The following is a 229709-nucleotide window of genomic DNA, read 5'->3' as shown; positions in this document are numbered from 1 at the left end:
TGCTGAGCGGCTGGACGGGGGCCAAGTAGGCGGCAGGCGGCGGCGGTGGCGCGTCCGCGGCCGAAGCCGGCATGATCGCCGCCCCGGTCAGGATGCCGAACAGACAGAGGCGGGAAGGGGCAGTCATGCGGGCTCGGCCGGTTAGGCGCAGCGATTTGCTTCTACCAAGCGTAGCAGAGGCCCGCGATATGCGGCGGCCAATTCATCCGTTACCGGGCGGAAAGGTGTTCGGTGCGGCGGCGCGGTCACACCCGTCCCGGCGTAATTCAGGCCGAGCGCCACCAGACGACGCCCATGATGATCACGATCGCGACGAATTGCAGGAGCACGCGCAGGCGCATCAGCCTCTGCGAGAGACTGGCGCTGCCGCCGCGCATCATGTTTGCCAAGCCCAGGAGCAGGACGGCGGCGACGGCAAGGCAGGCGATCAGGACGAGGGTATTCGACGACATGCGGGTGGGGATCCGGGTGGGGCCGGAGCCGTGATCCGGCTCGGCGCGTCGTGAGGGTGCGGACGCTCAGTTGCGGCGGAGCAGGCGCTCGAAATAATCGAGTTCCTCGCGGGGGCGGGTCGGGTCGCCGAGTTTGCGCCGAAGCTCTTCCATGATGCGCCGGGCGCGCTGGACCGCTGATTCATCGGCTGTCGGCACGCGGACACGTCCGTCGCTCATATCGCGGCCGCGCGTCGGACGTCCGAGGGGATCGTCGTCCCGTGCCCCGGCCTGGCCCTGCTGCCCCGGCTGCTGACCGCCGTCCTGCTGGCCTTCGCCCTGGCCCTCGGCCATGTCCTGCATCTGCTGCGCCATGCCGTCGGCGCCGCGCTTCAGGCCGTCGAGGGCGCGCCCCTGCGCGTCGACCGCCCCGCTCGAATCGCCGTCCTTCAGGGCGTTCTCGGCCTCGCGCATGGCTTCCTCGGCATCGGCGAGACCTTGCTCGCCACGCATGCCGTTCTCCTTCATGCGCTGCTGGAGATCCTCCAGCCGCTGCCGAAGCGCCTGCTGCCGCTCTCCGACATCGCCCTTCTGGCCCTGCTGCTGCCCCTGGCCCTGCTGCCCCTGGCCCTGCTGTCCTTGACCCTGCTGTCCCTGGCCCTGTTGTCCTTGGCCTTGCTGACCCGGCTGTCTCTGGCCCTGCTGTCCGCGCTGGCCTTGCTGCGGCTGACCGCGGTTCTGCTGGCGCTGGCCGCCGCGCGGCTCTTCGCCGTCCTTGAAGGTCTCGTCGCGCAGGCCCTGCTGCTCGCGGGACATGGCGTCGAGATCGCGCATCTGCTTCTGCATCTCGCGGGACGCCTGATCCGACCGGCTTCCGCGTTCGGCCGTCTGCAGGTTCTCCAGGATGTTGCGCAGCTGTTCCATCAGGCGCTGTGCCTCGGCGGTGTCGCCGCGCTTCATCGCCTCCGCCATGTCCTGGATCATCTTATCGAGATCCTCGGGCGTGACGGTCTTCGACTGAGCATTGTTCTGCCCGCGATCGCTCTGCTCGCGAGGCTCGCGGCCCTGCTTCTGCGCCATCTCCGACAGGAACTTGTCGAGCGCCTGCTTCAGATCCTGGGTCAGGCGCTTGATTTCGTCGTCGGGCGCGTTGCGCTCCATCGCCTCCTTCAAGCGATCCTGGGCTTGGCGGAGCTGCTTCTCGGCATCCGAAAGGTCACCGTCCTCGATCTTCAGGGCCATCTCCCACAGGAGATCGGCCACCGCGATGAGATCGGCGTCCGTCCGGGCGCGGCGCAGCCGCTCGGTGGCCGTCCGCAGGCCCAGGAAGATGGCAGGCTGCGGCGTGTACGTGTCGGGCGCGACCAGGAGGGCGTCCAGGGCCCCCTGAACCCACCGGCGGTCCGTATCGGGTGCCGTCACGAGGCGGCGTCGTTCCTCAGCGAGCGCCCGCGCCAGCGGCTCGCGGAACGGGCGCGCCGGCAGGACGATCTCGGCATCCGGCGTCCGGCCTTCCTGACCGGCCTCGTCCTTGACGACGATGCGATAGCGGACCCGCGCCCCGGACCATGGGCTGTCGGTGAGGTCGACCAGGGTCTTGGTGTCGGACTCGCCGTTGGCGTCCCCGGGCAATGCCAGATTGATGTGGGGAACCGGGACCAGAGCACGGGCCGATTTCAGCGGCTCGATCACGGCCTCCGCCGAACTGAGCCCGTAATCGTCCTTCGCGCGGTAGGTCAGGTTGAAGGTACCGCGGCCGTTCACTTCGGGACCGCCGACGGCCGTCACCTCCGGCGGCCGGTCGGGGATCGCGTCCACGGTGAGGCGTTGCCGGCCTGCGGGAGTCACGATCGTCAGTTCGGCGCCGCCAACGATGCGATAGCGCTCCTCGCGCAGGTCGGGGCGCGCCTCCTGGCCCGGGACGGGGACCAGGCCGGCATTGGGTGTCAGCGTCGTCTCGGACGCGGCCTTACCCTGACCGGCGATCCGCACGATCAGCTGCGCGTTGACGGGCGCGCGCAGGCGCTGATCGCTTCCGTCCATGGCGATCAGGAGGGGCGGAAGCCGCGTGTAGAGCGGCGGGTCGATCCAGCCGTCCACGCGGAAATTGGGGCTTTGCGCCGCAGGCTCCTGCCAGTCGAACGCCGCGCCAAGGCGCTGACGCCACTCGGGCCCGGCGACGAACAGGCTGGCGATGGCGGCGACCACGAGGCCGGCGCGAAGGGCGAACGGATCGTGCCGGACCATGCCGGGCCTCGGCAAACCGACCCGCAGGGCCGAGACCGCCTGCGCGGCCCGCCGTTGATGGAGCTCCCAGAGCGTCCGGCTTCCCGGATCGGCGGCACCCACGGCGAGGCTGTCCTGCGCTGCGGAGGCCGGTCCGTGACGCAGGGCCGGATCGCGGGCCGCCGCCTCGCGATCGAGCCGTGCCAGGGCGACGCGCCGATCGGGCCGGGCGATATGGATCAGCGGTACGAGCGCGACGACGAGGAGGAGTCCCAGGATGCCCAGACCGATCTGGCGCCAGATCGGCGTGAGATCGAGCCACAGCCCCGACCAGGACAGCATGAGGAAGATCAGTCCGACCCCGATCCCCCGCCAAAGGACAGGCCAGGCTTGCTCCCAGAGGGCTGCCGCCCGGGCGCGAGCCACCAGCCGGTCGAGCCGTGCGGAGACCGTTGTCGGGCCGTCCGCGCTGGTCTTGTTCTCGGTGCCGATCACGCCGACCGTTCCGCCTCACGCCGCAGGAGTGGCCCCAGGAACCACGCGAACCGGGCTCCCATCAGAAGACGGTAGCATGGTGGGCCGCGCGGGTCGGCGGGTCAAATCGGCGCGACGCTTCCCCGGTCTCGCGGTCAGTTGTGCGCCTGAATGAAGTTGCGCACCTGCGGGTAGATCTGCGACTCCCATCGCCGCCCGGCGAAGACCCCGTAATGGCCGACGCCCGCCTGGAGGTGATGGGTCCGCATGTAGGGGGCGAGGTCCGAGCAGAGATCATGGGCCGCCATGGTCTGGCCGACCGCGCAGATGTCGTCGCGCTCGCCCTCGACGGTCATCAGGGCGGTGCGGCGGATCGCCCGCAGGTCGATCGGCTCCCCCCGATAGCTCACCGCATTCCGAGCCAGGGCGTGATCCTGGAACACGGTCTTGACCGTTTCCAGGTAGAATTCGGCCGCGAGATCGAGCACGGCGAAATACTCGTCGTAGAAGGTCTCGATCGCCTCGGCTTTCTCGCGCTCGCCGTTGGCCATGTGCCAGAAGAGATCGGCGTGACCCTGGATATGGCGCTTGGCGTTCATCGCCATGAAGGCCGAGACCTGCATGAAGCCCGGATACACCTTGCGGCCGGCGCCCTTGTGGCGCGTTGGGACCGTCGCGATCAGGTTCTTCTCGAACCAGTCGATGGGCTTGGAGGTCGCGAGTGCGTTCACGCCCGTCGGGTTGATGCGGCAATCCACCGGGCCGGCCATCAGGGTCATGCTGCGCGGGGCGGCGGGATCCTTCGCCTGCGCCATCGCGGCTGCCGCCACGAGGGCCTGAACGGCGGGCTGGCAGACCGCCACCATGTGGGCGCCTTCACCCATCGTCTGCAGGAAGTGGATCAGGTGGCCCACGTAGTCGTCGAAACCGAACTGGCCTTCCGACAGCGGCACGTCGCGGGCATTGTGCCAGTCGGTGATGTAGACGTCGTGGTCGGGCAGCATGGTGCGCACGGTGGCGCGGAGCAGCGTGGCGAAATGGCCCGACATCGGCGCGACCATCAGCACCTTGGGCTGCTCGGTGTGGATGTCCTTCTTGAAGTGCAGCAGCGTCCCGAACGGCGTGACCTCGACCGGCTCCTCTGAGACCGGGACGCTCCGGTTCCCGACGTTGACCGTCTCGATGCCGTAGGGCGGCCGCGCGAAGGTCAGACCGGCGCGCATCATCATCCGGGCGCCGGCGGACATCCAGGTGACCGGCTCGCCCAACCCGATCCAGGGCGACCAGATGTCGTTCAGCAGCCGGCCCCATGCCCGGGTCTGGGCAGCGATGTCGGTCTGCAGGTCGAACGCGTCGTACAGCATCGGGCAGGCACTCGCTGGAGCCCTGCCCGGCACGCGGGCCATCGGGGCGGCAAAGGTGGCGGATGCCGGGGTTTGAATTGCATCAGCGTGGCCGTGCAGGATGGGTCCCGTTCCCGGAGGCGGCAACTGTCCGAGCGGCGGATGCGAACAAGAAAAATCGCGACGTGGCTTTGATGCACCAGACCAAATCGCGGCCGGGCGCGACGGCACGGACACCGCCGACGCGCCCGGCCGCGTCAGGACGCGCGCCGGACGACCGTGCGGGGTTCGCCTTCGGTCCGGCGATGCTCGCAGGCGATCTTGAGATACCGGTCGCTGCCCCCCGGCAACCCGGCCTGGGCTGCCATCGTCTGGGCGTGCATCAGGCACTCCATCGGCGTATGCGCCGGGGCGATGATGACGTCCAGGGCGGTGTCGCGGGAGCAATCCTGAGCCAGAAGCGTACCGGCACAGACCAAGGCAACAGAGAGCAGTTCCGACATGACGGACCTCAGCTTCGAGCGATCGAAAGGTCCGCGGGGTGCTCTGGCGTGCGAGCCGCCGCGTTGTCGTTGCCTGAGTGCTTCCTCCCGGTTGCCGGACGCTTCAAGCACGTCGTGTGCCAGTTGGGCGGACGGCCGAAGACTTGATCTGCGCGCCCTCAGTCGCGGGACGACAGCCAGTGCGTTTCCGGTTCGTCGGCGGGCAGGAGGGCCGCGACGGCGTCGAGATCGACGACGTACCGCTCGGTGAGACGCTGCCACATCTCGACCGGCGACGTGACCTGCGGCCGGAGCCCGTCGAGGGCACGGGCGAGCAGGGCCGTGGTCACCAGCGTCGGGCGCTGCAGGAGCGGATCAGCGTTCAGCATCGATGTCGATCCCCTTCGGAGGACAACACTCTCAGCCGCACGTAGTTAACGGTCGGTTACGATCGCGGACGACGTCTTGCTCTAAGCTTGCCAGATCGCCGGGCCGCACCTCTAGTCTGGCTTGCCGCGCCGCGATCACAGTGCCGGCCGCGGCGCCCGGTCGGCCAACTCTTGCCGGCGGGCGGGCAGGGGTATCCCGGATCATGACCCGGGTCGGCCAGGGTCTGGGAGATCTGCTGAAGCTCCTCCGAGTTCACAAGCCCGACCCCATCCCTTATCAGGCGGGTGGATCGAGCCTGTCCCGGCCGACGAAGGGCCGCCGCGCAGGGCGCGCACGGCTCCGGTCGATTGTGCGAACGGAACATCATGGACGCCAAACCTGAAGCGATCGGCGCGACGCAGGGGCCGACGGCGCGACTTGTGCTCGCCTCCGCTTCGCCGCGCCGCCTCGCGCTGCTGCAGCAGATCGGCATCGAACCGGCGGCTCTCCTGCCGGCCGAGATCGATGAGACGCCCCGCAAGGCCGAGCCGCCCCGCGAACTGGCACGCCGCCTCGCCCGGACGAAGCTCGCGACGGCCGAGGCGGCGCTGCACCTCCAGGACACCACGACGCCCACCTGGCTCCTGTCGGCCGATACGGTTGTGGCGGTCGGGCGTCGGGTCCTGCCGAAGGCCGAGATCCCCGACGAGGCCGCGGATTGCCTGCGCCTGCTCTCTGGACGTCAGCATCGCGTCTACACGGCGGTGTGCGTCCTCTCGCCCCGCGGGCGCAGGGAGCGGATCGTGGAGACCCGCGTCCGATTCAAGCGGCTCTCGGGCCGCGATATCCAGGGCTACGTGGCGTCGGGCGAATGGCGCGGGAAAGCCGGCGGCTACGCGATCCAGGGCCTGGCGGGGGCGTTCGTCGTCAAGCTGGTCGGCTCCTACAGCGCCGTGGTCGGGCTGCCCCTCTACGAGACCCTGAGCCTCCTCGACGGGGAGGGGTATCCCGTGCGGGCTGGCTGGGGCGCCCTGGCATGAGAAGCGAGCGCCGGCCGCCATGTCCGATCTGTCGGCAACCGTCCACACCGGAATTCCAGCCGTTCTGTTCTCAGCGGTGTGCCGACGTCGATCTCGGACGGTGGCTCAACGAGCGCTACGCGATCCCCGAGGACCTCGATTCCGACGAGGTTCCGCCCGAGCCCGATCCGGAGCGATGAATTTTTCCGGCATTTCCGTCGTGTCGACGTCACGGCAAGGCTGGACAGGCCGCGAAGCACTGACTATACCCCGCGGCGTCCGAGGCCGACACCGGCGCGGACGACGCCCAGGTAGCTCAGTTGGTAGAGCATGCGACTGAAAATCGCAGTGTCGGTGGTTCGATTCCGCCCCTGGGCACCATCTTCCCGTTGAGTGCCCGCTCCGGCAACGGTTAGCGAAAACGGCGCCGCGTTATCTTCATACCGATAGATCCAGACTGCGGCCCCGCGTCGGCTTGGCTTTGGCTTTCGACGGCCGGCGATACGTCGGGCAGGGCGACAGCGCGCCCTCGTCAGCTCGAAAGCCTGCGCTCTCCCGCCCGGTTCAGCGAGTCTCCGCATCCCGCAGATGCAGATAGGCCGGATCGAACCCGGCCGCGGCCTGCAGCCCCGGCCAGTCGTGGACGGTCAGGCGGCGGTCGCGCAGCGTGATCAGCCCGGCCGATTTGAGATCCCGGATCGTGCGATTGACGTGAACGGACGTTATGCCGAGGGCGTCTGCGAGTTCGGGCTGCGTCATGGGCAGCTCGCAGGTCCGATCCGGCGCAAGCCCGACCGCGCCGAGGCGGGTCACGAGTTCGCAGAACAGGTGGGCCATCCGCGCGTAGGCGTCGCGGCGACCGGTGTTGAGCATCCACTCGCGGACCAGAGCGGCATCGATGAGCGTGGCGCGCCAGAAGACCTCAGTGAGGCGCGGATGCGCACGCATCAGCCCACGGACCGCCTCATGCGAAACGAAGCCGAGCCTGCAGGCGCTGACCGTGGCGATGTTGATGTCGAGCACCTCCAGATACAGGCTCTGGAAATCGGGCACATCGCCCGGGACGTGGTAGGTCATCACCTGCCGCTTGCCGGCCAGCGTCGACTTGTAAGTGCAAGCGATCCCGCTGAGCAGCGTGAAGCTTCGGGTCGGGCGGTCGCCCTCCCGAACGATGTCCTGATTGGGCTCGAACTGCGCCACCTGCATCGGCAGCGCGACGAGGGCGGCCCGCTCCGCATCGCTGAGCGTGAACAGGGCGACGGTCTCGATGCGGCGCAGGAAAGGTTGTCGGCTTGCTTGGTGCGGTGTCTCGAACATTGCGCCTCGGCCGTCCGGCGGCACCGGCCGGCATTTCGCAGTCGGCAATTCACCGTCTGCCATCCACGGCAAGGATAGGGCCGACGGCCGGGCCCGGCCAGAGCGGCAGGGCCGCTCGCCCCCAGCCGCGAGGGTCGGGGTGGCGGCCGGGGCTGCGCGCCGGGCCTCAGTGAATCCCGGGACTGGAATTCTCCATCCCATCCGCGCACAGAGATCAGGCGGCGCGGTCGCCGCACAGCCTGACGGAAAGCCCGATGAAGACGGCAGATCTCGCCCCGCACGCGCACCAGGTCCTGCGCGACGCGACCCTGCCCGAACTGCCGAACCATTATCGCGGCAAGGTCCGGGACAATTACGACCTGCCCGACGGCCGGCGCATCCTCATCACCTCGGACCGGATCAGCGCCTTCGACCGGGCGCTCGCGGCGATCCCCTTCAAGGGCCAGGTCCTGACCCAGACCGCGCGCTACTGGTTCGAGCGGACCGCCGACATCTGCCCGAACCACGTCATCGCCTATCCCGACCCGAACGTGGTCGTGGGCCGGCGTCTGGAGATCCTGCCGGTGGAGGTGGTGGTTCGGGGCTACCTCGCCGGCACCACCTCCACGTCGGTCTTGACGCGCTACCGCGCCGGGGAGCGGGATATGTACGGTCACCGTTTCCCGGATGGCATGCGGCCGAACGAGCGTCTGCCGGAGGCGATCATCACGCCGACCACCAAGGCGTTCGACGGTGGCCACGACGAACCGCTGACCGAGACCGAGATTCTGGAACGCGGGCTGCTCACGTCCGAGCAGTGGCGCACCGTGTCCGACGCGGCGCTGGCGCTATTCGCCCGCGGCACGGCGCTGGCGGCCGAGCGCGGTCTCATCCTGGCCGACACGAAATACGAGTTCGGCACCGATCCCGAAGGCCGGATCGTCCTCGCCGACGAGATCCATACGCCCGACAGCAGCCGGTACTGGTTCGCGCAGAGCTATCCGGAGCGCTTCGCCGCGGGTTCCGCGCCGGAGAGCTTCGACAAGGATTTCGTGCGCAATTGGGTCGTCGCCCGCTGCGATCCGTACAAGGATCCGATTCCGGAGATTCCCGCGGAGGTCGTCCTGGAGACGGCCGCGGTCTACATCCGCGCCTACGAGACGATCACGGGGGCGCGCTTCATCCTGCCGGATCCGAGCGAGGAGCCCTTGGAGCGCATCCGGCGCAACATCGCCGCCTATCTCGCGGGCTCCCCGCAGTCCTGAGGGGAGGGCGGCGCGCGCGGCGCCGCACTCCGTCGAGAGGATCAGGCCGCGGCCGCGATCGGGGCCGGCGAGGGCGCATCCATGGCGCGCAGGTATACGTCGAGGAGCGTCTCCTGCTCGTCGCGCTCATCCTTGTCCTGCTTGCGGATCTTCAGGATCTCCTTGAGCACCTTGACGTCGAGACCCTCGCCCTTGGCCTCGGCGAAGACCTCCTTCTTGGCCTCCATCAGGTCCTTGATCTCCTCCTCCAGCCGTTCCACGCGCTCGATGATCGAGCGGATGCGGTCGCCCGCGACGCCCACGGTGTCGGTCATGTCGGTCATGCATTCCCTCGTCGGATGACGGCGGCACCCTCGCCGGGACAGGGTAAGCGACCGGTTAAGGACGGCCCGGCGCGTGGACCCGGTCCTCGATCCAGCCGACGATCGCATCCGCCACCGCATCGCTGTTCGATTCCAGCATCATCATGTGACCGTTGCCGTGGATGCCGTGCTCGGCGAGCGCCAGCCGGTCCGGTTTCGCGCCCGCCTGGGCCAGGAATGCAGCCGTGCAATCATCCATGGTGGCGCGGAACGAGGCTTCGGCGGTGACGAGCACGGCGGGCACGCGGGCGAGGTTCGGCAGCGTTCGAGCGGGCTCGGCCTGAAGCCAGCAACGGATCTTGTCGGGTGCGGCGGCGCGGTCGTCCTGAACGACCGTCAAATCGGCCGGGCTGCTCACGGGGGGCTCGAAATGCAGCGGCACCCGGGTGATGCCGTAGGGCCGGGCCCGCGCCTCCCCGACGCGCTCGTACCAATCGGCGCCGCCCTTGAAGCGGATGTCGAAGAAGGTCGGCCCGTTGGGCTCGACGGCGACATGCGCCTTCACGAGGTCGGGGCGCTGATCGGAAACCGCCCAGCCGAAGACGCCGGCCTGCGAATGCGTCAGCAGGATCGCGGGGCCGATCTTCTCCAGAAGGGCGATCAGGGCCGGATCGACCAGTTCCTCGCTCTTCAGCGCGCTGGCGATGTAGGGCACCTGGGACAGGTAGAACTGGTCGAAGGCGGCGTTGCCGCGCACCCCCGGGCCGCCCGGCCACTGGCTGTGCAGCTTCGCCTGCGGGTAGAGCGGGACGCGTTCCTGCCCGGTGAACACCGTCTCCAGATCCTCGACGGGCAGGCGGGCATAGGTCCCGTAGGTCTCCGGATCGCCGCCCGAGCGGCCACGCCCGACCTGATCCACGACGTAGACCGTGAAACCCTTGGCGGCGAAGCGGTCAGCCCAGCCAGGCCGTCCGTCCGGCGTGCCGAGGAAGTTGGTCCCGGTCTGGGCGGTGCCGTGCACCAGAACGATCGGATAGGGCTGCGTCACCCGCGCCGGTGCGCGATACTCCACGAACATCTGCCCGGAGGCCGTGGTCTTGCCTGCCGCCGTCGCGAAGCGGCCGCCGACGAAGAAATAGCCCGCGGGCTGTTTCGGCTTGAACGGCGTGTCGCCGGAGCCCCCCTCGGTGGCCTCGGATGCCGAAGCGGTTGCGAGGCAGAGCAGAGTCAGTGCCCCGGCGGCGGCCTTCCTGAGCATGGCGTCCTCCCGCGGACGTCTGGCGCGTCCGGCGGGAGGCATATCAGCGTGAAAGTCGGGCCCGGTCCAGCCGGACGGCCCACCGGTCAGGCGTGTGCGAGGCCGCGCTTCTTCCCCAGCGCCTCCTCGACGGTGCCGGCGCCGTCGAGATAGCCGTGGACCTTGGGGTTCGGCATGATCAGCGAGGCCACGAAGGCGATCGCCATCAGGACGGTGACGTACCAGAAGAACGTGCTCTCCATCCCGTTGTCCTTGAACCACAGGGCGACGAACTCGGCGGTGCCGCCGAAGGTGGCGTTGGCCACCGCGTAGGAGAGGCCGACCCCGAGGGCGCGGATGTTGGTCGGGAACAGCTCCGCTTTCACGATGCCGCTGATGCCCGTGTAGAACGAGACGACCGCGAGCCCGAGGGTGATCAGCGCGAAGGCCAGATAGGGATCCTTGTTGGTGCCGAGCGCCGTCATCAGCGGCACCACCATGAGTGTGCCGAGGCCGCTGTAGAGCAGCATGTTCGCCTTGCGGCCGATCTTGTCGGACAGCGCGCCGAAGATCGGCTGGATGATCATGTAGACGAACAGCACCACCGTCATCGTCTGCGACGCCGAGGTCTTCGGCATGCCGGCAGTGTTGACGAGATACTTCTGCATATACGTCGTGAAGGTATAGAAGCTCAGGGAGCCGCCCGCCGTGTAGGCCACGACGACCAGGAACGCCCGCCAGTGCTTCGACAGCTCGGCGAAGGTGCCGGCGGTCTCCTTGTCACTGCTGTCCTTCGTCTCGGCCAGGGAGCGTCGCAGATAGAGTGCGACGACCGCCAGCCCGGCGCCGATGAAGAACGGGATACGCCAGCCCCAGGCGGTCAGTTCCGGGCCGGTCATCACCGCCTGGAGCAGGACCAGGACCAGCGAGGCCAGGAGCTGGCCACCGATCAGCGTGACGTACTGGAAGGAGGCGAAGAAGCCGCGTCGGCCCTTGATCGCGACTTCGCTCATGTAGGTTGCAGAGGTGCCGTATTCGCCGCCGACGGACAGGCCTTGGAGCATGCGGGCGAGGAGCAGCAGCACCGGGGCCAGGGTACCGACATGCTCGTAGGTCGGCAGGATGCCGATCAGCAGCGAGCCGAAGCACATCAGCAGCACCGAGACGACCATCGAGGTCCGGCGTCCGACACGATCGGCGATGCGCCCGAACAGCCAGCCGCCGACCGGTCGCATGAAGAATCCGACCGCGAAGATGCCCGCGGTCTGGAGGAGCTGGCTGGTGGAATCGCCCTTCGGAAAGAAGGCCGGCGCGAAGTAGAGGGCGAAGAACGCGTAACAGTAGAAATCGTACCATTCGACGAGATTGCCCGAGGACGATCCGACGATGGCCCAGATGCGGCGCTTGCGGTCTGCGGCGTCATCGTGGGCGCTCGGTGCGATACCGATCGTATCGTCGCGCGAGGCGGACATGGCGTCTCCGTCGATCAATCTCGATGCCGGCCTGGGCCGGTCTCTACTTGGTGCGGCGCGACGTTACAGGTGACGGGCCTGATCGCAAGACCGTGAGCGGACTTAGCCGAGGACAGCCCGCGCGGGTGTCACCGGCCGCATGGCCACGACGCCGCGGGACGGAACGGTTCGGCCCGAGGCCCGTTGCGGGCCGGCATGGGCGTCGAGGATGGTCCGACGGCCGCAGGAGGAGAGGCCATGAAGCGCATTCTGAGAGACACGGTTGCGGCGGCCATCGTCGTGGCCGGAGCGGCAACGGCATTCGCGCAGGGCGGCCCAGGCGGCGGGGGCGGCCCCGGCGGCGGCGGACCCGGCGGCCCCGGTGGAGCTGCCGGCGCGGGCGCCGGTCCGGCCGGTGGCGGCGGCGCTGGCGGCGGCGCTGGCGGCGGGATGCGGGGCGGTGCCGGCGGCGCGGACGGCGGCGCGATGCGCGGGCCTGGCGGTGCCGAAGGCGGTCCGCGCGGCGCCGAGCCGGGTGGACCGGCGGGTCGCGGTGCCGAGGGACCGGGCCGCCCGGGTGGCGCCGCCGAGCGCGACGGATCGTCCGGTCGGGCCGGCCCGGCCGCGAAGCCCGATGCCGGTGACCGGGGCGAGCGCGGTGCCCGTGAACCCGGTGCCGGCGGCGAGCGCGGCAATCGCGACGCAGCCGGCTCCGATCGGGGCGGCCGCGGTCCGGCTGGCGAGCGGGGCGGACGTGCCGGCGCCCGCGAGGGCGGCGCCGTTCGCGGTGCGGTCGGCCGCCTCGATACCCGGCAGCGGACCGAGTTCCGCAGCTCGATCACCCGCCTGGGCGTGTCGCCGCTCCGGGACGTGGCCTTCGGTCTCGCGGTCGGCACCGCGATCCCGCGGTCGGTGACCCTGCACCGGCTGCCGCCGGCGATCATCTCGATCGTGCCGGAATACGAGGGCTACGAGTTCATCCTCGTGCGCGACGACATCGTGATCATCGACCCCGACACCTACGAGATCGTGGACGTGATCCCGGCGTAACGCCTGGCCGCGCGTCGGTCGAAACGGCTCTTCCGGCCGCCGACACACCGGCGCAAGCGAAGCACACGATCATCACCGTCGATCCGGTCCGCGCCCGACAAGGCGCGGACCGGCTTTGCGCGGGAAATGGTGTCGCGCCTGATCGACGTCCTGATCCATGCCATCCACGATCTGATAAAAAGAACACAGACGCCACAGGTCGCGGTTTAGGTTTGAATTAGGCCTCGTCAGGCGCGACTCCTGAAGATCGGGGTGTGCATGTCGATTGAAATCGGTGGCTTTTCTGGAGCGGCACGCCGTGGACGCGTCGGGATATCGGGTCGCGCGACACTCCTGATTCTCGCGATCGTATCGGCGGCCCTCGTCGCCTGTTCGTCCTATCTGTACCTGTCCCAGTCCAGCACCCTGCAGGGCGACGTCGACGCCAGCATGTCGAGCCTGAGCGGATCTGCCGCCCGTAGTGTCGGCAACTGGCTGCGCGGCAAGCTCGATCTGACGCAGATGATGGCTCAGCAGATCACCGCTGGCGGCCGTGAGTCGGACACGGATCGTGTGCTCGACGCGCCCATCATCCGCGACTCGTTTTACGTCAGCTTCTTCGGGCGTCCGGACGGGTTCTACACCAAGATGCCCAAGGCCGAGATTCCGCCGGGTTACGATCCGCGTCAGCGTCCGTGGTACAAGGAGGCCGCCGCGACGGACGGCCCGATCCTGACCGAGCCGTACATCTCCGCCAGTCGCGGCACCTTCATCATCACGGCGGCGGCGCCGGTGAAGGATGCGGCGCACGGTCTCGGCGGCGTGGTCGGAAGCGATTTCGACGTCTCGGCTCTTGCCCGGATGATTACCGAGGTCGCGCCGGGTGACGGCGGTTATGCCTATCTGGTGTCGGGCGCTGGCACGATCCTGATCCACCCGCGGGCCGCGTTCATCGGCAAGCCCCTGTCGGAGCTGATCGACGGTCCGGTTCCCGGCATCGCCGCCGGTCGGGCGGCGGACACGCGCGAGGCGGGACGGTCCGTCCGCACGGTCTTCGCACGCGTCCCAAACCTGCCGCCGGCGCTCGACTGGTACATCGCGCTTTCGGTCGACCACGCCACTGCGTTCGCACCCATCACGCACCTCGCGCAGAACTTGGCCATCGCAACCGCGATCACGCTGCTTCTGCTGGCCGTCACTGTCAGCCGGATGATGGCCGCGACTGTCGCACATCCCCTAGACCGACTTGTCGAAGTCCTACAGCGCATGAGCCTCGGCGACCTCGATACCGTGATCGCCGAGGCCAGGCGCCGGGACGAGATCGGGATGGTCGGGCGGGCGGTCGAGGGTATCAAGGCCGTTGTGGCGCAGAAGGCACGTGAGCAGGAAGAGGCTCGGCGCTCGGCCGAGGCGGCGGCGGCAGCGGAGCGCAAGCGGGCCATGACGGCGCTCGCCGATGGTTTCGAAGAGGCCGTGGGCACGATCGTCGGTTCGGTGTCGTCCGCGGCGTCCGAGCTTCACGCCACCGCCCAAGCCCTGACAAACACCGCCACGCAGGCCGCGGCACGATCCAGCAGCGTCGCTGCGGCCGCCGACCAAGCCTCGACCAGCGTCCGCACCGTCGCGGTTGCGGCCGAAGAACTCGGCGCGAGCGTGCGCGAGATCGCCGGGCAGGTCGCAGGCTCGTCACGCCTCGCCCGGACGGCCGTGGACGAGGCCGACGAGACGGGACACCGCGTGCAGGCGCTGTCGGAGGCGGTATCCCGGATCAGCGACGCCGCCGGGCTGATCGCCTCGATCGCCGCGCAGACCAACCTGCTGGCCCTCAACGCCACCATCGAGGCCGCGCGGGCCGGCGAGGCCGGGCTCGGCTTCGCCGTGGTGGCGGCCGAAGTGAAGGATCTGGCTGCGCAGACCGCCCGCGCCACCGAGGAGATCAACGATCATATCGCGCGCGTCCAGGGCTCCACCGGCGAAGCCACCCGGGCACTCGACGGTATCGTCACGCGGATCCGGGACATCAACGCGGTCGCCGCGGCCGTCGCCGCCTCGGTCGAGGAGCAGGGGGCGGCCACGCAGGAGATCGTCCGCAACGTGACCCAGGCGTCAGACGGGACCGCGGACGTGACCGTGAATATCGCCGGGGTGGCCGGAGCCGCCGCGCAAACGGGCGAGGCCGCGCGACAGGTCCTGGGCTCCGCATCGGATCTGTCGCAGCACTCCGCGCGCCTCGGTGTCGAGGTCGCACGATTCCTGGATTCGGTTCGGGCGGCCTGAGGGCCGACAGAACCTACCGGCCGCCGTCCAGAAGCTTCGACACCACCCGCGCCGTATAATCCACCATCGGCACGATGCGCGCGTAGTTGAGGCGGGTCGGACCGATGACCCCGACCACGCCGACGATCTTCTGCGATCCGTCGCGGAACGGCGCCGCGATCAGCGATGACCCCGAGAGGGAGAACAGCTTGTTCTCGGAGCCGATGAAGATACGCACGCCCTCGCCGCCCTCGGCACGGGCCAGCAGGTCGATGACGTCCTTCTGGGTCTCCAGGTCGTTGAACAGCAGGCGGATCCGCTCCAGATCCTCGACCGCGCGCAGGTCGTCGAGCAGGTTGGCCTGGCCGCGAACGATCAATTGGCGCGCTTCCGTCGGCCCCACCGGCGTTGCGAGCCCCGCATCGACGAGGCGTTCGGTGATCGCGTCGAGCTCGCGCTTCATGGCCTTGCGGCCGGCCTCGATCTCGGCGCGCAGCGACCCCAGGGTGCGGCCCTGCAGGCGCGCGTTGAGGAAGTTCGTGGCCTCCTGAAGCGCACCCGCCGGAAGTCCGGGCGGCAGATCGACGATGCGGTTCTCGACGGAGCCGTCATCCGAGACGAGGATGACGAGGGCGCGGGCCGGATCGAGCCGTACGAACTCGATGTGCTTCAGATTGACGTTGGCCTTCGTGGTCAGCACTACGCCGGCCCCCCGCGAGACGCCCGACAGCATGGTCGAGGCCTCGGCCAAGGCGGAATCGAACGTGTGGCCCGAGGCTGCGGCCCGCATCTGTGCCTCGATGCGCGCCTGCTCGTCCTGGCTGACGTCGCCGAGTTCCAGCATCGCGTCGACGAAGAACCGCAGCCCGAGTTCGGTCGGGAGGCGTCCGGCCGAGGTATGCGGCGCGAAGATCAGGCCGGAATGCTCCAGATCCGCCATCACGTTCCGGATCGAGGCCGGCGACAGCGCCATCGGGAGGATCCGAGCGAGATTCCGGGAGCCTACCGGCTCGCCGGTCGTGAGATAGCTCTCGACGATCTGCCGGAAGATCTCGCGGGCGCGCTCATTGAGGGCGGCGAGGGCCTGCATGGATTGGCCGTTGGCAAAGTTGGGACTGGGGTGTGTCACGCGGTCATCCTGTGGTCCGATCATGCGCAACCGACCCGCGCGGATCAATCCGTATGGCGATGCTTGCCCGTGATGTCGCGGCGGCCTAAGAGCCCGGCCCTCGACACTCTCGACAGAAGGGGCCCGCGATGCGGCCTTCCAAGCGTGCCGCCGACGAGTTGCGGCCCGTGAGCCTGGAGCGCGCGGTTTCGCGCTACGCAGAAGGCTCGTGCCTCGTCAGCTTCGGAAATACCCGGGTGCTCTGCACCGCGTCGCTCGAAGAGCGTTCGCCCCCGTGGCTGCGCGGATCGGGCAAGGGCTGGGTCACGGCGGAGTACGCCATGCTCCCGCGTGCGACGCACGAACGCACCCGCCGCGAGGTTGGTTCCGGGAAGCCGTCGGGTCGAACGCAGGAAATCCAGCGGCTGATCGGCCGGTCCCTCCGGGCCGTCACGAACCTGCCGGCCATGGGCGAGCGTCAGGTGACGATCGATTGCGACGTCATCCAGGCCGATGGCGGCACCCGGACGGCCGCCATCACCGGCGCCTGGGTGGCGCTGCACGATTGCTTCGCATGGATGCGGACGCGCTCGATCATCTCGGTCGATCCCCTGCGCGACCATGTCGCTGCCGTCTCGTGCGGCCTGTACAAGGGCATGCCGGTCCTCGATCTCGATTACGCCGAGGATTCCGCGGCCGAGACCGACGCCAATTTCGTGCTGACCGGGCGCGGCGGCATCGTGGAGGTGCAGGGCACCGCCGAGATGGAGCCGTTCACCCAGGAGCAGCTTCTCGAACTTCTCGGCCTCGCCCGCGCCGGCACCGAGCGGCTGGTCGCCCTGCAGAAGGAGGCCATCGCGTGAGCCGCCGCCTGACCGGGAAGGTGGTCATCGCCACGCACAATGCCGGCAAGCTCACCGAGATGCGCGAGCTGCTCGCGCCGTTCGGGGTCGAGGCGGTGTCGGCCGGCGAACTCGGGCTGCCCGAGCCCGAGGAAACCGGCACGATGTTCGCCGAGAATGCCGCCATCAAGGCGAAGGCGGCGGCCGACGCCACCGGACTGCCCGCCTTCGCGGACGATTCCGGCCTGTGCGTCGACGCCCTCGACGGAGCACCGGGCATCTTCTCGGCCCGCTGGGCCGGCCCGAACAAGGATTTCGCGGCCGCGATGGCGCGGATCTTCGCCGAGCTCGACGACCGTGGCGCGGCCGACCGCCGGGCCCATTTCGTTTCGGCCCTGGTCCTGGCTTGGCCGGACGGCCACACCGAGCTGTTCGAAGGGCGGGTGTTCGGCGACCTCGTGGCGGCGCGGGGGACCGCCGGCTTCGGTTACGACCCGATCTTCCGGCCGGACGGGCACGCGCGCACCTTCGGCGAGATGAGCGCCGAGGAGAAGCACGGCGTCGACTGGCAGAAGGCTCAGGGGCTCTCGCACCGGGCCCGGGCCTTCGTGGCGTTGAGCCGGGCCTGTCTGGCCTCCGGTTCCTGATTGCCAAACGGCGCGGCCGCGCTCACATCCCGGTCATCATGGTATCGACCGGCCCGGACCATCCGACCCGCGACGTGGGTTTCGGAATCTACCTGCACTGGCCCTTCTGCGCGGCGAAGTGCCCGTATTGCGACTTCAACAGCCACGTCCGCCACGCGGGCGTGGACGAGCCTCGCTTCCTCGCGGCATTCCGAGCCGAGATCGCCCACACGGCCGCCCGCACGCCGGGGCGGACCGTCACCAGCATCTTCCTCGGCGGCGGGACACCCTCGCTGATGCAGCCCGCGACCGTGGCGGGCCTGCTCGACGCCGTCGCGGAACACTGGCCGGTGGCTCAAGGCGCCGAGGTCACCCTCGAGGCCAATCCGTCGAGCGTCGAGGCCGGGCGCTTCCGGGGCTACCGCGCCGCCGGGGTCAACCGGGTTTCCCTCGGCATCCAGGCCCTCGACGACGCGTCGCTCCGGACCCTCGGGCGCCTCCACGACGCCGCACAGGCCGTGGAGGCGATCACGCTGGCGCAGTCGGCCTTCGAGCGGACCTCCTTCGACCTGATCTATGCCCGGCCCGGACAGACTCCGGCGCTGTGGCGGGCGGAGCTGAAAGCGGCGCTGGCGCGGGCCGCAGAGCACCTCTCGCTCTACCAGCTCACCATCGAGCCGGGGACGCCGTTCCACGGTCTCGCCGCCGCCGGCAAACTGGTGACGCCGGACGACGAGGTCGGACGCGCCCTCTACGACGTCACCCAGGAACTCTGCGCAGAGGCCGGCCTGCCGGCTTACGAAATCTCGAACCACGCCCGGCCCGGGGCGGAGTCGCGGCACAACCTGCTCTATTGGCGCTACGGCGAGTATGCCGGCATCGGTCCTGGCGCTCACGGGCGGCTCGTGACGGCGGGGGGACGGATCGGGACCGTCACCGAGCGGTCGCCGGAAGCCTGGCTGGCCCGGGTCGAGCGCGACGGACATGCCGTCGTCGAGACCGAAACGCTCACGGCCGCCGACCAGGCCGACGAGTTCCTGGTGATGGGGCTTCGCCTTCGCGAGGGCATCGATCCGGATCGCTACGCTGCCCTCAAGGGCCGGCCGCTGAACGGCAACCGCATCGGCATGCTGATCGGTGATGGCGTGCTGGAGCGGCTTCCCGGCGGCCGCATCGCCGCGACCGCGAAGGGAGCGCCGGTGCTCAATGCCCTGGTTGCCGAACTTGCGGCCTGATCAGATCCCGGGCTTTGCCAGCACCCGCGGCGCGGGGCTGACGGGTATCGCGGCATTGTTGCGGATCTCATAGACCGCCAGGGACCGCTCGCTCTGCCCGTCCGGCCGGAAGCGGAAGGTCCCGTCGATGCCGGCGAAGCCGGAGCCGTTCGTGAGGGTGGTCTCCGCGAAGCGCTGCGAGCCGTAGCGTCGGGACAGGGCGGCCGCGAGCATCACCGCATCATAGGCCAGGGATGCGACGCGCGGCGGAACGGCGCCGAACCGGGCTTGGTAGCGGCCGCTGAAATTCGAGAACCCGGTGCGGTCCGGCGAGGCGAAGCGGCCGCCCTGCAGGGCGGGAAGGGCGAAGAGCGACGGCTCGTTCCAGAGGGCGGTGCCGATGGGGCGTATCCGGGCGGGCGAGAACTCCGCCTTGGTCAGCGCCGCGGCCACGCCCGGCAGCGCATCGGCGGTTTCGGGGATGAACAGCGCGTCGGCGGTGGCGCCCGGCCCTGCGATGACCCGGGTCAGCCGTTCCACCGCCGGACCCGGCGCGCCGGCCGGGTAGCGTTCGACGGCGGCGACCCGCGCGCCCTTCCGGGCAACGGCCTCCCGGAACTCCGCCTCCACGGCATTGCCGTAGGCCGTCTCGGGGATCAGAGCCGCGAAGGAGCGTTTTCCGCCGGCGACGGAATCCTCGACCACGCGGTCCACCTCCGGTTGCGGCAGGAAGCTCAGGAGGTAGACGCCCCGGCTGGCCACGGTCACGTCGGTCGAGAAGCCGATCACCGGCTTGCCCGCCGCTCTGGCCGCGGCCGCCGCCGTCTGAACATTGCCGGCGAAGAGCGGACCGAGCACGATCTCGGCCCCCTGGCGCAACGCCTCCTGCGTCGCGTCCCGGGCGCCGTCCGGGCTGCCTCGGTCATCTTCCACCAGGAGCGTCAGGTCGGGTTGCTGTGCCTCGTCGTAGGCGAGTTGAGCCGCGTTGCGCATGGCGGCGCCCACCGTTGCCCCCTGGCCGGTCAGCGGCAGCACGAGGGCGACTTTGACGGCTCCGGAGCCGATGCGCCCGGTGCCACCCGCCGCCGGCATCGGCGGCGCTGCGGGTGCGGGTGGCGGTGCCCCGGGAACGGCCGCCGGCGGCGTCAGCTCGGCCTGTGGCGCCGTCGCGCGCCGAGCGATGTCGGTGCCGAGGCAGCCGCCCAGTGACAGCAGGACGGCGCACAGCGCAGCGGTCGGGGCGGTGACGCGCACGAGACGGTCCCGCATGCTCGTCGGGCGCGCCATCGCGCGGACTCCTCTCGGCAGGCACCGCAGCCTGACGATCGGAATCCGAATTGTAAACGCGGAGCGGCAGAGTTGCCCCCGGTCGGACGCCTTCACCGCGACGGGAGACGGCCGGTGTGGCAAGATCACCGATGATGACACGCCGATTCGATGCCCCGGGGCCCGCCGCCCCGACCCGAGCTCCGTCCCCGAAGCTCGCCCCCGATCGGCCGCGCAACACCACCTTCACGGCCTTCGGTCTGGCGAGCGAGACCGAGCCCCTGTCGCCGGGCCTGCACATTGTGGCGACTCCCATTGGGAACCTGCGCGACATCACCATCCGGGCCCTGTCCACCTTGGCGGCCGCGGATGCGGTCCTGGCCGAGGATACCCGCGTCACCCGGAACCTGCTGGCGCATTACGGGATCACGACACCGCTGCTCGCCTATCACGAGCATTCAAACGATGCCGTGCGGGAGCGGATGATCGCGCGGCTGCGCGCCGGCGAAGCCCTGGCTCTCGTCTCGGATGCCGGGACGCCGCTGGTCTCGGATCCCGGCTACAAGTTGGTCCAGGCCGCGATCGAGGCGGGGATCGCCATCACGCCGGTTCCGGGCCCGTCGGCGGTGATGACGGCCTTGGTCGCGGCAGGTCTGCCGACCGATCGTTTCTTCTTCGAGGGCTTCCTTCCGCAGAAGGCCGGCGCCCGGCGCAACCGCCTGGAGGCACTGGTTCAGGTTCCCGGCACGCTGGTCCTGTTCGAATCGCCGCATCGCCTGCCCGACATGCTGGCCGATGCCGCTGCGGTGCTCGGCCCGGAGCGCCCGGCCGCCGTGACCCGGGAATTGACCAAGCTCTACGAAACCATCCGGCGCGATACTTTGGGCAGCCTGAGCGAGCGCTTCGCCCAGGAAGGACCGCCCAAGGGTGAGATCGTGGTGATCATCGGTGCGGCGACGACGCCGGAGCGAACGATTGATGCGGATGCCGCCCTCGACGCGCTGATCCTGTCGGCGCTGGAGCGGCACTCGATCAAAGATGCCGCCAGCCTCGTCGCTGACGAGACCGGACAGCCGCGGCGTCAGGTCTATTCGCGGGCGCTGGCTTTGGCGCGGGGCCAGGGATGAACGGGGCTGTGCCGGACCGGACCGGCCGGCGCCGCGCCGCCTATCGGCGCGGCCACCACGCCGAATGGCTGGCGCTGGCCGCACTGATGCTCAAGGGCTACTGGCCGATCGGCCGGCGCGTGAGCATGGCCGGGGGCGAGATCGACCTCGTCGTCCAGCGCTGGAACACCATCGTGTTCGTGGAGGTGAAGGCGCGTGCCAAGCGTGACGACGCGCGGGAAGCGATCGATGCCGCCAAGCGGCGGCGCTTCTCCCGCGCGGTCAGGGCGTGGATCGGGCGCAACGCGTGGTGTGCTGGTGTGACGTTCCGTGCCGACGCCGTTTTCGTCGGGGCCCGCGGGCGGCCGGCCCATGTCGAGCAGGTCTTCACGATCGAAGGGCTCTGAAGCCGCGGTCAGGAACCGCGGCGTCTCGCCTCACCCGACAGCCGCCGTGCTGGGGACGCGCCGGTTACCCGGCGTGCGTCAGGCGCGGGCGGCCCGGATCGCGCCGATCAGCGTGCGCTTGAGATCGGCTTGGCTGAAGGGCTTCTGGACGACGGGCCGGTCGCGGAACGGCTCGCGAATGCCCGCGCCGCCGTACCCGGTGGAGAAGACCAGCGGCAGGTCGCGCTTGGCGATGGCCTCGGCCACGGGATAGATCGGCTCGCCCGCCACGTTCACGTCGAGGATGGCGACCTCGAACGATTCCTGCGACGCCATTTCCAGCGCGGAGGAGAGCCGTGCGGCCGGCCCGACTACGGCACAGCCGAAATCGAGGAGCATGTCCTCCAGAAGCATGGAGATCGCGGCCTCGTCCTCGACGACGAGAACGCGGACACCGTTGAGAACGTCGTCGTTGGAGTCAGCAATCACGCCGGGCCGTCTTCCCTTCGAACGCCCCGTTTCCGGGGATTATGCCGTGCGGTCGGTCGAGCCCCGCGCACCGCGACAGCAGCGCTCGTATGAACGAGCACGGCCCGAAGGATGGCCCGCGAGACAACCTGTGGCGTCGCCCGTATTCCGCAACGTGTCAAGCGTTCCCGGCCCGTTCCGATGGCGCGACCGCGCGCTATGTTAACGCCTGATACATTTTTGTCCGCCCGGCAGCCGGGCGGATCGACGCCGGGTGATCAGTCTTCCTTGAAGACGACCTCAGCACCGCGCGTAACATGCGCGGCAAGGTCGCGGGCATTCCAATTGGTCAGCCGGATGCACCCATGGGATTCGGTCTTGCCGACCTTCTCGGGCTCCGGCGTTCCGTGGATGCCGTAGCTCGGGATCGCCAGATCGATCCAGACCAGACCGACCGGGTTGTTGGGACCGGATTGGATGGTGAACTTGTGCTGCGCGTTCACGCCCTTGAATGCGTATTTCGGATTGTACGTGTAGTCGGGATCGAACGCGACGCCCTTCACCTTGGTGTCACCGCTCGGCGCTGGCTTTTCGGAGCTGCCGATCGAGGCGGGGTAGTAGGCCAGCAGCTTTCCGTCGGCGCCGAAGGCCCGGACGTCGCGGCTCGCCTTGCCGACCTCGATGCGCTCGACCTTCGGACTTTCGGGGAGGTCCTTGGCCTTCGGCTTGTCGGTCCCCATCGGCTCGACGGCCGCGACGGCGATGACCGTGCCGGCCGTGTCCAGGGACTTGCCGGGATTGAGCGCGCTGACGAGGTCACGGCCCATGTGGAAGCGCTCTGCGAGCATCTCCCGGGCATTGGTGTACCCCAACGTCTTGAGCTCGGCCTGCTGCTCCATCTTGGGCGGGATCCGCTCGACATAGGGCCCCGAGGCGTCGGATTCGGTGATCGTATAGTCCGTGATGACGGGCTTATCGCTCGTCGCCTGGAGCTTGTCCCAAACCTCAGGATTCAGGCTCTGCGTCGCCGGAAGCCCCTGCGCCACAGCGAAGGCGGAGAGCGCGCGTTTATAGTTTTCGCCGGTCCGGCCGTCGATCGCGCCGGGATAGAAATGCGCCCGGTCGAGCAGCACCTGCGCCTTGACGATCAGCGGTTCGGGCTTCTCCGCGGACGCAGCGGCGCGGCGCGCCTTCGTGTTCGGCTTGGCCTCCCGATCCTTGCCCGCTTCCGGGGGCGCCAGGGCGGCGGCGTTCACGGTGTCGGCGGTGAGCGCCGGCGGCTGCGCCGCTTCGGTCTTCCGGTCTTTCTCGGGCTTGGCCGCAGCGCCTTGCACGACGAGACAGCTCGCCACGAGAGCCGCGCCAACGGGCCGCCAGGATTTTGGGATCATCGACGTCGCAATTCCGGAGAGCGGAGGCGCTCCCGTGCCAAAAAGCGCCGAGCCGGCCGGAACGTTCCACGCGAGGCTACTCGCACAGCCGGTGGCCGGCATTGCGCTCCCGCTGGTCCACATGAAGATGGTTGGCGTGGGCGGCGTTCGAACCCGGCCCCAGGACCGTGCGGAAGAAGCCGCAGGCCTTCGTGCGCACCGCGCCCAGGAACTGCGCCTCCTCGGAGCCGTCCGGCATCGCCTTCACGGGGATGCTTGCGCGTCCGGCGAAGGCGAAGCCCATGATGTCGGCGGCATTGGCGAAGGCATGTTCGCTCAGCTTGGCATCGATGTCGTGATTCTGGCCTCGGCAGACATAGGAGCCGCCGAGTTCGAGGGCGGTCAGGGGATGCTTCAACGTCCGCTCGGCCTCGACCTGCACCTCGGTGACCCAGCGCGCCAGGGCTTCGGCGGCCCGGCAGGTCAAGGTCGCGCCCTGCGGCAGCGCCACGCCGTCGGCGAATTTCGTCACCTTAAGCGGCAGCGGAGCGGTGCATTGCCCTTCCGCGATGGGCGCCAGCGGCTCGAAATCGACGCCGAGTCGCTTCAGGCGCGTCCGGCAGGCCGTATCGTCCGGCGGCGAGACCTTAAGGGCCAGGGCCGCCCCGCCGGACAGTTCCGGCGGGCGCTCGGGCGGCGCGGGTGGCGGCGTCGGGATCTCGGGTTTGGACGCCTCCTTCGCGGATTCCTTCGAGCCTTCCTTCGGGCTTTCCTTCGCGGATTCGGAGGCCTTTTCCCGGCCGGGATCCTTGACCGGCTCCTTCGCCGGCTCCGCGACGGCAGGCTTCAGTTCCGGAGGCCGGGCCGGCGGGGTCGGGGGTGCCGGCTCCGCAACGGGTGGCTTCAGCGTCTCAGGGCGTTCGGGCGGCAGGGGCGGGGGCGTCGGCACCGAGGCGGCGGGCGTTTCGGCGGCCCCGACCGGATCGGCGGCGAGCAGGCCGAGCGCCAATGCAAGGGCCACCCCGGCGCGCAAGACGGACGGAGGGCGGATCGACAGAGTGCGTCCCGGCATGGGGCCTCGAAGCGTGGGCGTTGGCCTCTACAACGGACGAGACGCCATTCGGATCGCGCCCATGTGGTTGACGGACCCGTCGAACGGGCCACTGTCTTTCCGATCGCGCCGGCAGACCCCATGTCGGCGCACCGGCGGCGCGGACAGACGCGGCGTCGCGTGGACGTATCGTTGAGGACCGCATGTCGGACGCAGCTGATGCCGGGCTCCCGAGCCTGCCGCAGGACAATCCCTTCCGCGAGGCGCATTGGAGCACCCCGCACGGCCTTCCGCCGTTCGAGCGGATCCGACCGGAGCACTACGGGCCGGCCTTCGCAGCGGCGCTAGAGGCCCACGCTTCCGAGATCCGCGTGATCGCGAGCCAGGACGCTCCGGCCACCTTCGGCAACACCGTGGAGGCCATGGAGCGGGCCGGCCTCGCCCTCGAGCGCGTCGCCGGCGTCTTCTACAATCTGACCGGCAGCCATACGAACCCGGAGCTTCAGGCCATCGAGCGCGAGATCGGCCCCAAGCTCGCCCGGCATGGAAGCGCCATCTACCTGAATCCCGAGCTCTGGTCCCGGATCTCGGCGATCGCGCCCGAGGGCCTGGAGCCGGAGGAGCGCCGGGTCCTCGACCGATACCGGATCCGCTTCCGGCGGTCGGGGGCCGATCTCGCGCCCGAGGACAAGGCCCGCATGGCGGAGATCGCGGCACGCCTGTCGGAACTCGGCACGCGGTTCAGCCAGAATCTCCTGGCCGACGAGAGCAGCTTCATCCTGCCGCTTCGGGGCGAGAAGGATCTGGCCGGCCTGCCGCCGTTCCTGCGGGCCGCCGCCGAGAGCGCCGCCAAGGAGCGCGGCCTCGACGGGCACGTCATCACTCTGTCGCGCTCGCTGATCGAGCCCTTCCTGGTCTTCTCGACCCGGCGCGACCTGCGCGAGCGCGCCTATGCGGCCTGGACCCGGCGCGGCGAGAACGGCGGCGAGACCGACAACCGTGCGATCCTCGCCGAGATCATCCGGTTGCGCGCGGAGCGGGCGCGGCTTCTCGGGTTCGCGAGCTTCGCCCATTTCGCCCTGGACGACACGATGGCGGCGAGTCCCGAAGCGGCGACCGGGCTCTTGCGCGACGTCTGGACGCCCGCCCGGGCGCGGGCGGCCGAAGAGCGGGACCGCCTCCAGGCGACGATCCAGGCCGAAGGCCACAACTTCGCGCTCCAGGCGCACGATTGGCGGCACTACGCCGAGAAGGTGCGTCGCGCCGAGCACGACCTCGACGAGAGTGAGATCAAGGCCTACCTGCCGTTGGAGCGGATGATCGAGGCGGCGTTCGACACGGCCTCCCGGCTGTTCGGCCTGACCTTCACGGAACTCTCCGACGTCCCCCGGTATCATCCCGATGTCCGGGTCTGGCGGGTCGGCAATCCCGACGGGTCCGAGGTGGGCCTCTTCCTCGGCGATTATTTCGCCCGGGCCTCGAAGCGGTCCGGCGCCTGGATGAGCGCCTTCCGCTCGCAGGAGCGCCTGAACGGCCCGATCACGCCGATCATCGTCAACGTGATGAACTTCGCCAAGGCGCCGGACGGCGAGAGCACGCTGCTGTCCTTCGACGACGCACGCACCCTGTTCCACGAATTCGGCCACGCCCTGCACGGTCTGCTATCGGACGTGACCTACCCGCTCCTGTCCGGAACGGCCGTGTCGCGGGACTTCGTCGAACTGCCCTCGCAGCTCTACGAGCATTGGCTGGAGCAGCCGGAGGTCCTGCGCGCCCACGCGCGGCATCATCGGACCGGCGAGCCCATGCCCGACGCCCTGCTGCAGAAGCTGCTGGCGGCACGGACCTTCAACCAGGGTTTCGCCACGGTGGAGTACACCGCCTCGGCCATCGTCGACATGACGCTGCATCTCTCGGCGGAGGGCGAGGCCGGGCTCGACGTCCCCGTGTTCGAGTCCGAAGCGTTGCGGCGGATCAACATGCCCGCCGAGATCAGCATGCGGCACCGGACACCGCACTTCGCCCACATCTTCTCGGGGGACGGCTACGCGGCCGGGTACTACAGCTATCTCTGGTCGGAGGTGCTCGATGCGGACGCGTTCGACGCGTTCCGCGAAGCGGGCGACATCTTCGATCCGGAGACGGCCAAGCGGCTGCGGACCTTTGTGTACGGTGCCGGCAACCTGCGCGATCCGCGCGAGGCCTACACGGCCTTCCGCGGGCGGATGCCCAGCATCGAGCCGCTGTTGAAGAAGCGCGGGCTGGCGGCCTGAGCCGCGCGCCCGCGGTAAGGGTTTCGTAAACAAACGTCCTTAACGAACGCTTGCAGCGCGAGGCCGCGTGCGGAGTTCGGGGCGATGACGAAGATCCAAGCCAAGCAGGCCGTTTCCGAGGGCATCTCGCCGGCGGATCTGCTCAAAGCTGTGGTGACCGGAAAGGCGGAAGTTGCCCCGGCGGCGACCGCGTCCGTGGAGCCTCCCGCGGGCAAGGGCTTCGCTCGTCCGTTCCTGTCGCGCCTCGATCATAAGCGGCTCGCGCTCCCAGGCGCGGCTTTGGCCGTCGGCGCAATTCTGGGCGGGAGCGTGATGGTGCTCTCCCGCCCGGCAGCCGTGCGGCCCGATGCGATTGCGGCTCTCGAAACCACGCTCGATGCCGGCCGGACCGAAACCGTTCGGCTGGCCGGCGACATCGCGCAGCTCCACACCGTCCTCGCCGACCTTCGCGCCTCAACCGACGCCGCGCGGAAAGAGGCCGCGAACCGCAGCAGCGCCCTCGGCGAGCGTCTGGCGCAGGTGGACAAGACTCTCAATGCCAAGGTCGCGGCGCTCGGCGAGCGCCTTGAGCAGGTCGAGCGCGAGCACACCGCCCGGCTCACCGGCCTTGCCGCGCAGCTTGAGCGCCGGACAGCCGCGACACCGGTCGCCGCGAAGGCAGAGCCGACCCAGACGGGAAGCATCGGCGAGCCCGCCCGCGCCAGCGAGGGGAAGCCCGAGGTCAAGGTGGCGGACGCCAAGGCAGGCGAGGCCAAGGCAGGCGAGGCTAAGACTGGCGAGGCCAAGATTGGCGAGACCAAGCAGAAACCGGCGGCCTTCGACAGGCCGCCGGTGATCGAAGGCTGGGCTCTGCGGGACGTCTACGAGGGCACGGCGGTTTTGGAGAATCGGCGCCGCCGCCTGGTCGAGGTCTCGCCCGGCGACATCCTTCCGGGCGTCGGTCGCGTGGAAGGCGTCGAGCGACACGGACGGGAATGGGTGGTCGTGACGCGCCAGGGTCTCGTCACGTCGCAGCCCTGGTAGGCTGACCGAATCCGAACAGCCTCAGCGGCTGGGACAGCCGGTCGGGGCCAGTTCGCCGGGCGCAATCGGGAAACGCGGCTCGATCGTCATCGGATCGGCCAAGGCCGCCGCGCGCTCTGCCCGTTGGCGCCCGTGCCTCAGAGCGCGGGTCTGCGCCGCGCGGGTCGGATGCAGGATGGCAGCGAGCAGGGTCTGCCCTTCAAACTCGCTGTCCAGGTTTTTGGCTTCGAAGACGGGCATGGCCGGCCTGCTTGGGAGCGGAACTGGACACTGCCAAAGGCGTCGATCCAGCCCGCATCCCTAATAACGGGGATCGCGTGGACAGGTTCCGTCAAGCTTTCGCCTCGAAACCTCTTTTTTACCTTCGTCCAGGCGGCACCCGAATGCAGTGCGACCGCGCACATCGATGGGCGTCAGACGAATTGGTTCAAGCCGGGGATCGAGCCGATGATCGGGCCCATCGCGTCCTCGCCCACCTTCTCGCGACCGAAAGCGAACAGCTCCTGGCCGAGGGGCTGCATCTGACCCATCGGGACACCGGCGGCCATCAGCTTCTGACCCAAAGCCATGACGCCGCCGCCGCCCATCATGCCGCCGAGCATGCCCATCAGACCGCCGCCGCCGCTCTCGCCGGCATTCGACTCGGCGATCAGGGACTCTGAGCCCGGCAGGGCAGCTAGGAGTTGACCGACCTCGGTCGCCGGCCCTTCCTTCTGCAGGAAGGCCAGGATGTGCCCGATGGCGGTCTGAGCGGTCGCGGCGTCGAGCCCGGTGCGGGTGGTGACGCGGGCGAGCAGTTCTTCCATGGTGATGATCTCTTCGGAACGCTTCCAGACGTCATTCGACTCTGAGGCGTCGGAAATCAAGCGCGCGGCCCAGCATCCTCGGGAAACTCTCCGGCTGCGCACGGAGGAGCGTCACCCCTCGACCGGATCGAGGACGCCGACCGCCAAGCCCCGGGAACGACGTCCCCTGACCGCGGATCCACGGCCTGGAAGACGGAGGGGCGGCGGACCCCGCATCAACGGCGCGCTGCGTTACAGCGGGCCCGCTGACGCAGTGTCCGATCTCGCCAAGATCAGCGACATCCGGTAGACCCACCACCAATCTTGAACCGTTCCAGATCGCCGCGCGGCCGATCTTCAGGGAGTTGTCGCACCATGCGGGTCGGCCTGTTCGTGCCGTGCTACGTCGACGCCTTCGAGCCCGAGGTGGGGATCGCCACCCTCGAGCTGCTGGAGCGGCTCGGCTGCACGGTGGAATACCCTTACGATCAGACGTGCTGTGGTCAGCCGATGGCCAATACCGGTTGCCACGCCGAAGCCGCCGCCACCGAAGCGCTGTTCGTGAAGAACTTTTCCGGCTTCGACTATGTCGTCGCGCCGTCGGGATCCTGCGTCCACCAAGTCCGCGAGCATCTCACCGCGATCCCCCAGACCGACGCGGTGCGCCACGTCCGTGCCAGCACCTACGAGCTGGTGGAATTCCTGCACGACGTGCTGAAGGTCGAGGACCTGCCCTGGACGAACTTCCCTCATAAGGTCGCCTATCACACCAACTGCAACGCGTTGCGCGGCATCCATCACGCGCGGCCATCCGAGTTGGTAAAGCCCTACTATTCGAAGCCCCTCGACCTGCTGCGCCTTGTCAAGGGTGTCGAGCTCGTCGATCTCGCCCGGCCGGACGAGTGCTGCGGCTTCGGCGGGACCTTCTCGGTGTTCGAGCCCGCCGTCTCGGCCAAGATGGGCTACGACAAGGTGGCCGACCAGAATCGCGCCGGCGCCCAATATGTCGTCTCGGCGGATTCCTCCTGTCTCATGCACCAGAAGGGCTGCGCCGAGCGCCTGGGCCTGCCCCTCAAGTACATCCACATCGCCCAGGTGCTGAACGGAGCCACCGCATGAGCGCCGAGGATCTGAATCCCCGCGAGCGCGACGGCGTCATCCACCCGGAGGTGCGCGCCAGCCACGACGAGAGTGAACGCGCGCAGGACGGACGGCGCCTCCAGCACGCCGAGGCGGCCTCGAAGCCGATCCGCGCGCCCCAGGTCCGTGAGCCGCAGCCCCGCGGCGCGAAGATCCGGGGTGACCGTCCGATCAATCAGTCCGAGGCCGCCGAGCGCTTCCTCGCCGCGCCGCTGCACCAGGCTGCCCACGACGAGCGGCTGTGGGACCTGCGCAAGAAGCGCGACGTCTCGGCCCACGGCATTCCCGAATGGGAGGAGCTCCGCGAGCTCGCCTCGCAGATCAAGACGCACACGCTGAGCCATCTCGACCGCTATCTCGAGCAGTTCGAGGCAGCCGCGAAAGCCAACGGCGTCCATGTCCACTGGGCCAAGGACGGGGCCGACCACAACCGGATCGTCCTGGAGATCCTGCGGAGCCACGGCGCCAGGACGCTGGTGAAGTCGAAGTCGATGCTCACCGAGGAGTGCGGCTTCCGCCACCACATGGCGGCGAACGGGATCGAGGTGATCGAGACCGACCTCGGCGAGCGGATCCAGCAGCTCGACAACGAGGAGCCGAGCCACGTCGTCGCGCCGGCGGTCCACAAGACCCGGATGGACGTGGCCGAGGTCTTCGCCAAGACGCTCGGGACGGACCCGGACAACGACGACGCCCACTATCTCGCCGAGAGCCAGCGGGAGACGACCCGCCCCTACATCCTGAAGGCCGATGCCGGCATGACCGGCTGCAACTTCGCGATCGCGGAGACCGGATCGGTCGTCACCTGCACCAACGAGGGCAATGCCGATCTCTCCGGCAACGTGCCGCCGCTGCAGATCCACTCCATCGGCATCGAGAAGATCATCCCGAAGGTCGAGCATCTCGGCGTCTTCATCCGCCTGCTGTCGCGCTCGGCGCTCGGCTCGCCGATCACCCAGTACACCTCGCATTTCCGCGCGCCGCGGGCGGGCACCGAGATGCACATGGTGCTGGTCGACAACGGCCGCTCCGAGCGCCTCGGCATGGAGGAGTTCTGGACCTCCCTGAAATGCATCCGCTGCGGCGCCTGCATGAACACCTGCCCGGTCTACCGGCGCTCGGGCGGCCTCTCCTACGGGGCGACCTATTCGGGGCCGATCGGGCTGATCATCGATCCGACCTTCAACAAGCGCAAATACTCGACGCTGCCGTTCTCCTCGACGATGAACGGCTCGTGCACCAACGTCTGCCCGGTGAAGATCAACATCCACGAGCAGATTTTCGCGTGGCGCAAGGTGCTGGTCGAGGAGCACCAGATCCCGGCGCTCAAGCAGGGCATGATGAAGGCCGCCGGCGCGGTCCTGTCGCGCCCGGCCGCCTACCGGGCCGCGATCGGCGCGGCGGATTCCGCCCTGAAGGTCCTGCCGCGTTTCGCCGTCTACAATCCGCTCAACACCTGGGGGAAGAAGCGCGAGATGCCCGACGCCCCGCGCCAGACCTTCCACGCCTGGTACAAGCAGAACCGCATGAAGGACACGCGTCGATGAGCGCCCGCGACGCGATCCTGGACGGCATCCGCAGGAACCGGCCGGCCGGCGATTTCCCGCTGCCAGAGGTGCCGCAGTTTACGCCCCTCGTCGGCGACGACCATGTGGCCGAGTTCGGCGAGCGGCTGAAGCGGATGGGCGGCCGGGTGGCGGAACCCGGCGCCGGTGATGTCTTCGCGGGGGTCCGCGAGCGACTCGATGCGGCCCAGGTGATTGCCTCCGCGGTACCGGAACTGACCGGCAACCGGGACCTTCGGAGCGTCCGCGCCCCGCAGGAGGTCGAGGACGTGGACGTGGCGGTGGTGCGCGCCGTGTTCGGCATCGCCGAGACGGGATCGGTGCTGTTCACGGAGGATCAGCTGATCGTCAACGCGGTCGCCTATCTCGCGCAGCACCTCGTCGTTCTGCTCGATCCCGCCGATATCGTGCCCAACGTGCAGGCCGCCTATCGCCGGCCGGAATTCGGCCGCTCGGCCTACGCGGTTCTGCACACCGGACCGTCGGCGACCGCCGACATCGAGGGCGTGCTGATCCACGGCGCGCAGGGCGTGCGCTCGCTCACGGTGCTGATGCTGCCGCGGCGCGCCTGAACCGGAACCCACGATCGGGCGCGCCCCTTGCTTGGGCGGCGGATAGGCCGTCATCCGGCAAGGAGATCCGATGCGCTACATCCTCGGTTGCAGCCTGTCATACAATATTCTGTCGGACACCACCTTCATCTTCAATCTGGAGGTGGCAAAGCTGAAGAGCGTCGAGATCCTGACCGAGAGCTTGGTCCTGACGCCGAACCTCAAGCGCGACCTCTACACCACGCCCGACCACCAGAACCGCTATCTCGCGGTCAACGTGCCGACCGGCCAGTTCGCGCTGGAGTACAATGCCGAGGTCGATCTCACGGTGCATCGGGCCGATCCCGCGACGATCAACGAGACGCCGATCGGGCAATTGCCCCTCGACATCCTGCCCTTCCTGCTGCCGAGCCGGTTCGTGTCCTCGGACCGGCTGACGCCGTTCGCTCTGGCCGAGTTCGGCGCGCTGCCCAAGGGCTATGGCCGCGTGAACCAGATCTGCAACTGGATCCACGACCACATCGCCTATCAGCCGGGCTCCAGCGACGGCGAGACCACCGCGCATGAGTCGCTGCTCAAGCGCGCCGGCGTATGCCGCGATTTCGCGCATCTCGGCGCCGCCTTCTGCCGGGCTCTCGGCATCCCGGCCCGGTTCGTGAGCTGCTACGCCCACGGGCTCGTTCCGAGCGACTTCCACGCCGTGTTCGAAGCCTATCTCGACGGCCGCTGGTGGCTGTTCGACGCCACACGGCAAGCCGACCTCGACGGGCTGGTGCGGATCGGCGTCGGACGCGATGCCGCCGAGATCGCCTTCTCGACGCCCTTCGGCAACATGCAACCGGTCAACCAGCAGGTGCGGATTCAGCGCGCGGACGGGCAGGGCAGCCCGATGCCGCGCACGGTCGACGCCATCTCCACCGAGATCCCGGCGCCGCAGAGCGGGGCGGCCTGAGCCGCGACCCGCCTGGGATCAGGCCATCCCGTGATCCTGTGATCCCGTCCGGCCGGTCGCCGGCGGACGCCGTCACGGGATCGTCTTCCCGCATCGGAAAGCGTGCCCACCGGTGGGGTCGCCTGGACATACGCCCTGTCCCGGGCGGGCTATGGTGCGGTCCTGCAGGGCCCGCGTTCGAACGAACCGCGGATCCGGTCCCACGGGTTATTTCCCGATCCGCCCAGGTCTTTCTGGCGCAGACCGCGCACGGCGATAATGCTGCGCCGACGATCTCCGGCCGGTTTTGCCGCGGCGCGGCCGGATTCCTCTGCGAAGATCCGCGCTGATCCTGAAGACTAGACGGATCGAGGCGGATCACCGGGCGGTGCCGTCGCGATTGTCCTTCTTTTGGTCCTGGCGAGCGAAATGGCTCCAAGCGTGGCTGTGGCGGGGTCGCAACACCGTAAAACGATCCCGGCTCCGCCCCGAGACCTGCCTGTAAACGCCGCGATCCCGCCATAGTCCGGGCCCACCTCAAGATCCGCGGTAAACGGCAATCTCGACAACGATTTACCGATCGGAAACGAGGACTTCCCGAGCACGCGGATGAATATCCCGGCGCTTCGCGAACGGCGACGCGCCGCGGTTCAGCGCACCCTCGGGATCGGCTGTGCGAAGGCTTGGTCTGAAGTCATGGTGACGCGTTTGAACGACAAGTCGAAGCTGCCGAGCCGCCACGTCACTGAGGGGCCGGACCGCGCCCCGCACCGCTCCTATCTCTATGCCATGGGTCTGACGCGCGAGCAGATCCACCAGCCGCTGGTCGGCGTCGCCTCCTGCTGGAACGAGGCCGCGCCCTGCAACATCTCGCTGATGCGCCAAGCGCAGGCGGTGAAGAAGGGCGTCGCCGCCGCCAACGGCACGCCGCGCGAATTCTGCACCATCACGGTGACCGACGGGATCGCCATGGGCCATGGCGGCATGCGCGCGTCGCTGCCGTCCCGCGAGGTCATCGCCGATTCGGTCGAGCTGACCATGCGGGGCCATGCCTACGATGCCCTGGTGGGACTTGCCGGCTGCGACAAGTCCCTGCCGGGGATGATGATGGCCATGGTGCGCCTCAACGTCCCCTCGATCTTCATCTACGGGGGCTCGATCCTGCCGGGCTCGTTCCGCGGCAAGCCCGTGACCGTCCAGGATCTGTTCGAGGCTGTCGGCAAGGTCGCCGTCGGCGACATGAGCCTGGAGGATCTGGACGAGCTGGAGCAGGTCGCCTGTCCGTCGGCCGGCGCCTGCGGCGCGCAGTTCACCGCCAACACGATGGCAACCGTCTCCGAGGCGATCGGCCTCGCGCTGCCTTACTCGGCCGGCGCCCCGGCCCCGTACGAGATCCGCGACAAGTTCTGCGCCACCGCCGGCGAGAAGGTGATGGAGCTTCTCGCGAATCGGATCCGCCCGCGGGACATCGTCACCCGCAAGGCGCTGGAGAACGCCGCCACCGTGGTGGCCGCCTCCGGCGGCTCCACGAACGCCGCCCTGCACCTGCCGGCCATCGCGCATGAATGCGGCATCGAATTCACGCTGTTCGACGTGGCGGAGATCTTCCGCCGCACGCCCTACATCGCCGACTTGAAGCCCGGCGGGCGCTACGTCGCCAAGGACATGTTCGAGGTCGGCGGCATCCCGCTGCTGATGAAGACGCTCCTGGACCACGGCTTCATGCACGGCGACTGTCTGACGGTCACCGGCCGCACCATCGCCGAGAACATGGACCGGGTGACCTGGAACCCGGACCAGGACGTCGTCTACCCGGCCAACCGGCCGATCACCCCGACCGGGGGCGTCGTGGGCCTGAAGGGCAACCTCGCCCCCGAGGGCGCCATCGTGAAGGTCGCGGGCATCCCGGCCGAGAAGCAGGTCTTCACCGGCCCGGCCCGGGTGTTCGACGGCGAGGAGGCCTGCTTCGCGGCCGTGCAGTCGCGCGGCTACAAGGAAGGTGAGGTCCTCGTCATCCGCTACGAGGGGCCCCGGGGCGGTCCCGGCATGCGCGAGATGCTGTCGACCACCGCGGCGCTCTACGGGCAGGGCATGGGCGACAAGGTGGCGCTGATCACCGACGGGCGTTTCTCGGGCGCGACACGCGGCTTCTGCGTCGGCCATGTGGGACCCGAAGCCGCCGTGGGCGGTCCGATCGGCCTGATCCGCGACGGCGACGTCATCACCCTCGATGCCATCCAGGGCACGCTCAGCGTCGCTCTCTCGGACGAGGAACTCGCCGAGCGGCGGAAGGCCTGGACGCCGCGTCCGAACTCCGCGACCTCCGGCTACCTCTGGAAATACGCGCAAGGCGTCGGCCCGGCGCTTTACGGCGCCGTGACCCATCCGGGAGGTGCCAAGGAGACGCAGAGCTATGCGGACGTCTAGGACTGACCTCAGCCGGCGCAGGGCGCCGGTCGGGGCCGATCCCGGTCGGTTCCGGTTCGCCCGCGGCCTCGCCGTCGCGACCTGGGCGCTCGCTTTGCTTGCGCTCCCGGTCGAGACCTCGCGTGCGCTCGACGCCAATGTCCGCACGCCCGTTCAGGTGCCGGTCGCCGACAAGAGCTATCGCTCGGCCAAGGACGCGCTTCGGGCCGGCATGCGGGAGTACAATGCCGGCGACAAGCAGGGCGCGGCCCGCGCCCTCGAATACGCGGCCGGCCAGGGCCACGCCCTGGCTCTGTGGAAGCTCGGCCGGATGTATGCCGACGGCGACGGCGTGCCCCATGACGACTTGAAGGCGTTCGAGTTCTTCTCTCGGATCGCCGATGCCAGCACCGATGACGGCCCCGACCCGCAGAACTCGGCGGTTCTGGGCAGCGCCTTCACGGCTCTGGGCACCTATTTCCTGGAAGGGATCAAGGGCACCTACGTGCGCCCGAATCCCGAACGCGCTTACGACATGTTCAACTACGCCGCGTCGTACTACGGAGATCCCAACGCGCAGTACAATCTCGCTCGGCTCTACCTCGACGGGACGGGCGTCGAGGCCGATCCGAAGCAGGCGGCGCGCTGGTTCAACCTCGCGGCCGAGAAGGGCCACCATCCGGCGCAGGCACTGCTCGGGGACATGCTGGTCAACGGTCTCGGCGGGATCCCGATCCAGCGGGTGAGGGGCCTGATGTGGCTCTCCCTCGCGCGGGAAGGGGCAGAAGCGCGGAAGGACGACTGGATCGTCGCGCTCTACGACAAGAACTGGGCGGCCGCGAGCGAGGACGACCGCGCCGAGGCGCAAACGCAACTGCAAACCGTGGGCTCGATCCGGCGGCGGCGCTGAGCGCCGCCGCCGGATCGCCCGGCCGGTTCAGCCCTTCTTGGCCTCGAGTGCGGCCTTGAACGACGGCCGCGCCAGCGTGGCGTCGACATAGGCCGCAAGCTTGGGCCAGCGGTCGGCATCGACCTTCGCCTGCGCCAAGTGCAGATTGTAGAAGCTGGTCGCGATGGAGATGTCGGCGATGCTGAACGCGTCACCGACCAGATACGGGCCCGAGATCTCGCGCTCCAGATAGTCGAACAGCGGCGGCAGGTCCGTGTCGAGCGCCTGGGCGACCGCACCTTCGTCGGTCGGCTGCTTCATCATGTTGGGTTTCAGCACCCGCTGGACGAAAGGCACGATCAGCTTCGCGAACAGTTCGGTGTCGCCGAACTTGTCGAACCAGACGGCGCGGCCGAGCGCCTTCGGTTCGGTCGGAACGAGGGCCGGCGTCGGGTGCTTCCGCTCCAGATACCAGAGGATCGCCGAGGAATCGGCAAGGCGGAAACCGTCGTCCTCGATGGCTGGGATCTTCCCGAGCGGGCTCGCCGCCTGGAAGTCGGCATCCGGCGCGTGGAACATCACAGGCCTGTGCTCGTAGGCGATGCCCTTCTCGGCAAGCGAGACCAGGACCTTGCGGACGTAGGGCGAATAGCCGGTACCGTAGACGATCAAGCGTGGCTCCTGAGCTGAAAGACGGGCGGCGACCGGTCTGGTCGCTGCACCCGCCAACATGGGTTATCTTTTCAGCCGGCCGTCAGTTCCACCGTCACCGGCACATGATCGGACGGCTTGTCGAGCCCGCGCAGATGCTTTTGGACCGAGGCCGAGACCAGGCGGTCGCCGGCCTGGGGCGACAGCAGCACGTGATCGATGCGGATCCCGGCATTTCGCTGCCAGCAGCCGGCCTGGTAATCCCAGAAGGTGTAGAGCCCATCGCGCGGGTCGCAGGCGCGCAGCGCATCGGTATAGCCCTCGGCGAGAAGCGCCCGGAACGCCGCGCGGGTCGTCCCGAGAAAGAGCGCGTCGGAGCGCCAAGCCTCCGGATCGGCCGCATCGGCAGGTTCCGGGATGACGTTGTAGTCGCCCGCCAGCACCACCGCGATCTCGTCCTGCAGGAGTGCCCGGGCGTGGAGCCGCAGCCGCTCCATGAAGGCGAGCTTGTAGGCGTATTTCGGGCTGTCCACCGGATTGCCGTTCGGCAGATAGATCGACGCCACGCGGACCGGGCGCGTCTCCGCACCGGAGATGAGAGCCTCGATGTAGCGGGCCTGCTCGTCCGACGCATCGCCCGGAAGCCCGCGCCGGATCTCGGAGAGGGTGAGCGGTTCCCGGACGAGGAGCGCCACGCCGTTATAGGCCTTCTGGCCCAGCGTCTCGACCGTGTAGCCCGCCGCCTCGATGTCGGCCCGCGGGAAGGCCTCGTCCTGACACTTGAGTTCCTGCAGGCAGACCACGTCGGGCCGCGCTTCCTCGAGGAAGGCGAGAAGATGCGGGAGCCGCTGCTTGATCGAATTGACGTTCCAGGTGGTGATCCGCATCGCCTCGCTTCCGGTCGCCGCTGGGCCGTCATCCGCGCTTCGCGTCGCGCTGACAAGGCCATCCCGGCGCAAGGACGGGGATCTAGGGTCGGCGGATGGACTGGTTCGAGCCGGTGAGAGCCTATTGCGAGCGCGGCGGTCCGCAATTCTGGGCCGAGCCGGCCAACGCCCTGTCGAACGCGGCTTTCCTCGTGGCGGCTGCCGCTGCTGCACGACGCGCTTCCGCAGCCGAGCCGCCGGACCGAGCCGGCCTCGCCCTATCCGCCCTGGTCGGGGTGGTGGGCATCGGCTCGTTCCTGTTTCACACGCTGGCGGTCTACTGGTCGATGCTGGCCGACGTGATCCCGATCGCCCTGTTCATCTACGCGTATCTCGCGCTCGCCCTGCGGCGATTCCTGAGGCTGGCGCCGATCCGGGTCGCTGCGGCGACGGGGGGCTTCGCGCTCCTCGGCTTCGCCCTCACGCCCGTGCTCGACGGGCTTACCGGCCTCGACGTCGCGCGGCTCACCAACGGATCGGTCGACTACCTGCCCGCTCTGCTGGCGCTGTTCGGGATTGCGGGCGCGGTCACGCGTCGGCCGGAGGAGCGCTTTCTCGGGACCGGGCGGCGGCTCGCCGGGATCGGCCTCCTGTTCCTGATCTCGCTCGCCGCGCGGACCGCCGATCAGGCCGCCTGCACGCTTCTGCCGACCGGCACCCATCCGCTCTGGCACGTGCTGAACGCCGTCATCCTCTACGCCCTGGTGGCGACGGCGGTGCGGCACCGCGAGTCCGCCGGGTGAGCCGTCCGGCGATCCGGGGCCGTTTCCTTGCGGGCGGTGCGGAATTCTTGCAGAAGTGCGCCGCATCGGGCGCCCGGCCCATCACGGTCGCCCGGGTACGGAAGGGGTCATGACAGTGAGCTTTCGCCTCGGGATCGCCGGACTCGGGACCGTCGGTGCGTCCGTGGTCCGGATGGTCGAGCGCCGCCGCGCCGCCTTCAACGCCGCGGGCCTCGATCTCCGCGTCACGGCGGTGTCCTCGCGCGACCGCACCCGGGACCGCGGCCTCGACCTCGCCGGCATCGAATGGTTCGACGATCCGGTGGCGCTCGCCCGGTCCGGTTCCGTGGACTGCGTGGTCGAGCTGATCGGCGGCGCCGAAGGACCGGCCAAGGCGGTGGTGGAGGCGGCGCTGGATGCCGGCAAGCCGGTGGTGACCGCCAACAAGGCGCTGCTTGCCCGCCACGGTGCCGCCCTCGCCACGCGCGCCGAGGACAAGGGCGTAGCCCTCGCCTTCGAGGCGGCGGTGGCCGGCGGCATCCCGGTGATCAAGACCCTCCGCGAGGGCCTGCCGGGCAACACGATCTCCCGCGTCTACGGAATTCTCAACGGCACCTGCAACTACATCCTCAGCCGCATGGAGCGCGAGGGCCTGACCTTCGAGGCCTGCCTGAAGGATGCGCAGGCCCTGGGCTACGCCGAGGCCGATCCGACCTTCGACGTCGAAGGTTTCGACACGGCCCACAAGCTCGCGCTTCTGACGAGCCTGGCCTTCGGGACCGCAGTCGACTCCGAGGGCGTGTCGGTGGAGGGCATCTCCCGGGTGCAGCCTCTCGACCTGCGCATGGCGGACGAGCTCGGCTACCGGATCAAGCTCCTCGGCGTCGCGCAGGCGGCCGAGGCCGGCATCGAGCAGCGGGTCCACCCGACGATGGTGCCGAAATCCTCCGCCATCGCGCAGGTCATGGGCGTGACCAACGCCGTGACGATCGACGCGGATGCGGTGGGCGAGCTGACGCTGATCGGTCCCGGTGCCGGCGGCGAGGCGACGGCCTCCGCGGTCGTGGCCGACATCGCCGACGTGGCGCGCGGCGTGATCCGCCCGACCTTCGGCATTCCGGCCGCCGCGATGTGCCCCAGTGAGCGCGTGGAGATGCAGCGGCACGAGGGCGGCTACTACATCCGCCTCACCGTCCATGATCGCCCGGGCGTCGCGGCGGGTGTCGCTCAGCGGATGGCCGAGCGGGAGATATCCTTGGAGAGCATCCTGCAACGCCGCATCGAGGGCGCGGAGACGGATCCGCACGGCCGCTCCGGACGGCCCGTGCCGCTGGTGCTGATCACCTATGCGGCGACCGAGGGTAACATTCGGGACGCCCTCGACGCGATCGGCGCCGACGGCCTGCTGGCGGAGCCGCCGCAGGTGATCCGGATCGAGCGCGAATAACAGTGCATGCCGGACGGTGATCCGCGAGACCCTGATGCAGGATAGTGGGCGCCCGCGAACAGGGGTATAGGCTTGGCGGCCGTCATTCGACGGCGTCCACCCGGGATCCGACCTCAAGATCGGGCTCGGACAAAGGCAGGAAACCATGGCTGAGGCCCCCAAGTCGGCATCGCGCGGCGTCCCGCGCACGCTCGCCCTCGAACTCGCCCGGGTCACGGAGCGCGCCGCCATCGCCGCCGCGCGATTGCGCGGTCAGGGCGACGAGAAGGCGGCGGACCAGGCGGCGGTCGACGCGATGCGCGACGAGCTGAACAGCCTGCCCATCCGCGGAACCGTGGTGATCGGCGAGGGGGAGCGCGACCAAGCGCCGATGTTGTTCATCGGGGAGCAGCTCGGTCTCGGCGAGGGGCCGGAGGTCGACATCGCGGTGGATCCGCTGGAGGGAACGACCCTCTGCGCCAAGGACATGCCCGGGGCGATCGCGGTCATGGCGATGGCCGAGCGCGGCTCGCTCCTCGCGGCCCCCGACGTCTACATGCAGAAGATCGCCATCGGGCCGGGCTATCCGCCGGGTCTCGTCGATCTCGACGCCAGTCCCACCGACAACATCGCTGCCCTGGCCCGGGCCAAGGGGGTCGAGCCGAAGCAGATCACGGCCCTGATCCTCGACCGGCCCCGGCACGCCGCCCTCGTGGCCGAGGTGCGGGCGGCCGGCGCGGCGGTCCGCCTGATCTCGGACGGCGACATCGCGGGGATCATCTTCACCGCGAGCCCCGAGGAGACGGGCATCGACATCTATCTCGGAACCGGGGCGGCTCCCGAAGGCGTCCTGGCCGCCGCGGCGATGCGCTGCATCGGCGGCCAGATGCAGGGACGCCTGATCCTCGACACCCCCGACCGGCGGCGCCGGGCCGCCGAGATGGGCATCGAGGATCTCGACCGGAAATACGATCTGACCGACCTCGCGAGCGGCGACGTCATCGTGGCCGCCACGGGCATCACGGACGGGGCGCTTCTGCGGGGCGTCCGATTCCGACCGGACCGGATCCAGACCGAGACGCTGGTCTACCGTTCCGAGGCCGGCACGGTCCGGCGAATCCTCGGCGAGCACCGCCGCGGCCTGACCTGAAGCCGCAGGCCGCTGCCGCCGGTTCTACCGGCGGCGCGGCTGATCGCGGTTCAGCCGGGCATCAATTCAGCACGACCACCTTGGTGCCGACATTGACGCGGCTGAACAGGTCGATCGCGTCCTGGTTGATCATGCGGATGCAGCCCGACGACACGCTCTTGCCGATGGAGAAAGGCTCCAGAGTCCCGTGGATGCGGAACAGCGTGTCCTTGTTGCCCTGCCAGAGGTACATGGCCCGGGCGCCGAGGGGATTGCGCAGGCCGCCCGAGACGCCGAGGCCGCTCTGCAGCTTGTCGACCTCGCTCGCGAGCTTCGGGCTGCGGGCGATCATCTCCTTGGGCGGATACCAGTCAGGCCAGGCCTGCTTGGAATTGACCGTCGCGGTGCCCGACCACGAGAAGCCTTGCTTGCCGACACCGACGCCGTAGCGGCGGGCCCGGCCGTTGCCCTCCACCAGGGTCAGTTGGTGGGCCCGCGGGTCGACGATGATCGTCCCCGGCTCGTAGGGCCCGTGATAGGCGATCTCCTGGCGCAAGAAGGCCGGGTTCATTTTCTTGTAGTTGAACGCCTGCACCGGGAACACGTCGTCGGTGATCGGGCCATAGATCTTGGCGTAATCGATCGGCTCGTTGTCGGGCGCGCGCAGGATGGCCTTCGCCTTCGCGGCTTCCAGGGGCGAAAGACCTTCGGCGGGCGGTGCCCCGCCCGGACGGGCCGGGACGGTCGCGTCGGGGTCGAAGCTGGCGGCTGGAGGCGCGACGGGCGCCTGGACCGCCGGGGCGGGGCGCACGAAATCCGTGCGGCCCGTATAGGGCAGGTAGCGGCCGCCGCGACGCACATAGAGCGCACCGCTCTGATCCTGATAGAGCTGGCCGTCATCGCCGAACCCGTCGATGCCGGCATCGCCGACCGGGCCGCGGCCCTGGGCGTGAACGGTCGAGGCGAAGGCGAGGACTGTGAAGCCGGCCAGGAGAAGGCGACGGATCGAGGCGGACATGGATCGAAATTCCTCGGGAGGCGACACCGGGACTTGCCGCGGCGCGCAATCGAGCGGGCCTGCACGAAGTCGCGGCGGAGCTCGTCCCGGGGCTTAGCAAAACTCACGCTTTGCCGCCAAGTTGCCGACCGTGATCGAAGGCAATTTACTGGGTCTTCCGGACCGTTTCTCCGCCCCTGTGTTGCGCGCATGCAGCAACCATTACGAGCTGCGGCGCTCACCGATCCGTGATGGCGCCGTCCGGCCGCCCATTTACTCGGCAGGCCTGCCTCGATGAACGGCAGCGGTTGGATCGATTCCGAACCGATCCCGGGTCCGACCGTTTGGGGCGATCGGCGCGTCGCGCATCAAACCCGACGTGGCACGCATGCTGCATTGCCGGATCAGCCGCGCCTGCTGCGGCGGCGGAGCAACGGCGCTCCAAACAGCGGACGGTGTGAGTCCGGATCCCCGGCATGAGCGACCGCGCAGCGGTTCGCCTCCTTTCGACGAGCACCAGCTATGGCCAGCTTCAAAACGGTGATGAAGTCGGGTCACCCCCCGACGCTGTTCGCGGCATTCCTCTATTTCGATTTCTGCTTCGCCATCTGGGTCCTGAACGGCGCCATGGGCCCGTTCATCACCGAGACCTTCAAGCTCACGCCGGCCCAGACCGGCTTCATGATCTCCCTTCCGATCCTCGCCGGGGCGCTGATGCGCTTCCCGCTTGGAATTCTGGCCCAGTATATCGGCCGCAAGAATGCCGCGATCACCGAGATGAGCGTGATCATGCTGGCGATGGCCTACGGATATCTCTTCGTCTCGTCCTACAACGACGTGCTCGCCATGGGCGTCCTGCTGGGCATCGCCGGCGCGTCCTTCGGCGTTGCACTGTCCCTCGGATCGGGATGGTTCCCACCGGAGCACAAGGGCTTGGCGATGGGCATCGCGGGCGCCGGCAACTCCGGCACCGTGCTGGCCGTGCTGTTCGCCCCGCCGCTGGCGCAGGCCTATGGCTGGCAGACCACCTACGCCTTCGCCGGCATCGTCATGCTCCTGCCGCTGGCGATCATGATCGTGCTCGCCAAGGAGCCGCCGGATTGCGAGCACCAGTCGTTCAAGGAACACGTCTCCTGCCTCTTCACCAAGGACGGCTGGGCGTTCTCGCTGATCTACGTCATCACCTTCGGCGGCTTCATCGGCCTGTCGAACTTCCTGCCGACCTTCTTCTACGAGCAGTTCGCCGTGACGAAGGTCGAGGCCGGGCGCCTGACCATGCTGGCAGCCTTCATGGGCTCGGGGATTCGGATCGTCGGCGGCTACTTCGCCGATCGGATGGGCGGGATCGCCGTGCTGTCGGTGGTGCTGCTCGCGGCGATCGCCACGCTCCTGTCCCTGACGGCGACCCCGTCGCTGGCATTGACCACGATCCTGTTCATGCTGTGCTTCGCGGCGCTTGGGGCCGGCAACGGCGCCCTCTTCCAGCTCGTTCCCCTCCGGTGGCCCAACAACACCGCCGTCGCCGGCTCGATGATCGGCGAGATCGGGGCCCTCGGAGGCGCCATCCTTCCGAACGTCATGGGCCTGTCCAAGCAGTATACCGGGTCGTTCTCCATCGGCTTCATCGGCTACGCCGCCTTCACGGCGGTCGTGCTCGGCTGCCTCGCCCTCTGGCAGCGGAAGTGGGTCGGAAGCTGGGTCGGGCCTCGCGGCAAGGCCCTGGGCACAGCGACCGAAGCCGAACAGAACCAGCTGCAGCCCGTCACGGCCTGACAGCCCGCGTCGCGAACGCGATCACCCAGAACGGGGGCCCGGGCGGCCCCCGTTTTCCGTTGGGGCGACCGGATCGATCGCGCGCCGGATACAAGTCGGCGGTTGCGTTCTGCCGCGCGACGCGTTTGAATAATGCATTATGAAAGAGCGTCCGGTCCATCAGCCGAGGCGCCCGGCGACCGCCAGCGGCGGCGCCCCGATGGGAGGAACGGTCGATGTCGAAGCGCATCAGCGCCACGAACGGCGTGCTCGGCCTGCTCTGCGTGATGTATTTCATCACCTATCTGGACCGGGTGAACATCGCGACCGCCGGCGCAGAGATCATGCGCGATTTCGGGATGTCGAAGACCGATTTCGGTCTGATCCTGTCGGCCTTCGCGTATCCCTACGCGATCTTCCAAGTGATCGGCGGGTCGGTCGGCGACAAGTTCGGCGCCCGACGCACGCTGCTCGCCTGCGGCGTGATCTGGGCCGCCGCGACGATCCTGACCGGAATGGTCGGTGGCTTGGTGAGCCTGTTCCTGGCCCGGGTCCTGCTCGGCTTCGGCGAAGGCGCGACCTTCCCCACCGCCACCCGCGCGATGCAGAACTGGACCGCGCCCGGCCGCCGCGGCTTCGCCCAGGGCATCACCCACGCCTTCGCGCGCCTCGGCAACGCGGTGGCGCCGCCGATCGTCGCCTTCCTGATCTTCCATTTCGGGTGGCGGACCAGCTTCGTGATCCTCGGCGCCGTGAGCTTTATCTGGGTGGCGATCTGGTGGCTGTATTTCCGCGACGATCCCTCCGACCATCCGGCGATCACCCGGGCCGAACTCGACACGCTGCCGCCGCCCCGCAAGGTCGGCGCGAAGCAGAGCGTCCCGTGGGGCGCTCTGACCCGCCGCATGCTGCCGGTCACCATCACGTATTTCTGCTACGGCTGGACCCTGTGGCTGTTCCTCGGCTGGCTGCCGAGCTTTTTCAAGGAGAACTACAGCCTCGACCTGAAGAACTCGGCGCTGTTCGCTTCGGGCGTGTTCTTCGCCGGCGTGGTGGGCGACACGGTTGGCGGCATGATGAGCGACGCCATCCTGCACCGGACCGGCAAGGTGAAGCTCGCCCGCCTGTCGGTGATCGTCGTCGGGTTCCTCGGCGCCGCTGCGAGCCTCGCCGGCGTTTTCATGACGCGGGATCTGACCCTGGTGGCGCTGCTCCTGTCCTCGGGTTTCTTCTTCGCCGAGCTGGTCATCGGGCCGATCTGGTCCGTGCCGATGGATATCGCGCCGAAATATGCCGGCACCGCCAGCGGGTTGATGAATACCGGCTCGGCCGTAGCCGCGATCGTCTCGCCGATCGTCTTCGGCGTGATCGTCGACATGACGGGGAGCTGGACGCTGCCCTTCGTCGGTTCGATCGGCCTGTGCCTGCTCGGTGCGGCGCTGGCCTTCACGATGCACCCCGAGCGGGAATTCGTGGATCCCGCCCCGCCACTCGATGGTCGCGTGGGCTCCGTGGCGGCCGGGGAGTAGCGCGCGATGGCGGAAGCGATGAAACGGTCCGGTCCGCTCGCCGGAATGCGGGTGATCGAACTCGCCCACATCATGGCCGGTCCGGTCTGCGGGCTGATGCTCGCCGACATGGGCGCGGAGGTGATCAAGGTCGAGAAGATGGACGGCGACGACACGCGTCGCACCGTTCCGCCGGCCCTGGAAGGCGAGAGCGCCGCCTACATGATGATGAACCGCGGCAAGCGCGGCATCAGTCTCGACCTGAAGGACCCGGACGGTGTCGCGGTCCTGCGCCGCCTGCTCAAGGGGGCCGACGCGCTGATCGAGAACTACCGCGGCGGCACGATGGAGCGCCTCGGGATCGGCTACGACACGTTGCGGGAGGAGTTTCCCGAACTCGTCTACTGCTCCCTGTCCGGCTTCGGCCGCACCGGGCCCTATGCCGACCGGGCCGGATTCGACCTCGTGGCGCAGGGCATGAGCGGGCTCATGTCGGTCACCGGCGAAGGTCCGGGGCGGCCGCCGATGAAGTGCGGGCCTCCGGTCACCGACATCACCGCCGGCATCCTGGCCGCCATGGGCGTTCTGGCGGCCTATTCGAACCGGCTCCGGACGGGGCGGGGCCAGGCCGTCGACACGTCGCTGTTCGAGGCGGGCATTACCCACACCTACTGGCAATCGGCCATCGCCATGGCGACCGGGATCGCGCCGGGGCCGATGGGCTCGGCCCATCCGCTGAACGCACCCTACGAGGCGTTCGAGACCGCCGACGGCTGGATCACCATCGGCGCGGCCAACCAGACCAACTGGCTGCGCCTGCTGAAGGCGATCGGAGCCGACAGTCTCGCCGATGACCCGCGCTTCGCCATGAATCGCGACCGGATGGCCAACCGGCACGAACTCGCCGCGACCCTCGCACCGGTCTTCCGGGCCCACAGCTCGGCCGAATGGCTCGCCCGGCTCGAAGCCGGCGGCGTCCCGGCCGGGCCGGTGCTCGACGTCAACGCCATGCACCGGGATCCGCAGGCCCTCGCCCGCGAGATGGTGGTGGAGGTCGAACACCCGCGGGTCGGCCGCATGAAGACCCTCGGCCTGCCGGTGAAGTTCTCGGAGACCCCGGGGCGCGTGCATGGGCCGGCCCCGTTGCTTGGCGAGCATTCCCGGGCGATCCTGGCGGAGGCCGGATACGCCTCGGCCGAGATCGACGCGCTGATCGCGCGCGGCGTGGTCCGCGAGACCGCGGCCTGACCCCGCCACCCGGAGACCCCGCGCATGAGTGCCACGCCCGCCACCGACGAACTGCTGTTCACGACCGATGAGGCCGGCATCGCCCGCATCGTCCTGAATCGGCCGCAGGCCCGCAACGCGCTCACCTTCGCGATGTATCAGGGCCTGATCACCTGCTGCGAGGCGATCGCCGGCGATCCGGCCATCAAGGCGCTGATCATCACCGGTGCCGGCGAGAAGGCTTTTGCGGCCGGCACCGACATCGCCCAGTTCCGCAGCTTCAGCACGGCGGAGGATGCGCTGGGCTACGAGCGGTTCATGGACAAGGTGCTGGGCTCCCTGGAGCGGCTGCGGGTTCCGACCATCGCGGCCATCGCGGGTGCGTGCACGGGCGGCGGCGCGGCCATCGCGGCGGCCTGCGACCTCCGCATCGCCACCCGCGATGCCCGCTTCGGCTTCCCCATCGCCCGGACGCTGGGCAATTGCCTGAGCCAGGGCAATCTGAAGCGGCTTTCCGGTCTGATCGGGCCGGCGCGGGTGAAGGACATCATCTTCACCGCCCGCCTGGTCGGGGCCGAGGAGGCGCTGGCCATCGGCCTCGTCGGCGAAGTGGTCGCCGATTGCGCCGCGCTCACCGAGCGGGTTGATACCCTGGCGCAGGTCCTCGCCAACCACGCGCCGCTGACCATGCAGGCGACCAAGGAAGGGCTCCGGCGGCTGGCGGAGGAGGAGGCTGTCGCCGAGGGCGCGCCACATCCCGGCGATGACCTGATCCTCATGTGCTACATGAGCCAGGATTTCCGCGAAGGCATGGAGGCCTTCCTGGGCAAGCGCCCGCCCAACTGGACCGGGCGCTGAGGGCAGCCCTCAGGTCGGCAGCGCGCAGACATCGACCCACGCGGCATCCGTCAACGCGGCCATCCGCGTCGGCGCGATCCGCACGGAGCTGTGGGTGCCGCCGGCGGCCGGCACCACCTCGTCGAACGCTTGGAGCGAGACGTCGCAGTAGACGGGCAGGGGCGTGGCCAGGCCGAACGGGCAGACGCCGCCCACCGGGTGGCCGGTGACCGCTTCGACCTCGCCGAGATCGAGCATCCTCACCTTGCCGCCGAAGACGGCCTTGGCCTTCCTGTTGTCGAGACGCGCGTCGCCACGGGTGACGACGAGAGCGACATGATCGCCCACGCGGATCGACAGGGTTTTGGCGATCTGCGCCGGGACGACGCCATGGCCCTCGGCCGCCTCGGCGACGGTCGCGGTGCTGGCCTCGAGCTCGATGACCGCGATGTCGGGCGCCTTCTCGGCGAAGAAGGCGCGCACGGATGCGAGACTCATGATTCGTTCCGAAGCTTCGATCAGGGCAGTGCGGGAAGCCCGCTGCCATAGGCGCTCCGGCACGCTTCAGCCATCGCCTGGACGCGACCCGCCGGTGCGTGGGAGGCGGCGCTCGCGCGGCTGCACCCCGGCATGCGGCAGGCCCTTCCCCGGACGGAGAAGGGCCTGCCTGAGGAATCGATGCTTCGGTCCGCCTACCGTGTGGTCGCCAGCAGCAAGTCCGGGAGCCACAGGGCGATGCCCGGGACGAGGCACAGGATCAGGATCGCCACCGCCATCAGGATCACGAAGGGCAACGTCCCCCAGATGATGTCCGACAGCGGGATGTCGGGGGCGATGTTCTTGATGACGAAGATGTTCAGGCCCACCGGCGGGTGGATCAGGCCCATCTCCATGGTGATGGTCATCACCACGCCGAACCACACGAGGTCGAAGCCGGCGGCCTTGAGCGGCGGCAGGATGATCGGCGCCGTCATCAGGATGATCGAGACCGGCGGCAGGAAGAAGCCCAGCGCGATCACCAACGCCAGGATGGTCAGCAGCAGCAGCCAGGGCGAGAGCTGCATCGCGACGATCGCAGCGGCGGCCGATTGCGAGATGTGCAGGTAGCTCATCACGTAGGCGTAGAGCAGCGACATGCCGATGATCAGCATCAGCATGGTCGATTCCCGCAGGGTCGCGGTCAGGATCGGCGTGACGTCGCGGAACCGCCAGACGCCGTAGATCGCGGCGATGAGCGCCAGCGCCATCAGGCCGCCGAGACCCGCGGTTTCCGAGGGCGTGGCGTAGCCGCCGTAGAGCGCCACCATCACGCCGGTGAGCAGGACCACGAAGGGCAGGACCCGCGGCAGCGTCGAGAAGCGCTGCGCCATGCTGTACTGATCGTCGGCCAGGATCGGCGAGGCCGGTCCGCCACGCTCCATCACGGCCTTGGCCGCGGCGTATTCCGAGCGGAAGCGCACGATCGACCACGCCGCGAACAGGGCCACGAGCAGCAGCCCGGGTCCGATGCCGGCGAGGAACAGGCGTCCGAGCGACTGCTCGGCCGCCACCGCGTACAGGATCATGGTGATCGAGGGCGGCAGCAGGATTCCGAGCGTGCCGCCCGCCGCGATGATCCCGGCGGCGAAGCCCGGCGAGTAGCCGCGCTTGCGCATCTCCGGGATGCCGGCCGAGCCGATCGCCGAGCAGGTTGCCGGGCTCGAGCCCGCCATGGCGGCGAACAGCGCACAGGCGAACACGTTGGCGATGCCGAGACCGCCCGGGATGCGGTGCATCCAGGCGTGCATGGCCGAGTAGAGGTCCTGCCCGGCCTTGGACCGGCCGATGGCCGCACCCTTCAGGATGAAGAGCGGGATCGACAGCAGGGTGATGGAGGCCATCTCCTCGTAGACGTTCTGCGCCACCGTATCGAGGGAGGCGCCGGGCATGAACGCCACCATGAAGGCGAGCGCCACGAAGCCGAGGGCGAAGGCGATGGGGATGCCCGAGAGCATCGCACCCAGGGTCGCGCCCGCGTACAGGAAGCCGATCGCGGCCGTGCTCATCGTTCAACCTTCGCGGAAACGGTCTGACCCATCGGATCCGGTCCTCGAGGCGCAACCTCGGGCGCCCCGTGCATGTCGCGGTTGACGTCGGCCCCGAGCCCGATCTTGGGCTGTGCCCAGCCGGCGGCCCGCGGCCCGTAGGCCAGGCCCTCGGCGATCTGGAGGACGAACTGGATGCACAGCAGGCTCATCCCGACGGACATCAGCGTATAGGGGATCCAGAGGGGCGGCCCCCAGGTCGATTGCGAGACCTGCCCGTCGACCCAGGCCTCGTGATCCAGCGACCAGCTCTTCCAGGCGAAGAACAGGCAGAAGGCGAGGCTGACGATGTCGGCCAGCAGAAGGCGCACGCGGTTGGCGGCCGGCGGCAGGAGACCGGTCAGGGCCTCGATCGCGACGTGGCCGCGCTTGGCCTGGACGCCGGCGGCCGACAGGAAGGTGGCCCCGATGATCAGGAACACCGCCATCTCGTCCTGCCACTCCGTCGGTTCCTTCAGGAGATAGCGGACGACCACGCTGTGGGTCAGGACGAGGCAGGCCGCCACCAGGCAGAGGCCGCCGACCGCCAGGATCACTTGATTCAGCAGGCGCATCGTCCGGTCGAAGGCGCCGAGCAGGCCGGGCAAACGCGGCTCGGCCGCGCCCCGCGCCTCCGGAGCGGCCGTAGCCGCGTCGAAGCCGTGGCTCACGCGACCTGCTCCGCGAGCTTCAGCAGTTCCGCGCAGTTCGCGTTCTTGGCGGCGTAATCTTTCCAGGCCGTGTTGCGGGCGAGGTCCCGCCACTGACCCAGCGACTTCTCGTCAACCTGGACGACCTTGGCCCCGGCCTTGGAGAAAATCTCCTCGACCCGGGTGTCATCCTCTTTGGCGCCGGCTTGGCCGAAGGCCTCCAGCTCGGTGCCCACCGCCATGATCAGGTCCTGCTGCTCCTTCGGCAGGCCCGAGAACACGATCTTCGACATCATGATCGGCTCGAGCATGAACCAGTAGGAGCGCTCGCGGCCCGAGGTGAGGGCCTTGGACAGCTCTTCCAGGCGGAAGGAAATCAGGCTGGTGGACGATGTGATCACCGCATCGCAGGCGCCGGTCTGCATCGCCGCGTAGGATTCGTTCGACGGGATGGAGAGGGTGGCTGCGCCGGCCTCTTTCATCATCATGTCCATCTCGCGCGAACCGCCCCGGACCTTCATGCCCTTGGCGTCGGCCGGCGAAACGAGAGCGCGCTCGCGGCTCGCGACGCCGCCGGCCTGCCAGACCCACGAGACCAGGACGATCCCCTTGGCGTCGAGGATTTCCGAGAGCTTGCGCCCGACCGGCGCCGCCTTCCAGGCCACCGCCTGGGCATAGGACGTCACCAGCGCCGGCATCAGGCCGATATTCAGCTCCGGCACCTCGCCGCCGGCATAGGGGCTCGGATAGAGCGACATGTCGAGGGCGCCCTTGCGCATCGCGCCGAACTGGGCGTTCGTCTTCATCAGCGAGGAGCCGGGATAGACTTGGACGTCCAGGGCGCCCTTCGAGCGCTCGCCGACCATCTTGGCGAACTTCCGGCACATGCGGTCGCGGAAATCGCCCTCGTCGATGGTGCCGCCCGGGAACTGGTGGGACAGCTTCAGCGTGGTGGCGGCCTGGGCAGAGCCCAGCCCGAACCGCAGGACCGCCGGAGCCGCGAGCGTGGCCGCGATCAGCGAGCGACGAGTTGGCGTCATGGATTTCTCCCGCACCGCAAACAACGCGGCAAAGTTTTGTGCGCCGCAATAGTGGGGCGCTTCGTTGTATGCATGGAAAACCGCCTTGTATATTTTGTCAATGCTCCAGCATAATGTTCGCGTGCGTTGGACATCCGCCGGCCTCAACGGGCGGGACGACGCGCGGCCCGACGATCGGGGGAGGAACCAGGCGCATGAGCCACGCGCAACGGCTACGGCAGCGAATCGAGGACGAGATCGTGGCGGGCGAACTCGCGCTGGGATCGCGGCTCGATGAGAATCAGCTCGCGGCCCGTTTCGGGGTCTCGCGCACTCCGATCCGCGAGGCGCTGCTGCAGCTCGCCGTGACCGGACTCGTCCAGACGAAGCCCCGGCGCGGCGCCATCGTCAGTGCGCCCGAGCCACACCTGCTGCTGGCCATGTTCGAGACGATGGCGGAAATCGAGGCGGCGTGCGGTCGCCTCGCCGCACGCCGCCTCGTGGCCGAGGATGCCGCCGCGCTGCGCGCCGCCCTCGAAGGCTGCCGCGGGGCCCTGTCGACGGAGGATACCGAGGCCTATTACGCCGAGAATTACGTGTTCCATACGGTGGTGTATCGGGCCAGCCGCAACGCCTTCCTGGCGGAGCAGGCGCTGTCCCTGCACCGCCGTCTCGCGCCGTATCGGCGTCTGCAGCTGCGCGTGCGCCAGCGCCTGCCGCAATCGCTTGCCGAACACGAAGCGATCGTCGCTGCCATCATCGCCGGAGACGAAGTCGGGGCGGCCGAGGCGCTCCGGAGCCACGTCATCGTCCAGGGTGACCGGTTCACCGATCTGGTCGCGGGGTTGCGGTCGCAGAGCGCGGCCTGAAAGCTTCGACCTGTCCGGGTGCCTGACAATCATCCCGCGGCGCAGACCGTCCGCAGCGGGCCGCGAAGCCGGTGCGTCTTCATCGCCTCCTAACCGTGAAATCAGGTCGGACTGCGTAGGTGGTCCACCGGACTCGACCAGAAGTTGCAATCCCGGCATCCTTCACCCGGAACCCGGGAGGCACCATGCTGAAGGACGTTGTCAGGACTGCCGGCCGACGCGCGGGGGTGGATATCTTCCGGGCGAGCGGCGAAGCCTTCCGCTGGAGTCATACGGTCCACGATTACTATCCGGTCGTGCCGTCCGCGCGATGGAAGCCGGGCCAGGCGCCGCACGGCCGGCTCAAAGCCGTCCTCGGCCAGAACCATGCGGCCTACGAGGCATTCCTCACCGCCCTGGAAGCGCAGGCCGACCTGCTCCACAGCGTCCCGCACGACGCCCACGCTGCGGGTTCGGCTGCACCGCACTGGAACAACACGTGGTTCACCGCCCTCGACGGCGCCGCCCTGCTGACGATGCTGGCCTGGAAGCGCCCTGAACGATACTTCGAGATCGGCTCCGGGTGCTCGACCTGCTTCGCGCGCCACGCGATCGACACGCTGAAGCTGCCGACGCGGATCACCTCCATCGATCCGATGCCACGCCGCGAGATCGACGCCCTGTGCGACTGGACCGTCCGCAGCCCGCTGGAATCCTGCGACCTGAAGATCTTCGAGGAACTGAAGGCCGGCGACATCCTGTTCTTCGATGGATCGCATCGGTCCTTCGCGAATTCCGACGTCACGGTGTTCTTTTTCGAGGTGATGCCGCGCCTCGCGCCGGGCGTGATCGTACAGATCCACGACATCTTCATTCCGGACGATTATCCGTCAGCCTGGAATTGCCGCCTGTACAACGAGCAGTATCTTCTGGCCGCGATGCTGCTGTGCGGCGCTCCGCCGTTCCGCGTGACCGTGCCGGTGATGTATATCTGTCAGGACCCGGCGATGAGCGCCCGGGTGAAGACGGTCTTTGCCGCCCGCGCGACCGGACCGGACATTCCGTTCCTCTACGCGAACGATTCCCGCACCCCGGGCGCGTCGTTCTGGTTCGAGATGACGGGGATGCCGGGCTGAGCCTTCAGGCAACCTCCGCCGCGCCGTAATTGGCGGCGATGACGGACTTCTTCCCGCGGATATGCTCGCGCATCAGGACGGCCAGGGCAGCGCCGTCCCGAGCACGGAGGAGTTCGATCATCCGTTCGTGCTCGGAGACCGCGCGGGCCCACTGATCCGGGGTCTGGTGCGCGGAATACCGCGACCTTTGGATCCGGCCGGACAGGCTCTCGTAGATATTCGCCAGAATGACGTTGCGACTGGCCGCCATGATGCCTTCGTGGATCCGGCGATTGTGGCTGAAGTAGCCCGCCTCGTCGCCCGACTGCCAGGCCGCCACCATCGCGTCGTGGTCGACCGCGAGGGCGTCGATCTCGGCGTCGGTGATGGTGCGGCAGGCCAGGTCCCCGGCGGTCGCCTCGAGCCCGGCGATCACCTCCATCATTTCCTCGAGCTCGGTCTCCGAGATGCTGGCGACCCGCGCCCCGCGGTTCGGAAGCAGTTCGAGCAGCCCTTCCGTCGCCAGGATCTTGATCGCCTCGCGGAGCGGGGTCCGCGAGATCCCGAAGCGCTCCGTCAGCTCGCTCTCGTTGATCCGGGCCTTCGGCTCCATCTCCCCGGACCGGATCAGCTCCCGCATCCGGTCCGCGACCTCGTCGTGGAGGTAGCGGCGGCTGATGCCGATCCCGGGCTCGATCTTGTTCATGGTCCCCCGACACAAACCAGATCAGTGCGACCTGTTGTGTATGTGTAAGTCTCCGGCAATGGAGTGTCGAGGCACGAGGGCTCGATCGAGAACGCGAGCCACATGTTCCGCCTCGAGACCGAGGCCATCGTGAATCTGATGTCGGCAGCTCGTCCCGTCGGCGATCACGAGATCGTCCGGCCCGGCGGCGCGCAGGGTCGGGAACAGCGACAGCTCTGCCATGGCGAAGGATGTCTCGATGGATTCCGGCCGATAGCCGAAGGCGCCGGCCATGCCGCAGCAGCTCGATTCGACGACCCGTAGGTCGAGCCCCGGCACGGCCCGGAGCACCGTCTCCACCGAGCCCATCACGCCGAACGACTTCTGGTGGCAATGGCCGTGCAGGTGCGCGACGCGCCCGCCCTGGTCCGCGAACGGTAGCGCGATCCGGCCCGCCGTCAGGTCTGCGGCCAGCAGCTCCTCGAACAGGACGGACTGCCGCGCCAGAAGCGCCGAATCTGCACCGGGGAGGAGCGCTGTGAACTCGTCCCGGAACGTGAGCAGGCAGGATGGTTCCAGGCCGACGACCCGCGCGCCCGCGCGGACGAAGGGCAGAAGCGCGTCGAGGGTTCGGCGCGCCTCCAGCCGGGCCCGGTCCGTCTGGCCGGCGGAGAGCCACGTCCGGCCGCAGCAGAGCGGGCGCCGGCCGCGGGCCGGATAGACCCGATGCAGCCGATAGCCCGCGGCCAGCAGCACGCGCTCGGCCGCCTCGAGATTCTCCCGCTCGAAGGCGCGGTTGAAGGTGTCGCCGAAGAGGATCACGTCGCGGAAATCCCCCGCGACGTCGTGGGTATGCGCGGGTTCGCCCTGCTCGCTCCAGGGCCGACGCCAGCGCGGCAACGAGCGCCTGGCCGACAGGCCGGCGACGCGCTCCGACAGGGCCGCGAGGGCCGGGTACCGGTCGCGCAGGTTGAGGATCGGCGCGAGCTTCGCGGCCGCTCCGGCATAGAGCGGCATCATGGCGATGAGCCGCTCGCGGAGCGGCAGCCCGTGGCGGGCGTGGTAATGGTGCAGAAACTCGATCTTCATCTTGGCCATGTCCACGCCGGTCGGGCATTCCCGGCGGCAGGCCTTGCAGGAGACGCAGAGATCGAGAGTCCGCTTCATCTCCGGGCTGGTGAAGGCCTCCTTGCCGAGCTGGCCCGAGATGGCGAGCCGCAGGGAATTGGCGCGGCCGCGCGTGAGGTGCTGTTCCTCCCCCGTCACCCGGTAGGACGGGCACATGGCGCCGCCGGCGAGCTTCCGGCAGGTGCCGTTGTTGTTGCACATCTCGACGGCGGAGCCGAAGCCGCCCCAATCCGACCAGTCGAGCGCCGGCTTCATCGGCTCCGTCACCGTGTAGTCGGGCTTGAAGCGGAACAGAAACCGGTCATCCATCGCGAGCGGGCGCACGATCTTGCCGGGGTTCAGGCGGTTCTCGGGATCGAACGCGTCCTTCACGTCCTCGAAGGCGCGCGTCAGGACCGAGCCGAACAGCGGCTCGATGTATTCCGAGCGTGAGATGCCGTCGCCGTGCTCGCCGGAATACGACCCCTTGTAGCGGCGCACCAGCTCGGAGGTCTCTTCCGCGATCGCGCGCATCCGGCGGACGTCGCCAGCCTCCTTCATGTCGAGGATCGGGCGAACGTGCAGGCAGCCCACCGAGGCGTGGGCGTACCACGTGCCGCGGGTGCCGTGCTTGGCAAAGACCGCCGTGACCGCGTCTGTGTAATCGGCGAGGTGCTCCAGCGGGACGGCGCAATCCTCGATGAAGGAGACCGGCTTGGCGTCGCCCTTCATGGACATCATGATGTTGAGGCAGGCCTCGCGAACCTCCCACACCGATTTCTGGCGGGCGGGCTCGATCACCTCCACGACGGCGTCCGGGAAGCCGTGATCGGCCATGCAGGCGTCGAGGCGCTTCAGGTCGCGCGTCACGGCGGCGAGGTCGTCGCCGGCGAATTCGGTGAGCAGCAGGCAGTTCGGCTGTCCGCGGGTGATGTCGGCCAGCGTCGTGCGGAACAGCGGGATATCGGCGCCGAGCACGAGGACGTTGTTGTCGACGAGCTCGACCGCCACCGGGTCCAGGCCGACGATGTGCCGGGTCGTCTCCATGGCGGCCCGGAAGGATGGGAAGTGGCACACGCCCATCACCCGGTGCGTCGGCAGGCGCGAGAGCTTCAGCGTCACCGCCGTGGTCGCGGCCAGCGTGCCCTCGGATCCGACGAGCAGGTGCGCGAGGTTCGGCTGCGCTTCGATCAGCGCGTCGAGGTTGTAGCCGCCGACGCGGCGCTGGACCTTCGGGAAGCGCGCCTCGATCTCGGCGCGGTGATCCTCGGCGAGGCCGCGCATCCTCGCGGCCAGCGCCGCCGCCCGATCCGAGCCGTTCACGCCCGACCGGACGTCACCGGTCAGTCCGAAGCCGAAGGCCTCGCCGTCGTGGAACAGCGCCTCCATCGCCAGGACGTTGTCGCTCATCTTGCCGTAGCGCAGGGAGCGGGCGCCGCAGGAATTGTTGCCCGCCATGCCGCCGATGGTGCAGCGGGTCGCCGTCGAGGGCTCGACGGGGAAGAACCATCCGTCGGCCTTCACCCGGGCGTTCAGCCGCTCCAGCACCATGCCGGGCTCGACCGTGATCGTGCCCGCCTCCGGATCGTAGGCCCGGACGCCGTTGAAGTACCGCGAGCAGTCGACCACCAGGCCCGACCCGATCGGCTGGCCGTTCTGCGACGTGCCGCCGCCGCGCAGGATCACCGGCGCGCCGTGTTCGGCGGCGATGCGCAGGGTTGCGGCGATGTCGGCCGCGGAGCGCGGCAGCACCACGCCGGCCGGCATGATCTGGTAGATCGACGCGTCCGTGCTGTAGCGTCCGCGCGTGAACGCGTCGAACCGCGCCTCGCCCTGGAGCTGCTCCGCCAGCCTGCGCGGCAATCCGGCTTCCAGGCGCGCCGCGGCCCGCGGCGCCGGCGCATGCGCCCTCGCTTCCGTCACGATCGATCCCTCCCGTGATGGGACATGCCCACCTGACGGGAAATGTATTCAAAATTCAGTGCGGAGCAAATTGGCCGCGCTGTCGCGCTGGAGAGCGGGCTCGCGATGCCCTGTGCAGCCGTAGGCCCGAAGGGCCGTCGCAAGGGTTGCTCAGGACACCGCATGTTTCAACCCCGCGGCCGACCCGGGGAACAGGCCTCAGTGGTTGTCCCGCGGCACTCCGGAGACCTGCGCGACCTTCTGGAACTTCACCGCGCCCTTGAGCACCATGCCCTGATCGAGCTGATCGACCTGATCGCGATAGATCTCCTGCCACGGAGTCTGGGTCGCCGGGTAGGGATAGCCGCCGCGCGACTCCAGATCCGCGCGCCGGCGGGCGAGGTCCTCGGCCGGGAGCAGGATGTCGGCGCTCCGGCGATTGAGATCGATGCGGATACGGTCGCCGGTCTGCAACAGGGCCAACCCGCCCCCGGCGGCCGCCTCGGGCGAGGCGTTCAGGATGGCGGGCGTCCCGGAGGTGCCGGATTGCCGGCCGTCGCCGATGCAGGGCAGTGCGGTGACACCGCGCCGGATCAGCGATCCCGGCGGCTGCATGTTCACCACCTCGGCGGCGCCGGGATAGCCGATCGGTCCGGCTCCGCGCATGATCAGGATCGTGTTCTCGTCGATGTCGAGCGCCGGGTCGTCGATCCGTGTGTGGTAGTCCTCCGGTCCGTCGAACACGATGACGCGCCCCTCGAAGGCCATCGGGTCGTTCGGATTGCGCAGGTAGCGGGCCGCGAACTCCTCGGAGATCACGCAGGTCTTCATGATCGCCGAATCGAACAGGCTACCCTTGAGGTTCAGGAAGCCCGCGCGCTCCATCAGCGGCGCGCCATAGGCGCGGATCACGTCGCGGTTCCAGCTGTGCCGGCCGCGGTAGTTCTCGCCCACGGTTCGGCCGTTGCAGGTCAGGGCGCCCTCGTGGACCTTCCCGGCGTCGATCAGCTCCGCGAAGACCGCCGGAAGGCCGCCGGCGCGAAAGTACTCCTCGCCGAGCCAGCGTCCGGCGGGCTGCATGTCCACCAGGAGAGGGATCTCGAATCCGACCCGCTCCCAGTCGTCGCAGGTCAGCGGAACGCCGATATGCTTCGCGATGGCGTTGATGTGGATCGGCGCGTTGGTCGAGCCGCCGATCGCCGCGTTGGCCACGATGGCGTTCTCGAAGGCTTCGCGGGTGAGGATGTCGGAGGGCTTGAGGTCCTCCCAGACCATCTCGACGATGCGTTGGCCGGTGGCGTAGGCGGCTTGCCCGCGCTCGCGGTAGGGGGCCGGGATCGCCGCCGAGCCGGGCAGGGCGAGACCGAGCGCCTCGGCGAGCGCGTTCATCGTGGAGGCCGTGCCCATCGTGTTGCAGTGGCCCGTGGACGGCGCCGAGGATCCGACGATGTCCATGAACTGCTGGAAGTCGATGTCTCCCGCCGCGTGCCGCTCCCGGGCCTTCCAGACGATCGTGCCCGAGCCGGTCAGCTCCTTGTGGAAGTAGCCGTTGAGCATCGGCCCGACATTCAGCGAGATCGCCGGGATGTTGACCGTGGCCGCCGCCATCAGACAGGCCGGCATGGTCTTGTCGCAGCCGGTGAGCAGGACGACGCCGTCGAGGGGATAGCCGTACAGCACCTCCACCAGGGACAGGTAGGCGAGGTTTCGGTCGAGGGACGCGGTCGGACGCTTGCCGGTTTCCTGAATCGGATGGCAGGGGAATTCGAAGGCAACGCCGCCGGCCGCCGTGATGCCTTCCCGGACCCGCTTGGCGAGTTCGAGATGGTGGCGGTTGCAGGGAGACAGGTCGGACCCCGTCTGGGCGATGCCGATCAGAGGTTTGCCCGAACGCAACTCCTCCGGCGTCAGTCCATAGTTGAGGTATCGCTCCAGATAGAGCGCGGTCATGCCGGGATTGTGCGGGTTGTCGAACCACGCCTTGGAGCGCAGGTCAGATGGCGTGATCCGGCGTTTGTCGCTCATGGTCGCTTCCTCGCATCCTGTGGCCGGCGCGGACGGTCCGGCTCCTGTCTTCGGCAGCGGCCGCAGGACGCGCGACCGCGGTCGCGGCGCCCCGGACTCGGTCTTGGGATACTCCGGCGCATCAGGCAGGGCAGCCTCATCGGCGCTGGATTGATTTCAGGACAGCATCCGCGTGTCACCGTCGATGGAAATGGCCTGACCCGAGATGGTCCGGCCGCGGGGCGAGCAAAGCAGCAGGATCTGGTCGGCGAGCTGCCGGGCGGTGACGTAGTCCTTGACCGAAACGAACGAGAAGGCGCGGGCTTCCATCTCGGCGAAGCTCGTGCCCTGCTGCTGGGCCTTCGATTCGAGCACCCGGCGCTGCCGGTCGCCGGCCACCAAGCCCGGCAGGATCGCATTCACCCGGATGCCGGACCCGCCGAGTTCGATCGCCAAAGACTTGGTGAAGCCGATGACCCCCCATTTGGCCGCCGCGTAGGGGCTGCGCAGGGCGAAGCCGAACTTGCCGGCCGCCGAGGACAGATTGACGATCGAGGCATTCGGGCTTTGGCGCAGATGGGGCACCGCGAGGCGCGCGCAGTTGAACTGGCTGGTCAGGCACACGGTGAGACATCGGTCCCACTCTTCGGGGGCAATCTCCTCGACCCGGCCGGTCGGGCCGGCGATGCCGGCATTGTTGATCAGCACGTCGAGGCCACCGAGGAACTCGACCGCGCGGTCCATCATCGTGGCGACGCCATCGCGGTCGGCGACATCGGTCCGGATACGGCCGACCGCGTCCGGCAGACCGGCCAGGGCCTCGCTGTCTACGTCGCAGGCGAAGACACGCGCCCCTTCCTCCAGGAAGGCCTCGACGATCCCGCGGCCGATTCCGGCAGCACCCGCCGTCACCAGGACACGCAGGCCGGCAATCCCCAGATCCATAATCAGTCCTCTCCCTGAACGTCCCGCAATCCGCCGCGGGTCAAGATGAACTCCGCGGCTTCCCGGATGTCGGCCGCGATCGCGGCGGCGGCGGCCGCGCCGTCCCGGTTCTCGATCGCCACCACGGCCTCGGCGTGCCGCCGAAGCGCGAAACCCTGGCGCAGCCGCTCCGGATGGGCGCGCAGATCCAGATTGATCACCGGGCCCGCCTTCAGCCAGAGCCGGGCGATGATCTCCTGCAGGGGACCGAGTCCGCAGGCACCGTAGATCGCGAAATGCAGATCGCGGTTGAGTTGCACCGCGCGCGCCCTGTCGGGCTCTGCCGCCTCCGCTTCCGCCCGGAACGCGGCCTCGGTCCGCCGGATCGCTGCGAGTTCCGTGGCGGTCCTTAGCTCGGCCGCACGGGCCACGGCGATGCCCTCCACGGCGATGCGGGTCTCGACCAGGGCCCGGAAGGCGTCCGCGCTCATGACCGGCACCCGGATCACTCGGTTCGGAGCCACTTCCAGCACGCCGTCCGCCGCCAGACGGCTCACCGCCTCGCGGACCGGCATGACCGAGACGCCGAGCGCCGCCGCGCTCTGGCGCAGGGACAGCCGGTCGCCCGGCGCCAGCCGTCCCGAGGCCAGGAGGTCCGACAGCGCTTCGTAGACGGTGTCGGACAGGGTCCGCCGTTCGAGCAGAGGCAGTTCGGCAAGGACCGATGTGGAATTCATATGCCGACCCTAGACGGATCCGGCACTATCGCGCTAGTGATCTGTGATCACAGTTTGGGTGAGGGCCGCCAGAGCCCACAACAACAACCCGGCTGGAGGAAACGCACGGGAGCGGAACGATGACGGACCGGTTCGGGGATTCCCTTTCTCGCCGCAGCCTTCTGAAAGCCGGCGGCGCGGCGCTTCTCGCGCCGGCTCTTGCGAGCCCGGCCCTGTCGCAGGGTCAGTCGGACGTGATCCGGATCGGGCACCTGACGCCGCGGACCGGCTTCCTCGGACCGCTCGGCGAGTTCGCCGTGCAGGCGGCGCAGCTCGCGGTCGAGGAGATCAATGCCGCGGGTGGCATCGCGGGTCGGAAGGTCGAGCTTCTCTCCGAGGACAGCGTCAACCCGCAGACCGCCTCGGCCAAGGCCGAGCGCATGGTCCAGCGGGACCGCGTGGCGTGCCTCGTCGGCGAGATCAACTCGGCTTCGGCGCTGGCGATCAGCCAGGTGGCTCAGCGGGAGAAGATCCTGTTCATCAACACCGGCGCCAATTCGGACGCGCTGCGCGGCTCCGACTGCAAGCGCTTCATGTTCCACGTCGAATCGCAGAACACCATGATGGTGCGCGCCTGCGGGCGGGCGCTGCTCGACCGAGGCCTGATCAAGGGTCGCAAGGTCTACGCGCTCACGGCCGACTACGCCTTCGGCCACGACCTGTTGAAGCAGGCCAAGAAATACTTCGCGGCCAACGACGCGACGCTCGTCGGCGAGGATCTGATCCCCACCGAGCTCACGGACTTCTCGCCCTTCCTGCTCAAGCTCCGTCAGGCCAAGCCGGACCTCGTGATCTGCAACCTCGCGGGCGCGCAGATCACCAATTTCCTCAAGCAATACAGCGAGTTCGGCCTGCCGTTCCCGGTCGCCGGCTTCGGCTTCGACACGGCGCTCGCCTGGGGTGCCGGGCCCGGCAACTTCCTCGGAACCTGGCCGGTGATCTGGCATCACCAGATCGACTCGCCCTCGGCGAAGACGTTCGTCGCCGCCTTCAAGGCCAAGTACAAGAAGCCGCCGGAGAACCAGGGCTGGGGTGACTACACCGCGCTCAAGATCGTTGCGCAGTCGATGAACGAGCTGAAGGCGACCGAGTCGATCAAGGTCGTCGAGCACCTGGAATCGGGCGCGAAGTTCGACATCGCCAAGGTCCGCGAGGGCTATTTCCGCCCCTGGGACCACGAATTGATGCAGGAGATGTTCGCGATCACCGCCCTGCCGGCGGATCAGGTCAAGAACCCCTACGACATCTTCACCTCGACCGGGCCGCTCCCCGGTCCCGGCGAGAGCCTGGAGGTTCTCGCCACCACCCGTGACGAGAACGCCTGCACCTTCCCGGCGTGAGGCCGTCATGCAGCTCGTCTTCATCCTGGAGCAGGTGCTCAACGGCCTGCTGATCGGCGTGCAGTATCTGCTGATCGCGCTCGGCCTGTCGCTGATCTTCAGCCTCGGCGGCATCGTGAACCTCGCCCACGGTGCCTTCTACGCCATCGGCGCCTACCTGACCGTGCTGCTGACGCCCTCGATCGGTTTCGGCGGCGCCCTCATCGCATCTCCCCTGGCGGTGGGGGTGCTCGGGCTCGTGATCGAGCGCTTCCTGTTGCGGCGCTTCTATCGCGGCGATCCGACCCTCGGTCTGCTCCTCACATTCGGACTCGCCATGGTGGCCGAGCAGGCCCTGCGCATGGCCTTCGGGGCGGCGCCGGTGCCGTTCGGGATCCCGACATGGCTGCGCGGTCAGGTCTTCATCGGCGACCTGATCTACTCGCGCTACCGGCTCTCGATTCTCGTGGTGGCTGTGGCCTGCGTGGCCGGCCTTTGGCTGCTCCTGACCCGCACCAGCTTCGGGCGCGTGGTCCGGGCCGGCGTGCAGAACCCCGACATGGTCGCGGCCCTCGGCATCTCGCTCCGGCCCTACATGACCGCCGTTGTCACCATCGCGGTGGGGCTCGCGGCGCTGGCCGGGACCATGATGGCCCCGGTCACAGGGGTCCAGCCCGCCATGGGCGCCGAGATCCTCACCTTCGCCTTCGTGGTGGTGGTGATCGGCGGCCTCGGCTCTTTCTGGGGGGTGGTGCTCGCCGCGCTGATCGTCGGCGTGGTCCGGGGCCTCACCGCCTACGCCTATCCGCCGGCCACCGAGGCCGCCGTCTACGCCCTCATGGTGCTCGTCCTGCTGCTGCGCCCGCGCGGCCTGTTCGGCGAGCACATCGCCCGGTTCGAGTGAGCGGAGAGCGTCCCATGTCCGGAGCCGCCGAGCCGCTGCCGCTCGCCCTGCCGCAGCGCGGCCTGATCCTGCGCGAGAGCCGCCAGCTCTGGGCGGCGGTCGCCGCCCTCATCGTCCTGCCCTTCGCCCTCGACGCCATCGGCCTGACGCTGATCACCGCCACCGACGTGGTGATCTTCGCCCTGGCCGTGCTCGGCCTGAACATCCTGGTCGGCTGGACCGGGCTCACCTCCTTCGGCCATGGGGCTTGGTTCGGGATCGGCGCCTACGCGGTGGCGATCCTGCAGACGCGGCTTGTCCCCGGCGACATGGCGCTGCCGCTCCTCGGCGCCCTGGCGATCACCGGAGTCGCGGCTCTGGCGGCCGGAGCCCTGATCCTGCGACGGCGGGGTGTCTACTTCTCGCTGCTGACGCTCGCCTTCACGGCGATGCTCTACGCCATCGCGTTCCGCTGGACCGACCTGACCGGCGGCGAGAACGGCATCGGCAACCTGCACCGCTGGGCGGTGCTGCAGGAGCCCGGCGCCTACTACGCGGCGGTGTCGGGTATCGCCTTCGCGGTGCTGATCGCGCTCTGGCGGTTCCGGCGCTCGCCGATGGGCACGGTACTCGTGGCGATCCGCGAGAACGAGCAGCGTGCCGGCTTCCTCGGCTACGCCACCAACCGCTACAAGCTCGCGGCCTTCGTGATCTCGGCGACGATCACCGGGCTGGCCGGGGCGCTCTCGGCCTACAGTCATCGCTTCACCTCGGCCGACCCGATCTCCATCGCGTTCTCGGGCGAACTGCTCGCCATGGTGGTGATCGGCGGGATGCGCTCGTTCCTCGGGCCGGCCCTCGGCGCGCTGTTCTACATCCTGTTCCGCGAGTTCCTGTCGATCTACACCGCCGACTGGCTGCTGTATTTCGGGCTGCTGTTCGTCGCCTTCATCGTGTTCTCGCCGGACGGGCTGGTCGGCATCGCGGCGCGGCTGCTCAAGCCGTTCCGGCGCGTCCCGACCGAGGGCGCGGCCATGGCGGCCCGCCGCGCCGGCGCCTCGGGCCGCGTCCCGGCGCGCTTCATCGCCGAGGGACGCGGCACGGGACCGGTTCTCGTCGCCGATGCCATCAGGAAGAACTTCGGCCCCGTGGACGCGGTGCGGGGCGTCTCCTTCGCGGTGGCGGACAAGACGCTTCACGCCCTGATCGGCCCCAACGGTGCCGGCAAGACCACGGCCTTCAATCTGCTCTCCGGCATGTTCCGGCCGAGCGGCGGCAGCATCCGCCTCGACGGCCAAGAGATCGCCGGCCTGGAACCGCACGCGATCACCCGGGCCGGACTCGGGCGCTCGTTCCAGATCACCAACCTGTTCCCAGGCCTCTCGGTGGAGGAAAACGTCCGCCTGGCGGTGCAGGCGCGCCACGCGGCGCATTTCAGCCCCTGGCGGGACGCCCTTTCGATCCGCGCGATCGCCGACGATACCGCCGAGCTGCTGCGCTGGACGGGCCTCGCCGGGATCGAGCGGGCCGAGGCCGGCAGCCTGTCGTACGGCGGCCAGCGGCTCCTCGACATGGGGCTGGCGCTGGCCACGCAACCCCGCGTGCTGCTTCTCGACGAGCCGCTCGCCGGCTTGGCCGCCGCCGAGCGCGAGCGCGTCGGCGAGCTGATCAAGGCGCTCTCGGCCGACATCCCGGTCCTGCTCGTGGAGCACGACATCGACCGCGTGTTCCGTCTGGCCGACCGCGTCACCGTGATGGCCGACGGCGCCGTGCTGGTCGACGGCTCCGTCGCGGATGCCCGGGACGATGCCCGGGTCCAGGCGGTTTATCTCGGATCGGGCACGGCGGCGATCGCCGCGAAGCCGCGCGCCAGCGCCGCCGAGGGCGAGACGCTGCTCGCCATGGAGGGCGTCGATACCTTCTATGGCAAGTCGCACATCCTCAACGGGGTCAACCTCACGGTGAACCGGGGCGAGGTGGTGGCGCTCCTCGGCCGCAACGGCGCCGGCAAGTCGACCCTGCTCAAGACGTTGATCGGCACAGCATCGCCGGCCGCCGGCCGGATCGTGCTCGCTAACCGGGACATCGCGGGCCTCTCGCCCGACAAGATCGCCCGGCTCGGCATCGGCTACGTGCCGCAGGGGCGGGCGCTGTTCGCCGGGATGAGCGTCGCCGAGAATCTGGGCCTCGGTCGTCTGCGGCGGCTCACCGGTGCCGGCGTCCATTGGGATGAGGAGAAGGTTCTGGAGTTCTTCCCGCGGCTCAAGGAGCGCTGGACCGTCGATGCCGCCCGCCTGTCGGGCGGCGAGCAGCAGATGGTGGCGGTGGCGCGCGCGCTGTCGGGCGATACGCGGCTCCTGCTTCTCGACGAGCCGTTCGAAGGCCTGTCGCCGGCCGTGACCGAAGAGCTGTTCGAGGCCTTCGACCGGCTGCGCCGCGAGATCGCGATCATCCTGGTGGACCATCACCTCGATCTGGCGCTGGCCCTGTCCGACCGGACCGTGGCGCTGGAGCGGGGCAGCGTGCAGTGGGCGGGCGAGTCGCGCCTCTTGCGCGAAGATCAGGAGCTGAGACGGAAGGTGCTGTGGCTATGACCGAAAGCGTCGCGATCGTCGGCGCCGGCCTGATCGGCCGGGCCTGGGCGATGATCTTCGCCCGCGCCGGCTGGGACGTGCGGCTGTTCGATTCCGCCGAGGGCGTCGCCGAGGCTGCGCTCCCGCTCTGCGCCGAAGGACTCCGCACCCTGGCGGCCAACGGGCTCTGTACCGATCCGGAGGGAGCTGCCGGGCGCATCCGGAGCGCGGGGAGTCTCGCCGCCGCCCTTGACGGTGTGAACTTCGTCCAGGAGAACGGGCCCGAACGGCTCGACGTCAAGCGGACCCTCTTTGCCGAGCTCGATGCCCACGCGCCGCGGGACGCGGTGATCGCGTCGTCCTCATCGGCCATCCGCTGCTCGCTGTTCACCGAGGATCTGCCGGGCCGGGCGCGCTGCCTCATCGGCCATCCGGTGAATCCGCCGCACCTGATCCCGCTCGTGGAGATCTCCGGCGCGGCCTGGACCGATCCGGCGGCTCTGGCACGAGCGCGAGCGGTCTACGAGGCCATCGGGCAGGTCCCCATCACCGTGCTGAAGGAGATCGAGGGCTTCATCCTCAACCGGCTCCAGGGCGCCCTGCTGGCGGAGGCGTTCCGTCTCGCCTCGGAGGGCTATGTCACCCCGCAGGATCTCGACAAGACCGTCGCGGACGGGCTCGGCCTGCGCTGGAGCTTCATGGGACCGTTCGAGACGATCGAGCTGAACGCGCCGGGCGGCATCGCCGATTACTGCGCCCGCTATACCGGCTTCTACAAAAGCCTGGCCGCCGATCCGGCGCCGCCTTCGGTCTACGAGGCGCCGGCCACCGAGGCGATCCTGGCCAAGTGGCAGCCGCCGGACGATCTACCCGCACGCATGAACCGCCGCGACACGCGGCTGGCGGCGCTCCGGGCCCACAAGGCATCACAGAAGGACTGAGCATGGCCTCACAGCGGAAAGTCATCATCACCTGCGCGGTGACGGGCGCGATCCACACGCCCAGCATGTCGCCGCACCTGCCCGTGACGCCCGAGGAGATCGCCGACGCCGCCATCGGTGCCGCCGAGGCCGGCGCCGCCATCGTGCATCTGCATGCCCGCAATCCGGTGAACGGCCAGCCCGACCAGACACCCGAGGCCTTCGCCAAGTTCCTGCCGGTGATCAAGCAGCGCTCGAACTGCGTGGTGAACATCACCACCGGCGGCGCGCCGACCATGTCGATCGAGGAGCGGGTGCGCCCGGCCGCGACCTTTCAGCCGGAGGTCGCCTCCCTGAACCTCGGCTCGATGAATTTCGGCCTGTTCGGGATGCTCGACCGCTTCAAGGACCTGAAGCATCAGTGGGAGCGGGACTATCTCGGCAACAAGGACATCATCTTCCGCAACACCTTCGGCCAGATCGAGCACATCCTGACGACCTGTGGTCCGAACGGGACGAAATTCGAGTTCGAGTGCTACGACACCGCGCATCTCTACAATCTGAAATACTTTTTCGACCGCGGCCTCGTGCAGGCGCCGCTGTTCATCCAGACTGTGTTCGGACTGCAGGGCGGGATCGGCGCGCATCCCGACGACGTGATGCACATGAAGCGCACCGCCGATCGGCTGTTCGGCGATCAGTACCGCTGGTCGGTGCTCGGGGCGGGCCGCAACCAGATGAACATCGCCGCCATGGCGGCCGCGATGGGCGGCAACGTCCGCGTCGGCCTCGAGGACAGCCTGTGGGACGGGCCCGGCAAGCTCGCCGAGACCAACGCCGCGCAGGTGCGCCGCGTCCGGTCGATCATCGAGGGGCTCGGCCTCGCCGTCGCGTCGCCCGATGAGGCGCGCGAGATGCTGGCGCTGAAGGGCGGCGACAAGGTCGCGTTCTGACAGCGCGTCCTGCGAATCGGGACAGTGCGTCGCGATTGGCGAAGCGCACTGTCCCCCGCCGCGGGGTTTCGCGATCCCGGGCCCTCCTGGCGACCAGGGCAAAGCCGCTCAGCGGAGCGAGCCATCGGCGAGCGTGCCCGGCTGGATGTTCCCGCTCCGCGCAAAAGCCGGGTCGGCAGCCTCTCAAGGCTGACCGAATACCCGTTCGAGATCCGCCTCGATGACGCCGTCGATCTCCAGCATCTTCAACTGGCTCTGATCGCCGGCGACGATGCGGACCGAGCGGCGTCCGACCTTGAGCGCCTTGGCGATCATCGCCACGAGGGCCTCGTTGGCGGCACCCTCCACCGGTGGCGCCGCGACGCGCGCCTTCAGGTAGGGCTGGCCCTTCTCGTCCCGTGCCCAGCCCTCCGCCACGTCGCGGCCGCCACGCGGCGTAAGGCGGACAGCCAGCCGGGTCACCACGGGCGATCTCTCAGAAGATCTTGCCCGGATTCAGCCGCCCGTCCGGATCGAGCGCCCGCTTGACCATCCGCATCACGGCGATCTCCTCAGGCGAGCGCGACAGTTTCAGCTTGCTCCGCTTCTCCAGCCCGATCCCGTGCTCTGCCGAGACGGAGCCGTTCAGCTCCGCGAGAGGCTCGTAGATCGCCGCGTCGATGGCGGCGTTGCCGGCGACGTCGAGGCGGGTCGTGTTCCAGTGCAGGTTGTTGTCGCCGATATGCCCATAGACGACGGCCCGGCAGCCCGGGATTGCCGCGAGCCGGTCGAGCGCTCCGCGGACGTAGCCATCCATCCGCGACAGCGGCACGCTGACGTCGAAAGCGCGTTCGATCCCGTCGGCATTCAGATGCTCCACGCGGTCGCGGATGCGCCACATGCCCCGGCGCTGCTCCTCCGAGGCGGCGACGGCGGCGTCGAGGATCGTGCCTTCGCCCATCAGCCCTTCGAGGAGGCTCAGAAAACGGTCCGATTCCTCGGCGACGCACTCGATCTCGATGATCGCGTAGAACGGATAGTCATGGCCGAGGGGCGGGGTAGCCCGTCCGAGTGCCGTCATCAGGCGGTAGAAATCCGGCCACAGCCCCTCGAAGGAGGACACGCGTCCCTGGAAGGCGCTTTGGGCTGCCCGCAGCACCCGCGCGCCGTCATCCACCCCCGGGCAGGCGATGAGTGCCGTCGCGTAGCCGGCCGGCTCGGGGCGCAGGCGCAGGACGGCCCGCGTGACGATGCCCAGCGTGCCTTCGGTGCCGAGGAACAGCTGCTTCAGGTCGAGCCCGGTGTTGTTCTTGATGAGGGGGCGCATGGACGACACCACGGTGCCGTCGGCGAGCACGGCCTCCAGGCCGAGCACCATCTCCCGCATCATGCCGTAGCGCAGGACGCGCAGGCCCCCGGCATTGGTCGAGATCGCGCCGCCGATGGTCGCCGAGCCGCGGGCGCCGAGGTCCAGGGGAAAGAACAGCCCGGCCGCCGAGGCCGCGTCCTGCACGCTCTCGATGGTGGCGCCGGTCCCGACCACCACCGTCATGCCCAGCGGATCCACCGGCTCGATGCCGGTCATCCGCTCCGTCGACAGCGTGATCTCGTCAGGCTGGCAGAGCGTCCCGTCGACGAGGCCGGTGGCTCCGCCGCGGGGCACCACGGCGACGCCGGATTCGTGGCACGCTGCCATGACCGCGCTGGTCTCCTGCGTGCTGCGGGGTCGAACGAGTGCCAGGGCGGCGCAAGGCTCGGCCGGGCGCGTCCAGTTGGCCGAGCGCCCGCGGAGCTCCGCGCCCGTGACGAGGCCGGACGGTCCGACGATCGCGGCGAGGCGGTCGAGGAAGGCGGCGTCGGTCATCGGCATCATCTCAGGCTTGGTTTGGTCGCCGCGTCGGGCGGCACTCCGCGCGACGCTCTCTCATAGAATCTTCCGCGCTGCGAGGTTTCGCATCAGTGCGCGGGCGCCGAACGTCCAGGGCTCGCAGGCATCGCAGGGGCGCATGCGGTTGACGAGGCTGCCGAGCTCCGGGCTCGCCACCACGACGCGGTCGCCCTCGGCATGGGTGAAGCCGAGGCCGGGCCCGTGCCGGTCCTGGATCGGCGCGAACATCGTGCCGAGGAGGAGCAGGGCCCCATCCGGGTAATTGTGCGTGCGCCCCATGAGCGCCTCCGCGAGTTCCTCCGGATCGCGGCTGATCTCGGCGAGCGGCGAGGTGCCCTCAAGCCGGAAGCCATCCGTCCCGGAGACTTCGAGGGTCACCGTGGTCCGGCGGACATCGTCGAGACCGAACGTGTCGTCGAACAGGCGGAGGAACGGGCCGACGGCGCAGGAGGCGTTGTTGTCCTTGGCTTTGCCGAGGAGCAGCGCCGATCGCCCTTCGAAGTCGCGCAGATTCACGTCGTTGGCGAGGGTCGCGCCGACGATTCGCTGGTCGGAGGCGATGGCGAGGGCCACTTCGGGTTCGGGATTGTTCCAGCGCGAATCCGGGTGCAGGCCCGCATCCGCGCCGCACCCCACCGCCGAGAGCGGCTGTGCCTTGGTGAAGATCTCGGCATCGGGGCCGATGCCGACCTCGAGATACTGGCTCCAGGCCCCTTGCGCGACCAGCACCGCCTTGAGCGCCGTGGCCTCGGGCGATCCGGGCTTCAGCCGACGCAGGTCGTGGCCGACCAAGCGCTCGACCTCGGCACGGATCGCCGCAGCGGCGGCGAGATCGCCCCGGGCGCGCTCCTCGATGACCCGCTCCAGCATGGAGGTGGCGAAGGTCACGCCGGCCGCCTTGAGCGCCTGCAGATCCACCGGTGCGAGGAGCCAGGGCCGGGCCGGGTCGCGGTCGTCCGGCGGCGTGTTCGCCAAGATGGCGTCCAGGCCTCCGAGATCCTCACCCGCCGCGCCGCGCAGGGCCGTTCCCGGGTCGCGCGCCTCGCACAGGTCGCTGACCGTCGGGAAGGCCGCGGTGATGTCGACGACGCGGGCCTCACCCGCGGAATCGGCGCGGATCGCCACGACGCTCGGCCCGGCCGCATCGGGACGCCAGACCCGGCCCACGAGCGCGCCACGGCATCCGTCGGCGGGGAGGATCTCCCGTGCAGTCAGACCCGATGACGACATGCGCTCACCTCTCTCGGATGTCCGGGAACCGGGCAGCCCGCTGCGACGGGGGTTCGGTGCCACGATTCCGGATCGGCCTGCCGGCAGCGAGGCCGGATCGCGGTCCCATATCATCCCCGGCGCGCCGAGACGCGACGGTTGGTTTCACCGCGGCGCCCTCGTCACGGGTACAGATCGCGCCGCCTGACAGAACGAAGATTATCTGTAGCTTTACCCAGGTCCCCGCTTGCTTTCCCCCGGCCCCTCCTTTGTACTGCCGCCCTAGAGCCGCCGATAGAGCGGCCTTGATCGGGAGGAAGCATGGCCTCGGTGGGAATCCGCGAGGTTCGCAAGGCTTTCGGGTCGACGAACGTCCTGCACGGCGTGTCCGTGGACATCCGGGACGGGGAATTCGTGATCCTGGTCGGTCCGTCGGGGTGCGGAAAATCGACGCTTCTGCGGATGATCGCCGGGCTGGAAAATATCTCCGGCGGCGAAATCCGGATCGGCGAGCGCGTCGTGAATGATGTTCCGCCGAAAGAGCGGGACATCGCCATGGTGTTCCAGAATTACGCGCTCTACCCGCATCTCACGGTCCGCGAGAACATGGCGTTCTCGATGCGGATCCGGAAGGCCGCGGCCTCCGAGATCGACCTGCGCGTGAACAAGGCGGCGCAGATCCTCGGTCTCACCCATCTGCTCGACCGTTACCCGCGCCAGCTCTCAGGCGGCCAGCGCCAGCGCGTCGCCATGGGCCGGGCGATCGTGCGCGACCCGCAGGTGTTCCTGTTCGACGAGCCGCTCTCGAATCTCGACGCCAAGCTGCGCGTGGCGATGCGCACCGAGATCAAGGAGCTGCACCAGCGCCTGAAGACGACGACCATCTACGTCACCCACGACCAGATCGAGGCGATGACCATGGCCGACCGGATCGTGGTGATGCACGACGGGGTCGTGGAGCAGATCGGGCCGCCCCTCGAACTCTACGACCGGCCCGACAACCTGTTCGTCGCGGGCTTCATCGGCTCGCCGGCCATGAATTTCGTGCCCGGGAAGGTCCGGGCGAACGGACGTCTCACCTTCACCACCGAGACCGGCCTGACGATCCCGCTTGCCGACGCCCCCTCCGGCGTCGAGGGGCGCCCCCTCATCCTGGGCGTCCGGCCCGAGCATTTCGACCTCGCATCCGACGGGATCGCAGCCGAGGTGGTGGTCGTGGAGCCGACCGGATCCGAGACCATGCTGGCGGTCCGGGCCCTCGGCCAGGAGCTCACCTGCGTGCTGCGCGAGCGCGTGCGCGAGCGGCCGGGCGAGACCGTCTCCCTGCGTCCGAACCGCGTGCATTTCTTCGACGCCGAGACCGGCCGTCGCCTGCCGAACTGACCTGCATCGGGGCCGATGCGGGCGCGCGCGCGGCGCGCACCTGAAGCAGATTCACTGAGGGAGAAGAACCGATGCCCGTTCTCGACCGCCGTTCCCTCCTCGCCGGTGCCGCCGCGACCGGCCTCGCCGGCGGCGACCTCCTCGGCTTCGCCCGGGCCTGGGCGCAGAGCACCGAGTGGAAGCCCGAGCCCGGCGCCAGCCTGTCGCTCCTGCGTTGGAAGCGCTTCGTTCCGAGCGAGGACGAGGCGTTCATGAAGATGGTCGACGCCTTCACCAAGGCGACGGGCGTCAAGGTCACGGTGACCAACGAATCCTTCGACGACATACAGCCCAAGGCATCGGTGGCCGCCAATACCGGACAAGGCCCCGACATGGTCTGGGGCCTGTTTTCGTTCCCGGCACTCTTCCCCGACAAGTGCCTGCCGCTGGAGGACGTGGCGGACGCGCTCGCCAAGAAATACGGGCCCTGGTTCCCGTCGGCGGAGGCCTACGGCAAGGTCAAGGGCAAGTGGATCGCGATCCCCGTCGCCTTCAACGGCGGCTATCCGAACTACCGCATCTCGGCGATGAAGAAGGCCGGTTTCGACAAGTTCCCCACCGACACGGCCGGATTCCTCGAACTCTGTCGGGGCCTGAAGAAGAACAACACGCCGGCGGGCTTCGCGCTGGGTCACGCCACGGGCGACGGCAACACGTGGTGCCACTGGGCCCTCTGGTCCCACGGCGCCAACCTCGTGGACGCCAACGAGAAGATCGTGATCAACTCGCCCGAGACCGCCAAGGCGCTGGAATACGTCAAATCTCTCTACGAGACCTTCGTGCCCGGCACGGTGTCGTGGAACGACTCGTCGAACAACAAGGCGTTCCTCGCCGGCGACCTGTACCTCACCAACAACGGCATCTCGATCTACGCCGCGGCCAAGAAGGACAACCCGAAGCTCGCCGAGGACATGGACCACGCCGTCTGGCCGATCGGACCCGCCGGCAAGCCCACCGAGTTCCAGCTCGCCTTCCCGATCCTGGCCTTCAAGTACTCGAAGGTGCCGAACGCCTGTAAGGCCTTCATCAGCTTCATGATGGAGGCAGCGAACTACAATCCCTGGCTCGAAGCTGCGCAAGGCTACCTGTGCGAGCCGCTGTCGAACTACCCCAAGAACCCGATCTGGACGAGCGACCCGAAGAACGCGGTCTTCGCCGAGGCCGGCCGGCGCTCCCTCGCGGCTGGCGGCCTCGCACCGGTCAGCGAGCGCATCGCCGCGGTGCTCGCCGACTTCGTGATCGTCGACATGTTCGCGAGCCACTGCACCGGCCGTGAGGACGTGAAGGGCGCGATCAAGAACGCCGAACGCGCAGCGACCCGCATCTTCCGGAACACCTGAACGCGGCTGCCGGAGGCGAGACCATGGCGCATTCCGCACTGACAGAGCCGGCGCCAGTCGCTGTCCCGATCCGCTCGGGTTGGCAGCGCCTGCGCGCGAGCCGCGGCTGGGCGGGCTTCTGGTTCATGCTGCCGACGGCGCTGATCCTCGGCCTGTTCCTGGCCTATCCGCTGCTGAAGGGCATCTGGCTGTCCTTCACCAACGCGCGGATCGGCCGCGAGGGCGTGTTCATCGGCCTGGAGAACTACGCGTGGCTCTGGGACGACGACGTCTTCTGGCTCTCGGTGTTCAACACCTGCCTCTACACGGCGGTGGCCTCGGTGGTGAAGTTCGGCATCGGGCTCTATCTCGCCCTGCTGCTCAACAAGAACATGCCGTTCAAGGCGATCATCCGCTCGATCGTGCTGATCCCGTTCGTGGTTCCCACCGTGCTCTCGGCCATCGCGTTCTGGTGGATCTTCGACAGTCAGTTCTCGATCATTTCCTGGTCGTTGCGCCATCTCGGCGTCATCGACGGCAACATCGACTTCCTCGGTGATCCGGCGATGGCGCGAGCCTGCGTGATCTTCGCCAATATCTGGCGGGGCGTGCCGTTCATCGCCATCACGCTGCTCGCCGGCCTGCAGACGGTCTCGCCGTCCCTCTACGAGGCCGCGACCCTCGACGGCGCCTCGAACTGGCAGATCTTCTCGCGGATCACGCTTCCGCTGCTGACACCGATCATCGCCGTGGTGATGACCTTCTCGGTGCTGTTCACCTTCACCGATTTCCAGCTGATCTGGGCCATGACCCGCGGCGGACCGGTCAACGCCACGCACCTGATGGCGACGCTCTCGTACCAGCGGGGCATCCTCTCGGGGACCCTGGGGGAGGGCGCCGCCATCGCCACCGCCATGGTGCCGTTCCTGCTCGCGGCCATCGGAATCTCGTGGTTCGGCCTGCAGCGCCGGGCCTGGCAGGCCGGGGAGTCCGACCGATGAGCGCGCCCGCACCGCCCGCCCACGTCGACCCGCACCTCGCCCCCGTGATGGAGGCGCGACCGGCCGGGCTCACCGACAACTCGGAGGGGATGGCCTATCTCGAGCGCCTGCCCCGGCGGCTCGTGACCACCTACCTGCCGCTCCTCGTCATCCTCGCCGTGCTGCTGTTCCCGTTCTACTGGATGGCGCTGACGGCCATCAAACCGGACGAGCAGCTGATCGACATGGAGCGGTTCAACCCGTTCTGGGTCGTGGATCCGACGTTCAAGCACATCCACAAGCTGCTGTTCGAGACGCAGTATCCGCGCTGGCTCTGGAACACGATGTACGTGTCGGTGGCGGCGACCGTGCTGTCGTTGTTCGCCAGCGTGCTCGCCGCCTATGCCTGCGTCCGCGTGCGCTACCGGGGCGCGGGCTGGGTCGGCGCGGCGATCTTCCTCGCCTACCTCGTGCCGCCCTCGATCCTGTTCATCCCGCTGGCCACGATCGTGCAGGCCTACGGCCTGTTCGACTCGCCGATCGCCCTCATCCTCGCCTACCCGACGATCCTGATCCCGTTCTCGACGTGGCTCTTGATGGGCTACTTCAAGACCATCCCGTACGAGCTGGAGGAATGCGCGCTGATGGACGGCGCCAGCCGGTGGCAGATCCTCACCAAGATCATCCTGCCGCTGGCCTTCCCGGGGCTGATATCGGCCGGGATCTTCTCTCTGACGCTGTGCTGGAACGAGTTCATCTACGCGCTGACCTTCCTGTCCTCGACACAGAACAAGACGGTGCCCATCGCCGTCGTGAGCGAGTTCGTGGACGGCGACGTGTACAAGTGGGGTTCGCTGATGGCCGGCGCGCTGCTCGGCTCGCTCCCGCTGGTGATCCTCTACTCGTTCTTCGTCGAGTACTACGTGTCGGCGCTCACAGGCGCCGTGAAGGAGTGACGGAGGCCGGCTCGACGCCTCCATCATCGCGAACGGCGTGACGAGGCCGTTGCCTGGGCGACCGGATTGCGCCGACACTGCGTGCGGATCCGCCGACCCAGAATCGGTGACCGCCCCATCGAAGGTCACGCCATGGCCCATGTCATCGAAGCCCGCGCAACCCTGGTCAACGACGCCCTCGACGGCTTGCTGGCAGCCAGCGGCGGGCGCCTTGCGCGGCTCGAGGGCGATCCCGGGATCCGCGTGATCCTGCGCGCCGTACCGGAGCCCGGAAAGGTCGCTGTGGTTTCCGGTGGCGGCTCCGGTCACGAGCCGGCCCATGCCGGTTTCGTCGGGCCGGGTCTGCTGAGCGCGGCCGTCTGCGGGGACGTCTTCGCCTCGCCGAGCGTCGACGCGGTGCTGGCCGGGATCCTCGCGGTGACGGGACCGGCCGGCTGCCTGCTCGTCATCAAGAACTATGCGGGCGACCGGCTGAATTTCGGTCTCGCCGCCGAGCGGGCCCGGGCGCTGGGCCATAAGGTCGAGACCGTGATCGTCGCCGACGACATCGCCCTGCCGGACGCCAAGCAGCCGCGCGGCGTCGCCGGAACGCTGTTCGTCCACAAGGCGGCGGGTCATGCTGCGGAAGCCGGGGAATCGCTCGAAACCGTTGCGGCGCTCGCCCGCCGGGCGGCCGAAGCGGCGAAGTCGCTCGGCATCGCAGTCTCGACCTGCACGATCCCCGGTTCGCCGCGCAGCGAGCGATTGGCGGAGGGTCAGGCCGAGCTCGGCCTCGGCATCCACGGGGAGCCGGGCGTGGAACGCATCACCCTGCCGAGGGCCAGCGATCTCGCCCACATGATGGCCGACAGGCTTTCGCGGGCGATCGCGGGCGCCGACCGTCTGGCCCTCCTCGTGAACAATCTCGGCTCCGCCTCAGCCCTGGAGATGCAGATTCTCACGCGGGCGGTGCTCGCCACCGATCTGGGCCGGCGCGTCCGTCTGCTGCTCGGTCCGGCGCCGCTGATGACGGCGCTGGACATGCACGGCGCCTCGCTTTCGGTCCTCCCGCTCGACGATGCGCTGGAGCGGGCCCTGTCGGAGCCCGTGCCGGTCGCGGCCTGGCCGGCGGCAGTCCGGATCGCGCCGCCGATCCTACGGCCGGTGCCGGAGGGGCTTGCGGGTGAGACCTTCACGCCGTCGCACGACGCCGTCACGGGGGCTCGCATCGCTGCCGTCACAAAGGCGCTGATCGAGGCTGAGGAGACCCTCAACGGTCTCGACGCCAAGGTCGGCGATGGCGATGCTGGGACGACCTTCGCGGGGGCCGCGCGCGCCGTACGGGCTGAGTTCGACCGACTGCCGCTGGCCGATCCGGCCGCCCTGTGCCGGGCCCTGGCCGAGCGGATCGGCCGCGCCGTCGGCGGATCGAGCGGTGTGCTCGGCTCGATCTTCTTCGCCGCGACGGCCTCGGCCCTTGCCGACGGGGCCGCATGGCCCACGGCGCTCGGGCAGGGCGTCGCGCGCGTCCAGAGCCATGGCGGCGCTCAGGCCGGCGACCGCACCCTGCTCGATGCGCTGATTCCCGCCGTCGAGGCCCTGAGGAGCGAAAACCTGACCGCCGCCGCTGCGGCGGCCCGAGCCGGTGCCGAAGCCACGGCCCGCATGACCCGCGCCGGCGCCGGCCGCTCGAGTTACCTGGCTATGGGCGATCTCGTCGGTGTTGAGGATCCCGGCGCCGCCGGCGTCGCGGTGGCGTTCGCAGCATTGGCCGAGGCCTAGTAGCCGAACGCGTCTCTTCCGCGATTCCGCCGGCCGAATGTCGGGAGAGCCCCGACAGGGGGGATCTCTCATACTGGCCGCCCGCCCCGAAGGCCTGGTCGATCCCGGGCTCCGGGCTAGACGGCGCGGTCGTGGCGTGACGGGCTTGCTTGACCCCGGCGCAGTTTCGAAGAGCCGACGTCGTGTCATCGATCGGACTTCGTTGACGCTCTGCCCACCGAGGCCTACCCCATCGCCATGCGCACCTGCCTCATCCTCGACGATTACCAGCAGGCAGCCCTCGCGCTCACAGACTGGACTCGCCTCGCCGATCACGTCGCCGTCTCGGCCATCGCCGAGCACATTCCGGATGCGGATGCCCTCGTGGCGCGGATCGCGCAGGCGGAGATCCTTGTGATCATGCGGGAGCGCACGCCGTTCCCCGCAGCCCTGCTGGAGCGGCTGCCCCGGCTTCAGCTGCTCGTCACCAGCGGCATGCGCAACCTCGCGATCGACCTTGCGGCCGCCCGGGCGCGCAACGTGGTCGTCTGCGGCACGGATTCGAGTCCGACGCCGCCGACGGAGCTGACCTGGGCGCTGATCCTTGGACTGGCGCGTCACGTGGCGTCTGAGGGCCGGGCCATGCGCGAGGGGGGGCCCTGGCAGAGCACGATCGGAACCGATCTCGCGGGCGCCACCCTCGGCATTCTCGGGCTCGGCAAGATCGGGACGCGGGTGGACCAGATCGGGCGATCCTTCGGCATGCGGGTGATCGCCTGGAGCCCGAACCTCGATGAGGCCCGCGCGGCCGCCGCGGGGGTCGAGCGGGCAGCCTCGAAGGAGGCGCTGCTGGAGGCGAGCGATGTCGTCACGATCCACCTCGTGCTGGGCGATCGGACGCGCGGCCTCCTGGGGCCGGCCGAGTTGCGCCGCATGCGGCGCGACGCGTTCCTCGTGAACACCTCACGGGCGCTGATCATCGATCAGGACGCCCTGGTGCGGGCCCTGGACGAGGGCTGGATCGCCGGCGCGGGCCTCGACGTCTTCGAGACCGAGCCGCTGCCAGCCGACAGCCCGTTCCGCCGCCTGCCGAACGTGCTGGCATTGCCGCATCTCGGCTACGTGTCGCGCAACAATTACCGGACGTTCTTCACCCAGGCCGTCGAGGACATCGAAGCCTGGCTCGCCGGTGCCCCGATCCGGCAGCTGGGCTGAGGTCGAGGAAGCCGCCGACTGCGGCATCAGTCTCCGCGGGGGTCCAGCGCGTCCGCGAGGCCGTCGCCGATCAGGTTGAGGGCCACCAGGGTCGCGATCAGGAAGGCGGCCGGGGCCGCGAGCATGTGAGGCGCCCCCTCGATGGAACGGGCGCCCTCGGCGATCAGGACGCCCCAGCTCGTCTGCGGCTCCTGCACCCCGAGCCCGAGGAAGGACAGGAAACTCTCCAGCAGGATCACCTGCGGCACCAGCAGCGTGGCGGTCACCGCCACCGGACCGAGGGTGTTGGGCACGATGTGCCGGAGGATGATGCGGGGTGTCCCGAGGCCGAGCGCCCGTGCGGCGCGGACGAAATCGCGCTCGCGCAGCGACAGGGTCACGGCGCGCACCACCCGGGCCATGTCGAGCCATTCCACCGCGGCGATCGCCACCAGCATGAGCAGCAGGCTCGGGCGGAAGAACACCAGCAGGAGGATCACGAAGAACACGAAGGGCAGGGCGTACAGCACGTCGACGCCGCGCATCATCACGGCATCGACGGCGCCCCCGATGAAACCCGCGGTGGCACCGTAGGCGACGCCGATGAGCAGGGCGACGAGGCTGGCGGCGAGCCCGATCGCCAGCGAGATCCGGCCGGCGACGAGGCAGCGGGTCAGCAGGTCGCGGCCCTGGATGTCGGTGCCGAGGAGGAAGTGCAGGCGCCGGATCGGCACCACGACGACGAGGCTCCGACCGCCGTCGCGCTCGTCCAGGATGTCGGGGGATCCGAAGAGCGCCGAGCGCGGCAGGTAGGCCAGACTGCGCCGATCGACGCCCGCGTCGGACCCGAGGGTGAGCCGCAGCGTGTCGCCGTCGCGTGCGACTGCGTCGAGCCGGACCCGCATCCGGAAGGCGAGGCGCTCAAGCGCCGGCCGGAGATGCTCGGCATCGGGCTGTGCGGTGAGGCCGGCCGGGAGCTGACGCAGGTCCGGATAGGCGCGCTCGGGATCGTGGCTGGTGAGCCCCTGACCGATCAGGCAGGCGAGGGCGATCAGGATCAGCACGGCGAGGGCCGCCACGGCGGTGCGTTCCCGGGCGAAGCGGAGAACGGCGCGCCGGGCCGGCCCCGGAGCCGCGGCGGTGATGGTCACGACGCCGCCCGGAGGCGCGGGTCGAGCCATGCGCAGGCGAGGTCGGCGGCGAGGTTGAGGGCGATGACCAGTCCGGCGACCAGCAGCACCGTGCCCATCACCAGCGTGTAGTCCCGGTTGAGCGCGCCCTCGACGAAGTAGCGGCCGATCCCCGGCAGGCCGAAGATCGTCTCCACCACCACCGAGCCGGTGAGCAGGGACGCGGCCAGCGGCCCGAGATAGGCCACAACCGGGAGGAGCGCGCCCCGCAAGGCGTGGCGGGTGACGCGGGCCGGCGGCAGGCCGAGGCTGCGCATGGTGCGGACCGGCTGCGTCCGCAGGGTCTCGGCCAGCGAGGTCCGGGTCAGCCGGGCCAGGGCACCGACCTGCGGCAGGGCCAGCGTCACGACCGGCAGGACCAGGTGGCTCGGGGCGCCGTCGTTCCAGCCTCCCAGCGGCAGCCAGCGCAGCGTCAGCCCGAAGGCGATCTGGAGCAGGGGCGCGACCACGAAGCTCGGCAGCGAGAGGGTCAGGGCCGCACCGACGCCCAGGAGCCGATCGATGACGCCGCCGCGCCGGAGCGCCGCCGCGATCCCGAGCCCGACGCCGAGCGCGGTGGCCAGCACGAGGGCGAGGGCGCCCAGCGTCGCGGAAACCGGGAGGCCCCGGGCGATCAGATCGAGGACGCTCTGGTCGCGGAACGAGAAGGAGGGGCCCAGGTCGCCCCGCACCAGCGCCGCGAGATAGCTGCCGAACTGCGCGACGAGCGGCCGGTCGAGGCCGTAGACCCGGCGCAGGTTCTCCATGGCGGCGGGCGCCAGCGGCCGCTCCAGGTCGAACGGTCCGCCCGGGGCCAGCCGCATCAGGAAGAAGCTGACGGTCACCACGGCGAGCAGCGTCGGCACCGCTTGGAGCAGGCGGCGCAGGATGAAGCGGATCACGCGTCGAGCCTCAGGAACCGCGTCGGCGCGGCGTTGCGCAGGTTCGGATGGTAGCCGTGCAGCCGCGGCGCGATCAGCGCCTTGGAGCGGTAGTGCATCAGCGGGATCCAGGGCAGTTCGCGCAGGGCGATGGCCTCCGCGTCGTAGAGCAGGCCGGCCCGTCGGGTGAGATCGCGCTCGGCGGCCGCCTGCGCCATCAGGGTGTCGTAGGCGGCATCCGACCAATGGCCGGCATTCATGCCGTCATTTCCGCTCTGGAGCAGGAACAGGAAGTTCTGCGGGTCTGAATAGTCGGCAAGCCAGCTCATGCGCGCGACGTCGAAATCGCCGCCGTCGCGCAGGTGGGCGAAATGCGTCTTGGCGTCGGTGTAGACGAAGCGGGTCCTGATCCCGAGATCGCGCCACATGTCGCCGAGCGCCACCGCGACGGTGCGGTTGTTGTCGCTGATGTTGAACCGGTACTCCAGGGTGAGCGGGCGGTCCGGGCCGAAGCCCGCTTCGGCGAGCAGTCGGCGCGCCTCCGCCTCGTGGTCGATCGGCAGGCTGCGGCGGCCCTCGGTTTCGGGCGGCGTCCGGTAATTGTCGAGGCCGGGCGGACACAGGGAATAGGCGGGACTCATGGTGCCGCTGTTAAGCCCGTCGGCCAAGTATTCCCGGTCGATCACGAGCGACAGCGCCTGTCGGACGCGCCTGTCCGAGAACGGCGCCTTGCGGGTGTTCACCACCAGCGCCGCCAGTCCCAGCAAGGGTCCGAGCACCACCTGCGTTCCGAAGCGGCGACGCAGGTCGGCGATCTGGTCGACGGGCAGGTCGGAGAGCGAGTCGATCTCGCCGGCGGCGTAGCGGCGCACGGCCGATGCGATGTCGGGCGTCGGCAGGAAGGCGACCCGGCGGATCGCGAGGCTCGCCGCATCCGGATGGTGCGGGTTGGCCTCCAGCGTGATGGCGCCGCCCGGCACGCGGTCGGCGAGCCGATAGGGCCCATTCGTCACGAGGTTTCCCGGCCGGGTGAAACTGTCGCCGTAGCGTTCGACCGAGGCGCGGTGGACCGGCAGGGCGGTCTGATGGGTGAGGAGTTCCAGGATGTAGGGCGTCGGCTGTTCCAGGGTGATCGCGAGCCGCAGCGGCGCCTCCGCGACCACGCCCAGGGCGTCGGCCGGCTTCTCGCCGCGGTTCACGGCGGCGGCGTTGCGGATCGGGAACAGGATCTCAGCGTATTTCGCCGCCGTGGCCGGATCGAGCATCCGGCGGAGCGAGTAGACGAAATCCGCCGCGGTGACCGGCTCGCCATTCGACCAGCGACCGTCGGGCCGCAGGTCGAAATGCAGGGTCGCGCCGTCGTCCGAGACGGTCCAGGCGCGTGCGGCGCCCGGGATGATGGCGCCGCAATTGTCGTAGGTGAGCAGCCCATCGCCGAGGTCGCGCAGGATATGCGCCTCCGCGACCGTGGACGAGCGGTGCGGGTCGAGGGTCTCGGGATCGGCGTCGTTGCCGCGGCGGTAGAGCGCCTCGGCCGCGCGGGCGGGCGGCACGGCCGAGAGGGCCATCGCGCCGGCCAGCCAGTCGCGCCGACGCAGGCGCATGATCAGGCGCCGGTTTCCGGCTTCAGGCCGGCGGCTTCGATGCCGGCCACCGCGCAGATCTCGTCGTTGTCGGAGGTGTCGCCGGAAATGCCGACCGCGCCGAGGAGCCGTCCCTCACCGGACCGGATCAGCACGCCGCCGGGCACCGGCACGAGGGCGGCGGGGCCGGCGAGATGGGTCACGGCGGCGACGAAATAGGGCTGCTGCTCCGCCCGCGCGTGGATCGCCCGGGAGCCGAGACCCAGCGCCAGCGCGCCGTTGGCCTTGCCGCTCGCGATCTCGGCCCGGCGCAGGGAGGTCCCGTCCTCGACCGCGGCCGCCTTGAGGGCGCCGCGGGCATCGTAGACGACGACGGCCAGAGGCTTGAGCGTCCGTGTCCGTGCCTCCCGCAGGGCGGTGTCGACGATGGTGCGGGCGGCCTCGAGGGTCAGGTCGATCATTGGAATCCAATACGGACGCCGCTCCCGGCGGCCGCCGCATTCTTACGGACCGGGGCGCGCCGGGTCCACAGACGCGGATCGCTGCGGCGTTCGATCCCGCGCGCCGCCCTGGGCCGAAGGGACGATCCGCCTAGTTTCGCGGGTGTTCGCGGGGGGAGCCCCGGCGCGCTGAACGAGGATCGTCCATGGCATCCGCCGAACGCCCATACGTCATCTGTCACATGACCTCGTCGGTCGACGGCCGGATCAAGGTGCGCCGCTGGAAGACGCTGGATGCCGACAGCCATTACGAGCGCGTCCACGGCGAGCTGCAGGGCGATGCCTGGATGTGCGGGCGGGTGACGATGCAGGGCTATGCCGACAGCGCCGATCCGTTGCCGGAGCCGGTCCGGGACGACGGCGTTCCGGTCCCGCGGACGGATCATGTCGCCCGCCGCGACGCGCCGGGCTACGCCGTGGCCCTCGATGCGCGCGGACGTCTGGATTGGGGCGCGCGCAATACGATCGAGGGGGACCATGTGGTGGTGGTGCTCACCGAATCCGTGCCGGATCCGCATCTGCGCGCGCTCCGGGCCGGCGGCCAGTCCTACCTGTTCGCGGGCGAGCGGACCGTCGACTTCGCCCTGGCGGCGGCGAAGCTGCGCACCCTGTTCGGGATCGAGCGGCTCCTCGTCGAGGGCGGCGGCCACATCAACGGCTCGATGCTGAAAGCCGGGATCATCGACGAACTGAGCCTGCTCCTGGTGCCCGCCGTCGATGGCCTGACCGGGACGCCCGCGGTGTTCGACTTCGCCGGCGAGGAGGCGGACACGATGGGCAGCCGCCGCAAGCTCGACCTGACGGCCTGCGAGCGCCTTTCCGACGGCGTGGTGTGGCTGCGCTACCGGATCACGCCGGTCGAGCCGCCGGCAGCCGGATGATGCTCGCCAGGAACGCGTCGTAGCCGGCCGCGACCGCCGCCGGCTGCTCGAAATGCGGGAATGCGCCGGTCGGCAGGGTCTCGACGCGCCAGTTGGGCCGGTCGGCGACACGCGGCGCCAGCCGGTAATCGACGAAGTCGCCGCGCGTGCCGTGCACCATCCAGACCGGAAGGCGCAGGCGCTCGTAGAGACGCGTCGCGTCGGTGGGGAACAGGTGACCGGCGATGAAGCACCAGGGGGCGTGCTCGGCGCCGGGCTGGTGCGCCGACGCGTAATCATAGGCAAGCAGACCCTCGTCGATGGCGGACGAGCCGAAGGTCTTCTGCAGGAAGAAGCGCATGCTCGGCCGCGTGACCAGGGCATCGAACAGCGGCCGGCCCAGGGGCGGCCGGTCGAGGGCGTCGCGCAGCCAGTCGCGGCCGCGATGACCGTCCGGGGGACCGTCCCCCGAGAGCCGCCCATCGAATCCCGTCGGGCTGATCAGCGCGAGGCTGCGATAGGCATCCGACCGTTCCAGGCTGGCCCGCGCGAGATACGAGGCCGACAGTGAGACAGCCAGGGCATCGATCGCCCAGCCGCCGTGCCGGTGCCGGATCTCATCGACCGCGGCGTGGATCGCTTCCACCATCAGCCGCGGCGTGTACCGGCGGCGCGACCGTTCCGAGAAGCCGAAACCCGGCAGGTCCAGGGCGTAGACCGGCCGCGTGCCGCGGTAGTGCAGATAGAGCGGCCGCACCTCATAGGCGTTGGCCGCGGCGTTGATGGAATGGATCAGCAGGAGCGGTACGCCCTCGGCCTCGGTCGATCCGTAGAGCGAGATCTCGCCGGCGCGTCGGGTCCGGAGCCGTTCGTGCCGCCCCGGCAGGGCGGGCGGCAGGGGCATCCGCCGGTTCACCGCGAGCCCGCTCCAGCCGGCCAGGGCTGCGGCCGAGCCGACGAGCGTCAGGGCCGCCGCGGCCGCGAAGCGACCGGCGCTGTGCCGGGACTGAGAGCCCATCGAACCACCTCGACGTCCATCCCGCAGCCGCGGGCCGTGCGCGACAACGCCGGGACCGATGGGAAGTGCCCGCCTGAACCTTAAGACGCGTGTCCGGCGAGGCTGCCGGCGCTCAGGGCCGGGGCCCGGCTCTCCGACCGCGCCGGCGCCGTGTCGCGCCCGGCGGCCTCACGCAGGAAATCCACCGTCGGCGGGTCGCTGAGCCAGCCCTGGACGCGTTGCGAGATCAGAAGCTTGCGCTCGCGCCGGTCGTAATTCGCGTAGGAGGCGGCGACGAACTCGGCCCGGCTCATCGTGCGCGCGGGACCGGACCGGCGCGTCTCCGCCTTGAAGAACAGAGCGCTGCCGGGCACGCCGTAATGCTGGGCGATCTCCGGATAGACCGGCCAGCTGCCCTGACCGCCGAGATCGTCCGGAAGGAACGCGTCGAGATCGCATTCCTCGAACGGGACGCCGGCCCGGGTCAGCAGGCCCCGGGCGAGGTCGGCGACGACGTAGAGCTTCGTGTGGTTGATCGAGTGCATGAAGCAGCCCCGGCGCGCCCAGCGCGTGAGGTGCGTGTCCAGATCGTACCCCGCCTGGACGCCGAGCCCGCGCAGATACGAAACCGACTCGTCCCAGAGATTAAAATACCCGAGGCGCTCGAAGACCGGCTCGGAGAACAGGCGCAGCGCCTGCGCCTGCGAGAATCCGGAGAGGTAGGCGAACAGCGTGATCGCCGAGTGCGAATGCCCCATCGGCCCCGAGATCAGGCCGTTGAGCGTGACGGAATCCTGCACGCCCACATGGACGAGATCCGGATGATAGGCGCTGAACACGATGGTGGGGATCAACCGCACCTTCGAGTGCGTCCGCAGCGTATCGATCGTGCCGCCGCCCTTGAACCGGGGCAGGTAGATGCTGCTGAAGACGTGGTCGTAGCCGTCCGCATGCGCCATCAGGTCCGCGAGACGCGGGAACCGGCGGGCCGCCGTAAAGGCCGACACGAAATCCACCCGCGCCTCTGGCAGCAGGTAGCGCATCGTCTTGGCGATGGACCCCGCTTGGCAGACGCCGATCACGAGGATGCGCGGCGATCCAGTCCGCTTCTTCCCGAACTGCGCGAGCCGGTGCCGCGCGCGCCAGAGGCTATCGACGGTCAACATTCGGCCTCTCTCGCATGTCCGCGGGCTGCGGGCAAACGCAGCCTTCGACCGCCCATCGGACGTGGGAATCGGCGGCGTTTGCCGGACGAAGGGCACCGTCGCCCCCGGCCACCGGGTCGCCCGATCACCGGGTCGCGGACCGCCGCATGGCATCCACCGGGTGTCCACGGCACAGGCGCACCGCGCATCCTGTGAATCGGGACGGCTCATGGCATGATGGGGCAGGCCTTGGCATGACCGCCAAGAACTGCGTGTCATCCACTACATGTTTCAGTATAAAAATAGAAAACTCTTTTGCGTTACAGGCCTATTGTCTTCGCACATCGTCGCCGACACCGTGGAAAGGCGCGGGCACGGCCGGAATAGACTTGACACCTTCAAGTGTTTGAGTGCACGTAAGAATTAACGGAGCATGAAGCTCGCGGATGGGGTGCCGGTGGTCATGAGGGCCGCGTGGCGCCCGAGAGCCGAGGCGTTTCTCGCTTGCATCCCCGCCACTCCGCCTAACCGGCATCACGGACCGGCGCGTCCAGTTCTGAACGGCCCGCTCTGCGCAGCCGGCCGCCTACGGCATGACCCGGCAGGCGCGACCGCTGACGCGCTTGGTCGCGCCGCGCGGCGACACCGCAGCTCGGCCCGGCCTTGCCGGGCGTCGCCGCGCCGGTTGCCGGTCCGGACGGCATTCGCCCGCTGTACCGCCGGCACGTCTGTCTGCCGGCGCAGCACGCTGAGGCACGCCGCTCACGTTGAGCGGCGATGGGAGCGCATCGGCTCGAAGAGATGGAGACCGCGCGATGGATTACATACCTCCCCTGGCTGCCGTCACGGCTGCCACCCAGAAAGCGAACCACGCCGAAGAACTCGGGCTGACGACAGCGAAGACGGCGCCGGCCGCCGTCTCGGCTGCACCGGATCCCCGGTCCATCTACACGCTCTCGCCGGAGGCGGCCGGCGCCGTCTTCGCGCTGGCCGAAACCCAGATCCGGGCGATCGACGCCATGCCGTTCGATCCGCCGGATCGGCGCGGCACCCAGATTGCCGCGGCGGCCATGGCGACGGTCACGGCGACGACGCCTGTCGTCTCTCCGGAAACGACCAAGACGATCGGCGCAGCCAACCGCAACTGGAGCGAGGATGTCCGGCTGGATCACAGTCCATCCCGCGTCGTGGGAACCGACACGGTCGTTCAGTATGACAATCCCCGGGTCATGGCAGCCTGGAGCGCGCACTTTCCGGACGTGGCTGGCCGGAAGTTCCGGGGCACGCACCTGTCCGATACGGACTTCCGCTCGGCCCTTCGCCAGTTGGAGATCGATATCGGCTTCCACGGGCCGGAGCGGGAGGTCTACGTTCTGTGCAACAGCGCGCATTTCGAAAGCATCAGTCAGGACAACCCGAAGACGCACTTCAATTGGATCGATGTCGACAACGACGACATCGTTGTGTTCTGGCCGAAATCCGGTGACGAAGCGTAGATCCTGGCATGCGGCGGCGCTGGGCTTCACCGCCGTGGTCGATCGGCTTTCCCTCGCCGATCGATCGCGGGCTCAGAGCGCCGGCAGAACGGACCGGACATGGGCGGCGAAGGCCCGCGTGAGCGGAGTGGCATGCGCTTCATCCATGCGGATCGTCAGACCGATGCGCGGCAGCGCCGGCAATCCGCTGCTGCGGGCCAGGATGCGCAGATCGGGCGGGACCGCGGCGCGGGTCAGGACCGCCACGGCCTGCTTGGAGCGCGTCACGGCCAGCAGGCCCGACAGGCTGCCGCTCGCGTAGGCGATCCGGTATGGTCGCCCCGCCTTGTCGAGGGCGGCCCGCGCCGCCCGATGATCGAGGGTATCGGGATCGCCGAGGGCGAGCGGCAGCGGGTCGGGCCAAGCCGCGGGCGCACCGCGCGGCGCGACCCAGACGAGTTCCTCGTGCCGGAGGATCTCCCCCTCGGCCGAGCGGGCAACGGAGACCAGCGCCAAGTCGAGTCCACCGCGTTGCCATCGCTCCTCCAGACGGGGCGTCGCGGCGCAGACCACCGCGATCGCCGCCGCGGGGTGTCGGGGTGCGAAGCCGCGCAGCAGGGCCGGCAGGAACGCCTGCGCATAATCGTCCGGACAACCGATCCGCAGCGTGCCGGTGAGACTCCGTCCGGACAATTCAGCCAGGGCGTCGTCGTGCGCGGACAGGATTCGGCGCGCATGAACCAGAAGGCGCTCCCCCTGCACCGTCAGGGAGACCCCGCGCCCCGTCCGCCGCAGAAGCGGCTGCGCGACGAGATCCTCCAGGCGCTTCATCTGCATGCTGAGGGCGGCCTGACTGCGGCTGACCCGCTCCGCCGCCCGGCTCAAGGCGCCGGTCTCCGCCACCGCGGCGAAGCTGCGAAGGAGATCGATGTCGAGGCTGTGAGCCATAAGAACCTCTGAACTCTCGGTTCAGAACGATAAGCTTTTCTGCCGTCCGCGGCGGTCCTAGCATGGCGCCGCTGGACCCGGGTGCAGGACCGACGATGACACGGAACGACGACGCCGATTTCTGGACGCGCGCACGTCGGCATCTCGTGCGGTACGGCGGCTCCTTCGCGCCGGTCATCATCGAGCGGGCGGAGGGCAGCTTCGTCTACGACGCGGACGGCCGGAAGATCCTCGATTTCACCTCCGGCCAGATGAGCGCGATCCTGGGCCACGGGCATCCCGAGATCGCCGCGGTGGCCGCGCATCACGTCGGACATCTCGACCACCTGTTCAGCGGCATGCTGAGCCGGCCCGTGGTCGATCTCGCGACGGAGCTGGCCCGGATCGCCCCCGGCGACCTCGAACGGACGCTCCTGCTGACCACCGGCGCAGAGGCCAACGAGGCCGCCCTGCGCATGGCCAAGCTCGCCACGGGCGGCTGGGAGGTCGTGAGCTTCGCGCAATCCTGGCACGGGATGACGGCGGGGGCGGCCGGGGCGACCTACAGCGCCGGCCGCAAGGGCTATGGCCCGGCCTCCGTCGGCTCCTTCGCGATCCCCGCGCCGAACGCCTACCGCCCCACCTTCGAGAAGGACGGAGCCCCCGACTGGCAGACCGAACTCGATTACGCCTTCGCGCTGGTCGACCGGCAATCAACCGGCAACCTCGCGGCGTTCCTGGCCGAGCCGATCCTCAGCTCCGGGGGCATCCTCGAACTGCCACCGGGCTACCTCGCCGCGCTCAAGCGGAAATGCGCGGAGCGGGGGATGCTGCTGATCCTCGACGAGGCCCAGACGGGCATCGGCCGCACGGGCCTGATGTTCGCCTGCGAACGCGACGGCGTGGTCCCGGACATCCTCACCCTGTCGAAGACCCTGGGCGCCGGCCTGCCGCTCGCGGCGGTCCTGACCACGCCGGAGATCGAGGATCTCTGCCACGCCCGCGGGTTCCTGTTCTACACCACGCACGTCTCCGATCCGCTGCCCGCAGCGGTGGGCCTCAAGGTGCTGGAGATGGTCCGGCGCGACGGCCTCGTCGCCCGGGCCGAGGAGGCCGGCGCCCGGCTCGCCACGCGGTTGGGCGCCCTTCAGCAGCGCTTCGCCTGCATCGGCGATCTCCGCGGTCGCGGGCTTCTGCAGGGCGTTGAGATCGTGGCCGACCGGGGCACGAAGGTGCCGGCGCCGGATCTGGGCGATGCGATCACCCGGCGCTGCCTGGACCTCGGGCTGAGCATGAACATCGTGCAGTTGCCGGGCATGGGCGGCGTGTTCCGCATCGCCCCGCCGCTGACCGCCACTGACGAGGAGATCGACCTCGGCGTCGACATCCTGGAGCGGGCGATCGAACTGTCGCTCTGAACGAGCCTCGCGCCGCCCGGCCTGCCGTGGCGCTGCTGGATGGTTTCGCAGCGCCCGAACGGATGGGAACCACCGGCCGCGAGGGGTCCGAGCGCGCCGGGGAACGCCTCAGGCGGCCTCGATCTCCGCGCTCACATTCAGCCATTCCTCCTCGGCGGAGGCGAGCGCCTGCGCGGCGTCCGCGCGCATCTTGGCGATCTCGCCGGCCTTGGCGGCGTTCTCCCGGAAGGCGGACCCGTCCTCCAGCGCCGCGTCGATCTTCTGGATCGCCGCGGTCAGCTTGGCCATGCGGGCCTCGATGGCCTCCAGGCGTTTGCGCAGCGGCGCGAGGGCCGCGCGGCGCTCGACGCCGGCCCGACGCGCCTCGGCCTTCTGGCCGCCGGACGGCTCAGTCTCGCGCTCCGCCTCGCGCTCCGGCCCCGACAGGACGAAGCGCCGGTAATCGTCCATGTCGCCGTCGAAGGTCTTCACCGTGCCGTCCGCGACGAGCCAGAGCCGGTCGGCGCAGGCCTCGACCAGGAAGCGGTCGTGGGACACGAGGATGACGGCCCCTTCGTAGTCGTTGATCGCCTCCACGAGGGCCTGCCGGCTCTCGATATCGAGGTGGTTGGTCGGCTCATCGAGGATCAGGAGGTGCGGGCCGTGAAAGGCCGCGAGGCCCATGAGCAGGCGCGCCTTCTCGCCGCCCGAGAGCTTCTCGACCGGCGTGTCGGCCTTGTTGGCGCCGAAGCCCAGCCGCGCCGTCGCGGAGCGCACCTTGGCCTCCGGAACGTCCGGCATCAGGGTTCGGACATGCGCGTAGGCGCTCTCGGAGGGCCGCAACTCGTCGAGCTGATGCTGGGCGAAATAGGCGACCTCCATCTTTGAGGAGCGCTTGACCTCGCCGGCCACGGGGCCGAGCCGCCCGCCGATCAGCTTGCAGAAGGTCGACTTGCCGTTGCCGTTCGCGCCCAGCAACGCCACCCGGTCGTCCGGCGCGAGGCTGAGGTCGAGCCCGGTCAGGACGATCCGGTCCCCGTAGCCGGCCTTGACCCGCTCCATCGCCACGATCGGCGGCGACAGGGGCTTCTCCGGGCTCGGCAGGTGGATCACCGGCACGTCGTCGTCGAGCAGCGCCGCGATCGGCTCCATCTTGGCCAGCCGCTTCATCCGCGACTGGGCCTGCCGCGCCTTGGTGGCCTTGGCCTTGAACCGGTCGATGAAGCTCTGGAGATGCGCGCGCTCGGCATCCTGCTTGGCCTTCGCCTTGGCCTGGAGCACCCGCTTCTCCGAGAGCTGCTTGGCGAAGCTCGAATAGCCGCCGCGGTAGATCGTCAGCTTGCCGCGGTCGAGATGCAGGATGTGATCGACGCTGGTGTCGAGCAGGTCGCGGTCGTGGCTGATGATGATGGCGGTGCGCGGGTAGCGCTCCAGGTAATCGTACAGCCAGAGCGTGCCCTCGATGTCGAGATAGTTGGTCGGCTCGTCGAGGAGCAGCAGGTCCGGCTCCGAGAACAGGACGGCGGCCAGCGCCACGCGCATCCGCCAGCCGCCGGAGAAGTCCGAGCAGGGCCGCCCTTGGGCGGCCGCATCGAACCCCAGGCCGTGCAGGATCGCGGCGGCCCGGGCCGGCGCCGAGTGGGCGCCGATATCGACGAGCCGGGTCTCGATCTCGGCGCGGCGCAAGCCGTCCGCATGCTCGGCCTCCGCCATCAGCCGGGCGCGCTCCGTGTCGGCGGCGAGCACGACGGCGTGCAGCGTCTCCGGCCCGGCCGGTGCCTCCTGGGCAACGGCGCCGATCCGCATGCCCTTGGGCAGCGCCACCGATTTCGCATCCACCGGCAGATCGCCGAGAATGGCCTTGAACAGCGTGGTCTTGCCGGCCCCATTGCGCCCGACGAGACCGACGCGGGCGCCTTCCGGGATCGTGAAGCTCGCGGAATCGAGGATCAGACGGTCGCCGATGCGATAGGTGAGGTCATTGACGCGCAGCATGACGGCGTTCTGGCTGTCCGGACGCGGCGAGGCAAGCGCCGGCTCCGCGCCGACCGGCACGATTCGCGAGGCCTCGGCGTGACGGGTTGGATACCTGATTGAAGCGGAGAATACCTGCCTGGGCGGCTAAAATTTTAACGTAATGCGACTATAATTATCTTGAGCGACGTCTATCCAGATTTCGATAGGCCGATCATTGGTTAGAGTGCGCTCGCACACGTTGGACGCCCGGAACGAGGCGAGCGACGGGGGGAGTTGTTGGGCCAGACCCTGATCTTGACCGACGATCTCGAGCGGGGCGGGCGGCTCGCGCGCAACCTCGGCGGCGGCATTTCCGTGATGTTGCACGACCTCTACGGCGACGCGGCCCCGCCATCGGGCGCCGCATTGATCATCAGCGACGTCAGCGCACTGACCTCCGAATCCGTCCGGCGCCTGCGTCAGGTCCTGTCCACGGTGCGGGCCCCCGGGGTCCCGTTTCTCGCCCTGATCCACGGCAATCTCGGGCGCGGCGAGATCCAGGCGACGGCTCTGGGGGCGACCCGGGTGATGGCGGCCTCCACGGCGAGCGCCCTGCTGCTGAATGCGGTCGCGACCCTGACCGGCGGCGGGCCGGATACGCGATCCGCCCGCCGGTGGCGGCATCAGATCCATGAGGCACATGCGGCCTTCGTCAGCCTGTTCCGGGCCGATCAGGCGCCCCCGCCGGCGGTGGTCGAAAGCGGCGCCGACTTGGTCAATCAGGCCATCCGCGAGGCGAAGGTGCGCAACTGGCTCGACGTCGTCGCGAATTTCGACGACGTCACCCACCGCCACTGCCTGAGCGTGGCCGGGATCGCAGCCGAATTCGCCCGTATTCTGGGGCTCAGCGAGGCCGATTCCCGGTACCTGGTCAAAGGGGCGCTGCTCCACGACATCGGCAAGGCCAAGATCCCGCTCGCCATCCTGAACAAGCCGGCACCGCTGACGCCCCTCGAGCGCAAGGAGATGGATCGTCACCCGGCGCTCGGTCACGCGATGCTGCTGACGGGCGATTATGACGCGCTGACCCTGTCGGTGGTCCGCTCGCACCACGAATATCTCGACGGTTCGGGCTATCCGGACGGCTTGCGCGGGTCGCAGATCCCGGATCTCGTCCGTCTGATCACCATTTGCGACATCTTCGCCGCGCTGATCGAGGCGCGCCCCTACAAGGCGCCGAAATCGGCCCCGGAGGCCTACGCCATCCTGAGGCAGATGACCGCGAAGCTCGATGTCGATCTGGTCCGAGCCTTCGGTGAGGTCGCGGCCGCCTGCGAACCCCCTCGACCTGCCTCCGCCTGAGGCCTCTTCCGGTCTGTCGGCCGCGCCTCAAACGAGTTCCCAGGCCGAGCTGTCGCTCATCAGTGCGGCGACCAGGGCGTGGTTGAGTTCGTGTCCCGTGTGGAAGGCTGAGATGCGACCCTCGATCGGGTGGCCCGCCAAAGCGAGATCGCCGATGAGATCGAGGATGCGGTGCCGCACCGGCTCATCGGGGACCCGCATCCCGCCGAGCACGTGCCCGCGCACGAGGAGCGCCGCCGAGCGGGGCGATACGCCCTGCAGGAAGTCCGTCCCCCGTATGAAGCCGTAGGCGCGCCCCGCCATGGCTCGCAGGTAGCGACCGAAGCTGCGCGCCGGCGCAATCTCCCGCTCGAAGCCTTCGGGCGTTATCGCACCCGACCAGTCGACCGACCCGAAATGCGCCAGCGCGAGGTGGCCGCTGATGTGGAGTCCGTCGCCGGGCTCGATCTGAAGCCGCCGCCGCCCGTTCTCGACCGCAACGGTCCGCAGCAGGCGGATGACCCGGCAGGGCAAGGTCTGCTCGCTCCGGCCCGCGGCCCGGATGGCCTCGCACCACGGCGTGGCGCTGCCGTCGAAGATCGGCAGCTCGTCCGCGTCGATCTCGGCCAGCACGTTGTCGATCCGCAAGGCGCTCAGCGATGCCATGAGGTGTTCGATCGTGCGGACGAGGACCCCCTCCCGCCGCACCGCCGAGGACAGCGGCTGCGATTCCCGAAGTCGCCAATCGGCCGGCACATCGACCGTGCGACCATCCTTCAGACGACGCCGAAAGACGATGCCATGGCCGGCCGGCGCCGGTCTGACGCGGACCGTGGCGTGTCGCCCCGAATGGAGGCTGCGTCCCGACCGCTCGAACGGATGAGACAAGGTCGCCTGAAGACGAGGGCCTGGAGCGGCTGTCGAGAGCGGGAATGGAACGTCTTGATGCATCGAGTCAGGCCGCCGCAGCGGACAGGGAACCTAGCCGTCATGGGTGATCCACGCCAATAAACTCCTGTTCATCGGGACGCGGCTTGACCGTCCAGCCCGCGACCGTCACGATCATTATGCCCGATCGATCCAGCACCGCCCCGGCGGAGCGCGACGTCACTGTACGGGCTGCTCCCGTCCCCAGATCTGCTGGCTGGCCCCCGTCAGGGCAGGGACGGAGGCCGGAGTTGAGGGAACACGATCGATGGCGCGGTTGGGGACGATACCCTTCTTCAAGGATCCGGGCATTGAGCTCGGGCCCTACGAGCCCCGCTGCCACTGGCGCCGCTTCGACGAGAACGAGGTTCTGGTCGACTTCGACGACATCTCCACCGACGTGTACTTCATCGCCTCCGGCGAGGTCCGCATCCTGAACCGGACCCAGTCCGGCAAGGAGGTCATCCTGGGGGAGATGCGGGGCGGGGCCTTCTTCGGCGAACTCGCCGCGATCGACGGGATCGGCCGCTCGGCCAACGTCACGGCGCTGACGCGCGGCGAGGTCTGCGTGGTGCCGGCCCCGGTGTTCCGCCAGATCGTCTTCGCGTCGGAGGCGATCGCCGACCGGCTGTTCCGGCTCCTGGCCAAGCGCGTGCGCGAGCTGAACACGCGGCTGATGGAGCACGCCCTGCTCGATCTCAAGCACCGGCTGTATGCCGAGCTGCTGCGCCTCTCCGTGCCGCGGGCCGGGGCAGGGGGCGAGCGGGTGGTGTCGCCCCCGCCCTACCACCACGTCCTCGCCGCCCGGATCGGCTGCCGGCGGGAGCAGGTGACCCGGGAATTCACCGCGATGGCCGCCGAGGGTCTGGTCGACCGCACCCGCGGCGCCCTCGTCCTGCGGCGGCCGGATCTCTTGGAAGCGCGCGTGGCCGAGGCGCTGCGCGAGGATTCCTGATCCGTTGTCCGGCCTGCCGGCGCCGCGCCTGCGGCTCGAGGAGCTGACCAAACGCTTCGGCACGCACCACGCCGTCGAGGCCGTGACGCTCGATCTCGAGCCGGGGGAGTTCTTCTGCCTGCTCGGGCCATCCGGCTGCGGGAAGAGCACCCTTCTGCGCATGATCGCGGGCTTCGAGAGACCGACCGCCGGGCGGATCCTGCTGGGGGAGGCCGATCTGACCGCGCTGCCGCCCCACCGGCGGCCGGTCAACATGATGTTCCAGTCCTATGCCCTGTTCCCGCACATGAGCGTGGCCGGCAATATCGGCTACGGTCTCAAGGGCCTCGGCCGCGCCGCCGCCGCTAACCGGGTGGCGGACCTGCTCCGGCTCGTGCGCCTCGACGGGTTCGGCGACCGCCGACCCGACACGCTCTCGGGCGGTCAGCGGCAGCGGGTCGCCCTGGCCCGGGCGCTGGCCCGGGAGCCGCAGCTGCTGCTTCTCGACGAGCCGCTCGGCGCCCTGGATCGCGGCCTGCGCGAGGAGACGCAGGGCGAGTTGCGTGCCGTCCAGCGGCGGCTCGGCACCGCCTTCATCGTCGTCACGCACGATCCCGAGGAGGCGATGATGCTTGCCGACCGGATCGGCGTCATGGAAGGCGGGCGCCTGATCCAGGTCGGACCTCCGGCGGAGCTCTACCGACGCCCGGCGAGCCGCTTCGTGGCGGGGCTGCTCGGCGACGTGAACCTCATCCCCGGCCGCCTCGGCGCGGGAGGGCCCGGCGGCGCCCGCGAAGTCGAGACCGCTTATGGCGCCGTTCGGGGCGTCGCGGCGGACGCGCTGGAGACGGGGGCCGCCGTCGTGGTCGCCGTGCGGCCGGAGGACCTCGTTCTCGGCACGGAGGGGCTGCCGGTGGTGATCGCCGATTCCGTCTTTCTCGGAGACAGGCTGCGTCGGACCCTGCGCCTGCCCGACGGCACGACGCTGCGGGCGAGCGGGCGACCGACGGAGGCCGGGCAGGCGCTCGGATCGGCATCGCATGCCGGCTTCGCGGCCGAGGCCGCCGTGATCCTGCCCGCATGAGGCCCATCGCGCCGTCGGACGACCCGCATGGCCGCCCGGAGCGGCGCGATCCGGGTGCCCGCCGGTGAGCGGCCGGATAACGGCACGGCTGTTCGATCGTCTCGTGCGGCTGCCACCCTTCCTCTGGCTGGCGGCGTTTTTCCTGCTGCCGTTCGCGATCACCCTCAAGATCAGCCTGTCGGAGCCGGCGACGGCGATCCCACCCTATCTGCCGGTGCTCGACTGGCGGGCCGGCCTCGACGGCTGGTCGAGCTTTCTCGAAGCCCTGAACTTCGACAATTACCTGACGCTCTACGCCGACCCGCTCTATCGGGACGCCGTCCTCGGCTCGCTGACCTACGCCGCCCTGGCCAGCCTGATCCTTGTCGCCCTGGGCACACCGCTCGCCTACGCGCTGGCCCGCGCCCCGTCCCGATGGCAGCCGCTCCTCGTGGCGCTGGTGGTCGTGCCGTTCTGGACCAGCTTCCTGATCCGGGTCTACGCCTGGATCGCGATCCTCAAACCGGAGGGTCTGCTCAACCTCACGCTGATCCGGCTCGGGCTGATCGGCGAGCCGCTCACGATCCTCAACACCGACGCCGCGGTGATCATCGGCCTCGTCTACGCGTATCTGCCCTTCATGGTCCTGCCGCTCTACGCGGTGATGAACCGCCTCGACCCGACGCTGCGGGACGCCGCTGCGGATCTCGGCGCCTCGCCGACCCGGGTGTTCTGGACCGTGACCCTGCCGCTCAGCCTGCCCGGGATCGCGGCCGGCGCGGGCTTGTGCTTCATCCCGATGATCGGCGAGTTCGTGATCCCGGACCTTCTCGGCGGCTCGGAAACCCTGATGCTCGGCCGGGTGCTCTGGACCGAGTTCTTCTCGAACCGCGACTGGCCCCTGGCCTCCGCGGTGGCGGTCCTGATCCTCGCCATCGTCATCGGCCCGGTGGTGCTGTTCCGGGACAGCCTGCGCGCCGGCGAGGGAGAGTCCCCGTGACCTGGGTCACCCGCACCGCCCTCGCGGCCGGCCTCGTCTTCCTCTACGCGCCGATCGTGGTGCTGATCGCCTACTCGTTCAACGCCTCGCCCCTGGTCACGGTCTGGGGCGGTTTCTCGACACGCTGGTACGGTGCGCTGATGTCCGACGCGCCGCTCATCGCAGCCGCCTGGGTCTCTCTGAAGGTCGCGATCCTCGCGAGCCTGCTCGCCACGATCCTCGGCACCCTCGCAGCCCTGGTCCTCGAGCGGCAGGGCCGCTTCCGCGGACGGGCGCTGTTCACCGGCCTCGTCGTCGGACCGATCGTGATGCCGGAGGTGATGATCGGCCTCTCGCTCCTGCTGATGTTCATCGGGATCGGGCTGGACCGGGGCCTCCTCACGATCCTCATCGCCCACACGACGTTCTGCACGGGCTTCGTGGCGGTGGTGGTCGGGGCGCGCCTGCGCGGTCTCGATCGATCCCTGGAGGAAGCCGCGGCCGACCTCGGCGCGACGCCCGCGCGGGTTCTGATGACCGTCACCCTGCCGCTTCTGGCGCCCGCTCTGACCGCCGGGGCCCTCCTCGCCTTCACCCTGTCGCTCGACGATCTCGTCATCGCGAGCTTCGTGTCCGGCCCCGGCTCGACCACGCTGCCGATGCGGCTCTACAGCCAGGTCAGACTCGGGGTGAACCCGGAGATCAACGCGGCCTCGACCCTCTTGGTCGGGCTGGTGAGCGCCGCGGTGCTTCTGGCATCCTGGCTCACGACCCGGCGGGGGCAGGCCTGAGGCCCGTCACTCAGCGGCCTGCGCGGCGGTCGCCCCGACGCGCATCAGTTGCGCCACCGCGAGGGTGACCATGAGATTCACCATCAGCGCCACGATGCCGACATTCACGTCCTGGAGCGGTCCGAGGGCGGAGAGGCTGGACAGGCTGAACCCGCTCAGAACGGTCGCCGCCACGGTGGCGACGCCCGCGACGATGCCGGCCATCGCAGCGCGCCGATCGAGCGGGTTGCGGCGCATCAGGCTGGCGATGAAGCATGGGAAGAGCTGCGTGACAAAGTTGTAGCCCATCAACAGGAGCTGCACGATCGTGTCGCCGCCCGACAGGGTGAAGCCCACGCAGACCAGCGCCAGAACCGGCACCAGTATCTTGCACAGCCGGGCGGTGGCGGCATCGTCCATGCCGGGTCGCAGAGGCCGGACGAGGTTGTTGGCCACCAGCGTCACGCCGGCGATCAGGATCATCGATCCCGGGACCAGAGCGGTCAGCACGCCGGTGGCGCCGATGAGGCCGATGACCCAGGGCGGGAAGGTCGCAAGGGCGAGCTTGAACAGCGACAGATCGACATCCGGGCCGGTGAGGCCGGGCACCTGCATGACGGCCGTGAAGCCGATTACGAACACGAAGAGATTGATCAGCTGGTAGATCGGCAGGATCACGGCGTTCCGCCGGAAGGCGCCGGGCTCGCGCGCCGTGTAGAGCGACGCGAAGGTGTGCGGCCACATGTATCCGCCCAGGGCGGTGAGCAGGACCGTCGTGGTGAACCAGGTCGGGCTCTGGCCGCGATCGGGCAGGACAAGGAAGCCGGGCTTCGCCGCCTCGATGGCCTGGAACAGCCCTCCATAGCCGCCGTAATAGTGCACCGGCAGGTAGATCCCGAGGAAGACCACCACGAACAGGATGCTGGTGTCCTTGATCACCGCCGTCCAGGCCGAGCCGTGGACGCCCGAGACGACCACGTAGACGGTGAGGGCGGCCGCCCCGATCCAGACCGCGGCGGTCGACGAGATGGCCCCGTAGGACGCTGTGGAGACGATGATCCCCAGGCCCTTGAACTGGAGCACGAGGTAGGGGACCAGCGCCACGATCCCCACCAGAGCCACCAGCATGCCGAGCGCCGGGCTTCGGTACTTGCGGGCGAAGAAATCGGGTTGCGTGTAGAGGCCGTTCTGCTTCGCGTAGCGCCAGACGGGCGGCAGCAGCCAATACGAGGTGACGTAGGCGAGCGTCAGGTAGCAGAGGATGTAGTAGGCCGGGCCGCCCTTGCCGTAGGCAATGCCGGACCCACCCAGGAACGTGAAGGTCGTGTAGATCTCGCCGGCCATCAGCAGAAAGACGAGGGTGGTGCCGAAGCCCCGGCCGCCCACCGTCCACTGTTCCAGGCCCATCTCACGGCCCAACCGTGCGTAGAGCCCGAGGCCGATCGCCAGCGCGAATCCGGCCGCCACGATGATGAGGGCGACGCTCATCGCGGATCTTCCGGGCTTCGGTTCTGGGGATCGGCGAGATAGATCACCGCCATCACCGCCGAGGTCCCGATCACGCAGAACACCAGCCAGGCGAGGAGCAGCGGCAGGCCGAGAACGAAGGGTTCGACCCGGTTCAGAAAGAACGGACCGATCAGGATGCCCAGAAAGGGCAGGGCGGCGAGCCACCGCAGATTTCGCATGCGCGATACCGTCCAGAAGGCCGCGATACCGTCCAGAAGGCCGCGATACCGCGGGTTGAATCAGTCGCGACGGACTGTCAACCTGACGGAGCCAGCTCGATGCGCAGACAGATCAATCTTACGTGTTGTGCGCTCGCGCACGCGGCCCCGGGTCCGGCACGCCTAATATCGTGCGGCTTCGCGACGTTCGGCGCCGCGGATGCACGAGGGATTTCGCGCGATGAAACCGACCCTGACCATCGCCGCGCTGGCGGCGCTTCTCGCCGTTCCGACGGTCCAGGCTGAGGCACGGCCGCGTCAGGCGGCCGCCAAGGTCCAGCCCAGCGCCGCACTCAAGGCGCGCCAGACCGTCATGAACGATTTCAACGCCCGCATGAGCCGCCTCGACGCGCTCATGGGTGTGCCGAAATCGTCGTCGGTTCGCGCCCGCTCCGCCGAAGCCGGGCGCTAGAGTCGAGCACCACGCGTTCGACGCGACCGGCTCATCGGTTCAGCGACCGAGACCGCCCGCCTCTTCGACGAAGCGCGCGACGGAATCCGCGCCCGCCCCCTCCCGCAAGGACGCGAACACGTAGGGCCGCGCGCCGCGCATCCGCTGCGTGTCGGATTCCATGACCGACAGGTCGGCGCCGACGAGGGGCGCGAGGTCGGTCTTGTTGACGATCAGCAGATCCGAGCGCGTGATGCCCGGGCCGCCCTTGCGGGGGATCTTCTCGCCGCCGGCGACGTCGATGACGTAGAGGGTGATGTCGGCGAGTTCGGGCGAGAACGTCGCCGCGAGATTGTCGCCCCCGGATTCGATCAGGACTAGATCGAGCTTGGGGAACCGCCGGGTCATCTCGGCGACGGCGGCGAGGTTGATCGAAGCGTCCTCTCGGATCGCGGTGTGCGGGCAGCCGCCGGTCTCGACACCGAGAATGCGCTCCTCGGGGAGGGCGCCGGCCACGGTCAGGATGCGCGCATCCTCCTTCGTGTAGATGTCGTTGGTGATCGCACAGATCTCGTAGCGGTCGCGGAAGCGCTTGCAGAGCTGCTCCATCAGGGCGGTCTTGCCGGAGCCGACGGGACCGCCGATGCCGACGCGGAGGGGGCCGTTCGAGGAGGTCATGCTTCAGGCTCAGGATCGGAAGATGCGGGAATATTGAGTCTCGTGCCGAAAGGAGCCGAGATCCAGGCGGAAGGTTGCGGCACCGAGAGCGTCGAGCCCCGCCTCAGCAGCGGCGGCGGCCAGCGGCACGAGCCGCGGAGCAAGGGCGGCGATCACCCGGGTCCCGGCTGCCTGGCCCACGGGCGCCGCCCGCAGGGCCGCCGAGACGAGGTTCTGAAGGAAGGCGAGGCCGTAGGCGGCGAGAACCGGCGCCAGCGCCATGCGATGCGCCCCGGCGGCGAGCCCGACGGCGACCGGGTAGGCGACCGGACCCGGCACTTCTTCGGAGAGCGCCGCAAGCGCCGGGCAGGGCCAGGCGCCGCGTGTCGCGTCGAGAAAGCTCCGCCCCTGCTGGCTCGTCTCGAGGTGCAGTTCCCGGGACGGGGCGAGGGCGAGCGCGAGATCGTTGACGGCGATGAGGCCGACGCCGTCGGAGGCGCCTGCCGCCCGGTGGGCCTCGGCCGCGAGGATCAGGTCGTTGCGCAGGGCGCCGCGGGTACAGACGTCCTCGAGCCACAGCGTCAGGCCGGCCTCGTCGCGGATATCTCCGGCTTCGACAGCCCATTCCAGGCCGTGCGAGTAGGCGTAGGCGCCCACCGGGTAACCCGGCGACAGCCACGCCATCACACGCAGCGAATCCAGGGTTTCAGCCGCCGGCATGGTGGTGATGGTGGTGGCCGCCGTGGGAATGGTCATGCTCGTGGGCGTAGCCGCCGGAATAGGCACCGCCCTCGGGCCGGAACGGTCGCTCCACGGGCTCGGCGGTGCCGCCCAGACCGCGCACCATCTCGGCGAGCACATGGTCATCGGCGATCCACACCGCGTCCGCGCCGATCTCGGCGGGGATGTGCCGGTTGCCGATGTGCCAGATCAGGCGCTTGAGGGCATGGTCGTCCGGTGCGCGGATCTCCAGAAGGCGCTCCGGCGCCGCCTCGACCCAGACAAGCCGGCCGTCCTGCAGGACCAGGGCGTCGCCGTCCTCCAGCACGGCCGGCTCCGGCAGGTCGAGCAGGAAGCCCAGCCCGCCTGCGCCGCGCATGGCGACCCGGCGGCGATGCCGGTCGCCGTGATCGAGCACGACGCGGTCGACGATCTCGCCGCCGGACAGGGCGTCCCGGCGAAGGATGCGGGTGGCGCGAATCATCGGACGGGACCGCTCAGAACAGGAAGTAGCGCTGCGCCATGGGCAGCACCTCGGCGGGCTCGCAGACCAGCAGCTCGCCGTCGGCCCGGACGTCGTAGGTCTCGGGATCCACCTCGATCTCGGGCGTGGCGTCGTTGAGGATCATGCTTTTCTTCGAGATGCCGCCGCGCACATTCTCCACGGCCACCAGGTCCTTCTGGACGCCGAGCCGTTCCCGCAGGCCGTCGTCGACGGCGGCCTTGGAGACGAAGGTCAGGGCGGTGGCGAAGGGGACCCGACCGTAGGCACCGAACATCGGCCGGTAATGCACCGGCTGCGGCGTCGGGATCGAGGCGTTCGGGTCGCCCATGGGGGCGGCCGCGATGCTGCCGCCCTTCAGCACGAGATCGGGCTTCACCCCGAAGAAGGCCGGCGTCCAGAGGACGAGGTCGGCAAGCTTGCCGGGCTCCACCGAGCCGATGTGCCGGGAGATGCCGTGCGCGATGGCCGGGTTGATCGTGTATTTGGCGATGTAGCGGCGCGCCCGCAGGTTGTCGGTGCCGGAGGCATCCCCCGGCAGCGCGCCCCGCTGCCGCTTCATCTTGTCGGCGGTCTGCCACGTGCGGATGATGACCTCGCCGACCCGGCCCATGGCCTGGCTGTCGGAGGACATCATCGAGAGCGCGCCGATATCGTGCAGGATGTCCTCGGCCGCGATGGTCTCGCGCCGGATCCGGCTCTCCGCGAAGGCGAGATCCTCGGGGATCGACGGGTCGAGGTGGTGGCAGACCATGAGCATGTCGAGATGCTCGTCGATCGTGTTCCACGTGTAGGGCCGCGTCGGATTCGTGGACGACGGGAGCACGTTCGGGAGCCCGGCGACCTTGATGATGTCGGGGGCGTGCCCGCCGCCGGCGCCCTCGGTGTGGAAGGCGTGGATCGTCCGGCCCTTGAAGGCGGCGATCGTGTCCTCGACGAAGCCCGATTCGTTGAGCGTGTCGGTGTGGATCATGACCTGGATGTCGTGGGCATCGGCCACGGACAGGCAGGTGTCGATCGCCGCGGGCGTGGTGCCCCAATCCTCGTGCAGCTTCAGCGCGCAGGCACCCGCCCGCACCATCTCGACGAGGCTGTCCGGCCGGGACGCGTTGCCCTTGCCGGCGAAGGCGAGATTCATCGGGAAGGCGTCGGCCGCCTCGATCATCCGGGCGATGTGCCAGGGGCCCGGGGTGCAGGTGGTGGCGAAGGTGCCGTGGGCCGGCCCGGTGCCGCCGCCGAGCATCGTGGTGATCCCCGAGCAGAGCGCCTCCTCGATCTGCTGCGGGCAGATGAAGTGGATGTGGCTGTCGAAGCCGCCCGCCGTCAGGATCTTGCCCTCGCCGGCGATGACCTCCGTGCCCGGGCCGACCACGATGTCGATTCCGGGCTGCACGTCCGGGTTGCCGGCCTTGCCGAGCTTGAAGATCCGGCCGCGGACGATTCCGACATCGCATTTCACGATGCCCCAATGGTCGAGGACCACAGCGTTGGTGATCACCGTGTCGACGGCGCCGTCGGCGTTGGTCGCCTGGCTCTGGCCCATGCCGTCGCGGATGACCTTGCCGCCGCCGAACTTCACCTCCTCGCCGTAGGTGGTGAAGTCGCGCTCGACCGTGATCTCCAGGCTGGTATCGGCGAGGCGGATACGGTCGCCGACCGTGGGGCCGAACATGTCGGCGTAGGCGGACCGGGGCAGGCTGGCGGGCTTGGGCGAATTGGCCATGGTCAGAGCTTGCCCATCACGTCGCCGCGGAAACCGTACACGGTGCGTCCGCCGGAGAGCGGCACCAGCGCGACCTCCCGCGTCGATCCCGGCTCGAAACGCACGGCGGTGCCCGGCGCGATGTCGAGGCGCTTGCCGCGGGCCTGCTCCCGCTCGAACACGAGGCCCGGATTGACCTCGAAGAAGTGATAGTGCGAGCCGACCTGGATCGGCCGGTCCCCGACATTGGCGACTTCGAGCACGGTCCGCTCGGCGTCTGCGTTGAAGACGATCTCGCCAGGCAGCGTCGTCACGGCCCCGGGGACGTCTGCCGAGGCCGTCCCCCGGATCGGGTGGTGCACGGTGACGAGCTTGGTCCCGTCCGGGAAGGTGGCCTCGACCTGGATGTCGTGGATCATCTCCGGCACGCCCTCCATGACCTGATCGCTGGTCAGCACTTTGGCGCCGGCCTGCATCAGATCGGCCACGGTGCGGCCGTCCCGGGCGCCCTCGACCACGAAATCGGTGATCAGTGCCACCGCCTCCGGGTGGTTGAGCTTCACGCCCCGTGCGAGGCGGTTGCGCGCCACCTGTGCCGCCATGGCGATCAGCAGCTTGTCCTTTTCGCGGGGTGTCAGCAGCACGGGCAACCTCGTCGTCGTGGCCGCCGGAGCAAGGATCATGCGCGTTGCGCGGTCAAGGCCAAGGCGGGCCCCGTGGAGGCGCTTCGGGCCATCGACGGTCGGGGGCCGCTCAGGGTCGCGGCGACGTCACGACGTCATGGCGATGAACCCGGCGAACAGGTCCGGCAGGGGCTCGCCCTTGACGGCGCCCGGCAGGTCGCGGGGATGGATGAACTCGTCCCGGAACCAGGGATAGCGCTTCGGATCGAAGGACGCCCGCAGCCAGTCGATCGTCCGCCGCACGCGGCCGATCCGCTCCGCATCCGGGTGATAGGTCAGCCAGATGTCGACGCCGAAGCGGCCGAGATTGTCCACCGGGACGACCTGCGCGCCGATCGCGCTGGCATAGGTCGGCAGCAGGCCGATCCCGGCGCCCTTCGCGATCGCCCAGTAATACGCGCTGCTGACATTGATCTTCAGGGTGATCGGCACCGTCGCGGGAAAGCCCGGCACTGAGCGCACGTAATCCTCGAGGCGCATGGTCTGGCTGCCGTCCTGAACCACGATCCGGTGGCGCGCGAGATCCTCGGGGCGATCGGGAAGCCCATACGTCTCCACGTAGCTCCGCCCGGCATAGGGCACCATGTGGATGCGGCCGAGCTTGACGACGCGCAGGTCCGGGCTCGTCGGGCGCGTCAGCTGGATGGCAACGTCCGCTTCAAGCCGCAGGACGTCGGCGGATTCCATGGCGCAGCGCAGGTCGACGGTCAGGCGCGGATTGGCGCGCTGGAACTCGACGAGCCGCGGCGCGAGCCAGAACGCCCCCAGCCCTTCCGTCACCGCGATGCGGACCTCGCCGGTCTCGGCGAACGGAGCGACCTCGCCCGTGCGCACCAGGCTGAACGCCGCAGCCTCCATGCGGTTGGCCGCGTCCAGGATCGCCTGCCCCTCGGTGGTCAGACGGATCCCGTCGACATGGCGCGTCATCAGCGGGGCACCGATCAGGGCCTCGAGATCGCCGATCCGGCGACGCACCGAATTCACGGACAGGCCGAGCTTGGCGGCCGCCGATCGGAAGCTTCCGGACCGCTGGAGCGTCAGGAAGACTCGGATGCTCTGCCAGTCGGGCATCGAGCCCCGGCTTGCCTCCGTCTGTTCCATCGACGGAACACCCCTGTTTCAATTTTTGCACATACAGCCAGAGCGCTAGATGCGAAGTGCTGGACCGTCAATCCGAAACCGAATGACAGGTCATCCGATGACACTGCACATGGCTCGCGGCCAGTTCGTGGCGGGGGATACGGATCAACTTGGTCCAGCGTCAGTCACTGTGGAGCCGCGGCATGACCTGAGCATGTTGCGCGTCGATCGTATCGCCCGTCATCTCGTCGTATTCATGCCGGCGCCGGACGATCTCAGACGCCTGATCGAAGATGCGCGTACAGATCTGCCGGATCTGGCACCCCTGCACGTCGTGCAGCGCGTGATGTCGATCAATCCGGACAGCGTCCTGGCGATTGCCCAGAAACACAAGTTCGATGCGGCACGTCCGCAGGGCGACGGCTTCGTCGCCTGCCTGATGCTGAATGCGGCCGGCCTGGCCGCGCTCAAGACGGGAACGCTCGATGCGTCGGATCCACCGGCCGCGATGCTCGCCGGTCAGCACGAACGTCCGGCCGGGATCTATGTCTGGGCGGTTTACGCGCGGCGGCGGCTTGCGGGTGGCGTCAGCCTCGTCTTCGACCGTCTGTCGAGCCCAACCTATCGCGGCGTCGATTTCTACGCCCGGGCGGCGACGCCCGAGGGCGCGGATCTGCTCACGACGCTCGGCTTCACGGTCCGCAAGACCGGCTGTGTGGACCTGTACCATTTCGCCCGCGGGCCGAAGACGGAGGCCGCACCGCTCTACGACAGCCACAAGCCGGGCGGGGCCGGCACCAGCGTCGCGGTCGCGCGGAACCTGGAGGATCTGTCCCGGGTCATCGCCCTGCGCGCCGCCGTGTACATGGCAGAGCAGGCCTGCCCCTACGAGGAGGAGTTCGACGGCAACGACCTCTCGGCGACGCACCTGATCGGCTATGTCGGGGACGAGCCGGCGGGATGCCTGCGCATCCGGTTCTTCGCGGATTTCGCCAAGATCGAGCGCCTTGCGGTCCGGGCCGAGTTCCGCAACACCCGCTTGGCCTTCGCCCTGGTCCGGGCCGGAATCGAACTCGCGCGGGTGAAGGGCTACCGCCGGCTCTACGGCCACGCCCAGAAGCGCCTCGTCGGCTTCTGGAGCCGCTTCGGCTTCCGGATCTTCGACGGTGCGCAGGAACTGGTCTTCTCGGACTTCGACTACGTCGAGATGCTGATGGAGGCGGAGCCGCATCCGCAGGCCATCAGGCTCGGCGCCGACCCCTACGTCATCATCCGGCCGGAAGGACGCTGGCACCGGGCGGGAACCCTCGACCGGTCCCGCAGCCGGGCCGTGACGCGGCCCTCCGTGGACCGGACGGTGGCGGCGCGATGAACCGGCCGATCAATCCGGCGCTGTATCGCCGGCCCCGCAGCGTCCCGGTTCTGGTGCTGGTGGACATGCAGCAGGAATACGAGATCGCCGGGCGTCCGCTCGCCCTGTCGGGGATCGAGCCCGCGCTCCAAAACTGCCGCCGCGCCCTCGCGCATGCCCGCGCGAGCGGCATACAGGTGGCCTATGTCCGCTGGGTCGGGGCGCCGCTGTTCCAGGCGGGCAGCCGCTACGCCCGCTGGATCGAGGGGTTCGAGCCCCACGGCTGCGACATGATCTTCGACCGGGACCGCCCCTCCTGCTACGCGAGCCCCGCCTTCGCCGACGCGATGGAGCGCGGAAGCCCGCCCCTGGTCATGGCGGGCTTCGCCGCCGAATCCTCCTGCCTCGCGACGGCGGTCGACGGCTTCCACCGGGGTCAGGACGTGACCTTCCTGTCCGATGCCTCCGCCAGCCACGATCTGGAGGACATCGGCGCCGAAGAGATCCACCGGTCGGTGAGCGCGGTGATGCGGGTCTTCGGCGACGTCACGGACACGCAATCGTGGATCGCGACCTCCTCGCCGTTCAAGCCCATGCCAGCCGCCCCGAGATCGAGGCACGACAATGACTGACCGCGCCCAGAGCCACGGGATGCCGGAGGACGACCCAGCGGGCGAAGAGGACGTGACCCTCCGTCTTGGCCGCCACGCGATCCAGCTGCTGCAGGCGGCGCGCGATGCCGGCGAGCCGAAGCTGATCGCACAGGCCGAAGCCATGGCGATGGCGGTCGGCTTCGTCCTGGCGAGCCGCATTCAGGACGGGATGCCGGAGACCGATTGATCAGTCGGTTCCGTCGTCTCCGCCGATCAGGCGCATGGCGCGCAGGCGTGCCATGCGCTCGTCCCGCGCGCGCCTGTCGGCCGCGAGGGCGCGCCAGAGGGCCAGAAGCTCGGTCTCGTGAGGCGTGTCGACGGTTTCGTCGGCGTCGTGCGCCGTTCCGGCGTGATCGAAGGCGTCCATCTTCGTAGTCCTGCGCCTTGAGTTGCGTTGGGCTAACAGCACGGCATCGCGATCGTCCAGCCCGAAAGATGTGCAGAGCCTGTACAAGCCGCGCGGATCGTCACGCCCGGGCGAATCCATAACCGGCAAACGAGCACCGACGCCGCGGCAGCGCGCCGTCCCATTCGACTGCCGGGACCTGCCAGCATTGCCGAGGCACCAATATTGTGCAGGTCTGGATCAAGGGCCTTTTTTCGGCAAAGCGCGGCGTCGAATCCTGCCGGAGGACTGATCGATGACTCGGCACACCGGCGCCTGACTTCAAGGGCCGACCGAGCGGCGCATATCCGATCCCGGGAAGGCCGAGCAAAAACCCCAGAAACATCCCGGACATCGAACTGTGGCAGTGCCGGACAATGGCATTCCGGACGAGGCGCCCGGAACGGATTTTCCGACGATGCGGATCCGGGTCGCGTCAGGTCCGGGATTGCGTGAGCGCGGCGATGATGGATTCGACCACTTCGATCTGCTCCTGCACGGCGACCAGCCGCGGACCGGCATCGGCGCCGTCACCCAGTACGAATGTGCCTTTCCGGCGCCGCGCGTCGCGCAGTTTCCGCACCGATGCGACGACGATCTGCCGTTCCTCGATCAGCGCATCGCGCAGCTCGTTCAGGCCATCCAGTTCCAGCGTCGAGGCCATGCGGCGTCCCGGTCTCACATCCTCGGCGCGGCATCGGCGGATGTTCCGCGCCGCCGCACCAGGTACGGATCGTCCGGACGGGGTGTCGGACGGCGTGACGCTACCCTCTGCCGTCGGCGCTTGCACGCTTTACGTCGGGGAACTTTGCCGTGATCGGCGGGACGCCACGATGTCCGGAACGCGGATTGTATGCTAATGGATGCAAAATCTTCCGGCTGTGCGGAGCTTTCGGGCCAAGGGGCGGATAACGGCGCATGCTGAATGAGGACGTGCGTGAGCGCGACACCTTTCGATCCGACGCGCCGGTGACGCGCACGGACGACGACGGCGTCCATCGACCGGCGCCGGGCCCCGCATCGAGACGCTCCGGCGCGGCCGGTCTGGGCCTGCTCCTCCTCGCCATCACGGGCGGCGCCGCCTACGGCTACACGTATCTGAACCGGCCCGTCGCGAAGCCCGTGGCGGCGCCGCCGCTTCCTGTGCCCGTCACCCTCGGGACGGTCGAGCAGGGTCCGTTCGCCCTGGTCTCGAACGGCCTGGGCACCGTGCAGGCCTACAACACCGTCCAGGTCCGCACGCGGGTCGACGGCGAGATCCAGCAGGTGGCGTTCCGGGAGGGACAGACCGTCCACAAGGACGATGTCCTCGTGCAGATCGACCCGCGGCCCTATCAGGCGGCGCTCGCTCAGGCGAAGGCCAAGAAGGAACAGGACACGGCCAATCTCGGCAACGCCAAAGCCGACCTCGTCCGCTACACCGGACTGGGCGCCTACGCCTCCCGGCAGCAGACCGAGACGCAGACCGCCCTGGTCGCCCAGCTCACCGCGCAGGTGGCGTCCGATCAGGCCGCCATCGACAACGCGACGACGCAGCTCGGCTACGCGACGGTCCGCGCGCCCATCGACGGCGTCACCGGCTTCCGGCAGGTCGATATCGGCAATATCGTCAACGCGGCGGGGCAGACCCCGATCGTCACGATCACGCAGGTGGAGCCGATCTTCGTTGTCTTCACGGCGCCGGAGGATCAGTTGCCCGCGATCGCCGCAGCCCTGCGCAAGGGCGACGTCCCGGTGGAAGCCCGGAGTTCGGACGGGCTGACGAAGCTCGCGGACGGCAAGCTCGCCCTGTTCAACAACCAAGTCGACACGGCGACCGGCACGATCCGCCTCAAGGCCGTTTTCGAGAACAAGACCCACGCCCTGTGGCCGGGCCTGTCGGTCTCCACCAAGATGCGGGTCGGCACGGTCGCCGTCGCCATGACCGTACCGGACAATGCCGTCCAGCACGGTCCCGACGGCCTGTTCGTCTTCTCGGTGGATGACGGAAACCACGCCCATCAGCGCGCTCTGAAAGCGGGGCGCTCCGATTCCGGGCGGACCCGGATCCTCAGCGGCGATCTGCAGCCCGGCGAGCGGGTGATCGTCGCCGGTCAGTACAAGGTTCAGGACGGCAGCCTCGTGGGTGACCCGCACGCCGCCCACACCGCGCAGGCGGAGGCGGTGCGTTGAGGGTGAGCGAGGCGGCGATGACGAGAGCAGTTCCGCGCGAGGCCGAGCAGTGAAAGGCGGCATCTCGGCACCCTTCATCCGGTTTCCGGTGGCGACCACGCTGATCATGGTCGGCATCCTGTTCCTCGGGGTCGTGGCCTATCCGCTGCTGGGCGTCGCACCGCTGCCGCAGGTCGATTTCCCGACGATTCAGGTGACCGCGCAGCTCCCCGGCGCGAGCCCGGAGACGATGGCCTCGTCGGTGGCGCAGCCGCTGGAGCGGCAGTTCTCGCAGATCCCGGGCGTGGCGCAGATGACCTCGACGAGTTCCCTCGGGATCTCGACGGTCACGGTCCAGTTCGATCTCAACCGCAACATCGACGGCGCGGCGAGCGACATCCAGGCGGCGATCAACGCCGCCAGCGGCCAGCTCCCGAAGAACCTGCCGACCCCGCCGACCTACCGCAAGGTCAATCCGGCCGACTCGCCGATCCTGCTGCTCTCGGCCACCTCCGACAGCCTGCCGCTGATCGATGTGGACGACGCGGTCGACGTGCAGCTGGCCCAGCGGATCAGCCAGATCTCCGGCGTCGCCCAGGTCTTCATCGGCGGCCAGCAGAAGCCGGCGGTCCGCGTCCAGATCGACCCGGCCAAGCTCGTGGCCAAGGGCCTGTCTCTGGAGGACGTGCGCGCGCAGCTCACGCTGACCACCGTCAACAACCCCAAGGGCAGCATCGACGGCGGCAGCCACAGCTACACGATCTACGCCAACGACCAGCTCACTGCGGCGCAGAACTGGAACGACGTCATCATCGCCTATCGCGACGGCGCGCCGCTGCGCGTGCGCGATATCGGACAAGCCGTCGCCGGCCCCGAGGATACCAAGCAGGCCGGCTGGACCAACGGCCGGCGCGGCATCTTCCTCGTCGTGTTCAAGCAGCCCGGCGCCAACGTCATCGACACGGTGGACAGCATCAAGGCGCAGCTGCCGCGCCTGACCGCCACCCTGCCGGCCGCCATCAAGGTCGGCATCCTCAGCGACCGCACCCAGACCATCCGCGCCTCGGTCGAGGACGTGCAATTCACCCTGATGCTGACGATCGTGCTGGTCGTCGGGGTGATCTTCGTCTTCCTGCGCAGCTTCTGGGCGACGGTGATCCCGAGCGTGACGGTGCCGCTCGCGCTGCTCGGCGCCTGCGCGCTCATGTGGATGGCGGGCTACACCCTCGACAACCTCTCGCTGATGGCGCTCACCATCTCGGTGGGCTTCGTGGTGGACGACGCCATCGTCGTGCTCGAGAACATCAGCCGCTACGTCGAGGCGGGGATGCGGCCCATGGAGGCCGCGTTCAAGGGCGCGGGCGAGATCGGCTTCACCATCGTGTCGATCTCGGTGTCGCTGATCGCGGTGCTGATCCCGCTGCTGCTCATGGGCGGGATCATCGGCCGGCTGTTCCGCGAGTTCGCCGTGGTGCTGTCGATGACGATCGCGGTCTCGGCCTTCGTGTCGCTGACGCTGACCCCGATGATGGCCTCGCGGCTTCTCAAGCCGCACGACGGCGAGCGCCATGGCCGCCTCTACCGGATCAGCGAGGCCGCGTTCGACGGGCTGCTTGCAGTCTACGCCGATGCCCTCGACGTGGCTCTGCGGTTCCGCCGCGTCACGCTCCTGATGTTCTTCGCCACGCTGGCACTGACGGGCTACCTGTTCGTCGCGATCCCGAAGGGCTTCTTCCCGCAGCAGGACACCGGCTTCATGATCGGCGTCACCGAGGCGTCGCAGGACATCTCATTCTCGGCGATGCAGGCGCTGCAGGAGAAGGTCGGCGCCATCGTCCAGGCCGATCCGGCGGTGGCGACCGTCGGCATGTCGCTCGGCGGCAACGGCCAGGCGCTCAATTCCGGGCGCATGTACATCACGCTCAAGCCGCGTGACGAGCGCGACGCCAATGCCTTCCAGGTGATCGGCCGCCTGCGGCCGAAACTCGAGCGCGTGGAGGGCATCCGGACCTTCATCCAGGCCACCCAGGACGTGCGCACCGGAGGCCGCACCTCGCGGACCCAGTTCGAATACACGCTCCAGGATCCGGATCTCGCCGAGCTGAACGCCTGGGCGCCGCGCATCCTCGACACGCTGAAGACCCTGCCGGAGCTGCGCGACGTCGCCACCGACCAGCAGACCCGCGGTACGACGCTGACGCTGTCGATCGACCGCGACGCCGCCTCGCGCTACGGCATCACGCCTCAGCTGATCGACGACACGCTCTACGACGCGTTCGGCCAGCGCCAGATCGCCCAGTACTTCACGCAGCTGAACAGCTACCACGTCGTGCTGGAGGTTCTGCCGGCGCTGCAGGGCAGCGTCGAGAGCCTCGACAGGATCTACATCAAGGCGCCGATCGGGGGCGGGCAGGTACCGCTGGCGGCCTTCGCCCGCTGGACGACCGTTCCGGTGGCGCCGCTCGCCGTGAACCACCAGGGCCAGTTCCCGGCGGTGACGATCAGCTTCAACCTCGCTCCCGACGTGGCACTGGGCCAAGCGACCGAGGCGATCGGCCGGGCGATGCGGGAGCTGCAGGTGCCGCCGACCGTGGTGAGCGGCTTCCAGGGCACCGCCCAGGCCTTCCAGCAATCGCTCTCGACGGTGCCGCTCCTGATCCTGGCGGCGCTGTTCGTGGTCTACCTGATCCTCGGCATCCTCTACGAGAGCTTCATCCACCCGATCACGATCCTGTCGACCCTGCCGTCCGCCGGCGTCGGCGCCCTGGCGGTGCTGATGTGGGCGGGGTTCGACTTCAGCCTGATCGCGCTGATCGGCATCATCCTCCTCATCGGCATCGTGAAGAAGAACGGCATCATGCTGGTCGACTTCGCCATCGTTGCCGAGCGCGAGGAGGGGCTCACCCCCGAGGCCGCGATCCGGAAGGCCGCGCTGCTGCGCTTCCGGCCGATCCTGATGACCACGATGGCGGCGCTCCTCGGCGGCATCCCGCTGATGGTCGCCACCGGCACCGGTTCGGAGATCCGGCAGCCCCTGGGCTACGCCATGGTGGGCGGCCTCGCGGTGAGCCAGGTGCTGACGCTGTTCACGACGCCGGTGATCTACATCTATCTCGACCGGCTGGCCCACCGCCTGTCCTTCCGCGACCGGCCGGAGACGACGCAGGTCGCCCGCGCGGACGCGGAGCCGGTGGAGGAGGTCCGCGGACCGCCCACGCTGCACGCAGCCGAGTAGGCTCGACCGCCGGCCTCGCCGGCACCGGGTGAAAGCCCGGCCGGAGGCCCACGACCGGGCAGCCCTGTCACCGCCGCCCGCTTGGCGGAGCCTCCGGCCGTTCCACTTGTTCCAGCTCCGGCCTCGCGGGGCGGCGCAAAGACGAAGGGTGCGGATGAGCCAGAACCTGCCGTTGCGAGGGCTCACCGTGCTCGCCCTGGAGCAGGCCGTCGCCGCCCCCTATTGCACCTCACGGCTCGCCGATGCCGGCGCCCGGGTCATCAAGATCGAGCGGCCGGAAGGCGATTTCGCTCGCGGCTATGACGCGGCGGTCGACGGCCTGGCGAGCTACTTCGTCTGGCTCAACCGCGGCAAGGAGAGCCTCGTCGCCGACATCAAGGACCCGGCCGATGCCCGGCTCCTGCACGCGATCCTCGCGCGGGCCGACGTGTTCGTGCAGAACCTCGCCCCCGGCGCCGCGGCGCGCGCGGGCTTCGGATCGGCGGAGCTGCGTGCACGCTATCCCCGGCTGATCACCGTCGACATATCGGGCTACGGTGCCGGCAACCCCTACAGCGACATGAAGGCCTACGACCTGCTGGTCCAGGCGGAGAGCGGGCTCGCGGGCATCACCGGCCATCCGGCGGGACCCGGCCGGGTCGGCGTGTCCGTCTGCGACGTCGCCTGCGGCATGGATGCCCATGCGGCCGTGCTGGAGGCTCTGATCGCCCGGGGCATCTCCGGGCAGGGCTGCGCCCTGGAGGTCAGCCTGTTCAGCGCCGCCGCCGACTGGATGAACGTGCCGCTGCTCTATTTCGAGGGAACCGGGCAGGCGCCGCAGCGGGTCGGCCTCTCCCATCCCTCGATCTGTCCCTATGGCGCCTTCCCCACGGCCGACGGCAGCCTCGTGCTGATCTCGATCCAGAATGAGCGCGAATGGGCGCGCTTCTGTGCTGGCGTGCTCGGGGAGCCGGATCTCGCCCGCGCCGAAGGCTTCGCGTCCAACAACGCCCGGGTCGCCAACCGCGCCGCCGTCGACCTGCGCATCGGCGCCGAGCTGGTGCGGCTGAGCCGCGACGCCGCCGCCGCCCGGCTGAAGGCCGCCGGCACCGCCTACGGCTTCGTCAACACGCTTGCGGACCTCGTCACCCACCCGGCGCTGATCCGCACAGAGGTCGGGACACCCGCCGGATCTGCCCGCATCGTCGCGCCGCCGGTGCTGGTCGACGGGCAGATCCGCGCCCTCGGCCCCGTCCCGGCGATCGACGCGCACGGCGCGCGCATCCGGGCCGAGTTCGCGCCCGGCACCTGAGGACCTAGAGATCGACACCGAACGACACGCGGGGAGGACACGATGAGGCTCGACGGCAAGATCGCGCTCGTGACGGGCGCCGGCAGCGGCTTTGGAGCGGGGATCGCCCAGCGTTTCGTCGCCGAGGGGGCGAAGGTCGCCTGCATCGACATCGACGGCGCGGCCGCCGCGCGGGTCGCTGCGGATCTGGGCGACAACGCCATCGCCATCGCCGCAGATGTCGGCCTCGCCGCCGATGTCATCGCCAGCGTCGACGAGACACGGCAGCGCTTCGGTCTGCCGAACATCCTGGTCAACAACGCCGGCACCACACACCGCAACAAGTCGCTGATGGAGGTCACCGAAGAAGACTTCGACCGGGTCTTCCGGGTCAACGTGAAGTCGATCTTTCACTACGTCCGGGAGGTCGCCCCGCTCATGCGCGATGCGGGCGGCGGCGTTATCCTGAACGTCAGTTCGACGGCGGCTCTGCGGCCGCGGCCGGGGCTGACGTGGTACAACGCCTCCAAGGGCGCGGCGAGCCTCGCCTCGAAGTCCCTGGCGCTCGAACTGGCGCCCTGGAAGATCCGGGTGAACGCCCTCTGCCCGGTCATGGGCGCCACCGGGCTCCTCGAGCATTTCATGGGCGTGCCCGATACCCCCGAGAACCGCGACCGGTTCATCGCCACGATCCCGCTCGGCCGCCTGTCCCAGGCGAGCGACATCGCGTCGGCCGCCCTGTTCCTCGCCTCCGACGAGGCGGCCTTCATCACCGGCGTCGATCTGCCGGTCGACGGCGGCCGCACGGCCTGAGGAGATGTCGATGGAAGCCTACACCGAGATCCGCGAGGCGGTCGCCAAGCTCTGCGCCGGCTTCCCGGGCCCGTACTGGCGGGCCCTCGACCGGGAGATGGCCTACCCGACCGCGTTCGTGAACGCGCTCACCGAGAGCGGCTACCTGTCGGTTCTGATCCCCGAGGCGTATGGCGGCTCCGGCCTGCCGCTCTCGGCCGCGGCCGCGATCCTGGAGGAGGTCCAGCGGGCCGGCTGCAACGGGGGCGCATGCCACGCGCAGATGTACACGATGGGCACGCTCCTCCGGCACGGCTCCGAGGCGCAGAAGGCCGAATATCTCCCGGCCCTCGCGGAAGGACGCCTGCGGCTCCAGGCCTTTGGCGTGACCGAGCCCACCTCCGGCACCGACACCGGCAGCCTCAAGACTACGGCCCGCCTGGAGGGCGACCACTACGTCGTCAACGGCCAGAAGATCTGGACCAGCCGTGCCGAACATTCGGACCTGATGCTGCTTCTGGCGCGCACGTCGCCCAGGACCGAGGGCATGAAACGCACCGACGGCCTGTCGGTGCTCCTCGTCGACATGCGGGAGGCCAGGGGCAACGGCCTCACCATCCGGCCGATCCGCACGATGATGAACCATGCCACCACGGAGGTGTTCTTCGACAACCTCCGGGTGCCGGCCCAGAATCTCATCGGCGCGGAGGGGAAGGGTTTCCGCTACATCCTGTCGGGCATGAATGCCGAGCGGATCCTGATCGCCGCCGAATGCATCGGCGACGCCAAGTGGTTCATCGAGAAGGCACGGATCTATGCCGGCGAGCGCTCGGTCTTCGGCCGTCCGATCGGTGCCAATCAGGGCGTGCAGTTCCCGATCGCCAAGGCCTACGCCAACATGCGCGCGGCCGAGTTGATGGTCCGGGAGGCGCTGGCCCTCTACGAGGGCGGCGCGAATCCGGGAGCCGAAGCCAACATGGCCAAGATGCTCGCGGCCGACGCCTCGTTCGAGGCCGCCAACGCCTGCATCCAGACCCATGGCGGCTTCGGCTTCGCCGAGGAATACGACATCGAGCGGAAGTTCCGCGAGACCCGCCTCTACCAAGTGGCGCCGATCTCCACGAACCTGATCCTCGCCTACCTGTCCGAGCATGTGCTCGGCCTGCCGCGTTCGTACTGACATGACCGATTTCGCCGCCTGGATCGGCCGGACACGCGAGGCCTCCGACCTCGTCACCCCACGCCTGATGGCCGAGTTTCGCGCGACCCTCGGGCCGCATCTCGCCCCGGTCGCCGACGGCATCGTGTGGCCGGCGCTGCACTGGTGTCTCGCCCCGGAGACGCCGGCCGCCGACGCCCTCGGGCCGGACGGCCACGTCGCGAAGGGTGGGTTCCTCCCGCCCGTGCCGCTGCCCCGGCGGATGTGGGCGGGCGGACAGATCGAGACCCTTTCGGATCTGCGCGCGGGAGACGCGGTCACCCGCACCGAGACGGTACGGGACGTCGTCTTCAAGGACGGGCGAAGCGGAAGCCTGTGCTTCGTCACCGTCGAGCACGCCGTCGCCACGGGACGGGGCGTCGCGATCCGTGAACGGCAGGACATCGTCTATCGCGAGGCGGCCGGTGCGCAGACCGGAACCGATGCCGCGCCCGAACGCGACGATCCCGATGACTTCGCGGCAATCTGGGCAGTGCCCGCGACGCCGACGCTGCTGTTCCGCTATTCGGCGATGACCTTCAACGGCCACCGCTTCCACTACGATCAGCCCTACGCGACGCAGGTGGAGGGTTATGCCGATCTCGTCGTCCACGGCCCGATGCAGGCCACGCTGCTGATGAACCTCGCAGCCACGCTCCTGGGACACGTGCCGCGGATGTTCACCTATCGCGGCGTCTCGCCGATGACGGCCAACCAGACCTTTCGCGTCTGCGGCCGAACCCGCGGGTCCGGGTTCGAGGGTGTGACCCTCGATGCAGCAGGGAAGGTCTGCATGCGGGCCCGCGCCGACGTGTGAGATCCGGCGCGCGAGGTCAGTCGGAGGGCGGCCTCGTCCGGCACGGATTGCGGGCCGGCGCCATCATCGTACGCGTCGCGGCGCCACGACGGCACGGCATCGACCCGCGGATCGAGCCCGCGGGTGGTGCGACGGCGGGCCTCGCGGACGCGAAACCCGCCGGACGCCGTCTTAGGCCAGCTTCAGACCGACGTTGACGTTGCCGCGGGTCGCGTTGGAGTACGGGCAGACCTGGTGAGCGGCGTCCACGAGCTTCTGCGCGTCCGCGCGGTCGAGGCCCGGCAGGCTGATCGTGAGATCGGCGGTGATGCCGAAACCGCCTTCGGAGCGCGGACCGATGCCGACGTCAGCCGTGACGCTGGTATCGGCCGGGACCTTGAGCTGCAGCGACGGGGCCACGGCCTTCATGGCGCCGAGGAAGCAGGCCGAGTAGCCGGAGGCGAAGAGCTGCTCCGGGTTCGCGCCCGGGCCACCCGCGCCACCGAGCTCCTTCGGCGTCGACAGCTTGACCTCGAAGCTGCCGTCGGCCGTGCGGGCGGCGCCGTCGCGGCCACCGGTGGCGGTGGCGGTGGTGCGATACTTCACATCTACGGACATAGCGATCTCCGGTTGGAGGAAGAAAGTCGGCATGTAGGCGCCGGCGGGCCTTCGCACAGCCCCATTTAAATTGCGCACAATCGAAATCAAGGGTCGATCAGGGCGAAACGGTCGACATCCACAAGGCCCCGGTCGGTGATCTTCAGATGGGGGATGACCGGGAGCGGCAGGAACGCCACCTGCAGGAAGGGCTCCGGCAGCACGACACCGAGGCCTCTGGCGGCCGACCGCAGAGTCACGAGCGACCGGCGGATGTCGTCGAACGGCATCAGGCTCATCAGGCCGGCGACGGGCAGCGCGATCTCGGCGCGCACCTCGCCACCCTCGACCACGACGAAGCCGCCCTCGATCTCGCCCAGACGGTTCACGGCCACGGCCATGTCGGAATCATCCGCCCCGACGACCGTGATGTTGTGACTGTCATGCCCGACCGACGAGGCGATGGCCCCCCGCTTCAGGCCGAAGCCTTTCACGAACGCGACCCCGATGCCGCGCACCCCCGGCGCGGAGCGACCGTGCCGTTCGACCACCGCGACCTTGATGACGTCCTGGTCCAGGTCGATCCGGCGCTCCCCGCCGGAATAGGGCAGGGCGAGGTCGTGACGCAGGGTGATGATCTGGCCCGGGATCACCCCGATCACCGGCGTCGAAGGCCCGGAACCCGGCGCGGCGAAATCCGCGGCGCTGACCCGCCGCGCCCGCACGCTGCCGCGGCCGATCGGCTCCACGGCGGGTCGCGTGGCGAACAGCGCCTCGTTCACCGGACGTCCGGCACTGAGAACCTGGGACACGGCGCAGGTGTCGAGATCGTCAAGCACCACGAGATCGGCGCGCTGGCCGGGGGCGACGAGCCCCCGGTCGTGAAGCCCGAACGCCCGGGCCGCCGACCACGAGGCCGCACGGTAGGCGGCGAGGGGTGGGACGCCGACGGCGATGGCGGTCCGGATGACGAAGTCGAGATGCCCCTCCTCGGCGATGTCGAGGGGATTCCGGTCATCGGTGCAGAAGGCCAGGAACGGCGCCGTCCGCTCGGTCAGGATCGGCGCCAGCGCGTGCAGATCCTTGCAGACTGAGCCCTCTCGGATCAGCACCGTCATCCCCTTGGACAGTTTCTCCAGGGCTTCTTCCGGCGTGGTGGCCTCGTGTTCGGTGCGGATGCCGGCCGCGATGTAGGCGTTCAGTCCGAGGCCGCGCAGGAGCGGGGCGTGACCGTCGATATGCCGGCCCTGGAACGCGGCGAGCTTGTCGAGCACGCCGGGATCGGCCGCCAGCACGCCGGGAAAGTTCATGAATTCGGCGAGCCCGATGACCTTCGGGTGGCCGACGAAGGACAGCAGATCCTGCGCGTCGATCCGCGCCCCCGAGGTTTCCAGATGGTCGGTGGCCGGGACGCAGGACGAGAGCTGCACGCGCAGGTCCATCGCCAGCGTTTCGGAAGAAGCAAGGAACCATCGGAAGGCGTCCGTTCCGAGCACGTTGGCCATCTCGTGCGGGTCGCAGATCCCCGTGGTGACGCCGTGGGGGAGAACGCAGCGCTCGAATTCCTGCGGGGGCATCAGCGAGGATTCGACGTGGAAATGCGTGTCGATGAAGCCCGGCACAACGACCTTGCCGGAGATGTCGATCTCCCGCGCCCCGCGATAGTGGCCGAAGGTGCCGACGATGCGGTCGCGGCAGATCGCGATATCGGAGGCGACAAGCGCCCCGGTGACGAGGTCGAGGAAACGGCCGCCCTTCAGGACGAGGTCAGCCTCCGTGCGACCCTGGCCCTGCGCGATGGCCCGCCGGAGCGATTCCACCTGTGTCATCACGATATGCTCCCTCCCTCCTGCCATCTGCCAGGAGCATGCCACGGGGGCGGCCCCTTCCGCGACGCTTGCAGAGGCGCGAGCACCGGCGCAGAAGCCTTTCACCTTTGAACCAGTCGAAGCTCTCGATGCCCGCCTATCGTTCCCGCACCACCACCCACGGCCGCAACATGGCCGGCGCCCGCGGCCTCTGGCGCGCCACCGGCATGAAGGATGCCGATTTCGGCAAGCCGATCATCGCCGTGGTGAACTCGTTCACCCAGTTCGTGCCCGGCCATGTCCACCTCAAGGATCTCGGCCAGCTGGTCGCCCGCGAGATCGAGGCCGCCGGCGGCGTCGCCAAGGAGTTCAACACCATCGCGGTGGATGACGGCATCGCCATGGGCCATGACGGGATGCTGTACTCGCTGCCGTCGCGGGAGCTGATCGCCGATTCCGTCGAGTACATGGTCAACGCGCATTGCGCCGACGCGATGGTGTGCATCTCGAACTGCGACAAGATCACACCCGGCATGCTGATGGCCAGCTTACGCCTCAACATCCCGACGGTGTTCGTCTCGGGCGGCCCGATGGAGGCCGGCAAGGTCCAGCTGCCGGGCATCGCCAGGAAGGTCGATCTCGTCGACGCGATGATCGCCGCAGCCGACGACCGCATCTCCGACGAGGATGTCGCGGTGATCGAGCGCTCGGCCTGCCCGACCTGCGGATCGTGTTCGGGCATGTTCACGGCGAATTCCATGAACTGTCTTACCGAGGCGCTGGGCCTGGCGCTGCCGGGCAACGGCTCGGTGCTCGCCACCCATGCCGACCGCAAGCGCCTGTTCGTGGAGGCCGGTCACCTCATCGTCGATCTCGCCCGCCGCCACTACGAGCAGGACGACGCGGGCGTGCTGCCGCGCGCCGTGGCGAGCTTCAAGGCGTTCGAGAACGCCATGACCCTCGACATCGCCATGGGCGGCTCGACCAACACGGTCCTCCACCTGCTGGCGGCGGCGCACGAGGGCGAGGTGCCCTTCACCATGGCCGATATCGACCGGCTGTCCCGGCGGGTGCCGGTGCTGTGCAAGGTCGCCCCGGCGGTGGCCAACGTCCATATGGAGGACGTGCACCGGGCCGGCGGCATCATGGGGATCCTCGGAGAGCTCGACCGGGCCGGACTGATCGACACCGAGGTCGGCAACGTCTCGGCCGGCACGCTAGGCAACGCCCTTGCCCGCTGGGACGTGCGCGCCGCGCCGAGCGCGTCGGTCCAGACCTTCTACCGGGCGGCCCCGGGCGGCGTGCCGACCCAGGTGGCCTTCAGCCAGGAATCGCGCTTCGACGAACTCGATCTCGACCGGGAAGGCGGTGTCATCCGCGATGCCGCACACGCCTATTCGCAGGATGGCGGGCTCGCGGTCCTCTACGGCAACCTCGCCGAGCAGGGCTGCATCGTGAAGACCGCAGGCGTCGATGCCTCGATCCTGACCTTCACCGGGACGGCGCGGGTGTTCGAGAGCCAGGACGCGGCCGTCGACGGCATCCTCAACGGCAAGGTCACGGCCGGCGAGGTGGTGCTGATCCGCTACGAGGGGCCCCGCGGCGGCCCCGGCATGCAGGAGATGCTCTATCCGACGAGCTACCTGAAATCGAAGGGGCTCGGAAAGGCCTGCGCCCTCGTCACCGACGGGCGGTTCTCCGGCGGCTCCTCGGGCCTGTCCATCGGCCACGTCTCGCCGGAGGCCGCCGAGGGTGGCCTGATCGGCCTCGTGCGCGACGGCGATCGGATCGCCATCGATATCCCGAACCGGCGCATTCATCTGGACGTGGATCAGGCGGAGCTGGATCGGCGGCGGATCGCGCAGGACGCGGCGGGCTGGCAGCCGGCGACCCCGCGCAAGCGCAAGGTGAGTACGGCACTGCGTGCCTATGCCATGCTGACGACCAGCGCGGCCCACGGGGCAGTGCGCCGGCTCTGATCAGCGGGCGCCGAGAACCAGAACGGCGGCGGCACCGAGGAGCGCTGCCGCCGCCACCGCAAGACCGATCCACCGTCGGCGGACCTTGGCTGCGCCCCGCCCCACCCCTACGGGCGTCGGCGGCGGGATGCGCCCGAGGGCGGCGAGCATCAGCGGCTCGATGGCGGCGTAGCCGGCCGGGCTCAGATGAAGCCCGTCGGTGCCGTATTCGGGCCGGAGTCCGCCTGTCTCGGTCGCCAGCACCGCATGGTAGTCGATGAATGTTGCGCCGTGCTCGTGCGCATGGGCTCGCAACCATGCATTGACCGCCGCGATCATCGCCGGCGCGTCGCGCACCTCCGGATTCCAGGGGATGCTGGCGGCGGGCATGATCGAGCCGATCCAGGCCTTCACGCCCATGGCACGGGCCTCGTCGAGCATGCCGGCGAGCGTTCGGGCGATCTCGTCGGCCGGGACGAAGAAGCCCTCGTTGCGGCCGATATCGTTCACACCGCACAGAAGATGCACGCCCCGGGCTCGCGTTTCCTCGAGGTCGCGCCGAAACCGCATGGTGATCCAGCGGGCCGTCTGACCGGACCCGCCGCGGGGGATCAGGTTGTAGGCCTCGAAGGTGCCGGCCCGGTGGAAGCCCCACAATTCGGTGATCGAATCCCCGATGAAGACGATCGGTTCGCGCACGGCTCAGGCCGGCGTCGCGGTCCCGAGGGTCTCGGCCACCTCCGCCTGGAGGCGGTCCGCCATCATCTGGCGGCCCTCTGAGGTCACGTGAACGATGTCCGTGAAAAGGTTTCGGGCGTCGCCTTCGAACAGGCGGCTGAGGTCCCGGGCCGCGAAGGCTGAATCCCGCGTATCCAGCCGGCCGAGAACACCCTCGAAACGTGCATATTGGCGGTCGAGATAGGCTAGGAACGCGTCGGAGGCCGTGCCCGCCTCCGTGCCGACGGGCGCACCCTTGCGGACGATCGTGGGCTGCAGGAGGAACCGAACCGGGGCACCGATGCCGGGAGCGAGCCGCGCGAGCCGCCGCAGCGCCAGCTCGAACTGCCGCACGACCTCCCATTCCCAGATCTCGGACTGCCAGTTCGTCAGCGCCCGCAGATTCTCGAGACGGTTGAAGATCATCGCCTGCAGGCCGTCATAGGACAGTGCTACCGTGTCCTCTGCGCTCTTCCTCGGGTCGAAGAAGTAATCGTAAAGACTTTCACTGGCGAAGTGATTGTATGGAACGCCGGCCCGCGGATCGAAGCTCCAGGGCTGAAAGATGTCGGTCGCTCCGCCGACGATCAGGATGACGTCGGGCTGAAGATCCATCAGCCGCGTCGTGACCAGGGCGATCATCTGATTCAGGCAGGCCGAGACGGCGCCGAAATTGTAGACGCGCGCCCCCGCCCCATGGGCCTGCTTCAGCCCGGTCTCCAGCCGCCCCGGCACGGTATCGGCGAAGACCTGTCCGTCGATCAGGGTGCTGTCGCCGACGACGAAGACCCGCAGCGTCTCGGATGAGGGCCGCGTATCCGCATGCACGTCGTTGCGATACCCGAGGGCGTCGTAGCGCCAGTCCTGGCCGCCCGCGACCGTCAGCGGCTTGCCGGCGAACTGGACGTACGGCGCGGGAAACCGGCTGTTCGCGTCGAAGTTCTGGAAGCTCTGCAGGAACTTCCGGCGTCGCGCATCGGCGCTGTCATCGGGTGGCCGATGGGCCATGAACCGTCTCCTCCCCGAGCGGATGGTCGGTGGCGATGGAGTGAAAGGATGAGGCGGCCGCGCCGGCGCGGCCGTTCAGCTCCGAATCGAGGCGTGGTTCTCGAGGAACCATCCATAGGTCTGGCGCAGGCCGTCCTCCAGGCCGATCTCCGGCCGCCAGCCCATGGCCCTGAGGCGCGACACGTCCATCAGCTTGCGCGGCGTCCCGTCGGGCTTGGTGGCGTCGAAGTCGAGCTGGCCTGCGTAGCCGATTACCTGGGCCAGCGCCTCGGCCAACTCCCGGATGGTGCAATCCTCGCCGGTGCCGACATTGATGTGCGACAGGTCCGGCCGCGTGTTGGCCGCGTAGACCCCGTCGTCCATCTCCATCACGAAGACGCTGGCGCGGGCCATGTCGTCCACGTGCAGGAACTCGCGCATCGCGCGGCCGGTGCCCCAGACCGTGACCGACGGGCGGCCTTCGACCTTCGCCTCGTGCAGGCGGCGCATCAGCGCCGGCAGGACGTGGGCGTTCTCGGGATGGAAGTTGTCGTTCGGCCCGTACAGGTTCGTCGGCATGACGCTGCGGTAGCGCCGCCCGTATTGGCGGTTGTAGCTCTCGCACATCTTGATCCCGGCGATCTTGGCGATCGCGTAGGGCTCGTTGGTCGGCTCCAGAAGCCCGGTCAGGAGCGCATCCTCGCGCATCGGCTGCGGGGCCAGCTTCGGGTAGATGCACGACGAGCCGAGGAACAGCAGCCGGTCGACGTCGTGCGTGTGCGCGGCATCGATCAGGTTCGACTGGATCAGCAGGTTCTCGTGGATGAATTCGGCGGGATAGGTGTTGTTGGCGTGGATGCCGCCGACCTTGGCGGCCGCAAGGTAGACCTGATCGATGCGGTTGTCGGCGAAGAAGCGACGGACCGCCGCCTGATCGAGAAGGTCGAGACTCTGGCGGTCGGCCGTGAGGATGCGCTCGTGGCCCAGCTCACGCAGCCGACGCACGATCGCCGAGCCCACCATGCCCCGATGGCCCGCCACGAAAATGGTCTGACCTCGACCGTCCATCACGCGTCCGTTCCCTGCCGAAAGCTCGGATTTCCAAGCCCCTATAGCCCCTTTCCGTCGGGATATCGCCGCGCAAACACGCGTTTTCTGAGGCGGCTGCCGGTGCCCCCTCGGCCGCCGGGAGAACACCTATCTGTGCAGGCACTTCCGATATCAATACAACCGAAAGTTAGCGTTAATCATTCCACTAGAAGATGCATTCTGTTCCCGCTCGCTGATCGCTGAGTTGCATGGCCGGTTCGGAACCCCGTCCCGCTGCGCAGCAATGGAGTTCCAGATGCGTCCCTCGACCCTCGTGCCGGCTCGCGCCCGGGCTGCCTGGCTCGCCGTCCCCCGCTGGTGGATCACGCCGACCATCCCGCTCACCGCCGGCCTCCTGATCTGCACGGCGCAGACGACACCGGTCCAGGCGCAGCTTCTTCGCGGCACCCTGGACACAACCACGGGTAGCATTCTGGGCACCGGCGTGACGCTCGGCACCACCGCTCCCGGGACCGGCATCCTCGGGACCGGCCTCAACGTCGGGACCACGAGCGGAGGCGTCCTCGGAACCGGTCTGGTCGTCGGCACGACCGGCCCAGGCGACGGACTGCTCGGCACCGGTCTCAACCTCGGGACAGCGAGCGGAACCGGAACTGGCGGAACTGGAACCACCGGTGGAACCGGCGGAAGTGTGACGGTCGGTGGGACCGGCGGAAGTGCGACTGCCATCGGGACCGGCGGAAGTGTGACTGCCGTCGGGACCGGTGGAAGTGCGACTGCCGTCGGCGGAACAGCGGGAAGCGGAGCAGCCGCCAGCGCCAATCAGGGTCTCTACATCGTCACAGGGAGCACCACGCAGTCCCAGGGCCAGACCGTAATCACCGACCTGAGACTCTCGCAGCTGTCCAGCATCACCGGCGTCGCCGCCAACAACACCAGCGGCTTGGCCGCCCCGATCGCTGTCGGCGCCGACGCCCTCGCGGTGGGCGCCGGTTCAAGTGCAGCCGGTTCGGCATCGACCGCCGTGGGCACCGGCGCGAGCGCGGCGAATACCGGCAGCGTCGCCCTCGGCTTTGCGGCGAGCGCTCAGGGCCTCGGCGGAACGGCCATCGGTACGGCGTCTGCGGCGTCGGGGGCCGGGAGCACCGCGCTCGGGTTCGTCGCCGGGGCGACCGGGACAGGTTCCACCGCCATCGGCGCGGCCGCTTCGGCCGCCGGAAACAACAGCGTCGCGCTCGGAAACGGGGCTGCCGCCGACCAAGCCAACACGATCGCCATCGGCGCCAACGTGAAGACCACGCAGGCCAACCAAGTGGCGATCGGAAATTCCGCCAACACCTACCGGCTGGCCGGCGTCGCATCTCAGGCGAGCGCTGCCGCTCAGAGCGGAGCGACGGCCTTCGTGACCACCGATGCCAGCGGCAACCTTGCGGCCTCGGCCTACGGGCCGTCGACGATCGCAGGTCTCGGCAACCGAATCGATTCGGTCCAGGGACAGGTCAACGCTTTAGAGGCCAAGACCGATTCCGTGCAGCGCTACGCCATCCAGACCCGCAAGGAGGCCCGGCAGGGCGTGGCGATGGCCATCGCGATGGCGACCGCGCCGATGCCGTCCGCGCCGGGCAAGACCACCTGGGCGACGAATGGCGCAACCTATCGGGGCGAGTGGGCCGGCGGCCTTGCGGTGGCGCACCGCTTGCCGACCTGCTGCGTCCCGATCGCGGTCACGGCCGGCATGGCCTATGGCGGCGACAACGCCGTCGGCGTCCGCGCCGGACTGGCCGGCGAGTTCTGAACGACTGGGACCCGGCACGGCGGACGGCACTTCGATCTTGCGCGTCGGTGAAAGGCCGCAGTAGTGTCAACCAATGCTGACACTCGCGGTCGACCACAGGGTTGCGCATTCGATCGATGGGCGTCCGCACGCCGTCGTCGTCGGCTCAGGCTTCGGGGGTCTCGCCGCCGCGATCCGTTTGGGTGCGCGGGGCTACCGCGTCACCGTCCTCGAACGCCTGGCCCAGGCCGGGGGCCGTGCCCGGGTCCACCGGCAGGACGGCTTCACCTTCGATGCCGGTCCGACGATCGTCACGGCACCGCAGCTTTTCGAGGAACTCTGGCAGCTCGCCGGCCGCCAGCTCGCGGACGATGTGACGCTGGTGCCGATGGATCCGTTCTACCGGATCCGCTTCGCCGACGGGACATCCTTCGCGTACAGCGGCGACGTGGATCGCATGCGCGCCGAGGTCGCGCGCTTCGCACCGGACGACGTCGCGGGCTACGAGCGCTTCATGGCTCACAGCCAGGCCGTTTGCCGAATCGGCTTCGAGCAGCTCGGTCATGTGCCTTTCGGCAGTGTCGGATCGATGCTCAAGATCGCACCCGACCTGTTGCGCCTGTCCGGACACCGTTCCGTTTACGAGGTGGTGGCGCGGTTCATCCGCGACGAGCGGCTACGCACGGTGTTCAGCTTTCACCCGCTGCTGATCGGCGGCAACCCGTTCCGAGCCAGCGCCATCTACTGCCTGATCGCCGATCTCGAGCGGCGTTGGGGCGTCCACTTCGCCATGGGCGGGACCGGGCAGCTGGTCGACGGCTTGGTGCGTCTGATCCGGACACAGGGCGGCCGCCTCCGCCTCGGCGTCGACGTCGCGCGCATCCAGGTGGAGGAGGGCGCTGCCACGGGTGTCGTACTGACCAGCGGCGAGGTGATCGGCGCCGACCTCGTGGTCTCCAACGCCGACTCGGCCGTGACGCATGCGAGTCTGCTGCCGGAAGCGCAGCGCTGGAGCCGCACCCGGTTTCGGCGGGCCCGATCGTCCATGGGGCTCTTCGTCTGGTATTTCGGCACCAATCGGCAGTATCCGGGGGTAGATCATCATACGATCCTGCTAGGACCGCGGTACCGCGGCCTGCTGGCCGACATCTTCGACCGGAAGGTCTTGGCCGAGGACGCGAGCCTCTACCTGCACCGGCCGACCGCCACCGACCCGAGCCTCGCCCCCCCGGGATGCGACGCCTTCTACGTCCTGGCCCCGGTGCCGAATCTCGCGGGTGGCCAGGATTGGCAGGCGCTTGCCGAACCGTACCGGCGCCGGATCGCCGCCATGCTGGAGGCGAGTGTGATGCCCGGCCTGTCGGAGTCCATCGTCACGTCCAAGGTGACGACCCCTCTGGATTTTCAGGACGATTTCCTGAGCTACCGGGGCTCGGGCTTCGGTCTGGAGCCGGTGCTGACCCAATCGGCGTGGTTCAGGCCGCACAATCGGTCGAACACCGTCCGCAACCTTTACCTGGTCGGCGCCGGCACACACCCGGGTGCGGGCCTGCCCGGCGTGCTCTCCTCTGCCCGTATTCTCGACAGCGTGGTCCCCGATGCCCGCGTTACCGCCTGAATTCGCCGCCGCGGCCGACCGCACCGCCTGCCGGGTCGCGATCCGGGCCGGTTCGAAGAGCTTCTTCGCCGCCGGCCAATTGCTGCCGGCCGAAGTCCGCGAGGCGGCCTACGGCCTCTACGCCTTCTGCCGACTCTCGGACGACCTCGTCGACGACGCGGCCGATCCGGCCGGACGACGCGACGCCGTGGCCCGCCTCGAGGCACGCATCGGCCGTGCCTATGCCGGGCGACCCGCCGACGCTCCCGCCGACCGGGCCTTCTCGGAGATCGTCGCCACGTACGCGATCCCGGAGGCCCTGCCGCGTGCCCTGATCGAAGGCTTTGCCTGGGACGCCGAAGGCCGGCGCTACGCCGATCTGGGGGCGCTCCATGCCTACGCCGCCCGTGTCGCCGGCTCCGTCGGTGCCATGATGGCGCTGATCATGGGCACCCGCGAACCGGACGCCCTGGCCCGCGCCTGCGACCTCGGCGCCGCGATGCAATTCACCAACATCGCCCGCGACGTCGGCGAGGATGCCCGGATGGGCCGTCTCTACTTGCCGCTGGACTGGATGGATGCGGCCGGGCTCGATCCGGAGGCATTCCTCGCAGATCCGCGGCCGAGCCCGGCGCTGGCCAAGGTGGTGGCCCGCCTCCTCGCCGAAGCGGACGTCCTCTATACCCGCGCGGAGGCCGGAATCGCAGCGCTGCCGCGCGGCTGCCGGTCGTCGATCCGGGCGGCCGAATTGATCTATTCCGAGATCGGCCGCGTGGTGGCGGCGCACGACTACGATTCGGTCCAGCACCGCGCCCGGGTCGGAACGGCACGGAAGCTGGTTCTGATCGCCCGCGCAGCCCGCACGCCCGCAGTCGCGGCCGGCCTCGGCGGGCCTTCACTGCCGGAAGCCGCCTTCCTGATCGAGGCTGTCGCGCGCGAACCGCTCGTGCCGACGCGTCGGCGCCCGGCGCTGCGGCCGTGGTGGGATGTCGGCGGCCGGGTCGTGCACGTCCTCGATCTGATCGAGCGGATGCGTGAGCGCGAGACGTTCGGCCGCTCGGCGCCGTCCTGACCTGCGGCCTGGAGGACATCGGTGAGCGACGGGCTGTTCGCGGCTTTCGATATCGGCCTCGTCTTCGCCCTGGCTTTCGGGGTGGGGATTTGGCAGCTTATCGTGGTCCGCCGCAGCATCCGGCGTGATCGCGATCGCGAGCCGGACTGAGGCGATCCGCACCGCACAGGTCCCGGCCGACTGGCCAGGCGCTGAAAGCGCCCGTCGGCGGATCCGGGCTCTGTCAGCGACGGGCGACGTCAGGCCCCAAATTCGCCCTCCAGCACGTCACGCTCCCCGCCACAGGGCGGCGGCCGGTCGCCATCCGCACCGACCTGCGTGAAGGCGATCGGGAGCGTGGGTCCTGCGGCCCGTCTTCTACTGCAGGTGACGGGTATAGGTGTCGCCGGCAGCCGCCTTGAGGGCGGCTCCCGCCTCCTGGCCGATCCGCTCCGCATCCGCCACGGGCCCCTGTCGGGACGCGGACCAGTGGCGGCTGCCGTCGGGCAGGAACAGCAAGCCGTCGATCCGCAGGACATCCCCGTCGATCTGCGCCAGGGCGGCGATCGGCGTCCGGCAGGATCCATCGAGTTCCGCGAGCAGCGATCGCTCGGCCGACACGGCGATGGTGGTCCGGGCGCAGGCGATGGGCGCCAGGAGGTCGCGGATGACCGCGTCGTCCGTACGGCACTCGATGCCCAGTGCCCCCTGTGCCACGGCCGGTAGCATCTCCTCGACCGACAGGACGCTGCGGGCCATGTCTTCCAGCCCGAGGCGCTGGAGGCCCGCCAGGGCGAGCAGCGTCGCGTCGCATTCCCCGGCCTCGAGCTTGCGCATCCGGGTGTTGGCGTTGCCCCGCAGCGGCACGACCCGGAGATCGGGCCGCCGCATCAGAACCTGCGCGCCGCGGCGCAGCGACGAGGTCCCGATCCGCGCGCCCGCCGGCAGCCCCGCCAGACCGTCCGCGTGCGGCGACAGGAATGCGTCCCGCGGATCGTCACGTTCGAGGATGCAGGCGATGGTGAGCCCGTCGGGAAGCCAGGTCTCCACGTCCTTCATCGAGTGCACGGCGACGTCGACCTCGCCGGCGAACAGCGCCTGCTCGAGTTCCTTGGTGAACAACCCTTTGCCGCCGATCTCGGAGAGCGGCCGGTCCAGGATCTTGTCTGCTACGGTGGTCACGACCACCAACTCGGTCTCCAGGCCCGGATTGGCGGCGACGATTTGGTCCCGCACCATGCCGGTCTGCGCGAGCGCCATCGGAGAGCCGCGGGTGCCGATGCGCAGGGGGCGGTTCAACATCTGGTTCCGGATCACTTCGCTGGACGAGACACTGCCTTATAAACCGAGCGGGGCGGCAGGCCATGGTCCGTCTCGCGGTTTCGAAGCGGCAAAGCGCGATCGTGAAATCCAGTCTTGCCCCGCTTTCGCCGGACTGCGCTCCTAGCGGGACACCGGCGTAGTTCGGAGCCAACGGGTGTTGTCGCGATGCTGATCATGCCGAGCCGACGGCAAGTCCTGACGGGGCTCGCTGCAGGCGCGGGCATCACCGCCGCCACCGGCGTCTATGCCCTCGACATCGAGCCGCTGCATCGGCTGGTGGTGACATCCTATGCGCCGACCCTGCCGCGGTGGGATCCGTCGCTGCAACTACGGGTGGCGGTCCTGGCGGATTTCCACATCTGCGAGCCGTTCATGCCGTTCGACCGGGTGGCGCAGATCGTCGAAGCGACCAACGCGCTCGAACCGGATCTGGTGCTTCTGCTCGGCGATTATCCGGCCGGGCGGATCGCGTGGCGCAAGCTGCCGCTCGATCAGTTCGCCCGGATGATGACCGAGCTCAAGGCGCCCCTCGGCACGCACGCGATCCTCGGCAATCACGATTGGTGGGACGACCATACGGTCCAGCGGAACGGTCGCGGCGTGCCCGCGGTCAGGCGCCTGCTGGAGGCACAGGGTATCCCGGTTCTCGAGAATCGTGCGGTGCGCCTGGTGAAGGACGGCCGGCCGTTCTGGCTCGCCGGTCTCGGCGACCAGCAGCCCTTCTTCGACGCGTGGAACACGTTCAGCTTGGCCGACCTGCCGCGAACGCTCGATCCGATCACCGATTCGGCACCCGTGATCCTGATGGCGCACGAGCCCGACATCTTCGTCGCCGTGCCCGACCGCGTCTCCCTGACCCTAGCCGGGCACACCCATGGCGGCCAGATTCGCCTGTTCGGCCACGCCCCCGCGATCCGCAAGGTGCAGGGACACGACTATTCCTACGGCCATGTCATCCAGGACGGCCGCCACATGATCGTCTCGGGCGGGTTCGGGATGAGCCGCATCCCGGTGCGGATGGGCGTCCCTCCCGAGATCGTCCTCCTCGAACTCGGCAAGACGGACGCGGTGACAGCCGCCAGCTGAACGCGGGGCGTTCGCGGGACCGCCGCTCGACTGTCAGACGATCGATGGATCGTCGAAGCACAATCTAGCCGCGCGCAAGTCATGCGATCGGAATTCTTTAGATCCGATGATGAATTCCGGTGCCCGGAGGCTTTCGGCGGCAATTTGACACATCGAGATGTGCATGGGACCGTCCCGCATCGATTCGATCTGGGGACGTTCATGCCGATCCTGCTCGGCCTCATCGGTCTCATCGTTGCGGGACTGTTCTGGATCTTGCGGACGCACGGGACCGTCAAGGGTCTGCAGGAGGTCAACCGGGACACGAAGGGGCTCCAGCGCCGCGCCGTGTCCACCTTCGAGAACCTCGTCGGAACGCCGCTGCAGCGTGTGCGCGATCCCCGCTTGGCCGCGATCATCCTGATGATTCAGCTGGTCCGTACGGGCAGCCCCCTGACCGCCAGCGAGAAGACGCGGATCCTCGAATACATGGAGACGCCCCTGGGGGTGGAGCGGATCTCGGCGACTTTCGAGCGGGCCTGGTGCTACACGCAGGCGCGGCTTCCCTTCTCGCACGTCGCCGACGCGCTGGCTCCGCTGCTGCGCGACGCGCTGACACCGGCCGAGCGGGAGCAGTTGATCGCGATGCTGACCCAGGTGGCTGGCGCGCATTCTCCGCCGAGTGAGTTGCAGCGCGAGGGCATCGCCCGCCTGAAGCGACGGCTTCTCGCCGGTGCGGGGGCCGCTCTCGACCCGCAACGGGGCGAATCCGCCTGATCCGGACCATGGCGGGTCGGAGGCGCCGAAGCGCCGGTTGGCTCGCCTTTGCGCGCCGTCGCGCTACCTCGCGGGAATGCGCGCACTCTTCCCCCTGATCGTCTTCACACTTCTCGCGGCCGGCTCGGGAACGGCCCGGGCGCAATCCTGCGACACCTTGATCGACAAGGTGACCGGCGAGACTGCGGCCAAGACTACGGATCGCCGGAGCGACTATGCCAGCTTCACGGCCGGTGAGGACATGACCCTGACCCTCGCCTGCGGCGGACCGGACCACTCGTCGGTCGGCGCCCAATATCGGGGCGCCACTCCGCCGGATCGCTATTTCGACGTGTTCGGCAAGGCCGGCCACGCGGTGACGGGCATCGATGCCTCCGTCATCACGGAGGCCGCGCACCGGGCCCAGGCCACCGCGACCAAGCTGCGCCACAGCAATGTCGATCTCGGCGGCGCTCGGGTGACCTGTTCGGCCATGGTGTCGCCCGACAAGGGTCCGCTGACCCTGTGCGCGGTGATCGAGAACAGCGACCGCAGTTGAGAGGCCGGCGGAGCGTGCCGCCGGCCACCGCGCCCGTGTCAGAGCGGGATGTTGTCGTGCTTCTTCCAGGGCTGCTCCATCTTCTTGGTGCGGAGCATGCCGAGGGCCTTGGCGATCCGGCGGCGGGTCGAGTGCGGCATGATCACCTCGTCGATGTAGCCGCGCTCGGCCGCCACGAACGGTGACAGGAAGCGGTCCTCGTACTCGCCGGTGCGGGCCGCGATCTTCTCCGGGTCGCCGATCTCGCTGCGGAAGATGATCTCCACCGCGCCCTTGGCGCCCATCACGGCGATCTGGGCGGTCGGCCAAGCGTAGTTGACGTCCGCACCGACGTGCTTGGAGGCCATGACGTCGTAGGCGCCGCCGAAGGCCTTCCGGGTGATGATCGTCACCAGCGGCACGGTCGCCTGCGAATAGGCGAAGAGCAGCTTCGCGCCGTGCTTGATCAGGCCGCCATATTCCTGGGCCGTGCCGGGCAGGAAGCCCGGCACGTCCACGAAGGTCACGATCGGGATATCGAAGGCGTCGCAGTAGCGCACGAACCGCGCGGCCTTCCGCGAGGCGTCCGAATCGAGGACGCCTGCAAGCACGAGCGGCTGGTTCGCCACGAAGCCGACGGTGCGCCCCTCGATCCGGCCGAAGCCGGTGATGATGTTGCGGGCGTAGGCGGACTGGATCTCGAAGAAGTCGCCCTCATCCACGACGCGGCGGATCAACTCGCCCATATCGTAGGGCTTGTTCGGATTGTCGGGGATCAGCGTATCGAGGGATGCATCGATGCGGCTGACATCGTCGAAGCTCGTGATCTCCGGCACGCCGTCGGTGTTGTTGGCCGGCAGGAAGTCGAGGAGGCGGCGGATCTGCAGGATCGCCTCGACGTCGTTCTCGAACGAGCCGTCGGCGATGGACGACTTGGTGGTGTGGACCTTGGCGCCGCCGAGCTCCTCGGCCGTGACGACCTCGTTGGTGACGGTCTTCACCACGTCGGGGCCGGTCACGAACATGTAGCTCGTGTCGCGGACCATGAAGATGAAGTCGGTCATGGCCGGCGAATAGACGTCGCCGCCCGCACAGGGGCCCATGATCACCGAGATCTGCGGGATCACGCCCGAAGCCATGACGTTGCGGCGGAACACCTCCCCGTAGCCGCCGAGAGCCGCAACGCCCTCCTGGATGCGGGCGCCGCCGGCGTCGAAGATACCGATGATCGGGGCGCGCATCTTCAGCGCCATGTCCTGGACCTTAACGATCTTCTGGGCGTGCGCCTCCGACAGGGAGCCGCCGAACACCGTGAAGTCCTTGGAGAACAGGAAGACCGTGCGGCCGTTGATCGTGCCCCATCCGGTGACGACACCGTCGCCCGGGATTTTCTGCTTCTCCATGCCGAAATCGGTGGAGCGGTGCTGCACGAACATGTCGAATTCCTCGAACGACCCGTGGTCGAGGAGGAGTTCGATCCGCTCGCGCGCCGTGAGCTTGCCGCGCTTGTGCTGCGCCTCGACGCGCTTCTCACCGCCGCCGAGCCGGGCCTGCGCCCGCCGCTCTTCGAGCTTGTCGAGGATATCCTTCATGGCTGTTCCCGCCCTTCCCCTGCCCGTAACCTGCGACCCGGATCGGGCCGGGTCCAAGCTTATGCGTTCACCGATCGAGCGCCCTTAGCACGCGCATTTCGGGTGGCAAACCGACACGGTGGTCCACGGGATCAGACCGTCTGGGGATGGGAGCGGGATGGTGGACGGTGCAGGGATCGAACCTGCGACCTTTCCCGTGTGAAGGGAACGCACTACCGCTGTGCTAACCGTCCGTACCGGCGTGCCGTTTCAACGCACGCGATCGAGCCGCTCGCCCTCGAGGGCGCCGCAACCCGGTGGCCGGCGTTCTAGAGCGCGGCGGCCCGGGACGTCAAGCGCGGCCGACGATCTTTGCCGTACGGAGACGGGCCGGCGAAGCGCCTCCGCATCCCGAATTGCCGAGTCCGGGTTCGGCCGTCGCCGGCGGCAGGCGCGCCGCTACGGGCTTCGGCGAGGTTGACAAGGCCCGCGGCCCGGTGCGCTGTGGGGTCATGCACGATGGGCCAGCGGGCGCGAGACAGGGCAGCGACGTGACGGCGGCCTGCGCGACGGGGCCTGATCGGCCGCGCGTGGCGATCACCTACTGCACCCAGTGCAACTGGCTGCTGCGCGCAGCCTGGATGGCGCAGGAGCTCCTCTCAACCTTTCGCGACGATCTCGGCGAGGTCGCCCTCGTCCCAGCCTCGGGGGGCCTGTTCCGCATCACGCTGGGCGATGCGCTCCTCTGGGAACGGGTGCGGGACGGCGGCTTCCCGGACGTGAAGACCCTGAAGCAACGCGTGCGCGACCACCTCGACCCGGCGCGCGATCTCGGCCATATCGACCGATCATGAGGCGAGGGAACGGCAAGGCGCCTGCGGGGCACTGCGGGCCGGGGACGGACCCCGCTTGAGTCCGGATCACCAAGCCGAGGGGGCGGGCGTCCCGGCGATCATCCCCGCGCGCCGGTCGTGGCTGTCGCGGCGGCTGCATCGCTTCGGGCGGAACGGCTTCTCGACGCAGGTCTACCTGATCGCGCTGGTGATCGCGCTGATCGGCCCGGGCCTGCTGTTCACCAGCATCCTGCTGATGCGCTACGCCTCTGCCGAGCGGGCGCGCTTCGAGCAGGACGCCCGCGAGAACGTGCGCGGCATCGGCCTATCCCTCGACCGCGACACCGCCGGTCTGGTCTCGGTGCTCCAGACGCTGGCCACCTCGCCGCGGATCCGGCAGGGCGATTTCGAGGCGTTCGACGCCCAAGCGCGTCTCGTGCGCGAATCGATCGATCTGGACGTCCTACTGCGCCGGCCCAACGGTCAGGAGGTGGTGAACACCGGCGTTCCTCGTGGGGCGCCGATGCCGATCGTCGCGTTCCCCTTCGATCAGGACCTCGCCCGGGGCACGCAACGGGCGATGGTAAGCGGCTACGTGCCGGGTCCGATGCCGGGCGAGGCGACCTACGCGGTGGGCGTGCCGGTGATGATCGACGGCGAGGTCGGCTACATCCTGAGCTTCACGGTGCCCCTGTCGCGCCTCCAAGGCATCCTGTCCCGTGAGGTCGTCCCGGGCTGGACCACCGGCATCAGCGACCGGGCCGGCATCGTTCTCGCCCGGCTGCCGGATCCCGAGGCGGTGGTCGGCAAGCCGCGCCTTGCCAGCCTTCGACAGGTGCAGTCGGCGACGCCCGGCGTCTGGGACGGCCAGGACCGCCAGCACAAGCCGGTGGTGGTGATCGAAGCGCGCTCGCGGCTCACGGGCTGGATGGTCGCCACCAGCATCCCGCAGACTGTCGTCGATGCGCGGGTGCGGCGCTGGATCTGGGCGTTCGCCGGTTTCGGCCTGCTGGTCCTCGCCACGTCGTCGCTCCTGGCGGTGAATCTCTGGTCGCGGGTCTCGCGCCCCCTCCGGTTGCTGGCCGCCTCCGGGCCAGCCCTCGCCCGGGGCGAGGCGATCCCGCGGGTGTCCTCACCGGTGCACGAGATCCAGCGACTCGCCGTCGTGCTGTCCGAGGCCTCGCTCCGGCTGCGGACCCGGGAAGAGGAGCGCGACCGGGCGCTGGCGGAGACCAAGCGCGGCCTGAGCGCCCTGAGCGAGAGCGAGGCGCGCTTCCGGCACATGGCCGATTCGGCGCCGGCCCTGATCTGGATGACCGACGAGACCGGGGCGGTCAGCTTCGCCAATCTTCATTTCGAGCACCTGTTCGGGCTGCCGGCCAACCAGTTCAACGACGATGGCTGGCACCAGATCGTCCATCCAGATGATCTGGACGGCTTCCGGACCGCCTTCGCGGAGGCCTTCGAGGCCCGGATCCCGTTCCGCACGGAGGCCCGGGTGATCGACCGGACGGGGGCGGTGCGCTGGCTCCAGTGCGAGGGTGTCCCGCGGCTGGACGACGGACAGAATTTCCTGGGCTACACCGGCTGCAACATCGACATCACCGACACGAAGAATGCCGAGGAGCACCTGCTGCTCCTGATCCACGAGTTGAACCACCGGGTGAAGAACACCCTGGCGACGGTTCAGTCGATCGCCGCCCAGTCGCTGCGCGGGCTGGAGGGCGCGGAGGCCGATGCGGCACGCGCCGCCTTTGAGGCGCGCCTCCTGGCCCTGGCGCGGGTCCACGATGTCCTCACGCGGGAGAGCTGGGAGGGCGCGGAACTCTCCGCGGTCGTGGCGGACGCGATCCGGCCTCTGGAGGCCGGCGCCGGCCGGGACTCGCGGTTCCAGGTCGTGGGACCGGCCCTGCGTCTGCCGCCACGGCTCGCGCTGTCCATCGCCATGGCCCTGCACGAACTCGGTACGAACGCCGTGAAGTACGGCGCGCTCTCCGCGGAGGGCGGCGTGGTCGAGATCTCGTGGACCGTCCGGCGCGCGGAGGACATGCAGCTGTCGCTGCGGTGGTCCGAGCGCGGCGGTCCGCCGGTGAAGAAGCCGACGCGGACCGGCTTCGGCTCGCGTCTGATCGAGCGCAGCCTCGCCCGGGAACTCGCCGGCGAGGTCGTCCTCAGCTACGAGCCGACCGGCGTGGTCTGCACCATCGACGCCCCGGTGCCGCCGCCGGGCCTGCTCGAGCGCAAGGGCGTCGCCGCACCGACACGTATCGCACCGTTGCCGCTCGCGGGTTAGGGGTTTAGAGACGCCCGTCCGGACGTGCGGGGACGGCCGCCTCCGTCAGTGATAGGGATCGGCCGCGTCGCGCAGGCCGTCGCCCATGAAATTGAAGGCCAACACCGTCACCAGCACGGGCAGGACCGGCAGGAGCAGCCAAGGGTAGAGCTGCACCGCCGCAAGATTCTGCGCCTCGTTGAGCAGCACGCCCCAGCTGGTAACCGGCGGTCTCAGGCCCAGGCCGAGGAACGACAGGGCGGTCTCGCCGAGGATCATGGTCGGGATCGACAGGGTCGCCGAGGCGATCAGGTGGCTCATGAAGTTCGGGATCAGGTGCCGGCCGATCACCCGGGCAGGCGAGGCACCCATGAGTTCGGCGGCCTGGACGAAATCCTCCTCGCGCAGCGCCAGCAGCTTGCCGCGCACCGCTCGGGCGAGCCCGGGCCAGTCGAGCAGCCCGAGAATCACCGTGATCCCGAAGAAGATCAGCAGCGGGCTCCAGTTCGGCGGCAGGGCCGCCGACAGGGCGAGCCAGAGCGGCAGCTCGGGCAGGGAGCGGACCACCTCGATCAGCCGCTGAACCCCGGCATCGACCACGCCGCCGAAATAGCCCGCGATACCGCCGAAGAAGAGCCCGAGGGTGAAGGAGATCGCCACGCCGACAAGGCCGATGGTGAGGGAGATCCGGGCCCCGTAGACCATGCGGGAGAACAGGTCGCGCCCGAGCTTGTCGGTTCCGAGGAGGAACAGCGTGCCGTTCTCCGGCGGGCAGACGAGGTGCCAGTCGGTGTGGACGAGCCCGAGCCAGTCGTAGCCGTCGCCCCGGCAGAAGAACCGCAACGGCTGCGGCGCGGACGCGTCGACCTTGTAGTCCCGGCGGAACGTGTCGAGGTCGAGATGGGCCCGGTAGGGATAGACGAACGGGCCGACGAAGCGGTCCGCATGGAACAGGTGAACGCCCTGGGGCGGCGCATAGAGGTAGTCGCCGTTGCGGCGGGCCTGGCCGTAGGGTGCCAGCTGCTCGACGAAGGGCACGATCGCGTAGAGGGCGAGCAGGATCAGGGCCGAGGCCACGGCCAGACGATGGCGCAGGAACTTACGCAGGATCAGCCGCCAGGCGGACGCCGTCGCGACCGGGCTCTCGGCCCTGGCCTCAGGCTCGAAGGGGGCCGGATCGACGAAATGTCCCGATGCGGCGAGCGCGTCGTTCATGGCGGGCCGGTTCATCGCAGGCCCATGCGGATGCGCGGATCGAGCCAGACCAGGATCAGGTCCGAGATCAGCATGCCGACGAGGGTCAAGGCCGCGACGAACATCAGGAGGAAGCCGGCCATGAACTGATCCTGACTGCGCAGGGCTTCGAGGAGCAGCGGCCCGACGGTCGGCAGGCTGAGCACCAGAGAGACCAGAACCGAACCCGAGACGAGGTGCGGCAGCAGGTTGCCGATATCCGCCACGAACGGGTTCAGCGACATCCGGAACGGATACTTCAGCAACGCCTGCAGGGGCGGCAGGCCCTTGGCGCGGGCCGTGACCGTGTAGGGCTTGGCCAGTTCGTCCAGCAGGTTGGCACGCATCCGCCGGATCATGGCCGCCGTACCGCCGAGTCCGATCACCAGGGTCGGCACGATGAGATGCGCCAGGAGCGAGCGGACCTTCTCCCAGGTCCAGGGCTGGTTGGTGAGGGCCGAATCGTAGAGGCCGCCGATCGACAGCCCGAACCAGCGGTTGGCGTAGAAGAGCAGGATCAGCGCCAGCAGGAAGCCCGGGACCGCGAGGCCGACATAGCCCAGCAGGGTCACGACGGCGTCGCCGACCGTGTTCCGGTGTGTCGCCGAATAGATCGCCGCCGGGATCGCGACGAGGTGGACGAACACCACGGCCGTCAGATTGATCAGCAGGGTCAACCACAGGGCGTCGCCGACGACATCCGCCACCGGCTTGTCGTACTCGAACGACCAGCCCCAATCGCCCTGGAGCAGGCCCGAGAACCCAACCGAGCCGGGCATCACCCCGATCCACATCAGGTATTGCTGCCAGACCGGGCGGTCGAGCCCGTATTGCTGGATCAGCAACTCCGCCTTCGCCACGGAGCTGGCATCGCCGGTGGCGCGCAGCTCCATGATCCGGTTGGACAGGTAGTCGCCGGGCGGCAGCTTGATGATGATGAAGACGAGCGCCGAAATGACCAGCAGCGTCACCGCCATGGTGACGATCCGGCGAAGGATCTGACGGATCACCGGACCTCCGCGCGGGTGTCGGCGCCGGTCTCCCAGAACAGCTCGTCGAGGCGCTGCACGCCGATCATCGCAGTGGGTTCCCAGGAATAGAGGGCGCGCTTCGGAAGGTTGATCAGGCGATCCGCGCCGACAACGGGCTGGAGCGCCCCCGCCACCGTGCCGATCACCCAGGTGTTGCGCGCGTGATTCGTCAGCATCTCGCGCCAGATCGCGGCCTGCTTGGCGGCGTCGTCGGTGTCGCGCCACTGGCGGTCGAGGTCGAGCAGCCGCTGGACCTCCGGAACGTCGCAGGGCTCGCCGCTCTTGCCGCGGCTCTCGACGTTCATGCTCCAAAGGGGCCAGGAATAGTGCTCCGGCTGGGCAGGGCTCAGCTCGGTCGGCGGCATGATCGCGGTCGGCACCGCGAGGTCGAGCCCCTGGGCGGCTACCATGATGGTCATGCCGCCGATGGAGCGCCGATGCAGGTTGGTGCGCTCCTGCGGCTTTGTGATCAGCCGGATGCCGACCTCGCGCCAGAACTCCGTGATGAGGAGCAGCGCGTCCAGCACCATCTCGGCCTCGCCGTCGCTCTCCACCACGATCTCCAGCGGCCGCCCACCGGGCAGCAGCCGCGTGCCCGCGCCGTCGCGTCCGGTCAGACCGAGTTCATCGAGGAGCTTCGCCGCCTGCGCCGGATCGTAGGCGGCGTTCAGCGTCCGCATCTCCGGCTCGAAGAGGGCGCTGTCCGAGAGGATCGTATCGTTCCCCTCGGTGCCCAGTCCGAACAGCAGCGTGTTGTTCAGGGTCCGGCGATCGATGGCGAGCGACAGGGCGTGCCGGTAGCGCACGTCGCGGTTGAGCTGCCGCCAAGCCGGATCCGTCGTGGTGAGATTCGGGTAGAGGGCGATCTCCGATCCCCGGGCCACGGGCCACAGGTTGGTGCGGTACCGATGGGCCGCCTCACCCTCCTTGAGGCTCGGGATATCGGGCATCGTCAGGCCGCGAAACATCAGGTCGGCCTCGCCGGCGTTGGTCTTGGCGACCAGGAGGCCCTGCGAAGCCACGTCCATCACGATGGTGTCGACATAGGGCAGTTGCGTGCCGGCCGTGTCGACCCGGTGGTAGCTGCGGTTGCGCTCGAAGCGGAACCGGGTGGCCGGCGAGCGGGTCCGCGGCACCCAGCCCTGCAGGGTCGGACACTCCGGATTGTTGAGCTCGTAATTGTCGTCGAGGCGGTTGTGCAGCGCCGCCCAGCTGCGGAGCTTGAGCGCCTTGGCCTTCGCGTCGGCCGCCTCCTTGCCGATATAGCGGGCATGATACGGTTTCAGGTAGTGCGCCGGCCGGTAGATCAGCGGGTCCCGCGGCGCCGCCAGGGCGGGCAGGAACATCGGGTTCGGCCGGTCCCAGCTGTAGCGGACCGTGACCGGGTCGAGGAATTCCACCTGCGGCAGCTTGCCGTCGACCCGGAAGAAGGCCGGCGGCCCATCGGGATTCAGCGCCTTCTCGTTGGCGACGTCCTCCCAGTAATAGCGGAAATCCTCCGTGGTGAACGGATGGCCGTCCGACCAGCGGTGGCCCTGGCGGAGCGTGAAGGTGAAGCGCCCGCCCTCGACATCGACACGCTCCAGCACGTCGGGCCGCAGGTTCAGCGCGGCATCGTAGCCGACCAAGCGGGTATAGCCGTAGACCGACAGGTAGCGGACATCCCGGGCCTTCGCGATGAGGGTCCGGATCGTGCCGCCTGCCGTCCCGAGACGGCGGCCATGGGCAGCGAGGTCGGCGACGGCGGGCTTGGTCGGCGGCCCGGGCGCATCCGTCGGCGGCGTCTCTGCGAAGGCCCATGACGGCGCGCGCGACCAGCTCAATGTGGCGCCCAAGCCGACGAGGAGGGCGCGGCGGGAGACCGTGCCGTCCCGCCTGCCGCGGCGAGGGAGGGAGGCGGAAGAATCGTCCCGGAAGTCCCCGGCGCTCATGGGCTGCCCCGAAGCGTCACCGAGGTCAGCCGCGCCGGCGAGTAGCCCGTGGCCCGGTGCAGGTCATCGAAGGCATGCGACCGCACGATCAGGTCTGCAGCCTGCCGGAGAAGAGAATCGTCGGCCGGCTGCTCGAAGTGGCGGCCGTTCCGGGTCCAGCGGATCGGCTCCGGGCTGCGTTCGGGGCCGGTGATCATCGCGATGGTCGGATGCGCAGGTCCGCCATGGGCGTGGATCCGGTGTCCGGCCGCATCGTCGTCGAAGAGCAGACGGGTCAGGCCCCGGGCCTGCGCCTCGACGACCCGCCGCCCCTGGGCGACGTGGTCGTCGAAGAACGCCACCGTCCGCGCCGGGTCCAGTATGGACCAGTCGGCTTTCGACCAGTCGGCGGTGCTGTAGCGCGCCTGCCGGTCGCGGTACTGGAGGCCCGACAGGTCGGGATCGTGGCAGAAGATCTGTGCCTGCGGGCGGGCCTGCCGGATGACCCAGGTGGTGAGGCCGCGGAACACGCCGGATTCGACCACGAAATCCGGCTTCAGCGCCCGCATCGCGATGTAGAGCTGCAACGCGCCGTTGAAGCCGCTCCCGCCCCGGCGCTGGCGGACGGGCGCGGTGGGGATCAGCGCCCAGAACGCCTGGACCTGTTCGAGGACGTCGCCATCCGGAACCAGGCCGGCGGCGGCGAGATCCCGTTCCAGGATGGCGGCGGCCGATTCGAGCAGCGTCGCCACCTCGCGCGGTGACGTCGGCCGGTGGCTCCAGTCGGGGGCCGCCGGGACGAGGTCGTAGCCCAGGCGGTCGAAGAGCGGCGACAGCACCTTGCGGCGCAGGCGCTCCAGCATCACGGGTGGCCGGGCCTGCATCACGCGGCCTCGACCGCGTGGGCGGCGCCGAAGCGCACCCGGTGGCCGATCTCGACCGCGCGCATCGCCCCGGCCTCGTCGGGGGCCAGGCGAAAAGGCTCCTCCCAGCGCATCGGATCGTTCTGGTCGCCCGCGACCGCCGCGAAATCGAGCGGATGGTCGAGGCTCGGATCCGGCACGGCCGCGAGCAGCGCCTGCGTATAGGGATGCACCGGACGGCGGAACAGGGCGGCGCGGGGCGCCTCCTCGACGATGCGCCCCCGGCACATCACGCTGATGGTATCAGCCATGTAGTCGATCACTGCCAGATTGTGGGAGACGATGAGGTAGGAGAGCCCCAGCGCCGCCTGGAGATCCTTGAGCAGGTTCAGGATCTGGGCCTGGACCGAGACGTCGAGGGCCGAGACCGGCTCGTCGAGCACCAGCAGCCGCGGCTTCGGGGCGAGGGCCCGGGCGATGCCGATGCGCTGCCGCTGGCCGCCCGAGAAGGCGTGCGGGTAGCGGCCGAGACCGCTCGACTCCAGACCGACCATCGCCATCAGGGCACGACAGCGCTCCCGTCGCTCTCCTGCCGGGACGCCGTGGATCTCCATCGGCTCGGACAGGATCTGGCGCACGGTCATGCGCGGATCCAGGGACGCGTAGGGGTCCTGGAACACGAATTGGACCGTGCGGCGATAGGCGAACAACGCATCGCCGCTCAAGGCGTGGACGTCCCGGGGGCCGCTGCCGTCGTCGAACAGGATCCGCCCGGCATCAGGCCGCAGCGCCCGCATGATCATCTTCGAGACGGTGGTTTTGCCCGATCCGGACTCGCCGACGAGCCCGAGCGTCTGGCCGCCCGCGAGGCTGAGCGAGACGTCTGAGACCGCATGGACGGTCCGCGGCTTCTGCCACATCCGTCCCGCGCGCAGGGTGAAGCTCTTGCTGACGCCCTCGACCTGGAGGAGCGGCCCCGCCAGCGGCGCGGGCTTCTGCCCGGGCGGTATCTCGGCCCGCGCGGGGCGGATCGGCGTCAGGCGCTCGCCGGGTTGCATGTCGAAGCGGGGCACCGCGTGAAGGAGCGCGCGGAGATAGGCATGGCCCGGCGTCCGCATCACCGTGTCGCGCGGGCCCGCCTCCACGAGGCGGCCGCGATACAGGACCGCCACGTCGTGGGCGATGTTGGCCACCACGCCGAGATCGTGCGTGATCAGCAGGATCGCCATCCCGGTCTCCTCCTGGAGCCGGGCGAGCAGGGCGAGGATCTGGGCCTGCGTTGTGACATCGAGCGCGGTGGTCGGCTCGTCGGCCACCAGCAGGGCGGGCTTCAGGATGAGCGCCATGGCGATCATGGCCCGCTGGCGTAGGCCCCCGGACAGCTCGAACGGATAGGTCCGCAGGGCGCGGTGCGGATCGGGGAAGCCGACCCGGGCCAGCGCCTCCTCGGTTCGGGCATCCGCCTCCTTGCGGTCGGCACCGGTATGGATCCGCAGGGCCTCGCCAATCTGATCGCCCACCGTGTGGAGCGGAGACAGGCAGGTCATCGGCTCCTGGAAGATCATCGCGATCCGCTGGCCGCGGATCGCCCGCATCGCCTCGCTGTCGGCGGGGAGGCGCGCGATGTCGGTCTCCGTTTCGCCATCCCGAAACAGGATCCGGCCACGGGTGATGGCGGCGGCCGGGGGCAGAATCCGGAGGATCGCCTGGGCGGTCACCGATTTGCCCGAGCCGGACTCCCCGACGAGAGCAAGGGTCCGGCCGCGGTGAACGTCGAGGGACAGGCCGTGCAGCGCCTCGAACGGGCCGCTCTCCGTGCGGAACGCGACCGCGAGGTCGCGGATGGACAATAGCGGGCTCAACCCGTCCTCGCGATCTGTGAGACCCGAGACTTAGACGCCTTGGGGCCCATGTCCATCGCGGCGACGCCGAAGTGCTCGCGAAGATCCAGCAGCTGTATCGCCGGGTGCCGGACGAGGTGCGCGATCAGCGCCGCGACGAAGCTCCAGAGGGCGTCGTCATGGACGCGATGGTGGGTCAGCAGACCGACCGGCTGCTCCGGCGCACGGAGGATGGCGTCGGCGACGCCGGTCAGCAGCGCCTCCGGATCGCGCAGGGACCGGGTGCCCCGCCAGTCGATCGGGTCGAGCGTGGCGTCGAGCCGGCGCAGACCCGGAACCGGTGGGCCGGGTACGGCCGAGAGGCCGCAATAGCCGAGATCAGGCAGGGCGGCGGCGAGATCCGGCGCGAGGCGGTTCCAGGGTGGGACGAAGACCGGCAGCACCGTGGCCTCCGCCAGCCGCGCGCGGGCGATCCGCAAGCCGGCCGCGGCCTCCGCGATCCGGATATCGAGGGGCCGGTGCGCACCGAACTCCGCCGGCTTCTCGCCGGGGTGCGCATGGTTGCTGTGGGCGAGGCCATGAATGGCGACCCTCACGCCCGGAGCCGTTTCGAGGCGCCGTTGGAGCGACGGCTCGATCCCGGACGGAATTGCCGCGAGGAGCAGCGGGATGCCGTGCGCCTCCGCAAGCCCCACGAGCCGATCGAGCTTCGGGCTCGCCGCGATCGCATCGTCGTCGCGCCAGAACAGCGGAATACGCCCGCCGCGGGCGGCCACGGAATCCAGGGCGCGATCGATGACCGCGAAGGCCGGATCCGTCGCGGGAACGGATCCGCGCCGCGCTGGGTCGACGCCGTGCAGGCTCTCGACCAGTTCCACCGTGCGCCGGGCGCCGGCGATGTCGATGCCGTGCGGACCGGGGACGGGTGCAGCCGCCTGGGCCTCGACGGCCTGGACCAGGGTTTGGGCCGTCAACTCCGATTCCGGCAGCCCACGGGCGAGACCGCGGGCGGCGAGGCACGCGGCGCGCAGGCGTTGCTCGGTCTCGACGCCGGCCTCGAACGGCACCAGCACGGCGGGCGTGCCCGTGGCGAGGAGATCGATGGCCGTGTTGTAGCCGCACTGGCTCACAGAGACGGCGGCTCCGGCCAGGAGGGCGCGGTAGTCGGGCCGGGCACGGCCGAGGACGCCCGGAGGAAGATCGCGGCCGATCCCGGACAGCGCCGCCTCGGGCACGCCATGGCCGGCGAGGATCCGCCAGCCGAGATCCGGCCGTTGCCGGGCCGCCTCGGCGGCAGCGCCGAGCAGAACCAGCCCGGCCGGCCCGGATCCGGCGGCGACCAGCACGCCAGCGCGACGGGTTGCCGGCGAAGCGACCGTGCCCTCGTCCACGTAGCCGGTGTACCGGACTTTCGCGGCGGTGGCCGCATCGACGGGCCAGGAGGCATCGAGGGGCACGAGAGCCGGATCGCCGTGTACCAGAACGGCGTCGTAGAGGTCCGCCACGCGTGCGTGCGCCTCGGCGATGCGCGCGGGCTTCGTCGAGGCGACGAGAATGTCGCGGACGGATGCGAGGACGAGCGGGCGCGGCCGACCTGCACGAGCGGCATCCACCAGAGCCAGGAACTCGTGTGCCAGGGCGCGCCGGCCGAAGGGGAACAGCTCGGTGATGACGGCATCCGGTGCGAAGGCCGTCACGGTCTCGATCATCAGGGCGCTGCGGCGTGCCAGCAGCGCCGGCTCGGCCGGACGGCCGTCGGGCTCCAGCAGCGTCGAGAACTCCGTGCCGGCGATCCGGAGCGGCGGCAGCTGAACGAGGCGCAGGCCGTCGCGGCGGACCATCGGCGCCGGAACGCCGCCCGAGACCAGCAGCGTCTCGTGACCGGCCGCCGCGAAGGCGCGGGCGAGGGCGGCGGCGCGGGTGAGATGCCCCGCGCCCAAGAGATGCGTGACCGCGATCAGGACGCGCACGCGGGCAGCTCCGATTCGTGTGCGGCCACGTCCGACGACAGACCCGCGGAGGCACGCAGCCGGCCGGCGATCAGCGCGATCGCGGCCTCCTCGGAGAAGTCTCGCACAAGCCGCGCCCGGGCGGCCTCGCCCAGCCTCCGGCGGAGGCCCGGATCGTCGGCGAGACGGATCAGCGCCGCCGCCAGCACCGCCGGGTCGCCTGGCGGGACCAGGACCCCGTGCGTGCCATCGGTGATGAATTCCGGCGTGCCGGCGAATGCGGTCGCCAGAATCGGCAACGCTTGGCTTGCCGCCTCCATCAGCACGTTCGGCAATCCGTCGCGGTCGCCGCCCAGGGCCGGCTTCGTCGGCAGGACGAACAGATCGGCCGCGCGCATGGCCTCGATCACCGCAGGCTGCGCCAGGGCGCCCCGGAAGCGGATCCGCTCAGCGAGGCCACAGGTGCCAACCCGCGCCTCCAGGGCAGCGCGCAGCTCTCCGCCGCCGATCAGGTCGAGCTGCCAATGCAGGCCTGGGGGCAGGGTGGCCAGGGCGTCGATGAGATCGTCGTGCCCCTTCTTGGCGACGAGCCGGCCGACGCAGAGGAGCCGGAGCGGCCGGGCCGGATCCGTGCCGTCGCGCGTTTCATGCGGCGGCGGGATCGGAAAGCGGCTGAGGTCGAGCCCGTGGTAGGCGAGCAGCGTCCGGCCGGGCGCGAGCGCGTCCAGCCGTGCAAGCCCGTCGCGGGTACAGGTCACACCCCAAGCGGCGTCGCGCAGCTTCTCGGTCAGCTCCCAGTCCGGCGTCGTCCAGATATCCTTGGCATGCGCCGAGAAGCTCCACCGGCGCGCGGTGAGCAGCGCGGCGTAGCGGGCGACGCTGGCCGGCGTATGCAGAAAATGCACATGAATATGGGTGACGTCGGCCGGCAGTTCCCGGGCGAGGACCAGGGCCTGCCCGAGGCGGCGCAGCCGCGACGCCGTCGGGTCGCGCCGGAAGTCGCGGGCGAACAGCGCGAGAAGCGCCGGGAGGTTCCGCCGCCGGAACGCCGCACCGAGTCCGCGGAGCACACGCAGCGGCGCATCGCGCAGATATTCGGGCAGGTAGGCGGCCTCGGCTCGGATCTGCCCGTGCATCGGATGGCGCGCCCGGTCGGTCGGGCGGCGCAGGGACCAGATCTCCAGGGACAGACCGCGCCGCTCCAAGACGAGCAGCTCCTGCGCGATGAAGGTCTCGGAGAGCCGCGGATAGCCCTTCAGCACCACGGCGACCCGTTTGGCGCTCACGAATAGGCCTGCAGGCACGCGCGGGTCTCTTCGTCCGCGCTGCCGCGCGCCGTCAGCGCCCGCACGCGGCGGGCGACCGCGTCGAGGCCGTCGAGCAGACCCGGCACCAGCACCCGCGACGGCGGATCCTGCTCCGGCAGGTCGCGGAGCGCGGCCGCCATGCGCCCGGGCGTCCGGCCCTCGGCCTCCATTAGGACCCGCGCGAGGCCGAGCCGCTCGGCCGCGAGCGCCCGGATCGCCTGCTCCCGCCGCGGCTCGGTCCGGGGCACGAGGATTGCGCGACGGTCGAAGGACAGAATCTCGCAGAAGGTGTTGTAGCCCCCCATGGCGACGATGCCGGCGGCCTTTCGCAACAGGAACTCGATCTCGCTGTCGAAGGTGATCGCGGCGATTCTTCCGCCGAGCGCGCGGATGCGCGCCGCGAAACCGTCGCGGGTGGCGGTATCGAGGAAGGGACCGAAGGCAATCAGGGCGGGCAAAGGGATCGCAGGATCGGCCTCGTAGGCGGCGATCACCCAGTCGATCAGGGCGGCACCATCGCCGCCGCCGCCCGGCGTGACCAGAATGAACGGGCCGTCGGCGATGGCCGGCTCCTTGCGGCCGGCGCGGCGCTCCGGGAGGTCCCGGCGCAGATAGCCGGTATAGATCAGCCGCGCGTCGATGCGCGCGGCGATCTCGGGATCCATCGGCAGCGCCGCGAGGGGCTGATGGATCCGGCTCAGCCCATAGACCCAGATCTCGTCGTAGAACTGCACCATCGTCTCGATCGCCCCCTTGCGCTCCCATTCGGGCACGAGACGATCGGCGTCGTCGAGGACGTCGCGCAGTCCGAGGACCAGGCGGATGTCGCGGTCGGCGGCGCCTTCCAGCACCGGCAGCAACTCGCCGTGGAAGCCGGCCGGTTCCTTGTCGACGATGATCAGGTCGGGGCGGAAGGTTCCGCAGGCCTGGGCGATGATCGCCGACCGCTGCTCGACCGTGCGGGCGAGGGGGGTCGCCGCGTCGAGGCTGGCATAATTGCCATCCGCGAACTTGGTCACCGGCGGCAGCCGGACGGTCCGGACGCCCGGCGCAAAGGCGAAGCGATCAACCACCGGCGAGCCCGAGACGATCATCGCTTGAGCGCCGCGGTTGCACGCCACGATCGCGTTGGCGATCGCCCGCGAGCGGCGCAGATGCCCCAGCCCGAAGGTGTCGTGGCTGTAAATCAGGACGCGCGGGGCCGAAGACGCCTCGTCCAGTCGCATCAAGGTGACCGCCCCGGTTGACGGCGCAAGGATCGCAGCCGCCGCCCTCTCGCACAAGCCGGGCCGGGCCGCAAACAGCGCTGTTAACGGGCTTCAAACCGCGGGAACCTAAGCTTCCGCCAAGTCTGGATACCGAAATCGCCCGATGCCTGCGCCTCCCCAGTCCCGCGCGCCGGGCCCCGCGACCGCACGCCTGCCTGCCTTATGGGCCGACCTCGCGAATCTCGTGAGCAGCGACGCCCGACTGTCCGCCTTTGCCGTGCGCGCGGCCCGTGTGCTGGTCCCGTTCGGCCTCGCCCTGGTCCTGCTGGTCTACGGGACCGGCCCGGAGCCGCGGCGGAACTGGTACGGCGATCCGCTCGGAAACGATTTCGCTCAGGTCTGGACGGCGGGCCGTTCCGCTCTGGAGGGCCGGGCCAACGAGCCCTACGATCTGCCGGTGCATCTGGCGAACATGAAGGCCGCCTTCGGGCAGGATTGCCGCTTCGCCTGGCACTACCCGCCGGTGTTCCTCCTGCCGGCGGCCGCCATGGCGCTCATGGAACCGCAGCCGGCCTATCTGCTCTGGATTGCACTCTCGGTCGCACTGTTCGCGCTGACGATGCGCGTGGCAGCCGGCCGGATGGATGTGGCTTTCGTCGCGCTCGCGCATCCCTTGGTGCTGAGCAACCTCGCCTACGGCCAGAACGCTCTGTTCACGGCGTCGCTTCTGACCCTCGGCGCGGTGCTCTTGGACCGGCGCCCCTGGCTGGCCGGGCTCTGCTTCGGCCTGCTGGCCTACAAGCCGCATTTCGCGGCGCTGGCGCCCGTGCTCCTGCTGGCGACCGGGCGGCGGGATTGTCTGGCGGCCTGCCTCGCCACGGTGCTGGTCCTCTGCCTCGCATCGCTGGCCCTCTTCGGCACGGCGCCCTGGAGCGGCTTCTTCGGCACGCTCGGAGACACGAATCGGATCATTCTGCAGAACGCCGCCGCGGGCCTCGACCTCAATGCCAGCGCGTTCGGGGCCGTGCGCTTGGTCGGCGGCGCGATGGCCACAGCCTGGATCGCGCAGGTGCTCGTCGCCGCACTGGCCCTCGGGGTGGCCTGCCGCGCCTGGTGCCGCCCCACCGACGCGGCGCTGCGCGCGGCGGCGCTCGTCGCCGCCGCGCCGATGCTGTCGCCGTATCTGCCGGTCTACGATCTGGCACCCGTCGTCCCGGCCACGCTCCTGCTGGCCCTCGCCGCGCACCGGGCGGGCGGATTGCGACCGCACGAACGCGTCCTGATCTGCTGTGCGCCGCTCTTCGCGGTCACGCGGGAGGTGGCGGGGCTGACCGGCTTTCCCCTCGGATTCGTGCTGAGCGTCGCAACGCTCGCCTGCATTGCCCACCGCATCCGGCCCTGGACGGTCTTCGAAGGTCGGCACCGAACCGGGAGGGGCGGCGTCGACATCCAGGCCCTCACGGGGCCAGCGGCCGGGGAATCCGGAAGGGCAGCATGAGCCGCACCAGCGGGTTGCGGAACCGGTCGAGCGACAGGCTCTCGTGCATGGCCCGCACCGGCTCGCCGCCCAGCGTCGAGGCGAGGAGCGAGCGGGCGTAGAACGGCGTGTCCTCGTAGGTCGCGAGCACCCGCGACCGCCCGTCATCGCTGCGGGTCTCGCGCGGCATCCGCCAGAACCCGGTCGCCGGCAGCGACGCCGCGGGCGGCGGCCGTATCTCGCGGCGGCTGCCGTCGGCTGAGAACCGGAGCGACAGATTCTGTCCGCCGCCGTCTCGGTGGTGGACGTCGTACAGGATCGCGGCGCCGTCCGGCAGGTCCGCCCGGCACCACGTCCACCGGGAGAAGGCGGCCTCCAGCGGTTCGTCGCCGTCATTCGTGTCGAAGTATCCTCCGCCACTCCAGCGCAGATCCGGCTGGTCGAAATCCACCTCGACCCGGGAGGACGGCGCCATCGGCCACCAGCGGTGGCGGCCCGCCCTGTCGAGATGGAACGGGCCCGCCGTGAAACCGCGCGGCTCGAGACGGACGGTGCCGCGGAGTCGATGGGGCAGCGGCGCCCCGCGCTCGTCGATGCGAACGGTCAGCGCCGTGCCATCCCAGTGCATCGCGCTCGGGCCGATAGTGATGTGGTCGGGGCCGCGCGACAGGCTGGCGGCGCGCCGCTCGGTCATCGCGAAGCGGCCGCGATCGCCGTAGAGGACCACGTTCATGGCGCAATGGGCGAAGGGGTCCTTCTCGGCGCTCCACGCGTAGTAGGGCGAGAACACGCTTCCGATGAACGCGATGATCGTGAGGCCGTGACGGCCATCGTCGCTCACCGCATCGACGTACCACCACGCGTAGCCGCCCCGCGCGACCGGGCCATCGAATCGCGGTCCTCCAGGATCGCCGCCGCTGCCAGCCGACCCGATTGCGCGGCCATCGGCACGCCCGGGCCGGGATGGATCGAGCCCCCCGCCAGATAGAGGCCCGGCAGCGCCGTCCGGGCGCCCGCGCGCTTGAAGGTCGTCGCCCATCCCTGCGCCGCCCGCCCGTAGAGCGCTCCGCCCGTCCCGGGAAAGAGGGCGTCGAAATCCCGTGGCGTCGTGGTCACCGCCGACGACGCGAAGGTCAGGGTGAGCCCGCAAGCCTCCAACCGGCGGATCAGGGTTGTCTCGCATCTCTGGGTCTCCGACGGCGTGAGCGGTCGCTCCCGGCCATCCGCCGGTGCGTTGACGAGCATGAGCAGGCGCTCGGGCCCCTGCGGCGCGGTCCCCGCCGCGTCCCGGTCCTGGGCACAGACGTAGACCGTGGGATCGTCGGGCAGGCGACGGTCGCGCAGGATCGTGTCGAACTCGGCCCGGTAATCGCGGGAGAAGAAGACCGTGTGGTGCGCCAGCGGGAAGCCGGCAGGCACCGCCTCCGCGCAGAATGTGACGGCGGACAGCGAGCGCTCGCTGGGCGCGAGCCGCTCGCCGGCGACGGCGGCGTCCGGTCCGAACAGGCCCGCGCCGAGGGCGGCGCAATCGGCATTGCAGACGACGCGGTCGGCCGGAACCGTCGTGCCGTCGGCCAGGCGCACGCCGACGACCCGACCGCCCGCGGTGAGGATCCGCTCGGCCTCCGCAGCGTAGCGGAAGGCCGCGCCCCGCTCCGCGGCGAGATCGGCCACGGCCCGCGCGAGGCCGCTGAGGCCGCCCGAAACGGTCCAGATTCCGGCCTGCTCGACATGGGCGACGAGCATCAGCGTCGCCGGCGCGGTGTAGGGCGAGGCGCCGCAATAGGTGGCGTAGCGTCCGAACAGCTGGAGCAGCCGGGGATCGCGGAAGTAGCTGCCCAGCGCAGACTGGAGCGTGGTGAAGGGCTGGATCCGCCAGAGATCGCCGAGGCCCGACAGGCCGACCCTTTGCGCGAGGCCGGCGGGGCCGGTCCGGCCCTCGCGGATGAACGGCCCTTCGAGGGTGCGGTAGACCTCCGCCGAGCGGGCGCAGAAGCGCCGATAGCCGTCCGCCTCACGCCGTCCCGCAAAGGCCGCGACGGCGTCGGCGGACGCCTCGATGTCGGCGAACAGGTCGAGGCGCTCGTCCCGGCTCCAGGCATGCCGGGCGAGGAGCCGAGCCGGCGCCAGGGAGACCCGGTCCCCGAGCTCTGCGCCGCATTCCGCGAAAAGCTCCTCGAAGACCCAGCGCATCGTGAAGACGGTCGGGCCGGCCTCGATGGCGCGGTCTCCGACGGGGATGGCGCGCATCTTTCCGCCAGGCTGCTGCGCCCGTTCGAGGACCGTGGTGTGGAATCCGGCATGAGCGAGCCGCACGGCCGCGGCGAGACCACCGATCCCCGCTCCGATCACGACGACGCGCTCCTGCGCCACGGTCGCTCCACCTTCTCCCCCGGAAACGGGATTGATCTGCCGGCGCCAAAGTGTCAATAAGAAATGACACTTGTTGCTGACAACCGCACACAACACGGGAGGCAACGCGATGGAGTCCGGTCGGCGGATCGAGATGGCGCTGGATCGCGCCGTTGCTCACGCGGAGGCGCCGGGCGCGCCGCCCCTTCTGGCGGAGGCGCTCCGTTACGCGGTGTTCCCGGGCGGGCATCGGATCCGGCCGCGGCTGTGCCTGTCGGTCGCCCGCGCCTGCGGCGATGACGACCCGGCCGGCTCAGAAGCGGCGGCCGCAGCCATCGAACTTCTGCACTGCGCCTCCCTGGTCCATGACGACCTGCCGTGCTTCGACGATGCGCCGATGCGGCGGCAGAAGCCCTCCGTCCATGTCGCCTTCGGCGAGCCCATCGCCGTCCTGACCGGCGACGCCCTGATCGTCCTGGCCTTCGAGACACTGGCCCGGTCCGCCGGCTCCCATCCCGCGCGGCTGGGACGGCTCGTGGGCCTCCTCGGTCGCGCCGCCGGGTCGCCGTCGGGCATCGCCGCAGGGCAAGCCTGGGAATCGGAGGCCCATATCAGCCTCAGCGACTACCAGCAGGCGAAGACCGGGGCCCTGTTCGCCGCCGCCACCGTCGCCGGCGCCGCCGCGGCGGGAGCGGATTCGGAGCCCTGGCGCCGCCTCGGCGAGTGCCTCGGCGAGGCCTATCAGGTCGCCGACGACCTGCGTGACGTCGCCTGCCGCCAGGAGGAGATCGGCAAGCCTGCCGGGCGCGACGCAACTCTGGGGCGGCCCAACGCTGCGGCGCTTCTGGGCACCGGCGGCGCGCTGGATCGGCTGTCGAGACTGACGCGCGAGGCCGTGGCGGCGATTCCGGCCTGCCCGGGCATGGCCGCGCTGACCGCCGAGATCGAGGCGCAGGCGCGGCTGTTCCTGCCCGCGAGCCTGCGGGCGGTGACGGCCTGACCGGCCGATCGCTCTCCGGCATCGGTGCGGCGGCGTCCGTCCCGTCCGCCTGGACGGATCGATGGAACGCCTGGCGCAGCCGCCTGGTCGCGAGCCCCCGCTTCCAGCGCTGGGCGGCGGGCTTCCCCCTCACGCGGGGCATCGCCCGCCGGAACACGCGCGCCCTCTTCGACCTCTGCGCGGGCTTCGTCTACGCGCAGGTTCTGACCGCCTGCGTCCGCCTCGACCTGTTCGCGATCCTGGCCGAAGGCCCCCTGACGATCGAAGCCCTGGCTCGCCGGCTCGACCTCCCGCCGGACAACACCCGGCGCCTTCTTCGGGCCGCGGAATCCCTCGGGCTTGTCCGCGCCCTGTCGGGCGAGCGGTTCGGGCTGGCCGATCTCGGTGCCGCTCTCGTCGGCAATCCCGGGATCGCCGCGATGATCGAGCATCACGCGCTGCTCTACGCAGACCTTGCGGATCCGGTGGCCCTGCTTCGCGGCCAGGCCCCGCCGACCGGACTCGCGCGCTACTGGCCCTATGCCTCCGGCGTCTCGGGCGATGCGCAGACGGTGGCCCCCTACAGCGGCCTGATGGGCGCCTCGCAGGCGCTGATCGCGGAGGACGTGCTCGATGCCTGCGACCTGTCAGGGGTCCGGCACCTGATGGATGTCGGAGGCGGGGAGGGCGCCTTCCTGCAAGCGGTGGCAGGACGGCACGCGACGCCGCGCCTGACCCTGTTCGATCTCCCCGCCGTGGCCGAGCGCGCCGCCAGCCGCTTGGCGCAGGCCGGCCTCGAAGGCAGAATCGCCTGCCGCGGCGGCGATTTCCACGGAGGCCTGCCGACCGGCGCCGACACGATCTCCCTCGTTCGGATCGTCCACGACCACGACGACGAGCCCGCCCTGGCGTTGCTCCGAGCGGCCCACGCGGCTCTGCCGCCGGGCGGAACGCTTCTGCTCGCGGAACCCATGGCCGGAACGCCGGGCGCGGAACCGGTCGGGGACGCCTATTTCGGCTTCTATCTCCTGGCGATGGGATCCGGGCGCCCGCGCCGTGCGGAGGAGCTTCGCGCGATGCTCCGGACGGCAGGATTCGCCGTGACGCATGAACATCCGACCCGACGCCCGCTGCTCACCCGAGTTCTGAAAGCCCAAAAAACAGGCCGTCTCAAGTAAGTGTCACTTGACGCTGGCCTGTGTCTATCTAGGATGACACTTAGCGGCTTCGCATCAGAGAGAGTCGCAAGGCAAAGGGTGGACGATTCCAGCCATGGACGCTCTGGCCGTCATTCTGGAAAACCCGGAGCACCTTTCGGTTCAGCGCTTGGCTCTGACGCCGCCCGGCGATGCCGATGCCGTGGTGGCCATTTCCTGGAGCGGGATCAGCACCGGCACCGAGCGCCTGCTCTGGTCGGGCCGCATGCCGCCCTTTCCCGGGATGGGATATCCGCTCGTACCCGGCTACGAATCCGTCGGGACCGTCATTGAGGCCGGCGCCGATACCTCGGTTCGGGTCGGCCAGACCGTCTACGTTCCGGGGGCACGCTGCTTCGGTTCCGTCCGCGGCCTGTTCGGCGGCGCGGCCTCTCATCTGGTGGCGCCGGCCGCCCGGCTCGTGCCGGTGGACGCGTCGCTGGGCGACCGGGCCTGCCTCCTGGCCCTGGCGGCGACGGCCTACCGCGCCCTCGGCGGGATCCGGCCCGGGGCGACCCCGCTCATCGTCGGGCACGGCGTCCTCGGACGGCTGCTCGCCCGCCTGACCCTGGCGGCCGGCGCGGAGCCGACGGTCTGGGAGACGGATCCGGCCCGGGCCACGGGAGACCATGGCTACGCGGTCATGGCGCCCGACGCCGACCCGCGCCGCGACTACGCGACGATCACCGACGTCAGCGGCAACGCCGCCGGCCTCGACGACCTGATCGCCCGGCTGGCGCCCGGCGGCGAGATCGTCCTGGCCGGCTTCTACGAGGCTCCCCTGAGCTTCGCCTTCCCGCCCGCCTTCATGCGCGAGGCGCGCATCCGGATCTCCGCCGAGTTCCGTCCGGAGGACACGGCGGCGGTGACGACGCTGATCGAAGGCGGACGCCTGTCCCTCGACGGACTGATCACCCACCGTCTTCCCGCGGGTCGAGCCCAGGACGCCTACCGCACCGCATTCGCGGATCCGGCCTGCCTGAAAATGATCCTCGATTGGAGGGACGCCGCGTGAACGTTCAGCTCAACAAGGCCGCCCTGTCCCAAGCCGCGCAGCTCCGCGCCGAGGCCGCGGTCGAACCGGATCCCGTCGCGACGAGCCCGGCCAAGAAAGAGACCCAGATCATCGCGATCTACGGCAAGGGCGGTATCGGCAAGTCGTTCACCCTCGCCAATCTCAGCTACATGATGGCCCAGCAGGGCAAGAAGGTCCTGCTCATCGGTTGCGATCCGAAGAGCGATACCACCTCGCTGCTGTTCGGCGGTAAAGCCTGCCCCACCATCATCGAGACCTCGACCAAGAAGAAGCTGGCCGGCGAGGCGGTCGCCATCGGCGACGTCTGCTTCAAGCGCGACGGCGTCTACGCCATGGAACTCGGCGGCCCGGAGGTCGGGCGCGGCTGCGGCGGCCGCGGCATCATCCACGGCTTCGAACTGCTGGAGAAGCTCGGCTTCCACGAATGGGGCTTCGACTTCGTCCTACTCGACTTCCTGGGCGACGTGGTCTGCGGCGGCTTCGGCCTGCCGATCGCCCGGGACATGTGCCAGAAGGTCATCGTCGTCGGCTCGAACGACCTGCAATCGCTCTACGTCGCCAACAACGTCTGCTCGGCGGTGGAGTATTTCCGCAAGCTCGGCGGCAATGTCGGCGTCGGCGGCCTCGTGATCAACAAGGATGACGGCACCGGCGAGGCGCAGGCCTTCGCGGATGCCGCCGGCATCCCGGTCCTCGCCTCGATCCCGGCCGACGACGATATCCGCCGCAAGAGCGCGAATTACGAGATCATCGGCCGGCCGGAGAGCCGCTGGGGCAGCCTGTTCTCGGATCTGGCCGCCAACGTCGCCGACGCCGCGCCGCACCGGCCGACCCCGCTGACACAGGATGGGCTGCTCGGCCTGTTCTCCAGCGACGTCACCGGCCGCGACGTGGTGCTGGTGCCTGCAACCCACGAGGACATGTGCGGCGTCGCCCACGTGTCCAAGCCGTCCCTCGAAGTCGTCTACGACGAGGTCTGAGCGATGGCCGTCTCCCTCGACATCGCCGATCTGCGGGCCCGCCAGGCGGCGCCCACCATCGATCGCGCCGCCACCGAGGGCGACGGGCTCGGCTGCCACGCCGGCAAGGACGCGATGCGGGCGGCCGCCGAGGCCGCCGGCCTGTCGGACACCCTGGCACAACTCCGCAGCGACTATCCGCAGGGTCCGCACGACCAGCCCCAAAGCATGTGCCCCGCCTTCGGCTCGCTCCGGGTCGGGCTGCGCATGCGCCGGACCGCCACGATCCTCTCCGGGTCAGCCTGCTGCGTCTACGGCCTGACCTTCACCTCGCACTTCTACGGGGCCCGGCGCAGCGTCGGCTACGTGCCGTTCAATTCCGAGACTCTGGTCACCGGCAAGCTGTTCGAGGATATCCGCGAGGCGGTCTACGCCACGGCGAAGCCCGAGGATTACGACGCCGTCGTCGTCATCAATCTCTGCGTGCCCACGGCCTCCGGCGTCCCGCTGCGCCTTCTGCCGAAGGAGATCGACGGCGTCCGGGTGATCGGCATCGACGTGCCGGGCTTCGGCGTCCCGACCCATGCCGAGGCGAAGGACGTGCTCGCCGGCGCCATGCTGAAGGTCGCCCGCGCGGAAGCCGAGCAGGGACCGGTGGCCGCGCCCCGGGGCGGCCGTTCGGAGCGCCCGAGCGTGGCGCTCCTCGGCGAGGTCTTCCCGGCCGATCCGGTGGTGATCGCGTCGCTCCTGGAGCCGCTCGGACTCGCGGCCGGCCCGGTGGTGCCGACCCGCGAGTGGCGCGAGCTCTACGCCGCCCTCGACTGCGCCGCCGTGGCGGCGATCCACCCCTTCTACACCGCCTCCATCCGCGAATTCGAGGCGGCGGGCCGCCCGATCGTCGGTTCGGCCCCGGTGGGCGTCGACGGAACCGCCGACTGGCTCGACCGGATCGGCGAGGCCTGCGCGGTGCCCCGCGCCACCGTCGAGGCGGCCAAGAACCGGATCCTGCCCGGCATCCGCGGGGCGCTCGCCGCCATGCCGATCAAGGGCCGGATCACCCTCTCGGGCTACGAGGGCTCGGAGCTGCTAGTGGCCCGGCTGCTGGTCGAGAGCGGCGCCGAGGTCCCCTATGTCGGCACCGCCTGCCCGCGCACGCCCTGGTCCGAGTCCGACCGCGCATGGCTGGAAGCGCGGGGCACGCAGGTTCAGTACCGCGCCTCCCTGGAGGACGATCTCTACGCCCTGGATACGCTCAAGCCCGACCTCGCCATCGGCACGACGCCGGTGGTGCAGCGGGCCAAGGAGCGCGGCACGCCCGCCCTCTACTTCACCAACCTGATCTCGGCCCGCCCGCTGATGGGCGCAGCCGGTGCCGGGTCGCTCGCCACGGTGATCAACGCCGCGCTCGGCAACAAGGCGCGGTTCGATGCCATGCGCGACTTCTTCGAGGGCGTCGGCACCGGCTACGCCGCGGGGGTCTGGCAGGAGGTGCCGCAGCGGCGGCAGGGCCCGAAGATCGAGGGCCCGAAGAAGCCGATCGGGGAGATGGCATAATGCTGATCCTCGATCACGACAGGGCCGGCGGATACTGGGGCGCGGTCTACGTCTTCACGGCGATCAAGGGCCTGCAGGTCGTCATCGACGGCCCCGTGGGCTGCGAGAACCTGCCGGTGACGTCGGTGCTGCACTACACCGATGCGCTGCCGCCCCATGAATTGCCGATCGTAGTCACGGGCCTCGCCGAGGAAGAGCTCGGACGGCACGGCACCGAGGGCGCCATGAAGCGCGCCCACGCGACCCTCGATCCCGGCCAGCCCAGCGTGGTCGTCACCGGCTCCATCGCCGAGATGATCGGCGGCGGCGTCACCCCCGAGGGCACCGGCCTCCAGCGCTTCCTGCCCCGGACCATCGACGAGGACCAGTGGCAGGCCGCCGACCGGGCGATGCGCTGGCTGTGGCAGGAATACGGGGCGAAGAAGTTCGCCAAGAAGGGCATCCCGGCCCGGCCGGAGCGCAAGCCCGGCGAGCGGCCGCGGGTGAACCTCATCGGTCCGGCCTACGGCACCTTCAACATGCCCTCCGACCTCGCCGAGATCCGGCGGCTGGTGGAAGGGATCGGCGCCGAGGTGAACCTGACCTTCCCGCTGGGCTCGCACCTCGCGGACGTGCCCAAGCTGGTCAACGCCGACGCTAATATCTGTCTGTACCGGGAATTCGGCCGCCTGCTCTGCGAAGACTTGGAGCGGCCCTACCTGCAGGCGCCGATCGGCATCCTCTCGACGACGAAGTTCCTGCGCTCGCTGGGTGCCATTCTGGGCCTCGACCCGGAGCCGTTCATCGAGCGGGAGCGGCATACGACCATCAAGCCGGTCTGGGATCTCTGGCGGTCGGTGACCCAGGATTTCTTCGGTACCGCGAGCTTCGGCATCGTCGCCACCGAGACCTACGCCCGGGGCGTGCGCCATTTCCTCGAAGACGAGATGGGCCTGCCCTGCCATTTCGCCTTCGGCCGCTCGGCCGGGCTGAAGCCCGACAACGACGCCGTGCGGGCCGCCATCGCGGCGAAGCCGCCCCTGGTTCTCTTCGGGTCGTTCAACGAGCGGATGTACCTCGCGGAGTGCGGCGCCCGGGCGACTTATGTTCCGGCCTCGTTCCCCGGCGCCATCATCCGGCGGCATACCGGGACGCCGTTCATGGGCTACGCGGGCGCCACCTACCTAGTCCAGGAAGTCTGCAACGCCCTGTTCGACACCCTCTTCCACATCCTGCCGCTCGCCCGCGACATGGACAAGGTCGAGGCCACACCGGCCCGCCTCCACCGCGAGCTGCCCTGGGACGAGGCCGCCCGTCAGGCCCTCGACAGCCTCGTGGAGGCCCAGCCGGTCCTGGCGCGGATCTCCGCCGCCAAGCGCCTGCGCGACGCCGCCGAGCGCGCCGCCCGCGACACAGAATCCGCCGCCGTGGCGCCCGCCCATGTGGCGCGGGCCCGGGCCGATCTCGCCGGGGGGATCCCCGCGTGAGCCGCCTTTCCGTTTCACCCAGAGGAGACCTGACGATGAGAACGATGGTCCCGACCGGCCGCCAGCATCAGGAAGCCATTCAGTTCCGGCTGATCCTGACGGCGACCTACCCGTTCTTCCTCGCCGCGGCCGCGCTGAACCGGTTCCGGCCGGCGCGCGAGGCGGCCCGTCCTGGCCTGGCACCGGCGCGGCGCTCGGTCTTCGGCGAGGCCCGCGCCATGGCGGTTCAGGCGATCCCCTTCGCCTTCATGGGCTGACACGCCCCTGAGCGAGACACTTCCGTCCGGTCACGCGGGGGAAGTCGAGCCGCGACCGCCGCACGGCATCGTGGCTGAACCCGTCGCGCCTCGTCAGAGGCGCGGCCAACACACGGAGGTCTGAACGATGGCGAGTGGACCCGTCACAACAGAAAGACCGAGCAGCCTGTCCGGGCTGACGGAACCGGAAGCCAAGGAGTTCCATGCGATCTTCCTGACGAGCTTCCTCATCTTCACGGCGATTGCCGTGGTCGCTCACATCCTCGTCTGGTTGTGGCGCCCCTGGCTTCCCGGACCGCAGGGCTACGCCTCTCTCGACGGCGTCCGCGATGCGGCCCACGCCCTCGTCACGATGATCGGCTGAGGAGGATCGAATGCACAAGGTTTGGTTGCTCTTCGATCCGCGGCGCACGCTGGTGGCTCTGTTCACCTTCCTCTTCATCCTGGCGCTGCTGATCCACTTCATCCTGCTCTCGACCGACCGGTTCAACTGGCTTGACGGTCCGAGAAACAACAAGGCGGCCGAGAACACCATCACGCTCGCGCTGCCGCAGATGCCGGCCTGACCGCCGGTCCGGACCGCGGCGCGCGAGGGCCGCGGTCACCCCAAACCTTCCCTTTCTCCGGCCTGACTGAGGAGCAGCCGCCATGGCGATGCTGAGCTTCGAGCGCAAATACAGGGTCCGCGGCGGCACCTTGCTCGGCGGCGACCTGTTCGACTTCTGGGTCGGGCCGTTCTTCGTCGGCTTCTTCGGGGTCGTCGGTTTGTTCTTCACGGTGCTGGGCACCGCCCTCGTCATCTACGGCGCGGCGATCGGGCCGACCTGGAACGTCTGGCAGATCAACATCGCGCCGCCGGATATCAGCTACGGCCTGAGGCTCGCCCCGCTGAAGGAGGGCGGTCTGTGGCAGATCATCACGTTCTGCGCGCTCGGGTCCTTCGTGTCCTGGGCGCTGCGCGAGGTCGAGATCTGCCGCAAGCTCGGTATCGGCTACCACGTACCCGCGGCCTTCGGGATGGCGATCTTCGCGTATTTCACGCTGGTGGTGGTCCGGCCGTTCCTGATGGGCGCCTGGGGATACGGCTTTCCTTACGGCATCCTCAGTCACCTCGATTGGGTTTCTAACACCGGCTATCAGTATCTGCACTTCCACTACAATCCAGCGCACATGCTGGCCGTGACGTTCTTCTTCACCACGACGCTCGCCCTGGCGATGCACGGCGGCTTGATCCTGTCGGCGACCAACCCGAAGAAGGGCGAGGTCGTGAAGACGCCGGAGCACGAGGACACCTTCTTCCGCGACACGATCGGCTACTCGATCGGCACGCTCGGCGTTCACCGCCTCGGCCTGTTCCTGGCCCTGTCGGCGGGGTTCTGGAGTGCGGTCTGCATCGTGATCAGCGGGCCGTTCTGGACGCAGGGTTGGCCGCAATGGTGGGGCTGGTGGCTCAATCTGCCGGTGTGGCGATGACAAGCCGGACGCGATCGGAACGAAGGACATAACGCGGGTCGCCGCCGTCGAGCGCGCGGCACTCCGGGGGAGGGCAGGCCATGGCCTATTACCAGAACATCTTCACGCAGGTTCAGGTGCGCCCGCTGGTACCGGAGCACGGCGTTCCGGTGGCGGTCGATGACCGGATCGGCAAGCCGTTCAACAGCTACCTGTTCGGGCTCATCGGCAACAGCCAAGTCGGTCCGATCTATATCGGCTATATCGCGGCGCTCTCGATCGTCTGCGGCTTGATCGCCTTCGAGATCATCGGGCTCAACATGTGGGCCTCGGTGAATTGGGATCCGGTCCAGTTCGTCCGGCAATTGCCGTGGCTCGCCCTGGAACCGCCGCTCCCGAAGTACGGGCTGAAGGTCCTTCCACCCCTCAACGAGGGTGGCTGGTGGCTGATCGCCGGCTTCTTCCTGACGGCCTCGATCCTCCTCTGGTGGGTCCACCTCTATCGGCGGGCGCGGGCGCTCGGGCTCGGCACCCACGTGCCGTGGGCCTTCGCGTCGGCGATCTGGCTCTACCTCGTCCTCGGCTTCATCCGGCCGGTGCTGATGGGATCGTGGTCCGAAGCCGTGCCCTTCGGCATTTTCCCCCACCTCGATTGGACCGCGGCCTTCTCGCTCCGCTACGGCAACCTGTTCTACAACCCGTTCCACATGCTCTCGATCACGTTCCTCTACGGATCGACGCTGCTGTTCGCGATGCATGGCGGCACGATCCTGGCCTGCTCGCGCTACGGCGCCGAACGGGAGATCGATCAGATCGTCGACCGCGGCACGGCCACCGAACGCGCAGCCCTGTTCTGGCGCTGGACCATGGGCTTCAACGCCACGATGGAGTCGATCCACCGCTGGGCCTGGTGGTTCGCGGTCCTGACCACGCTCACGGGCGGCATCGGCATCCTGCTCACCGGGACCGTGGTGGACAACTGGTACCTCTGGGCGGTCAAGCACGGCGTCGCGCCCTCCTATCCGCAGGTCTACGGTCCGATCGTGGATCCCGCTCATCTCGCACCCGGCATGAAGCCGTGAGGAGGCCGTCATGAAGACGATTCTGGCGGTCATCGGCGGGGCTCTGGCCCTGTTCCTCACCATCGCGATGTTCGGCGGCGCGGGCTGGACCCATCCGCCGATGGCGAACAAGCAGACCGGCTTTCGCGGAACGGGCATGGACCTGATCCGCACCCGGGCCGGGAACGCGGCGCTGTCGGCGGCCAACGTCGCGCCGGCCCCGGCCGACCCGGCTGAGGCAGGGGGCGACAAGGCTTCGGCGGTCTACCAGAATGTGCAAGTTCTGGGAGATCTCTCGGCTGAGCAGTTCAACCGCTTGATGGTGTCGATCACCGAGTGGGTCGCACCCCAGCAGGGCTGCACGTACTGCCACAGCACCGAGAACATGGCTTCGGACGAGCTCTACCAGAAGCGCGTCGCCCGGCGCATGCTGCAGATGACCCAGTACATCAATTCCACTTGGAAGGAGAAGCACGTCCACGAGGCGGGTGTGACCTGCTACACGTGTCACCGCGGCAATCCGGTGCCGGCGAATATCTGGTTCGACCACCCGGTTCAGGGGGCGGGGCGTTTCATCCCGCGCAACAACAGCCAGAATCTCGCGTCCGCGGAGGTCGGCAACACGTCGCTGCCCTACGACGTCTATCAGGCCTTCTACCAGCACAAGGACACGCCCGAGGATGCGGTGCGGGTCAACGCCACCACGGCGCTGCCGGAGACGAAGGGCAAGCCGATCCAGGACGCGGAGAAGACCTTCGCAATCATGATCAGCATGTCGCAGTCACTGGGCGTGAACTGCACCTTCTGCCACAACACCCGCTCGGTGGCGCAGTGGGATACGAGCACGCCGAACCGCGTCCATGCCTGGTACGGCATCCGCATGGTCCGCGATCTGAACCAGGACTACATGACGCCGCTGACCTCGGTCTTCCCGCGGAATCGCCTCGGCGTTCTGGGCGACGTGCCGAAGATCAACTGCGCCACCTGTCACAACGGCGCCAACAAGCCGCTCAACGGCGCCAACGTGATCGAGCCCTATCCGGAACTGTCGCACCCGACGATTTCGGCGAACCTGCCCACGGGCGAGGCGAAGGACCCGATCCCCGGCACCGAGACGCCGAAGCCGTGATCGGACCGGAGCGGCCGGACCGTCCGGCCGCTCCGCTCAAGCTCCGGGGAACCTCTGTTGGGTAAAGGCGTCGATACCGGCGGCCAAGCTCGGCCTCAGGAGGCGCCCGTGACCATCACCATCTCGAACCTCCAACCGCTCATCGCGATCCTTGCCGGGATCCTGATCCTGGTGATGCCGCGGCTGCTCAACTACATCGTCGCGATCTACCTGATCATCGTCGGCGTGATCGGGCTCGGAATCCTCCATTGAGGGGCAGCGCCCGCACCGCGACGCGGGGGGCCTGACAGACCGTCGAACCCGTCATCCACGCACGCACAGGGCCATCGCGCGTTCATCTTGCGTTGCGCTGCGGGATGGTCCAACCCCGCCCATCAGCTCGGCCAGCGCCGGGCACCAGATACGGACGGGATCGACATGGCGACCGGAAGCGCGAAGTGGGTCTACGCCTTCGGCGACGGCAAGGCGGAGGGCAAGTCGCAGATGCGCGACCTGCTCGGTGGCAAGGGCGCCAACCTCGCCGAGATGTGCAATCTCGGCCTGCCGGTTCCGCCCGGCTTCACCATCACCACCGAAGTCTGCACCTACTACTACGATCACGGGAAGTCCTACCCGCCGGAGTTGAAGGATCAGATCGCCGCCGCGCTCGCCCAGATCGGCACGCTCACCGGCCGCAAGTTCGGCGATGCCACGAATCCCCTCCTCGTCTCGGTCCGCTCGGGCGCCCGGGCGTCGATGCCCGGCATGATGGACACGGTCCTCAACCTCGGGCTCAACGATGAGACCGTGCTGGCGCTGGCCAAGGAGGCCGAAGACGAGCGCTTCGCCTTCGATTCCTACCGTCGCTTCATCACCATGTATTCGAACGTGGTGCTGGGCGTTGAGCACCACGCCTTCGAGGAGGCGCTGGAGCAGTACAAGGAAGCCAAGGGCTTCGAGCTGGACACCGAGCTCAGCGCCGCGGACTGGAAGACGCTCATCCAGACCTACAAGAAGATCGTGCGCGACGAGCACGGATCCGACTTCCCGCAGGTCGCGGACGACCAGCTCTGGGGCGCGATCAGCGCCGTATTCAATTCCTGGATGATTCCCCGGGCCAAGAAGTACCGGGAGCTGAACAACATTCCGGAGAGCTGGGGCACGGCCGTCAATGTGCAGGCCATGGTGTTCGGCAACATGGGCGACACGTCGGCCACCGGCGTCGCCTTCACCCGCAATCCGTCCACCGGCGAGAAGGCGCTCTACGGCGAGTTCCTGATCAACGCGCAGGGCGAGGACGTGGTCGCGGGTATCCGCACGCCGCAGAACATCACCGAGAAAGCCCGGATCGAGGCCGAGAGCGACAAGCCTTCCATGGAGAAGGCCATGCCCGAGAGCTTCGCGGAGCTGACCCGGATCTACGGGATCCTGGAGTCGCACTACCGCGACATGCAGGACATGGAATTCACCATCGAGAAGGGGAAGCTCTGGATGCTCCAGACCCGCAACGGCAAGCGCACGGCGAAGGCCGCCCTGCGCATTGCCGTGGATCTGGCGGGCGAGGGGCTGATCTCCCGTGAAGAGGCGATCGGCCGGGTCGAGCCCGGGGCGCTCGACCAGCTCCTGCATCCGACCATCGACCCGAAGGCGGACCGCAAGGTCATCGCCTCGGGCCTGCCGGCCTCGCCCGGCGCGGCGACCGGCGAGATCGTGTTCAGCTCCGAGGACGCGGAGGCGCATCGCAAGGCGGAGCGCAAGTGCATCCTGGTGCGGATCGAAACCTCGCCCGAGGACATCCACGGCATGCACGCCGCCGAGGGCATCCTGACCACCCGGGGCGGCATGACGAGCCACGCGGCCGTAGTCGCCCGCGGCATGGGCAAGCCCTGCGTCTCCGGCGTCGGCTCCATCCGGATCGACTACAAGGCGCAGACCCTGACGGTCGGCGGCAACACGCTCAAGGCCGGCGACAAGATCACCATCGACGGGTCCACCGGACAGGTGATCCAGGGCGAGGTGAAGATGCTGGAGCCCGAGCTGTCGGGTGACTTCGCCACCCTGATGGAATGGGCCGACGCCTTCCGCGGCATGAAGGTGCGGGCGAACGCCGATACGCCGACGGATGCCCGCACGGCGCGCAACTTCGGCGCGGAGGGCATCGGCCTCTGCCGTACGGAGCACATGTTCTTCGAGGGCGACCGCATCATCGCGGTGCGCGAAATGATCCTGGCAGACGACGCCGAGGGCCGCCGTGCGGCACTCGCGAAGATCCTGCCCTATCAGCGCCAGGACTTCCTCGAGCTGTTCACGATCATGTCCGGGCTGCCGGTCACGATCCGTCTGCTCGACCCGCCGCTCCACGAGTTCCTGCCGCATACCGATGCCGAGGTCGCCGAGGTCGTGAAGGCGACCGGGGTCTCCGAGGAGAAGATCCGGCACCGGATGCGGGAGCTGTCCGAGCACAACCCGATGCTCGGCTTCCGCGGCTGCCGGCTCGCCATCGCCTTCCCGGAGATCGCCGAGATGCAGGCCCGGGCGATCTTCGAGGCGGCCGTCCAGGCCGCCGCCGATACCGGTAGCCCGGTCACGCCCGAGGTGATGGTGCCGCTGGTGTTCACGCGCGCCGAGTTCGACATCGTGAAGGCGCGCATCGACGCGATGGCGAAGGCTGTCGCCGAGGAGAAGGGCGCGACCCTCGACTATCAGGTCGGCACGATGATCGAGCTGCCGCGCGCAGCGCTCAAGGCCGGCGAGATCGCCGAGACGGCCGAGTTCTTCTCCTTCGGGACGAACGACCTGACGCAGACGGCCTTGGGCATCTCCCGCGACGACGCGGCAACCTTCCTGGGCCCGTACACCCAGAAGGGCATCCTGCCGGCCGATCCGTTCATCACCATCGACCAGGAAGGCGTGGGCGAACTGGTGCGCATCGGCGTCGAGCGCGGCCGCAAGACCCGGCCGAACATCAAGCTCGGCATCTGCGGCGAGCACGGCGGCGATCCGGCCTCGATCGGCTTCTGCCAGGAGGTCGGCCTCGATTACGTGTCCTGCTCGCCCTATCGGGTGCCGATCGCCCGGCTCGCGGCCGCCCAGGCGGCGCTTGGCAAGGTCTCGGGCAAGGAAGGCTGAACGCGCGCCGGAGGCCGCCGCGCGGCGGCCTCCGGATGGCGATCAACCATCCGAATGAAGACCAGTGGAAAAACCTCGCCTTTCGGTTGAACTCGACTCTTTGTGAGGCGTTCTTTCGTTGAACGAGGCGGTCTGGCGTGCGCCTATTCGGCCTGCGTCGGGTCAACGTCGCCCGTCAGAATCGGCCGTCAAGATGTCTCACAGCCCATCGCCGCTGTGCCTCACCGGGACCGATGCGGCCGTGTCGGTGCCGCGCGCGGCCGTCCGTGCGTATCTCGCCCTGGTCGGCGGTCTGGGCGGCTTGGTGACCGCCGTGATGCTGATGATGTCGGTCGCGGCCAACAGCGGTGGCGAAGCCGAACGCATCGCCGGGACGCAGGACGACAGCTACGCGGCAACGCTGGTCGGCGCCTTGGCGGTCAACCTGTCCAAGCCCCTGCGCTGAGTCGAACGGGCGCTCTGGCCACCCCGCACGAGCCGTCCGACGCGGACGGGCAGGCGAAGCGCACCTCCCCGTCAGACCGACGCCTCGATCAGCGTGCTCCGGGCAAGGCGCGCGCGGCGGAGCCGGTAAACCGGGTTGTCAGGTCATCGCCCGGACTGCGCGTGCTGAACCGCGTCGTGACGCGGTCCGGAACCGCAGCGACGACCGAGTCGGGCGCTGCACCGCGGAGACGCGTGGCAGCCACATGCACGGGGACAGCGCGGCTCGCCGGCGTCGCAACGGGACCGGCGGACACGGAATCGAACAGGGCGCGCAGCTGGGCCTTCGCGTCCGCGTCCGGAGCCACGAGCGAACGCGGACGAACCGGGTCCGGCGCCGTGGGCTTGCCGAGGGCGCGAATCTCGCTCGCGGACGGAAGATTGGCCATCCCGCGCTCGAGCGCCGCGAATTGCACCGGGCGCGGTGGCGGAAGCGGCATGTTCAGGCTCGCGACCGCGGCTGCGAGGTTCGAGGGACGCCGCGGCGGCAGCGGCGTCGTGACGGCCGGCATGGCCTCGTCGGCGGGCGCGGTTTGATCGGCCGTCAGGAGCGACTTGGCATCGGACGGCTTGATCTCCGCGCTCTTCGCCTGAGCCCGCGCCGCCAGCGAACCGCGCAGCGCGTCGTCGGTGGCGGGGGCCGCATAGGCGAGGGCCGTCCGTGCGCCCACCGGATCCTGCGGATCAGCGCTCGCCACGGCGACGACGGGGGCGCGCTGTCCCTTCTTCTCGACCGCCACCGGCGGCGGTGCCGGAGCGGGCTCGGGGCTGGATCGACCGCCGCCGAACAGACTCGCCAGGAAGCCGAACAGGCCGGGACCGTCTTCTTCCTCGCCGCCGGCCATCTGGGTCGTGATCCCCGCCACGGTACCGCCGCGGGCCAGGATCTCGGCCTTGGCTTCCTCGTAGCGCGGGAAGGGACGGTTGTCGCTCGGGAGCAGCACGGTCTTGCCGTCGGGGAAGAGCCGGGCGAGCTGATCGTGGGTCATCCGCGGCCACATCCGCACGGAACCGACATCGAGATGCACGAAGGGCGTTCCGGCATGCGGATACCAGCCGACGCCGCCCCGTTGCATCTGGAGCCCGACCTCGCGGATCCGGTCGATCGAGACGTCCGGCACGAAGAAGTCCATCGCCTTGCCGAGCATGTGCTGGCTGTACTCGGCCACCATCTTGGAGCGGCGGCGAAGCATCGCGTTGGTGCCGGGAGACCGATAGGCCGAGACGATGTGGATCGGTTGCGACGAGCCGACCTGGCGATAGGCCTCCCAGACCGTATCGAACAGCCGCGGATCCATCTTGGTGGGCTCGTTGATCCGCCAATCGCGGAGCAGCCAGTTCAGCTGATCGAGGGCCGCGCGGTCGTAGCGGCCATCGCGCTTGAACGTGATGGTCGCGCTTTCCTGCGTGTGCGTGTGGTAGATGGTCAACGAGCGGGTGTCGCCGTTGGCCACCGCGTCCTCGGTTTCGGCCGTCCCGACCAGCACTCCAAGCAAGAGGCCGGACAAGCCGAGGGCGAGGTGACGGAGGGGACGCGGGAGACTGGGCACGACGGTCCTGATCCTCTCCCGAAACCCTCGCCCGAACGCATCTCAGCCCAGGCTGTCGGTCGAAACGGCTAAGGCTCGACCGTGGCGAAATCGTGCCCGGCTGTGCGTCTGCGCACGCGAAAGTTGCGGGTTCCGCGGGTGGCCTACCACCACCCGCGTGGCGCCGATTGCTGCGGCGCAGGCGTCCAGAGCCCGGGCTCGCCGTATTCCGGCGCGCTGTCGGCCCGGGCGGCGCGGCGCAGGGACCGGCGCCGCGTGTCCGCTTCCTCGTAGCGCCCTTCGGGCCACGCCTCGGCATTGGCCACCGGGCGCTCGGGCGCGCGGCGATGGACCGTCCGCGCCACGGGCGGCTTCGGGGCGGGCTCGGCCTTGCGCCGCGGCGGCTCGTCCGGCAGCCGGGCGATCGCCGGTCCGCCGCCGCCGGGCAGCCCGAGGGCCGCGCGCATCGGCGCGTCGTAGCCGTAAAGGTCCGGCAAGGTACGGTAGGTGCCGCCATCGTCCACGAAGGCGGTGAAGTAGGCGAGATGGACCGGCAGCTTCTCCGGCAGCCGGATCGTCCGCTCGCCCTTGCCGATCAGCTTCTTCAACCTGTCCTGAGACCAGTCCGGCAGCACCGCGTCGGCAAGGCGGAACGGGTCGTCGACGCGCACGCAGCCGTGGCTGAAATCCCGCTTCGAGGCTGAGAACAGCGAGCGGTTGGGCGTATCGTGCAGGTAGACCGCGTGCTGGTTCGGGAACATGAACTTGATGAAGCCGAGCGCATTGCGCTCGCCGGGGGGCTGGCGGAGCGAGATGTGCCCCCCGCGGCGGACGACCTCGTAGCCCCCCCAGGTCTTGCCACCGTAGCCGGCGAGCTTCGGCGCCATCGTCTTCAGGATCGAGGGCGGCACGTACCAGGACGGGTTGACGACCGCGTATTCCATCAGCCCCGAGAACAGGGGCGTCCGCGATTCCGGCTTGCCGACGATGACCCGCGCCTCATCGCGCAGGACGCCGCCCCGGTAGGCGCGCAGGCGGTATTCCGGGACGTTGACCAGGATGTAGTCGGATCCCAGATCGCCGGGAAGCCACCGCCACCGCTCCATGTTGACGATGAGTTCGGCGTCGCCCCCCGTCGGGCGTGCGGCGCGACCGGCATCGGCCAGGGCCAGGACCGTCTGGACGTTCAGGACCCCGTTGCCCGGCAGCCCGCGGCCGCGCTGGAACTTCGCGACCGCGTCGGCGACGACGGTATCGTACTCGTCCGGCTCGCCGGGGGGCTTGTCGAACGTTCCGGCCGGGCGGCTCTCCAGATTGAAATGCGTCCGGAGCAGCGGCACGCGGGCATCGCGCATGCCGACGCGCAAGGCCGGCCCGGCCGGAAGACGCAGCGGCTTCACGGCGGTCGCCACGGGACCGCGCAGGGCGGCGAGACGCGCCTTGAGGGCGAGATAGCCGGGCGTCGCCGGATTGTAGCCCTGGAGCGCCTCGCCCGCCTTCGCGCCGGCTTCATCGAGCTTCGCCAGCACCGCGTCCCCGGCGGGAAGATCGAGATGCGGCGTGATCAGCCGCGAGATCGAGGCCAGGTTGACGCGGCCGCCACGGGCGTCCCGGGCATAAAGCACGGCCGCCGCGGACAGGCGGAGATCGGCATCGGCGAGCGCCTTCTCGTCCGGCTTATCGGGCAGCGACGGGACCGTGTAGGCACGCGAGTCGAGACCGTCCTCGGCGGCAGCCGCCAGCCGGGCCGACACCGCCTTTGCAGCCTCGGTCCACGCCCCGCCGGAGATCCAGAGCGGCTTGTAGGTGCGGGCTTCGTAGAACGTCCGGATCGCATCGCGATCCTTGCCGGTCAGACGGAGCAGAAGGGGGGCGGGATCCGCGAAGCGGGCGAAGACCGCAGCACCGAGCGGATCCGTTGGGGCGACCGGCGCCGTGGCGGCGGGGGCCGGTGCCGGCTCGGCCGCCGGTGCCTCAGGCTTGTAGTCGGGTAGCGCCGTCGTGGCCGGAGCCGAGGGAGCCGCCTGCGCAGGCGGCGCGGCGGCTGGCGATGCCGGGACATCGGCGGAGGGCTGGTCCAGCGAGACGGTCTCCGCACGAAGCGAGGCGGCCGGGGCCAGCGTACCGCAGAGAAGGGCGGCCAGCGCCATGAGGCTGGAGCGCGGGACGCGCATCGTGATCTCCCGGGGTGCGGCGGCAGGACCGCACGCTCAGAGTGTGATTATCCGCGCAAGCGTGGCTTTCAGCAACCGCAGTCGTCGCGAATAGAACCTCTGTCGCGCAGATGAATGTGTCATTTCTAATGCTGCTCAGCTTATGATCTACCTAATCGTCGGTCGATTGCGTGCAGCATCAGGTGAATTTCCCGCACCACCGCGCCGACCGAATGCGGTCGGTGCGTTAGCGCACGCGGCGCTCGATCAGGCCGCGTCCTCGGTCTTTGCGTCGTCCTCCAAGCCCAGATCCTTGAGCTTGCGGTAGAGGGTGGAGCGACCGATGCCGAGGCGACGCGACACCTCCGACATCCGCTGCCGATAGAACTGGAGCGCGAAGCGGATGATCTCCGCCTCCAGGACGTCCATCGGCTTCATCTCGCCGGTCTCCTCGGTCACGAGGGACATGGCATGAGGGTCGCGCACCTCCACGCGGACGATCTCGCGCACGGGCTCGGGGGCGTAGGCCGGCATCTGCGTCTGAACCGGCAGGGCCGGGATGCGGACGTCGAAGCCTTCCACCTGCGCGGCGATCTGGGGGAATTCGGCCACGGTCAGCTCGTCGCCGTCCGCGAGCACGACAGCGCGGAACAGGGCATTCTCCAGCTGCCGGACATTCCCCGGCCAGGGATAGCGCGTCAGCAGCGCCATCGCCTCCGGCGTGATGGCCCGCACGCGCTTGCCTTCCTCGGCCGAGAACCGCGCGCAGAACGAGCGAACGAGGTCCGGTATGTCCTCGCGGCGCGCCCGCAACGGCGGCAGCGTCATCGGGAAGACGTTCAGGCGATAATAGAGATCCTCGCGAAACTTGCCCTGCTTGACGAGGTCGAGCAGCGATCGGTTGGTGGCGGAGACGAGGCGGATGTCCACCCGCACGGAGCGTTTGCCGCCGACGGGATCCACCTCGCCCTCCTGCAGGGCCCGGAGCAGCTTGACCTGCGCGTCGAGGGGAAGCTCGCCGATCTCGTCGAGGAAGAGCGTACCGCCCGAGGCCTCGACGAACTTGCCGGCATGCTTTTCGGTCGCACCGGTGAACGCGCCCTTCTCGTGACCGAACAGCGTGGATTCCACGAGATTCTCGGGGATCGCCCCGCAATTGACCGTCACGAACGGCTTGCCGCGCCTGTCGCCGGATCCCTGGATCGCCCGGGCCAGCACCTCCTTGCCGACGCCGGACTCGCCCTCGATCAGGACCGGGATGTTCGATTTCGCCGCCCGCTCGGCGAGGCGGATCAGCCGCTCCATGTCGGGGCTTTTGGATGTGAGATCCTTGAAGGTCAGCGCTCCGGAGGCCCGGCGGCGCATGCGGCGCACCTCCTCCTCCAGCGTATCGACCCGCAGGGCGTTCTTGATCGAGACCTGCAGCCGCTCGGCACCCGCAGGCTTGACCACGAAGTCCACGGCGCCGGCCCGCATGGCGCCGACCACCGTGTCGATGGAGCCGTTGGAGGTCTGGACGATCACCGGGGTGGCGAGGCCGCTCTTGCGCATCTCGGCCAGCACGCCAAGCCCATCGAGACCCGGCATGACGAGGTCGAGGAGCACGACGTCCGCGCCTTCGGACCGGAGCAGGGCCAGTGCGTCCGCGCCCGTTTCGGCGACCCGGGGCTCGAAGCCGAAGCGGCGCACCGCCGCCTCGGCGAGACGCCGCTGGACCGGATCGTCGTCCACAATGAGCACGGTGGCGGACATGGCGGCTCCCTGAACGGCGCGCGAAGGCCGGGCTCGCGACATGGGCTCAACCCCGTCACGGGCTCCGATTCGGCGACTGTTTCGTTTCGAGCCGTAGGGTGACCCACAGACGTAAAGTGGCGCTTAACGACGTTTGCATCGTGTCGACGACGATCGCGCGGGGCTTCGAACCGACACGCCGCGTTGAACGCGTGGCGGCACGCTCGATATCAGGGTACGGGGCCGCTGCCCTTAGAGAGGATTGCACGACATGATGCCGAGCCACGCCGCATCGCCGGTGACTGTCCGCCTGCCGGAGGGCGTGAGCGCCGCGCGCGCCGCCGCGAAGGCTGCCGACCTCGGCCATCTTCCGGAATGGGATTTGTCGGACCTCTATTCCGGCCTCGATGACCCCAAATTCTCCGGCGACATGACCCGGGCCGAGGAGGAGTGCCGCCGGTTCTCCGAACTCTATGCCGGCCGCATAGCCGAGCTCGCCGCGGGACCGGAGGCGTCCGCCCGACTGGCGGAGGCCGTGCGCACCTACGAGGGGATCGAGGACCTGCTGGGCAAGCTGATGTCCTTCGCGGGTCTCGTCTATTCCGGCGATACCACCGACGAGGCACGGGCCAAGTTCTACGGCGACACGCGCGAGCGCCTGACCAGCGCCTCCGCGGATCTCCTGTTCTTCGCCCTGGAGCTGAACCGCGTCGACGACGCGGCGATGAATGCCGCGATGGCGGAGGGGCCCCTCGCCCACTACGCGCCGTGGATCGAGGACCTGCGCAAGGAGAAGCCGCACCAGCTCGACGACCGGACCGAGAAGCTCTTCCTCGAGAAGTCGGTCACGTCGAACGCCGCCTGGGACCGTCTGTTCAACGAGACGATCGCCTCGCTGCGCTTCACCGTGCAGGGCGAGGAGATGCCGCTGGAGCCGACGCTCAACAAGCTCCAAGACCCGGACGGAGCCGTCCGCGAGGAGGCGGCCGGTGCGATCAGTGAGGTTCTGCGCGGGCAGTTGCGCGTCTTCACGCTGATCACCAACACGCTGGCGAAGGACAAGGAGATCTCCGATCGCTGGCGCGGCTTCAAGGACGTGGCGGACGCGCGCCACCTGTCGAACCGGGTCGAGCCCGAGGTGGTGGAAGCCCTCGTCGACGCCGTACGGGCGGCCTATCCGCGGCTCTCCCACCGCTACTACAAGCTGAAGGCGAAGTGGTTCGGGCAGGAGACGCTGCCCTATTGGGACCGGAACGCGCCTCTTCCGCGGGTCGAGCAGCGGACGATCCCCTGGACGGAGGCCCGCGACACGGTTCTCTCCGCCTACGACGCGTTCTCGCCGGAGATGGCGGGGATCGCGAAGCGCTTCTTCGATGAGCGTTGGATCGACGCGCCGACCCGTCCCGGCAAGGCGCCGGGCGCCTTCGCGCATCCGACCGTGCCGTCGGTTCACCCCTATGTCCTGGTGAACTACCAGGGCAAGCCGCGGGACGTGATGACGCTGGCGCACGAGCTCGGCCACGGCGTCCACCAGGTTCTCGCCGGGCCGAACGGCGCCCTGATGGCGCCGACCCCCCTGACGCTCGCGGAGACCGCCAGCGTGTTCGGCGAGATGCTGACCTTCCGCAGGCTCCTCGCCGCCACCACCGACACGAGCCAGCGCCGGGCCATGCTCGCCGCCAAGGTCGAGGACATGATCAACACGGTGGTGCGCCAGATCGCCTTCTACTCTTTCGAGCGGAAGGTGCATCTCGCCCGCGCGAAGGGCGAGCTGACCACCGATCAGATCAATGCCCTGTGGCTGTCCGTGCAGGCCGAGTCGCTCGGTCCGGCCATCACGCTGGATTCCGGCTACGAGCCGTTCTGGGCGTATATCCCCCACTTCATCCATTCGCCGTTCTATGTCTACGCCTACGCGTTCGGCGATTGCCTGGTGAACTCGCTCTACGGCGTCTACGCCCAGGCGGAGGAGGGCTTCGTGGAGCGCTACTTCGCGCTGCTCGCGGCAGGCGGCTCCAAGCCCTACGGCACGTTGCTTGCGCCGTTCGGGCTCGACGCGAAGGATCCGGGCTTCTGGCAGATCGGGCTCGGCATGATCGAAGGGATGATCGCCGAACTGGAAGGCATGGAAGGCCAGCCCTGACAGCGACGCCCCGGGGTGCCCCCCCCGCGGCGCAGGGCCCCACGCCCCTGGTTCACGCGGGGGCGCGGCTTATCTCCGGACCATCACACGACAAGCAGATCGAGAGATGGCCGAGACCGACCGCGAAGCCAACCGCTTCTCCGCCCGTGCCGGGCGCTACGCCAGCGTGGGCGCCAATGTCGGCGGCGTGGCCGCTCGCATGGCCATGGCACGGCTGTTCGGGAAGGAGGGCACGACCAACGCGGCCGCGCTCGCGCAGGCGCTGGGCGGGCTGAAAGGTCCGATCATGAAGGTGGCGCAGTTGCTGGCCACCGTCCCCGACCTCCTGCCCCCGGAATACGCCACCGAGTTGCAGAAGCTCCAGGCCGACGCGCCGCCGATGGGCGCGGCCTTCGTCCGGCGCCGGATGCAATCGGAACTCGGAGCCGGGTGGCAGAGCCGCTTCGGCAGCTTCGACCTCAAACCCGCAGCCGCCGCCTCGTTGGGCCAAGTGCACCGCGCAACCGCCCAGGATGGTGAACGGCTCGCCTGCAAGCTTCAGTATCCGGACATGCAATCGGCCGTGGAGGCCGACCTGAAGCAGCTGGAAGTCGCCTTCGCGCTGCATCGCCGGATGAACACGTGGCTCGACACCCGCGAGATCGCCAAGGAGATCGGCGCCCGGGTCCGCGAGGAACTCGACTACGAACGTGAGGCCAAGCACGCGGCACTCTACGGGGCCGTGCTGAAGGACATCGCGGCGGTGCGCGTGCCCCGGGTCTTTCCGGACCTCTCCACCAAGCGCCTCCTGACGCTCGGCTGGCTCGACGGAGACAAGATCCTGGGCTTCGCCGACGAGCCGGTGGAGGTGCGCAACCGGATCGCCCAGGCGATGTTCAAGGCGTGGTGGCACCCGTTCAGCCGCGCGGCCGTGATCCACGGCGATCCGCATCTCGGCAATTACACCGTCTTTTCAGAAGGCGGCGAGGCCGCGGGCATCAACCTGCTCGATTACGGCTGCGTCCGCATCTTCCATCCGCGATTCGTGGGCGGTGTCGTGGATCTGTATCGCGGCCTCTTGGAGAACGACGAGGCCCGCATCGTCCACGCCTACGAGGTGTGGGGCTTCAAGGACCTCGACAAGGAGAAGATCGAGATCCTGAATATCTGGGCCCGGTTCATCTACGGCCCCCTGCTGGAGGATCGGACCCGCACAGTCGCGGACGGGGTGAAGCCCGGAGAATATGGCCGGCGGCAGGCCTTCCAGGTCCACCAGGCGCTGAAGGAGCGCGGACCCGTGACCGTTCCGCAGGAATTCGTCTTCATGGACCGCGCCGCCGTCGGCCTCGGCGCGGTGTTTCTCCACCTCAGGTCGGAACTCAACTACCACCGGTTGTTCGAGGCCGAGATCGAACATTTCTCGCTGGACGAATTGTCGGATCGCCAGGGCCGGGCCCTTGCCGAGGCGGGATTGCCGGAACCGGTCTGATCGGGATCGAAGATCCACCGAGAGAGCGATCAACTTGCGTGCGTCCGATTGCGGCAGATAAACGCTTGAGCTACATCCGACCCTGACCGCAAGAAGTCGCGTCTTAGGGAAACGAGCGCACGATGGCCGAGAGTGACACGGTGGCCGGGCACACCTACAGCCCGGCGATGGACGCGAGGACTCACGAACAGACCTATCGCGGGTTCGTCCGGTTCGTCGAAATTGCCACCGGCGTCGTGATTTGCTGGGTCTTGGCCCTTGCGATCGGCGGAATCCGCGAGGCGTGGCTGCTGGCCATCGTCGGCGTGATCGTCGCTGGAGCGGCAGGAGCCGTCGGTGCCCTGGCGCCGGCCGTCGGCTGGCGTGCGCCGCTGGTCGTGGGCATCCTCCTCGTCCTCTACCTGTTCTTCGCCTGAAGCGAGGCCCGAGCGGCCGGTTCGCTGGCTGCCTCGGATGAGGAGCTCGCTCGCATTCGCCGAGCGGGCCGCTGACGCATTGTTGGCAATTAAATTGAGCACAAGTTACATTCCGGCCGCTTCCAACGCGGTATCGTAGATCCGCCTCTCGAAAAGCGTCGCCGGTTCGCGCATTCGAAGGCCGAGCTTTTCCAGGGGAACCCTCGCATGCGCATTGCTGTGCTGTCCGAGACGGACTCCGCGGAGCCGCGCGTCGCCGCGGTTCCTGAGACCGTCAAGAAGTTCATTTCGCTCGGTGCCGATGTCGTGGTGCAGTCCGGTGCGGGCAAGAGAGCCGGCATCCTCGACAGCGAGTACGAGGCGGCCGGCGCCAGCATCGCTGGCAGCGCGGCCGACGCCGCCGGTGACGCCGATCTCGTGCTCAAGGTCCGCCGACCGAGCGCCGAAGAGCTGCCGCAGCTGAAGCGCGGCGCCACCGTGATCGCGATCATGGACCCCTACGGAAACGAGGCGGCCCTGAAGGCGATGGCCGAGGCCGGCGTCGACGGTTTCGCCATGGAGCTGATGCCCCGAATCACCCGGGCCCAGGTGATGGACGTGCTGTCCTCGCAGGCGAACCTCGCCGGCTACCGCGCGGTCGTCGACGGTGCCGCCGAGTACGGGCGGGCGATGCCCATGATGATGACCGCCGCCGGCACGGTACCGGCCGCCCGCGTCTTCGTGATGGGCGTCGGCGTGGCCGGTCTCCAGGCCATCGCGACCGCCCGCCGCCTCGGCGCGGTGGTCACGGCCACCGACGTCCGGCCCGCCACCAAGGAACAGGTCGAATCACTCGGCGCCAAGTTCGTGGCCGTCGAGGACGACGAGTTCAAGCAGGCCGAGACCGCGGGCGGCTACGCCAAGGAGATGTCGGCCGAATACCAGAAGAAGCAGGCGGAGCTGGTCAAGGGCCACATCGCCAAGCAGGACATCGTCATCACCACGGCGCTGATCCCCGGACGCCCGGCTCCCAAGCTGGTGTCCGAGGAGATGGTGGCCTCGATGAAGCCGGGTTCGGTCCTGGTGGATCTCGCGGTGGAGCGTGGCGGCAACGTCGCCGGCGCCAAGGCCGGTGAGGTCGTCACCAACGACCGCGGTGTGAAGATCGTCGGCCACGTCAACGTTCCGGGGCGCCTCGCCGCGACAGCCTCGAGCCTCTATGCGCGCAATCTCTACGCCTTCGTCGAGACCCTGATCGACAAGGACTCGAAAGCGCTCGCCATCAACTGGGACGACGAGCTGGTGAAGGCCACGAACCTCACCCGCGGCGGTTCGGTCGTCCACGCATCCTTCCAGCCCAAGACCGAGGGAGCGACCTCGGAAGCCGCGTCCGTGGGGCTCGCCAAGCCGGAGACCGGCACGGCCGCTCCGGCCGGCGCACAGTGAAGCCCGGCCGAGAGGAGTAGCAGAATGGCAACCGTCATCGTCCCTCCCGATCAGGCAGCCGATCAGGCCCGCGTGCTGGCCGACGCCGCGCGCGCGGCGGCCGCGGTGGCCCGCAACGCCGCCGACCAGGCACAGGCCATCGCCGACGGCATGGGCCACGGGCTCAGTGCCGCGACCGGCGGCGCCGTGGATCCCACGGTGTTCCGGCTCGCGATCTTCGTGCTGGCGATCTTCGTCGGCTACTACGTGGTCTGGTCGGTGACGCCGGCGCTCCACACGCCGCTCATGTCGGTCACCAACGCGATCTCGTCGGTGATCATCGTCGGCGCGATCCTGGCGGTCGGCGTTCCCCTGATCGAGAAGGGCACCGGACTGGCCCGGTTCTTCGGCTTCATCGGCATCGTGCTCGCCAGCGTGAACATCTTCGGGGGCTTCCTCGTCACGCAGCGCATGCTCGGCATGTACAAGAAGAAGGGCTGAGCCGGTGTCTGAGAACGTCTCCTCCCTCCTCTATATCGTCGCCGGCGTCCTGTTCATCATGGCGCTGCGGGGGCTCTCGCACCCTACCACCTCCCGGCAGGGCAACCTGTACGGCATGGTCGGCATGGGTCTCGCGATCCTCACCACGCTGGTCGGCCACCCGCCGGCCGGGTTCGGCGCCTGGATCCTCGTGCTCCTCGGCCTCGGCATCGGCGGCGGCGCCGGCGCGGTGATCGCCAAGCGCGTGCCGATGACCGCGATGCCGCAGCTTGTGGCCGCCTTCCACTCGCTGGTCGGTCTCGCCGCGGTCTTCGTGGCGGCCGGCGCGCTCTACGCGCCGCAGGCCTTCGGCATCATCGAGAACGGCCACTTCCACAAGCAGTCGCTGTTCGAGATGGGCCTGGGCGTCGCCATCGGTGCCATCACGTTCACCGGCTCGGTGATCGCCTTCGCCAAGCTCGACGGACGCATGTCCGGCAAGCCGATCATGCTGCCCCAGCGCCACCTCATCAACGCGCTGCTGGCCGCCGGCCTCGTCCTGCTCATCGCCCTGTTCATCGGCACCGAGTCCAAGGCGATCTTCTGGCTGATCGTCATCGCCGCGCTGGTCCTCGGCGGCCTGATCATCATCCCGATCGGCGGCGCCGACATGCCGGTGGTCGTGTCGATGCTGAACTCCTACTCGGGCTGGGCGGCAGCCGGCATCGGCTTCACCCTGGGCAACCTCGCGCTGATCATCACCGGCTCGCTGGTGGGCTCCTCGGGTGCGATCCTGTCCTACATCATGTGCCATGCGATGAACCGGTCGTTCATCTCGGTCATCCTGGGCGGCTTCGGCGGCGACACCGCGGCGGCCGGCACGGGCCAGGTCGAGACGCGCCCCGTGAAGCAGGGCTCCGCCGACGACGCCGCCTACATCATGAAGAATGCCGAGCGGGTCATCATCGTCCCGGGCTACGGCATGGCGGTCGCCCAGGCGCAGCACTCGCTCCGCGAGATGGCCGACATGCTCAAGAAGGAGGGCGTCGACGTGAAGTACGCCATCCATCCGGTGGCGGGGCGCATGCCGGGCCACATGAACGTGCTGCTCGCCGAGGCGAACGTGCCCTACGACGAGGTGTTCGAGCTGGAGGACATCAACGGCGAGTTCCCGCAGGCGGACGTCGCCTTCGTGATCGGCGCCAACGACGTCACCAATCCGGCGGCCAAGACCGATAAGGCTTCGCCGATCTACGGAATGCCGATCCTCGATGTGGAGAAGGCCAAGACCGTGCTGTTCATCAAGCGCGGCATGGGCTCCGGCTATGCGGGCGTCGAGAACGAGGTGTTCTTCCGGGACAACACCATGATGCTGTTCGGCGATGCCAAGAAGGTCGTCGACAGCATCCTGAAGTCGCTCTGAGGCCCGGGTCTCGGACGGATTTCCGGGGCGGGCAGCGATGCCCGCCCTTTTTCGTTGCGGCAGCGCGCGTTCGCCGACGCTGTTGCGGCGGTGCGCAAGATTCCGCGGCCCACCCGGTGTAGGGTGGCATCCGTGTCATCCGCCCCGCTCTCCGTCGATCCGCCGCCCTTCCTGGGGGTCGCCGCCTCCATCACCGGCCGGCGCTGGCAGGAGCGCTGTGGCGGCGCGGCGGTCCAGAATCACATCGCCAAGATGGTTCAGGCCCACGGCCTGCCGGAATTGCTCGCCCGTGTGCTGGCAGGGCGCGGGATCGGTCCGGAGGCCGCGCCGCGCCACCTTGCGCCGCGTCTGCGCGACCTGATGCCGGACCCGAATACGCTGCTCGATATGGACGCCGCCGTCCGCCGCCTGGTCCGGGCCGTGCGCCGCGGCGAGACCGTGGCGGTCTTCGGCGACTACGACGTGGACGGCGCTGCGAGCGCGGCCCTGCTCGCCGGCTACCTGCGCGGTGTGGGCCTGAGGGCTCCGATCCACATCCCCGATCGGATCACCGAGGGCTACGGCCCCAACATCGCTGCGATCACCGCATTGGCGGCGGACGGCGCGACGCTTCTGGTCTGCGTCGATTGCGGCACGAGCGGCCACGCGCCTCTGGAAGAAGCCGAGAAATCGGGCCTCGACGTGATCGTCCTCGACCATCATGCGGCCTCCGAGGTGCTGCCGCCGGCCCGCGCCGTGGTCAATCCCAACCGCCTCGACGACCTGTCGGGCCTCGGCCATCTCTGTGCCGCCGGGATCGTGTTCCTCACCCTGGTGGCACTGAACCGTGCCCTGCGGCTGGAGGGCTTCTTCGGGCCGGACCGCCCCGAACCGCAGCTCACCGACGCCCTCGACCTCGTAGCGCTGGCGACCGTGGCCGACGTCGTGCCCCTCACCGGTCTCAACCGGGCCTTCGTGACGCAGGGCCTGACGGTGATGCGCCATCGCGGCCGCATCGGCCTGGCGGCCCTGCTGGACGCGGCCTCGCTGAGCGAACCGCCGGAATCGTGGCATCTCGGCTTCGTCCTCGGGCCGCGCATCAATGCCGGTGGCCGCATCGGCGATTCGGCCCTCGGTGCCCGGCTTCTGACGACGGCGGACCCGAACGAAGCGGCCCGGATCGCCGCCGACCTCGATCGCCTCAATCGCGAGCGTCAGGCGATCGAGGCGCAGGCCGTCTCCGAGGCCGAGGCCGAGATGGACCGTGCCCTGACGCTCGACCCGACCCGCACCGTGCTGGTCACGGCCAGTCCTGAGTGGCATCCCGGCATCGTCGGACTCATCGCGTCGCGCCTGAAGGAACGGTTCAACCGCCCGGCCTTCGCCTTCGCGATCCGACCCGACGGCAGCGCCACCGGCTCGGGTCGCTCGATCCCGGGGTCAGATCTCGGGCTTGCGGTGCGCGCCTGCGTCGAGGCCGGGATCGCCCTCAAGGGGGGCGGACACGCCATGGCGGCCGGCGTCACCGTACGGACCGACGACATCCCCCGCTTCGAGGCGCATCTCGTCATGCTGCTGGGGGCGAGCGTGACCGTGGCGCGGGCGGCCGACGCCCTGCTGATCGACGGCGGACTCAGCGCCGGGGGCGCTACCGCGGAAACGGTCCGGCTGCTCCAGCAGGCCGGACCGTTCGGACAGGGCGCGCCGGAGCCGATCTTCGCCCTCGGGCGCCATCGCCTGGTCGATGCCGGCGTGGTCGGGTCGAGCCATGTCAGGGCTCGCCTGCGCAGCCGCGACGGACAGGCGGTGGGCGCCATCTGCTTCCGTGCCGCCGAGCGCCCCCTCGGCCTCGCGCTGCTGAACGGGATCGGTCGGGAACTGCACGTGGCCGGAACGCTGTCCTGCGACCGCTGGCGCGGGGCCGAGCGGGCCCAGCTCCGGATCGTCGATCTGGCGCCGGTGGACCCCTGAGAGCCGCTGCGTCAGGTTCCTGCCATGACAAGGGCCCAGAACCGCTTGTAGCGCGTGGTCGGCGCATCCACGCGGGCGATCCCGATCCTGCGGATCTGCGGCAGCAGCATATTCTTGTTGTGCTCGGGGCTCGCCTTCCAGCGGGCGAGCACCTGCTCGAGGGTCTCGGAGCCGGCACTGAGATTCTCCGCCGCCCAGGCTTTCGCCAGACCGACGGAGGCCATGCGCGACGTGAAGCTGCCGCCGATCTCGTGGCTGAGCTGGCCGTGGCGCGCGTTGTTGCCGGCCTGGAAGGCCGCCGCCTTCACGAGAACCGGATCGACCACGACGGGGCTCAGGCCGTTCTGAACCCGGTAGGCCGAAATCGCGGCCGCGGCCGCGACCTCGTCGAGCACGGCTGTGTGCGTCGCATTCTCAACGGACGCATCCGGCATGACGGAGACGCCGCCGCATGCGGTGAGGCTCATCAGAAGGGCGGCGGCGAGGGCGAACTTGAATTTCGGCACGGTCCGGACGGCGATCGGTGACAGACACCCGCCTCCCTCCAGGGCGGTTGCGGCGAAAGCGCGGCACGCGGCGCGCCCGCACGATGCCGCACTCGCGCGTGGCACGCGCGCCACGCACCCGGCGTGATCACGCCGCCAGGGACATGCCGGCCAGCATCGAGGGTGCGAAGGCGCGGAGGAGATCCAGGTCCAGATGACCGGTGCCGCCGACCATCGTCGCCAGGGCGTCGGCGGGGGTCGCCGATTGCCGATACGTGCGCCGCTCGGTCAGGGCCGAGAACACGTCGCAGATCGTCACGATGCGCACGAGGTCCGAGATGGCCGAGCCGGCCAGGCCGTCGGGGTAACCTTTGCCGTCCAGGCGCTCGTGGTGATGCCGGACCACATCGATGATTGCCGCCTCGAACTCACCCTGAGCGACCAGAAGGTCGGCGCCGATATCGGGATGGCGCTGCATGAGCCGCATCTCCTCAGGATTGAGCGGCCCCGGCTTGTTGAGGATCTCGACCGGAATGCGCGACTTGCCGATGTCGTGCAGCAGCGCAGATCGAACCAGTCGCGCGAGGTCGGTCCGATTGAGGCCGATCTGAGCGCCGAAGGTCGCGGCGTGTCCGGCGACGCCGAGCGTGTGCTGATAGACGCCGATCTCGTGGCGCCAGACTTCGGCGAGCCACGTCCCGATGCCGACCTCGGAAACGGCAGCGAGGACCAGCTCGGTTCCCCGGTCCACGTCGGCACGCCGGAGTCGGGCGCCGAGGGCGGCGCTGTCGAACAGATCCGCGACGATTGCGGTGGCACCCGTGACGCGCTCCGCGAGCTGTCGCCGACGCGCCTCGGCCGAGCGCGTCGCCTCCTCGATCATGGCGAAGACATTCGCCAGGACGATCTGGCGCGGTGCCGCGGCGGGGAGCTGGCGGAGGTTGGACGCCCCCGCCATGGGCTCGCCGCGTACGAGAACCAGGAGCGGGAGTGACGGCGTGTACCGGTCGAGAGTGGTCCGCAACGATGCAGCTTGGACCGGTGGAAGATCCAGAACCACGAGGTGGGGCCGCTCGGCCGGGATCGGCGCGCCCGGCGAGAGCGCCCGGCAATCCATCACCAGCGCGATCGCGCGCTCAAGGGCTCTCTGCTCGGATGGGCGATCCGAAATCAGAAGGACGTAGGGGCCGTCCGAGAATCGCGATGCGGCGCCGAGGGCCAACGCGGTCGCTCCTCGCCCGCAGGGTCAACGATCCATTTACCCTACGCGCAAGTTTTGAGGAAAGCGTTAACCGTGCTCGGCGCCCTCACCGAAACATCGACGGATCCCGTCAGGCCAGCTTGGCGGAGGCGACGTCGCCGGTCGGTGCGACGGTCGAACGACCGGACGTGCCCTCGGAGCTCAGAAAGTCGGCGAACTTCACGGTCAGCAGCGCCTGGCAAACGGCGAAAGCGACAAAGATGGCGAGGAAGCTGGCGATCATCGGACTCTCCAGGGCGGCCGGGCACCGCGATATGTTGCGGTGCGAGAGATGTCATGCCGCCCCGCAAACTGGTATGCCAGATAACGAATACCGTTCATGCGGCCTATGCATGGAAGGCGGAGATGCGACCGCATTCCGCACAGAAGCCGCACATCGCATGCGCCACGCTCGCAGTTGAGAGTGGCGCACAGAGACTTCGCGCCTTTCAAAATTTTTGCAGTGCGGCAACGCTTGCGCGCGATTTAATTTGTACCAAGCACTCGGTCGGGGTTCAGACCACCGGGTCGGTCGGTGCTGTCGCAGCCGAAGCGCACGACCGTGCGGCCCTCGCCGACGATTCCCGATGCGGTCGGCAAAGTGGTCGGCGAGGCTTTGTCGGTCGAAACGGACCCTGTGGGACGGTCTCGACGCCGATCAGTCCAGGTAGTCGCCGTAGGTGTCGACGTGCTGAGCCAGCCCGAGGCCATGCTCGCGCACGAGACGCTCGGCCAGGTCGGCATCTCGCGCTTCCAGAGCCGAGATGATGGCGACGTGCTCCCGGATCGAACGCTCGGCCCGGTCGCCCTGCCGGAGCGCCGTGCTGCGGATGCCCCGCACATGCATCAGAAGATTACTGGTCAGATCGGCAATCGCATCGCAGTGTCCCAGAGCGATGATGCGTTGATGGAAGCGGATGTTCGCGTCCGAGTACTCATCGATGTGCTCTGAGGGCTGTCCTTCGAAGAATTCCGGGAAGGACTCCCGCAGGGCGCGAAGCTGGGCATCGGTGGCGCGGGTGCAGGCGAGGCGAGCCGCCATGCTTTCCAGCGCCGTCCAGGCGTGGATCATGCTGACGATCTCGCGCTTGTTCTTCTTGATCACGAAGACACCGCGCCGCGCCTCGGACCGGACGAAGCCTTCCTGCTCCAGAACCGTCAGCGCCTCGCGCACGGGCGTCCGGCTGACGCCGAGATCCTGCGACAGCTTCCGCTCGTCGAGGCGGACCTCGTCCGGACGTCCGTAGATGTCCATGTTGGTGATGGCTGTCTTGAGCGCCTCGTAGGCCAAGGTCCGGAGACTGGAGCTGGCGACGATGGGCTTCACGCTCAGCGGTTCGGAATTCGACATCCCTCGTCCAGTCAGCTCACACGTATGATGTCTCGCACGCATTCTCTGTCGTGCGCTCCCAAGCGGACTAACCCAAACCTTGGCCAGATCCTAGTCAATTGCGGGGCGGCCCCACAGACCTGTGACCTTTGCCGACTTTTCGCCTCGCGGAAGTTGTGCAGGCGCGGCTCCCCATCCGCCATTTTGGCCGCACGTTCGGCCGATCGGTTTTAATCCCGGCGCCAAAACGTGTATTTTTATGCCGGTTCGATTGACAGCCTGGAGGGATACCAGCACCATCTTGCTGGCATACCGTCGACCATCAGTCCCGCGCTGCTGAGTCCAATGCGGATGCTGGAGTACTTGAGACTTTATTTGCCTGCGGGCCAAGAATTTTTCGAAGAATCCCGGTCATCTTGTTCTGCCAAGCTGGGCCGCGGCAGGGCATACAGCCGGTCTGAGCACAGACCCCAACAATAATACTGCCAAGGAGGGATGGGTATGTCCGAGATCGTCAAACCGGCGGGGCGTGGCCGATGGCTGCAACTCGCCTTCGGCGTGGTCTGCATGTGCATGATCGCCAACATGCAGTACGGTTGGACCTTCTTCGTGAACCCGATGCAGGAGCGGCACGGCTGGGATCGCGCGGCGATCCAGGTGGCGTTCACGCTGTTCGTCGTCACCGAGACGTGGCTGGTCCCGATCGAGGGCTGGTTTGTCGACAAGTATGGCCCGCGGATCGTCACGCTGTTCGGCGGCCTGCTCTGCGGCATCGCCTGGGTGATCAACTCCTACGCCGACTCGCTCACCGTCCTGTACATCGCGGCCGCGATCGGCGGCACCGGCGCCGGTGCGGTCTACGGAACCTGCGTCGGCAATTCGCTGAAGTGGTTTCCCGACCGACGCGGCCTCGCCGCGGGCATCACCGCGATGGGCTTCGGCGCGGGCTCGGCCCTGACCGTCGTGCCGATCCAGGCCATGATCAAGTCGCAGGGCTACGAGGCGGCGTTCTTCTACTTCGGTATCGGGCAGGGCGTCATCGTGATGCTCATCGCCCTGTTCCTGCGGTCGCCCGCGAAGGGGCAGGTTCCGGAGATCGCCCGGGTCAGCCAGTCGAAGCGCGACTACAAGCCCTCCGAGATGGTCCGCACGCCGATCTTCTGGGTCATGTACGCGATGTTCGTCATGATGGCGGCCGGCGGCCTGATGGCGACCGCGCAGCTCGGCCCGATCGCCAAGGACTTCAAGATCGCCGACGTTCCGGTCTCGCTGCTCGGGATCACGCTGCCGGCGCTGACCTTCGCGGCCACGCTCGACCGGGTGCTCAACGGCGTGACGCGTCCGTTCTTCGGCTGGGTCTCCGACCATATCGGCCGCGAGAACACGATGTTCCTGTCCTTCGCGATCGAAGGCCTGGGCATCTACGCGCTCAGCCAGTTCGGCCAGAACCCGATCGCCTTCGTGCTTCTGACCGGTCTCGTGTTCTTTGCCTGGGGTGAGATCTACTCCCTGTTCCCGGCGACCTGCGGAGACACGTTCGGCTCGAAATACGCCGCCACCAATGCCGGTCTGCTCTATACGGCCAAGGGCACGGCGGCGCTGATCGTCCCCTATACCAGCGTGCTCACGACCATGACCGGGAGCTGGCACGCGGTGTTCCTGGCGGCAGCGGCCCTCAACATCGTCGCGGCTCTGCTGGCGCTCTTCGTCCTGAAGCCGATGCGGGCCGCCTATACCAAGAAGCGCGAAGCGAGCCTCGCGCCGGTCCTGGCCCAGTAGCGCGGTCCAGGCGACACGAACCGACGAGAATGAGCCCGGCGCCGTCTTTACGGCGCCGGGCTTCCTGCATACCGGGGACCGGGCTTTCCGGAGATCGGGCATGGACAGGGACGAGCGGATCGCGCGGGAGAGCGTCGTGGCGGCGGCACGGGCGCTCGACGCCCAGGGGCTGAACCGCGGGACGTCGGGGAACGTCTCGGTGCGGTTCCGCGATGGGCTCCTGATCACACCCTCCGGCATGCCCACCGACAGGACGGGACCGGACGATGTGGTCCCGATGGCATTCGACGGCACCCACCCGCCGGATCAGAAGCCCTCTTCGGAATGGCGCTTCCATCGGGACATCCTGGTGTCCCGTCCGGAATTCGGTGCGGTGGTCCACGCACATCCGGTCTACTGCACCGCTTTCGCCATGTGCGGTCAGGCGATACCGGCGATCCATTACATGATCGCCGCCTTCGGAGGCCCGAGCGTGCGCTGCGCGCCGTATGCGCCCTATGGCACCGCTGAACTCTCGGACCTGGCCCTGACGGCGCTGGCCGATCGCAACGTCTGCCTCCTCGCCAACCACGGCATGATCGCGGCCGGCACCGATCTGGAGAAGGCCCTCTGGCTCGCCGTCGAGCTGGAAACCCTCTGCCAGCAATACGCCGTCGCCCGGCAGATCGGGACGCCGATCGTCCTGTCCGATGAAGAGATCGGCATCACCGTCGAGCGCTTTCGCGGCTATGGGCTGAATGCGGCGGGGAGCACAGGCTCAACGACCGCGTAGCCGAGAGGCCCCGCGGGATCGGTCGGGCGCCGCGCCGTCTAAGGTCGGATGCTCTCCGCCGCCGGCGCGGGCATCCTATCGCCCGAGCACCTGCCCGACCGCCAGCCCGACCTCCTGGGCAAATGCGGCGGCCGTGATCTTCTTGCCGCCCTCCGCCTTGACCTTGCGGATCTCGATCCGGCCGCCCTGCGCGCAGACGCTGAACCCCGCGTCGTCGATGGCGATCACCTCGCCGGGCTTACCCACGACATCGGCGAGCTTACGGACCCGATGCAGGGTGGAATCGAAGATCTGGAGCTTCTTGCCGTCGAGCGTCGTCCAGGCGCCCGGCGCCGGATTGGCCGCGCGGATCAGGTTGTAGATCTGCTCGGCATGAGCGGACCAGTGGATCTCCGCCTCCGCCCCCCGGAACCAGCCCTCGTAGCTGGCGGCGTCCTCATCCTGGTCGATCTCGACATGCTCTCCCGCAACGACGAGATCGGCCGCCTCGAGCATCGCCTCGACGCCCATCGGGAACAGGTTGTCGAAGTAGACGTCGCCCAGCGTCGCATCGGCGCCGATCGGGCAGGTCTTCTGCAGGATCACCGGCCCTTCATCGAGCCCGTCGGTGGGCCGGAAGATCGTGAGGCCGGTCTGCAGCTCGCCGCGGGCGATCGGCCAGTTGATCGAGGACGGGCCGCGATACCGCGGCAGCAGGCTCGGATGATACTGGATGGTGCCGTGCTTCGGGATGTTGACGAAGCTCTGGGGCGCGAATTGCAGCACGTAGGCCATGATGCCGATGTCGGCATCGAGCCCGCGCATCGCGGCCTCGGCCTCGGGACTCTTCAGGCTGGGGAACTGGAAGACCGTCAACCCCTTCTCGACCGCCGCGGTCTTGAGGACGTCCGGCTTGGCGCCGGGCTTCTCGGGCGCGCAGAACACCGCGGCGACCTCATCGCCTCGCTTGAGGAACGCCTCCAGGACCGCCTTGCCGAAATCCTGTTGGCCGATGAAGGCGATGCGCATGCAATCTCCTGGGCTTCGACCGGGCCCATGGCGGCCCGGGAAAGGGACGGTCGGAGCGCGGGGCGCGGCGGCGAACGGTCGTGCCCCGTTGGTCGGACGGCGTCATCCGAAGTCCGGGACGGTGCGGCCCCGGACACGACGGCGGCGAACCCAGGCCGGAGCCCGGGATCGCCGCACGCCGCTCACTCTGCGGCGATCTTCTGAACGACGCCGATCGCGCCGGACTCGGAGATTTCACCGACCTCGGCCTCGGAATAGCCCAGCACGCTGCGCAAGATCTCCTCGGTATGCTCACCGAGCAGCGGGGAGCGCTTCACGTCGCTCGGGCTCGCCGACAGCTTGATGGGATTGCCCACCGTCAGGTACTTGCCGCGCGTCGGATGGTCGACCTCCACGATCGTGCCGGTCTTCCGCAGCGACTCGTCCTCGGCGATCTCCTTCATGGACAGGATCGGGCCGCAGGGGATGTCGTACTTGTTCAGCGTGTCCATCACCTCGAACTTGGACACCTTCATCGTCCACGCCTCGATCCGCGTGAAGATCTCGTTGAGATGCGGCAGTCGGGCCTTCGGCGTGGCGTAGTTCGGGTCGGTCTTCCAGCTCGGCTCGCCGATGATGTCGCAGATCGGCTCCCACACGGCGGCCTGGGTGATCACGTAGATGTAGGCGTTCGGATCCTGCTCCCAGCCCTTGCAGCGCAGGATGCGGCCCGGCTGACCGCCGCCAGAATCGTTGCCGGCGCGCGGGGTCGCCTCGCCGAACGGGATGCCTTCACCGAACTGGCTGTATTCCTTCAGCGGCCCGTGCTCGAGCCTCTGCTGATCGCGCAGCTTCACCCGGCACAGGTTGAGCACGCCGTCCTGCATCGCGCAGTCGACCTTCTGGCCGAGGCCGCTCTGGGTCCGGTGATACAGCGCCGTGACGATGCCGAGCGCGAGGTGCAGACCCGTTCCGGAATCACCGATCTGCGCCCCCGTCACCATCGGGATACCGTCCCGGAAGCCCGTGGTCGAGGCCGAGCCGCCGGCGCATTGCGCGACGTTCTCGTAGACTTTGCAGTCCTCGTAGCGGCCGGGACCGAAGCCCTTCACGGAGGCTAGGATCATGCGCGGGTTGGCCTCGTGGATCTTCTCCCAGGTGAGGCCCATGCGGGCGAGCGCGCCGGGTGCGAAGTTCTCGACCAGGACGTCGCATTCCTTGATGAGGCGCCAGAGGACCTCCTTGCCCTTCGGATTCTTCGAATCCAGCGTGATCGAGCGCTTGTTGTGGTTCAGCATCGTGAAATAGAGGCTGTCCACGTCAGGAATGTCCTGAAGCTGCTGACGCGTGGCGTCGCCGACGCCCGGCCGTTCCACCTTGATGACGTCTGCACCGAACCAAGCCAGGAGCTGCGTGCAGGTCGGGCCGGATTGAACGTGGGTGAAGTCCAGGATGCGGACGCCTTCGAGGGCCTTGGTCATGATCGGTCTCGGAGCTGGAGTCGGATTCGGGAATGTCGGAGGGCGGCTCAGGCCGCGCGGAATGCCGGCATGCTGCCTGCACGGGTCGGTGACGGGCAACGCGCGACGCCGGGGCAGGGACCTCTCATCCTCGAACGGATCATGTCTGCTATCCCTCCCAATGCGCGGTCTCGTCGTGTCGCGACACCGTCACTCGGACCCTGGGTGACGAGTCCTCGAATTTGTATACCACATGCCATTCGCCGGATGCGAGTGCCGATTGTGGATCGGGCCTGTGGCGGCCCGTGACGAAGCGTAAGCCGGCCAGCCGCGGCGCTCAACAGACAGCTTGCAGCCTCGGACCAGGTGGGAGCGCCCCTTGGCATTCGCGGCCGGGCGGTCCATGATTTCGCCAAAATTGGCCCGCCGCCGCGGGATTAAAGTCGCAACGCTGCACGAGGAACGCCCATGCTCGCCAGCACCAGCCTGATCAAATCCTCCTGGATCGCCGTCGACGTCGCCCGAGACCGCGCCGAGCGCGTCCTCGTCGTGGAGACCTACATCGCGGTCAGTCCGCTCGAGCCGAACTACGATGCCGCGCAGTACGAGCGTGTCCTGGCCTGCGTCCAGAACGTGCTCAAGTCGCACCCGGAGATCGACCGCGCGTCGATCCTGAGCATGCACCGCGGTTCGGGATGCACGGCGCTGTTCCGAGACCAGTCCGCCAAGCAGTCCGCCGCCGCCTGAGGGTCTCAACCCTCTCCGTCTTCGGCTGGCCGGGAGAGATCCGGCGGGTCCAGGGCGACGCGCGCCGCGTGAAACCACCAGAGCGGTATGTCGCGGTTGGCCTGGGCCAGTTCCGAGGCCCAGCCTTCCTTCGGCATCACGTCGGCGCGGTCGGCGAACAGGCGCAACGCCGCCTCCGCGCGCTCCCTGCGGCACCGTTCCGCGATGGCCCGGCGCTCGGCCTCGGCGCGCGCATCCGTCTGCTCGATGAGGCGGCGGGTCGCGAGATCGTCGGCATCGAAGGCGAATTGCTGCCAGAACGCCTCCGCCTCCCGGGCAACGTCGCGCTCGCGGCGGAGCGTGGCGAGCGCTCCCTCGGCCGCCTCCCGGGCCGCTTCGGCCGTTTCAGCGCGCGCGAGAAGACGGTTGTTGGCCTCCAGAAGCTCGCGCTCCCGCTCCGGCGACATCCGCTGCCGACGCAGCACCCGCAACTCCTCCTCGTCGGCGAGGCGGCTCAGAAGCCATTCGGCGAGCGGGCCGTCGGCAAGGGCGTCGGCGGAGCGGCGATAGCGCTCGCGCAGACCCGGGTGACGGATCTCGAAATCCGCGGCCTCCCAGCCCGCGCACGCCTCGCCCGCCGGCCGGTCGTGATCGTAAAGGGTCCGCGCCAGGGCGTCGCGCAGGTCGTCCGGAAGTCGTGCCGCAGCGTGTCCGTTCATGAACCTGCATTCGCGATGAGCGATCGACGGAACTCTAGAACGCGCGCGCGCGACCGATGAGGCCATCGCGGTCTGGCGAACGCGGATTTTTCTACGCAGTCTATGGGCGCGCCGGCGGCGGCGCCCAGGATCGTTCGGGGCCCGGCCGTCGGCTTGCCCGGATGGGGCCCGCATCTGGGCTCCCCCTCCACCGCGAACCCGCGTCGGGGCGGCGGATCTTCGGCTCGGGCGGGGCCACGATGGATCGTCGCTCCTCCTGCTTGCCGCAACCTGTCGGGACAGGCCGAAGGCCGCCGCGCGGGACAATGCGCGATCGCCGCGGCGACGGGAAGGCCCGGGCTTCCGCCACGTCGCGCCAGCCGCAGCCGACCGGCAGGTCGGCCCCGCGCTCACGATCCTGGCTGCGGGAGACCACGGGGCCTTCGATTCCCGATGGCGCGCTTCAAGGGCTCAGGATACATCCCGATCTGCGCGCTCCACACGTCGATCCCAGTCGATGGTCCATACAGGCTACAATCCGGCGCTCGTCGCCCTGTCGATCGGCCTCTCCGTCTTTGCGTCCTACACAGCGCTGGATCTGGGCAGTCGCATCCGAGGGCCCGTCGCGGCGGACCCCCGCTGGCCGTGGATCACCGGCGCTGCGCTCGCCATGGGCGGCGGCATCTGGTCGATGCATTTCGTCGGCATGTTGGCCTTCGAAACCGGCATGCCCACCACCTACGACATCGGCCTGACCCTCCTCTCCCTCGCGATCGCCGTCGCGGCCACCGGCGCCGGCTTTCTGTGGGTGGAGCGGACCGGGGAGGGGCTCGGCAGCATCCTCGTGGCGGGCGTGCTGATGGGCCTGGGGGTTGCCGGCATGCACTACACCGGCATGGCGGCGCTTCGGATCCCCGGCGACCTTTCCTACAATCAGCCCATGGTCGCGCTCTCGGTGGCGATCGCCGTGACCGCGGCGACCGCGGCCTTGTGGCTCTCATTTCACCAGCACGGCGTCTGGCAGAAGCTTGTCGCGGCCTGCGTCATGGGGGTTGCCGTGGCCGGCATGCACTACACCGGCATGGCCGCCGCGACGATCACCGTCGATGAAGGCGGCACCCACGCCGCCCATGCGATGACGAGCGTACAGGGCCAGCAGAATCTCGCGCTCTACGTCGCCGGCGCGACCTTCCTCATCCTGTTCCTGGCGATCCTCGCCTCGTCCCTGGACCAGCAGCGGGTGCAACGCGAATTGCTGGCGAGCGAGGCACGGTTTCGAGCCGCGGTGCAGGCCGTGCGTGGCGTCCTGTGGACCAACGATGCCGAAGGCCGGATGCTCGGCGACCAGCCCGGCTGGAGCGCGATCACCGGCCAGACGCGGGCGGAGTACCAGGGCTACGGCTGGGCCGACGCGGTGCATCCGGACGACGTGCAGGCCTCCATCGAGAGCTGGAACGCAACCGTCCGAGCGCGACAAACCTATGTCCACGAACACCGGGTCCGGTCCCGCGACGGATCATGGCGACATTTCGCGATCCGCGCCATTCCGGTGCTCGATGCACGCGGCGCGATCCGGGAATGGGTCGGCGTCCATACGGACATCACCGAACAGAGGCAGGCCGAAGCCGACTTGCGCGAGTCCAACGAGGAGATCCAGCGCTACGCCTATATCGTGAGCCATGACCTGCGCGCGCCGCTCGTCAACGTCATGGGGTTCACCAGCGAGCTGGAGGCGACCCGGACCGAGATCCAGGCGGCCCTTCGCGGGCACCCGGAGGCGGAGCGGCTCGACGGCGATCTCGCCGAGGCGCTCGGCTTCATCAAGGCGGCGGTGAACCGGATGGAAGGGCTGATCGCCGCCATCCTGAAGCTCTCCCGAGAAGGGCGGCGGCAATTCTCCCCCGAGCGCCTCGACATGACGAATCTGCTGCGCGACGTGGCGGACGCTCAGAGGCACCAGACGGAGGCCACGGGCGCCACCGTGACGATCGCCCCCGACCTGCCGACGATCGTCGCCGATCGCGTGGCCGTCGAGCAGGTCTTCGGGAACCTGCTGGACAACGCCGTGAAGTATCTCGACCCCGGCCGGCCGGGACGCGTGACCGTGACCGCCACGGCCGTCGGAGACCGGCGGGTTTGTTTCTCCGTCGCCGATAACGGCCGGGGGATCGCCGCACGGGATCATGCCCGCGTCTTCGAACTCTTCCGACGCTCCGGCCTGCAGGATCGCCCGGGCGATGGGATAGGCCTGGCCCATGTCAAAGCCCTGGTGCGCTCGTTCGGCGGCCGGATCGAGGTCCGTTCGGAACTCGGCGTCGGCACGACGTTCGACGTGACCTTGCCCCGCGCTCCGGCTACAGCGGTCCAGATAGACCCCGAACCGGCGCCCATCGCCGCCGAATGAGCGTGGAGCCCGCCCGTGCATCCTGTCAGCATCGTGATGATCGAGGATGACGAGGGGCATGCGCGCCTCATCGAGCGCAACATCCGTCGCGCCGGCGTCAACAACGAGATCGTCCCGTTCCGGAACGGCACATCGGCGCTGGACTACCTGTTCGGCGCGGACGGCACCGGCGAGGCGAGTGCCCGGCGGCATCTGCTGATCCTGCTCGATCTCAACCTGCCCGACATGACCGGCCTCGACATCCTGGAGAAGGTCAAGGCGAACCCGCATACGCGGCGCTCCCCGGTGGTTGTGCTGACCACCACGGATGACAGCCGCGAGATCCAGCGCTGCTACGATCTCGGGGCCAACGTCTACATCACCAAGCCGGTCAGCTATGACGGCTTCGCGAACGCGATCCGTCAGCTCGGATTGTTCTTCTCGGTCATGCAGGTTCCCCAGAACCCATGAGCACCGGGCGTGTCAGCGGGGACGGGACCGCCGCGGCGGCACGCATCCTCTACATCGACGACGATCCAGGCCTCGGTCGCTTGGTCCGGCGCGCCCTGGAGGCCCGGGGCTACGCGGTCGAGATCTGTCCCGACGGCGCCGCGGGGCTGGCACGGCTGGCGCAGGGCGGTATCGATGCCGTCGCCCTGGACCATCACATGCCCGGCCAGACCGGCCTCGATCTGCTGCCGGAAATCCGTGCCCTGCCTGAGGCGCCCCCGGTCATCTACGTGACGGGCTCCGAGGACAGCCGCGTCGCCGTCGCGGCCTTGAAGGCCGGCGCGGTCGACTACGTCTGGAAGGACGTTCAGGGGCAGTTCCGGGAGCTGCTGGGCGAGGCCGTCGCCACGGCGCTGCGGCAGGAGAGCCTGCGGCGCGACAAGGAACGCGCCGAAGCGGAGGTGCGTGAGGCGCGCGACCGCGCCGAACTGCTTCTGCGCGAGGTCAACCATCGCGTCGCCAATTCCCTGGCCCTCGTCGCGGCCCTTGCGCATATGCAGCGCAACGCCGTCACGGATTCGGCTGCCAAGGCTGCGCTCGACGAGATGCAGGCCCGGATCTCGGCGATCGCCGGGATCCATCGGCGCCTCTACACCTCGGACGACGTCGAGTCCGTGGAGCTCGACGCCTACCTGCAGAGCCTCGTCGAGGAATTGCAGGCGGCCATGCGGGCGAGCGGGCGGGATCATGCCATCCGGCTCCGGGCGGCGCCCGTGCGCCTCTCGACGGACAAGGCTGTCTCGGTGGGCGTGGTCGTAACCGAACTCGTCACCAACGCGTACAAGTACGCCTATCCGGTCGGCACGTCGGGCGAGATCCGCGTGGCGATCGAGTGCGATGCCGCCGACACCGTGCGGCTCGCCGTCGAGGATGATGGAATCGGCTGGACCGGAGAGGGTGAGATCCGCGGCACCGGGCTCGGCTCACGGATCGTGCGGGCGATGGCGTCGAACCTGCGCTCGGCATTGTCGTATGCTCCCGGATCTCCGGGCACGCGGGCGGTTCTCGCCTTTCAGGTCTGAGCGCGCAATCTCAGCCGTCGGTCCGGCTCGCGATACGATCGAGGGCGTCGAGCATCGGCACGAGCGAATCCTCGCCGAGCTGGTGGAAGCCCAGGGCCCGACTCATGAACAGGCCGAGGATCGCGAAGAACAGGACGGAACCCTCGCCCGGACGGGCGCCGTCGATCTGACCGAGCTGATCCAGCTGATCCACCACGAAGGCCTGGAACCCCTTCTGCGCCTCCGGCGACTCCATCGAGGCCAGCAGGAGTGCGCGCGCGGATTCGTTGTCCTCGCAATAATGCCCGCGCACATGCGCCACCATCGCCTTCGGGAACTGAGACGGGCCGGCGGGGATCGCCGCAGCGCATGCCGCGATCTCCTCGCGCACATCCGCAAGCTTGCGGGCGACCAGAGCCACCACCAACGCATCCTTCGACGCAAAATGGTGCAGAACCCCGCCTTTGCTTAGTCCGGCCTCGGCGGCAACCGCGTCGATCGTCAACCCCCGCACGCCCGCCTTGAGCAGCACCGCGGCGGCGGCCTCAAGGATGATCTCGGGCCGGGCCGCCAGCCGTTGTCGCTTCACCTGCATCGCTGACCTGCACTAAAAACCGTCTGGACGGTATGTAACGGATGGCGTAGGAACGCGCCACGCATTTCGCACGAGCCGCGCCGACACGGTCGATCGCATGAGCCGCATCGTCTTCCGTCCACCCCCATCCGTTATACTGGTGTTAACCGCGCTCGCGTCGATCGGGTGCGCACGGGCCGAACCGGACGCCGCGCTCGATCCCGCGATGGCGCGCGTGCGGGTGGTGCAGGCACGCCGTACGCCCCAGGCGCTCGAGGTCGTGGTGACCGGCGACATCCAGGCCCAGGCGCAGGTCAACGTCTCGTTCCGGACCAACGGCAAGGTGGCCGAGCGGCGGGTCGAGGTCGGGGATCACGTCACCGCCAATCAGGTCCTCGCCGTTCTCGAGCCCCTGACCCAGCAGGCGAATCTCGACAACGCGAAAGCCGCCCTCGCTTCGGCCGAGGCACTCCTGACCCAGGCCAAGATGTCCTTCGAGCGCCAGAAGCAACTTCTTGCCGGCGGCTTCACCACGCGCTCGACCTACGACAATGCCGAGCAGGAGCTGCGCACGACACAGGCGGCCGTCGATTCGGCGAAGGCCGCTTTGGGAACCGCGCAGGAGCAGTTCTCCTATACGGAACTGCGCGCCGGCGTGGCCGGTGTCGTGACCAGCCGGAGCTTCGAGGTCGGCCAAGTGGTCCAATCGGGGCAGACCGTTCTCGTGATTGCGCAGGACGGCCCCCGGGATGCGGTCTTCAATGTCTACGAATCGCTGCTGGCCCAGCCGCCGGCGGGCGACACCATCGCGGTCGCGCTCCAGTCGGATCCGGCGATCACCGCGGTCGGGACCGTGCGCGAGATCTCGCCGACGGTGGATGCGGCGAGCGGCACCGTCCGGGTCAAGATCGGACTCAAATCGACTCCGGCCGCGATGGGGCTGGGTGCCGTCGTGGTCGGCCGCGGACGCTTCGCGCCCCATGAAGCGGTGATCCTGCCCTGGTCGGCGCTGTACCGCTACGACGGGCAACCGTCCGTCTGGATCTACGACCCCGACCAGCGGACAGTCTCGGTCCGCGCCGTCGAGATCGACCGCTTCGGGCCCGACATCATCGCGCTGAAGCGCGGCGTCGAGCCGGGCGAGCGCGTGGTCGTCGCCGGCATCCAGTTCCTGCGCCCCGGTCAGACCGTCGCGGCCGCCGAGATTGGAGCTCGCCCGTGAAGGCGCACACGTATCTCGCCCTGAGCCTCGTCGCGGCAGCGCTGGCGGCCTGCAACGGGCACGGCGAGGAGGGCGGCGAAGCCGCGGCAGCGGCCCCGATACGTCCGGTGCTCACGCAGGTGGTCGTGCCGAGCGACACCGTCATGTTCGGGCCCTTCGCCGGCACGATCGAGCCGCGCTATCAGGCGCAGCTCGGCTTCCAGATTCCCGGCCGCATGGTGGCGCGGGACGTGACGATCGGCGACCTCGTCACCCGGGGCCAACGCCTCGCGGCCCTGGACACGATCGTGACACGCTTCGACCTGACCCGTGCCGAGGCGGATCTCGCCGATGCGAAGGCCCAGGCCGAGAACGCCGAGGCCGCCGAGGCGCGGACCCGGCGCTTGATGTCGGGCAACAGCGTCGCCCAGGCCACGCTCGACCAAGCGGTTGCCAAGCGCGAGACGGCCCGGGCGCGGGTGGACCAGGCCTTGTCCAGCCTGCAGAAGGCCCGCGACCAGATGGGCTACACCGAGCTGAAGGCCGAGTTCGACGGTGTCGTGACCCAGCGCCTCGCCGAAGTCGGCCAGGTGCTCACCGCCGGCCAGGGTGTCGTGACCGTGGCACGGCCGGACGTTCGCGAGGCCGTGGTCGACATTCCCGAGGTCTATGTCGGAGCGCTGCCGGCGGACGGCATCTTCACCGTCGCTCTCCAGAGCGCCCCGGAGCTCACGGCGCGTGGGCGCGTCCGCGAGATCGCGCCGCTCGCCGAATCGGGGACGCGCTCCAAGCGTATCCGGATCAGCCTCGACCAGCCCGGCCCGGCCTTCCGGCTCGGCGCGACCATCAACGTGTCGCTGACGCGGAATGTCTCGCCCACCGTGCTGCTGCCGGCATCGGCACTGCTCGAGGACGGCGGCCGCCGCTCGGTTTGGGTCGTGTCCGCCGACGGGAAGTCCGTGTCGCGTCGCGACGTGACCGTAGCGGCGGCGCGGGACAACGCGGAGGACGGTCGCATCGCGGTCGTCGATGGGCTGAAGGCCGGCGAACGCGTCGTGGTCGCGGGGGTCCATGTCCTCAAGGAAGGCCAGGCCGTGCGCCTGGCCAACGGCGCCGTCTGATCCGGCCGCACGGGGTTTTCGCGTGAAGGATTTCAACCTTTCCGACTGGGCGCTCGAGCACCGCTCGTTCGTCTGGTTCCTGATGCTGGTCTCGCTCGTGGCGGGCGTGATGGCCTATGGCCGCCTCGGCCGCGAGGAGGATCCTCCGTTCACCATCAAGACGATGGTCGTGCAGACGACTTGGCCGGGCGCGACCATCAAGGATACCCTCGATCAGGTCACCGACCGGGTCGAGAAGGAACTCCAGCAGCTCAACGGCCTCGACTACGTCCGCAGCTACACGACCCCGGGATCCTCCACAGTCTTCGTGAATTTCCGCGACACCCTGAAGAAGGGCGAGGTCCAGCCCGCCTTCTACCAGGTCCGCAAACGTCTCGGGGATATCAAGAGCCAGTTCCCGGACGGTGTGCAGGGGCCGTTCTTCAACGACGAGTTCGGCGACGTCTACGGCAACGTCTACGCCTTCACGGCCGACGGCCTGACTCACCGGCAGTTGCGCGACTACGTGGAGAGCATCCGCACCGACGTGCTGCGCGTGCCCGATATCGGCAAGACGCAGCTGCTCGGCACCCAGGACGAGACCATCTATCTCGACTTCTCGACCCGGAAGCTCGCCGGTTACGGCATCGATCTCCAGGCCCTGATCAAGGCGCTTCAAGCGCAGAACGCCGTCTCGGCATCCGGGGTCGTTCAGGCCGGACCGGAGCGCATTTCGCTGCGGGTCAGCGGCTCCTTCGCCTCCGAAGCCTCGCTTCAGGACTTCAATCTGCGGGTGAACGATCGCTTCTTCCGTCTTGCCGACATCGCCGAGATCAGCCGCGGCTACGAGGATCCGCCCGCGCCCCTGTTCCGGGTGGACGGCAAGCCCGCGATCGGGCTGGCCATCGCGATGCGTCCGGGCGCCAACCTGCTGCATTTCGGTGAAGCGCTGAAGGAGCGCATGCGGCGGATCGAGGCGACGCTGCCGGTGGGCGTCGGCGTCCACCTCGTTTCGGATCAGCCCAAGCAGGTCGAGCATGCGGTCGGCGGCTTCACCGAGGCGCTGGTCGAGGCCGTGGTCATCGTGCTGGCCGTGAGCTTCGTGAGCCTGGGCATCCGGGCCGGCCTCGTCGTCTCGGTGTCGATCCCCCTCGTGCTGGCGATCGTCTTCGTGGTCATGCAGATCATGGACGTGACCCTGCAGCGCATCTCGCTCGGCGCACTGATCATCGCGCTGGGCCTGCTGGTCGACGACGCCATGATCACCGTCGAGATGATGGTCGCGCGGCTGGAGCGGGGCGACACGCTGCGCAAGGCCGCCACCTTCGCGTACACGTCGACGGCGTTCCCCATGCTGACCGGAACGCTGGTGACCGTGGCGGGCTTCCTGCCGATCGGCTTCAACGGCTCCGGCGCGGGCGAATACACCTACTCGCTGTTCGTGGTGATCGCCGCATCGCTGCTGGTATCGTGGGTCGTGGCGGTTCTGTTCGCCCCGCTCGTCGGCGTCACGCTGCTGCCGAAGACCATGAAGCACCACACGGAGAAGCGCGGCATCTTCACGCGCCTGTTCATGGCGGCCCTGCGCGTCGCCATGCGCTGGCACTGGACGACGGTGGTGGTCTGCCTCGCGCTGATGGCGGCCGCCATCGTCGGGATGGGGCATGTGCAGCAGCAGTTCTTCCCGTCCTCGGACCGCTCCGAGGTGCTGGTCGACCTCACCCTCCCGCAGAACGCCACCATCGCCGAGACCAGGGCGCAGATGGACCGGTTCGAGACGAACCTGAAGGGCGATCCGGACGTGTCGAGCTGGTCGTCCTATGTCGGTCAGGGCGCGGTCCGATTCTACCTACCCCTCGATCAGCAGCTCGCCAACGCCTTCTTCGGTCAGATCGTCATCGTCACGAAGTCGCTCGAGGTGCGCGACCGCGTGATGGCGCGTCTCCAGGCCATCGCCCTGCGCGACTTCGTCGGCACCGACGTGCTGGTGCAGCCCCTGAGCCTCGGACCGCCCGTAGGCCGGCCGGTGCAGTACCGCCTCAGCGGCCCGAACATGGAGACGGTGCGCCGCCTCTCGCTCGACCTCGCCAACGTGGTGGCCGGCGACAAGCGGCTCGACGTGCCGACCTTCGACTGGAACGAGCCCGGCAAGGTGCTGCGGGTCGAGATCCTTCAGGACAAGGCGCGTCAGCTCGGCGTCACCAGCCAGGACGTCGCCGGAATCCTCAACGGGATCGAGGGCGGCCAGGCGATCACGCAGGTCCGGGACTCGATCTATCTGGTCAACGTCGTCGGCCGTGCCCGCGCGGTGGAGCGGTCTTCGCTGGACACCCTGCAATCGCTGCAGGTCGGTCTCGCGAACGGCACCGTGGTCCCCGTGCTCGCCTTCGCACGGATCGGCTACGATCTCGAGCAGCCGATCGTCTGGCGCCGGGACCGTCTGCCGACCGTGACGGTGCGCGCCACGATCCACGACGCGACACAGCCGGCCACCATCGTCGCCGCTCTGCAGCCCGGCATCGACGCCTTCATCAAGGCGCTGCCGGAGGGCTACACCGTCCAGACCGGCGGCGCCGTTGAGGAATCCGCCAAGGGCCAGGGCCCGATCGCGGCCGTCGTCCCGGTCATGCTGCTCGCCATGGCGTTCCTGCTGATGATGCAGCTCCAGAGCTTCGGCCGGATGATCCTCGTCTTCACCGTGGCGCCGCTCGGTCTGATCGGCGTCGTGCCGGCCCTGCTCCTGTTCGACAAGCCGATGGGCTTCGTCGCCATCCTGGGCATCCTGGCGCTGATCGGGATCATCATCCGCAACGCGGTCATCCTGGTGAGCCAGATCGAGGAGTTCCGGGCCGAGGGGATGGCCCCCTGGGAAGCGGTCTTCGAGGCGACCCACCACCGCATGCGGCCGATCCTGCTGACGGCAGCCGCCGCGAGTCTGGGCCTGATTCCGATCGCCCGGGAGGTCTTCTGGGGTCCGATGGCTTTCGCCATGATCGGCGGGATCCTGGCGGCGACTTTCCTCACGCTCCTGTTCCTGCCGGCCCTCTACATCGGCTGCTACCGCATCCGCCCGGATGCGGGCGCCCGTCCGGCGGCCCACGCCGGCTGATCGCCCGGCTCACGCGATCGCAGCGCCCGCGGGTGCTGCGAGAAACGGTCGGCCCGCCCCTCCGCCCCCTCAGGGCGGGCCGACCGTGACGAAAGCTTGATCGCGGGCCGCAGCCCGTCATCGGAAACCTTGCGGTCGCTTGGCGCGTAGGGTGCGGCGAGAACGAGGACCGCCCCATCCATGAACGCCTTCATCGCCGTCGTATTGGTCTGCGCCAACGGCCTCGCACAGGACGCCTGCACGGACGACCAGGCCCTTGAGGTTCGCAAGGTCCGAGTTGCCAACGAGCTCGGATGCGCCACCGGCTGGCAGGAGATCATCGCCCGCACCGAGCGCCGCGACGAGATCGGCAAGACCGCCTACCTCAAGACCGAGTGCCGCCGCGTGAAGGACCCGCAGTGACGCCCGCGCCGCGCGGTTACTTGTCGTACTTGATGTAGGCGAAGCGCGGATCCGTGGGCGTCCCTTCGAGGCCCTGTCCCTCCAGGGCCGGCTGCCAGGACACGACCTCCTCGATTTTCCGGGCGAGGGCGAAGTCCTTCTCGGTGATGCCTTTGGCGGCGTGGTTCATCAGCCGGACCTCGACCCAGGCATAGGACGCCGTGATGTCGGGATGATGCCAGGCTGCTTCGGCGAGGTGACCCACGGTGTTGATCACCATCAGCGTGCCCTTCCAGCCGGCCGTCTTGTAGGTGCGGCGGATCCAGCCATCCTCCAGGCGCCAGGCGGGCAGTTCGGCCTTCAGCCGCGCCTCCACGGTCGCCTCGTCCAGAACTCCCTCGCGTCGCTCGGTCATGATCGCATGTCTCCCCTGATGGCGTCTCGGTCGAGGGTGCCGCCGCAGCCGGTTGCGCGCAAGCGTGTTCCGCACGGTGGACGGAAACCGGTGTGAGCCCTATGACCTTTTTCCAATGGCGTCCCGTTCATGCGGCACGTCAGTCTACCGCCGTCGAAGACTGCGTAATACGATGGGAGAAGGCGTGATGCTGTCACGGCGCGCGATGCTCGCCGGCGGCCTGCTGGGCGGCCTCGGCCTGCGGGCGGCGCGCGCGGACGTGCCGACCATCCGTCTCGGGAGTCTGCCCTTCGGGACGTCGACCTGGGAGGCTGCGGTGATCAAGGCCCGCGGCCTCGACACCGACAACGGCTTTCAGCTCGATGCCGTGAAGCTCGCCGGCAACGACGCGGCCCGCATCAGCTTCATCGGAGGACAGGTCGATACGATCATCGGCGACCTGCTCTGGGCCGCCCGCCTCGGCAATGACGGGCAGGCGGTGCGCTTCATCCCGTACTCGACCTCCGAGGGCGGCGTGATGGTACCGGCCGGGAGCGCGGTGAAGAGCCTCAAGGATCTCGCCGGCAAGCGCCTCGGGGTGGCCGGCGGTCCCCTGGACAAGAACTGGCTGCTGCTCCGGGCGCAGGCGAAGGACGCGGCCGGAATCGACCTGGAGCGCGAAGCCGAGATCGCCTACGGCGCGCCCCCGCTGATCACGCTGAAGCTGGAGCAGGGCGCCCTCGACGCAGCGCTCACCTACTGGACCTACTGCGCCCGCCTTCAGGCGAAGGGGTTTCGCCAACTGGTCGGTGCCGAGGACATCATGCACGCCCTCGGCGTCCCCGGTGACGTGGCGCTGATCGGCTACCTGTTTCAGGACACCACCGTGAAGGAGAAGCCTGCTGCCGTGGCGGCCTTCGCGCGGGCGTCGCGGGCGGCCAAGGACATCCTGGCCTCGGATCCGAGCGCGTGGCAGATCGTGCGCCCGCTGATGGCGGCCGAGGACGATGCGACCTTCGAGGCGCTCAAGCGCAACTTCCTCGCCGGCATCCCGCGGCGCCCCGTGGCGGAGGAGCGCGCCGATGCCGAGAAACTCTACACCGTGATGGCGCGGCTCGGCGGAGCGCGCCTCGTCGGAAAGGGCGACGCACTGCCTCCCGACCTGTACTACACCGGTCGCAATGGGTGATGCGCCGGCCCAGCGGGCCACCGTTGCAGCGGTCCAGACACTCGGGATCGCCTGGGCGTGCTGACCCGCATCGCGTCTTTGGTCGTGCTCCTTGCAGCCTGGCAGTTGGCTGCACTCGAGGCGGGATCGCGCCTGCTGCCGGCGCCGCTGGCGGTGCTGCGCTTCATCGTTCAGGAGGCGGAGCGCGGCGACCTCGCACACAATGTCGGCATGACGCTGCTCCGCGTAGCGATCTCATTCACGGTGGCGATGCTTCTCGGCGTGGTCCTCGGCGTCGCGCTCGGACGCTCGAAGGTCACCGATCTCACGCTCGACACGCCGCTTCTCGTCCTCCTCAACACGCCGGCCCTGGTGATCACCGTACTGGCCTATGTCTGGGTCGGGCTCACCGAGACCGCGGCGATCCTGGCGGTGGTCCTCAACAAGCTCCCGAATGTCGCGGTGATTGTCCGGGAAGGGGCCCGTAATCTCGATCCCGGCCTCGACGAGATGGCCCGCGCCTATCGGCTCGACCGGCTTACCTGGGCCCGCGACCTCCTGATCCCGCAGCTCCAGCCCTACATCGTCACGGCGGCGCGGTCCGGCCTCTCCCTCGCCTGGAAGATCGTGCTGGTGGTGGAACTGCTCGGTCGTCCCGACGGAGTCGGCTTCGCGATCAACTATTACTTCGTCCAGAGCACCGACGTGGCGGCCATCATCGGCTACAGCCTCGTCTTCATGGCCGTGATGATCGGCATCGACGTCCTCCTGCTGCAGCGGCTCGAAGCCTATGTCCGTCGCTGGCGCTGAGCCCGTTCTTCAGGTCGCGATCGCGTCGAAATGGTATCGGCCGCGCGATGCCGAACCGGTCGAGGCGGTTCGCAACCTCGAATTCGAGGTCGCAGCCGGGGAAATTGTCTGCCTGATCGGGCCATCGGGCGCCGGAAAGACCACGACGCTGCGGATCCTGCTCGGCCTCGATACCGCGTTCGAGGGACGCGTCTCCGGGGCGGAGCGGGCCGGTATCGTATTCCAGGACCCGCGGCTGCTCCCCTGGCGCAGCGTCGAGCATAATGTCCGCCTCGGGCTCCCTCGGGCGCGGCGCGGGCTCGACCTTGACGGCTTGTTCGCGCAGCTCGGCCTGACGGCATGGCGGGCCAGCTATCCGAAGGCGCTCTCCCTGGGGATGCAACGCCGCGTGGCACTGGCGCGGGCCCTGGCCGACGGGCCGCGGGTGCTGGTCCTCGACGAGCCCTTCGTGTCCCTCGACGATGCCGCCGCCGCCGAGCTGCGCGGCCTCGTGGTGGATACGGTGGATCGGTCCGGCATGAGCGTCCTGATGGTGACCCACAACGTCGCCGAGGCGATCGGGATCGCCGACCGTCTGCTGCTGGTCTCCCGGCGTCCGGCGGGTCTCATCGCCGCCGTGTCCCTCGATCGACCGCGCCGGGAACGCGACCGCGCCTGGGCCGAGGCGACCCGGGCGAACCTCGCAGGGCAGCATCCGGAGATCATCGCGCTGTAACCTCCGCAACGGGCCTGCGTGATCGCTTGAGCAGCGACGTTCGACGCAGGCCGTTCCGCGGTCGACGACGAACGCTCCGACAGCCGGCGCGGCAGCTTTCAGCCTTGGGCTGTCTCGGCTCCGTCCAGTTCGAGAGCCAAGCCCGATCGGCGAGACGGGAATCTACCCGACCGGCCGCAGGCCAGATCGCGCGGCGGCAACGTCTGCGACGTTGCCATACACGACCGGCATGCAGGTCAGCGCCAGGGCGGCGGCGAGCGCAGCCTTCGCGAGACGGATGGCGCGCATGGGGCCTCCTCAAGGCCGGTCTTCCGGCTGCGACAGCCCGGAGACCGGTCACGGTCGCCTCAGTTCGCCTTCGCCTCGACGTCCAGCCGGTCGAGCACGGCCGCCGGCGAGCGCGCCGCGCCGAGATCGATGAAACCGATCCCGGCGGGCTCTTTGGACTTCGCGTGGACCACGAGCTTGCCGGGCTTCATCACGAACTGGCCCATGGCGGCGCCGATGCCCTTGGCGGCCGCGCTGTTGCCCAGGATGATCGGCACGCCGAGCAGGCTGGCGGTGACGTACTCCTTGCGCAGCTCGTCCGGCTTGAGGCTGAGATCCTTCGATTGCGCGGCCAGGAAGCGCTCGAACAGGCCCGCGTTCTCCACCGTCAGGTCGAGGGCCTTGGCGCTTCCCGAAAACATCACCATGGTCGCGGCCGGCAGGGTGCCGGAGAACAGCTCGGGCCCGATACCGCCCAGCGTGCCGGATAGCCGGACGGTGCCGATGTCGCGCCCCGACACCGTCACCTCGCGCAGGGCGAGGTCGCGGGCCTTCTCATCCAAAGTGGCGTCGGCCACGAGGTCGAGGTCGAGATCCCGGTACCCGTAAACCGGCAGCATGCCGATGATCGGCGCGCCCGCCACGAGATCCGCCGGCAGGCTGAGGCCGGAGAGACTGAGGCGGGTCGCGCTGGGCACGCCGTCATTCGGCGCCCCCAGAGCGAGTGTGGCCTCGCGCAGGGCGATCCGGCGGACCGGCCGGGGCGATACCGACAGGGCGAGGGGGTCGGCGGCGGTGTCGCCCGTCCTCGGATCTGCCGGCCTGCCAGGCCCCGCCCGGCCAGAGTCGGAGAGGCCGCCGCGGGCCGGAGCCCGACCATCACGCGGCGGCGCCCGCTCGAGTTCGCCCTCGGGCGGCAGCTCGATCGACAGGTCGCTCAGGGTCAGATTGCCGAGCTTGGGCGTCAGGCGGCGCATCTCGATATCGGAGAAGCCGGGCCCGGCCGTCGGCTCGGCGGCGATCCCCTGGAGGGCCGCGACGGTCGGCACCAGCGAGGTCCCGAGGACGGCGAGGCGACCGACATGGACACGCAGGCTGCCGCGCGACAACGCCAGGTTGTCCAGGACGGTGCTGCCCTCCGACCCGGCGGAGGTGTAGGCGGCCCGGCCGATCTCGAACAGAACCGGCCCCTTCGGATCGGAGTCGCTGACGCTGAGGCCCTGCATCTCCAGGCTGCCGACGGCGGTGGCGGCGATGAGATCGGCCGCCGCGGCGGCCAGGGGACGCCGGTCGCTGGAGCCATCGAAACCGCCGGCCACGATCGCGAAGGCGCCGCTCCAGCCGTCGGGGATCTGCCGGCCGCCGAGATCACGCCCGTCGAGGCGTGCGATCTTCACCGTCGTGCCGCGCGCGTCGGAATAGGTCACATCGGAGACCTGGATGGTGCCATAGACCCGCTGGACCGGTCCCTTGCCGTCGCCCGGAACCGTGTACAGCCGGCTGAGGGCCGCCAGATCCAGATCCGTGGCGCGCACCTGCCCGTAGGTTCCGGAACCGCGGTTCGGCCCGGCGACGGAGCTGACCGTGGCGCCGGCCGCCGTCAGTTCCCCGACACGGCCGGCGCGGATGTCGCGGGCGACCACATCGCGGTAGGTGACGGTCTGCCGGTTGTCGCCGGGACCCGCATTCTCGGAGGTGAGGACCGGCACGGTGAGGCTGCCCGCATCGAGCCGGGCGAGCCGCTGCTCCCAGGGCACGTTGGAATCGGGCCGCAGGATCGCCGCGAGATCCTCCTTGGAGAGGCGCGTGCCGCTCGCCGTGAGCTTCGGGGCCTTCAGCAGCGTGCCGCCGAGCGGGATGACCACGTCGGTGACCGTCACGTCCTGGACGGCGGCGGCGCCCTCCTGCGCGGCGAGTGGCGCTGGAGCGAGGCCGAGGAGGACGAGCATACCGGTTATCGCCCAGGCCGACCGGAGGCGGAGGCGGGCCTTCGGGTGGTTCATGGCTGCATCCGGACCAGGGCTCGCGCGGGAATTCCCTAGCCGTGCCGGGTTTTTTGAGGCGAGGCAATCAGGCATGCCGGCCCGGGCGACCGTGCCGGCACCGGTGTCGTATGGACGCAACGGCGCGGATGCGCCGGGCGGGTCGCTACAACGAGAAGGAGGTGCCGCAGCCGCAGGAGGCGGTGGCAAGCGGGTTCTCGATCTTGAAGGACTGGCCGATCAGATCGTTCACGAAGTCGATCGTGGAGCCGTTCATGTACTCCATCGAGATGGGGTCGACGATGACGGTGGCGCCGTCGCGCTCGATGGCGACGTCCTGCGCCTCACGGGTGCGGGCGATGTCGAAGGCATACGAGAAGCCCGAGCAGCCGCCGCCATTGACGCTGATCCGCAGCGACGAGCCGGCCGGCTCCGCCCCCATGATCTCGTTGATGCGCTTGGCCGCGCGGGCGGTCAGGGTGATATCAGCCATCAGTCTCTGGCCACGCAATCGTTCGGTGGACGGCGCACCCCGCCTGTTGCCGAGGGCGTCCCGGCCCACAAGATATGAGGCGCAAGCCCGCGCCGCAACGCGCCGGGCGAGGAGCCGTCATGAGTAGGGTGCGTGAGTTTGCGAGCGGATGCCGTGCGACGCAACGGTGAGCGCTGGCGCGCGGCCTACGCCACCGATCCGGCCCGCACCCGGGGACGCCTGATCCCTGAGGCCGGTTCGCCGACCCGCAGCGACTTCCAGCGGGACCGGGACCGGATCATCCACTCGACGGCGTTCCGGCGGCTGAAGCACAAGACGCAGGTCTTCGTGCATCACGAGGGCGACCATTACCGCACCCGCCTCACCCACACCCTCGAGGTCAGCCAGATCGGCCGGGCGCTCGCCCGCGCCCTCGGGCTCGACGAGGATCTTGCGGAGGCGCTGGCCCTCAGCCACGACCTCGGCCACACCTGTTTCGGCCATACCGGGGAGGACGCCCTCGACGCCTGCATGGCCCGCTACGGCGGGTTCGACCACAACGCCCAGGCCCTGCGGATCGTCACGCGGCTGGAGCGGCGCTACGCCGGCTTCGACGGGCTGAACCTCGCCTGGGAGACCCTGGAGGGCCTCGTCAAGCACAACGGCCCGCTGCTGACGGCCGACGGCCAGCCGACGCCCCGCTACGCCGCGCGCGGCATCCCGGCGGCGATCCTGGAATACGATGCGCTGAACCCCCTCGACCTGTGGAGCCAGGCCGGCCCCGAGGCCCAGGCGGCCTCCCTCGCCGACGACATCGCCTATGCCGCCCACGACCTCGACGACGGGCTGCGGGCCGGCCTGTTCGAGATCCCGGAGCTGCGCGCGGTCCCGTTCCTGGCCGGGCTGCTCGACGAGATCGACCGGCTGCATCCGGGCCTGGAGCCCTCGCGCATGATCCACGAACTCGCCCGGCGGGTGATCACCCGCTTCGTCGAGGACGTGATCCGCGAGGGCGGACGCCGCATCGCCGAACTGGATCCGCGCCGCGTCGAGGACATCCGGAATGCGGATCAGGCGGTCATCGTCTTCTCGCCGGAGATTGCGGCGGCCGATGCCGATATCATGCGCTTCCTGTGGGACCGCATGTACCGGCATCCCGGCGTGGTGGCGGTGCGGAAGAAGGCCGACGCCATCGTCAACGACCTGTTCGCCGCGTTCACCGCGGCGCCGTCCCGGATGCCGGAGGAGTGGAGCGCCGGTCTCGAGGAGGCCAGCGAGGCGCGGGTTGCCCGCCGGGTCGCCGACTACATCGCCGGCATGACCGACACCTATGCGGTCCTTGCGCATCGCAAGCTCTACGCGACGACGCCGGACCTGCACTGGGAATTGCCCAGCCGGGGCCTGCCCCTCGCCGAGCCCTGAGGGCCCGGCGCGGGATGGGTTGGGATCAGCAGCCGCAGCCGCAGGTGAAGCTGCCGTAACACCCGCCGTAGCCACCGCCGTAGCCGTAGCCGCCGTAGGCCGCCGGGTAGCCGTAGCCGTAGCCGCCATAGGCGGCCGGGTAGCCGTAGCCGTAGCCGCCGTACCCGTAACCACCATATCCGTAGCCGCCGTAGACGCTCCCGGCGGCGAGCCCGAGCCCGAGGCCGATCCCCGCACCGGCCAGTCCGTAGCCGAGGGCCCGTCCGTAGCCGCGGCGATAGCCGTAGCCGTAGCCGCGCCCGTAGAAGCCGCGGGCCGCGTAGCCGCCCCGGTAGCCGTAGCCGCCCCGGAAACCACCGTGGACGCCGCCGTGGAAGCCGCCGCCGTGGAAGCCGCCCGCCTCCGCACCCGGCGCGGCCAGGATCAGGGCGCAGAGCGCCGTACCCGCAATCGTCAAGGTCTTCATCAGTAACTCCGCGATCGGCCCACGCGCGATCGTCGGCGATGACACAGTGTCGTCCCGGCCAAAACAAGCCGAACACTGCGCGATCCGTATTCGTCGCGTGGGATAACGTGGGAGCGCCGCGCGCTTGGTTACCGGACCGATGCCGGGAATGTGGGCTCCTCCAGGCCGGCGAACCGCTCGGCGCCGTGACACCCTCCCGCCCCCTTGCTAGACCGCCCGGGCGGGCACAGGCCGGACGGGCCGGGCGACGAGACCCCCGCGCAAGCGAGATCGAGACCCATGAACATCTTCGCCCTGTTCGAGGCGCGCGTGCGCGAGGCCGTGGAGGCGCTGACCCGCGCCGGCCATCTGCCCGAGGGCCTCGACCTGGGCCGCGTGGTCGTCGAGCCGCCCCGGGACGCGGCGCACGGCGACCTCGCCACGAACGCGGCGCTGGTCCTGGCCAAGGAGGCGCGGGCCAACCCGAAGGCGCTGGGCGAAGCCCTGGCGGCGGAACTCCGCGCCGATCCGCGGATCGTGGAGGCGAGCGTCGCCGGGCCCGGCTTCATCAACCTGCGGCTCGACCCCGCGATCTTTCACGCGGTCGTGCGCGACGCGCTCTCCGCGCCGGAGGCGTTCGGCCGGGCGGAGTTGCCCGGCGGGCCGATCAATGTCGAATACGTGTCGGCCAATCCCACCGGGCCGATGCATGTCGGCCATGGCCGCGGCGCGGTGTTCGGTGACGCCCTCTCCAATCTGCTCGTCGCGGCCGGCAGGCAGGTGACGCGGGAATATTACATCAACGATGCCGGCGCTCAGGTCGATGTGTTGGCCCGCTCCGCCTTCCAGCGCTACCGCGAGGCTCTGGGCGAGCCCTTCGCCATCGCGGACGGCCTGTATCCGGGCGACTACCTCAAGCCCGTGGGCGCCAAGCTGGCGGAGACCCATGGCCGCGCGCTCCTCGACCAGCCCGAGGCCGCGTGGCTTCCCACGGTGCGCGAGACCGCGCTGGACATGATGATGACCATGATCCGGGCCGATCTGGAGGCGATCGGCATCCGCCACGACGTGTTCTTCTCCGAGCGCACGCTCCAGGAGAGCGGTGCCGTGAAGACGCTGCTCGCGGAGCTGCGCGCCAAGGGCCTCGTCTACGAGGGCCGCCTGCCGCCGCCCAAGGGCCAGCTGCCGGAGGATTGGGAGGACCGCGAGCAGACGCTGTTCCGCACCAAGGAATTCGGCGACGACAGCGACCGGCCGCTGCTGAAGTCGGACGGCTCGTACACGTATTTCGCCTCCGACATCGCCTACCATCGGGCGAAGTATCTCGCGGGCGCGACCGAGCTGATCGACGTCCTCGGCGCGGATCACGGCGGCTACGTGAAGCGCATGCAGGCTGCCGTGAAGGCGGTGAGCGACGGCGCGGCGACGCTCGACGTCAAGCTCTGCCAGCTCGTGCGGCTGTTGCGCGCAGGCGAACCGGTCAAGATGTCGAAGCGGGCCGGGGAATTCGTGACCCTGCGGGACGTGATCGACGAGGTCGGCCGCGACGCCATCCGGTTCATGATGCTCTACCGGAAGAACGACGCGACCCTGGATTTCGACCTCGCCAAGGTGGTGGAGCAGTCGAAGGACAATCCGGTCTTCTACGTTCAGTACGCCCATGCCCGCGTCCGCTCGGTGCAGCGGCAGGCGCGCGAGGCGTTTCCCGAGGCCGACCTCTCGGCCGCGGCGCTGGCACGCGAGGCGGACCTCGCGGTGCTGAGCGATCCGGGCGAGATCGAGATGATGCGCCTCATCGCCCAGTACCCGCGGGTTCTCGAATCCGCAGCCCTGGCGCACGAACCGCACAGAATCGCATTCCACCTCTATGAACTGGCCTCGGCGCTACATAGTTTCTGGAACAAGGGCAAAGACTTGCCGCAATTACGGTTTGTTAATGCAACCGACCGAAAGTCGACGTGGGCCCGGCTGGCGCTCATCGAAGCTCTGCGGAGCACGCTGGCGGCCGGCCTTGCGATTCTCGGTGTGACCGCGCCGGACGAGATGCGATAGGCCCGAGCGCATCGGGCCGGTCACCGGCGTTGATGTGAGGATGCTGCCATGACGAACGCTTCGCGCGCTCAGGTCGATCTGGACGCTTTCGCGCGCGATCTGCGTCAGGAGACGGGTCAGGCGCCGCAGGCGGCCAAGGCGGATCCGCTGGCGGAACTCGCCCGCATCGTCGGCCAGGACGATCCGTTCCGGGCTTTGCTCGCCGCGCGCGACGAGATGCGCGCCGTCGCGCCCGACACCCAGCCGCAGGCCGGCTGGAACGCCCGGGTGGAGCCGAGCTTCGCGCCGGAGCCCGCCAAGGCGACGCCGGCCGACGCGTTCGATCAGTACCTCGCCTCCGTGGAGCAGGACACGCATCGCGAAGGCGGCGCCTACGCGCCAGATGGCGTCGCGGTATCGAGCGGCGACGACGCTTATGCGGACAGCCACGCCCTGCGTCGCGCGAATCCGCGCCGGCGCCTCGTCTCGGTCGGCGCCGGCGTCGCCGTGGTGGCGCTCGCGGTCACCGGTGCGCTCACCTACAAGGGCATGAGCAATTCGGGCCATGGCGGCGTGCCGGTGGTGCAGGCCGATTCCACCCCGCTCAAGGTCGCCCCGAAGGTGGCCGACGGTGTCGAGATCCCGGATCAGAACCGGCAGATCTACGATCCGAAGGGCAAGAAGGACGGCCAGATCAAGATCGTCAACCGCGAGGAGCAGCCCCTCGACGTGGCCGAGGCCGCGCGCGCGGCCCAGGGCCCGTCGCAGCCGACCGGCGCCCAGGGCGGCACGACGCCGGGCAACGGCCCGTTCGAAGCGTTCGGGGAGCCCCGCCGCGTCCGCACCGTCGCAGTCAAGCCCGAGGCGCCGCCCGCACCGCCGCCGCGGGAGCAGCAGGCCGTCGACGCCGGGCCGGCCCCGATCCCCACCATGGTTCTGCCCGGCGACGAGCCGCCGCCGGCAGCGCCCGCGAAGTCGAAGCCGATGCGCCAGGCCGCCGCCGCCATGCCGGCGACCACGGCCACGCCCGTCGACGCGCAGCCGGACGCCGCGGTCGAGCCGCCGGCTCCCAAGCCGGTGGCCGTGAAGCCGCCGCCGAAGGCTGCCCAGCGGATCGCCGCCGTCGCCCCGGCCGGGGCGGCCGCGCCCGACACCACCGCCAGCACTACCACCGACGACGAGGCCGTGAAGTCCGGCCCGGTCAGCGGCTTCTCGGTGCAGCTCGGGGTGCGCAGCTCCGCCGCCGAGGCGAAGGCCGCGTTCCGGCAGATGCAGGCCAAGTACACACAGCTCGCCGGCAAGCCCGAGCTGATCCGGCAGGCCGAGGTGAACGGCAAGACGATCTATCGCGTCCGCGTCGGACCCCTGGAGAAGGCTCAGGCCGCGAGCCTGTGCAGCGCCCTGCAGGGCGAGGGCGGCCAGTGCTTCGTGGCCAAGAACTGAGGTTCTGACGGAAAGCCGCGGTCGGGGCAGCGCTCCCGCCCGCGGTGATCCGATCGGGCGCCCCGCCGACCGAGGCTCGCCGACCGAGTCTTGCCGACCGAGTCTTGCAGGCCACACCGGCGGCGGCATCGCTCCGGCCTCCGCCCGGAGCCGCGGTTTGGTCTTGCCGGCTCCCCGTTCCCGCCCGACTCTGTCGCCATCGAGCCGAACCGCCCGGCGATCCCGCCGCCGTCTTCGCGCCGCCACCGAGCAGTTTCCGAGCCGTTCCTGATGACCTCCCGCGCCCTGATCCTCGGTTGCACCGGCTCGTCGCTCTCGGCGGAGGAGCGGTCCTTCTTCCGGGACGTGAAGCCCTGGGGCTTCATCCTGTTCAAGCGCAACATCGGGACCCCGGACGAGGTCCGCGCCCTCACCGGCGCGCTGCGGGACTGCGTCGGATCCGATCGCGCGCCGATCCTGATCGATCAGGAGGGGGGCCGGGTCCAGCGCATGGGTCCGCCCCACTGGCCGGCCTACCCGGCCGGCGGCCGCTACGGACGCCTGAACGGCAGCGCCGCGGCCGTCGCCCGCCTCGGCGCGCGCCTGATGGCGCACGACCTCGCGGAAGTCGGCATCAACGTGGACTGCGCCCCCGTCCTCGACGTGCCGGCGCCGGGCTCGCACGACATCATCGGCGACCGGGCCTACGGGACCAGCCCGGACAGGGTGGCCGAGATCGGCCGCGCGGTCGCCGAGGGCCTGATGGCCGGGGGCGTCCTGCCGGTGATGAAGCACATCCCGGGGCATGGGCGCGCCACCTGTGACAGCCACCACGGCCTTCCGGTGGTGGATGCGACGCGCGCGGATTTGGCGGAGCAGGATTTCCGGACCTTCCGGGCGCTCGCCGACCTGCCGATGGCGATGAGCGCCCACGTGGTCTTCACCGCCATCGACCCCGACCGGCCGGCCACTCAGTCCGCCATCGTCATCCGAGACATCATCCGCGGCGCGATCGGCTTCGACGGGCTTCTGATGACCGACGATCTCTCCATGCACGCGCTGACCGGCTCGTTCCGCGACCGGACGGAGCGCGCCTTCGCGGCGGGGATCGATATCGGGCTCCACTGCAACGGCGCCATGGACGAAATGCGCGCCGTGGCCGAGGCGGCGCCCGCGCTCACCGGAGACGCCGCGCGCCGCGCCGCCTCCGCGCTGGCGCAGCTCGACCCCGCAGGCGACGGACTCGACGTTCCGGAAGCCCGGGAGCGCTTCGCCGCGGCCCTCGCCGCCGCCTGACCTGAGCCCCTTGCGGCCTTCCACCGCGGCCTTCCACCGGCCGTGGCATCGCCTCTGCTTGTGTTCGGGCGGCGCGATCCCTAGGTTCGCCCCGAAATCCTCAACCGGACGTGGCGTCGCGCTCCCGCTTCTTCGGGGCGCCCGCAGGAGGTTGCCATGGGCAGCATGAGTATCTGGCACTGGGTCATCGTCGCGGTCATCGTGATGCTGCTCTTCGGACGCGGCAAGGTGTCCGATCTGATGGGCGACGTCGCGAAGGGCATCAAAGCCTTCAAGAAGGGCATGGCCGAGGATGAGACCCCTCCGGTCAGCCAGGCCGCGCCGCCGCCGGCCGAACCGGTCCGCACCATCCCGCACGCCACCGAGACGAGCCCCGGCACGGCGATCCCGGCGAGCCATCTTCCCGGCGGCGAGCGCAAGCCGGTCTGACGGCGGGCGCGACTGTAGGACTGGCAGAGCGCACGCGCTCGTGTAGAGCCTGACGGGGTCCGGCCACCGCGCCGGATCTCAGGGCAGCAGGACCGTCGACGACATGCTGGACATGAGCTGGGGCGAGGTGATGCTGATCGGCGGCGTCGCCCTCATCGTCATCGGGCCGAAGGATCTGCCGAAGGCGCTTCGCACCGTCGGGCAGATCACCTCGAAGCTGCGCCGCATGGCCGGCGAATTTCAGATGCAGTTCAACGAGGCGATCCGCGAGGCGGAGCTCGACGATGTCCGGCGCGAGGTCGACGGGATCCGCAACACGGTCCGGAATGCGAGTTCGACCTTCAATCCCGTGCAGACCATTCGCGACGAGTTGAAGGGCGCCGTCGAGGGCCGGGCCAAGGTCGGCCCGGAGAAGCTCGGCCCGGAGAAGCCGCCGGTCGAGACCCGATCCCTCGCCGATGCCACGGCGCAGCTCAAGGCCGAGCAGGACGCCGCAGCACCGGCCCCGGTCTCGGGGACGCCGCCCGCCGAATCGTCCCATGATCCTGCACCGCAGATGGCGGAGGCACCCCTGCCCGTGCCCGGGTCGGTGGACGATCCGTTCGGGCCTCCGCCCGCCCCGCATCACGCCACCGAAGAGTCCCAGAACGGCACGGCCGCCCGATGATCAGCGATGCGGACGAGGCCGAGATCGAGGCGTCGCGGGCGCCCCTGCTCGAACACCTGATCGAATTGCGGGCGCGGCTGATCAAGTCGCTGATCGCATTCGTGCTGATGTTCTTCGCCTGCTTCTTCTTCTCGCGCGATATCTACAACGTTCTGGTCTACCCCTATGTCTCGATCGTTGGTGCGCAGAACGCCGAGCTGATCGCCACGCACTTCCTCGAGCAGGTGTTCACCAACATCAAGCTCAGCGTCTTCGGGGCGGCCTTCCTGGCCTTCCCGGTGATCGCCACGCAGATCTACGCCTTCGTGGCCCCGGGCCTCTACCGCAACGAGCGGAAGGCGTTCCTGCCCTACCTCGTGGCCACGCCGATCTTCTTCGTGCTCGGCGCGCTGGTGGTGTTCTTCCTGGCGATGCCGCTGCTGATCAAATTCTCGGTGTCGCTCCAGCAGGTGGGCGTGGCCGGGGAGCCGACGATCAAGCTGCTGCCGAAGGTCGACGAATACCTGTCGCTGATCATGACGCTGATCTTCGCGTTCGGGATCGCGTTCCAGCTGCCGGTGATTCTGACGCTGCTCGGTCAGATCGGGATCATCGACGCGGCCTTCCTGCGGGAGAAGCGGCGCTATGCCATCGTGCTGGTCTTCGTCGCCGCCGCGATCCTGACGCCGCCGGACGTGATCTCCCAGCTCTCCCTCGCGATCCCGATGCTGCTGCTGTACGAGGCCTCGGTGTTCTCGGTGGCGCGGGTCGAGAAGCTGCGGGCGGCGCGGCGCGCGGCGGAAGGCCTGGAGCCGTGAGGCGGCGCGCCGGGCTCAGTCCGGCGCACGCAGGCGGTAGCCCACGCCGGTCTCGGTGAGCAGGTAGCGCGGGCGCTCCGGATCGGGCTCCAGCTTCTGGCGCAGCTGGCGGATATAGACGCGCAGGTATTGCGGATCCGACGAGGCCGGCGCGTGGCGCATGAGCTGCGCGTGGGTCAGCACCTTGCCGGCATGCTGCACCAGCACGCGCAGGAACTCGTATTCCCGGGGCGACAGCTTCACCGCGCGCTCGCCGACCCGGACGACGCGGCGGACGAGATCGACCGAGAGGTCGTCGACCCGGAAGACCGCCCGCTCCCCCTGCATGGCCAGGCGATGGCGCAGGGCCGTGCGGATGCGCGCCAGCAGCTCGTTCATGCCGAAGGGTTTGGTGACGTAATCGTCGGCCCCGAGATCGAGGGCCTCGACCTTGCCGCGCTCGTCGTCGCGACTCGACAGGATCACGACCGGCAGGTCGGGCCAGCGCTCGCGGATCGCCGCAAGGAGGGCATGGCCGGGCATGTCCGGCAGGCCGAGATCGAGGATCGCGAGATCCACGCCACCGGCTTCCAGGGCGGCGAGCGCCGCGGCCCCGTCGGCGGCCTCGGCGACCGCGTAATCCTGCGTCCCGAGGCCGGTGCGGAGCAGCCGGCGGATCGGTGGCTCGTCGTCGATCACCAGGATCCGGGCAAGGCTCACGCGGGCTGTTTCCCGTCGCGGATCCAGGCGGTCGGGCGGCTCATTCCGGCCGGAGCAGCACGTGCCGCTTCTTGCCGAAGGACAGCTTGATCACGCCGTCCGGGGTCAGGTCGCCCTGGCCGAGCATCGCCTTCTCATCCGTGACCGGTACATCGTTGACCCGCAGGCCGCCGCCCTTGATCTGCCGGCGGGCCTCGCTGGTGGAGGGCACGAGCTTGGCGACGTCCGGGCCGAAGGCGGTGAGGACCCCGAGCCCGGCCTCCAGGGTGGCCGACGGCACGGTCACGCTCGGCAGGTCGGCGGCCAGCGTCCCTTCCACGAAGGTCTTGCGCGCGGTCTCCGCGGCGGCCTCCGCGACCTCGCGGCCGTGCATCAGCGCGGTGGCCTCGGTGGCCAGCACCGTCTTGGCCGCGTTGATCTCGGAGCCGGCGAGCGCGGCGAGACGCGCGATCTCCTCCATCGGCAGCAGGGTGAACAGCTTGAGGAAGCGGGCCACGTCCGCGTCCTCGGTGTTCCGCCAGAACTGCCAGTAATCGTACGGCTTCAGCATCTCCGCGTTGAGCCAGACGGCCCCGGCCGCGGTCTTGCCCATCTTGGCGCCCGAGGATGTCGTCAGCAGCGGGCAGGTCAGGGCGTAGAGCTGCGGCGTGCCCATGCGGCGGCCGAGATCGATGCCGTTGACGATGTTGCCCCATTGATCCGACCCGCCCATCTGCATGACGCAGCCGTAGCGACGGTTCAGTTCGACGAAGTCGTAGGACTGGAGGATCATGTAGTTGAACTCCAGGAACGACAGCTCCTGGTCGCGCTCCAGGCGCAGGCGGACGCTGTCCATCGACAGCATCCGGTTCACCGAGAAATGCCGGCCGATGTCGCGCAGCATCTCGATGTAGTTGAGCTTGGTCAGCCACTCGGCGTTGTCGACCATCACGGCGTCGCCGGCCCCTTCGCCGAAGCGGAGGAACCGGTCGAAGGTCTTGCGGATCTCGGCCTTGTTGGCGTCGATCTGCTCGACGGTGAGGATCTTGCGGGTCTCGTCGCGGCCCGACGGGTCGCCGACCCGGGTGGTGCCGCCGCCCATCAGGGCGATCGGCCGCCCCCCCGTGGCCTGCAGCCAGTGCAGCATCATGATCGACAGCAGGTGCCCGACATGCAGCGAGGGCGCCGTGCAATCGTAGCCGACATAGGTGGTCAGCCGCCCTTCCAGGGCCGCGGCGTCGATGCCGGCCAGGTCCGAGGTCTGGTGGATATAGCTGCGCTCGGTCAGGATCCGCAGGAAGTCGGATTTCGGCGCGAAGCTCTCGGCGGTCATGGCTGCCATCTCGGGTCGCGCGCTGGCGCGACAGGCCGATGCCCCGCATGCTAGCTCGCGCTGGGTTCAGGATACGGCGCGCTCTTAGCAGGGCGTTGGCCGAAAGGCACGGGGCAGGGCGGCATGGCGATGATGCGCGCGATCGGACTGATGAGCGGCACCTCGCTGGACGGCGTCGACATCGCGCTGATCGAGACCGACGGCGAGCGGGTCCACGTGGTCAAGGGCCACAACAACTTCCTGGAGCCGCTGGGTCCCACCGGCTACCGCGGCTACGCCGACGACGAGAAGGCGCTCCTGCGCGCGGCCACCAAGGATGCCGAATCCGTGCTCCATCCCGGCGACCGGCCCGGGCGGCTGCCGGAGGCTGAAGCGTTCGTCACCCTGGCCCATGCCGAGGCCGTGGAGCGCTTCCTGGAGGAGCATGGCCTGTCAGCCTCCGAGATCGACGTGATCGGCTTCCACGGCCAGACGGTGATCCACCGGCCGGACCAGCGCATCTCGATCCAGATCGGCGACGGGCAGGCGCTGGCGACCCGGCTCGGCATCCCGGTCGTCTCGGACCTGCGCCGGGCCGATATCGAGGCGGGCGGGCAGGGGGCGCCCCTGGTGCCGGTCTTCCACAAGGCGCTCGCCGAGGCCTCGGGCTTCGACGGGCCGTTCGGCATCCTCAACATCGGCGGCGTCGCCAACGCGACGCTGATCGACTCGAAGGGCGGCGTCATCGCCTTCGACACCGGTCCCGGCAATGCGCTGATCGACGAATGGATGCAGGAGCGCGAGGGCAAGAACCTCGACGATGGCGGCCGCACCGCGGCCCGGGGCCGTCCCGACGAGCAGCTGCTGGCCTGGCTGCTGACGCACCCGTTCTTCTTCCGCAAACCGCCGAAGTCGCTCGACCGGAACTGGTTCTCCCACAAGCTCGCCGGCCAGCTCTCCACCGAGGACGGCGCCGCCACCCTGACGGCCTTCACGGCGCGCGCGGTGGCCCGCGCCCTCGACCACGCCCCCGAGATCCCGACCCGCTGGATCGTGGCCGGCGGCGGCGCGCGCAACGGCGAGCTGGTGCGGCTCCTCAACTATCATCTGCGCGCGGAGATCACGACCGCGGACGCCATCGGCTGGTCCTCGGCCTACCTGGAGGCGCAGGCCTTCGCGTATCTGGCGGTGCGTTCGCTCAAGGGCCTGCCGATCACCTTGCCGTCGACCACCGGGGTGCGCGAGGCGATCACCGGTGGGGTCCTGACGCGGCCGTGAGTCTCGGCCACGCGCTCCGGCGGATCATCGAGGAATACCCGCTCGCCCGGCTCGACCCGCCGGCCGGCCATCCGCTGGCCTCCGTCATCCGCAAGGGCGCGCCGGAGGAGCTGCGCGCCGCACTGGCGCCGATCGATGGGCCGTTCCTGGTCAAGGGCAGTCCCGGGCGCGGAAGCCATTGGGCCGCGATCCCCTGGCTCGCCGTGTTCGACCCCGCCATCACCACCAGCGCCACGCGGGGCTACTACCTCGTCTACCTGTTCCCGGCCCATCGCGAGGCGGTGCACCTGTCGCTGGCGCAGGGAACGGTGGCGGCGATCCGGAACCACGGTCCGGCGGCAGCCGGCGCCCATCTCCGTGCCAGCGGCGCTGCGCTCAAGGCGCGGATCTCGGACTTCGCCGACGCGCTGCCGAACGCGACGATCGCCCTCGGCAGCGCGGGCGAATTGCCGGAAGGCTACGAGGCCGCCCACATCCTCGGCCTCACCTACGACCTTCCCGATCTCGGCGACGAGCGCCGGCTGCACCGGGATCTCGCCGTGGCGGTCGCGGCGTATCGGGCGCTGAAGGCGCGGGGCGGGCTCGACCTGCCCCGTTCGGGCGGGACGGCATGAGATCGCAGGCCGCTGCGAAAGCCGTCCTGACGCAGCGACGCAATCCGGGAGCGCCGCTGTTCCGCGGCCCGGGATCGCTGCGCTGCGCCCGCAGGGACGGGGATACCGAGCGAGCGAACGCATCCGCCAAGCCCTCCGCCAAGCCCTCTACCCAGCCCTCCGCCCGGCCCCTTGCAGGCACCGCGTTTGTGCCCCCGGCGCTCCCGCGCTAAGGCAACGGCGCCATGTCGCACAACACCTTCGGCCACCTGTTCCGCGTCACGACCTTCGGCGAGAGCCACGGGATCGCACTCGGCTGCGTCGTCGACGGCTGCCCGCCGGGCCTGCCCCTGGAGGCCGAGGAGATCCAGGCCGAGCTGGATCGCCGGAAGCCCGGCCAGTCGCGGTTCACGACGCAGCGCCGCGAGCCCGATCAGGTGAAGATCCTGTCCGGCGTGTTCGCGGACGACCGCACCGGCGGCCGCCAGCTCACCACCGGCACGCCGATCGCGCTGATGATCGAGAACACGGACCAGCGCTCGAAGGACTATTCGGAGATCCGCGACAGCTACCGCCCCGGCCATGCCGATTACACCTACGACGTGAAGTACGGCATTCGCGACTATCGCGGCGGCGGCCGGTCCTCAGCGCGCGAGACCGCCGCCCGGGTCGCGGCCGGCGCCGTGGCGCGCAAGGTCATCCCCGGCGTGACCATCCGGGCAGCCCTGGTGCAGATGGGACCGCACGCCATCGACCGGTCCCGTTGGGACTGGGCCGCGGTCGGCGACAACCCGTTCTTCTGCCCCGATGCCGAGACGGCCGCCTTCTACGAGACCTACCTCGACGAGATCCGGAAGGACGGCTCGTCGGTCGGCGCCGTCATCGAGGTCGTGGCCGAGGGCGTGCCGCCTGGCCTCGGCGCGCCGGTCTACGGCAAGCTCGACGCCGATCTCGCCGCGGCGATGATGTCGATCAACGCCGTGAAGGGCGTCGAGATCGGCGACGGGTTCGCGTCGGCGGCCCTGCGGGGCGAAGACAATGCCGACGAGATGCGCGCCGGCAACGGCGATCGGCCGCGTTTCCTCGCGAACCATGCCGGCGGCATCCTCGGCGGCATCTCCAACGGCGAGCCGGTCGTGGTGCGCTTCGCCGTGAAGCCAACCTCCTCGATCCTGACGCCCCGCCGTTCGGTCAGCCGCGACGGCAGCGAGGTCGATCTCGTCACCAAGGGCCGGCACGATCCCTGTGTCGGCATCCGCGCCGTGCCGGTTGCGGAGGCCATGATGGCCTGCGTGCTGGCGGATCACTATCTGCGCCATCGCGGACAGGTCGGATCGCAGCCCTGATCCGGGTCCGTCCCAACGATTCGAGAATGCCCGTGCCCCACTGCTCCGTCACAGAGGCCATCGCGGCCTTCGCCCGCGGCGAGATCGTGGTCGTCACCGACGATGACGATCGCGAGAACGAAGGCGACCTCGTCGTCGCCGCCTCGCTCTGCACGCCGGAGAAGATGGCGTTCATCATCCGCAACACCTGCGGCATCGTCTGCGCGCCGATCACGCAGAGCGAGGCGCGGCGGCTGCACCTCGCTCCCATGGTGGCGTCGAACGACGCGCCGCTGGGTACGGCCTTCACCGTCACGGTCGACGTCAAGCACGGCCTGACCACGGGGATCTCGGCGGAGCAGCGCTGCAACACGGTGCGGGCGCTGGCCAACGGCAACATGGGCGCGGGCGACTTCGTGCGGCCCGGCCACGTCTTCCCGCTCATCGCCCGCGACGGCGGCGTGCTCATGCGCTCGGGCCATACCGAGGCCGCGGTCGACCTGTGCCGCCTCGCCGAGCTGCCGCCCGTGGGCGTGATCTGCGAGCTCGCCAACGACGACGGCACCGTGATGAAGGGGCCGCAGATCGAGGCCTTCGCCGAGACGCACGGCCTCAAGCAGGTCTCGGTGGCCGATCTTATCGCCTACCGGCAGGCGCGCGACCGGCTGGTGGAGCGCGTCGGCCACTTCACGGTCCGCTCGAACCACGGCGACGTGAACGCCTACGTGTTCTCGACGCCCTTCGAATCGATCCAGCAATTCGCCTTCGTGATGGGCGACATCGGCGACGGCCGGGACGTGCTGGTGCGCCTGCACCGCTCCAACGTCGCCGCCGACGTGATCGGCGGGGGAAAGCAGATCGACGCCGTGCTGAAGCGCTTCGCGGCCGCCGGGCGCGGCGTGCTGGTCTATCTCCGGGACGGGACTGCGGGCGTGCCGGTGAAGACCGTCACCGACGAGGGCACGGAGGCCCTGCGGGCGCGGCAATGGCGCGAGATCGGGCTCGGCGCCCAGATTTTGCGCGATCTCGGCGTGGTTTCGATCCGCAACCTCGCGACCTCGTCGCGCTCCTATGTCGGCCTTTCGGGATTCGGCATCGAGCTCTTGGGCGACGAGCCCCTGGAGGGCTGACGCTCTTCAGGCGCGGCGCAGGACGGTCCAGACCGCGGCGCCGGCCATGATGGCGGCGGCGCTCCGGTTCAGCCGCACGCGGATGGCGGGCCGTCGCAGGGTCTCGCGCGCCCGGGCCGCCAGCGCCGCGTAGGGCGTCATCACGGCCAGCAGGATCGCGGCCGTGAGCAGGATGAGGGGGACGACATCGGCCGCCGTCACGCGCCGCAGATCGACGAGCGTGGGCAGGATCGCGAGATAGAAGACGATCGTCTTCGGATTGCCCAGGGTGATGGTCAGCCCGGCGACGAAGCTGGTCAGCGGCCGGTCGCGGGCTTCGCCCGCGATCCGGACAGCCGTTCCGGCGGCGCGCCAGAGCCGGAACGCCAGGTAGGCGAGATAGAGCGCCGCGCCGTAGCGGATGACGGCGAAGACCGCGCCGAACGCCTCCGCGATCAGCGACAGGCCGAAGATCGCGGCGGCGAGATAGGTCAGATCGCCCAGGATCAGACCGGCCGAGAAGGCCATCGCGGCGCCGAAGCCCGAGCTGAGGGCCCGCGCGACAAGCGCGACGACGCCGGGTCCCGGCACAGCGGCGGCAACGCCCAGGGCCAGCGCATAGGTCAGGAAGCCCGTGAGCGTCATCGGCCGAAACCCGGACGGGCTGCGCCGGTGCGGTCGACGCGCTGGCGCGCAAGCGACGGCATCCGGCTCAGCGGCAGCATGGCGGCGGTCTCCCCGAAGCGCAGATTACGGCGCGCGCGGGAGCGGGTGCAATCGGGATGCAGCGCCCCCGTCAGCGCCCCATCAACGCGTCGACATGGGCGGCCACCGATTTGCCGAGCCCCTCGAGACTGTAGCCGCCTTCCAGGATCGAGACGATCCGCCCGCCGGCGCAGCGGTCCGCGACGTCCATGAGCCGGCGGGTCGCCCAGCCGAAATCCTCCGCTTCGAGGCGCAGATTGGCCAACGGATCGAGCCGATGGGCGTCGAAGCCGGCGGAGATCACGATCACGTCCGGCCGGAACCTTTCCAGGCGCGGGAGGATGCCGGTTTCGAAGGCTTCGCGAAACACCTCGCCGTCGTCGTTGGGCCGCAGCGGCACGTTGACGATCGTGTCCTTCTCGCCGCGCTCGGACGATGCCCCCGTCCCCGGGTAGAGCGGCATCTGGTGGGTGGAGCAGTAGAGCACCGCGGCGTCGTCCCAGAAGATGTCCTGGCTGCCGTTGCCGTGATGGACGTCCCAATCCACCAGCGCCACCCGCTCGGCCCCGTGCTTCTGGCGGGCGTGGCGGGCCGCGATGGCGGCATGGTTGAACAGGCAGAAGCCCATCGACCGGGTCCGCTCGGCATGGTGGCCCGGCGGGCGCATGGCCACGAAGGCGTTGCGGCACCCGCCGCCGACGACGGCATCGACGGCGTGCATTCCACCGCCCACGGCCCGCAGGGTCGCCTCCAGGCTCCCCGCCGACAGGATCGTGTCGGAATCGATGCCGACCATGCCGTGCTCGGGCACCGCCGCCACCAGCGCGTCCACGTAGGCGCGCGGATGGGCGAGCGTCACCGCCTCGATCTCAGCCTTGGGTGCAGAGGCCCGCACGAGGCCGGCGAAGCGCTCATCCTCCAGGGCCCGCTCCACGGCGCGCATCCGGGCCGGCCGTTCCGGATGTCCCTCCGGGACCTCGTGATCGAAGCTGGCGGGATGGCTCACGTAGAGGGTGGTCACGAGGGTCGCTCCCGGATGCTCTCCTGTCGCGCACCTGCAACAGGAGCCGGCAATGTGCCACGGGCCCAACGCGCGGACTACGGCGGGGTGCCGTTGCCCCCTTATGGTTGCGCGATTCTTCCGTGGGACGGACCCGGATCATCAATCCATCGAGGCTCCGTCCACCGCCGCGAGGATCGTCGGGGCAGAGCCATGCGCATCACATCGGTCATCGGCTGCGCGCTGTTGCTGGCGGGCTGCACCTTCAAGGGCGTGCCCGATCCGGCCCTTTCGGCCCGCGATGCCGAATTCATGGCCCTGGTCCCGGATGCCGAGTTCGATCCGCACTTCGCCCGCTATGAGGTCGCCGATCCGACCCGGGAATCGCCCGGCACGATCGTGGTCGAGACGAAGGAACGGCAGCTCTACCTCGTGTTGCCGGGCGGCAAGGCGATCCGCTACGGCGTGTCGGTGGGCGACGAGGCCTATGGCTGGACCGGCACCGCCCGAATCGACCGCAAGGCGGAATGGCCGGCCTGGAATCCCCCGGCCGAGATGATCAAGCGCTGGCCGCACGTCCACGCCATGCAGGGCGGCCCGATGAATCCCCTTGGCGCCCGCGCCCTGTACCTGTCGGATCACGGCCGGGACACGCTCTACCGGATCCACGGCACCAACGAGCCCGAGAAGATCGGGCAGGCGGTCTCCTCCGGGTGCATCCGGATGCGCAACATCGACGTGGTCGACCTCTACAACCGGGTCCCCGTCGGGGCCTCGGTCATCGTCCGGTAACGCAACCGGTCAACGTCCCAATAAGCCTGCTTGCTCGGGGGGTGTTTACCTGAACTTCCGTTCAGATCTCGCCATTAACCTCTGGAAGGGAAGCGGTCCCGTAAGTTGAAGACACACAGGGACTAGCACCGGCCGCAGCAAAGGTCGGAGGAGCAGGCGATCATGACCACCATCTCCGTTCAACAGTTCTGCAACCATGCTGTTTCGACCGGCACGATCAGCGACGAGGACCTGCTGGTCCTGAAGCGCGAGGTTCTTCCGGAAGGCCTCATGAACCGCGAGGACGCCGACCTGCTGATCGCCCTCGAGCGGGCCGTGATCGGCTCCGACGCCTTCGCCGACTTCCTGGTGGCCTCGGTCGTCGACTTCGCCGTGTGGGGCTCGCGCCCGACGGGCTACATCGACCGCGACGTCGCCGCCTGGCTGGCCGCCTCGCTCAGCGGCCGCGACGGCCCGAGCGCGGTGGGCGCCCGGATCGCCATGGAAGTCGTCCGTGAGGCGCAGAGCAGCGCAGAATCGCTGGTGGCCTTCGCCCTCGAAGCCAACCGCCGCGCCCGGGACACGGTTTCGGCCCCGCGGATGACCTTTGCCCTGGCGGCGTGAGCCTCGGAGCAACGCACAGCTTCCGTCCGCGGCGCAACTGATCTATCGGGACAGTCAAGCCGGTGCGCAATCCGGCGATCTCGAAAGCAGTGCGCCAGCGATGTTCGAAAAGATCCTGATTGCCAACCGGGGCGAGATCGCCTGTCGCGTGATCAAGACCGCCCGGAGGATGGGCATCAAGACCGTAGCGGTCTACTCGGATGCCGATCGCGACGCCGTGCACGTCGCCATGGCGGACGAGGCGGTCCATATCGGCCCCGCTGCCGCATCCGAATCCTATCTCGTGATCGAGAAGATCGTCGAGGCCTGCAAGAAGACCGGCGCCCAGGCGGTCCATCCCGGCTACGGCTTCCTGTCCGAGCGCGAGGCCTTCCCGAAGGCGCTCGAAGCCGCCGGCATCGTGTTCATCGGCCCCAACCCGGGGGCCATCGCCGCCATGGGCGACAAGATCGAGTCGAAGAAGGCGGCGGCCGCCGCCGAGGTCTCGACCGTTCCGGGCTTCCTCGGCGTGATCGAATCACCCGAGCACGCCAAGACGATCGCCGACGAGATCGGCTACCCGGTGATGATCAAGGCCTCCGCGGGCGGCGGCGGCAAGGGCATGCGCATCGCCTATTCGGGCGACGAGGTGGCGGAGGGCTTCGCCCGCGCCAAGTCGGAGGCGGCCTCCTCCTTCGGCGACGACCGCGTCTTCATCGAGAAGTTCATCACCGACCCGCGCCACATCGAGATCCAGCTGATCGGCGACAAGCACGGCAATGTCGTCTATCTCGGCGAGCGCGAGTGCTCGATCCAGCGCCGTAACCAGAAGGTGATCGAGGAGGCGCCGTCGCCGCTCCTCGACAAGAAGACCCGCCGCAAGATGGGCGAGCAGGCGGTCGCGCTGGCCAAGGCGGTGAACTACGATTCGGCCGGAACGGTCGAGTTCGTCGCCGGGCAGGACAAGTCCTTCTACTTCCTGGAGATGAACACCCGTCTGCAGGTCGAGCATCCGGTCACCGAGATGATCACCGGCCTCGACCTCGTCGAGCTGATGATCCGGGTCGCGGCCGGCGAGAAGCTGCCGATCACCCAGGACGACGTAAAGCTGAACGGCTGGGCGGTGGAGAGCCGCGTCTATGCCGAGGACCCGACCCGCAACTTCCTCCCCTCGATCGGCCGGCTGACCACCTACCGTCCGCCGGAGGAGGGCCGGCAGGGCACGGCGATCGTGCGCAACGATACCGGCGTGGAGGAGGGCGGCGAGATCGCCATCCACTACGATCCGATGATCGCGAAGCTGGTCACCTGGGCGCCGACGCGCGCCGAGGCGATCGCCGCGCAGGGTGAGGCCCTCGACGCCTTCGCCATCGACGGCATCCGCCACAACATCCCGTTCCTCTCGGCGCTGATGGCCCATCCGCGCTGGCAGGAGGGGCGGCTGTCCACAGGCTTCATCGCCGAGGAATTTCCCGAAGGCTTCACGGCGCCGGAGCCGGCCGGGCCGGTGGCCATCCGCATGATGGCCGCCGCGGCGGCGATCGACCACAAGCTCAACCAGCGCAAGCGCGGCATCTCCGGACAGATGCGCGCCCCGGGCCTCTTCGCCTTCGAGCGCGAGCGCGTGGTGATCCTGGCCGGCCAATCCTATCCCGTGACCGTCGAGCCGGAGGGCGAGGACATCCTCGTGACCCGGGACGACGGCACGGCGCTCACGGTGGCGAGCGCGTGGCGCCCGGGCGAGCCGGTCTGGATCGGCACGATCGGCTCCGAGCGCGTGGCGATCCAGGTGCGCAGCCTGCTCAACGGCGTGTTCCTGCAGCATGCAGGCGCGGCCGCCGAGGGCCGGGTCTATACCCGCCGCGAGGCGGAGCTCGCCGCTCTGATGCCGGTGAAGGAGCAGGCGGGCTCGGGCAAGCAGGTGCTCTGCCCGATGCCCGGACTCGTGAAGCAGATCCTGGTCACCGAGGGCCAGGAGGTAAAGAACGGTGAGCCGATCGCGGTCGTCGAGGCGATGAAGATGGAGAACATGCTCCGCGCCGAGCGCGACGCCACGGTGGCGAAGATCCACGCCAAGGAGGGCGACAGCCTCGCCGTCGACGCGGTGATCCTGGAATTCGCCTGATCGCGGCAGGCGCGTCGCATCCGCCGTCGCGACGGCGGTTCACGACGCGCAGACCAAGCTCCTGGCGACGGCGCTGAACAACGTCGCCGGTGCTTCGCGGTGATCGGCTGCGTCACGCCGATCACCGCCATGAGCTTCGGGATCGCCAATGCGCCCGTCCAGCGGCCGGCGATCGCTTTCTTCGCGGCGATCTGGCCTTGCGCGGCGATGGGCTTACATTGGATCGGGAGGCGCGTGCTGCGGCGCATCAGACCATGGGCTCGGGGGAGATCTTCGTGACATTCGTGATCCCCGCCTTCACGCTGGCACTCGCCTGTGCGGCCATGCGGGCGAACGAGTGGTCGGTCCAGCGCGACGAGCGCAAGCCCGGACGGTAATTCGGGCGCTCGGCCGACCAAGCGCGGCCACATGCCCCTCTATTTCGCCTACGGCGCCAACATGGATGCCGCCGCGATGGCGCTCCGCTGCCCGGTTTCGCGGCTGATCGGTGGCGGGCACCTGCCGAATTACCGCTTCATCATCATGCGTGAGGGCTACGCCTCCGTCGTGCCCGATCCCCGACGCACCGTCTGGGGCATCCTGTGGGAGTTGGCTGTCGACGACATCCCGGCGCTCGACCGCTACGAGGGCGTCGCCGGGGGGCTCTACACGAAGGCGGCGCTCCCGGTCCGCACGGGGGAGGGCGTCAAGCGTGCTCTGATCTATCGCGGATGCTCGACCGCGCCTGGCCGCCCGCGGCCCGGATATCTGGACGCCGTCGTCGCGGCGGCGCGCGCGGCGCAGCTGCCGTCGGCCTATCTCCGGGAACTCAGCAGTTGGGCCCGCGGCCTCCCCGCCTGAGCGCCGCGCACTTGGTACGCGACATGCTTGCCCACGATCGAGCTGGAGGGCGAACGGCAGCACCACGCCTGGCCAGCCATCCATGATTGCGCAGCGCGCCCGTCGGCCAACGATGATTGGCGTGCGCCTGCGAGGGAGAGTTGTACATGTCGTATTTGGCGCCCGCCGATTTCGTGAAGAAGGCCGTCGATGCCGGTGAGGCAAAGGTCTTCATGGCGACCAAGGATACCTTCATCCGGGCCTACATGGCCGGCGCGATCCTGGCGCTCGCCGCCGCCTTTGCGGTGACCGTCAACCAGGCGACCGGTCAGCCTCTGGTCGCGGCGCTGCTGTTCCCGGTCGGCTTCTCGATGCTGTACCTTCTCGGCTACGACCTGTTCACCGGCGTCTGCGTGCTGACCCCGCTCGCCCTGATCGACAAGCGGCCGGGCGTCACCGTCGCCGGCGTCGCCCGCAACTGGGTGCTGGTCTTCTTCGGCAACTTCGCGGGCGCGCTCACCACCGCGGTGTTGATGTCGATCGTCTTCACCTTCGGCTTCGCCACCGAGCCGAACGCCGTGGGCAAGCTCATCGCCGGCATCGGCGAGGCGCGCACCCTCGGCTACGAGAAGTACGGCGCCGCCGGGATGCTGACCCTCTTCGTCCGCGCCATGCTGTGCAACTGGATGGTCTCCACCGGCGTCATCGGCGCCATGCTGTCGACCTCGGTGCCCGGCAAGGTCATCGCGATGTGGATGCCCATCACGGTGTTCTTCTTCATGACCTTCGAGCACTCGGTGGTGAACATGTTCCTGTTCCCGTCGGCGATCCTCATGGGCGGCCACCTGACGGTGATGGACTACCTGCTCTGGAACGAGATCCCGACGCTGATCGGAAACATCGTGGGCGGCATCGCCTTCACGGGCCTGATGCTCTACTCCACCCATGTCCGCACCGGTGCGACGCGGAGCCCGGCCCTGGGTGCCGGCGTCCGTCGCCCGATCGCGGCCGAGTAAGGCCATCCCGGCCCGCGTCGCCAGGCGCGGGCCCAGAGAGACGAAGCGGCGCCTGCATGAGCGAGACCCGGACGATTTCAGTCATCGTCACGGGCCGCGTCCAGGGCGTCTCCTACCGGGCCTGGACGCAGGCGGAAGCCCGCGCCCGGGGCCTCTCGGGTTCCGTGCGCAACCGCGACGACGGCACGGTCGAGGCGGTGTTCAGCGGCCCACCGGAGGCCGTGGCGGCGATGGAGGCCCTGTGCCGGTCGGGTCCCGCCGGTGCGCGCGTGACCGACGTGGCCGTGCGTGCCGGCGGCGACGTGCCGCCCGGCGGCGGATTCCGGATCCTGCGCGACTGACCTCGGCGGCGCGGGTTCAGTACGCGCCCGCGGGCTGATATGCGGGATCGCCCCCTCGCGAATCCGCCATCCGGAGACCATGAACGACTTCTCCGCCGGCAGCGCCGCCTTCTCGCACCTCGACCTCGGGGCGCTGCTCTACTTCATCGTCGCCTGGGTCGCCTACGGCCTCTCCGTGGGCCGGCTGCGCGGACGGATGGTCTCCCTCAGCCAGATCATGAACGGCCACCGGGCCAACTGGGCGCGCCAGGTCATCGGCCGCGACAACCGGGTGGTCGATACGCAGATCAACGCCTCCCTGCAGAACGGCACGGCCTTCTTCGCCTCGACGTCACTGATCGCCCTGGGCTCCGTCCTCACCCTGTCGCGGTCCGGGGACGATGTCCTGAACCTGTTCGCGACGCTGCCCTTCGGGACGGTGGCCAACCGCCTGACCTGGGAGTTGAAGGTCGCCGGCCTCGCACTGATCTTCGTCTACGCGTTCTTCAAGTTCGCCTGGGCCTACAGGCTGTTCAACTACACGGCCATCCTGCTCGGCGCCGTGCCGCCGAAGGGATCCGGCGCGAGCGACACCGAGATGCTGCGGGCCGTGCGGCGGCTCGCGGCCATGAACGTCAGCGCCGGGCGTCACTTCGCCCGCGGACAGCGGGCGTTCTTCTTCGCGCTCGCCTATCTGGGCTGGTTCATCAGCCCCTACATCCTGTTCGTCTCGACGACCGCCGTGGTGATCATCATGTGGCGCCGCCAATTCGCCTCAGAGATCCGCAAGGCGCTTCTGGAAGCCGGGGAGGGACCGCACGAGGGGCCGCTCGACGCTCCGCTCCTGTCGCCCGCCGAGGAGGCACGCACATGACCGACGCACGACCCGACGACGACGCCATCGAGACGACGATGCTGCGCCTCGTGACCGAGCGCGGCGCCGACAAGACCGTCTGCCCCTCGGAAGTCGCCCGCGCCCTCGGCGGTCCGCATCCGGATGGCTGGGGGCCACTGATGCAGCCCGTGCGACGGATCGCGGTGCGGCTCGCCCATGCCGGGCGCATCGCGATCCTGCGAAAGGGAAAGGCCGTCGATCCGGACGATTTCCGGGGCGTCTACCGGCTGTCGTTGCCGGGCTCGGGCGCGGGAAGCCAGTCGGGCGTGTAGCCGGACCAGCGGTAGACGGCGAGGCCGATCCACTCCTTGATCGCGAGGTCGAACTGGAGGAGCCCGTCCGAGGCGAAGCCGTGGACACGGGTCACGTCACCCCAGCCGCGGGTCCGGTAATCCACCGGGAAGGCGTCCACCGTGAAGCCCGCTTGGCGGAAGCAGCCGATCGCCCGCGGCATGTGCCAGGCCGAGGTGACGAGCAGCCAGCGCTCGCCGGGCTTCGGCTGCACCAGAGCGGCCGAGAAGGCGGCGTTCTCCTGCGTGTTGCGTGAGCGGTTCTCCAGGATGAGGCGCGTCCGCGGCACGCCGATCACATCCGCCTGCCGACTGACGATGTCGGCCTCCGCGATGCCGCCGGCGATGAAGCCGCTGCCGCCGGAGAAGACCAGCCGCGCCCCGGGAAAGCG

At 69.2% G+C, this 229709-nt stretch carries 211 protein-coding genes and 2 tRNA genes (2 of these 213 cut by a window edge); 122 read left to right on the top strand and 91 right to left on the bottom strand.

Annotated elements, in window-relative coordinates:
* From P9K36_RS16340 to P9K36_RS16315, 6 genes are all read right to left on the bottom strand, one after another.
* Positions 1–73, bottom strand: the 5' end (the start) of a protein-coding gene (locus P9K36_RS16340; RefSeq protein WP_244447782.1) for an acyloxyacyl hydrolase. Its footprint begins 503 nt before the window's first position; the window shows 73 of its 576 coding nt (coding positions 1–73); its start codon is at positions 71–73; the stop codon falls past the left edge of the window.
* 193 nt (positions 74–266) lie between these two features.
* A complete protein-coding gene (locus P9K36_RS16335) occupies positions 267–452 on the bottom strand; it encodes a twin transmembrane helix small protein (RefSeq protein WP_053609901.1) in 186 nt (61 codons plus the stop codon).
* Between the two features lie 66 nt (positions 453–518).
* Complete coding sequence (locus tag P9K36_RS16330; protein WP_278305517.1) at positions 519–3152, bottom strand: TIGR02302 family protein; 2634 nt, start codon at positions 3150–3152, stop codon at positions 519–521.
* A 134-nt stretch (positions 3153–3286) separates the two neighbouring features.
* Complete coding sequence (phaZ, locus tag P9K36_RS16325) at positions 3287–4495, bottom strand: polyhydroxyalkanoate depolymerase (RefSeq protein ID WP_043380107.1); 1209 nt, start codon at positions 4493–4495, stop codon at positions 3287–3289.
* A 236-nt stretch (positions 4496–4731) separates the two neighbouring features.
* Positions 4732–4977, bottom strand: coding sequence for a hypothetical protein (locus tag P9K36_RS16320; protein WP_043347682.1), 246 nt, complete (start codon positions 4975–4977; stop codon positions 4732–4734).
* Between the two features lie 158 nt (positions 4978–5135).
* Positions 5136–5345, bottom strand: a complete 210-nt coding sequence (locus tag P9K36_RS16315; RefSeq protein ID WP_043347681.1) for a hypothetical protein — start codon at positions 5343–5345, stop codon at positions 5136–5138.
* Between the two features lie 366 nt (positions 5346–5711).
* Here P9K36_RS16315 and P9K36_RS16310 point away from each other — a divergent pair, with 366 nt between their 5' ends.
* The 3 genes from P9K36_RS16310 (at position 5712) to P9K36_RS16300 (ending at position 6725) form a co-directional block, all read left to right on the top strand.
* Positions 5712–6365: a Maf-like protein gene (locus tag P9K36_RS16310; protein ID WP_043380104.1), complete on the top strand. Its 654-nt coding sequence runs from the start codon at positions 5712–5714 to the stop codon at positions 6363–6365.
* Entirely contained in the window at positions 6362–6544 is a 183-nt protein-coding gene (gene yacG / locus P9K36_RS16305; RefSeq protein WP_075380462.1) for a DNA gyrase inhibitor YacG, read from the top strand. Before P9K36_RS16310 ends, yacG begins: the two co-directional genes overlap by 4 nt.
* 105 nt (positions 6545–6649) lie before the next feature.
* Positions 6650–6725 (top strand) — tRNA-Phe (locus P9K36_RS16300).
* Between the two features lie 183 nt (positions 6726–6908).
* On the opposite strand, the gene P9K36_RS16295 is transcribed toward P9K36_RS16300, so the two are convergent.
* Positions 6909–7661 (bottom strand): Crp/Fnr family transcriptional regulator, encoded by a 753-nt coding sequence (locus P9K36_RS16295; RefSeq protein ID WP_043347678.1) that lies wholly within the window; start codon positions 7659–7661, stop codon positions 6909–6911.
* Positions 7662–7915: 254 nt separating this feature from the next.
* Here P9K36_RS16295 and P9K36_RS16290 point away from each other — a divergent pair, with 254 nt between their 5' ends.
* The gene (locus tag P9K36_RS16290; RefSeq protein ID WP_043380101.1) at positions 7916–8905 is read left to right on the top strand and encodes a phosphoribosylaminoimidazolesuccinocarboxamide synthase; all 990 of its coding nucleotides are present in this window, start codon (positions 7916–7918) and stop codon (positions 8903–8905) included.
* Between the two features lie 41 nt (positions 8906–8946).
* On the opposite strand, the gene P9K36_RS16285 is transcribed toward P9K36_RS16290, so the two are convergent.
* The 4 genes from P9K36_RS16285 to P9K36_RS31040 all read right to left on the bottom strand — a co-directional run bounded on the left by P9K36_RS16285 (position 8947) and on the right by P9K36_RS31040 (position 12819).
* Positions 8947–9228: a DUF2312 domain-containing protein gene (locus P9K36_RS16285; protein WP_020091862.1), complete on the bottom strand. Its 282-nt coding sequence runs from the start codon at positions 9226–9228 to the stop codon at positions 8947–8949.
* Positions 9229–9283: 55 nt separating this feature from the next.
* Positions 9284–10465: an alpha/beta hydrolase gene (locus P9K36_RS16280; RefSeq protein ID WP_278305516.1), complete on the bottom strand. Its 1182-nt coding sequence runs from the start codon at positions 10463–10465 to the stop codon at positions 9284–9286.
* Positions 10466–10551: 86 nt separating this feature from the next.
* Positions 10552–11916, bottom strand: a complete 1365-nt coding sequence (locus tag P9K36_RS16275) for an MFS family transporter (RefSeq protein ID WP_043758154.1) — start codon at positions 11914–11916, stop codon at positions 10552–10554.
* 102 nt (positions 11917–12018) lie between these two features.
* On the bottom strand, positions 12019–12819 hold the full coding sequence (locus P9K36_RS31040) for a hypothetical protein (RefSeq protein WP_347568038.1): 801 nt from the start codon (positions 12817–12819) through the stop codon (positions 12019–12021).
* Here P9K36_RS31040 and P9K36_RS31035 point away from each other — a divergent pair.
* Entirely contained in the window at positions 12808–12945 is a 138-nt protein-coding gene (locus tag P9K36_RS31035; protein WP_335633083.1) for a DUF1236 domain-containing protein, read from the top strand. The genes P9K36_RS31040 and P9K36_RS31035 overlap by 12 nt on opposite strands.
* 258 nt (positions 12946–13203) lie before the next feature.
* Complete coding sequence (locus P9K36_RS16265; RefSeq protein WP_278305514.1) at positions 13204–15201, top strand: methyl-accepting chemotaxis protein; 1998 nt, start codon at positions 13204–13206, stop codon at positions 15199–15201.
* Between the two features lie 13 nt (positions 15202–15214).
* Here the strand turns inward: P9K36_RS16265 and hrcA are convergent, their stop codons facing one another.
* Positions 15215–16270, bottom strand: a complete 1056-nt coding sequence (gene hrcA / locus P9K36_RS16260) for a heat-inducible transcriptional repressor HrcA (RefSeq protein ID WP_085987606.1) — start codon at positions 16268–16270, stop codon at positions 15215–15217.
* Positions 16271–16437: 167 nt separating this feature from the next.
* Here hrcA and rph point away from each other — a divergent pair, with 167 nt between their 5' ends.
* Genes rph through hemW form a run of 3 tightly spaced genes read left to right on the top strand, consistent with a single transcriptional unit; the run spans position 16438 to position 18991 of the window.
* Positions 16438–17151 carry a ribonuclease PH gene (gene rph, locus P9K36_RS16255; RefSeq protein ID WP_043380092.1) on the top strand — a complete coding sequence of 238 codons (714 nt, stop codon included), beginning with the start codon at positions 16438–16440 and terminating at the stop codon, positions 17149–17151.
* On the top strand, positions 17148–17777 hold the full coding sequence (gene rdgB / locus P9K36_RS16250) for an RdgB/HAM1 family non-canonical purine NTP pyrophosphatase (RefSeq protein WP_278305513.1): 630 nt from the start codon (positions 17148–17150) through the stop codon (positions 17775–17777). Before rph ends, rdgB begins: the two co-directional genes overlap by 4 nt.
* Before the next feature lie 38 nt (positions 17778–17815).
* Complete coding sequence (hemW, locus tag P9K36_RS16245) at positions 17816–18991, top strand: radical SAM family heme chaperone HemW (RefSeq protein WP_278305512.1); 1176 nt, start codon at positions 17816–17818, stop codon at positions 18989–18991.
* Here the strand turns inward: hemW and P9K36_RS16240 are convergent, their stop codons facing one another.
* On the bottom strand, positions 18992–20257 hold the full coding sequence (locus P9K36_RS16240) for a penicillin-binding protein activator (RefSeq protein ID WP_278305511.1): 1266 nt from the start codon (positions 20255–20257) through the stop codon (positions 18992–18994).
* 134 nt (positions 20258–20391) lie between these two features.
* On the opposite strand from P9K36_RS16240, the gene rsmI reads away from it, so the two are divergent.
* Positions 20392–21363, top strand: a complete 972-nt coding sequence (gene rsmI, locus P9K36_RS16235; RefSeq protein WP_043345837.1) for a 16S rRNA (cytidine(1402)-2'-O)-methyltransferase — start codon at positions 20392–20394, stop codon at positions 21361–21363.
* Positions 21360–21749 (top strand): YraN family protein, encoded by a 390-nt coding sequence (locus tag P9K36_RS16230; protein ID WP_278305510.1) that lies wholly within the window; start codon positions 21360–21362, stop codon positions 21747–21749. The genes rsmI and P9K36_RS16230 overlap by 4 nt, the downstream gene beginning before the upstream one ends.
* Positions 21750–21827: 78 nt before the next feature.
* Here the strand turns inward: P9K36_RS16230 and P9K36_RS16225 are convergent, their stop codons facing one another.
* From P9K36_RS16225 to P9K36_RS16215, 3 genes are all read right to left on the bottom strand, one after another.
* Positions 21828–22217 (bottom strand): response regulator, encoded by a 390-nt coding sequence (locus P9K36_RS16225; RefSeq protein ID WP_278305509.1) that lies wholly within the window; start codon positions 22215–22217, stop codon positions 21828–21830.
* 257 nt (positions 22218–22474) lie between these two features.
* Positions 22475–23587, bottom strand: a complete 1113-nt coding sequence (locus P9K36_RS16220) for a L,D-transpeptidase (RefSeq protein WP_278305508.1) — start codon at positions 23585–23587, stop codon at positions 22475–22477.
* A 76-nt stretch (positions 23588–23663) separates the two neighbouring features.
* A complete protein-coding gene (locus P9K36_RS16215; RefSeq protein ID WP_278305507.1) occupies positions 23664–24638 on the bottom strand; it encodes an extensin family protein in 975 nt (324 codons plus the stop codon).
* A 182-nt stretch (positions 24639–24820) separates the two neighbouring features.
* On the opposite strand from P9K36_RS16215, the gene P9K36_RS16210 reads away from it, so the two are divergent.
* Both P9K36_RS16210 and P9K36_RS16205 read left to right on the top strand, forming a co-directional pair.
* Positions 24821–26890 carry a M3 family metallopeptidase gene (locus tag P9K36_RS16210; RefSeq protein WP_278305506.1) on the top strand — a complete coding sequence of 690 codons (2070 nt, stop codon included), beginning with the start codon at positions 24821–24823 and terminating at the stop codon, positions 26888–26890.
* A gap of 312 nt (positions 26891–27202) precedes the next feature.
* On the top strand, positions 27203–27913 hold the full coding sequence (locus P9K36_RS16205) for a hypothetical protein (protein WP_278305505.1): 711 nt from the start codon (positions 27203–27205) through the stop codon (positions 27911–27913).
* A gap of 21 nt (positions 27914–27934) precedes the next feature.
* Here the strand turns inward: P9K36_RS16205 and P9K36_RS16200 are convergent, their stop codons facing one another.
* A complete protein-coding gene (locus tag P9K36_RS16200; RefSeq protein ID WP_043345819.1) occupies positions 27935–28153 on the bottom strand; it encodes a hypothetical protein in 219 nt (72 codons plus the stop codon).
* A gap of 173 nt (positions 28154–28326) precedes the next feature.
* The gene (locus P9K36_RS16195) at positions 28327–28719 is read right to left on the bottom strand and encodes a DUF2267 domain-containing protein (RefSeq protein WP_043345824.1); all 393 of its coding nucleotides are present in this window, start codon (positions 28717–28719) and stop codon (positions 28327–28329) included.
* A gap of 354 nt (positions 28720–29073) precedes the next feature.
* Here P9K36_RS16195 and P9K36_RS16190 point away from each other — a divergent pair, with 354 nt between their 5' ends.
* The 6 genes from P9K36_RS16190 (at position 29074) to P9K36_RS16165 (ending at position 36201) form a co-directional block, all read left to right on the top strand.
* Complete coding sequence (locus tag P9K36_RS16190; protein ID WP_043380077.1) at positions 29074–29817, top strand: (Fe-S)-binding protein; 744 nt, start codon at positions 29074–29076, stop codon at positions 29815–29817.
* The gene (locus P9K36_RS16185) at positions 29814–31385 is read left to right on the top strand and encodes a lactate utilization protein B (protein WP_278305504.1); all 1572 of its coding nucleotides are present in this window, start codon (positions 29814–29816) and stop codon (positions 31383–31385) included. Before P9K36_RS16190 ends, P9K36_RS16185 begins: the two co-directional genes overlap by 4 nt.
* On the top strand, positions 31382–31975 hold the full coding sequence (locus tag P9K36_RS16180; protein WP_278305503.1) for an LUD domain-containing protein: 594 nt from the start codon (positions 31382–31384) through the stop codon (positions 31973–31975). The genes P9K36_RS16185 and P9K36_RS16180 overlap by 4 nt, the downstream gene beginning before the upstream one ends.
* 70 nt (positions 31976–32045) lie before the next feature.
* The gene (locus P9K36_RS16175) at positions 32046–32906 is read left to right on the top strand and encodes a transglutaminase family protein (protein WP_053609889.1); all 861 of its coding nucleotides are present in this window, start codon (positions 32046–32048) and stop codon (positions 32904–32906) included.
* Positions 32907–33581: 675 nt separating this feature from the next.
* A complete protein-coding gene (gene ilvD, locus P9K36_RS16170) occupies positions 33582–35312 on the top strand; it encodes a dihydroxy-acid dehydratase (RefSeq protein WP_278305502.1) in 1731 nt (576 codons plus the stop codon).
* On the top strand, positions 35299–36201 hold the full coding sequence (locus P9K36_RS16165; RefSeq protein ID WP_043345803.1) for a tetratricopeptide repeat protein: 903 nt from the start codon (positions 35299–35301) through the stop codon (positions 36199–36201). The genes ilvD (P9K36_RS16170) and P9K36_RS16165 overlap by 14 nt, the downstream gene beginning before the upstream one ends.
* Before the next feature lie 27 nt (positions 36202–36228).
* On the opposite strand, the gene P9K36_RS16160 is transcribed toward P9K36_RS16165, so the two are convergent.
* Together P9K36_RS16160 and xth are read right to left on the bottom strand one after the other, a co-directional pair.
* A complete protein-coding gene (locus P9K36_RS16160) occupies positions 36229–36852 on the bottom strand; it encodes a glutathione S-transferase family protein (protein ID WP_043380068.1) in 624 nt (207 codons plus the stop codon).
* Between the two features lie 71 nt (positions 36853–36923).
* Positions 36924–37718 carry an exodeoxyribonuclease III gene (gene xth / locus P9K36_RS16155; protein WP_075380449.1) on the bottom strand — a complete coding sequence of 265 codons (795 nt, stop codon included), beginning with the start codon at positions 37716–37718 and terminating at the stop codon, positions 36924–36926.
* A 95-nt stretch (positions 37719–37813) separates the two neighbouring features.
* Here xth and P9K36_RS16150 point away from each other — a divergent pair, with 95 nt between their 5' ends.
* The 3 genes from P9K36_RS16150 to glpX all read left to right on the top strand — a co-directional run bounded on the left by P9K36_RS16150 (position 37814) and on the right by glpX (position 41055).
* On the top strand, positions 37814–38500 hold the full coding sequence (locus P9K36_RS16150) for a ceramidase domain-containing protein (protein WP_278305501.1): 687 nt from the start codon (positions 37814–37816) through the stop codon (positions 38498–38500).
* Between the two features lie 109 nt (positions 38501–38609).
* The gene (locus P9K36_RS16145) at positions 38610–39926 is read left to right on the top strand and encodes a homoserine dehydrogenase (protein WP_278305500.1); all 1317 of its coding nucleotides are present in this window, start codon (positions 38610–38612) and stop codon (positions 39924–39926) included.
* A 145-nt stretch (positions 39927–40071) separates the two neighbouring features.
* Positions 40072–41055, top strand: coding sequence for a class II fructose-bisphosphatase (gene glpX, locus P9K36_RS16140; protein ID WP_043345791.1), 984 nt, complete (start codon positions 40072–40074; stop codon positions 41053–41055).
* A 61-nt stretch (positions 41056–41116) separates the two neighbouring features.
* On the opposite strand, the gene P9K36_RS16135 is transcribed toward glpX, so the two are convergent.
* On the bottom strand, positions 41117–42052 hold the full coding sequence (locus P9K36_RS16135; RefSeq protein WP_043758118.1) for a L,D-transpeptidase: 936 nt from the start codon (positions 42050–42052) through the stop codon (positions 41117–41119).
* Positions 42053–42553: 501 nt separating this feature from the next.
* Here P9K36_RS16135 and P9K36_RS16130 point away from each other — a divergent pair.
* From P9K36_RS16130 to P9K36_RS16115, 4 genes are all read left to right on the top strand, one after another.
* Positions 42554–43804, top strand: coding sequence for an MFS transporter (locus tag P9K36_RS16130; protein ID WP_043380057.1), 1251 nt, complete (start codon positions 42554–42556; stop codon positions 43802–43804).
* Between the two features lie 215 nt (positions 43805–44019).
* The gene (locus P9K36_RS16125; protein WP_043380055.1) at positions 44020–45312 is read left to right on the top strand and encodes an MFS transporter; all 1293 of its coding nucleotides are present in this window, start codon (positions 44020–44022) and stop codon (positions 45310–45312) included.
* Between the two features lie 6 nt (positions 45313–45318).
* Complete coding sequence (locus tag P9K36_RS16120; RefSeq protein ID WP_278305499.1) at positions 45319–46539, top strand: CoA transferase; 1221 nt, start codon at positions 45319–45321, stop codon at positions 46537–46539.
* A gap of 24 nt (positions 46540–46563) precedes the next feature.
* Positions 46564–47376: an enoyl-CoA hydratase/isomerase family protein gene (locus P9K36_RS16115; protein ID WP_278305498.1), complete on the top strand. Its 813-nt coding sequence runs from the start codon at positions 46564–46566 to the stop codon at positions 47374–47376.
* 9 nt (positions 47377–47385) lie between these two features.
* On the opposite strand, the gene P9K36_RS16110 is transcribed toward P9K36_RS16115, so the two are convergent.
* The 4 genes from P9K36_RS16110 to dctP all read right to left on the bottom strand — a co-directional run bounded on the left by P9K36_RS16110 (position 47386) and on the right by dctP (position 51108).
* Complete coding sequence (locus P9K36_RS16110) at positions 47386–47853, bottom strand: YbaK/EbsC family protein (protein ID WP_278305497.1); 468 nt, start codon at positions 47851–47853, stop codon at positions 47386–47388.
* 194 nt (positions 47854–48047) lie between these two features.
* Positions 48048–49400, bottom strand: coding sequence for a TRAP transporter large permease (locus P9K36_RS16105; protein WP_043356157.1), 1353 nt, complete (start codon positions 49398–49400; stop codon positions 48048–48050).
* Entirely contained in the window at positions 49397–50089 is a 693-nt protein-coding gene (locus P9K36_RS16100; protein ID WP_043380051.1) for a TRAP transporter small permease, read from the bottom strand. Before P9K36_RS16100 ends, P9K36_RS16105 begins: the two co-directional genes overlap by 4 nt.
* The gene (dctP, locus tag P9K36_RS16095) at positions 50086–51108 is read right to left on the bottom strand and encodes a TRAP transporter substrate-binding protein DctP (RefSeq protein WP_043353295.1); all 1023 of its coding nucleotides are present in this window, start codon (positions 51106–51108) and stop codon (positions 50086–50088) included. The genes P9K36_RS16100 and dctP overlap by 4 nt, the downstream gene beginning before the upstream one ends.
* Positions 51109–51302: 194 nt before the next feature.
* Between dctP and P9K36_RS16090 the strand changes: the two genes are divergently transcribed.
* Positions 51303–51956, top strand: a complete 654-nt coding sequence (locus P9K36_RS16090; RefSeq protein ID WP_278305496.1) for a GntR family transcriptional regulator — start codon at positions 51303–51305, stop codon at positions 51954–51956.
* Between the two features lie 185 nt (positions 51957–52141).
* Positions 52142–53071 carry a class I SAM-dependent methyltransferase gene (locus P9K36_RS16085; protein ID WP_043353290.1) on the top strand — a complete coding sequence of 310 codons (930 nt, stop codon included), beginning with the start codon at positions 52142–52144 and terminating at the stop codon, positions 53069–53071.
* A 4-nt stretch (positions 53072–53075) separates the two neighbouring features.
* Here P9K36_RS16085 and P9K36_RS16080 read toward each other — a convergent pair whose 3' ends face one another.
* The 5 genes from P9K36_RS16080 to P9K36_RS16060 form a co-directional block, all read right to left on the bottom strand.
* A complete protein-coding gene (locus tag P9K36_RS16080; RefSeq protein ID WP_043353288.1) occupies positions 53076–53756 on the bottom strand; it encodes a GntR family transcriptional regulator in 681 nt (226 codons plus the stop codon).
* Between the two features lie 21 nt (positions 53757–53777).
* Positions 53778–56765, bottom strand: coding sequence for an FAD-binding and (Fe-S)-binding domain-containing protein (locus P9K36_RS16075; protein ID WP_278305495.1), 2988 nt, complete (start codon positions 56763–56765; stop codon positions 53778–53780).
* A gap of 198 nt (positions 56766–56963) precedes the next feature.
* Positions 56964–58769 carry an IlvD/Edd family dehydratase gene (locus P9K36_RS16070; RefSeq protein ID WP_278305494.1) on the bottom strand — a complete coding sequence of 602 codons (1806 nt, stop codon included), beginning with the start codon at positions 58767–58769 and terminating at the stop codon, positions 56964–56966.
* Positions 58770–58925: 156 nt separating this feature from the next.
* Positions 58926–59693 carry an SDR family oxidoreductase gene (locus tag P9K36_RS16065; RefSeq protein ID WP_043380039.1) on the bottom strand — a complete coding sequence of 256 codons (768 nt, stop codon included), beginning with the start codon at positions 59691–59693 and terminating at the stop codon, positions 58926–58928.
* A gap of 2 nt (positions 59694–59695) precedes the next feature.
* Entirely contained in the window at positions 59696–60409 is a 714-nt protein-coding gene (locus P9K36_RS16060; protein ID WP_043353275.1) for a GntR family transcriptional regulator, read from the bottom strand.
* A 119-nt stretch (positions 60410–60528) separates the two neighbouring features.
* On the opposite strand from P9K36_RS16060, the gene P9K36_RS16055 reads away from it, so the two are divergent.
* From P9K36_RS16055 to P9K36_RS16035, 5 genes are read left to right on the top strand one after another with little or no spacing between them, the layout of a single operon-like run.
* Positions 60529–61788 (top strand): ABC transporter substrate-binding protein, encoded by a 1260-nt coding sequence (locus P9K36_RS16055; protein ID WP_043353273.1) that lies wholly within the window; start codon positions 60529–60531, stop codon positions 61786–61788.
* A 7-nt stretch (positions 61789–61795) separates the two neighbouring features.
* A complete protein-coding gene (locus P9K36_RS16050) occupies positions 61796–62671 on the top strand; it encodes a branched-chain amino acid ABC transporter permease (protein WP_043353271.1) in 876 nt (291 codons plus the stop codon).
* A gap of 14 nt (positions 62672–62685) precedes the next feature.
* Positions 62686–65244 (top strand): branched-chain amino acid ABC transporter ATP-binding protein/permease, encoded by a 2559-nt coding sequence (locus P9K36_RS16045; RefSeq protein ID WP_278305493.1) that lies wholly within the window; start codon positions 62686–62688, stop codon positions 65242–65244.
* Positions 65241–66164, top strand: coding sequence for a 3-hydroxyacyl-CoA dehydrogenase (locus P9K36_RS16040; RefSeq protein WP_278307289.1), 924 nt, complete (start codon positions 65241–65243; stop codon positions 66162–66164). Before P9K36_RS16045 ends, P9K36_RS16040 begins: the two co-directional genes overlap by 4 nt.
* A 2-nt stretch (positions 66165–66166) precedes the next feature.
* Positions 66167–67096: a 3-keto-5-aminohexanoate cleavage protein gene (locus P9K36_RS16035; RefSeq protein WP_043380028.1), complete on the top strand. Its 930-nt coding sequence runs from the start codon at positions 66167–66169 to the stop codon at positions 67094–67096.
* Between the two features lie 183 nt (positions 67097–67279).
* Here the strand turns inward: P9K36_RS16035 and P9K36_RS16030 are convergent, their stop codons facing one another.
* The 3 genes from P9K36_RS16030 to P9K36_RS16020 are packed head-to-tail and all read right to left on the bottom strand — an operon-like array spanning position 67280 to position 70193.
* The gene (locus P9K36_RS16030; RefSeq protein ID WP_278305492.1) at positions 67280–67561 is read right to left on the bottom strand and encodes a DUF167 family protein; all 282 of its coding nucleotides are present in this window, start codon (positions 67559–67561) and stop codon (positions 67280–67282) included.
* 10 nt (positions 67562–67571) lie between these two features.
* Positions 67572–68939 (bottom strand): FAD-binding oxidoreductase, encoded by a 1368-nt coding sequence (locus P9K36_RS16025; RefSeq protein ID WP_278305491.1) that lies wholly within the window; start codon positions 68937–68939, stop codon positions 67572–67574.
* Between the two features lie 60 nt (positions 68940–68999).
* Positions 69000–70193 (bottom strand): fumarylacetoacetate hydrolase family protein, encoded by a 1194-nt coding sequence (locus tag P9K36_RS16020; protein WP_278305490.1) that lies wholly within the window; start codon positions 70191–70193, stop codon positions 69000–69002.
* A gap of 300 nt (positions 70194–70493) precedes the next feature.
* Here P9K36_RS16020 and ugpC point away from each other — a divergent pair, with 300 nt between their 5' ends.
* The 6 genes from ugpC to P9K36_RS15990 all read left to right on the top strand — a co-directional run bounded on the left by ugpC (position 70494) and on the right by P9K36_RS15990 (position 77804).
* Positions 70494–71555 carry a sn-glycerol-3-phosphate ABC transporter ATP-binding protein UgpC gene (ugpC, locus tag P9K36_RS16015; protein WP_043380019.1) on the top strand — a complete coding sequence of 354 codons (1062 nt, stop codon included), beginning with the start codon at positions 70494–70496 and terminating at the stop codon, positions 71553–71555.
* Between the two features lie 71 nt (positions 71556–71626).
* The gene (locus tag P9K36_RS16010; protein WP_043353238.1) at positions 71627–72934 is read left to right on the top strand and encodes an extracellular solute-binding protein; all 1308 of its coding nucleotides are present in this window, start codon (positions 71627–71629) and stop codon (positions 72932–72934) included.
* Between the two features lie 23 nt (positions 72935–72957).
* Complete coding sequence (locus tag P9K36_RS16005; RefSeq protein WP_043353236.1) at positions 72958–73914, top strand: sugar ABC transporter permease; 957 nt, start codon at positions 72958–72960, stop codon at positions 73912–73914.
* A gap of 47 nt (positions 73915–73961) precedes the next feature.
* Positions 73962–74849, top strand: a complete 888-nt coding sequence (locus P9K36_RS16000; RefSeq protein WP_043353258.1) for a carbohydrate ABC transporter permease — start codon at positions 73962–73964, stop codon at positions 74847–74849.
* 132 nt (positions 74850–74981) lie between these two features.
* Positions 74982–76610, top strand: a complete 1629-nt coding sequence (locus tag P9K36_RS15995; RefSeq protein ID WP_278305488.1) for a dihydroxyacetone kinase subunit DhaK — start codon at positions 74982–74984, stop codon at positions 76608–76610.
* A 237-nt stretch (positions 76611–76847) separates the two neighbouring features.
* Complete coding sequence (locus P9K36_RS15990; protein WP_278305487.1) at positions 76848–77804, top strand: D-2-hydroxyacid dehydrogenase family protein; 957 nt, start codon at positions 76848–76850, stop codon at positions 77802–77804.
* Between the two features lie 26 nt (positions 77805–77830).
* Here the strand turns inward: P9K36_RS15990 and P9K36_RS15985 are convergent, their stop codons facing one another.
* The 4 genes from P9K36_RS15985 to P9K36_RS15970 are packed head-to-tail and all read right to left on the bottom strand — an operon-like array spanning position 77831 to position 81877.
* Positions 77831–78964 carry an ABC transporter permease gene (locus P9K36_RS15985; RefSeq protein WP_278305486.1) on the bottom strand — a complete coding sequence of 378 codons (1134 nt, stop codon included), beginning with the start codon at positions 78962–78964 and terminating at the stop codon, positions 77831–77833.
* Positions 78931–79854 (bottom strand): ABC transporter permease subunit, encoded by a 924-nt coding sequence (locus P9K36_RS15980; protein WP_043353232.1) that lies wholly within the window; start codon positions 79852–79854, stop codon positions 78931–78933. Before P9K36_RS15980 ends, P9K36_RS15985 begins: the two co-directional genes overlap by 34 nt.
* Positions 79851–81437, bottom strand: coding sequence for a peptide ABC transporter substrate-binding protein (locus tag P9K36_RS15975; protein WP_278305485.1), 1587 nt, complete (start codon positions 81435–81437; stop codon positions 79851–79853). Before P9K36_RS15975 ends, P9K36_RS15980 begins: the two co-directional genes overlap by 4 nt.
* A 2-nt stretch (positions 81438–81439) precedes the next feature.
* A complete protein-coding gene (locus tag P9K36_RS15970; protein ID WP_043353228.1) occupies positions 81440–81877 on the bottom strand; it encodes a heme-binding protein in 438 nt (145 codons plus the stop codon).
* A gap of 185 nt (positions 81878–82062) precedes the next feature.
* Between P9K36_RS15970 and P9K36_RS15965 the strand changes: the two genes are divergently transcribed.
* Positions 82063–82797 (top strand): RibD family protein, encoded by a 735-nt coding sequence (locus tag P9K36_RS15965; protein ID WP_278305484.1) that lies wholly within the window; start codon positions 82063–82065, stop codon positions 82795–82797.
* Here the strand turns inward: P9K36_RS15965 and P9K36_RS15960 are convergent.
* Both P9K36_RS15960 and P9K36_RS15955 read right to left on the bottom strand, forming a co-directional pair.
* Complete coding sequence (locus tag P9K36_RS15960) at positions 82766–83794, bottom strand: alpha/beta hydrolase (protein ID WP_278305483.1); 1029 nt, start codon at positions 83792–83794, stop codon at positions 82766–82768. The two genes, P9K36_RS15965 and P9K36_RS15960, sit on opposite strands and share 32 nt — an antisense overlap.
* A gap of 80 nt (positions 83795–83874) precedes the next feature.
* Positions 83875–84939, bottom strand: coding sequence for a WcbI family polysaccharide biosynthesis putative acetyltransferase (locus P9K36_RS15955; protein WP_278305482.1), 1065 nt, complete (start codon positions 84937–84939; stop codon positions 83875–83877).
* A 746-nt stretch (positions 84940–85685) separates the two neighbouring features.
* On the opposite strand from P9K36_RS15955, the gene P9K36_RS15950 reads away from it, so the two are divergent.
* Positions 85686–86414, top strand: coding sequence for a hypothetical protein (locus P9K36_RS15950; RefSeq protein ID WP_278305481.1), 729 nt, complete (start codon positions 85686–85688; stop codon positions 86412–86414).
* 72 nt (positions 86415–86486) lie between these two features.
* On the opposite strand, the gene P9K36_RS15945 is transcribed toward P9K36_RS15950, so the two are convergent.
* Positions 86487–87341 carry a LysR family transcriptional regulator gene (locus P9K36_RS15945; protein ID WP_278305480.1) on the bottom strand — a complete coding sequence of 285 codons (855 nt, stop codon included), beginning with the start codon at positions 87339–87341 and terminating at the stop codon, positions 86487–86489.
* A 95-nt stretch (positions 87342–87436) separates the two neighbouring features.
* Here P9K36_RS15945 and P9K36_RS15940 point away from each other — a divergent pair, with 95 nt between their 5' ends.
* Positions 87437–88738 (top strand): aspartate aminotransferase family protein, encoded by a 1302-nt coding sequence (locus P9K36_RS15940; protein WP_278305479.1) that lies wholly within the window; start codon positions 87437–87439, stop codon positions 88736–88738.
* Positions 88739–88846: 108 nt separating this feature from the next.
* Here the strand turns inward: P9K36_RS15940 and P9K36_RS15935 are convergent, their stop codons facing one another.
* Complete coding sequence (locus tag P9K36_RS15935) at positions 88847–90712, bottom strand: ABC-F family ATP-binding cassette domain-containing protein (RefSeq protein WP_043380004.1); 1866 nt, start codon at positions 90710–90712, stop codon at positions 88847–88849.
* A 276-nt stretch (positions 90713–90988) separates the two neighbouring features.
* Between P9K36_RS15935 and P9K36_RS15930 the strand changes: the two genes are divergently transcribed.
* Entirely contained in the window at positions 90989–92035 is a 1047-nt protein-coding gene (locus P9K36_RS15930; RefSeq protein ID WP_278305478.1) for an HD domain-containing phosphohydrolase, read from the top strand.
* 27 nt (positions 92036–92062) lie between these two features.
* Here P9K36_RS15930 and P9K36_RS15925 read toward each other — a convergent pair whose 3' ends face one another.
* Positions 92063–92965, bottom strand: coding sequence for a UDP-3-O-acyl N-acetylglycosamine deacetylase (locus P9K36_RS15925; protein WP_278305477.1), 903 nt, complete (start codon positions 92963–92965; stop codon positions 92063–92065).
* Between the two features lie 244 nt (positions 92966–93209).
* Between P9K36_RS15925 and P9K36_RS15920 the strand changes: the two genes are divergently transcribed.
* The 4 genes from P9K36_RS15920 to P9K36_RS15905 all read left to right on the top strand — a co-directional run bounded on the left by P9K36_RS15920 (position 93210) and on the right by P9K36_RS15905 (position 96708).
* Positions 93210–93896, top strand: coding sequence for a Crp/Fnr family transcriptional regulator (locus P9K36_RS15920; RefSeq protein WP_043353212.1), 687 nt, complete (start codon positions 93210–93212; stop codon positions 93894–93896).
* A 4-nt stretch (positions 93897–93900) separates the two neighbouring features.
* Positions 93901–94959 carry an ABC transporter ATP-binding protein gene (locus P9K36_RS15915; protein WP_278305476.1) on the top strand — a complete coding sequence of 353 codons (1059 nt, stop codon included), beginning with the start codon at positions 93901–93903 and terminating at the stop codon, positions 94957–94959.
* Between the two features lie 64 nt (positions 94960–95023).
* On the top strand, positions 95024–95938 hold the full coding sequence (locus tag P9K36_RS15910) for an ABC transporter permease subunit (RefSeq protein WP_043379998.1): 915 nt from the start codon (positions 95024–95026) through the stop codon (positions 95936–95938).
* A complete protein-coding gene (locus P9K36_RS15905) occupies positions 95935–96708 on the top strand; it encodes an ABC transporter permease subunit (RefSeq protein WP_278305475.1) in 774 nt (257 codons plus the stop codon). The genes P9K36_RS15910 and P9K36_RS15905 overlap by 4 nt, the downstream gene beginning before the upstream one ends.
* 6 nt (positions 96709–96714) lie before the next feature.
* Here P9K36_RS15905 and P9K36_RS15900 read toward each other — a convergent pair whose 3' ends face one another.
* Positions 96715–98175: a sodium:solute symporter gene (locus tag P9K36_RS15900; RefSeq protein ID WP_278305474.1), complete on the bottom strand. Its 1461-nt coding sequence runs from the start codon at positions 98173–98175 to the stop codon at positions 96715–96717.
* Positions 98172–98375 (bottom strand): DUF3311 domain-containing protein, encoded by a 204-nt coding sequence (locus P9K36_RS15895; protein ID WP_043379990.1) that lies wholly within the window; start codon positions 98373–98375, stop codon positions 98172–98174. Before P9K36_RS15895 ends, P9K36_RS15900 begins: the two co-directional genes overlap by 4 nt.
* Positions 98376–98595: 220 nt before the next feature.
* On the opposite strand from P9K36_RS15895, the gene P9K36_RS15890 reads away from it, so the two are divergent.
* Positions 98596–98826, top strand: coding sequence for a hypothetical protein (locus P9K36_RS15890; protein WP_043379988.1), 231 nt, complete (start codon positions 98596–98598; stop codon positions 98824–98826).
* A 39-nt stretch (positions 98827–98865) separates the two neighbouring features.
* Here the strand turns inward: P9K36_RS15890 and ureG are convergent, their stop codons facing one another.
* The 6 genes from ureG to P9K36_RS15860 form a co-directional block, all read right to left on the bottom strand.
* Complete coding sequence (gene ureG, locus P9K36_RS15885) at positions 98866–99483, bottom strand: urease accessory protein UreG (RefSeq protein ID WP_043353197.1); 618 nt, start codon at positions 99481–99483, stop codon at positions 98866–98868.
* Between the two features lie 9 nt (positions 99484–99492).
* Positions 99493–100182, bottom strand: a complete 690-nt coding sequence (locus P9K36_RS15880) for an urease accessory UreF family protein (protein ID WP_278307288.1) — start codon at positions 100180–100182, stop codon at positions 99493–99495.
* On the bottom strand, positions 100169–100666 hold the full coding sequence (locus P9K36_RS15875; protein WP_278305473.1) for an urease accessory protein UreE: 498 nt from the start codon (positions 100664–100666) through the stop codon (positions 100169–100171). Before P9K36_RS15875 ends, P9K36_RS15880 begins: the two co-directional genes overlap by 14 nt.
* Before the next feature lie 13 nt (positions 100667–100679).
* Complete coding sequence (gene ureC, locus P9K36_RS15870) at positions 100680–102407, bottom strand: urease subunit alpha (protein ID WP_043379983.1); 1728 nt, start codon at positions 102405–102407, stop codon at positions 100680–100682.
* A 2-nt stretch (positions 102408–102409) separates the two neighbouring features.
* The gene (locus P9K36_RS15865; protein WP_051975955.1) at positions 102410–103030 is read right to left on the bottom strand and encodes an urease subunit gamma; all 621 of its coding nucleotides are present in this window, start codon (positions 103028–103030) and stop codon (positions 102410–102412) included.
* Between the two features lie 126 nt (positions 103031–103156).
* A complete protein-coding gene (locus P9K36_RS15860; protein ID WP_075380417.1) occupies positions 103157–104170 on the bottom strand; it encodes a LysR family transcriptional regulator in 1014 nt (337 codons plus the stop codon).
* A 193-nt stretch (positions 104171–104363) separates the two neighbouring features.
* Between P9K36_RS15860 and P9K36_RS15855 the strand changes: the two genes are divergently transcribed.
* Genes P9K36_RS15855 through P9K36_RS15845 form a run of 3 tightly spaced genes read left to right on the top strand, consistent with a single transcriptional unit; the run spans position 104364 to position 106340 of the window.
* A complete protein-coding gene (locus P9K36_RS15855; RefSeq protein ID WP_278305472.1) occupies positions 104364–105521 on the top strand; it encodes a GNAT family N-acetyltransferase in 1158 nt (385 codons plus the stop codon).
* Positions 105518–106132 (top strand): cysteine hydrolase, encoded by a 615-nt coding sequence (locus P9K36_RS15850; RefSeq protein WP_043353190.1) that lies wholly within the window; start codon positions 105518–105520, stop codon positions 106130–106132. Before P9K36_RS15855 ends, P9K36_RS15850 begins: the two co-directional genes overlap by 4 nt.
* Positions 106125–106340, top strand: a complete 216-nt coding sequence (locus P9K36_RS15845; RefSeq protein ID WP_182591614.1) for a hypothetical protein — start codon at positions 106125–106127, stop codon at positions 106338–106340. The genes P9K36_RS15850 and P9K36_RS15845 overlap by 8 nt, the downstream gene beginning before the upstream one ends.
* On the opposite strand, the gene P9K36_RS15840 is transcribed toward P9K36_RS15845, so the two are convergent.
* Together P9K36_RS15840 and P9K36_RS15835 are read right to left on the bottom strand one after the other, a co-directional pair.
* The gene (locus P9K36_RS15840; RefSeq protein WP_111473862.1) at positions 106341–106520 is read right to left on the bottom strand and encodes a hypothetical protein; all 180 of its coding nucleotides are present in this window, start codon (positions 106518–106520) and stop codon (positions 106341–106343) included. It abuts the gene before it with no gap.
* 454 nt (positions 106521–106974) lie between these two features.
* The gene (locus P9K36_RS15835) at positions 106975–107202 is read right to left on the bottom strand and encodes an HOOK family protein (protein WP_278305471.1); all 228 of its coding nucleotides are present in this window, start codon (positions 107200–107202) and stop codon (positions 106975–106977) included.
* A gap of 254 nt (positions 107203–107456) precedes the next feature.
* Between P9K36_RS15835 and P9K36_RS15830 the strand changes: the two genes are divergently transcribed.
* From P9K36_RS15830 to P9K36_RS15805, 6 genes are all read left to right on the top strand, one after another.
* Positions 107457–108710 (top strand): efflux RND transporter periplasmic adaptor subunit, encoded by a 1254-nt coding sequence (locus tag P9K36_RS15830; protein WP_278305470.1) that lies wholly within the window; start codon positions 107457–107459, stop codon positions 108708–108710.
* Positions 108711–108759: 49 nt separating this feature from the next.
* On the top strand, positions 108760–111924 hold the full coding sequence (locus P9K36_RS15825; RefSeq protein ID WP_278305469.1) for an efflux RND transporter permease subunit: 3165 nt from the start codon (positions 108760–108762) through the stop codon (positions 111922–111924).
* Positions 111925–112078: 154 nt separating this feature from the next.
* A complete protein-coding gene (locus P9K36_RS15820) occupies positions 112079–113215 on the top strand; it encodes a CaiB/BaiF CoA-transferase family protein (protein ID WP_278305468.1) in 1137 nt (378 codons plus the stop codon).
* A 42-nt stretch (positions 113216–113257) separates the two neighbouring features.
* Positions 113258–114007 (top strand): glucose 1-dehydrogenase, encoded by a 750-nt coding sequence (locus P9K36_RS15815; RefSeq protein ID WP_278305467.1) that lies wholly within the window; start codon positions 113258–113260, stop codon positions 114005–114007.
* Positions 114008–114017: 10 nt separating this feature from the next.
* Complete coding sequence (locus P9K36_RS15810; protein WP_278305466.1) at positions 114018–115166, top strand: acyl-CoA dehydrogenase family protein; 1149 nt, start codon at positions 114018–114020, stop codon at positions 115164–115166.
* Between the two features lies 1 nt (position 115167).
* A complete protein-coding gene (locus P9K36_RS15805) occupies positions 115168–116001 on the top strand; it encodes a MaoC family dehydratase N-terminal domain-containing protein (RefSeq protein WP_278305465.1) in 834 nt (277 codons plus the stop codon).
* Between the two features lie 171 nt (positions 116002–116172).
* Here the strand turns inward: P9K36_RS15805 and P9K36_RS15800 are convergent, their stop codons facing one another.
* Both P9K36_RS15800 and ade read right to left on the bottom strand, forming a co-directional pair.
* Positions 116173–116598, bottom strand: coding sequence for an organic hydroperoxide resistance protein (locus P9K36_RS15800; RefSeq protein WP_043357630.1), 426 nt, complete (start codon positions 116596–116598; stop codon positions 116173–116175).
* Positions 116599–116684: 86 nt separating this feature from the next.
* Positions 116685–118406, bottom strand: coding sequence for an adenine deaminase (gene ade, locus P9K36_RS15795; RefSeq protein WP_278305464.1), 1722 nt, complete (start codon positions 118404–118406; stop codon positions 116685–116687).
* A gap of 128 nt (positions 118407–118534) precedes the next feature.
* Between ade and ilvD (P9K36_RS15790) the strand changes: the two genes are divergently transcribed.
* Positions 118535–120364 (top strand): dihydroxy-acid dehydratase, encoded by a 1830-nt coding sequence (gene ilvD / locus P9K36_RS15790; protein WP_043357638.1) that lies wholly within the window; start codon positions 118535–118537, stop codon positions 120362–120364.
* Here the strand turns inward: ilvD (P9K36_RS15790) and P9K36_RS15785 are convergent, their stop codons facing one another.
* The 3 genes from P9K36_RS15785 to P9K36_RS15775 form a co-directional block, all read right to left on the bottom strand.
* On the bottom strand, positions 120365–121042 hold the full coding sequence (locus P9K36_RS15785; protein ID WP_278305463.1) for a GDSL-type esterase/lipase family protein: 678 nt from the start codon (positions 121040–121042) through the stop codon (positions 120365–120367). It lies immediately after the preceding gene.
* Positions 121043–121045: 3 nt separating this feature from the next.
* Positions 121046–122068 (bottom strand): SGNH/GDSL hydrolase family protein, encoded by a 1023-nt coding sequence (locus tag P9K36_RS15780; protein ID WP_278305462.1) that lies wholly within the window; start codon positions 122066–122068, stop codon positions 121046–121048.
* Positions 122069–122143: 75 nt separating this feature from the next.
* The gene (locus P9K36_RS15775; RefSeq protein ID WP_043379956.1) at positions 122144–123115 is read right to left on the bottom strand and encodes a GDP-L-fucose synthase; all 972 of its coding nucleotides are present in this window, start codon (positions 123113–123115) and stop codon (positions 122144–122146) included.
* A gap of 277 nt (positions 123116–123392) precedes the next feature.
* Here P9K36_RS15775 and P9K36_RS15770 point away from each other — a divergent pair, with 277 nt between their 5' ends.
* The 4 genes from P9K36_RS15770 (at position 123393) to P9K36_RS15755 (ending at position 127690) form a co-directional block, all read left to right on the top strand.
* Positions 123393–124892 carry a hypothetical protein gene (locus tag P9K36_RS15770; protein WP_278305461.1) on the top strand — a complete coding sequence of 500 codons (1500 nt, stop codon included), beginning with the start codon at positions 123393–123395 and terminating at the stop codon, positions 124890–124892.
* A gap of 73 nt (positions 124893–124965) precedes the next feature.
* Positions 124966–126489, top strand: a complete 1524-nt coding sequence (locus tag P9K36_RS15765; RefSeq protein WP_278305460.1) for a phytoene desaturase — start codon at positions 124966–124968, stop codon at positions 126487–126489.
* A complete protein-coding gene (locus P9K36_RS15760; RefSeq protein ID WP_278305459.1) occupies positions 126470–127540 on the top strand; it encodes a phytoene/squalene synthase family protein in 1071 nt (356 codons plus the stop codon). Before P9K36_RS15765 ends, P9K36_RS15760 begins: the two co-directional genes overlap by 20 nt.
* 21 nt (positions 127541–127561) lie before the next feature.
* Complete coding sequence (locus P9K36_RS15755) at positions 127562–127690, top strand: hypothetical protein (protein WP_257791596.1); 129 nt, start codon at positions 127562–127564, stop codon at positions 127688–127690.
* 207 nt (positions 127691–127897) lie between these two features.
* On the opposite strand, the gene hemC is transcribed toward P9K36_RS15755, so the two are convergent.
* Complete coding sequence (hemC, locus tag P9K36_RS15750) at positions 127898–128821, bottom strand: hydroxymethylbilane synthase (RefSeq protein WP_043350729.1); 924 nt, start codon at positions 128819–128821, stop codon at positions 127898–127900.
* A gap of 186 nt (positions 128822–129007) precedes the next feature.
* Here hemC and P9K36_RS15745 point away from each other — a divergent pair, with 186 nt between their 5' ends.
* From P9K36_RS15745 to P9K36_RS15735, 3 genes are all read left to right on the top strand, one after another.
* On the top strand, positions 129008–129928 hold the full coding sequence (locus P9K36_RS15745) for a metallophosphoesterase (protein WP_043379947.1): 921 nt from the start codon (positions 129008–129010) through the stop codon (positions 129926–129928).
* Between the two features lie 201 nt (positions 129929–130129).
* Positions 130130–130684 (top strand): TerB family tellurite resistance protein, encoded by a 555-nt coding sequence (locus tag P9K36_RS15740; RefSeq protein ID WP_179696785.1) that lies wholly within the window; start codon positions 130130–130132, stop codon positions 130682–130684.
* 76 nt (positions 130685–130760) lie between these two features.
* Positions 130761–131222, top strand: coding sequence for a hypothetical protein (locus P9K36_RS15735; RefSeq protein ID WP_043761209.1), 462 nt, complete (start codon positions 130761–130763; stop codon positions 131220–131222).
* A 38-nt stretch (positions 131223–131260) separates the two neighbouring features.
* Here P9K36_RS15735 and P9K36_RS15730 read toward each other — a convergent pair whose 3' ends face one another.
* Together P9K36_RS15730 and P9K36_RS15725 are read right to left on the bottom strand one after the other, a co-directional pair.
* Positions 131261–132793: an acyl-CoA carboxylase subunit beta gene (locus tag P9K36_RS15730; protein ID WP_043379941.1), complete on the bottom strand. Its 1533-nt coding sequence runs from the start codon at positions 132791–132793 to the stop codon at positions 131261–131263.
* Positions 132794–132951: 158 nt separating this feature from the next.
* Positions 132952–133026, bottom strand: a tRNA-Val gene (locus P9K36_RS15725).
* 387 nt (positions 133027–133413) lie between these two features.
* Here P9K36_RS15725 and P9K36_RS15720 point away from each other — a divergent pair.
* Together P9K36_RS15720 and P9K36_RS15715 are read left to right on the top strand one after the other, a co-directional pair.
* Positions 133414–133626 carry a SelT/SelW/SelH family protein gene (locus tag P9K36_RS15720; RefSeq protein ID WP_278307287.1) on the top strand — a complete coding sequence of 71 codons (213 nt, stop codon included), beginning with the start codon at positions 133414–133416 and terminating at the stop codon, positions 133624–133626.
* Between the two features lie 55 nt (positions 133627–133681).
* Positions 133682–135898: an HWE histidine kinase domain-containing protein gene (locus P9K36_RS15715; protein ID WP_081948575.1), complete on the top strand. Its 2217-nt coding sequence runs from the start codon at positions 133682–133684 to the stop codon at positions 135896–135898.
* 45 nt (positions 135899–135943) lie between these two features.
* Here the strand turns inward: P9K36_RS15715 and P9K36_RS15710 are convergent, their stop codons facing one another.
* Genes P9K36_RS15710 through P9K36_RS15675 form a run of 8 tightly spaced genes read right to left on the bottom strand, consistent with a single transcriptional unit; the run spans position 135944 to position 147237 of the window.
* Positions 135944–137092 (bottom strand): ABC transporter permease, encoded by a 1149-nt coding sequence (locus tag P9K36_RS15710; RefSeq protein WP_182591601.1) that lies wholly within the window; start codon positions 137090–137092, stop codon positions 135944–135946.
* Positions 137093–137103: 11 nt separating this feature from the next.
* A complete protein-coding gene (locus tag P9K36_RS15705; RefSeq protein WP_043758002.1) occupies positions 137104–138120 on the bottom strand; it encodes an ABC transporter permease in 1017 nt (338 codons plus the stop codon).
* Complete coding sequence (locus tag P9K36_RS15700; RefSeq protein ID WP_043355097.1) at positions 138117–140072, bottom strand: ABC transporter substrate-binding protein; 1956 nt, start codon at positions 140070–140072, stop codon at positions 138117–138119. The genes P9K36_RS15705 and P9K36_RS15700 overlap by 4 nt, the downstream gene beginning before the upstream one ends.
* Positions 140069–140935 (bottom strand): hypothetical protein, encoded by an 867-nt coding sequence (locus tag P9K36_RS15695; RefSeq protein ID WP_179696782.1) that lies wholly within the window; start codon positions 140933–140935, stop codon positions 140069–140071. Before P9K36_RS15695 ends, P9K36_RS15700 begins: the two co-directional genes overlap by 4 nt.
* Positions 140935–142776 carry an ABC transporter ATP-binding protein gene (locus P9K36_RS15690; protein WP_179696781.1) on the bottom strand — a complete coding sequence of 614 codons (1842 nt, stop codon included), beginning with the start codon at positions 142774–142776 and terminating at the stop codon, positions 140935–140937. Before P9K36_RS15690 ends, P9K36_RS15695 begins: the two co-directional genes overlap by 1 nt.
* Positions 142773–144725 carry a glycosyltransferase gene (locus P9K36_RS15685; protein WP_278305455.1) on the bottom strand — a complete coding sequence of 651 codons (1953 nt, stop codon included), beginning with the start codon at positions 144723–144725 and terminating at the stop codon, positions 142773–142775. The genes P9K36_RS15690 and P9K36_RS15685 overlap by 4 nt, the downstream gene beginning before the upstream one ends.
* Complete coding sequence (locus P9K36_RS15680; protein WP_278305454.1) at positions 144713–145990, bottom strand: glycosyltransferase family 4 protein; 1278 nt, start codon at positions 145988–145990, stop codon at positions 144713–144715. Before P9K36_RS15680 ends, P9K36_RS15685 begins: the two co-directional genes overlap by 13 nt.
* Entirely contained in the window at positions 145987–147237 is a 1251-nt protein-coding gene (locus P9K36_RS15675) for a glycosyltransferase (RefSeq protein WP_278305453.1), read from the bottom strand. Before P9K36_RS15675 ends, P9K36_RS15680 begins: the two co-directional genes overlap by 4 nt.
* 226 nt (positions 147238–147463) lie before the next feature.
* Between P9K36_RS15675 and P9K36_RS15670 the strand changes: the two genes are divergently transcribed.
* Positions 147464–148717 (top strand): glycosyltransferase family 87 protein, encoded by a 1254-nt coding sequence (locus P9K36_RS15670; RefSeq protein WP_278305452.1) that lies wholly within the window; start codon positions 147464–147466, stop codon positions 148715–148717.
* Here P9K36_RS15670 and P9K36_RS15665 read toward each other — a convergent pair.
* A complete protein-coding gene (locus P9K36_RS15665; RefSeq protein WP_278305451.1) occupies positions 148677–149537 on the bottom strand; it encodes a carotenoid 1,2-hydratase in 861 nt (286 codons plus the stop codon). The genes P9K36_RS15670 and P9K36_RS15665 overlap by 41 nt on opposite strands.
* A complete protein-coding gene (crtD, locus tag P9K36_RS15660) occupies positions 149534–151069 on the bottom strand; it encodes a 1-hydroxycarotenoid 3,4-desaturase CrtD (protein WP_278305450.1) in 1536 nt (511 codons plus the stop codon). The genes P9K36_RS15665 and crtD overlap by 4 nt, the downstream gene beginning before the upstream one ends.
* 109 nt (positions 151070–151178) lie before the next feature.
* Between crtD and P9K36_RS15655 the strand changes: the two genes are divergently transcribed.
* From P9K36_RS15655 to P9K36_RS15585, 15 genes are all read left to right on the top strand, one after another.
* Positions 151179–152048 (top strand): polyprenyl synthetase family protein, encoded by an 870-nt coding sequence (locus P9K36_RS15655; protein WP_043352586.1) that lies wholly within the window; start codon positions 151179–151181, stop codon positions 152046–152048.
* A 20-nt stretch (positions 152049–152068) separates the two neighbouring features.
* Positions 152069–153205: a methyltransferase gene (locus tag P9K36_RS15650; protein WP_278307286.1), complete on the top strand. Its 1137-nt coding sequence runs from the start codon at positions 152069–152071 to the stop codon at positions 153203–153205.
* A 94-nt stretch (positions 153206–153299) separates the two neighbouring features.
* Entirely contained in the window at positions 153300–154238 is a 939-nt protein-coding gene (gene bchC / locus P9K36_RS15645) for a chlorophyll synthesis pathway protein BchC (RefSeq protein ID WP_053610712.1), read from the top strand.
* Positions 154235–155239, top strand: coding sequence for a chlorophyllide a reductase iron protein subunit X (locus P9K36_RS15640; protein ID WP_043761204.1), 1005 nt, complete (start codon positions 154235–154237; stop codon positions 155237–155239). Before bchC ends, P9K36_RS15640 begins: the two co-directional genes overlap by 4 nt.
* 3 nt (positions 155240–155242) lie before the next feature.
* Complete coding sequence (gene bchY / locus P9K36_RS15635) at positions 155243–156772, top strand: chlorophyllide a reductase subunit Y (protein ID WP_278305449.1); 1530 nt, start codon at positions 155243–155245, stop codon at positions 156770–156772.
* Complete coding sequence (gene bchZ / locus P9K36_RS15630; RefSeq protein WP_043757976.1) at positions 156772–158238, top strand: chlorophyllide a reductase subunit Z; 1467 nt, start codon at positions 156772–156774, stop codon at positions 158236–158238. Before bchY ends, bchZ begins: the two co-directional genes overlap by 1 nt.
* 35 nt (positions 158239–158273) lie before the next feature.
* Positions 158274–158495: a hypothetical protein gene (locus P9K36_RS15625; protein WP_170861823.1), complete on the top strand. Its 222-nt coding sequence runs from the start codon at positions 158274–158276 to the stop codon at positions 158493–158495.
* Positions 158496–158622: 127 nt separating this feature from the next.
* Complete coding sequence (gene pufB / locus P9K36_RS15620; protein WP_043349888.1) at positions 158623–158859, top strand: light-harvesting antenna LH1, beta subunit; 237 nt, start codon at positions 158623–158625, stop codon at positions 158857–158859.
* 10 nt (positions 158860–158869) lie between these two features.
* The gene (pufA, locus tag P9K36_RS15615; protein WP_012319766.1) at positions 158870–159061 is read left to right on the top strand and encodes a light-harvesting antenna LH1, alpha subunit; all 192 of its coding nucleotides are present in this window, start codon (positions 158870–158872) and stop codon (positions 159059–159061) included.
* 82 nt (positions 159062–159143) lie between these two features.
* Positions 159144–159968 (top strand): photosynthetic reaction center subunit L, encoded by an 825-nt coding sequence (pufL, locus tag P9K36_RS15610; RefSeq protein ID WP_043379897.1) that lies wholly within the window; start codon positions 159144–159146, stop codon positions 159966–159968.
* A gap of 80 nt (positions 159969–160048) precedes the next feature.
* Complete coding sequence (pufM, locus tag P9K36_RS15605; protein ID WP_043379895.1) at positions 160049–161029, top strand: photosynthetic reaction center subunit M; 981 nt, start codon at positions 160049–160051, stop codon at positions 161027–161029.
* Positions 161030–161039: 10 nt separating this feature from the next.
* Positions 161040–162137: a photosynthetic reaction center cytochrome PufC gene (gene pufC / locus P9K36_RS15600; RefSeq protein ID WP_043379892.1), complete on the top strand. Its 1098-nt coding sequence runs from the start codon at positions 161040–161042 to the stop codon at positions 162135–162137.
* Between the two features lie 108 nt (positions 162138–162245).
* Entirely contained in the window at positions 162246–162389 is a 144-nt protein-coding gene (locus tag P9K36_RS15595) for a DUF3096 domain-containing protein (RefSeq protein WP_075380395.1), read from the top strand.
* A gap of 165 nt (positions 162390–162554) precedes the next feature.
* Positions 162555–165245 (top strand): pyruvate, phosphate dikinase, encoded by a 2691-nt coding sequence (ppdK, locus tag P9K36_RS15590; protein ID WP_043379890.1) that lies wholly within the window; start codon positions 162555–162557, stop codon positions 165243–165245.
* A gap of 193 nt (positions 165246–165438) precedes the next feature.
* Positions 165439–165690, top strand: a complete 252-nt coding sequence (locus tag P9K36_RS15585; protein WP_075380394.1) for a hypothetical protein — start codon at positions 165439–165441, stop codon at positions 165688–165690.
* Positions 165691–165778: 88 nt separating this feature from the next.
* Here P9K36_RS15585 and P9K36_RS15580 read toward each other — a convergent pair whose 3' ends face one another.
* From P9K36_RS15580 to P9K36_RS15570, 3 genes are all read right to left on the bottom strand, one after another.
* Entirely contained in the window at positions 165779–167278 is a 1500-nt protein-coding gene (locus P9K36_RS15580; protein ID WP_278305448.1) for a DUF882 domain-containing protein, read from the bottom strand.
* A gap of 143 nt (positions 167279–167421) precedes the next feature.
* The gene (locus tag P9K36_RS15575) at positions 167422–169431 is read right to left on the bottom strand and encodes a L,D-transpeptidase family protein (RefSeq protein WP_278305447.1); all 2010 of its coding nucleotides are present in this window, start codon (positions 169429–169431) and stop codon (positions 167422–167424) included.
* Between the two features lie 246 nt (positions 169432–169677).
* Positions 169678–171162, bottom strand: a complete 1485-nt coding sequence (locus P9K36_RS15570; protein ID WP_043357728.1) for a sigma-54 dependent transcriptional regulator — start codon at positions 171160–171162, stop codon at positions 169678–169680.
* A gap of 250 nt (positions 171163–171412) precedes the next feature.
* Here P9K36_RS15570 and P9K36_RS15565 point away from each other — a divergent pair, with 250 nt between their 5' ends.
* From P9K36_RS15565 to recJ, 7 genes are all read left to right on the top strand, one after another.
* A complete protein-coding gene (locus P9K36_RS15565; protein WP_278305446.1) occupies positions 171413–173284 on the top strand; it encodes a M3 family oligoendopeptidase in 1872 nt (623 codons plus the stop codon).
* 106 nt (positions 173285–173390) lie between these two features.
* Entirely contained in the window at positions 173391–174752 is a 1362-nt protein-coding gene (locus P9K36_RS15560; protein WP_043757960.1) for an AarF/ABC1/UbiB kinase family protein, read from the top strand.
* 122 nt (positions 174753–174874) lie between these two features.
* The gene (locus tag P9K36_RS15555) at positions 174875–175168 is read left to right on the top strand and encodes an aa3-type cytochrome c oxidase subunit IV (protein WP_043357734.1); all 294 of its coding nucleotides are present in this window, start codon (positions 174875–174877) and stop codon (positions 175166–175168) included.
* Between the two features lie 207 nt (positions 175169–175375).
* Positions 175376–176593, top strand: coding sequence for a Re/Si-specific NAD(P)(+) transhydrogenase subunit alpha (locus tag P9K36_RS15550; RefSeq protein ID WP_043357735.1), 1218 nt, complete (start codon positions 175376–175378; stop codon positions 176591–176593).
* Positions 176594–176617: 24 nt separating this feature from the next.
* Entirely contained in the window at positions 176618–177073 is a 456-nt protein-coding gene (locus P9K36_RS15545) for a proton-translocating transhydrogenase family protein (protein WP_043379880.1), read from the top strand.
* A 4-nt stretch (positions 177074–177077) separates the two neighbouring features.
* Positions 177078–178475 carry an NAD(P)(+) transhydrogenase (Re/Si-specific) subunit beta gene (locus P9K36_RS15540; protein WP_043357739.1) on the top strand — a complete coding sequence of 466 codons (1398 nt, stop codon included), beginning with the start codon at positions 177078–177080 and terminating at the stop codon, positions 178473–178475.
* Between the two features lie 132 nt (positions 178476–178607).
* Positions 178608–180425: a single-stranded-DNA-specific exonuclease RecJ gene (recJ, locus tag P9K36_RS15535; protein ID WP_083683471.1), complete on the top strand. Its 1818-nt coding sequence runs from the start codon at positions 178608–178610 to the stop codon at positions 180423–180425.
* Positions 180426–180436: 11 nt separating this feature from the next.
* Here recJ and P9K36_RS15530 read toward each other — a convergent pair whose 3' ends face one another.
* The 4 genes from P9K36_RS15530 to P9K36_RS15515 form a co-directional block, all read right to left on the bottom strand.
* Positions 180437–180931, bottom strand: a complete 495-nt coding sequence (locus P9K36_RS15530) for a CAP domain-containing protein (RefSeq protein WP_043357743.1) — start codon at positions 180929–180931, stop codon at positions 180437–180439.
* A gap of 127 nt (positions 180932–181058) precedes the next feature.
* Positions 181059–182132 carry an HD domain-containing phosphohydrolase gene (locus P9K36_RS15525; protein WP_043757952.1) on the bottom strand — a complete coding sequence of 358 codons (1074 nt, stop codon included), beginning with the start codon at positions 182130–182132 and terminating at the stop codon, positions 181059–181061.
* A gap of 109 nt (positions 182133–182241) precedes the next feature.
* The gene (locus tag P9K36_RS15520; RefSeq protein WP_164706380.1) at positions 182242–182394 is read right to left on the bottom strand and encodes a hypothetical protein; all 153 of its coding nucleotides are present in this window, start codon (positions 182392–182394) and stop codon (positions 182242–182244) included.
* 414 nt (positions 182395–182808) lie between these two features.
* Positions 182809–183501, bottom strand: a complete 693-nt coding sequence (locus P9K36_RS15515; protein WP_043357745.1) for a GntR family transcriptional regulator — start codon at positions 183499–183501, stop codon at positions 182809–182811.
* 480 nt (positions 183502–183981) lie between these two features.
* Here P9K36_RS15515 and oxlT point away from each other — a divergent pair, with 480 nt between their 5' ends.
* Positions 183982–185259, top strand: coding sequence for an oxalate/formate MFS antiporter (gene oxlT, locus P9K36_RS15510; protein ID WP_043380816.1), 1278 nt, complete (start codon positions 183982–183984; stop codon positions 185257–185259).
* A 100-nt stretch (positions 185260–185359) separates the two neighbouring features.
* Positions 185360–186031 (top strand): class II aldolase/adducin family protein, encoded by a 672-nt coding sequence (locus P9K36_RS15505; protein ID WP_043757949.1) that lies wholly within the window; start codon positions 185360–185362, stop codon positions 186029–186031.
* A gap of 75 nt (positions 186032–186106) precedes the next feature.
* Here P9K36_RS15505 and P9K36_RS15500 read toward each other — a convergent pair whose 3' ends face one another.
* Both P9K36_RS15500 and frc read right to left on the bottom strand, forming a co-directional pair.
* Positions 186107–187039: a methionyl-tRNA formyltransferase gene (locus P9K36_RS15500; RefSeq protein WP_043757947.1), complete on the bottom strand. Its 933-nt coding sequence runs from the start codon at positions 187037–187039 to the stop codon at positions 186107–186109.
* Between the two features lie 182 nt (positions 187040–187221).
* Positions 187222–188499, bottom strand: a complete 1278-nt coding sequence (gene frc / locus P9K36_RS15495) for a formyl-CoA transferase (RefSeq protein ID WP_043351422.1) — start codon at positions 188497–188499, stop codon at positions 187222–187224.
* A 447-nt stretch (positions 188500–188946) separates the two neighbouring features.
* On the opposite strand from frc, the gene P9K36_RS15490 reads away from it, so the two are divergent.
* Entirely contained in the window at positions 188947–189225 is a 279-nt protein-coding gene (locus P9K36_RS15490; protein ID WP_043380811.1) for a hypothetical protein, read from the top strand.
* Between the two features lie 5 nt (positions 189226–189230).
* On the opposite strand, the gene P9K36_RS15485 is transcribed toward P9K36_RS15490, so the two are convergent.
* Positions 189231–189989 carry a hypothetical protein gene (locus P9K36_RS15485; RefSeq protein ID WP_236961373.1) on the bottom strand — a complete coding sequence of 253 codons (759 nt, stop codon included), beginning with the start codon at positions 189987–189989 and terminating at the stop codon, positions 189231–189233.
* A gap of 430 nt (positions 189990–190419) precedes the next feature.
* Between P9K36_RS15485 and P9K36_RS15480 the strand changes: the two genes are divergently transcribed.
* Genes P9K36_RS15480 through P9K36_RS15470 form a run of 3 tightly spaced genes read left to right on the top strand, consistent with a single transcriptional unit; the run spans position 190420 to position 193817 of the window.
* Positions 190420–192306, top strand: a complete 1887-nt coding sequence (locus tag P9K36_RS15480; RefSeq protein WP_043757941.1) for an MHYT domain-containing protein — start codon at positions 190420–190422, stop codon at positions 192304–192306.
* A 36-nt stretch (positions 192307–192342) separates the two neighbouring features.
* Positions 192343–192756, top strand: a complete 414-nt coding sequence (locus P9K36_RS15475) for a response regulator (RefSeq protein ID WP_043351430.1) — start codon at positions 192343–192345, stop codon at positions 192754–192756.
* On the top strand, positions 192753–193817 hold the full coding sequence (locus P9K36_RS15470) for a response regulator (protein WP_051975973.1): 1065 nt from the start codon (positions 192753–192755) through the stop codon (positions 193815–193817). Before P9K36_RS15475 ends, P9K36_RS15470 begins: the two co-directional genes overlap by 4 nt.
* 10 nt (positions 193818–193827) lie before the next feature.
* Here the strand turns inward: P9K36_RS15470 and P9K36_RS15465 are convergent, their stop codons facing one another.
* Complete coding sequence (locus P9K36_RS15465; RefSeq protein WP_043351415.1) at positions 193828–194391, bottom strand: TetR/AcrR family transcriptional regulator; 564 nt, start codon at positions 194389–194391, stop codon at positions 193828–193830.
* 97 nt (positions 194392–194488) lie between these two features.
* On the opposite strand from P9K36_RS15465, the gene P9K36_RS15460 reads away from it, so the two are divergent.
* From P9K36_RS15460 to P9K36_RS15445, 4 genes are all read left to right on the top strand, one after another.
* Entirely contained in the window at positions 194489–195592 is a 1104-nt protein-coding gene (locus P9K36_RS15460) for an efflux RND transporter periplasmic adaptor subunit (RefSeq protein ID WP_278305445.1), read from the top strand.
* Positions 195593–195633: 41 nt separating this feature from the next.
* Positions 195634–196692 carry an efflux RND transporter periplasmic adaptor subunit gene (locus P9K36_RS15455; protein WP_236952989.1) on the top strand — a complete coding sequence of 353 codons (1059 nt, stop codon included), beginning with the start codon at positions 195634–195636 and terminating at the stop codon, positions 196690–196692.
* A gap of 22 nt (positions 196693–196714) precedes the next feature.
* Complete coding sequence (locus tag P9K36_RS15450; RefSeq protein ID WP_043380799.1) at positions 196715–199780, top strand: efflux RND transporter permease subunit; 3066 nt, start codon at positions 196715–196717, stop codon at positions 199778–199780.
* Positions 199781–199960: 180 nt separating this feature from the next.
* Entirely contained in the window at positions 199961–200182 is a 222-nt protein-coding gene (locus tag P9K36_RS15445; RefSeq protein WP_043349150.1) for a hypothetical protein, read from the top strand.
* Between the two features lie 16 nt (positions 200183–200198).
* Here the strand turns inward: P9K36_RS15445 and P9K36_RS15440 are convergent, their stop codons facing one another.
* Positions 200199–200576, bottom strand: coding sequence for a 4a-hydroxytetrahydrobiopterin dehydratase (locus P9K36_RS15440; RefSeq protein ID WP_043349148.1), 378 nt, complete (start codon positions 200574–200576; stop codon positions 200199–200201).
* Positions 200577–200763: 187 nt separating this feature from the next.
* On the opposite strand from P9K36_RS15440, the gene P9K36_RS15435 reads away from it, so the two are divergent.
* The 3 genes from P9K36_RS15435 to P9K36_RS15425 are packed head-to-tail and all read left to right on the top strand — an operon-like array spanning position 200764 to position 203248.
* Positions 200764–201744: an ABC transporter substrate-binding protein gene (locus P9K36_RS15435; protein ID WP_043380795.1), complete on the top strand. Its 981-nt coding sequence runs from the start codon at positions 200764–200766 to the stop codon at positions 201742–201744.
* Between the two features lie 51 nt (positions 201745–201795).
* Entirely contained in the window at positions 201796–202533 is a 738-nt protein-coding gene (locus P9K36_RS15430; RefSeq protein WP_043349142.1) for an ABC transporter permease subunit, read from the top strand.
* On the top strand, positions 202514–203248 hold the full coding sequence (locus P9K36_RS15425; RefSeq protein ID WP_043757934.1) for an ATP-binding cassette domain-containing protein: 735 nt from the start codon (positions 202514–202516) through the stop codon (positions 203246–203248). Before P9K36_RS15430 ends, P9K36_RS15425 begins: the two co-directional genes overlap by 20 nt.
* A 162-nt stretch (positions 203249–203410) precedes the next feature.
* Here the strand turns inward: P9K36_RS15425 and P9K36_RS15420 are convergent, their stop codons facing one another.
* The 3 genes from P9K36_RS15420 to P9K36_RS15410 all read right to left on the bottom strand — a co-directional run bounded on the left by P9K36_RS15420 (position 203411) and on the right by P9K36_RS15410 (position 205990).
* A complete protein-coding gene (locus P9K36_RS15420; protein WP_257791598.1) occupies positions 203411–203536 on the bottom strand; it encodes a hypothetical protein in 126 nt (41 codons plus the stop codon).
* A 59-nt stretch (positions 203537–203595) separates the two neighbouring features.
* Positions 203596–205518 carry a hypothetical protein gene (locus tag P9K36_RS15415; protein WP_111473876.1) on the bottom strand — a complete coding sequence of 641 codons (1923 nt, stop codon included), beginning with the start codon at positions 205516–205518 and terminating at the stop codon, positions 203596–203598.
* Between the two features lie 145 nt (positions 205519–205663).
* Complete coding sequence (locus tag P9K36_RS15410) at positions 205664–205990, bottom strand: iron-sulfur cluster assembly accessory protein (protein ID WP_043349135.1); 327 nt, start codon at positions 205988–205990, stop codon at positions 205664–205666.
* A gap of 153 nt (positions 205991–206143) precedes the next feature.
* Here P9K36_RS15410 and P9K36_RS15405 point away from each other — a divergent pair, with 153 nt between their 5' ends.
* Positions 206144–207391, top strand: a complete 1248-nt coding sequence (locus P9K36_RS15405; RefSeq protein ID WP_043757929.1) for a deoxyguanosinetriphosphate triphosphohydrolase — start codon at positions 206144–206146, stop codon at positions 207389–207391.
* A 25-nt stretch (positions 207392–207416) separates the two neighbouring features.
* Here the strand turns inward: P9K36_RS15405 and P9K36_RS15400 are convergent, their stop codons facing one another.
* Entirely contained in the window at positions 207417–207857 is a 441-nt protein-coding gene (locus P9K36_RS15400; protein WP_043757926.1) for a hypothetical protein, read from the bottom strand.
* 279 nt (positions 207858–208136) lie between these two features.
* Between P9K36_RS15400 and argS the strand changes: the two genes are divergently transcribed.
* The 6 genes from argS to tatC all read left to right on the top strand — a co-directional run bounded on the left by argS (position 208137) and on the right by tatC (position 214478).
* Positions 208137–209888, top strand: a complete 1752-nt coding sequence (gene argS, locus P9K36_RS15395; RefSeq protein ID WP_043349127.1) for an arginine--tRNA ligase — start codon at positions 208137–208139, stop codon at positions 209886–209888.
* 48 nt (positions 209889–209936) lie between these two features.
* Positions 209937–211310: an SPOR domain-containing protein gene (locus P9K36_RS15390; protein ID WP_043757923.1), complete on the top strand. Its 1374-nt coding sequence runs from the start codon at positions 209937–209939 to the stop codon at positions 211308–211310.
* Between the two features lie 270 nt (positions 211311–211580).
* Complete coding sequence (gene nagZ, locus P9K36_RS15385; protein WP_043757921.1) at positions 211581–212585, top strand: beta-N-acetylhexosaminidase; 1005 nt, start codon at positions 211581–211583, stop codon at positions 212583–212585.
* Between the two features lie 156 nt (positions 212586–212741).
* Positions 212742–213014 carry a twin-arginine translocase TatA/TatE family subunit gene (locus P9K36_RS15380; protein ID WP_043355642.1) on the top strand — a complete coding sequence of 91 codons (273 nt, stop codon included), beginning with the start codon at positions 212742–212744 and terminating at the stop codon, positions 213012–213014.
* Positions 213015–213117: 103 nt separating this feature from the next.
* Entirely contained in the window at positions 213118–213681 is a 564-nt protein-coding gene (gene tatB, locus P9K36_RS15375) for a Sec-independent protein translocase protein TatB (RefSeq protein ID WP_043355641.1), read from the top strand.
* On the top strand, positions 213678–214478 hold the full coding sequence (gene tatC / locus P9K36_RS15370) for a twin-arginine translocase subunit TatC (RefSeq protein ID WP_043355639.1): 801 nt from the start codon (positions 213678–213680) through the stop codon (positions 214476–214478). The genes tatB and tatC overlap by 4 nt, the downstream gene beginning before the upstream one ends.
* A 15-nt stretch (positions 214479–214493) precedes the next feature.
* Here the strand turns inward: tatC and P9K36_RS15365 are convergent, their stop codons facing one another.
* Both P9K36_RS15365 and tyrS read right to left on the bottom strand, forming a co-directional pair.
* Positions 214494–215177 carry a response regulator transcription factor gene (locus tag P9K36_RS15365; RefSeq protein ID WP_043757918.1) on the bottom strand — a complete coding sequence of 228 codons (684 nt, stop codon included), beginning with the start codon at positions 215175–215177 and terminating at the stop codon, positions 214494–214496.
* Between the two features lie 40 nt (positions 215178–215217).
* Complete coding sequence (tyrS, locus tag P9K36_RS15360; protein WP_043757916.1) at positions 215218–216489, bottom strand: tyrosine--tRNA ligase; 1272 nt, start codon at positions 216487–216489, stop codon at positions 215218–215220.
* 123 nt (positions 216490–216612) lie between these two features.
* Here tyrS and P9K36_RS15355 point away from each other — a divergent pair, with 123 nt between their 5' ends.
* The 4 genes from P9K36_RS15355 to ribB all read left to right on the top strand — a co-directional run bounded on the left by P9K36_RS15355 (position 216613) and on the right by ribB (position 220794).
* Positions 216613–217746, top strand: coding sequence for an anhydro-N-acetylmuramic acid kinase (locus tag P9K36_RS15355; protein WP_100793966.1), 1134 nt, complete (start codon positions 216613–216615; stop codon positions 217744–217746).
* Complete coding sequence (locus tag P9K36_RS15350; RefSeq protein ID WP_043757915.1) at positions 217743–218360, top strand: DUF3578 domain-containing protein; 618 nt, start codon at positions 217743–217745, stop codon at positions 218358–218360. Before P9K36_RS15355 ends, P9K36_RS15350 begins: the two co-directional genes overlap by 4 nt.
* A 224-nt stretch (positions 218361–218584) precedes the next feature.
* Complete coding sequence (gene aroC / locus P9K36_RS15345; protein ID WP_043757913.1) at positions 218585–219685, top strand: chorismate synthase; 1101 nt, start codon at positions 218585–218587, stop codon at positions 219683–219685.
* Between the two features lie 32 nt (positions 219686–219717).
* The gene (gene ribB / locus P9K36_RS15340) at positions 219718–220794 is read left to right on the top strand and encodes a 3,4-dihydroxy-2-butanone-4-phosphate synthase (protein WP_043380842.1); all 1077 of its coding nucleotides are present in this window, start codon (positions 219718–219720) and stop codon (positions 220792–220794) included.
* A gap of 6 nt (positions 220795–220800) precedes the next feature.
* Here the strand turns inward: ribB and P9K36_RS15335 are convergent, their stop codons facing one another.
* Both P9K36_RS15335 and P9K36_RS15330 read right to left on the bottom strand, forming a co-directional pair.
* A complete protein-coding gene (locus P9K36_RS15335; protein ID WP_043757910.1) occupies positions 220801–221418 on the bottom strand; it encodes a LysE family translocator in 618 nt (205 codons plus the stop codon).
* 151 nt (positions 221419–221569) lie between these two features.
* On the bottom strand, positions 221570–222499 hold the full coding sequence (locus P9K36_RS15330) for a histone deacetylase family protein (RefSeq protein WP_043757907.1): 930 nt from the start codon (positions 222497–222499) through the stop codon (positions 221570–221572).
* A gap of 192 nt (positions 222500–222691) precedes the next feature.
* Here P9K36_RS15330 and P9K36_RS15325 point away from each other — a divergent pair, with 192 nt between their 5' ends.
* From P9K36_RS15325 to P9K36_RS15290, 8 genes are all read left to right on the top strand, one after another.
* Complete coding sequence (locus tag P9K36_RS15325; RefSeq protein ID WP_043380766.1) at positions 222692–223270, top strand: L,D-transpeptidase; 579 nt, start codon at positions 222692–222694, stop codon at positions 223268–223270.
* A 162-nt stretch (positions 223271–223432) separates the two neighbouring features.
* The gene (locus tag P9K36_RS15320) at positions 223433–223873 is read left to right on the top strand and encodes a hypothetical protein (RefSeq protein WP_043355628.1); all 441 of its coding nucleotides are present in this window, start codon (positions 223433–223435) and stop codon (positions 223871–223873) included.
* A 100-nt stretch (positions 223874–223973) separates the two neighbouring features.
* Complete coding sequence (locus tag P9K36_RS15315) at positions 223974–225977, top strand: acetyl/propionyl/methylcrotonyl-CoA carboxylase subunit alpha (RefSeq protein WP_043380765.1); 2004 nt, start codon at positions 223974–223976, stop codon at positions 225975–225977.
* Between the two features lie 408 nt (positions 225978–226385).
* Entirely contained in the window at positions 226386–226817 is a 432-nt protein-coding gene (locus P9K36_RS15310; RefSeq protein WP_043757905.1) for a gamma-glutamylcyclotransferase family protein, read from the top strand.
* 146 nt (positions 226818–226963) lie between these two features.
* Positions 226964–227812 carry a formate/nitrite transporter family protein gene (locus tag P9K36_RS15305; RefSeq protein WP_043357000.1) on the top strand — a complete coding sequence of 283 codons (849 nt, stop codon included), beginning with the start codon at positions 226964–226966 and terminating at the stop codon, positions 227810–227812.
* Positions 227813–227868: 56 nt separating this feature from the next.
* The gene (locus P9K36_RS15300; protein ID WP_043356998.1) at positions 227869–228153 is read left to right on the top strand and encodes an acylphosphatase; all 285 of its coding nucleotides are present in this window, start codon (positions 227869–227871) and stop codon (positions 228151–228153) included.
* Positions 228154–228232: 79 nt separating this feature from the next.
* On the top strand, positions 228233–229006 hold the full coding sequence (locus P9K36_RS15295) for a DUF599 domain-containing protein (RefSeq protein WP_043380763.1): 774 nt from the start codon (positions 228233–228235) through the stop codon (positions 229004–229006).
* Positions 229003–229299 carry a DUF3253 domain-containing protein gene (locus tag P9K36_RS15290; RefSeq protein WP_043356993.1) on the top strand — a complete coding sequence of 99 codons (297 nt, stop codon included), beginning with the start codon at positions 229003–229005 and terminating at the stop codon, positions 229297–229299. The genes P9K36_RS15295 and P9K36_RS15290 overlap by 4 nt, the downstream gene beginning before the upstream one ends.
* Here P9K36_RS15290 and P9K36_RS15285 read toward each other — a convergent pair.
* Positions 229248–229709, bottom strand: the 3' portion of a protein-coding gene (locus P9K36_RS15285; protein ID WP_043356991.1) for a YdcF family protein. 354 nt of this gene lie beyond the right edge of the window; 462 of the gene's 816 nt are visible here — the last part of the coding sequence; the start codon falls outside the window, past its right edge — the gene reads right to left on this strand; its stop codon occupies positions 229248–229250. The genes P9K36_RS15290 and P9K36_RS15285 overlap by 52 nt on opposite strands.

This window comes from Methylobacterium sp. 391_Methyba4, assembly GCF_029691625.1.
Taxonomy (GTDB): Bacteria; Pseudomonadota; Alphaproteobacteria; order Rhizobiales; family Beijerinckiaceae; genus Methylobacterium; species Methylobacterium fujisawaense.
Note: the sequence above shows the minus strand (reverse complement) of the source record. Positions and strands in the feature narration are given on the sequence as shown.

Coding starts and splice junctions, on each gene's coding strand:
- P9K36_RS15960 (WP_278305483.1), bottom strand. CDS start 83,794: ATGGGCTCTCAGTCCCGGCACAGCGCCGGTCGCTTCGCGGCCGCGGCG.
- P9K36_RS16145 (WP_278305500.1), top strand. CDS start 38,610: ATGACAGTGAGCTTTCGCCTCGGGATCGCCGGACTCGGGACCGTCGGT.
- P9K36_RS16005 (WP_043353236.1), top strand. CDS start 72,958: ATGGCGCATTCCGCACTGACAGAGCCGGCGCCAGTCGCTGTCCCGATC.
- pufB (WP_043349888.1), top strand. CDS start 158,623: ATGGCGAGTGGACCCGTCACAACAGAAAGACCGAGCAGCCTGTCCGGG.
- P9K36_RS16280 (WP_278305516.1), bottom strand. CDS start 10,465: ATGCTCAGGAAGGCCGCCGCCGGGGCACTGACTCTGCTCTGCCTCGCA.
- P9K36_RS16275 (WP_043758154.1), bottom strand. CDS start 11,916: ATGTCCGCCTCGCGCGACGATACGATCGGTATCGCACCGAGCGCCCAC.
- pufM (WP_043379895.1), top strand. CDS start 160,049: ATGGCCTATTACCAGAACATCTTCACGCAGGTTCAGGTGCGCCCGCTG.
- P9K36_RS15985 (WP_278305486.1), bottom strand. CDS start 78,964: ATGGCTCGACCCGCGCCTCCGGGCGGCGTCGTGACCATCACCGCCGCG.
- P9K36_RS16310 (WP_043380104.1), top strand. CDS start 5,712: ATGGACGCCAAACCTGAAGCGATCGGCGCGACGCAGGGGCCGACGGCG.
- P9K36_RS15840 (WP_111473862.1), bottom strand. CDS start 106,520: ATGGACGCCTTCGATCACGCCGGAACGGCGCACGACGCCGACGAAACC.
- P9K36_RS15995 (WP_278305488.1), top strand. CDS start 74,982: ATGGCCCATGTCATCGAAGCCCGCGCAACCCTGGTCAACGACGCCCTC.
- P9K36_RS15765 (WP_278305460.1), top strand. CDS start 124,966: ATGCTGACACTCGCGGTCGACCACAGGGTTGCGCATTCGATCGATGGG.
- P9K36_RS15320 (WP_043355628.1), top strand. CDS start 223,433: ATGACCACCATCTCCGTTCAACAGTTCTGCAACCATGCTGTTTCGACC.
- P9K36_RS15470 (WP_051975973.1), top strand. CDS start 192,753: ATGAGCACCGGGCGTGTCAGCGGGGACGGGACCGCCGCGGCGGCACGC.
- ureG (WP_043353197.1), bottom strand. CDS start 99,483: ATGACCTCCTCGAACGGCCCCCTCCGCGTCGGCATCGGCGGTCCCGTC.
- P9K36_RS15850 (WP_043353190.1), top strand. CDS start 105,518: ATGAACCGGCCGATCAATCCGGCGCTGTATCGCCGGCCCCGCAGCGTC.
- pufL (WP_043379897.1), top strand. CDS start 159,144: ATGGCGATGCTGAGCTTCGAGCGCAAATACAGGGTCCGCGGCGGCACC.
- P9K36_RS16205 (WP_278305505.1), top strand. CDS start 27,203: ATGGTGCTCTCCCGCCCGGCAGCCGTGCGGCCCGATGCGATTGCGGCT.
- P9K36_RS16240 (WP_278305511.1), bottom strand. CDS start 20,257: ATGGCGCGCCCGACGAGCATGCGGGACCGTCTCGTGCGCGTCACCGCC.
- P9K36_RS16040 (WP_278307289.1), top strand. CDS start 65,241: ATGACCGAAAGCGTCGCGATCGTCGGCGCCGGCCTGATCGGCCGGGCC.
- tatC (WP_043355639.1), top strand. CDS start 213,678: ATGATCAGCGATGCGGACGAGGCCGAGATCGAGGCGTCGCGGGCGCCC.
- P9K36_RS15935 (WP_043380004.1), bottom strand. CDS start 90,712: ATGCTGCGCGTCAATGACCTCACCTATCGCATCGGCGACCGTCTGATC.
- P9K36_RS16080 (WP_043353288.1), bottom strand. CDS start 53,756: ATGAACAAGATCGAGCCCGGGATCGGCATCAGCCGCCGCTACCTCCAC.
- P9K36_RS15655 (WP_043352586.1), top strand. CDS start 151,179: ATGGAGTCCGGTCGGCGGATCGAGATGGCGCTGGATCGCGCCGTTGCT.
- P9K36_RS16025 (WP_278305491.1), bottom strand. CDS start 68,939: ATGACCGACGCCGCCTTCCTCGACCGCCTCGCCGCGATCGTCGGACCG.
- P9K36_RS15875 (WP_278305473.1), bottom strand. CDS start 100,666: ATGATTCGCGCCACCCGCATCCTTCGCCGGGACGCCCTGTCCGGCGGC.
- rph (WP_043380092.1), top strand. CDS start 16,438: ATGCGGCCTTCCAAGCGTGCCGCCGACGAGTTGCGGCCCGTGAGCCTG.
- xth (WP_075380449.1), bottom strand. CDS start 37,718: ATGCGGATCACCACCTGGAACGTCAATTCGATCAAGCAGCGGCTCCCG.
- P9K36_RS16035 (WP_043380028.1), top strand. CDS start 66,167: ATGGCCTCACAGCGGAAAGTCATCATCACCTGCGCGGTGACGGGCGCG.
- P9K36_RS15390 (WP_043757923.1), top strand. CDS start 209,937: ATGACGAACGCTTCGCGCGCTCAGGTCGATCTGGACGCTTTCGCGCGC.
- P9K36_RS16230 (WP_278305510.1), top strand. CDS start 21,360: ATGAACGGGGCTGTGCCGGACCGGACCGGCCGGCGCCGCGCCGCCTAT.
- bchC (WP_053610712.1), top strand. CDS start 153,300: ATGGACGCTCTGGCCGTCATTCTGGAAAACCCGGAGCACCTTTCGGTT.
- oxlT (WP_043380816.1), top strand. CDS start 183,982: ATGTCCGAGATCGTCAAACCGGCGGGGCGTGGCCGATGGCTGCAACTC.
- P9K36_RS15480 (WP_043757941.1), top strand. CDS start 190,420: ATGGTCCATACAGGCTACAATCCGGCGCTCGTCGCCCTGTCGATCGGC.
- P9K36_RS15325 (WP_043380766.1), top strand. CDS start 222,692: ATGCGCATCACATCGGTCATCGGCTGCGCGCTGTTGCTGGCGGGCTGC.
- P9K36_RS16050 (WP_043353271.1), top strand. CDS start 61,796: ATGCAGCTCGTCTTCATCCTGGAGCAGGTGCTCAACGGCCTGCTGATC.
- argS (WP_043349127.1), top strand. CDS start 208,137: ATGAACATCTTCGCCCTGTTCGAGGCGCGCGTGCGCGAGGCCGTGGAG.
- P9K36_RS15780 (WP_278305462.1), bottom strand. CDS start 122,068: ATGGCCCATCGGCCACCCGATGACAGCGCCGATGCGCGACGCCGGAAG.
- P9K36_RS15760 (WP_278305459.1), top strand. CDS start 126,470: ATGCCCGCGTTACCGCCTGAATTCGCCGCCGCGGCCGACCGCACCGCC.
- P9K36_RS15815 (WP_278305467.1), top strand. CDS start 113,258: ATGAGGCTCGACGGCAAGATCGCGCTCGTGACGGGCGCCGGCAGCGGC.
- P9K36_RS15855 (WP_278305472.1), top strand. CDS start 104,364: ATGTTGCGCGTCGATCGTATCGCCCGTCATCTCGTCGTATTCATGCCG.
- P9K36_RS15775 (WP_043379956.1), bottom strand. CDS start 123,115: ATGGACGGTCGAGGTCAGACCATTTTCGTGGCGGGCCATCGGGGCATG.
- P9K36_RS15945 (WP_278305480.1), bottom strand. CDS start 87,341: ATGGCTCACAGCCTCGACATCGATCTCCTTCGCAGCTTCGCCGCGGTG.
- P9K36_RS16110 (WP_278305497.1), bottom strand. CDS start 47,853: ATGAGTCTCGCATCCGTGCGCGCCTTCTTCGCCGAGAAGGCGCCCGAC.
- P9K36_RS15735 (WP_043761209.1), top strand. CDS start 130,761: ATGCGCGCACTCTTCCCCCTGATCGTCTTCACACTTCTCGCGGCCGGC.
- P9K36_RS15730 (WP_043379941.1), bottom strand. CDS start 132,793: ATGAAGGATATCCTCGACAAGCTCGAAGAGCGGCGGGCGCAGGCCCGG.
- P9K36_RS15415 (WP_111473876.1), bottom strand. CDS start 205,518: ATGAACCACCCGAAGGCCCGCCTCCGCCTCCGGTCGGCCTGGGCGATA.
- phaZ (WP_043380107.1), bottom strand. CDS start 4,495: ATGCTGTACGACGCGTTCGACCTGCAGACCGACATCGCTGCCCAGACC.
- P9K36_RS16130 (WP_043380057.1), top strand. CDS start 42,554: ATGGCCAGCTTCAAAACGGTGATGAAGTCGGGTCACCCCCCGACGCTG.
- ugpC (WP_043380019.1), top strand. CDS start 70,494: ATGGCCTCGGTGGGAATCCGCGAGGTTCGCAAGGCTTTCGGGTCGACG.
- P9K36_RS16065 (WP_043380039.1), bottom strand. CDS start 59,693: ATGGATCTGGGGATTGCCGGCCTGCGTGTCCTGGTGACGGCGGGTGCT.
- P9K36_RS16020 (WP_278305490.1), bottom strand. CDS start 70,193: ATGTCGTCATCGGGTCTGACTGCACGGGAGATCCTCCCCGCCGACGGA.
- P9K36_RS15505 (WP_043757949.1), top strand. CDS start 185,360: ATGGACAGGGACGAGCGGATCGCGCGGGAGAGCGTCGTGGCGGCGGCA.
- P9K36_RS15860 (WP_075380417.1), bottom strand. CDS start 104,170: ATGGAACAGACGGAGGCAAGCCGGGGCTCGATGCCCGACTGGCAGAGC.
- P9K36_RS15845 (WP_182591614.1), top strand. CDS start 106,125: ATGACTGACCGCGCCCAGAGCCACGGGATGCCGGAGGACGACCCAGCG.
- P9K36_RS15425 (WP_043757934.1), top strand. CDS start 202,514: ATGTCCGTCGCTGGCGCTGAGCCCGTTCTTCAGGTCGCGATCGCGTCG.
- P9K36_RS15965 (WP_278305484.1), top strand. CDS start 82,063: ATGGCATCCGCCGAACGCCCATACGTCATCTGTCACATGACCTCGTCG.
- bchY (WP_278305449.1), top strand. CDS start 155,243: ATGGCCGTCTCCCTCGACATCGCCGATCTGCGGGCCCGCCAGGCGGCG.
- P9K36_RS16200 (WP_043345819.1), bottom strand. CDS start 28,153: ATGCCCGTCTTCGAAGCCAAAAACCTGGACAGCGAGTTTGAAGGGCAG.
- P9K36_RS15710 (WP_182591601.1), bottom strand. CDS start 137,092: ATGAACGACGCGCTCGCCGCATCGGGACATTTCGTCGATCCGGCCCCC.
- P9K36_RS16085 (WP_043353290.1), top strand. CDS start 52,142: ATGCTGAAGGACGTTGTCAGGACTGCCGGCCGACGCGCGGGGGTGGAT.
- P9K36_RS16185 (WP_278305504.1), top strand. CDS start 29,814: ATGAGCGCCGAGGATCTGAATCCCCGCGAGCGCGACGGCGTCATCCAC.
- P9K36_RS16000 (WP_043353258.1), top strand. CDS start 73,962: ATGGAGGCGCGACCGGCCGGGCTCACCGACAACTCGGAGGGGATGGCC.
- P9K36_RS15810 (WP_278305466.1), top strand. CDS start 114,018: ATGGAAGCCTACACCGAGATCCGCGAGGCGGTCGCCAAGCTCTGCGCC.
- P9K36_RS15625 (WP_170861823.1), top strand. CDS start 158,274: ATGAGAACGATGGTCCCGACCGGCCGCCAGCATCAGGAAGCCATTCAG.
- P9K36_RS16220 (WP_278305508.1), bottom strand. CDS start 23,587: ATGATCCCAAAATCCTGGCGGCCCGTTGGCGCGGCTCTCGTGGCGAGC.
- P9K36_RS15520 (WP_164706380.1), bottom strand. CDS start 182,394: ATGATCGCCAGCTTCCTCGCCATCTTTGTCGCTTTCGCCGTTTGCCAG.
- P9K36_RS15410 (WP_043349135.1), bottom strand. CDS start 205,990: ATGGCTGATATCACCCTGACCGCCCGCGCGGCCAAGCGCATCAACGAG.
- P9K36_RS16090 (WP_278305496.1), top strand. CDS start 51,303: ATGAGCCACGCGCAACGGCTACGGCAGCGAATCGAGGACGAGATCGTG.
- P9K36_RS16265 (WP_278305514.1), top strand. CDS start 13,204: ATGTCGATTGAAATCGGTGGCTTTTCTGGAGCGGCACGCCGTGGACGC.
- nagZ (WP_043757921.1), top strand. CDS start 211,581: ATGACCTCCCGCGCCCTGATCCTCGGTTGCACCGGCTCGTCGCTCTCG.
- ade (WP_278305464.1), bottom strand. CDS start 118,406: ATGACACAGGTGGAATCGCTCCGGCGGGCCATCGCGCAGGGCCAGGGT.
- P9K36_RS15445 (WP_043349150.1), top strand. CDS start 199,961: ATGAACGCCTTCATCGCCGTCGTATTGGTCTGCGCCAACGGCCTCGCA.
- P9K36_RS15485 (WP_236961373.1), bottom strand. CDS start 189,989: ATGGCCTCATCGGTCGCGCGCGCGCGTTCTAGAGTTCCGTCGATCGCT.
- P9K36_RS15940 (WP_278305479.1), top strand. CDS start 87,437: ATGACACGGAACGACGACGCCGATTTCTGGACGCGCGCACGTCGGCAT.
- P9K36_RS16070 (WP_278305494.1), bottom strand. CDS start 58,769: ATGAGCGACAAACGCCGGATCACGCCATCTGACCTGCGCTCCAAGGCG.
- P9K36_RS15295 (WP_043380763.1), top strand. CDS start 228,233: ATGAACGACTTCTCCGCCGGCAGCGCCGCCTTCTCGCACCTCGACCTC.
- P9K36_RS15575 (WP_278305447.1), bottom strand. CDS start 169,431: ATGCGCGTCCCGCGCTCCAGCCTCATGGCGCTGGCCGCCCTTCTCTGC.
- P9K36_RS16010 (WP_043353238.1), top strand. CDS start 71,627: ATGCCCGTTCTCGACCGCCGTTCCCTCCTCGCCGGTGCCGCCGCGACC.
- P9K36_RS16215 (WP_278305507.1), bottom strand. CDS start 24,638: ATGCCGGGACGCACTCTGTCGATCCGCCCTCCGTCCGTCTTGCGCGCC.
- P9K36_RS16135 (WP_043758118.1), bottom strand. CDS start 42,052: ATGTCCGCCTCGATCCGTCGCCTTCTCCTGGCCGGCTTCACAGTCCTC.
- P9K36_RS16320 (WP_043347682.1), bottom strand. CDS start 4,977: ATGTCGGAACTGCTCTCTGTTGCCTTGGTCTGTGCCGGTACGCTTCTG.
- hemW (WP_278305512.1), top strand. CDS start 17,816: ATGGTATCGACCGGCCCGGACCATCCGACCCGCGACGTGGGTTTCGGA.
- ureC (WP_043379983.1), bottom strand. CDS start 102,407: ATGGCCAATTCGCCCAAGCCCGCCAGCCTGCCCCGGTCCGCCTACGCC.
- P9K36_RS15355 (WP_100793966.1), top strand. CDS start 216,613: ATGGCGATGATGCGCGCGATCGGACTGATGAGCGGCACCTCGCTGGAC.
- ilvD (WP_043357638.1), top strand. CDS start 118,535: ATGCCCGCCTATCGTTCCCGCACCACCACCCACGGCCGCAACATGGCC.
- P9K36_RS15460 (WP_278305445.1), top strand. CDS start 194,489: ATGAGCCGCATCGTCTTCCGTCCACCCCCATCCGTTATACTGGTGTTA.
- P9K36_RS15400 (WP_043757926.1), bottom strand. CDS start 207,857: ATGAAGACCTTGACGATTGCGGGTACGGCGCTCTGCGCCCTGATCCTG.
- P9K36_RS16290 (WP_043380101.1), top strand. CDS start 7,916: ATGAAGACGGCAGATCTCGCCCCGCACGCGCACCAGGTCCTGCGCGAC.
- bchZ (WP_043757976.1), top strand. CDS start 156,772: ATGCTGATCCTCGATCACGACAGGGCCGGCGGATACTGGGGCGCGGTC.
- hemC (WP_043350729.1), bottom strand. CDS start 128,821: ATGTTGAACCGCCCCCTGCGCATCGGCACCCGCGGCTCTCCGATGGCG.
- P9K36_RS15380 (WP_043355642.1), top strand. CDS start 212,742: ATGGGCAGCATGAGTATCTGGCACTGGGTCATCGTCGCGGTCATCGTG.
- P9K36_RS15700 (WP_043355097.1), bottom strand. CDS start 140,072: ATGAGCGCCGGGGACTTCCGGGACGATTCTTCCGCCTCCCTCCCTCGC.
- ppdK (WP_043379890.1), top strand. CDS start 162,555: ATGGCGACCGGAAGCGCGAAGTGGGTCTACGCCTTCGGCGACGGCAAG.
- P9K36_RS15695 (WP_179696782.1), bottom strand. CDS start 140,935: ATGCAGGCCCGGCCACCCGTGATGCTGGAGCGCCTGCGCCGCAAGGTG.
- pufC (WP_043379892.1), top strand. CDS start 161,040: ATGAAGACGATTCTGGCGGTCATCGGCGGGGCTCTGGCCCTGTTCCTC.
- P9K36_RS16120 (WP_278305499.1), top strand. CDS start 45,319: ATGGCGGAAGCGATGAAACGGTCCGGTCCGCTCGCCGGAATGCGGGTG.
- P9K36_RS15310 (WP_043757905.1), top strand. CDS start 226,386: ATGCCCCTCTATTTCGCCTACGGCGCCAACATGGATGCCGCCGCGATG.
- tyrS (WP_043757916.1), bottom strand. CDS start 216,489: ATGACCGCCGAGAGCTTCGCGCCGAAATCCGACTTCCTGCGGATCCTG.
- P9K36_RS15920 (WP_043353212.1), top strand. CDS start 93,210: ATGGCGCGGTTGGGGACGATACCCTTCTTCAAGGATCCGGGCATTGAG.
- P9K36_RS15800 (WP_043357630.1), bottom strand. CDS start 116,598: ATGTCCGTAGATGTGAAGTATCGCACCACCGCCACCGCCACCGGTGGC.
- P9K36_RS16180 (WP_278305503.1), top strand. CDS start 31,382: ATGAGCGCCCGCGACGCGATCCTGGACGGCATCCGCAGGAACCGGCCG.
- P9K36_RS15770 (WP_278305461.1), top strand. CDS start 123,393: ATGCGTCCCTCGACCCTCGTGCCGGCTCGCGCCCGGGCTGCCTGGCTC.
- P9K36_RS15835 (WP_278305471.1), bottom strand. CDS start 107,202: ATGGCCTCGACGCTGGAACTGGATGGCCTGAACGAGCTGCGCGATGCG.
- glpX (WP_043345791.1), top strand. CDS start 40,072: ATGGCTGAGGCCCCCAAGTCGGCATCGCGCGGCGTCCCGCGCACGCTC.
- P9K36_RS15565 (WP_278305446.1), top strand. CDS start 171,413: ATGATGCCGAGCCACGCCGCATCGCCGGTGACTGTCCGCCTGCCGGAG.
- ilvD (WP_278305502.1), top strand. CDS start 33,582: ATGGTGACGCGTTTGAACGACAAGTCGAAGCTGCCGAGCCGCCACGTC.
- P9K36_RS16045 (WP_278305493.1), top strand. CDS start 62,686: ATGTCCGGAGCCGCCGAGCCGCTGCCGCTCGCCCTGCCGCAGCGCGGC.
- P9K36_RS15500 (WP_043757947.1), bottom strand. CDS start 187,039: ATGCGCATCGCCTTCATCGGCCAACAGGATTTCGGCAAGGCGGTCCTG.
- rsmI (WP_043345837.1), top strand. CDS start 20,392: ATGACACGCCGATTCGATGCCCCGGGGCCCGCCGCCCCGACCCGAGCT.
- P9K36_RS15550 (WP_043357735.1), top strand. CDS start 175,376: ATGCGCATTGCTGTGCTGTCCGAGACGGACTCCGCGGAGCCGCGCGTC.
- P9K36_RS15545 (WP_043379880.1), top strand. CDS start 176,618: ATGGCAACCGTCATCGTCCCTCCCGATCAGGCAGCCGATCAGGCCCGC.
- P9K36_RS15570 (WP_043357728.1), bottom strand. CDS start 171,162: ATGTCCGCCACCGTGCTCATTGTGGACGACGATCCGGTCCAGCGGCGT.
- P9K36_RS16335 (WP_053609901.1), bottom strand. CDS start 452: ATGTCGTCGAATACCCTCGTCCTGATCGCCTGCCTTGCCGTCGCCGCC.
- P9K36_RS16105 (WP_043356157.1), bottom strand. CDS start 49,400: ATGAGCACGGCCGCGATCGGCTTCCTGTACGCGGGCGCGACCCTGGGT.
- P9K36_RS15555 (WP_043357734.1), top strand. CDS start 174,875: ATGGCCGAGAGTGACACGGTGGCCGGGCACACCTACAGCCCGGCGATG.
- P9K36_RS15820 (WP_278305468.1), top strand. CDS start 112,079: ATGAGCCAGAACCTGCCGTTGCGAGGGCTCACCGTGCTCGCCCTGGAG.
- P9K36_RS16210 (WP_278305506.1), top strand. CDS start 24,821: ATGTCGGACGCAGCTGATGCCGGGCTCCCGAGCCTGCCGCAGGACAAT.
- pufA (WP_012319766.1), top strand. CDS start 158,870: ATGCACAAGGTTTGGTTGCTCTTCGATCCGCGGCGCACGCTGGTGGCT.
- P9K36_RS16175 (WP_053609889.1), top strand. CDS start 32,046: ATGCGCTACATCCTCGGTTGCAGCCTGTCATACAATATTCTGTCGGAC.
- P9K36_RS15490 (WP_043380811.1), top strand. CDS start 188,947: ATGCTCGCCAGCACCAGCCTGATCAAATCCTCCTGGATCGCCGTCGAC.
- P9K36_RS16060 (WP_043353275.1), bottom strand. CDS start 60,409: ATGAATTCCACATCGGTCCTTGCCGAACTGCCTCTGCTCGAACGGCGG.
- P9K36_RS16115 (WP_278305498.1), top strand. CDS start 46,564: ATGAGTGCCACGCCCGCCACCGACGAACTGCTGTTCACGACCGATGAG.
- P9K36_RS16285 (WP_020091862.1), bottom strand. CDS start 9,228: ATGACCGACATGACCGACACCGTGGGCGTCGCGGGCGACCGCATCCGC.
- P9K36_RS15515 (WP_043357745.1), bottom strand. CDS start 183,501: ATGTCGAATTCCGAACCGCTGAGCGTGAAGCCCATCGTCGCCAGCTCC.
- P9K36_RS15300 (WP_043356998.1), top strand. CDS start 227,869: ATGAGCGAGACCCGGACGATTTCAGTCATCGTCACGGGCCGCGTCCAG.
- P9K36_RS15890 (WP_043379988.1), top strand. CDS start 98,596: ATGAAACCGACCCTGACCATCGCCGCGCTGGCGGCGCTTCTCGCCGTT.
- P9K36_RS15475 (WP_043351430.1), top strand. CDS start 192,343: ATGATCGAGGATGACGAGGGGCATGCGCGCCTCATCGAGCGCAACATC.
- yacG (WP_075380462.1), top strand. CDS start 6,362: ATGAGAAGCGAGCGCCGGCCGCCATGTCCGATCTGTCGGCAACCGTCC.
- P9K36_RS15990 (WP_278305487.1), top strand. CDS start 76,848: ATGCGCACCTGCCTCATCCTCGACGATTACCAGCAGGCAGCCCTCGCG.
- P9K36_RS15975 (WP_278305485.1), bottom strand. CDS start 81,437: ATGCGCCTGCGTCGGCGCGACTGGCTGGCCGGCGCGATGGCCCTCTCG.
- P9K36_RS15435 (WP_043380795.1), top strand. CDS start 200,764: ATGCTGTCACGGCGCGCGATGCTCGCCGGCGGCCTGCTGGGCGGCCTC.
- P9K36_RS15465 (WP_043351415.1), bottom strand. CDS start 194,391: ATGCAGGTGAAGCGACAACGGCTGGCGGCCCGGCCCGAGATCATCCTT.
- frc (WP_043351422.1), bottom strand. CDS start 188,499: ATGACCAAGGCCCTCGAAGGCGTCCGCATCCTGGACTTCACCCACGTT.
- aroC (WP_043757913.1), top strand. CDS start 218,585: ATGTCGCACAACACCTTCGGCCACCTGTTCCGCGTCACGACCTTCGGC.
- P9K36_RS15315 (WP_043380765.1), top strand. CDS start 223,974: ATGTTCGAAAAGATCCTGATTGCCAACCGGGGCGAGATCGCCTGTCGC.
- hrcA (WP_085987606.1), bottom strand. CDS start 16,270: ATGCAGGCCCTCGCCGCCCTCAATGAGCGCGCCCGCGAGATCTTCCGG.
- P9K36_RS16295 (WP_043347678.1), bottom strand. CDS start 7,661: ATGTTCGAGACACCGCACCAAGCAAGCCGACAACCTTTCCTGCGCCGC.
- P9K36_RS15290 (WP_043356993.1), top strand. CDS start 229,003: ATGACCGACGCACGACCCGACGACGACGCCATCGAGACGACGATGCTG.
- P9K36_RS15970 (WP_043353228.1), bottom strand. CDS start 81,877: ATGATCGACCTGACCCTCGAGGCCGCCCGCACCATCGTCGACACCGCC.
- P9K36_RS15585 (WP_075380394.1), top strand. CDS start 165,439: ATGTCTCACAGCCCATCGCCGCTGTGCCTCACCGGGACCGATGCGGCC.
- P9K36_RS16190 (WP_043380077.1), top strand. CDS start 29,074: ATGCGGGTCGGCCTGTTCGTGCCGTGCTACGTCGACGCCTTCGAGCCC.
- tatB (WP_043355641.1), top strand. CDS start 213,118: ATGCTGGACATGAGCTGGGGCGAGGTGATGCTGATCGGCGGCGTCGCC.
- P9K36_RS15560 (WP_043757960.1), top strand. CDS start 173,391: ATGGCCGAGACCGACCGCGAAGCCAACCGCTTCTCCGCCCGTGCCGGG.
- P9K36_RS15745 (WP_043379947.1), top strand. CDS start 129,008: ATGCTGATCATGCCGAGCCGACGGCAAGTCCTGACGGGGCTCGCTGCA.
- P9K36_RS16165 (WP_043345803.1), top strand. CDS start 35,299: ATGCGGACGTCTAGGACTGACCTCAGCCGGCGCAGGGCGCCGGTCGGG.
- P9K36_RS15440 (WP_043349148.1), bottom strand. CDS start 200,576: ATGACCGAGCGACGCGAGGGAGTTCTGGACGAGGCGACCGTGGAGGCG.
- P9K36_RS16150 (WP_278305501.1), top strand. CDS start 37,814: ATGGACTGGTTCGAGCCGGTGAGAGCCTATTGCGAGCGCGGCGGTCCG.
- P9K36_RS15335 (WP_043757910.1), bottom strand. CDS start 221,418: ATGACGCTCACGGGCTTCCTGACCTATGCGCTGGCCCTGGGCGTTGCC.
- P9K36_RS15675 (WP_278305453.1), bottom strand. CDS start 147,237: ATGCGACTGGACGAGGCGTCTTCGGCCCCGCGCGTCCTGATTTACAGC.
- P9K36_RS16125 (WP_043380055.1), top strand. CDS start 44,020: ATGTCGAAGCGCATCAGCGCCACGAACGGCGTGCTCGGCCTGCTCTGC.
- dctP (WP_043353295.1), bottom strand. CDS start 51,108: ATGACGCCAACTCGTCGCTCGCTGATCGCGGCCACGCTCGCGGCTCCG.
- P9K36_RS16055 (WP_043353273.1), top strand. CDS start 60,529: ATGACGGACCGGTTCGGGGATTCCCTTTCTCGCCGCAGCCTTCTGAAA.
- P9K36_RS15900 (WP_278305474.1), bottom strand. CDS start 98,175: ATGAGCGTCGCCCTCATCATCGTGGCGGCCGGATTCGCGCTGGCGATC.
- P9K36_RS15925 (WP_278305477.1), bottom strand. CDS start 92,965: ATGCATCAAGACGTTCCATTCCCGCTCTCGACAGCCGCTCCAGGCCCT.
- P9K36_RS15420 (WP_257791598.1), bottom strand. CDS start 203,536: ATGCGCGCCATCCGTCTCGCGAAGGCTGCGCTCGCCGCCGCCCTGGCG.
- P9K36_RS15740 (WP_179696785.1), top strand. CDS start 130,130: ATGCCGATCCTGCTCGGCCTCATCGGTCTCATCGTTGCGGGACTGTTC.
- P9K36_RS15720 (WP_278307287.1), top strand. CDS start 133,414: ATGGCGCAGGAGCTCCTCTCAACCTTTCGCGACGATCTCGGCGAGGTC.
- P9K36_RS15895 (WP_043379990.1), bottom strand. CDS start 98,375: ATGCGAAATCTGCGGTGGCTCGCCGCCCTGCCCTTTCTGGGCATCCTG.
- P9K36_RS16195 (WP_043345824.1), bottom strand. CDS start 28,719: ATGGAAGAACTGCTCGCCCGCGTCACCACCCGCACCGGGCTCGACGCC.
- P9K36_RS15880 (WP_278307288.1), bottom strand. CDS start 100,182: ATGCCGGCGGCTGAAACCCTGGATTCGCTGCGTGTGATGGCGTGGCTG.
- P9K36_RS15955 (WP_278305482.1), bottom strand. CDS start 84,939: ATGTTGACCGTCGATAGCCTCTGGCGCGCGCGGCACCGGCTCGCGCAG.
- P9K36_RS15830 (WP_278305470.1), top strand. CDS start 107,457: ATGCTGAATGAGGACGTGCGTGAGCGCGACACCTTTCGATCCGACGCG.
- P9K36_RS16315 (WP_043347681.1), bottom strand. CDS start 5,345: ATGCTGAACGCTGATCCGCTCCTGCAGCGCCCGACGCTGGTGACCACG.
- P9K36_RS15305 (WP_043357000.1), top strand. CDS start 226,964: ATGTCGTATTTGGCGCCCGCCGATTTCGTGAAGAAGGCCGTCGATGCC.
- P9K36_RS15805 (WP_278305465.1), top strand. CDS start 115,168: ATGACCGATTTCGCCGCCTGGATCGGCCGGACACGCGAGGCCTCCGAC.